The sequence below is a fragment of the Hymenobacter citatus genome (assembly GCF_014333615.1).
Lineage (GTDB): Bacteria > Bacteroidota > Bacteroidia > Cytophagales > Hymenobacteraceae > Hymenobacter > Hymenobacter citatus.
Window position 1 is genome coordinate 1 of the sequence record NZ_JACSCY010000011.1, and the last position, 162,081, is coordinate 162,081.

Consider the following 162,081-nt stretch of genomic DNA (forward strand, 5'->3'; position numbering starts at 1 on the left):
CAAAGGTCCATAAAACAGAGGGCCCGCTGCATATATGCAGCGGGCCCTCTGTTTTATGGACCTTTGCAGTCTCAAGCACAAGTAGATATTCTATTTATTGTATTTAATCAATATTTATTATACACATTACATACATTTAAATATGTTTTTCATAAATAAAGTACAATTTATTATTCCAAAATATATAGATCTGCAATTTGAATCGCCCCTACGTAAAATAGGTTTCAATGGATTCATTCTATTCCCAAAATAAAAAACATGTATCCATAAAAGAGAAATTTTATGTTACTTATCATACAATAATTATAATTAACTGAATAAAATTGCATTATCGTAGTAGCCATATAAGCTTATGTTTAATTGACTCAGTTGGCAATCTGCGCTATCTACCGTGCTTTTAACTGTATTTATCGAAGACAGCATGCATTCAAATCCTTTACTGACATCATTTTACGAATAGATTATATCCATTTTTTTATTGAATTTTGTGTCATCAAAATAAATGGCACTTTTACTGTAAACCTCAGTCAATATGAAACTCAGCGCACACCCGTTTCATCCCATTTCGGGAGAACTATTATCAGTATATCGCGACGCCTATCTCCGTGGCGATTTGTCGACTGAAAACACTACGCTTGTTGATGCTTATATTAAAGCGAACAGCGTACATGCTGATGCTACCTTACGCCGCTTTTATGAAATGAAGCAGCAAGGTCACCAAGTGCAACCTGTAGGCTGGGTACAACGGCAGTTCGATCTGATCCGTACGGAGCCCCAACGTTTTCGTCGCCGTGCTGCCTCTATGTTAGTAGGTAGTGTGTTAGTGGGTGGCGCTGTATTCGCTAACTCTGGTCGCACAATCGAGAATGCCGCTATTGCACCCGTTACCGCAGTGGTATCTGAAACTTCGGTAGCAGAAGTTGCTTCAGCAGCTTCGATCAATGCAGCAACAGTAGTTGTACGCGGCCGCATCCTGGACGAGAACGGTCGCCCATTGATAGGAGCCACTGTTCTGCAGAAAGGCACAAGCCGGGGCGTAAGCACCGATGCACAAGGCAACTATTCGTTACGCGTTCCGGCTGGCCGCCCGACCACGTTACAATACGGCTATGCTGGTTACAGCGACGACGAAATTCAGGTAAAAGGCGGTACGGTAGAAAATATGACCCTCGTACCTAACATGGAAAAAGCGAAAAAGCCCAAGCGTCACTGGCTCTTCTTCTAACTGTTAGTACAAGAGTATGCGGCAGTAGTGCACAGAGCGTACCACTCTTCTATTGATTACAGATACTTGACTGTAGTATATAAGTCGCTCTATGAAGTGGCTTATATACTACAATTCAAAGGAATATTTTACTGCTCCTTATATCACCGCATATTTTTCGCTCATGGGAATCAGTAATTGTATTTTTGGCATTCTATTTGGCCTGTAATTATCATGAAAGCTTATTGAACAGGACAAACAAAAGACACTAGCCATAGCTCTTTTATCTGTTCAATTGGCTGTCAACTGCTGTAATTAGGGAGTTATTTACTCCCCTGGGTTTAGCAGTTCACTTCACTGATATTCTTACTACCTCTACCTGTTGGAACCAAGTAGAGTACTACTCAAATGAGAATTCCATTCCTGCAAAAAGTTGCTGTTCGAAAAATTACGAGTGATGTCACTGGCGCCTCTCGCGAACGGGCAACTGAGATACTAGAAGGAATACTACAGGAATTACCCGAACTGCTTCTCGCTACCATTGTCGATCTGAATTCTGGACGGTTATTGGCGGCTTACACCAAACAGGCCCAATCAGACCCTTATAAGGTAACCACATATGCGGTTGCCACAGCGCGGCAGCTAGCACGCCTACCGGCCCAGCCAGGGTTGGCTACGCAGCAATTGCAAGATCTGGTGCTGGTGCTAGACGAACAACTCTATGTGCTTCGTCTGACGGCAGACCAACAGTGGGGTTGCTTACTCCTTGTGTACACGCACGATACCAACTTGGCTTTGGCACGCGAAGTACTACGCAAGCACTCCGGTCAGTAAACTACGTCTCACTTTGTTTTCTCACTTTCATATTTACCTATTGCCATGAGCGTTACTGTTGCTCCTAACCAAACGGTTCAAGAAATTTTAAAAGAATTGCCCTCGCTGGTAGCGGTGGCGGTAGTTGAAACCGAAACGGGTATGCCTCTGGCTGCTCACTCGAACGTAGCCAGCTTCGATATCGAAACGGCTGCTGCTTACAATACAGAGGTAGTAAAGCAGAAGCTGAAGGCTATTTCGGCCCTAAAGCTGAACCAGACTATCCAAGACATCCTGCTGACGCTGACGGACCAACTGCACTTGTTGAAATTGTCGCCTAACGGCAGCAAGTTTATCTATCTGGCTGTGAACTCTCGCGACACTAATTTGGCTGTTGCCCGTCAGGTACTGAAAGCACATACCGACGTATTGAGCTAATACGTTGCTTATGGCAAAAAGGCCCTGATACCGATGCACGGTACCAGGGCTTTTTGTTATGCGCATGTGGCAGTAGAAATGCGCTTACTACTCAAATTTATATTTATGAAACTACTGGTGAGCTGATTGCCAGGCTTGTACCCGCGTTTGTGCATTTCGTCGCAGGTTTACGTAATACAAGCCGTAATCCACCAAGTGAAAGGAATAGTGCAGTTGGTGGTGGCCAAAAATACGGACCCGTGTGTAGCCGCTGGCATCTGGGTCATGGAGCCAGACGAGGCCATTGTGCACTTTGGCATCTACCACACTGCGGTCGATACGGTTGAAGGACTGGGGCACACTACCTTGGTTGAGCGTTGCGGGCGCGTGCGTAGTGTCAGAGGTCCAAGTAAGCGGGTTTACGGCGACACCGCCTTCGAAACGTGGAAACGGTTTTTGCCAGTTCACGGCATTCCAACTTACGTAGCAGCCCGTTTGGGTGGAGTCGGTGCACGGTTGCAGCACTTGGTACGTAGTAGCAGGCACTTTGTAGCCAATGAGGTAGGCCGCTACCAACCGGCGGCGCAGGGCTGGGTCCTGATCAAAAAACTCGCGCAACAAACGGGTAGCCAGGACAGTGCCTTGGCTATGACTGGCCAAAATAATCGGCCGGTTTTGGTTGTAGTGAGTTAGATAGTACGTGAAAGCAGCCTTCACGTCGGTATACGCTAAATCCAGCGCTTTGTCTCCGTTGTGCTTTCGCTTGTTCTCAAAAAAGGCATACAACGTAGCTTGCCGGTAGCGGGGAGCGTAGATCCGCCCCGCCGCATTGAATACGCTGGCTTGCTTACGGATTACTTCCCGGTCGGTAATCTTATTCACCAACTCGTCATCCAACGCGGCATTCCAGGTTTTGCGCCGATAATACGTCGTGGGATGCACAAAGAATACATCGGCGCTGGCGTTTTGCTGCTGGTCGCGTAGGTTGGAACCATAGGGTACGGTATCGGCCGAGTCGAGGCGGGTAGGCAGAGCCGCCCAGTTGACCGTATTGCTATAATCGGGAGCAGAGGGAGGCGTTTCTTTACTGATTGGATGCCCCGGCTTCAGTAGCTTCAAACAAGATGAAAGCAAGCTTAGCAGCAACAGTAAGCCTACCTTACTTGCCCAGCGCAGGTTTTTGTAGACTTTCATAGGCAGGCAAGTAGCATGGGGCTACTCCGTAAACTTATTCTCAAGTAACCGCTCCTGACGCAAATACACGATCTTATAATCCGGGTCGAAGCGTACGCGCACTTGCGCTTTCGTTTGCTGGTGCTGCTGGCGCGACTGCCGGAAAGCAGTGCTAGTTTCGAGGTAGGTAGCGGTGCGGGTGCCATCTTCGGCGGCGGGCTCTACTTTCAGGCTACCTGGTACCACCTGCGTTTGCTCGTCCGTGAATTCCGGAAAATGCGATGTGGTGAGGTCGGCGCTGATAGCCTCGGGCGTGGTATTTTGCAGGGTGTAGAACCGTTCTACACTCGGAGCAAAATGGTCATCGGCGCTAAACGGCGCGGCTTGTAAATCTGTATAATAAGCAGCGAGTGCCTGTTGCACGCGGGTACGCACCGCTTTTTCATCGGCGGCAGAAGGGGTTAGTACAGTGGCAGTCACTGCCGAATCGGTGGTTGGACCAGGAGCTGTGGGTAGCACTGCTGGCGCTACTCGTACGGTTTCGGGGGCAGCTACAGGTGGCAGCTCTATCTGCTCGGCCTGAGGGCCTACTTCCGGCTGCACGGCTACCGTATCGGCGGCGGTTTGGGAGGTACTAGTCAGGCGCTCCGACTCGCGCCCGCCAAACACGAGGTAGGCCATCAAGCCCAAGAGCAGCACAATGCCCCCCACAATTAGAATAATGCCCAAGGGACTACGCGACTCGGCCTCACTGGGCACGGGTCCCACACCGGGTGCCAGCGGATCGAGCCCAGCCGACGTGGGCTCTGGGTCAGGAGTAGCGGGGGTAGGCAGTGGTACTGCCGGCCCCGCAGCCGCGCCCGACGCCAAGTACGGCGGCTGAGCAGTTGGCGCGTGAGGCTCTGGCTCGGTAGTGGGCTCCACGGATGGCGTACCGGGTAGGGGTAGACCTTCGCGGTGGACTCCTTGATTGAAAACCAGTTTGGTTTTCAGCGCTTCAAACTCCTGAGGCGTGATGGCACCGGCATCCAGCCATTCCTTGAGCTGACGGAGTGTATCGAGCGGCGAGGGGTCTTTTTCCATAGAACACAGTACGAAAAACTATTCGTGACGGCTACGCTAACAGCTATTTACGGTCGAGGGCTGATAATTGGTCGCGGCGGCGCTGCACGCGCTCTTTGTATAGCTTCAATTCTTGGGTATTGCGTACGAGCTTCACTGAGTCCTGACGGGCTTGCAGCACGTTGGCTTCGTTTTGCTTTTGCAGGGTAGCAATCTTGAGTAGGTTGGCGGCCGTATTGGTTTGCAGATTGGTCACGTCTTTGGCGAGACGTTCTTTTTCCTTCTCAGATGTGCGCAGCTGCTCTTCTGCGGCCACTAATTGCTCGCGGTAGGCTTTCTGCCGGGCAGCGGCGGCAAAGCTCTGCGCGATGTTGCGCAACGCCGCGTACTCGCTGGGTGTACCAGTGGCGCTGAGGTAGGAAGTCTTATCGAAAGCGGCGTACACGGTCAGCTCGGCTGTGGAATCGGTAGGCGCTATAATAGTGGAGTAAAAGTTCAGCAACTTACCCGACACGCTTGACACGGGCACTTGCTGCGCCTCCAACACATCCTTTTTCCCTACCCCCAACATACCATTCCCCTTCAATCGGATGTTGTAGGTGTCTTTCAACCAGGATTGCCAAAAGTCGCGCAGCCATTGCGCCGAGCCGTCGGTCTGTACCTGCACTGCGTCGTGCTCCTGGCGGTCTACGCTTACAGAGCCGTTGCGCGCTTCGTAGAGTTGGGCAGCGGCAGACCGGGGTAGCGTCATCAGAAGGCTACCGAGCAATAGCAGGTTGATAGCGGGCTTTCTAAAAGTCATGCAAAGGCTGTTTTCAGTTTCCAACGCCTACAGGTCGTGCCGATCGAAGGCCGCCTGCAAATCGGTGCGCATGCCTGCGAAACGGGCAATAGCAGCTTGCAGAAACTCTTGGTCAAGTAGGGCGTGCACGTCGTCCTCGCTGGTGATATCCATTTCGCTCACCTTATAGGTTTGCTCAAACATGCCTTTTTCCAGCTTAATCAAGTACTTGCCATTCCAGGCAAAGAGCGTGATTTTGACTTCGGGGTGCGGAACGACGGCGAGTTGGCGCATAACAGGTAGCGTAAATGAGGCGCGAAGATACACAGTGTACCTCAAGGCTAGTAAAAGCCCGTCTATAACGGCCTACGGACATAGTGCGTATAGAAAAAGTGTTCGTTCACCTTTCATCTAACGCACCTTACATCATGCCACAAGGAGATAAATCGGCCTATACCGACAAGCAAAAGCGGCAGGCCGAACACATTGAAGAAAGCTACGAGAAACGCGGCGTATCGGAAGAAGAAGCCGAAAAACGTGCCTGGGCCACTGTGAATAAGCAGGACGGCGGCGGCAAAAAAAGTGGCTCCGGCCGAAAAAAGCCCGAGTAAGCTCGACATTTCACAGGTATACAACACGACCGCCCTACCATGTAGTAGGGCGGTCGTGTTGTATACCTGTTGCGGTTCTAAGGGCTGTATCCTTAGCACTAGCTGTAGCTAAGGATACAGCCTCTCTACGCAGGCTTCGTTTCCGCCGCAACGTCTGCCTGCACAATTTTTTCGGTCACCTGCTCAGGCGTTTCATCCGAACGCAGCTCAATGCGTAGGCCATATGCTGGCTTCTCCAATGTTTCCAACTGCGAGTCTAGCATATCAACGGCCATGTAGTGGCCTTTGCGGTGCTCGATTCGGTCGCTTAGTAGCTCGCGGGAGCCATCCAGGAATACCCAACGCAGGGGTTGGCGGGCACCGCCCTGCAACGTTTGGCGGTAAGCTTCTTTCAGCGCAGAGCATGCTAACACGGCACCACCGGTGGTTTCCCACTTGGTAATAGCCTTGGCCATATCGGCTAGCCAGCCAGCTCGGTCATCGTCGTCGAGCGGGATGCCGTTGCTCATCTTTTCGATGTTGGCGGCAGGGTGAAAATCATCGGCATCGTGAAAAGGCAACTCCAACCGCTCGGCCAACAACTTGCCCACCGTGGTTTTACCGCTACCCGACACGCCCATCACAATGTAGATTGAACTGAATTGCATGCAGGAAAGTACTAAGAAAAGAGTGTCTCCGGCTATACGGAATACACAAGCTTTAGGAGAACAACGCACAAAATCACTCGGTTGTCAACAGCACTGGATTGGGCATTGGTTGCTTTTGTTGCCGGAGCGCTAACAGCAACCCCAGCAACACTATAGCGCAGAGCAACCCCAGCACCGGTGCCGAAGCTAGATGCAGTGCCCAGCCAGTGAGGTACGACCCCACTACCCCCGACAGGTTGACGAGGGCCATGTAGGTGGTGAACTGCGAGCCTTCTATCTGGGGTCGGCACAAGGCCATGAGCAGCGGCATGGCGGCCACGCTGATACTAGGGTCAGCCATATTCCAGATCAGCAGCCCCATGGTGGCAAAAGCTGGATAGGACCAGAAATAGCTCAGCCCGCAAAATAGCAGCAGAAAAGTACCCAGTGCCAACAGTACCCGGCGCTGGAGCACGGCCGCCCCAATACGATCGGCTAGCACGCCGCCGCTGGTGATGAGCAGCAGGGTAACTATACTGCCCCAGCTACCTTGCAACACCGATACGGCCGCATCGGACCAGTGCAGGGTGTGGATGAGGTGGTAGTTGTAGGCCCAGCCAAAAATGCTGGCGCAGAGGTAGGCTCCCGCAATAATGCCAAACAGGCGCAGCGAGTGCGGCTCCCGCACAGCGCGCCACAGCTCCGCAAATAGCCAGGCTACCGACGGGTTATCGGTATTGGACTGGGTAGGCGCCGCGCGCCGCGCGCCGAAGCGGGGAATCAGCTGGTCGTTGTGGTCGAGACGGATAAAGAACGTGAGTACCGTGAACAGCAGCAACGTAACCGACTGCGCCAGTGCCGCCCAGAAAAACCCGTAGCGGTGCAGCACAGTAGAAAGCGCCGCTGCGCCCAAGGACGACCCTAATAGAAAGCCTCCGCGCATGAAGGCATTGACCCTACCCCGCTCGACCTCGGGCACCACCGAAATGGCAATGGCATCAACGCTGGCATCCTGAATAGACGCAAAAATGCTGTGCAGGCAGAACAGCCCACCTAGCAGTGGCAACTGCGCCGCGGGCTGCCGCACCGTCAGCAAGCCCAACGAGGCCAAAAAAGCCACAAATTGCGTGAGCACCACCCACTGCTTACGGTGCCCTATAACGGAGTATTGGTATTTATCGATGAGTGGCCCCCATACAAACTGAATGGTCCAGGGAAGGCCTATAATGGCACCAAACGAGGCTACCGTTTCGGCGCTTAGCCCCCTACCTATCAGGTAATTCACCACGGCCGTGAGGCCAAAGCCCGCCGGGATGCCCTGCATCACATACAGGTAGAAAAAAGTAAAATACCGCAGACCCGCGCTTTCGCGGAGAACCAGATGCTTCACAGAGTCTTTTGCAGAGGGTAAGCTCCGGAAGGTACTCTAAATTGGTTTAGCTCCCGACCATTGCCGGAGTCTTTTTAGAAACGTTTCCCTCTTCCTCGGCCAATACCTGCTCGGTGGTGCGGCCAATGTCGCTGCTGACTTTCTGCAGGAATTCCAGCTGATCGAGCAGTAGCCGGTCGTCGGCGGTGAGGGTGGCGGGGGCCAGAGCTACTGGGCCGGGAGCGGCGGCTGGGGTAGGCGCAACGGCAACAGAAGCAGCCGGCTCCAGTTGCTGCGCGCTCCGTTGCAGCGCCGACAAGGCCTGCTTCACCGGCCGCAGGCCGTCGCGGGCGTGCTGCGGCACCCCGTTTTCCAGCGAGGCTGCCACTGTGGCCATGTTGGACGACAGGATATGGTTGAGCACTACAAAGCGGTGCACGTCGGAGTTGTGGCGCTGCTTGCTCTTGGGCTCGGAGAGCATTCGTTGGAAGGCGGCACCTAAGTTGGCCGAGCTGATATACACGTCTTTGCGCGCCAGCTTGTAGTCGGTGAGGGAAGGCGGCTGACCGCTCAGGCGTTGGGCAATCTGTTGCAGGTAGATCATATTGGCTTGCAACACAGCGCGCATGTAGGTACGCAATTGCTGCGACTCCCAATTGGGAAACAGTAGGTAGGAAGCAGCCAGCGCAATAGCACAGCCCACGGCTGTATCCGTTACGCGCTCCTCAATCACATTGAAGTAAGCCAGCCCCAGGAAGCTGAAAAGAATAAGCAGGTAGGGCGTCAGGAAAATAACCATCACCACGTAGTTGCGGCGCTGAAAGCTGTAGGCCGTGAGCATGAACACCACCAACAGCCCAAACTGCACCCGCGGATGGGTAGGCAGCAGTAGCAACACTGCAATGCCAATTGCGCCTCCCACGACTGTACCCAGGATACGTTGGTAGTTGCGCTGCTTGGTCAGGCTGAAGGATGGCTTGAGCATGAGCGTACTAGTCATCAGCACCCAGTAGCTATGGTGGCCGGTGAAGAACAGCTTGGAAACCAGCAGGCCGAATACGCAGGCCAGCATGACACGAGCGGCGTGGCGAAAGTGCGATGAGCTGAGCGTGAGGTTGTCGCGCAAGGCCTCCCAGCTGAAGCGCAACGGCGACACAAAACGGGCGTATTCGCGGGCGTTGGCGGCCTGTGCTACTCTAGGTATCGTGGCATCGGCGTGGAAATATTTCACAATATCCTTCACACGTTGCGTGAGGTTGCGCAAGCTCACCAGCACCTTCTTGAGCACCAGCGTATTGCCTACCTGCTCGTCGACGGCCAGAGCATCAATGCGCGTTTTGAGTTGCTCCAGTTGGGCCGTGAGGTCGGTGGTGCCGCGGTGAGTACGGTTGGTTTGGATGGCAAAGCTGATGGCATCCAGCTCGTCGGCCAGGCGCTCAATCACCACCGCTATTTCCTCCAGAATCCCCGTAGGACCGAATTTTTCCCGAATGGCAGCATTATCGAAATACGTGGCCGTGATGTGGTCGTAGAGGTCCACCATGTCCACGAAGGTGAGCACCAAACGGCGGCTTGTGCGCGTCGACTCCTGCACCAGCCGGCGGGTTTTGAACATGATTTCGCGAGTGGCGTCCTGCTTTTCACTCACCGTCACTTGCTGCGCTACCAGGCGGCGGTAGTCGTCATCCAGATTAGTAGTGGTGCGGTAAAACTCGGCCTTGATGCGCAGGAAATCGGCCACGGCGTGTATGTTCTCACCCAGCGCCTGTTGGGCGGCACGGTAGGGTAGCACCCGAAAAAAGGCCAGCGCCAGCGCCATATACCACAGGCCACCAGCCAGCACCAGCAGGGCATTGGGCAGCACCTGGGCCGGCGCCAGGGGCTTGTCCATCTGCAAGATCATGAGCAGCAGCGCAGCCGTACCCACGGCGCCGGCGCGGGCGCCATATACCAGCAGCATCGAAAAAAAGAAGCTTAGCACGGTGATTTCTACGCCCAGCGCTACCGGATGCAGGCGGGCAAAGCCGGTGAGCAGGGTAGTCACGAATATGAACAGCGCGCCATAAAGCATGCCGTTGCGCTTGTGCTTCACGGGACCAGGCGTATCCGTCACGCTCACGCCTACCGCACCCAGCGAAAGCGTCATGCCCATTTCAAGATTACCCAAAAGTGAGCACACCAGCGCCGGCGTAAGGATGCCTACAGTGGTGCGTAATCCATCAGAGAAATCCTGGCTGGCGAAGAAGTATTGCAGATTGCGAAAAAAGGTAGCCATAGAGCGGTAGCACAAGCAGCGCGTTGCCTATACGCAACGGTGACCTGCAAAGTCGGGGCCTAAAAGCAAAACGTCATGCCGCGGCGTGCAGCATGACGTTTTTGGAGTGTATAAAAGGTGAAGTCGTGAAGTTGTGAGTGAAAAGACGCCTGCAATACGGAGCATTCACAGACGCACAACTTCACCTTTTCACAACTCAATACAAGATATCGTTCACGGGCTCAATCTTCGACGGCATGTTGGTTTCGCCCAGCAGTTGGCGCAGGTCGATTTCGATGTTGCGGCAGATGGCCGTCATCGGCACGTCGTTCATCTCGTTTTCGAAGGGGTCTTCACTGTGGTGCCCTACCCACTCGATGGTATAGTACACCCACGACACCAACACCGAAAACGGCACTGTGAGCCAGAAGTGGCTCGGCCCCATTTTCTCAAACTCACCAATGAGCCCCAGTGGCAGCAGCAACGCAAACAGCCACACAAACACTGCGCTGAAGTAGGCGTACTGGCGCGGAAAAGGCGTGTTCTTGATTCGCTCGCAGCCGCCTTGCAGGTTGAACAGCTCTTCTATCACCCGCATCATGGTCACGTGCTGAAAATCGTTGAGCAGGCCGCGGCTTTCGCGCAGCACGCGCATCTCGGCAGCCTGCGCCCGCAGGATATGCGTAGGCGGGTTGGAAAGCCCGCGCATCTGCTCCGACTCGGCGGGCTCCAGAAACGGCGCTACGGCCTCATCCCATAGCTCGGGTTGGCGGCGTAAGTTCAGACGCACGGCGTTTATCCAGGCAATCTGGCGGTATACCAGGCGCCGGTGGCGTATAGTCAGCTCCTGCGCCGAAGCAGGCGACGCCTGCACATCAGGCGCATCAACCACCGACGTGACGAACTCCAGCGCCTCAATGGCCCAGGTACGGCTGTAGTTCACAATGCCGCCCCACAGCTTGCGCCCTTCCCAGAAACGGTCGTAGGAGCCGTTGTTTTTGAAGCCCACGTAGAACGCCACCGCCACCCCCAGCGTACCTACCGGCTGCCACGGAATATCCAGGGACCGGAAGCCCAGCGGCCCGTAGAGGTAGCAGACAACGATATCGTAAATAGTAAAGAACAACAGGCTTGGCCAAGCATATTTCCAAATGACGCGCCAGCGCAGATTTTCACGAATGTACATAGGAGGGGATAGTGCTGCTTAAAGGCGAAGCAGGTAGTAGAAGCCTTCTTGCCGAGGTGCGATGATTTAGTGGTAGAAAACATATTTGCAACACTCGCACAATTGTCTTCTACCCGTACTGCTCCCGAAAGTTGCACCTATAAAAGCAAACCACACCATCCTGCCACGCAGATTAAAACGATTTAATCTTCTGATTAAAAAACCTTTAATCCTCTATTTCTCCTTCTCAATAGCTATACCCATGAGCTGCATGAGCTTACTAGCGTTGAAGGCCCGGCATACCCCCGGCGTCAATTGGTAATCGAAGCGAATCTCGTCGCCCTCGATGGTGCTGTTGAAGCTGAAGTTCTGCACGGCGCCGGGTAGCTCATCGGCCAGGGCGGCTAACTCTAAGTCGTGGGTGCTGATGAGGCCGCTGGCCCGGCGTTGGTGCAGCTGATGAATGAGGGCATGCGCGCCCCGGTGCCGGTCTAGTGAGTTGGTGCCACGCAAGATTTCATCGAGCAGGTAAAACACGGGTTGGCCGGTGCTGGTCAGCTCTAGCAACAGGCGCAGGCGTTTCAGCTCGGCGTAGAAAGAGGAGGTGCTTTCGGCTAGATTGTCTTGGGTGCGCATGGCCGTATATACCTGGGCCGGGCTTAGACGCATGCTGGCAGCGCACACCACGGCGCCGGCCTGGGCCAGCACCATATTCACCCCCACCGTGCGCAGAAAGGTGCTCTTGCCCGACATGTTGGAGCCGGTAATTACAGCCGTGTGCCCTACCCCCTTCATACTGAAATCATTCGTGATGCGCTGGCGCGAGAAGATGAGCGGGTGGCCCAGCTGCGTGGCCGTGCATTCCAACTCGGTCGGGCTTAGTTCGGGCACTATATAGGTAGGGTTGGCGAAGGCGAAACCTGCCAGGCTCACCAGTGCCTCCAGCTCGGCGCTGGCTTCTAGCACCGCATCGAGGTTGGTACCAGCTTGCGCTTTCCAGCTTTCCAGCCGCCACATGCACTGCAAATCCCAGGCAAATAGGCTATTCATAAACAGGTTGCCGAAGGGCGTTTGCCGGGCCGAGAACAGCCCCGCGATGCGCGCCAGCTGCCCAATCTGCACCGAGGCAGCAGTGCCACCGGCATGTAGAGTAGCGTGCAGTGCCCGCAGCCGGGGCGCCTGCCAAGTGCGTTGCTCAAATAGCGGCAGTTGGTCGCGGGTGGCGCGCAGGGCGTCGCGCACGGTGGCGCTGTGCTGGTAATAGTCGTCGCGGGCAGCGCGAAACTGCGCGTTCAGCAAACTGATGAGGCCGATAACGACTACCGGCGGCCAGATTGTCCAGTAATCTAGCAGCCAGCCGGCCACGCTACCTATGGCCAGTATGGGCAGCACTATCAGCAAGGGCTTCAACCAGCCTTTACCACTGAAGAAATCAGGCTGCCGGAGCCAGGCCGTGAAGGTGCGCGGGTCGGACTCTTGCTGGGGGAAGTGGCGTGCCCGCGCCTGCCACGTCTGCTGCCACGCCACATCGGGTGTCAGTTCGGCCACTGCTTCTTGCCTACCCACCACGGTAGCGGCCGGCGCGGGTGCAAGCAGCCAGTTGGCCAGCCAGTCGTGACCCAGGCGGGAGGTAGTGCGGTTGAGCAGCTGGTAGAGCGAGTGCGGGCCAAACACGTCGAGGTCGGCGGCGTAGGGATGCGTGGCGTCAAGGTAGCCCAGGCCGGCATCGAACTGCGTGAGCTTGCCCTCGAGTCGGGCCAGCTCGTGGCGGTTGAGCTGGGCCAGCAAGCGGTGCTGCTCGCGCTGGTAGCCTACCGTATCGTGCCAGCGCACCAGGACCAGAAATACCAGATACAGTGCAAATAGTACCGCCAACGCCGCCACCAGTCTTCCCTCAGACAGGAAGTAATAGGCTCCTACCCCCGCGGCCGCAAAGGCCGCTACCCGCACCCAGGCCACTACCCGGTGCCGACCGGCAAAGTAGGACTCACGAGCGGCGTGGGTGGCCACGTTCTCGGTAAACACATCAATGGGGGCAACAGTAAGCGGGCGGAAGCGGGTTTCGGGCACGGTAATGGGAACAGGTTTTGTTCAAAGATACAGGGTGCGCCGTACCGGATGGCTGGTGCGGTTGTTGTCCCGGCTTACTCAGTTCTCACTGCTTGTCTCATGCCCCGCCTCCTACCCCGCCTTGCTTTTTTATTCGCGCTCAGCACCGCCAGCCTCACGGCTCAAGCACAACAAAAGCTGAAATACCCGAAAGCCGATCCGCAGGAAATATATACTGAGGTGGAGAAACCCGCCATTCCGGCTGGAGGTGTGGAGGCCTACGCGCAGTACCTAGCCGAGCATCAGCAGTACCCTACCCAGGCCTTACAGGCCGGCAAGCAGGGCACGGTGCCCGTATCGTTTGTGATTGAAAAAACGGGTAGCGTCTCGCAGGTGAAGGTAGAGAAACCTGTAGATCCGGCCCTGGATGCCGAAGCCATTCGGCTGATTGCCGCCGCCCCGCGCTGGACGCCCGCCGAGCACAAGGGTCAGAAGGTACGGCAGCGCGTCACGGTACCTGTCACGTTTCAGATTCCGGCAGATGCAGCTGGCGCCGCTCCTACCCCCAATCCCAACGGCGGCCCCATCACCGTGAAGCCCGACTCGCCGGCCCGGCCCGTGGGCGGCACCGACGCTTTTTTTGACTGGGTGCAACAAAACCAGCGTTACCCCGCCCTGGCCCGGCAGCGTAAGATTCAGGGTAGGGTGATGGTGGAGTTCCTAATTCAGCCCGACGGCTCGCTTACTGATGTGAAGGTGCCTAAGCGCCTGGGCTCGGGACTAGACGAGGAAGCTATGCGGCTGATTAAAGCCGCACCGAAATGGGAGCCGGCCCGGTTTCAGGGAAAGCCTGTGCGGCAAAAAATGGTGCTGCCCATAGTATTTCAGCTGTAGGCGCAACCAGAAGGGGTGTTCGGTGGTTGCTATCTAACCGCCGCGCTTCATTGCGGTGGGCGCTGCCTGCTATGCACCCGGCGGCGCTTTTGCCCCGCTGTTGTATGCTGACGACCCTCCCCTTGCTCGCCGCACCGCCCGTTGCGCCGGGCCTCCCTACCCCCAGCCCCGACCCTACCCTCATCTGGCCCTACCAGGCGCACTTCCGCCAGGCAGCTCAAACCATGGCCGATGGCGTTTTTGACGCGCTAGACGAAGACTTACAGCCGCGCGTGCAGCTCCTGGCTGTACCAGCCATCGACAACGCTGCCGGGCTGGCCTCGCTGCTCGGCTCTGATACCTCGGAGTACGACCCAACGACTTTTGCCGATGTGCATACGCGCTGCCAGCACCTGCACGACCGAGGCAACTGGATTCTGACCGAGCGCACCGAGCAGACGCCCGAGGAACCGGTACGGCGGCGCTACGAAGGCTATGTGCTGCGCCTCGCTATTCAGGAAATTCTGGACGAGCATGATAAAGCACACCACACCAGGGCGTCTTTTGCTGGCTGGCCAGTGCTCATCAATGAGTTTCATGTGGTGCCGGTGCTCCAACTCAACCGCAAAACGGTGCGTCGCCACCCTACCCTTCGCCCCGACCGATTCTACACCACCGGTCGGCCGGTGGTACCATCACTGATTCAGGCGGCTATTATTCGCTTCCATGAGGAGTGCGCCAAGTCTTTAAGTGAGCCGGAGCCTGGCGCTGGTCTACTGGTGCGCCCCCGCGAAACCGATGAGTTGGTGCGCGCCGCTGGCACGCTATTCATGCAAACGCCTGCCCAGGATCTGGGCATCAGCAAGGCCGAAGCCAAGCTGTATGCTACCCTCAACACCATCTCCTCGCTCCGCTACGAAGGCATGGAGGGGGTAGGCAAAATGATGTTGGCAGCTCGGCATCACCCCAACCTGGAAGAGGTGTTTGCCCTCACCTGCCCTACCCCACTCAGCGACTACCGGGCCGTGCGCAAGCTGCTGGAAATGACTACCCCAGACGTGAGCCTGCTCGCCGACGGCGAAAACGTGTACGCACTGGGCCGGCAAATTGGCCAGTACGACGCCTCCCGCGAAGATCTGTTCGTTATTAGCTTCGTGACGCATTATGCCTGGGAGTTTCAGCACGCCGGTAAGGTGCTGATGCGCACGCACTACGGGCAGCCCAGCCTGGCGCGGGCGCGCCTCAACCGCAGCAGCTTCCGTAAAGAGCTGCGCCGCACCTTCGACCTCACTAACCCCGAGAAGGTAGAGCGCCTGTGGGAGGTGGCCGCCGAAGCCAGCCGCCAGAAGCACGGCACGCTGCTCGTCATCACTACCGAAGCCCTGGCCGAAGCCGACCGCCTGAAGCTGCAATGCACGCTCATCGAGCCGGTGCCGCTTACGCCCCTCATCACCCGCCTCGTCACGGCCATCGACGGCGCCGTACTCCTCGACCCCGATTCTTACTGCTACTCCATTGGCGTGATTCTGGACGGTACAGCCACCGGACGCGGCAACAGCACCCGCGGCGCCCGCTACAACTCCGCCATTCGCTACGTGCAAAGCTCCCCCTACCCCTGCATGGCTATTGTAGTGAGCGAGGATGGTTTAGTGGATGTGTTGACGAAGGAGAGTTTAGAGGAGGAATAGTGAAGTGGTGGGGTTGTGAAATGGTGAATTAAAAAAGCGTCTGTCATCCTGAGCAGAGCGAAGGACCTTATGTCAGTTGAACGACCATCGTAACAATGACTCGTTCTGGCGTGATAAGGTCCTTCGCTACGCTCAGGATGACAGACGCTTTTTTAATTCACCATTTCACCTTTTATCCCTTCATCGGCTTGATAGTCTGAATGCTGCCATCGGCGTTGCGCTTCAGCTCGGTTACTTTCACGTTGCGCAGCCAGGTTTTGTTGGAGAGCTGAGTATCGTGGTAGAAAATGTACCACTTACCATCTTTTTCGATGATGGAGTGGTGGGTGGTCCAGCCTTGTACCGGCTCCATAATCACACCCTGGTAGGTGAAGGGGCCCGTGGGCGAATCGCCAGTGGCGTATACCAGCAGGTGCGTATCGCCGGTGGAGTACGACAGGTAATACTTGCCGTTGTACTTATGCATCCAGATGCCCTCGAAGAAGCGCTTCTCGTTGTCGCCAGCCAGTAGCGGCTTGCCGTCTTTGCCTAGAATTTGGATTTCCTTTACCGGACCGGCAAACTCTTTCATATCGGCGCTCATAGCGGCCACGCGGGGGCCAATAGCCACTTCTTGCGCGGGCTGGCTCGGCGCTACCGTCGAGTCGTACTGCGCAGTGCGCCAGCGCTGGAGCTGCCCGCCCCAAATACCACCAAAGTACATGTACGCCTTGCCATCGGTGTCCGTAAATACAGCCGGGTCGATACTGTAGCTGCCTTTGATGGGCTGTGGCTCGGCCTTAAATGGACCAGTGGGTGAGGTGCTGGTGGCTACTCCAATACGGAAAATATCCTGCTTGTCCTTCACCGGGAAGTACAAGTAGTAAGTGCCGTTTTTGAAGGCCGCATCGGGTGCCCATAGCTGGCGCTTAGCCCACGGAATATCCTTGACGTCGAGGGCCACGCCGTGGTCGGTCACCTTCCCGCCCACGCTGTCCATCGACAGAATGTGGTAGTCGCGCATGGCGAAATGGTCGCCATTGTCGTTTTCCGGCATCCCCGTTTCAATATCATGCGAGGGATACACGTAAATTTTGCCGTTGAACACGTGCGCCGACGGGTCGGCCGTATAAATGTCGCGCACCAGCGGCTGGGTCAGGTACTTGGTCGAGTCGGTAGAGGCCGTCGTGGTGGTAGCAGCAGCGGTTTCGGGCTGCTTGGTACTGTTCGAGTCGCAGGCAGCTAGGCCAAGTACGGCACCTAGCAGCAAGTAGGAATGAGAGAAACGCATAGAGAGCAATAGAGGTGGAAAGCAGCAAATACGCAGAAACCGCGCAGCTTTACTACCCCTCCCTACCCTTGCAAGGCATCATAACCTATCGGTATCGTTTGCCTCCCCACATTTTTTTACCAATAGCTATTTCGCCCGGAATGACCACCGCACCCGAAATACGGCTACCACGTCGCCGGCCGCATCGTGGCCGGTACTGGTGCATACCACCGCACGACCTTCGCCGGTAGCACGGCTGTCGGCAATAGCTTGCGCAATGACCACGCCATCGGGGCAAGTAAACGTGACGAAGCCCGTGGCTTTCTTGGTGAATTCTGCTTCCAGCCCTACCACCAGCATCGACACCCTACCCGCCCCCTGGATGTGCAACATAGCTTGCACCCCGCTAGCCAACTCAGCGGCCATGCTCAGGCAGGCAAAATAGATGCTCCGAAATGGATTCTGGGTGAGATATTTAAAGGGCACCGTAACGGTAGCCTGCTCCGCTGTGAGACTTCGCACCCGCAGTCCAGCTAGGTAAGCCATGGGTAGGCTGCGCAACAGAAACAGCCGCAGCTTCCAAGGATTCAGAATGTTACGCTGAAAGTTTTGCTGGGCAGAGTTCATGGCAAGTAGCATATACTACAGAGACACAGCCTCTTGTATCTCGTCGTTGCTGAGATTATTTGGTTGAACGATGCTGCTATAGATCGTTTGACGATGACACACGAAAGATTACATTTCTACACAATATACCCACGCTACGCCTCTTATTTTCTACCCATCAACCTTTCTCCTCTGGCACTAACACTGCTCTATTGAAATTGGCAGTAGATAATTCCAACAAAAGAAGGCCAGCTGAACAGCTGGCCTTCTTTTGTTGGTAGAGCAGATACGCCTTGTTGCGGCTATTGCCCACGGTATTTAGCGGTTGAAGCTCACGTTGCCGTAGCGCACCTTAATATTTACGTTGCTGGTATTGCGGGCTTGTACTACTCCAAAGCTACCCTGCGTATCACTGGATGCTTCGCTATTTTCTTCTGAAGCTACTTTCACCATCTCTTTGTCTACCAACAACTTGCCGTGGTCGGTATTCACATCGAAATTGAAGCCTGCATCAGCAGCGAAATTAAGTAGGAAGGTGCTGTAGCCACCGTCGAGGTTGATCTGGCGGAAGTTCTTACCTGTGTTGCGCACCTCAAAAGCTGGGCAATACTGCACTTTCATGTCCAGCTTATTGTCGAGCTTGTCGATGCTGAACTTGGAGAAGCCCGATGAGCCGCTGAGGCTGTGTACAGTACCCAGAACTACATCACCGTACTTGCTGTGCACAGTCAGGTCCTGCACCGTGCCCATGTCGATGTCTGAGTAATTATTGCGCAACTCAATCGTTTTGCCGGCGCTCAGGCGCAAGCGGGAGTAGCAGGCGTCGATGGTAGCGGCGCGGGCGTAGGCTACTGTAGCTTGGCCGTTGCTCACGCGTACGGCGTTTTGCGCGCCATCTAAGCGCCCAGCGCGCAACTGTCCGTAGTGCACAGCCAAATCAGTACTGCCCGTCAGGTCACCGTTGATACTGATTTCGCCGAAGGTATTCTGAAGCTTCAACGGCGTGTTTTTGGGTAGCCAGATGGTGTAGTTCACTTCATAGATGCGGCGCTTGCTCCAGCATTCTTTCGGCATCAGTCCAAAGCGTGAGCGGGCCGAAACGCCCCCCGTAGCGGGGTCGTTGGCCAGCAGTTGCACCTGTATCATGTCTTGTAGCTGCTGGGCTTTCTCATCCGTCGAGGCACGCGTAATTACCTCCACGTCCGTCCGGATTTCTTTCCGGCTCCACGTATTGATCTGCACCCGGCCGTAGCGAGTTTCCAGGGCGTAGCTCTTGCCCGGTACAGCAGCAAACGTACGGCTCAGCTTGCGCGACTTCTCTACAGCAATAGCGCCGGGGTCCTGCACTTGTGCTTCGCCTTGTACGGGCATTTCGCCCTGAGCCGGAGAAGTGGTTCCTTGAGTAGGAGCTGTTTGCTGGGGTAGTGCGGTGGCAGCCTCGGCTGCTGCCGGCTGCCGGTAAAACTCACCAGGTGTTTCTGTAGGTGTGGCTGTTTGAGCATAGCTACTCAGCGCAGCGCCCGCGCAGAAACACGACGTCAATAGGGCCCTACCCCAACGCTCACGTGTGAACCAGTAACTCATTTGCGACGGTGGTTATCGGCTAGCGCAAAAGGCTCCTCGTAGGCCTGCACCTGTTCGTGGGTGCGTAGTTGCTGGTTCAAAATATCCAACCGAATTTGCAGGTTGCGGTTCATGGCGTCCAGCACCACATCGGGCTCAGGGTTACGATACAGCTCCACGCGTAACTGGCGGTAGGTGGAGTCCAGCGCACCCAACTCCTGGCGCCAGTCGGCATCGGGAGTAGCACTGCTGGCTGTTTCTAACTCGTGCAGATCAGCCTGGCGCTCTTGTATCTGGGTGGCGTAGTAGGCCTCCATGCGCTGCACGGCTGTAGCCAGACGCTGGGCGGGCGCGTTGGAAGCTTCTACCGCCATTGGCTCGCTACCTAGGTAAAGCGGCAAACCGGTGGTAGCAGTTGCTGCCGAGGAAGGATTGGCAGTTGTTGGCTGGGTAGCCCAAACGGAGTGGTGTTGGGTGGTAGTCTGCCAGAAATAGCCACTGCCGGCTAGTAACAACGCCGCGCAGGCAGCCGCCCAGGCATACCGCCGACGCATAGGCTGCGCTTCGGCAGCCGGAACGTGGGTAGGGGCAGCAACTGGTTGTACGGGGGCATCATCGGCCACAATACGCAGGGGAGCAGGCGCTGGAGTTGCCGGAGCATCCAGGGCTTGGTCGAGGTCGTCCCATAAGTCGGGGCGGGGCTCAAACGCGTCGAAGTCGGCGCGATGCCGCTCCACGAAAGCCTCTAATCCGTTAGGGTTCTTGTTCATACTCAATAGAGCTACACACAGCCACATCTGGCCAAAGGCGACTGCCGGCGGTGTATACAGTGGGTGGTGGAATAACGCGTCTGGGGCCGCGGGGGTTTTACAAGCCGTGCTGCTGGGCAAGTTCTAGCAGCTTCTTACGCGCCCGGCTGTACTGTGATTTGGAAGTTGATTCGGTGATATCGAGAATACCGGCTATTTCGGCGTGGTCGTAGCCTTCAAGCAGGTACAGCGAGAGTACAACCCGATATCCGTCGGGAAGTTCCTGCACGCAGCGGCGCACCACATCGGCACGCCAGTGCAGCTCCTGCGCATCGGCCGCCGAGAAGTGGTCGTCGGCGTCGGCACCGGCCGCGTCGTGCTGCTCTCCTAAAGGCACCACTTGTAGCCGACGGTTGCGCAGGCAGTTGATACTTTTGTTGATAACGATGCGCTTCAGCCAGGAGCCAAACGACGAATCGCCCTTGTAACTGTGCAGCTCCCGGAACGCACTCAGAAACGCTTCCTGTAACACGTCCTCGGCCTCGGCAAAGTCGCCGGTGATGCGCAAAGAAGCGTTGAACATAGCTTTCGAGTAGCGTTTATAAATCTCCGCCTGCGCGCGCCGGTCGCCAAGGCGGCAGCGTTCTACAAGCGGGGCATTGATGTCGGTATACGCGAAAGCTTCCATGCAAAAGGCGTTCAGGGTTTCGGAATCAGGTTAGCTGTCCAATATCCGAAATTCTGGGCTAAGCTACTAGTTTCAGCAGGTAAGCAGGAGAAAGACAAGTGATTGGGTAGGAAGGTTGCAAGGGTAAATGATTAACCGCTAACAGGCAAAATCCCCGCCGTTTATGCGGCGGGGATTTTCAAATCAGAATGTCATTTCGACCAGTGGGAGAAATGACGTTTTCTCATCAGCACGCGAACAACGACGGGCGGCTGCAAGCCGCCCCTACACATCAAACCGGATGCCCTGCGCCAGGGGTAGCTCGCGGGAGTAGTTGATGGTATTGGTCTGGCGGCGCATGTACACTTTCCAGGCATCAGATCCGGACTCGCGGCCGCCGCCGGTATCCTTTTCGCCCCCGAACGCCCCGCCTATTTCAGCCCCCGAGGTGCCAATGTTCACGTTGGCAATACCACAGTCGGAGCCGGTGGCGGCCAGGTAGGCCTCGGCCTCGCGCAGATTGAGGGTGAAGATGCTAGACGACAATCCCTGGCGCACGCCGTTTTGCAGAGCAATAGCCGCCTGCACGTCGCCGCTGTACCGGATCAGGTAGAGAATGGGAGCGAAGGTTTCTTCCTGCACCGTGTGGTAGTGGTTTTCGGCCAATACCAAGGCGGGGCGCACGTAGGTGCCGGTTTCGTAGCCAGGGCCACTTAGCACTTCACCGCCGGTCAGCAGCGTGCCGCCTTCCTGCTGCACGCTGGCGAGGGCCTTGGTAAAGGCCTCCACGGCTGGCTTGTCGATGAGCGGGCCTACCAACGTGCCGTCGGCCAGGGGGTGCCCGATGGGTAGGTTGGGGTAGATCTTCAGCAAACGCGCTTTCACATCCTCGAAAATAGAATCGTGGATGATGAGGCGGCGCGTGGTAGTGCAGCGCTGCCCAGCCGTACCTACCGCCCCAAAGACCACGGCGCGCATGGCAATATCCAAGTCGGCGTGCTCGGTGAGGATGATGGCGTTGTTGCCACCCAGTTCCAGCAGCGACTTTCCTAAACGGGCGCCCACCGCCGCGCCTACCTGCTTGCCCATGCGGGTGCTACCCGTGGCTGACACCAGCGGAATCCGTTCGTCGGCGGCCATGGCTGCGCCTACCCCCGCATCACCCAGAATAAGGTTGAAGATGCCTTCGGGCAGGTCGTTTTCCTTGAGCACCTGCACTACCAGATGCTGCACGGCTACCGCCACCAGGGGCGTTTTTTCGGAGGGTTTCCAGATGCACACATCACCACACACAGCGGCCAGCATGGCGTTCCAACTCCACACGGCTACCGGAAAGTTGAAGGCCGAGATGATGCCCACTACGCCCAACGGGTGATACTGGTCGTACATGCGGTGGGCGGGGCGCTCGGAGTGCATCGTGAAGCCGTGCAACTGGCGCGAGAGGCCCACCGCAAAGTCGCAGATGTCAATCATCTCCTGCACTTCGCCCAAACCCTCCTGCTCAATTTTTCCCATCTCGTAGCTCACCAGCTTACCCAGTGGCGCCTTGTACTCGCGCAGCTTGTTGCCAATTTGTCGCACCACGTCGCCACGCTTGGGCGCAGGCACTAGGCGCCAGGCCGTGAAGGCTTCCTGGGCGGCTTTCACTACCTGCTCGTAGTCCTCGGGGGTAGCCAGTTGCACTTGCGCAATCAGCTGTCCATCGGCGGGTGAGTGGATGGCCCGTTGCGGTCCGTTGCCTACCTTGCTCCAATAGCGGCCGGTGGAGTAAGCAGCGTTTTCGGGCTGCACGCCCAATTCCTGCAATACTGTGCGGATGCCGTGCGGATCTTCGGGCGCGGGGGCCGCGCCGGTGGCGGCAGCTTCTTCGAGGGCTTGTTTCATAGTAGAAAGGGTAGGGTTTTGGGTGTGAAGAACAAACGCTGTTGCTTGCATTAAAGGCCTTACGCAGTAGCAACAAAGCTAACAAACATTGGTGCGCCGTAAGGCTGGCTGGTAGCTTTGCTACCTGAATAGGTGCTAACAAAAGCAGGTAACACTGCTTAACAATCACCTGTCACTCTACGCTTGCGAAAGGCTATCTTACACAAGAACAATGCTCGCAACAACGACTCATTCTGCTGTGAGAAGGTTCTTCGCAAGCTCAAGATGACACCCCCCTTTTGCATCGTATCACCCTACCTACCCCTCTCATGGTGCCAGCGCCCGTAGTGCTGCTAGCGCTTCTTCGGTTTCTTTGCGCTCCTTTTGGTACTCGCGCTGGTCTTCGGCGGCGTCGTGGCCGCCTAGCTGGTCGGTTTGCTGGGCCAGGGTAGGCACTCCCTGGATGAAGTACGTAAGCAGGTCGGCGCGCAGAGCGGGCGAGAGGTGCTCAAAATTGTGCTTGTGCAGTTCGCGCAGCAACTCCCCGTACGTAGCATCGGCCAGGTAGTAGATGGTAGGGCGAATGGGCTGGCCGGTATCTAGGTTGGTGTTGAGCAGGTGCGGGTTGAGAACGGCCGAGTCGCGGGGGAGCGCGGCAGTGAGGGCACCATACGCGCGCAATACTGCGCGGTAGCTCTGCCGAAACTTCTGCTCGCCGGCCGGGCTGGGCAACTCAAAGGCGTACGTTTTCAGCGGGCCAATTTTGGGTAGCAGATTGATGATTTTGGCAACCACACGCGCCCCAAAACCGGGCTTCTCGTACTCGGCACCAAACTCGCGCTCAAACGTGCGGCGGTTGGTTTTATAGAGGTACTCGCGGCGCCGGGCCCGAGGGCTCACCCGTCGAATTTCCTTGCGCTGGCTGTGCCAGGCTGCTCGCGCCGCCGCCGGTAGCAGCTGATTCACGGCAAACCGAAACGAGGCCACGCTGAGGTCTACACTCGGAAACACCTGCCCCAGCTCTAGCCCGTATGTTTGCTGAAATGCCCGTTCCAGCACGTCTTTGCTTACCCGAAACCCGATGGCCTTGTGGTAGTCTTGGGTGCGGTAGCGGCCGGCGGCTACCTGCACCACATCAAATGAAAACTCCAGCTCGGTGTGCCGAATCGGGGCGTTTTCGTACGTCACGACGGGGCCGTACCTGGCGCGCAGGTCCTCATACACGGTGGGCATAATCTGGTTGGTGCCCTCGGGGTGACCCACGTTGTCGGCGGCGTAGTGCGAGAGGGCACCCAATGCAAACGCGTACTCATTGCGGGTGCGGGCCTGCAGCAGGAGGTTGCGCACAAAGTCGCCGCTGCGCACGTAGTGCGTGAGGTCGGTGAAGAACTCCACACCCAGCGGGTAGTAGCCCATATCTTGAATGATGGCTCCACCATAGGCGTAGCTTTTGGCTTCGGCAAGCTGCACGGAGTCGGCGCTGGGGTAGCGCTGGCGCAGCAGTGGCACCAGATGCTGGTCCCAGGTAGAGTCGATAACGGCCTGGTGGGTGAGCACCGAGTAGGCGACGGCCGGTGCGGCCGGTAAGGCCAACAGCAAGAGCAGCAAGAGGCGGCAGAGCATGCGAGGAGAGCAGGAAACTGAATATGGATTTGTCTCTAACTAACAAAGCTGCACCGTAGTTGTGCCGCGCTTATAGCCAGTAGCTAGTACAGCTGCTTGTTTGATAATTCTAGCACCAAATCAGCAGTATAGAACAAATAAAATATTCATCAAAATGCGTAGCTTACCTAGACCACCTGCTACACTCCTCTTGCCTCACCTACCCCACCCTATGCAGCCCCCTACCTGTTCTATCACCTACCGCCCCGATCTGGGAGCCCTCATCGTGCGTTGGCCCGACGATGCACCCTTTCCTACCCTGCAAGCTGATTTTGAGGCCATTTTGGCTGTAGCCGAGCAGCATGGCACAGCTCGCTGGCTGCTCGACGTGCGCCGCCGCGCCCACCTCGACCCTCAACTTGGCGACTGGACCACCCGCATCTTCTTCCCGCACGCGGCTGGCCGGCTGGTTCCGCAGGCGCTACGCTTATCAGTGCTGTGCTCCCCGGCACGTATGGCAGTGTATGCGGCCAGTGCGGAGCAGCAGAGCTACCTGGCCCACGGCATTGCTCACCAAGCCTACCAAATGCACTTAGTGTGCGACGAAGGCAAGGCCATGGAATGGCTGCTGGGGTAAGCAGGTCATCGCTTAGCTTCGAGCAGCCGCTACCCATTCATATAGAACAAAACAATGCAGCTCAGGTGATGAAGCGTACCAGTATTGCCCCTTGGCGGGGCTTTACACGATGATATCTTACATAAAAAAAGCCCCCAACCACGCGGTTGGGGGCTTTCTGCTTTATACAAGCAAGACCTTGTTTAGCCGGCCTGCCCAATAGGGTAATAGGCTTCGCGGCCGTCGGGGTACACACCTTTCAGCAATACGCCCTCACTGTCTTTAGCCGCGTCGAGGTAGCGTTGCACGTCCTGCGGCTTGTTTACCTTGTGCTTATCAATTTCCGTGATGATGAAGCCATCAGCAATGCCCGTGCGGCGGAAGTTGCTGCTCCGGATGCCGGTGATTTTCACGCCGCCGCTCAGATCCAGCTTACTGGCCTCCTGGCGCGATACGGCGCTCAGGGTAGCGCCTTCGTATTTCACCGTGGCAGCAGCAACTTCCTCGCGTACTACATCTGTTGTGCCGGTAGCGTTACGCAAGGTAGCGGTGGCGATGCGGGAATCGGAACCGCGCAGATAGCTTACTTTAATCTTATCGCCGGGCCGGAAGCGGGCTACCTGCTCCTGCAATTGCGAAGAGGTGTTCACATTCACCCCATTGATGGCGGTGATGATGTCACCCTCCTGCAAGCCAGCATCGGCGGCGGCGCTACCTTTGTTGGCGCCAGCCACGTACACGCCGTTCAGGCTGCTCAGCTTCTTCTCGGCAGCCAGCTGGGCATTTACCTCCTGGATATTCACACCCAATAAGGCACGCTGCACTACTTTGTATTTCAGCAGGTCGTCTACCACCTTGCTCACGATAGAGCTGGGCACGGCAAACGAATACCCCTCAAACGCGCCCGAATGCGAGGCAATGGCCGAGTTAATCCCGATCAGGTCACCTTTCAGGTTCACTAAGGCGCCACCCGAGTTGCCAGGGTTTACAACAGCATCCGTCTGCAGAAATGACTCGATGCCCATGTTATCCTCGCGGCGCAGGATGTTGATGTTACGGCCTTTGGCGGAGATGATACCAGCCGTTACGGTGGAGTTCAGGTTGAAGGGGTTGCCTACAGCTAGTACCCACTCACCTATCTTCACATCGTCGGAGTTACCGTAGCGCACAAAGGGTAGGTTGTCGGCTTCTACCTTCAGCACGGCAATGTCCGTGTTGGGGTCAGCGCCTACCAGCTTGGCTTTGAACTTGCGCTTGTCGTCCATCACCACCTCAATCTTGTCGGCCTTCTCAATCACGTGGTTATTCGTGACGATGTAGCCGTTGGCGGCAATGATAACCCCGGAGCCTGAGCCCATCTGCGGGCCGCGCTGCTGGTGGTAGCCCCGCATATCTTCACCAAAGAACTGACGCAGAAACGGGTCCATGCCCGATGCGCCCTGGTCTTGGCTCATTTTCGGAGCGTATTCCGTCATCACGTGCACCACGGCGGGCGTCACGGAAGCGGCAGCTGCCACGAAGTTCAGGCCTTCGGGCACGGCATAATTAGAAGAGCGAAGTGCGCTGGTATAACGAACATTGGGGTCGGTAGCCACTACTTGTTGCTGGGCATCCGCCGTGGGTTCCAGCAATTTGTAACCACCAACGGCCACGCCCCCGCCCAGGATAGCGGAGCCTACGAGGCCGAGCATCATTTGTCTTGCTTGCATGGGATAGAAAGAGGGTTGGAAAATGAAAACAGTCTTAAAGTAAGAATTCCAAGTGAAAAAACCATGAACAGCCGTCCATTTTGGTTGGCTAACGGAAGAGCCCGGCCGCTTGGTATACGTTGCATTCAAACAACGCTATATCCAAGAAAAAAGCTCCGTGCGGAGCTTTTTTCTTGGATCAATTAACTAGCGCACTTCAATATGGTGCTTGGTCACTTTATCGGTGTCGAAGGGCAGCTGCACGCGCAGCAGGCCATCGGTCAGATCGGCCACAATGGCTTTGGCATTCACCGTGTCGGGTAGGCGGAAGCTGCGGGTAAAGGTACCGTAGCTGGTTTCCACCCGGCGGAAGCGCGGAGCATTCTCGTCGCCCTCGGCCGCCACTGGGACCTTGCGCTCTCCTTTGATGGTGAGTTTGCCTTCCTCCACGTCAAGGCTCAGACTATCTTTCGCTACGCCGGGCACGGCCAGCACTAGCTCATAGCCGTCTTTCGACTCCAACACATCAGTGCTGGGCACAAATGAAGCAGCAGGCTCTGTGGCGGTCGGCAGCGTCTCGCGTAGCAGCTCGTTGAAGACCGTATTGAAAGGGCGCGCCGGACGGCGGGCAGGCAGGTTGTTATAAAGCAGAGTTGCCATAATGGTACTGTAGAAGTTAAGATTTGAAGAGGAACTACATCGTGCTCCTACCTCTATTCTATAAATTCTGTACCAAGGGCTATCTGTACATTTTATTATGACTTTTTGTCTTATTTCAAACAAAACAGCATATAACACTCTGCAATATTTTCAGCACATAATAGCCATACTACTTGCAAATGCACTTTATATGAAGTCAGAGCTACGCCATAATGTCACTTTATTTACTACATCGGTCAATGCTGGGTAGGCAGTTGGCGCCGCTCGAACACGCTACCACCGCGAAACAATGTGAGGCGCGCATCCAAGCCGATTACAGGTGTTATTTTATTCAGCTGCCCACCAGGAATCGTCACTTTGCCCATTCCATCTGTTTGGGGCAAAGTGAAAATATATTCTGTTTGATAGCCGAACCACGGTGTTACATCGAAACCGCTAGGTAGACGCACGCCTACCTCAGCGCGAGCATAACCAAAGTCGATAAACCGTTCTTTTGGTTGAGTAGCTTCGTCGCGCTGGAAACGGAGATATGCTGTAGCCTCATAGGCTACACGCGGTAGTAGTCTTATCTTCTCCCCTACCGCTATTGGTCGGTCAATATCCAGGCGCAGACTGGTAAAGGCGCGGCTATCAACGGCCTGCGTATTATATATAGCGTATGTAGCTCCTAAGCGCTGCCGAAAATTAAATTTACCAAACGTATTCCAGTGCCGCACAAATAGCTCAGGTGCGAGGTTGGGGGAGAACATATTGATATCCGTACTGAAGCGGTTATCTTCAGACACTTTAATACCTAGAGTGGCTCCCCCACTCCAGTGCGTATCCCAAAACCGCTCGTAGCCTAGTAGTAAACCGGTCCGCTTCAATCCATTGCCCGTAGGTCCAGGGTTGATAAGTCCGCGTAGGGTTAGCAGTAAGTAGTCGTCGCCATGCAGGGCGTATTCTGCTTGTACCTGAGGTAGCAGCGCTACATCGTTGACGGTTCGACGCTGAGCAGTAACAGCAGTTGCCGTTAATAGCAACGCCGCCATTAGATTAGCAGCACGGGTAGCAGTTTTCATAGAACACAGTAGGTATAACTCACAGCACTAGTCTACTCAGCCGATGGCAGCGCCGCCAACTCGTGTAGCGCCAGCCACGCCATCAAGCCCGGCCCTACCTCCAGCGCTTGCTTGTCAATGTCGAAGGTAGGGGTGTGCACGGAGGCAGCGTAGCGGCCGTCGGCGGCGCGGGTCCCGAGGCGGTAGAAGCACGCATCGGACACCTGCGAGTAGTAGGCAAAGTCTTCGGCGGCCATCCATTGGTCCAGCTCCACCACGTTGTCGGCGCCGAGGTAGGCTTCGGCGGCTTGGCGGGTGCGGGCCGTGAGGCGGGGCTCGTTTTCAAGGTAGGGGTATCCACGGCGGATTTCCAGCTCGCAGGTGGCACCCATGCTGGCAGCTAGGCCTTCGCACAGGGTGCGCAGGTGCTGGTGCGCCTCGTTGCGCCACTCTTCGTTCAGCGTCCGGAACGTACCCTCAATGTACACCTCATTGGGAATAACGTTGGTAGCGCCGTTGGCAATCACCTTCCCAAACGACAGCACCGAGGGCAATTTAGGGCTAGCGCGCCGGCTCACAATCTGCTGGGCCGCCACGATGATGTGGGCCGCTACCACCACGGGGTCAATGTTTTGCTCGGGCATGGCGCCGTGGCCGCCTTTGCCGCGCACGGTCAGGTACAGCTCGTCGGTGCTGGCCATGTAGCGCCCGGCCCGCAGCCCAATTTTGCCGGCCGGCAAGTGCGGAAATACGTGCTGCCCCAGCACACTCTGCGGCCGTGGGTTTTCCAGCACGCCATCCTTGATCATCAGCGAAGCCCCCCCGGGTAGCAACTCTTCACCGGGCTGAAACAACAGCTTGATGGTACCCTCAAACTCGTCGCGCACCTGCGTGAGGATGCGAGCCGCGCCCAGCAAAGAGGCTGTGTGCACATCGTGCCCACAGGCGTGCATCACGCCGGGGTTGGTCGATTTGTAGGGTACGTCGTTTTGCTCCTGAATCGGTAGCGCATCCATATCGGCCCGCAAGGCTACTACCCGACTCTTGGGGTTGCGACCTTCGATAAGAGCTACCAAGCCGGTGCCCGCTACGGGCTGTGGCTCCAGGCCCAGCTGGCGCAACTGCTCGGCTACGTAGGCTACCGTATTGGTTTCCTGAAACGAAAGCTCGGGGTGCGCGTGCAAGTGCTCCCGCACGGCTACGACATCGGCAGCGTACGCGGCGGCCAATTCCTGGATTTTCTCGGGCTGAATCATATTCACAAAAGTAGGGCGAAGTTTGGCTTTGCCCTACCCCGCCTATTGTCCCGCCTTACTCAGCAGCACCTGCGCCACCTGCAATTCGGCTTTAGGAGCCAAGGGTTTGAGGCGCAGCAAGGCCTGCTCGGCCTCCAGGCGGGTCAGATAGTCGCCGATGTACAGTCGGTACACGGGCTGCTTGAAGGTCAGGTAGTCGGTTTCTTCGGGGTAGCGGCTGATGACTGCCCGGCGGACAGACATGGCCTGGTCGCGCTCCAGGCCTGCGTAGGCCAGAATGCGGTAGCCCTGGGCATATTTCACGTTTAGGTTGGCAGCAGCTTGGTCGCGCAAGCGCTGCTCAATCTGTGCGTTTACCTGGTTGGTGGGTACTACCGGCTTTTTGGGTGCCGGGGCTGGCGTAGTAGCCGTGGCAGTAGCAGGCGCCTCAAATGCAGGACGGTATTTACTTAAATCCTCGGCCGGTGTGCGCCGGGTGGTATCGGGGCGGGAGGCAGTGGGAGCCGAGGGAGAGTTGGTGGCACAGGCTGCCACCACGAACAAAGTCGGCAGCAGGAACACGTTACGGAATAGGCGTTTCATCATGCAGATCCAGCAGGGCAATGCTGTTAGAGGAACCAATACGGTCGGCACCGGCCGCAACCAGGGCCAGGGCCGCCGCGCGGGTGCGAATGCCCCCAGAGGCTTTAATACGGATAGAGCCCGGCAAATGACGACGCATCAGCCGAATATCTGCTACCGTAGCTCCTCGGTTGGCATAGCCCGTGGAAGTCTTCACAAAATCTACCTCCGCCTCGGCGCAGAGCTGGCAGGCCAGCACAATTTCCTCGTCGGAGAGCAGAGCGGTTTCGATGATGACTTTCAGCTTAGCCCCGCGCAGGTGGCAAAGTTCTGCTATTTCCCCGATTTCCTCCTCTACCTCCGTGTATTGCCCCGAATGGAACGCCGCCAGATTCATTACCATGTCGATTTCCTTGGCGCCGTCGCTCAAGGCCTGATGCGTTTCAAAAAACTTCACCTTGGCCAACTGATACCCCAACGGAAACCCTACCACTGTGCATACGGATACCCCTGAGCCCGCCAGCTTACCGGTAGCCCGGCGCACAAAGCACGGTGGCACGCAAACCGAGGCGAACCCATAATGGGCGGCTTCGGTGCAAAGCTTATCAATATCTGCCTGCGTGGCGTCGGGCCGGAGAAGCGTATGGTCAATACGGTGCGCAAGCGAGGTAGTCACTTCCATGAGGGCGAACAGGTTAGCATTCGGTTAACGGGGGACTCTACTCAATAACTGTGCAAAGAATACACGGGGCGTTGGCCCTCCCGGAAACAAACAGTGGCAGATGGAATAAATCCAACTGCCACCGTCGTCTTTTTGAACAGGTAGAGCAGCTTACGCTTCCTCTACTATTACGCACCGGCCGCTGGCCAGATCGTCCTCTACCGTTTTATATTTCACGTCGCTCACAATGCGGCCATCCATGTACTGCACGCTCACTTTCTCGTTGCGATTCGCGATTTTCTGCGCCCGCACGGGTTGCTGCTTTTCCAGCACTACGGGCTCGTCGGGGCCCATATCTTCCGGACCAGCGCCCAGCGAGATAGACGACACTTCTTTCTGCGCTTTCAGCTTGGGCGCGGGCGCAGGGGCTGGCAACTCGTCTTCCACGTAGAACTCGGGTTCCTCAGCCTGACCGTTCTGCTGGTTGGGTACATCGGCGTGGAACAGGAACGTGACGGTTTCCTCGTTCACTTTGCCAATCATCTGCTTGAACAGCTCAAACGACTCAAACTTATACACCAAGAGCGGGTCTTTCTGCTCATACACGGCATTCTGCACCACCTGCTTCAGGTCGTCCATGGCGCGTAGGTGCTTGGTCCAGGCGTCGTCAATCACGGCCAGCACCACTACCTTCTCCATACCCCGAATGATTTCGTGGCCCTGGGTGGCTTGGCTGCGGCGTAGATTAGCCACGGCGTTTACCTGCTTGCGGCCGTCGGTGAAAGGAATGGCGATGTTCTCAAACGGCGCATTCTGGTTGATCAGGTCGTTGATCAGGGGTAGGTTGTGCGACGCGATGAAATCGTTCTTGCTCTGGTAGTAGCCCAGGGCTTCGTCGTAGAGGGCCTGCGCGAGCTGGTTCGCCTGCATGCCGCTGAGCTGCTGGGCCGTCAGGTGCGTATCGTAGCCGAACACGCGGATGATGGCCAGCTTGAAGTCCTCGAAGTCGTTGGTGACTTTGTGGCTGGTTACTACGTCGTCGCAGACGTCGTAAATCATGTTCCAGATGTCCAGCTCCAGACGCTCGCCGAACAGGGCGTTACGGCGGCGCTTGTACACCACTTCGCGCTGGGCGTTCATCACGTCGTCGTACTCCAGCAGGCGCTTGCGGGTACCGAAGTTGTTTTCTTCTACTTTCTTCTGGGCGCGCTCAATAGAAGACGTAATCATGGAGTGCTGAATCACTTCGCCTTCTTCTAGGCCCATGCGGTCCATGAGCTTGGCAATGCGGTCGGAGCCGAACAAACGCATGAGGTTGTCTTCCAGCGACACGAAGAACTGCGAGGAGCCTGGGTCGCCCTGACGACCGGCCCGGCCGCGCAGCTGACGGTCTACCCGCCGCGACTCGTGCCGCTCGGTGCCGATGATGGCCAAGCCACCCGACTCCTTGGCGGTGCCGCGCAGCTTGATGTCGGTACCACGGCCGGCCATATTGGTAGCAATGGTCACGGTGCCGGGGTTGCCGGCGGCGGCCACAATCTCGGCCTCGCGCTGGTTTTGCTTGGCGTTCAGCACTTGGTGCGGAATGCCGCGCAGCTTCAGCATACGGCTCACCAGCTCCGAAATTTCCACAGAGGTAGTGCCCACCAGCACCGGCCGACCAGCCTGCACCAGCGTCTGAATTTCCTCGGCTACGGCGTTGTATTTCTCGCGTACAGTCTTGTAGACCTTGTCGTGCTCGTCGTGGCGGGCGATGCCGCGGTTGGTCGGAATCACCACCACGTCGAGCTTGTAGATTTCCCAGAATTCGCCGGCCTCGGTTTCGGCCGTACCCGTCATGCCGCCCAGCTTGTGGTACATGCGGAAGTAGTTCTGGAGCGTAACGGTGGCGTAGGTTTGGGTGGCGTCTTCCACGCGCACGTTTTCCTTGGCCTCAATAGCCTGGTGCAACCCGTCGGAGTAACGGCGGCCTTCCATCACGCGGCCGGTCTGCTCGTCTACGATCTTCACCTTGCCGTCGTCGGTCAGGATGTACTGGTCGTCTTTTTCGAACAGGGTGTAGGCTTTCAGCAGCTGGTTCACGGTGTGCACCCGCTCCGATTTGTCCTGGTAATCCTGCATCAGTTGGTCTTTCTGGTGCAGCTTGTCCTCGTCGCCGAGGGTTTTGTTCTGCTCGATGGCGGCAATTTCAGAGCCGATATCGGGCATGATGAACAGGTGCGGATCTTCGCCCTGGGCCGTAATCAGGTCGATGCCTTTTTCGGTCAGCTCTATCTGGTTGTTTTTCTCGTCGATGGTGAAGTACAACGGCTCGTCGGCCTTGGGCATCTGGCGGGCGTTGTCTTGCAGGTAGAAGTTCTCCGTCTTCTGCATCACGGCGCGCATGCCGGTTTCCGACAAGAACTTGATGAGCGGCTTGCTCTTGGGTAGGCCGCGGTGGGCGCGGAACAGCATCAGGCCGCCTTGCTCCTCTTCGGGACCCGTATTGCCTTCCTTGATGAGTTTACGGGCCTGCACTAGGTAGTTCTGCACCAACTTGCGCTGGGCATCCACCAGCATCTGAATGCGGGGCTTCAGCTGGTAGAATTCGTGCACGTCGCCGCGCGGCACGGGGCCGGAGATGATGAGCGGCGTCCGGGCGTCGTCAATTAGTACGGAGTCCACTTCGTCCACAATCGCAAAGTGGTGCTTGCGCTGCACCAGTTCCTGCGGGTCGCGGGCCATATTGTCGCGCAGGTAGTCGAAGCCGAACTCGTTGTTGGTGCCGTAGGTGATGTCGGCCAGGTAGGCCTGCCGACGGGCGTCGGTGTTGGGCTGGTGCTTATCGATGCAATCCACGGTGATACCGTGGAATTCGAACAGCGGCGCGTTCCATTCCGAGTCACGCTTGGCCAGGTAGTCGTTTACCGTTACCAAGTGCACACCGCGCTTGGCCAGCGCGTTCAGGAACGAGGGTAGGGTCGATACCAGCGTTTTGCCCTCACCGGTAGCCATTTCGGCAATTTTGCCCTGGTGCAGCACCACACCGCCAATCAGCTGCACATCGTAGTGCACCATATCCCAGGTGATTTCGGCGCCGGCCGCCATCCACTTGTTCGACCAGGTAGCCTTATCGCCCGAAATCGTGACGTTCTTTTTGCGCTGAGAGATTTCGCGGTCGAAATCGGTAGCGGTTACTACCAGCTGACCGTTTTCCTTGTAGCGCCGGGCGGTTTCCTTCACAATGGCAAATGCCTCGGGTAGGACTTCCAGCAGCACCACTTCAAGGTCTTTGTTGCGCTGCTTTTCCAGCTCGTCAATCTGGTCGAAGATGACTTCCTTTTGAGCAGCGTCTAGGTTAGGCTCGTCGGTGATACGCTGGTGCAGGGTGCCCAGTTGGCCATCGATAGCGCTCAGGCGCTCATCAATCTTGGCGCGCACCTCATTGGAGCGCTGGCGCAGCTGGTCGTCGGAGAGCGGTGCCAGTTTGGCATACTCGTCGTTCACGAGTGCCACGTATGGGATAATCTCCTTCAAGTCCCGGTCCGATTTGGTGCCGAAAAGCTTGGCGACGGTCTTCCCTAGAAAGTCAAACATGCTGGTAGTATAGAAAATGAAACGCCGGGGCGCACCTCAAATTTACAGATTTTCGAGTAAAACCCGACCGAGCGCGGCCCTGTTCCTCAAAACGCTAAAACCCCGACACTTCAAAGAGTGTGCGGGGTTTTCGTTTGCTGAAAAGGTGTCAGTCTTGTTTTTGGTTGGTGGTTTTTAGTTTTTGGCAGCAGACAATAATTCTGAGAGCCAAAAACTAAAAACCACCAATCAAAAACCAACTACGCCTTCGGCTTGGCGGGGTCGCGGGAAACTAGCTTTTCTACCAGCGAAGCAGAACCCGAAATAGCGGGCTTCTTGATGGCTTCATCCGATTTTTCCGTCAGCTTCTTGTAGAGCGTGAGGGCCTGGGCTACCACCTGGTCCATGTTGTAGTACTTATAGGTAGCCAAGCGGCCTACGAAGTGCACGTTGGGCGTTTCCTCGGCCAGCTTTTTATACTTGTTGTACAGCTCCGCATTCTCGGCCATCGGGATGGGGTAGTACGGGTCACCCTCGGCTTGTGGGTACTCATACACCAGCGCCGTTTTGGGGTGTTCCTGACCGGTGAGGGCCTTGAACTCGGTGATGCGCGTGTAGAGGTTGTCGTTGGGGTAGTTCACGACGGGCGCGGCCAAGTGCTTCTCCTTGCTCAGGGTTTCGTGTTTGAACTCCAGCGAGCGGTAGGGCAGCTTACCGAACTTGTAATCGAAATACTCGTCTACCGGCCCCGTGAAAATCATTTCCTTGAACGGGATAAAGTCGATGACCTCGTGGTAGTCTGTGTTCAGCATGATTTTGATGTTGGGGTGGTCCAGCATCTTCTCAAACATGCGCGTGTAGCCGTGCAGGGGCATGGCCTGGTAGGTATCGGTGAAGTACCGGTCGTCGCGGTTGGTGCGGGTAGGCACGCGGCTCGTCACCGACTTATCCAACTGCGAAGGGTCGAGGCCCCACTGCTTGTTGGTGTAGTTCTTGAAAAACTTGTTGTACAGCTCACGCCCTACCTTGCTCACTACCACATCTTCGGAGGTCTTGATGTTGGCTACCGGCTCGGCCACTGAGGCGAAAAACTCCTCTACCTGAAAGCTGGTCAGGTTCAAGCCATACAGCTTGTTGATGGTATCCAGGTTGATCGGCATTGGCACAAACTGCCCGTCTACCGACGCCAGCACGCGGTGCTCATAGGGGCGCCACTCCGTGAAGTTGCCCAGATAATCGAATACGTCCTTGGAATTGGTGTGGAAGATGTGCGGCCCGTATTTATGAATCAGGATGCCTTCTTCATTGTAATGATCATAGGCATTGCCCGCAATATGGCTACGCTTATCAATGATGAGTACTTTCTTGTTGGAACGAGTGGCTAGCCGCTCAGCCAGCACGCTGCCGGCAAACCCGGCCCCGACGATGAGATAGTCAAACATAATAGAGGGGTGTTTTGGGTTGTATGGTAGAAAGTTTAGTGTAAGAGCAACTGCCTATGTACGTTCGTTGGGGGTAGAGCCGGAAGCCGAATCTTCCGTAGTCAAGTTCGTTTTGCGCTCCATACGGTCCTGCATGAGCTTTACCATCTGCTCCCAGGTTAGATCCCAGGAAATGGTGCTGAGGTAATCGTCGGTGCGCTGGCGCCAGTCGGCATCCTGGTGTTGTTGCAAGGCTTTTTCGATGCCCTGGGCAAACTCATCGGCGGTGGCAGCAATGTGTACCAGATTCAGGTCGCCGTAGGGCCGCACCACATCGCGGATGGGCGTGCTCACTACCGGGCGGCCGGCGGCCAAATACTCGGGGGTTTTAGTAGGCGAAATAAACTTGGTGCTTTCGTTGTCGGCAAACAGAAGCGTAGCCACCTCCCAACCCCGCAGATAGGCAGGTAGTTCCTGATAATTCTTGCCGCCTAGATAATGAATATTGGTGGCTCGTGGCAGGGTAGCCGGATCGATTTTTACGACTGGCCCGATGATGACAAATTGCCATTCGGGATGCGCTTCAGCCAACTCACCGAGAAGTTGGATGTCAAGCCGCTCATCTACTACCCCAAAAAAGCCAATGCGCGGATGGGCAATGCCGGCCTGATCGGCGGGTTCGGGCATTTCCTGGCGAGCCTGGCCAAAGTGGTCTTTGTCGATGCTGCTCGGGAAAGGGTGCGCGTCGCGGTGCTGCTGGCTTTTGGCCTCGTAGAGCGTATGTCCACCGGTGAATACCAAATCAGCTTTCCCGAATAGCTCTTGTTCCCGCTCGCGCAACGCAGGTGGCGCAAACTTGAACGCGGCCAGCTCATCCATGCAGTCGTATACGGTCAGCACGGGCTTAAACTGGCGCGACTTATCGAGCGCCATCGGCGTGTAGTACCAGAAAATATACTTCTCGATGCTGTTTTCGGCAAAATAGCGGGCCAACAGCTCGTACTGTATCTGGTTGCTGTGCGCTTCGTCGAGGCCGTGGGGTAGGTGAGCTACCACTACCTTCAGGCCGTTTTGCCGCTCTTTAATTTCGAGGTGCGGCTCTACCTGATCGGGGTGAACAAAGGCATCTTCGACGTAGAACACGCGGCCTTGCTGCGCAAATCGCGACAACAAGTGCTGGGGGCGCTGCCACACAAAATCCCAGTGCAAGTGTGCAAAACACACCAAATCCGGCACAGTTGTATCGTTGGTAGCAGGGAGAGGATGTAAAACAGGAACGGAAGCGGCAGCTACAGTATCGCGCGCAGAATCTTTGGCCGAAGGCGGAGACGGCATGTACAGGAACAGTAAAAAAGGTAGAGGATAGTCCACGCACAGTAGATCTCACACATGCTGTGCCGTAGTATTGTTGACATACGGGGTTGCCAACAAAAGGATATTGTCGAGTTAAGACAATTCTATGGGCCTTTTACTGCTACTGCTTAGTCTCCCTTCTACATTCCTGACACGGATGCTGCGGGCGCCGTGAGCACCTGCTGAAATTCTACAGCATCTTCCCACCCGGTAGGCGTGCGCAGCCAGTCGCGCCGGACGCCTACCCGCCGGAAGCCCGCCGCCCGAAACAGCCGCAGGCTGGCCACATTGTGCGCCGATACAGTGCAGTAGAGTTGGTGCAGGCGCAGGGTATGGTAGGCATAGTCGAGCACTAGCTCTAAGGCCGCCAGCGCAAAGCCTTGCCGCCGCTCGGCTGCCAAAATCGTGATGCCTACCCCGGCGCGCTGGTGCAGGGGGTCGTAATTAAAAAAATCTAATGTGCCGATGGGCCGCTCGTCGGCGGTAGCGCAAATTACCAGGCGCAGTTGGCGCACCTCGTGCCAATCGGCGGCGGCGTGGTCGAGGTAGCGGCGCAGCATGTAGCGCGACACAGGTGCCAATGTATCGGACACCCCCCAAATCACGGGGTCATTTTCGAGTTGATAGAGAAAGTCTAAATCCGATTTTTCCAGCGCCCGCAAGCTCACCAAAGGACAACGCAGCATCAACTCAGGGTAGAAATATTCAATAGCAACCAGTTATCAGTGACGAAAGCTACGCTATTTCGATGGTTCCGTCGAACACGCGGGTGGCGGGGCCGCTCAAATAAATATCTGTGAATGAACCATCGGGGTGGGCTTGGAAGGCCACGCGTAGGTCGCCACCGGGTGTGCGCAGGTGTACAGGGCTGCTGGCACCGCGCCGCGAGGCAGCCAGCGCTACAGCCGTTACGCCCGTGCCGCAGCTCTGGGTTTCGTCTTCTACCCCACGCTCGTAGGTGCGCACCTGCCAGGGCGCGTCGGGCACGCTTGGTTCTTCTACAAAGTTGACGTTGGTGCCACTGGCGGCGTACAGCGCGCCGTAGCGCACCGCCCTACCCTCGGCAAACACATTGAAGGCGGCCAAGGAGTCGGTGGGTAGAAACCGTACAAGGTGGGGCGAGCCGGTATTCAAAAAAACGCCGTCGTGAGCAGTTACTTCTTCCTGCCAGGCCACGTCCTGCATGCGCAGGTGTACAGTACCGTCGGCATCGATGGTGGCCTCGTGGGGGCCATCGGCGGCCAGAAAGTGAGCGGTGGTATCAATCACGCCTACCTGGCGGGCAAAGGCCACGGTGCAGCGCCCCCCGTTGCCGCACATCGAGCCCAGATGGCCGTCGGCGTTGAAATACACCATCTCAAAATCGTACTCGGGGTGCAGGCGCAGCAAAATCAGACCATCGGCGCCAATACCCCGGCGCCGGTCGCAGAGGTGGTGTACCAGCTGGTGATTGGCGGCATCGAACTGATTGGCGCGGTCGTCTACCATCACGAAGTCGTTGCCGGTGCCCTGGTACTTGAAGAAGGAAAGCTGCGTGGTCGTCATGTTGCAAAGATACGGCGCGGCGTTCTACCCTACTCCCTACCTTTGCAGCTATGTATTCTTTCCTCACCACTGGCACTTGGCCTGACTACGAACTGCTGGACGCGGGCAATTTTGAAAAGCTGGAGCGTTTCGGCCAATACATTCTGGCCCGGCCCGAGCCGCAGGCCATCTGGGACCCGCACCTGCCCGCCTCGGAGTGGCAGCGCGCCCACGCCACGTTCACCCGCGAGAAGGGCAGCCAAGAGCGCGGCCAGTGGAAACTGAAGCCCAGCATGCCCGAGCAGTGGGTCATCAAGTACGACCAAGGCGACTTGCGGCTGCGGTTCCGGTTGGGGCTGTCGTCGTTCAAGCACGTGGGGCTATTTCCGGAGCAGGACCCCAACTGGCGCTTCATCTTTGAGCAAACCAAAAAGCGCCGCGCCTCTACCCCACGGGTGCTGAACCTGTTTGCCTATACCGGCGCCGCCACGCTGGCCGCCCGTGCCGCCGGCGCCGACGTGACCCACCTGGACTCGGTGAAGCAGGTGAACTTCTGGGCCCGCGACAACATGGAAGCCTCGGGTATAGACGGTGTGCGCTGGCTGGTGGAAGATGCCATGAAATACGTGCGCCGCGAGGTGAAACGGGGTAGCAAATACCAAGGCTTGATCTTGGACCCGCCCGCCTACGGCCGCGGCCCCAACGGCGAAAAATGGCAGCTGGAAGACGAGTTGAACGAGATGCTTAAGCTCTGCCAGCAGCTCCTCGACCCACAAGACCATTTCTTTCTGATTAATCTGTATTCGCTGGGGTTCTCGGCCCTGATTCTGGACAATCTGACCACGGCTACTTTCGGCGTATCGGCCGGGCAGCGCGAAATCGGCGAAATCTACCTGCACGACCAAGGCCAGCGCAAGCTGCCGCTGGGCACTTTCTGCCGATTTGCTACGTAGGGGCGCAAAGAGAACGTCATTTCGACCAACGGGAGAAATCTCGCGTGCTGCATTAGAACGTCATCCAAGACCCTCAGTCCCTAATACCCCAATAAAGCACGCGAGATTTCTCCCGCTGGTCGAAATGACGTTCTTTCATTGCCAATCACCTATCCCTAACCACAGACAATGATTCGTCACCGCCGCCTGGCCCTGATAGATATGGGCACCAATACCTTTCACCTGCTGATTGTGGAGCTGCCCGAAGCCGGCCACGCAGCGCCCAAAACGCTGCTCAGCACCAAAGCCGGCGTGAAGCTGGGTGAAGGCGGGGTGAGCAAAGGCGAGTTGCAACCCGCCGCCATGGACCGTGCCTTGCATACGCTGCAAGGCTTCAGGGAAGAGATAGAATTGCACCAAGTAACGGATGTGCGTGCCACCGCCACCAGTGCCGTGCGCGTGGCCCGCAATGGGCGCGAGTTTGTGCAGCGCGTGTTTGAGGAAACCGGTATCCAAGTAGAAGTGATTGATGGAGCCCGCGAGGCCGAGCTGATTGCTTACGGCATCCGGCAGGCCGTGCCGCTGGGTGCTACTCGCCATTTGCTGATGGATATTGGCGGCGGCTCGGTAGAGTTTATTATTGCCGATGCGGATACGATTTTCTGGAAGCAGAGCTTCGAAATTGGTGGGCAGCGGCTGCTGGATCAGTTTTTCCGCCACGACCCGCTCCTACCCTCTGATATTGCCGACGAGCAAGCCTACCTCGCCACTGCGCTGGCGCCCCTCACAGCGGCCGTGCAGCAATATCAGCCCACGGTGCTGGTAGGCTCGTCGGGTACTTTCGATACCCTGGCCGATATGCACGCCGCCCGCCGGGGTGAGCCCCGCTCTACCCCGCCGCCAGCCACTACCCTCTCTACAGAGAGCTTCTACGAAAGCTACCAACTGTTTCGCACGCTTGATAACGCCGGCCGTCGTGCCCTACCTGGTATGCTGCCTATGCGCGCCGATATGATTGTGGTGGCCAGCGTCCTCATCGACTACGTGCTGCAAACCTATGGTTTGACGCAGGTTATTGCCTCAGCGTATGCGTTGAAGGAAGGTATGTTGGCGGAGATGCTAGGGTAGGCTGTCATCCCGAGCACAGCCAGGAACCTGAGAATATTAGAACGTTATGCTGAGCATGTGGCGAATCAAGCCAGTGTCGCAGCGGAGTCGAAGCATCTCGCGTGCCACGCTAATCTCAATCGCCAGGAAATTACCGGGAGCACGCGAGATGCTTCGACTCCGCTCCGCTGCACTCAGCATGACGTCCTCTCACAGAAAAGATTCACAAATTCATGACCTTCTCCTACAACCACCTCTTCGCCTTCACCGAAAACGTATTCCGTAGCATGGGTTGCCCAGAGGCCGATGCCACGCTGGCCACCGAAAGCCTGCTGGCCGCCGATTTGCGCGGGGTAGACTCGCATGGGGTGGCGCGGCTGATTGGCTACGTACGGCTCTGGGAAGCGGGCCGCATTAACCCTACCCCCCGCGTGGGTGTAACGTATGAAACCCCCAGCACCGCTGTAGTAGATGGCGACGGTGGCCTGGGCCTGGTGGTAGCGCCCAAAGCTATGGAAGTGGCCATTGAAAAAGCCCGTGTGGCGGGCACCGGCTGGGTGTCGGTGCGCAACTCCAACCACTTTGGTATTGCGGGCTACCACGCCATGAAAGCACTGGCGCACGACATGATTGGACTGGCTATGACCAACGCCTCTCCCCTGGTGGCCCCTACCCACTCCCTCGACCGACTACTCGGTACCAATCCCATTGCGGTGGCTATTCCAGCCGCCGAGCAGCCCGATTTCGTGGCCGACTTTGCTACCACTACCGCGGCCAACGGCAAGCTGGAAATCCTGCAACGCAAAAACCAACCAGCCCCTACCGGCTGGATTCAAGACAAGGAAGGTAATGTATCGACCAACCCGAATGAGCTGAAAGACGGCGGCGCCCTGCAACCATTGGGCGGCGAGACTGGCTCACACAAAGGCTACTGCCTGGGTAGCGTGGTCGATATCTTCTCGGCTGTACTAAGTGGGGCCAACTATGGGCCGTGGGTACCGCCGTTCGTGGCGTTTCTGCAACCGCCTGCCGATCCGGTGGGCCAGGGCATCGGGCACTTCTTCGGGGCCATGCGCGTAGACGCCTTTCGCCCCGCCGACGAGTTCAAAGCACATATGGACAATTGGATTTCCACCTTCCGCAACGCCCGCGCTGTGCCGGGCCAGCAGGTTCTCATTCCCGGCGACCCGGAGCGGGAATCATCAGCCAAACGGCTACTGGAGGGTATTCCGCTCCTTGACCCCGTGGTGAAAGACCTGGAAACGGTGGGGCAAAAGTTTGGGCTGACCTTATAAAACGTCCTACCCTATCAACGCCAAGAGCCGCCGCGAATTATTCGCGGCGGCTCTTGGCGTTGATAGGGTAGCCAAAATTAAATCAAATGTCCTGTAGTGGTATGAGCAGCAGCTAATGCCTGGGCAGCTACGTTTTGATCGAGGTAGCGCGAGCTGTACGAAGCATCGTTGCCATTTAGAAACAGGCAGGTATGTCCGCCAACTGCGTCAATAATTTGCGCATACTGATCCATTGGTAGTGCCGGGCAACCCAAGCTGCGACCCAAGCGACCATACTGCCGTACAAAATCCTCGCTCACATAATCAGCGCCGTGCATCACTACGGCACGTTTCAGGGCGTTGTCGTTGTAGCCTTCGTCAAGGCCCACCAGTTTCAGGGAGCGGCCATGCTTGCCCACATACTCTGCTTGGGTCACGTAGAAACCCAGGCTGCTCATGTTCGACTCGTTTTCGTTGGAAAAATTGGTCGCCATGTTTTCGCCGGAGTTGTGGCCGTGCGCTACCAGCGTGTGGAAAAGCACCTGCTGGTTGTCTAAGTCCAGCACCCACAAACGCTTTTCGGTGGAAGGTAGGCTGAAGTCGATAACCGTCAGGCGGTCTTTCGCACCCAACTTGCCAGCCTCTTTCAGATTGAGGTAGCCTGTCATGGCCTTCTCAAACACGCCAAATTGCATCCCTTGCGCTTCCAGATTCATGGCCTGGTAGAGCTTATCGAACCGTTGATTCAGGAAAGTAGCCTGCATTTCTTCGGCCGTAGGTAGGGTCTGGTGCGTACGAGCACGCGCCAGCGTCTTGCTAACGGGTGCTGCTACCGGCGTGGCCAAAAACAAGGCGGCCACAAAAGGCATAATACGACGCGTGAGCCGCTTGGCCCGGCGTTTCAGTCGCTGACGATGTACTACACTCGGCTTTTCCATTGGGAGTAATGTTCTTACTGGAAGAAAAAAGCACCAACGCACACGCCTGGCACTTATCTGACTCTATACGAACAACGCCAACGGATGATTCAGTTTCCGGCTACTTCATTTTATTAGCATAGTTCTATATTGTTACAACCCGTTTTTACTGCCTTGCAGCTAACATCAGAGCACACCGTGGTCATACTCTACCTGACGCAGCATACAATGCAGGTTTTGTCTGCTAGGCCGACATAATTTTCAGGGCGTAAGCTATAGCGTTGGGCTTTTGAGCGGGTAGTGCCACGGCCAAGCCCTCTTGGGTACGCTCAAACCGGAGCTTACCCGGTGCCCCCAGCAGTTCTACCCGCTTCACCTTACCCTGATAATGAGGCCCACCCGTGGCCAGCGACTTGAGCAGCAGACGACCAGCGGTAGGCCAGCCCAGGGCCGTAGCGTAGAGCACCTTGCCTTTTGTCACGTAGCGAATATCCTCCGCCCCAAACGGCTTTCCCTTACCCTCGTTGAAACCCTGCGCGCTGAGAGCAGCCGCGTTTTCTTGCGCCGGTCCTTCCCCAAATACTTTCCAAGGCCGCGTGCCGTAGATGCTTTCCCCGTTGACCTGCATCCAGGCGGCAATACCTTCTACAATGGCCCGCTCCTGCTCATCGATGGTGCCGTTGCCACGCATGGGCACACTCAGCAACAAGTTGCCGTTTTTGCTGACTACATCAATGAGGGTATGAATCACGGTCTGGGCGCTCTTATAACCGTGTTGGTCGTAGATGCGCCGGTCGTAATGCCATTGCCCCAGGCAGGTACAGGTTTGCCAGGGTAGGGGCTCAATCTCGTTGCTCTGCCCCCGCTCAATATCCCAGACCATGCACTTACGTTGCTCCGGCGTCAGGATTTTGCCAAAGACGACGGCCTCGTTGTGCCCGCCGTGGCGCTGGGCGTTGGTATTGTACATGTGAGCGGCAATACGCAACCCTGCCTCATTGACAGGCCATAGGGGTAGGGCCGTATCGTCAAAATACACTACGTCAGGCTCGTATTTATCTAACAATTCAATGGTGCGCTTGTAGAACTTCTCGCAATACTCCGGGCTGGGCGGGGTCACACCGTTGCCCCAGTTCCACTGCCGGTGAATCATGCCGTCATCTTGGCTGTTTTCGCTTAGTGGGTGGTTCTGCGCGTACAGCGCCTGCGGGTCGTAGCCTTGCCACCAGGTGCCCTGACCTTGGGCGGCGGTAATGTTGCCGTCGTAGGGTACACCGGCCAGGGGGCCTTTTTTGTCGGCGCGCTGGCTCGGCTCCAGCCAACTCCAGGTATGAGCCGCGTGCACGCTCACGCCAAAGCGCAGCCCTTGTTTTTTGGTGGCCTTGGCCCAGCCGCCCACCAAGTCCTTCTGGGGACCCAAACGGGTAGAATTCCAGGGCTGGTGGCTGCTGTCGTACAGGTCAAAGTTGTCATGATGATTGGCCAAGCATACAAAGTACTTGGCACCGGCTTTCTTGTAAAGCGCTAGCAACTCATCGGGGTTCCACTGCTCAGCCTTCCACTCGTGTATCACATCCTTGAAACCAAACTTAGACGGATGCCCATACTTTTCGCAGTGGAATTTGTACTGATCTGAGCCCTCCTGATACATGCCGCGGGCATACCAGTCGCCGCGCTCGGGCTGGCACTGCGGCCCCCAGTGGGCCCACAGGCCAAACTTGGCGTCGCGGTACCACTCGGGCGTCTGGTAGCGGGCTAGCGAGTCCCAGGTAGGCTGGAAGGGACTAGTCGCCAGTGGTGCAGGCGGCAGCGGGCTCCAGTTCACGCCGGCCATCACGCGCGGTATCCAAGCCGCCGGGGCAGCCAGCACAAGCTTTTTCAGAAGCGTTCTTCTATGCATCATCAGGGCAAGAAAAGAAAAAGCGACCGTATAAGCAGGAGAAATACTGAGAACCTACAGGCTGACCATGTGCCGCTACCCCATTTGCTGCACAACGTAAGGCCACCCCTACCCTTTGTATACTGCGCCGACTAGATGAGGATATAAGCTTACGTTTGGCCACCCACACGGCCTTCGGCACAACGGCGCGAAGATACCCGTAGCGGTTCTGTGCCATTTGGGAAGCCCTGTAGCACGCAGTCAGCACCCCACCTGATTCGCTGATACCTGTGTCGCTTCGGCAATCTATCCTAGCCTCGGCCTTACCCTAACGCTGTTTCTTCGTTATTTTTGCGCGCCCGCAACGGTTCACTTGTTCGTATACGTACGCAAACACCTATACCTCTACCGTTCGCCTCATCGCGCGCTTGGCGCGCTGCTTTTCGCATCTTATGGCTAAAGTCGCAATCAATCTCTCCACCGGGAGCCTGCAACAGGAAGAAATTATTGTTGGAATTGACCTGGGTACCACCAACTCGTTGGTGGCCTACATTCACCCGGAAACTCGCCAGCCTGTGGCCATCAACGACCAGGGTCGGGGTACTATTGTGCCATCGGTGGTGCACTTTCCCGCTGATGGCACCGCCCCCGTTGTGGGTACCGAAGCCAAGCAATACCTTCTTACCGATCCGCAGAACACCATTTATTCGGTGAAGCGTCTGCTGGGAAAAGCCTACCAAGACTTAGGCAACCACGCTGACCAACTAGGCTACAAGATTATTGATGACAATTCGGAAGGCTTGGTGCAGGTGCGGGTAGGCGAACGATTCTACTCGCCTATCGAGCTATCGGCGGAGATTCTGAAGGAGTTGCGCCAGCGCGCCGAGCACGCCCTGAAAACGCCCGTCAACCGGGCAGTTATTACTGTGCCGGCGTATTTCAACGACTCGCAACGCCAGGCCACCCGCGACGCGGGCCGTTTGGCAGGCCTGGAGGTATTACGCATCGTAAACGAGCCTACTGCTGCCGCGCTGGCCTACGGCATCGGCCTTTCGCCCGACGAAGAAAAAACGGTGGCTGTGTATGACCTAGGCGGTGGCACGTTTGATATTTCGATTCTGCGCATCCAGCAAGGCATTTTTGAAGTGCTCAGCACCAACGGCGACACCTACCTCGGCGGTGACGACCTCGACCAGGCTATCTATCATTACTGGGCCACCGAGTACCAACTCTCTACCTTGCTGTTCCAAAATGTAACGGCTCAGCAACAACTACGCTTGCTGGCCGAGCAGGCCAAGCGCCACCTTAGCCAGAACGATGCGTTTGAAGCACTATTTGATGAGGTGCGCCTACCCTTGAGTAAGGCTAAACTCAACGAGCTCATCACTCCTTTCGTGCGCCGCACCCTAGACGCTTGCCAGCAGGCTTTATCCGACGCCAAGCTTACGCCTAAAGACTTGGATGCCGTGCTTCTGGTAGGCGGCTCTACCCGCGTGCCGTTGGTCTACGATTCGGTATCAGCCTTTTTCCAACAGCCTGCTAATAACTCGCTGCACCCCGATGAAGTGGTGGCCCTGGGTGCCGCCATTCAGGCCGACATTCTGGCTGGCAACCGTCGGGACGTGCTGCTGCTCGACGTAACACCTCTCACGCTGGGCATCGAAACCATGGGCGGCCTGATGGACTCCATTATTCCGCGCAACTCTAAAATCCCCACCAAAGCCGGCCGGCAATATACTACCTCTGTAGACGGGCAGGTGAACCTCAAGGTATCCGTTTACCAGGGCGAACGAGATTTGGTGAAGGAGAACCGCAAGTTGGGCGAGTTTGTGCTGAGCGGCATTCCGGCTATGCCCGCCGGCCTACCCAAGGTGGATGTCAACTTTATCCTGAACGCTGATGGTATCTTGAAAGTAGAAGCCATTGAACTACGCTCAGGTGTCAGCCAACAAGTTGAAATCAAACCGCAATACGGCCTCACCGATGAGCAGGTAGAGAAGATGCTCATGGACTCGCTCACCCACGCCCGCGACGACGTATCGGCCCGCATGGTGATTGAGGCCCGTACCGCTGCCGACCAGCTGCTTTATCAGGTAGAGCGATTCGTCAACAAGAACTCGCAGTACCTCGAAGAAACGGAAATCACCCAAACGGCGGCCCTCACCGAGACCCTGCGCGAGAGCATCGCTACCAATGATAAGGACACCATCCTGAAAGCCATGGACACGCTGGAAGAGTACACCCGCCCCTTCGCCGAGCGCGTGATGAACATTTCCATCAAGCAGGCTATGTCGGGCAAGAAGATAGAGTAGACAACACTTATTTGTCATCCTGAACGCAGCGGAGCGCAGTGAAGGACCTTCTCACGTGAGAACGAGTCGTTGTTACGATAGTCGTTCCAGCGTGAGAAGGTCCTTCACTGCGCTCCGCTGCATTCAGGATGACAGATGAGTGCCGCTTACCGTTTCTTTTGCGGCGCTGGTACCAGCCCAAACGTCAGCACCTGGGTAGCAGTCGAGTCGCGGAAACTCACATCTAGCAGCACCTGCGGCTTCGCTCGAAGCGTGTCGCTGGCGAAATGAAACTGATAGAACGGGTGCGCTTGCTGGTCGTCGCCGAAGCGGAATCCTAGCTTGTAGAGCGTGATACGCGGCCCAAACCGCTTTCCTTGCTCATACAGCACGCGGCTGTCAGTACGGAATTGAGCAGTCGTCAGGCGTTGACGGGTTTCGGACGTCAAGAGAGGGTAGGCGTCGCGGTATTTGCCTTGCAGCACTGTCAGCAAAAACTTCCGTGTCAGCTGCACCTGCGACGTTTTTCTGGGTGGGGAAGTAGCTGCCAGAAGCAAACCGCTGCAGACGATCAATAAGCAGGTAAAAAGGACTTTTCGCAACAACTGAGTGGAGTGGGTCATAACCCTGTTACTGCAAAAGCCGGTGCTACGTTAGGTAGTACCGGCTTTTGCGATTTATTCATCTTCCTGCGGCACCAGGATGAACACATCCTCGCCCGGCCGTTTCATGATGTATTTTTCGCGAGCAAACTTTTCCAGCAATTCGGGGCTACTCAGCAGTTCGGCGCGGTCTTGCTTCACCTGCTCAATGTTTTTGAGATAATAGTCGCGCTCTGTTTGCAAATCGCGCCACTTGGCGTACATATCATACTGCTTCACTAAGTCATTGGCATCGAACACAAACATCCATACCAAAAAGCCCATCCCCGCCAGAAAGTAAAAGCTGCGCAGAAAGCGGGGCACACGGTGAAATACGTCGAGCAGACTCATAGCAAGTATAATGGGTAGGAAACGCACCAAAACAGGCGCCTACCACAAATATCAAGATTTCAGTTGATACCGCTTACAACAAAACAGCACCGCCGCTCGAAAGCAACGGTGCCATTCTCATAGAATCAGCGAAATCCCGCTAATCAGCAGAATCGGTGATTACATTTTCTTGCCGGGGAAGTAGGCGGTTTCGCCCAATTCCTCCTCAATACGGAGCAGCTGGTTGTACTTAGCCATACGGTCGGAGCGCGAAGCCGAGCCCGTCTTGATCTGACCCGTGTTCAGCGCTACGGCCAGGTCAGCAATGGTGCTGTCCTCCGTCTCGCCCGAGCGGTGCGACATGATGCTCTTGTACCCATTGCGGCGGCCCAGGTTCACAGCGTCAATCGTCTCGGTGAGGGTACCGATCTGGTTTACCTTGATGAGGATAGCATTGGCAATTTGCTCGTCGATACCACGCTGCAAGCGCTCCACGTTGGTCACAAACAAGTCGTCGCCTACCAGTTGGGTAGTCGAGCCAATGCTGTCGGTCAGGCTCTTCCAGCCGCTCCAATCGTCCTCGTCCATGCCATCTTCAATGCTGATGATGGGGTACTTCTTGGTCCAGTCGGTCCAGTACGCTACCATTTCCGAAGAAGTCAGCTTGTCGCCGGTGCTCTTTTTGAAGTGGTAGTGACCATCGGAGTAGAACTCCGATGCCGCGGCGTCCATGGCAATCATCACGTCGTCGCCGGGCTTGTAGCCCGCAGCCTCAATGGCCTGCAACACTACCTTGATAGCGTCTTCGTTGGATTTGATGTTCGGCGCGAAGCCGCCTTCATCGCCCACGTTGGTGCTCAAGCCCTGCTTTTTCAGCACGTTTTTGAGGTTGTGGAAGATTTCAGTGCCCCAGCGCAGCGCTTCCGAGAACGAAGGCGCACCCACCGGCATAATCATGAACTCCTGGAAGTCGATGGAGTTGTCGGCGTGCGAGCCGCCGTTCAGGATGTTCATCATGGGCACGGGCAGCGTGTTGGCCCCTACCCCACCCACGTAGCGGTAGAGCGGCATACCAGCATCTTGCGCCGCCGCACGAGCCGCCGCCAGCGATACGCCCAGAATAGCATTGGCACCCAGATTTGCCTTGTTGGGCGTGCCGTCCAGCTCCCGCATAATCTTGTCGAGCAGCGCTTGCTCGTATACCGAGAAACCAATCAGCTCTTCCGCAATCTTGGTATTCACGTTGTCCACGGCCTTCAGCACGCCTTTGCCCACGTACTTCGACTTGTCGTCGTCGCGCAATTCTACGGCTTCGTGCTTGCCCGTGCTGGCACCCGAGGGCACAGCAGCCCGGCCGGTAGCGCCAGAATCGGTCGTCACGTCTACTTCCACGGTAGGATTGCCGCGAGAATCAAAAATCTGTCGAGCGTGGATGGAGGTGATAATGCTCATGTTAAAAAGTATGAGAGGTTGAAAAGTGGTAGGGTAGCCGCCAGCTGTTGATCTGAAATAGCAGCAAACGGGGTATTTTGGTGGCCCAAGGTAAGAAATTCGACAGGGACGCCGTACTCTTCTTGGGTATCACGTGCGAACTAGCAACAAAAAAGGACTGGCTTATGGCCAGTCCTTTTCGTTTCGGAGCAGTTACTTACGAAGCAGCTTCTTCGTCACGCTCCTGTGCTTCCTCGCGGCTTTCGCCTTCTTGCACAGTGGTGGTAGGGGTATCTTCGGGAGCCGAAACTTCTACGGTAGCGTTCGAAGCAATAGCTTCGCCGCTTACCTCCGTGGCACTGGTAGTAGTAGCATCGGTAGCTTTCTTACCACCACGACGCGAACGACGGGTAGTCGTCTTGGCTTCGCCGGCATTCTTCGCCTCCAGCAGCGTTTCGTTGTAGTCTACCAACTCAATGATGCACACTTCAGCATTATCACCCAAACGGTTCTGGCTTAGCTTAATGATGCGAGTGTATCCACCCGGACGGTCAGCAATTTTAGCTGCTACATCGCCAAACAGCTCCTTTAGAGCTTCTTTGTTTTGGAGGGTAGCAAATACGGTACGGCGCGAGTGCGTCGTGTCATTCTTTGCCTTGGTGATTAGCGGCTCTACGAACTGGCGCAGCGCTTTGGCTTTCGCTACCGTTGTAGTCAGACGCTTGTACTGGATCAGCGAAATTGCCATGTTCGACAGCATCGCATTGCGGTGGGACGTAGTACGACCCAAGTGGTTGATGGATTTACCGTGACGCATAAAAAAGAGAAAATGTAAGCTTGCGGATGCCGGCCACGGCGGGTAAGCAGCCCTGCTGCCTCCACATTAGTACCGACGCCCCTCAGGGCTTACTGGTTGAAAAAAATGTGTGCTCTATAACAAGTAAATAGCCGAATGGCCGAACCGTTGGTGGTATGCTCACTAAGCATCCATTAGCAGTTCAGCCATTCGGCTATTCAATACTAATCTTCGTCGAGGCGGTACTTACCCAGATCCATCCCGAAGGTCAGACCTTTTTCCTCCACGAGGTTTTCCAGTTCCGTCAACGACTTCTTACCGAAGTTACGGAACTTCATCATGTCGCTCATATCCAGCTGCACCAAATCGCCCAGCGTTTTGATGTCAGCGGCCTTGAGGCAATTGTAAGCACGTACGCTCAGGTCCATATCCGCCAAAGGCGTCTTCAGAACCTTACGCATGTGCAGCGTTTCTTCATCTACAGTTTCTTCTTCCTCGGGCTTAGCCGATTCGAAAGTCATTGTATTGTCCGAGAACAGCATAAAGTGCTGAATCAGAATGTTGGCAGCACCTTTCAATGCTTCCTCCGGATGAATAGAGCCGTCAGTCTGAATTTCAACCAACAAACGCTCGTAGTCCGTCTTCTGCTCTACGCGGGTATTTTCGATGCTATATTTCACGTTTTTAATAGGCGTGAAAATCGCATCAATAGCAATCTGGCCAAAAACCTGATCGGTCGGCTTGTTCTCCTCAGCCGGCACGTAGCCACGACCTTTCTGGATCGTGAACTCAAACTCAAGCTCCGTGCCCGGATCAACGTGACAAATCACCAGATCCGGATTCAATACCTGAAAACCGCTGGTAAAATTGTTGATGTCGCCCGCCGAGAAGCTTTCCTGACCTTTGATGCGCACCGTGATTTTATCCTCAATGGCGTCGCTCACCTTTTTGAAGCGAACCTGCTTTAGGTTCAGAATGATTTCGGACATGTCCTCAATCACACCTTCAATAGTCATAAACTCGTGCAGAACGCTGCTGGTGCGTACCGACGTGATGGCGTAGCCCTCCAGCGACGACAGCAGGATACGGCGCAGTGCGTTGCCGATCGTGACGCCGTAGCCTTTCTCCAGCGGTTTGAATTCAAACGTTCCGTAAAAGTCGTCTGATTTCTCCATCACGACCTTTTCCGGCATTTGAAAAGCTAAGATTGACATAAGTGGGGCTTTATATGTAGTGTGTATGAGTAGTAGGTAGCAAGACCACAAACAAGTTGTTTACGTCCTACTACCTACTACTCAGTACTCAAATCCATTAAATACAACGAAGAAAATCGAATGAACGCCCCAGCTGAAGCCAGGGCAGTTATTACTTCGAATACAGCTCGACGATGAGCTGCTCGGTGATTTTCTCCGGAATCAGTTCGCGGGAAGGAGCATTCAGGAATTTGCCTACCATCTCTTTGCCATCCCACTCCAGCCACGAGAACTGACGCGAGTTGCGTACGCTCAGGCTGTCGGTGATAGTCTCCAACGACTTCGATTTCTCACGAACACCCACTACGTCACCAGCACGCAGCTTGTAAGAAGCGATGTTCACGATTTCACCATTCACTGTGATGTGCTTGTGCAGTACCAACTGACGAGCAGCACGACGGGTAGGGGCAATGCCAAAACGGTAAACCGTGTTGTCAAGGCGTGACTCCAACAGAGCCAGCAGGTTATCACCCGTGATACCGGGCAGAGTAGCAGCCTTATGAAACAGGTTCTCGAATTGTTTCTCCAACACGCCGTAAAGGTATTTCACCTTTTGCTTCTCCATCAGCTGGATAGCGTATTCCGACTGCTTCTTGCGACGGCCACGACCATGCTGGCCGGGGGGGTAGTTCTTTTTGTTGAGTGCCTTGCTCGGGCCGAAAATCGGCTCATTGAAGCGACGGGCAACTTTGGTTTTAGGACCGGTATAACGTGCCATTTCGGGGTTATTGAGTTTTACTGGGGGTTGAACCGCGTGTGTCGGGCTATTAGATGTGCCTTGCAGGGGTGAAAGGCTGCATCAGAAACCCGACACGGAGGGCAAACCAACGCCAAGCGTTAGCTGCCAGTTCATTATATCAGACGCGACGACGTTTAGGAGGACGGCAGCCGTTGTGGGGCAGCGGCGTCACGTCGCGGATAGTCGTCACCTCAATACCCACGTTCTGGATAGTACGAATAGCCGACTCCCGGCCCGAACCCGGACCTTTTACGAATACTTCGGCTTTGCGCATACCCAAGTCATGCGCTACTTTGCCGCAATCCGTAGCTGCCATCTGAGCAGCATAAGGAGTGTTCTTCTTCGAACCACGGAATCCCATCTTACCAGCCGATGCCCAGGAAATTACTTGGCCATTGTTGTTGGTGATGGAGATAATGATGTTATTGAACGAAGCCTTGATATGTACTTGGCCGGTCTGTTCAACCTGGACAACGCGCTTCTTGGCTTTGTCTTTTCTCTTTTGTGCCATTTGGTTATCGCAAAATATGCGGAAGGTGTTGAAGCTAGCTACTACTGCCCGCTCCGATTTCCGCTACTAGTTATTTAGTAGCCTTTTTCTTGTTGGCAACCGTCTTACGCTTACCCTTGCGAGTGCGCGAGTTATTCTTGGTACGCTGACCACGAACCGGCAAGCCTTTACGGTGACGTAGACCACGGTAGCAACCAATGTCCATCAAACGCTTGATGTTCAGTTGCACTTCCGAGCGCAATACACCTTCCGTCTTGTATTCGGAAGCAATAATGCTACGGATTTCACCAGCTTCGTCCTCGGTCCAATCTTTCACCTTCTTATCCAGCGAAATGCCGGCTTTAGTCAGGATCTGCTGAGCGGAGGGACGGCCAATGCCGAAAATATACGTCAGGGCGATTTCGCCCCGCTTGTTGTCCGGGATATCTACCCCTGCAATACGAGCCATGTTGTAGGATCTGAGTGCTTAACCTTGCCGCTGCTTATAACGCGGGTTTTTCTTGTTGATGACGTAAAGCTTGCCTTTGCGGCGAATTACTTTACAGTCAGCGCTACGCTTCTTTACGGACGCTTTGACTTTCATGAGTGTGGAAACTTAGGGTCTATGAGACATGAGGCCTTAGAAAGACCCCGAATTCTAGAAAAGTGGTGCAAAAGTACACAACTTCCTGAAATTCTGAGTCTCTAAGACCCTTATTTATAACGGTAAACGATTCTACCTTTCGACAGGTCGTAAGGAGACATTTCCAACTTCACCTTATCCCCTGGCAGAATTTTAATGTAGTGCATCCGCATCTTACCCGAGATATGGGCAATAAGCTGGTGACCATTTTCCAATTCCACGCGGAACATGGCATTGGACAGTGCTTCCAGAATGACTCCGTCCTGCTCAATGGAGGATTGTTTTGCCATATGGCTATTGTAAGGCTTTTTCTATGTATTCAAAGGAGGTGAGTACCTCTGCTTTGTCTTTTCTAACAACAACTGTGTGCTCAAAGTGCGCTGAAGGCATTTTATCCTTCGTGCGAATGGTCCAACCATCCTTTTCTTGCACAATCTTTTGTGTGCCTAAGTTGACCATCGGCTCGATAGCAATTACCAAACCTGTCTGCAACTTTAAGCCAGAACCACGTTTGCCATAGTTAGGTACCTCAGGACGCTCGTGCAGCTTTTTACCTACACCATGTCCTACAAGCTCTCTAACTACACCATAACCTTGTTTTTCAACGTGTTGCTGTACAGCATAGCTTATATCGCCCATACGATTCCCAGCTATTGCTTGTTCAATACCAAGATAGAGTGATTCTTTAGTTCGTTGCAACAACGCTAGGACTTCAGGAGCAACATTGCCTACTGGATATGTGTAGGCGCTGTCAGAATGATAACCATTCAGAAAGACGCCTCCATCCACAGAAATTACATCTCCGTCTTTGAGCGTATAGTCACTAGGAAAGCCGTGTACTACTACTGAATTAGGTGATATACAGAGGCTGAAAGGAAAATCGTTGTATCCCTTAAAAGAAGGTACTCCACCATTATCACGAATAAACTCCTCGGCACGCTGGTCCAGTTGCCGTGTAGTCACTCCTTCTTTGATAAGCTTTGCTACCTCTCCATGAGCTTGAGCCAGTACTTTCGCACTGGCTCTCATTAACTCTATTTCTTCTTCTGTTTTGTAAACTATCATCAGAACTATGAAGCCAAAGCAATATTCTGCGAACGGCCTCGTACTTTTCCGCTTTTCATCATGCCATCATACCTTTGCATGAGCAAGTAGCTTTCCACCTGATTCAACGTATCCAATACTACTCCAACCATAATGATTAGAGAAGTACCACCATAAAAAGCGGAGAAGGGTCGTGTAACACCAAGCAACAGAGCAAAAGCAGGGAAGATGGCAATCAACGCAAGAGCTACTGCACCAGGCAACGTAATTCGCGTTAGTACCTCATCTATATATTCTGAGGTATCTCGCCCAGGCTTCACGCCAGGTACGAAGCCTCCACTACGCTTTAGATCATCCGCAATTTGGTTAGGATTAACACTGATAGCTGTGTAGAAGTAAGTAAAGACAATGATGAGAGTGGCGAAGACTAGATTATACTGCCAAGACGTATAGTCTGAAAACTTCAGCCCAATATAACTCGCAGTTTCACTATCATTCTGCCAAACTGAGGCTACGATAGCAGGAACAAACATCAGTGATTGCGCAAAGATGATAGGCATTACACCAGCTGCATTCACCTTCATGGGAATGAACTGACGTTGTGCATTCAATTGCGTTGTACCACCAATCTGTTTAGCATATTGAACCGGGATGCGACGAACAGCCTGAGTCAATACAATAACAGCCATTACCACTAAGAACAAAACAACCAGTTCGATCAGGAAAATGAGAGAGCCTTGCATACGCTTGGCTGCTGCCTCCCCAATCAAAGCACCAGGTAAGCGCGATACAATCCCAATCATAATGATCATGGAAATGCCGTTACCAATACCTTTATCGGTAATTTTTTCACCCAGCCACATACAGAACAAAGTGCCGGCTGTGATTACTACCATAGTAGTAATAGTGAATAACAACCCGGGATTCGTTATCGCTTCTGCATTAATAGTTGCGATGAAACCCACTGACTGGGCCATTACAATAGGAATGGTGAGAAAACGAGTGTACTGGTTGATTTTCTTTCGACCAGACTCGCCTTCCTTTTGTAACTTTTGGAAATAAGGAACGGCAATAGTCAGAAGTTGCAGTACGATAGATGCCGAAATGTAAGGCATGATACCGAGTGCAAAGATGGAAGCATGACTGAAGGCCCCTCCTAACAAAGTGTCCAAAATACCAAAAAGACCTTGAGCACCTTGCTTCAATTGGGTTGGGTCTACCCCTGGCAAAACTACATAAGAGCCTAGCCGGTAGATAGCAATGAAAAAAACAGTATTGAGGATCCGAGTTCTCAGATCCTCAATTTTGAAAATATTCTTTATCGTCTCGATAAACTTTTTCATTGCTTAGTATGCTTTACAGCGTCACAGCTTTGCCCCCAGCCTTTTCAATGGCTTCAACAGCCGATTTCGAGAAAGCATGAGCATGAACTTCTACAGCCTTGGTGATTTCACCACGACCTAGAATTTTTACTTTGGCATTTTTTGATACCAATCCGGCATTCACAAAGTAAGCAGCATCCAAAGTAGAGGCGTTGCTATCCTTTTCAGTGAGTAAAGCTAGAACATCCAAATTGATGCTCTTGTACTCTACACGGTTGATATTTTTGAAACCAAACTTAGGCACACGGCGCTGAAGTGGCATTTGACCACCCTCAAAACCCGATTTCTTGGAATAACCCGAACGGGACTTGGCACCTTTATGACCGCGCGTTGATGTACCGCCGCGGCCGGAACCCGTACCACGACCTACACGCTTTTCATTGCGGGTAGCACCAACGGCGGGTTTTAGATTGCTGAGATTCATATTCGACTTATTGCCTAGAGTTCTGTTACTTCTACAAGGTGCTGTACTGCAGCTACCATACCAGCAATTTGAGGAGTATTTTCAACTTCCTTTGTGCTGCCGATTTTGCCCAGACCAAGAGCCTGAACGGTACGCTTTTGACGCTCAGGGCGGTCAATAACGCTTTTCACCAAGGTGATTTTAATCTGTGCCATCTCTGCTTAGCCGTTAAATACTTGCTGAAGACTGATACCACGTTGCTGTGCAATCTGCAACGGGTCGCGCATCTTAGCCAAAGCATCGAAAGTAGCCTTCACTACGTTGTGCGGGTTGGAAGAGCCTTTCGACTTTGCTAGCACATCTTTGATACCAGCACTCTCAAAGACAGCGCGCATAGCACCACCGGCAATTACACCAGTACCTGCAGCGGCAGGCTGTACTAACACGAAACCACCCGAGTACTTACCTTCCATTACGTGCGGCACTGTATGCTTATACAGCGGCACCTTTACAAGGTTCTTTTTCGCATCGTCGATGCCTTTGGCAATGGCGTCAGTTACTTCATTGGCTTTGCCGAGTCCGTAACCCACTACTCCGTTGCCATCGCCCACTACTACAATAGCAGAGAAGCTGAAGCGACGACCACCTTTTACTACTTTGGCAACGCGGTTGATTGCAACCACTTTTTCCTTAAGGTCGGTCTCGTTAGCGCGAACAACCTTGTTGTTATCTCTATTCTCTTTGGACATTGTCTTAGAAATTCAGCCCGCCTTCACGCGCGCCATCTGCCAGTGATTTTACGCGGCCGTGGTAGAGATAACCGGAACGGTCGAATACCACTTTCGTAATGCCTTTACCTTGAGCACGGGAGGCAAGCTCTTTGCCTACTGCGGCAGCAAGGGCGACTCCGTTGCCCCCTTCCACCGAAACGTGCTTTGAGGAAGCAGACGCCAACGTGTGACCGGTAGTATCGTCAATAATTTGGGCATAAATGCCTGTATTGCTACGAAACACTGACAAACGTGGGCGCTCGGACGTGCCAGCAACCTTTGTGCGGATGATGCGCTGGATCCGTTTTCTTCTAGATGCTTTATCGAAAGCCATGATGTGAAATTATTTCGAAGCTGTTTTACCAGCCTTACGACGAATTTGCTCGCCCACGAAGCGCACACCTTTGCCCTTGTAAGGCTCAACTTTGCGCAGCGAACGTATTTTAGCAGCTACTTGACCAAGCAATTGCTTGTCGATGCTATTCAGCGTAACAATGGGGTTCTTACCTTTTTCTGTAACAGCAGTAGCAGTTACTTCTTTCGGTAGAGCCAAGAAGATATTGTGTGAATACCCCAGCGCGAGTTCTAGCGTATTCCCGGCAACAGTGGCTTTATAACCTACCCCTACCAATTCTAGTTTCTCCTCAAACCCGTTACTAACGCCTTGAATAGCATTGTTGATCAGTGAACGATACAAACCGTGCATCGCCTTATGGCGCTTCTGCTCGGTAGGACGCTCTACAACCAATTGGCCATCAACGGTAGAAACTTTAATATCTTGATCAACCGGTGTTACTAGTGTGCCTTTAGGGCCTTTCACTGTTACCTGGTTTTCATTATTTATATCAACCTGAACACCAGTGGGCAGGCTGATCGGCAGTTTACCAATACGTGACATAGTCTCGGTTCCTTTCGGTTAGTAAACGTAGCACAGCACCTCGCCGCCCACATTCTCATTTTTGGCCTCTTTCTCTGTCATTACACCTTTCGACGTCGACAGAATAGCAATACCCAAACCGCTTAATACGCGTGGCAGGTTTTGCACGTGTGCGTATGTCCGCAGACCTGGTGTGCTCACGCGTTGCAATTTGGTAATAGCCGGTTGCTTGGTAGTCGGGTTGTATTTCAGAGCGATTTTAATCGTACCCTGTACCGACGAATCATCAAAACGGTAGCTTTGGATGTACCCTTTATGGTAGAGCACTTTCGTAATCTCCTTTTTGATGTTGCTGGCCGGAATCTCTACTACCCGGTGATTTGCCTTAATGGCATTGCGCAACCGGGTCAGGTAGTCGGCAATTGGATCTGTATTCATTTGACTATTAGAGCGAGTCCCTGTTTTTTAGAGAGCCGCAAAGATAAGAAAATTCCACCATTGCTCAAGGCAACTTTGAAATTTTCGAGTTAAGACTGCTTGGCTCGGCTGTCTGGGCTCGGCCAATGGTTTCTTAGGCAAAGAAGGCTGGATAGCTTTGAAAACCACCCAGCCTTTTCAATTTACCAGCTCGATTTGGTTACGCCGGGAATTTTACCAGCGAGAGCCATTTCGCGGAAACGAACGCGGCTGATACCGAATTTGCGCATGTAACCACGCGGACGGCCATCAATCATATCACGGTTGTGTAGGCGTACGGGCGAAGCATCGCGAGGAAGCTTGTCCAAACCTTCGTAGTCGCCGGCAGCCTTAAGAGCAGCACGCTTCTCGGCATAGCGAGCAACGGTGGCGATGCGCTTACGCGCTCTTGCTTTTGCGGATTCCTTAGCCATTAGTTTTGTTTCTTGGCGTTAGTGAACGGCATTCCGAAGGCTTTGAGCAACTCATAGCTTTGCTCGTCGTTTTCAGCCGTCGTTACAAAGGTGATATCCATACCCGAGATAGACTTGATCTTATCGATTGAGATTTCGGGGAAGATAATTTGCTCCTTAACGCCTAAGGTATAGTTACCACGGCCATCGAAGCCCTTATCGTTGATGCCTTTGAAGTCACGTACGCGGGGCAATGCCACAGTTAGAAGACGGTCCAAGAACTCATACATCCGTTCGCCACGCAGGGTAACACGGGCGCCAATTGGCATACCCTCACGGAGTTTAAAGTTCGAAACCGAACGCTTAGCGATGGTAGGAACAGCTTTCTGACCAGCGATGGTCGTCAATTCTTCCACACCATTATCAACCAGCTTTTTGTCAGCTACTGCTGCGCCAATACCGCGGTTAATGCAGATTTTAGTGATACGTGGTACCTGCATGATGCTCTTGAATTGGAATTTCTCCTGGAGCGCAGGTACTACTTCTGCTTGATATTTTTCTTTGAGTCGAGCCATTGTCGTAAAGCCGGATTAGGCGTTTGTCGTTGCAATCGGCTGCACGTTGCTCACGTGAATCGGCGCCTCAATCTTGGTGATACCCCCTTGCGGGTTTTTTGCACTAGGTTTGTTGTGCTTGGTCACCAGGTTCAGACCTTCTACGATTACACGCTGCGTGGAACGGTTCACCGACTTGATTACGCCGGTTTTGCCGCGCTCATCACCTGCAATCACCTTTACGGTATCACCGGTTTTTACGTGCAGTTTAACAGGCGTTGCTTTAGTTTTCGTTGCCATTGCTTAGAGAACTTCAGGAGCCAGTGAAACAATCTTCATGAACTGCTTCTCGCGCAGTTCGCGGGCCACGGGGCCAAAGATGCGGGTGCCACGAGGCTCGTTGTTATTATTGAGCAGTACAGCAGCGTTATCATCGAAACGAATGTACGAACCATCTTTGCGGCGTACTTCTTTTTTCGTGCGTACTACTACTGCTTTCGATACAGTGCCTTTTTTTGCGTTGCCAGAAGGAATAGCTGATTTAATTGCTACTACAATCTTGTCGCCAACGCTAGCATATTTCTTACCCGTGCCACCTAGGACACGGATGCAGAGCACTTCTTTGGCGCCGCTGTTATCAGCGACGGTCAGACGGGATTCTTGCTGGATCATCTTACTTAGCGCGCTCTAGAATTTCTACCAATCTCCAACGCTTGTTTTTGCTCAGCGGACGGGTCGACATAATGCGGACCGTATCCCCTTCGCCACACTCGTTGTTTTCGTCGTGTGCCATAAACTTGGTAGTCTTGGACACGAACTTACCATAGATCGGGTGCTTCTGTTTAATTTCCACAACTACCGTAATGGACTTGTCCATTTTGGAGCTGGAAACGCGCCCGATGATTTCCTTGCGCATGTTGCGCTCAGGTGCGCCGACTACCGGCTGCTGTGCTGCGTTGCTTTCCATCGTTTATTTAGCAGTTTGGTTAGCCTGCTCGTTCTCGCGACGGTTCAGCTCCGTCAGCAGACGGGCTACGTTTTTGCGGCTGTGCTTCAGGCGAACCGGGTTTTCCAAAGGCGAAATAGCATGCGCAAAGCGTAGCGACTGCCCGTTGGTCTGTTCGGTTTTGATTTGCTCTTTCAGCTCTTCCAGCGAAAGGGCGCGGATATCTGCGTTCTTCATCTTGTCTTAGCTTTCTACGTAGTCGCGACGAACAACAAACTTGGTCTTAACCGGCAGCTTCTGCGCGGCCAGACGCAGCGACTCCTGCGCTACTTCTAATGACACCCCGTCCGATTCGAACATGATGGTGCCGGGTTTAACTACGGCTACCCAATACTCAGGTGAGCCTTTACCTTTACCCATACGTACCTCAGCGGGCTTCTTCGTAATAGGCTTATCAGGGAAGATACGGATCCAAACTTGACCTTCACGCTTCATTGCGCGAGTCATAGCGATACGAGCAGCCTCAATCTGGCGTGCCGTAATCCAAGCCTGCTCCAAAGACTTGATAGCGAATGAACCGAAATCGATAGTGCTGCCGCGATGGGCGAGGCCGTGGATGCGACCCTTCTGCATCTTCCGATACTTAGTTCTTTTCGGCTGTAACATGAGTTATACGAAAAAAAGATTCGAGATGAGAAAAAGGGCCTAGCGACGAGGGCCGCCACCCTGACCACCACGGTTTCCACCACCCTGGCCTCCACGACGGTTACCACCGCCTTGGCCACCACGGTTGTCACCGCCACGGTCGTTACGGTCACCACGTTCACGACGCGGGCCACGGTCGCCACGGTCGCCACGTGGACCACGGTCGTTGCGGCTTTCACCGTTACCAGGGTTGGTTGGCTGCTGGTTAGGTGACAGATCAGGCTTGCCGAAAACTTCGCCACGCATGATCCACACTTTGATACCGATTTTGCCGTAAACTGTTTGGGCTTCCGACAAAGCATAGTCGATATCCGCACGCAGAGTATGCAGGGGCGTACGACCTTCTTTATACTGCTCAGAACGAGCAATCTCAGCACCGCCTAAACGACCGCCGCATTGAATTTTGATGCCTTCAGCACCAACCCGCATAGCAGCTTGGATAGACATTTTCATGGCACGACGGAAAGAGATACGAGCCTGCAATTGCTGTGCAATGCTTTCCCCTACCAGTTTTGCATCAAGCTCAGGGCGCTTAATTTCAAAGATGTTGATTTGAACGTCTTTGCTGGTAATCTGCTTCAGCTCGTCCTTGATCTTATCAACCTCTTGGCCACCTTTACCAATTACCACACCTGGACGGGCAGTATTGATCGTGATGGTAATACGCTTCAGCGTACGCTCAATTACGATGCGGGAGATACCGCCTTTCGGAATACGAGCAAGAATATATTTGCGGATTTTTTCGTCCTCAACCAGCTTATCGGCAAAATCTTTACCGCCGTACCAGTTCGAGTCCCATCCTTTGATGACTCCCAGACGGAAGCCGGTTGGATTTACTTTCTGTCCCATAGTGCTTATGCGGTAGCCTCAGCTTGATTTGCGGTCGATTTTTTGGATGAACGACGGGTAGGTTTTGCGTCACCTGCGTTGCTAGTCGTTTCAGCAGCCTGCTTAGCAGCAGCTTTGCTGCCCAAAGGCTCAACTTTCGTATCAATAATCAGCGTTACGTGGTTGCTACGCTTACGAATACGGTGACCGCGACCTTGAGGGGCTGGGCGTAGACGCTTCAACTGGCGACCTTCGTCAACGAAAATTGTCTTGATGTAAAGATTAGCATCTTCGATACGCTCATCTTCGTTTTGCTGCTGCCAATTAGCCAGAGCTGACAAAAGCAGCTTCTCAATTTTAGCGGCGCCCGAGTTGGCTTCGAATTTCAGCAGGCCTAAGGCACGAGTCACTTTCTGACCACGAACCATGTCGGCTACCAAGCGCATTTTGCGCGGCGAGGTAGGCACATTGCGGAGTTTAGCTACTGCTTCCATCTTAGCGCTTGCCTTTATCTTTCTTGGCTACGTGGCCACGGAAGTTACGCGTAGGCGCAAACTCACCGAGCTTGTGACCGACCATGTTTTCGGTCACGTATACCGGAATAAATTTATTGCCGTTGTGTACGGCGAAGGTGTGGCCAACGAAGTCCGGAGAAATCATCGAGCGGCGCGACCAAGTCTTCACCACTGATTTCTTGCCGGCTTCATCCATTGCCGTTACTTTCTTCTCGAGCCGAAAGTCAATGTACGGCCCTTTTTTTAGCGAACGTGCCATTGGTTATTTCTTGCCTTTACGGTTAACGATGAGCTGCTCGGAGTACTTGTTCTTATTACGGGTCTTCTGTCCTTTCGAGAAGATACCGTTGCGGCTGCGTGGGTGACCACCCGACGACTTGCCTTCGCCACCACCCATTGGGTGATCGACAGGGTTCATAGCTACACCACGAACGCGAGGACGGCGGCCCAACCAACGGTTACGACCAGCTTTGCCCAGGCGCACATTCATGTGGTCGCCGTTTGAAACAGTGCCTACCGTAGCCATGCAGGTAACCAGTACCATACGCATTTCACCAGAGGGCAATTTCAAAGTTGCGTACTTATCTTCGCGAGCTACAAGCTGTGCGTAAGTACCTGCCGAGCGCGCCATGGCAGCACCATTGCCAGGCATGAGTTCGATGTTGTGTACAATTGTACCTAGTGGCATCTCACGCAAAGGAAGCGTGTTACCCACTTCGGGTGCTACACCGGAGCCCGAAACAATCGTAGCACCTACCGTTAGACCGGCGGGCGCAATGATATAGCGCTTTTCGCCGTCAGCATAGTTTACGAGTGCGATACGGGCAGTGCGGTTTGGATCGTATTCAATCGTCTTCACCGTGGCTGGAACACCAGCTTTATCACGCTTGAAGTCGATAACACGATACTTTGCTTTGTGTCCACCGCCAATGTAGCGGTTCGACATTTTGCCCGAATTGTTACGGCCACCAGAGTTTTTGAGGGGTGCCAACAGCGACTTCTCCGGCGTCGACGTCGTAATCTCGTCGAAAGCCGGGGCGATGCGGAAGCGCTGACCCGGTGATGTTGGTCTTAGTTTTTTGAGTGCCATTACTATAGCTGGTTTGCTCTATCAGAAGGCTTAGATACCGCTGTAGAAGTCGATTACGTCGCCTTCTTTCACGGTTACAATAGCCTTTTTGCCATGAGGGCGGCGGCCGCTTACAGCACCACCCTTCGTGAATTTCGATTTTACTTTACCATTCGTGCGGATGGTGCTAATGCCCGTAACCGTCACGCCGTAAAATTGCTCGACATCCTTTTTGATTTGAACCTTGTTAGCCGTACGAGTTACTTCAAACACGTACTGGCCTTTTTCGTTCAGGCTGGTAGCCTTTTCGGTTACAACCGGTTTTTTCAGCGTGCTCATTATTCAGCAGTGGTATAAAGTTGTTCTAAAGACTTCAGACCATCTTCTGACAACAGCAAGGTGTCAGTGTTCAGCAAGTCGTGCGTGTTCAACGCTACTGGAGTAGCTACGCTTACTTTCTGAATGTTGCGAGCCGACAGAACAACGTTCTTATCAACTTCACCAGTTACTAGCAGGGTCTTCTTACCGTTGTTCAGCTTCAGACCGGCTAAGATGTTCGCGAAATCTTTTGTCTTTGGAGCCGACAGCGTGATGTTCTCTACCAGAGAAATTTTGCCATCTTTCGCCAGTGAGCTGAGAGCCGACAGACGAGCCAGACGTTTGGTTTTCTTGTTAAGCTTGAAGCCGTAGTCGCGGGGCTGTGGGCCGAAAACACGGCCACCACCGATAAATACAGGCGACTTCATGCTACCAGCGCGAGCACCGCCCGTACCTTTTTGCTTCTTCAGCTTTTTGGTCGTGCCGCTTACTTCGTTACGCTGCTTTGCTTTGTGCGTTCCCTGACGTTGGTTAGCCAAGTACTGCTTCACGTCGAGATACATGACGTGCTCATTCGGCTCAAGACCGAAAATAGCGTCCGACAGGGTCACTTTGCGACCAGTGTCTTCGCCTTTGATGTTATATACTGACAGTTCCATCTCGCCTTATTTTTCCAGGACCACGTAAGAATTCTTCGCGCCGGGAACCGAGCCGCTCACTACAATCAGGTTCTTATCAGCCACGATACGCATTACCTTCAGGTTCTGCACCTTCACGCGGTCATTACCCATGCGGCCACCCATGCGCATTCCTTTGAACACGCGAGAGGGCCAGGAGCAAGCACCGATAGAACCGGGGTGACGACCACGGTTGTGCTGGCCGTGCGTTTGACCACCTACACCGGCAAAGTTGTAGCGTTTCACAACGCCTTGGAAACCTTTACCTTTTGAGGTACCCACTACGTCTACGAACTCGCCTTCTTCGAACAGATCAGCTTTCAATTCGCTGCCAGCCGAATAGCTAGTTACGTCATCAACGCGAAACTCAACGAGCTTCTTCTTAGGGGTGGTACCGGCTTTGGCGAAGTGGCCAGCCAGCGCTTTTGTGGTATTTTTCGCTTTTTTCTCGCCGTAGCCGAGTTGAACAGCGGTATAACCGTCGTTCTCGAGCGTTTTCACCTGCGTCACTACGCACGGACCCGCCTCAATGAGGGTACAGGGAACATTCTTCCCGTCCGGAGTGAAGAGGCTTGTCATACCGATTTTTTTACCGATGATGCCAGGCATTCTATTAGATGTTTATGAAAAAGACACAGTGAAAACGCCCAGATAGCGTTTTCGTAATGGGAGTGCAAAGCTAGGCAAAGTTTTTATAAGAAGCCAGCGTCATTCTAAAATATTTTCATGCTGTGGCTTTCAGTTTATCTCTAACAATCAAATACTTTACTGCTGCTAAGACAACATCATTATCCTTCTGAGCGTGCTTTATCTTGCTTACAGTGCAGACCCTTTTTAAGCAGAATTCTATACAAAAAATCGCCCTATCAACTGGGATAGTTGATAGGGCGACTCTTCCTAATTAGTCGGAGAAATTAAATCCTCAGACTTTAATTTCAACGTCAACACCGCTAGGCAGCTCCAGCTTCATGAGAGCATCTACTGTTTTCGACGAAGTCGAGTAGATATCTACAAGACGTTTGTAGGTGCAAAGTTGGAACTGCTCACGCGACTTCTTGTTCACGTGGGGCGAACGAAGTACGGTGAACTTCTCTTTGTTAGTGGGCAGTGGGATGGGGCCGCTAACAACAGCGCCCGTAGCCTTCACCGCCTTCACAATCTTCTCCGACGACTTATCCACCAAGTTGTGGTCGTAGGATTTGAGTTTGATGCGAATTTTCTGGTTCATTTCTATAATGTGAAAGCGGATTTAGCGAATGGCGTTACCTTTTTGCTTGGCGATGATGCCATCAGCCAAGTTGGTAGGCACCTGGTCATAGTGCGAGAAAGTCAGCGAAGCTGAAGCACGACCCGACGTGATAGTACGCAATGATGTTACGTAACCGAAAAGCTCTGATAGAGGCACATCGGCTTTCACCACGTTGGCACCACCTTTTGTGTCCATGCCTTTCATGATACCACGACGACGGTTCAGGTCACCTGTTACGGAACCGGTGTACTCGTCTGGTGTTACTACCTCTACTGCCATGATGGGCTCAAGCAGTTTAGGGCCAGCCTGACGAGCTGCTTCACGGAAACCACCGCGGGCAGCTAGTTCAAACGACAAGGCATCGGAGTCAACATCGTGGTACGAACCGAAGAACAGACGCACTTTCATGTTGTCGAGCGGGAAGCCAGCTAATGGGCCGTTCTTCATTGCTTCCTCAAAGCCCTTCTGTACCGGTGCGATGAATTCGCGGGGGATTACACCACCCGTAATATCATTCACAAACTCCAGACCTGGTTTCTCCGGATCAGTCTCTTTCGGGCCAAGTTCAAATACGATGTCGCCAAATTTACCACGACCACCCGTCTGCTTCTTGTACGTTTCGCGGTGCTCTACTTTTTTGGTCAGAACCTCTTTGTAAGCAACCTGCGGAGCACCTTGGTTGATTTCAACCTTGAACTCACGACGCATGCGGTCGATGATAATCTCAAGGTGAAGTTCACCCATACCACGCAATACCGTCTGACCAGTTTCCTGGTCGGTCTGTACCGATAGGGTAGGATCTTCTTCTACGAGCTTGGCAATGGCCATACCCATTTTGTCTACGTCAGCTTGCGTCTTCGGCTCGATGGCGTAACCAATTACAGGCTCAGGGAACGACATTGACTCCAGCACCAGAGGCTTGCCTTCAGCAGTCAGCGTGTCACCTGTTTTGATGTCTTTGAAACCTACACCAGCTGCAATGTCACCCGCTTGAATCTTCTCAATTGGGTTTTGCTTGTTGGAGTGCATCTGCATCAAACGCGAGATACGCTCTTTCTTCTGCGTGCGGTTGTTGAACACATACGAACCAGCATCAAGCTGGCCACTGTAGCAACGGAAGAAGCACAAACGACCTACGAATGGGTCGGTAGCAATTTTGAACGCCAGCGCAGTGAAAGGCTCATCGTTGTCGGGGTGACGCTCTACCTCTTCACCGGTATCAGGGTTGGTACCAATAACAGCAGGCATATCAAGAGGCGAAGGCAGGTAAGCCATAACGGCATCCAGCATAGCCTGCACACCTTTGTTTTTGAATGCTGAGCCGCACATTACGGGCGAGAACTTCATGTCGATAACCGCTTTGCGGATTACGTCCATCATTTCCTCACGCGTGATGCTGTCTGGGTCGTCGAAGAATTTCTCCATCAACGTGTCATCGTATTCAGCAACGCTTTCTACGAGTTTCTCACGCCACTCCGCAACCGTATCCACGAGGTCTTCGGGGACCGGCACCTCTTTGTAGGTTTTGCCTTGAGTAGCATCATCCCACACAATGGCTTTACCAGTCAGCAGGTCAACTACACCTTTGAATGTGTCCTCAGCACCGATTGGAATCTGCAACGGTACAGGTGTAGCACCGAGCTTCTCCTTAATCTCGTTGACAGCTTTGAAGAAGTCAGCGCCGGCACGGTCCATCTTGTTGACGAAGCAGATACGTGGCACTTTGTATTTGTCAGCCTGACGCCATACAGTCTCAGACTGAGGCTCAACACCAGACACGGCGCAGAACAGTGCCACAGCACCGTCCAGCACGCGCAACGAGCGCTCTACCTCTACCGTAAAGTCAACGTGACCGGGGGTATCAATGAGGTTGATTTTGTATTGCTTGGTATCAGGAGTTGGGTCGCCCTGTACGGTAGGATAGTTCCAGAACGTAGTGGTAGCGGCCGAGGTAATGGTAATACCACGCTCCTGCTCCTGCTCCATCCAGTCCATCGTGGCAGCACCTTCGTGCACTTCCCCGATTTTGTGGGTTTTGCCGGTGTAGTAGAGAATGCGCTCCGAAGTCGTGGTCTTACCGGCGTCGATGTGCGCCATAATCCCGATGTTCCGGAGGTATTGCAGGTCTTTATTAACAGCCATTGCTTTATTAAGTGTTATTTAAGGGCTTAGGGTCTTGGGCACCTAGTAAGCTTCAAAGAGAAAACTAAGTTCCTAAGACCCTAAGTCCTTAACAACGATTTAGAATCGGAAGTGCGAGAAGGCTTTGTTGGCTTCAGCCATGCGGTGGGTGTCGTCTTTTTTCTTAACGGCAGCACCTTCACCTTTGGCGGCAGCAATAATTTCGCCAGCCAGCTTGTCTTTCATGGTTTTCTCACCACGACGACGAGCATATTGGATCAACCATTTCGAGCCAACAGCAATACGACGGTCAGCACGAACTTCGATCGGCACCTGGAAGGTAGCACCACCTACGCGGCGGCTCTTCACTTCTACAGTTGGCATCACGTTGTTCAGGGCTTTGCGCCACATTTCCAAGCCACTCTCTTTGGTGCGTTGCTCCACTAGGTCGCAAGCATCATAGAAAATAGTGTAGGCTAGGTTTTTCTTCCCGTCGTACATCATGTAGTTGACGAAACGGGTTACCAGCGTCTCCTTGTATTTGGGGTCGGGCAGGAGAATGCGCTTCTTCGGTTTTGACTTTCTCATTGTCGGTTATATTGTAGCTGCTCGTTGTCAGTCATTAGTTGTTAGCAAAGCAGAGCCTCTAACAACTGACAACTATCAACTGCCAACTAACTATTTACTTCTTCTTACCGGGTGCTGGTTTGCCACCTTTACCGGCTGCGGGAGCCTGGCCTGGCTTCGGACGCTTCGCGCCGTACTTCGAACGACGTTGCAAACGGCCGTTTACACCGGCGGTGTCGAGAGCACCACGGATGATGTGATAACGCACACCTGGTAAATCCTTCACGCGGCCACCACGGATCAGCACGATGCTGTGTTCCTGCAGGTTGTGGCCTTCACCGGGAATGTAGGCGTTAACTTCTTTGCCGTTGGTCAGGCGCACACGGGCAACTTTACGCATAGCCGAGTTTGGCTTCTTAGGCGTAGTGGTGTATACACGGGTGCAAACGCCACGGCGCTGCGGGCACGCATCAAGAGCCGGCGACTTTGACTTCGTCGTCAGCTTCTCGCGGCCTTTACGTACTAATTGGTTAATGGTAGGCATCTACGGAATGGTTTGTCCAGGAGGGTCTTCTCCCAAAAAATTAGGCTTGCAAAGGTAGAGAAAGTGTTTTGAAATAGCAAACAGGTTGAAATAGTTTGTCTTAGAGAAATTACGAGAATATCCCTTTATAACCTTTCGCTCTTTCTCAACCCCTACCCTACTACACGGAAAGCAGCATTACAAATTCCGCTCAACAAAGAATTTGCTTTCAACTGCGTGGTTGCTCGCTAACTATGCTTCCCCCATTGTCCCTCCGAAATTCATCGGAAAGCTTGGCATCTCAGGTTGCGAGTTAATAGGGCCAAATGTCTGCTCGAAGCGCTCCACGTTATCGGCCAGTGCGGCAAGCAAACGCTTGGCATGCTCTGGCGTAATGACAATACGAGCTTTCACTTTGGCTTTGGGTAAGCCAGGCATCAACCGAATGAAGTCAATTACGAACTCGCTACTGCTGTGCGCAATCATTGCTAGGTTGGCATATTGCCCTTCAGCAATATCTTCCGGTAGCTCTATGTTGATGGCGTTGGGGTCTTGGGGCTGGTGGTCGTTATTTGCGTCCATCTACATTATGTTTCTTTGGTGTGTACATTTTATAACTATAAATAGCGCTGCATGTAGCTACTAGAAAGAGAACAGCGACACTAATGATAATTCTAATGTCTGACGGATGCTGAGGCAGTAATAGCTCATCCAACTTTCGTAACCAAGGCAAACGAGTTAGTATAGATAAGAGCTTGTTTAAGCATCCCAGCAAATACAGTAAACCTGTAATACACAGAATAAATCTAACTATCTCAGGTAGGTTGTTCCATTTAGCCTGAATATTCATAAGTACAAAGAAAACAAAACGGCCGGTCGGATTACTCCAACCGGCCGTCTCTTATTAATCTTTTATCGGACTATTCCGATACCGACTCACGCTTGGCGCGTGAAGTCCGCTTAGGAGCTACGACTTCTTCGGTTGCCCGGGCATTCTGCAATGCTTCGAGTTCCTCTTTCGAGCCTACTACCTGACGCGTGTATTCGCGCAAGCCAGTACCGGCCGGGATGAGGTGACCTACGATTACGTTCTCTTTCAGGCCCAACAGTTCGTCGGCCTTGCCACGGATGGCAGCTTCCGACAGCACCTTGGTCGTTTCCTGGAACGAAGCGGCCGAGATGAACGACTGCGTACCCAACGATGCCTGCGTAATACCTTGGAGGGTAGGACGCGATACGGCGGGCTGAGCTTCCCGCACTTCCACCAGTTTCAGATCCCGACGACGGAGCGACGAGTTTTCATCGCGCAGCTTACGAGCCGATACAATCTGGCCGGGGCGCAGGTTGGTCGAGTCACCGGCTTCCGTTACCACCTTCATGTCGATGATGGTATCGTTTTCTTCCATGAAGATCACCTTGTCGATAACCTGGTGCTCCAGGAAGCTCGTATCGCCGGCGTCGAGAATCACAACTTTCTGCATCATCTGGCGCACTACCACCTCAATGTGCTTATCGTTGATTTTCACACCCTGCAAGCGGTACACTTCCTGAATCTCGTTCACGAGGTATTCCTGCACGGCGCCCGGACCCTGAATGCTCAGGATATCGTTCGGCGTGATGGCACCATCGGAAAGTGGCATACCGGCCCGGATGAAGTCGTTGTCTTGCACTAGGATGTGCTTCGACAGCGGCACCATGTATTTCTTCTTCACACCGTCTTTCGACTCGACGAAGATTTCACGGTTACCACGCTTCACGGTACCATAGCTTACTACACCGTCGATTTCCGACACAACGGCCGGGTTCGAGGGGTTACGCGCTTCGAACAGTTCCGTAACGCGGGGCAGACCACCGGTGATGTCGCGGGTCTTACCCACGGCACGTGGAATCTTGGCCAAGATGTAACCAGCCTTGATTTTCTGACCATTCTCCACGTTTAAGTGAGAGCCTACCGGTACGCTGTAGCCTTTTTGAGACTCTTCAGCGTCCTTCTTGCTCGACTTCACGATGATGGACGGGTTCTGCGTCTTGTCGCGCGATTCGATAATTACCTTCTCACGGTGACCAGTCTGCTCGTCCGATTCCTCACGGTAGGTTACGCCTTCCGTAATCGAATCGTACTGAATCGTACCGTCGAACTCCGCCAGGATAACCGCGTTGTACGGGTCCCAGTTGTTGAGTTCCTGACCTTTTTCCACTTGCTGACCTTCGTCAACGAGCAGGAAAGAGCCATACGGAATGTGGTGCGAGATGTACACTTTGCCAGTACCTGGCTCCACGATACGAATCTCACCCGAACGACCCATTACAACCTTCACCGATTCGCCCTCGGCATTGGTAGTATCTACTGTCCGTACGTCTTCAAACTCGATGACGCCGTTGAACTTAGCACGCGTGCTGGCTTCTACCGCAATGTTAGAAGCAGTACCACCTACGTGGAAAGTACGCAGCGTGAGCTGAGTGCCGGGCTCACCGATGGACTGCGCAGCAATAACACCTACTGCCTCGCCTTTCTGGACCATACGGCCCGACGACAAGTTACGGCCGTAGCACTTGGCACAGATACCGCGCTTCGATTCGCAGGTCAGTACCGAACGGATTTCCACCGATTCGATGCTGGTCTGATCAATACGACGCGTTACCTCTTCGGTGATTTCGTCGCCGGCCGTCAGGATTACTTCGTCGGTCAGCGGATCGATGATGTCGTGTACTGCAACCCGACCCAGGATACGCTCGGCCAACGATTCTACGATGTCCTCGTTATCCTTCAGTGCGAAGGTCTCGATGCCACGCAGTGTGCCGCAGTCTACCTCGTTCACAATAACATCCTGCGACACGTCTACCAGACGACGCGTCAAGTAGCCGGCGTCGGCCGTTTTCAGTGCCGTGTCGGCCAGACCTTTACGGGCACCGTGGGTAGAGATGAAGTACTCGATTACGTCCAGACCTTCTTTGAAGTTAGACAGAATCGGGTTTTCGATAATCTCCCCTACCGAACCTTGCAACGACTTCTGCGGCTTGGCCATCAGACCCCGCATACCGCCGAGCTGGCGAATCTGCTCGCGTGAACCACGGGCGCCGGAGTGCATCATCATGTAAATCGAGTTGAAGCCCTGGTTCTCCTTTTCGAGGCGACCCATGAGGGTTTCGGTGATTTGGTTGTTGATGCGCGTCCAGATGTCAATAACTTGGTTGTAACGTTCATTGTCCGTAATCAGACCCATCTGGTAGTTCTGGGTTACGGCTTTCACGTCGTTCTGAGCTTGCAAAATCAACTCGTCCTTCTCCTGCGGAATCTGGATATCACCCAGACCCATCGACAGACCACCTTTGTAAGCTGACTGGAAGCCCAGCGTCTTGATGTCGTCGAGGAACTGTGCGGTGCGGGCCATACCGGTCCGCTTGAACACCAGCGAAATGATCTGCTGAAGTTTCTTTTTGGTCAGCAGTTCGTCTACGAATCCCACCTCCTCAGGTACGAGTTGGTTAAATAGCACACGACCAGCAACGGTTTCGATGATTTTGGTAACGAGGTTGTCGTCTTCATCTCGAACCTTCGTGCGTACCTTAATATAAGCGTGCTTCGAAAGTTGTTTCTCGTTGATGGCAATTACTACCTCTTCATCCGAGTAGAACATCCGGCCTTCTCCTTGGATCTTCTCGTCGTCGGTCGAGCGCTTGCCTTTGGTCACATAGTATAGACCCAGAACCATATCCTGCGACGGTACCGCGATGGGTGCGCCGTTGGCTGGGTTCAGGATGTTGTGCGAAGCCAGCATGAGCATAGAGGCTTCCAAGATAGCAGCAGGTCCCAGGGGAACGTGCACAGCCATCTGGTCACCGTCAAAGTCAGCGTTGAAGGCCGTACAAACAAGCGGGTGCAACTGGATAGCCTTGCCTTCGATGAGACGCGGCTGGAATGCTTGGATACCCAAACGGTGCAGGGTAGGAGCACGGTTCAGGAGAACAGGGTGGCCTTTCAGCACATTCTCCAGAATATCCCATACTACGGCATCCTTACGGTCAACAATCTTCTTAGCCGACTTCACCGTCTTCACAATACCGCGCTCAATGAGCTTGCGGATGATGAACGGCTTGAACAGCTCAGCAGCCATGTTCTTGGGCAAGCCGCACTCGTGCAGCTTCAACTCAGGACCTACCACGATAACCGAACGACCAGAATAGTCGACGCGCTTACCGAGCAGGTTTTGGCGGAAGCGGCCCTGCTTGCCTTTCAGCATATCAGATAGCGACTTCAGCGCACGGTTGCCCTCAGCACGCACGGCATTCACCTTACGCGAGTTGTCAAACAGCGAGTCTACAGCTTCCTGGAGCATGCGCTTCTCATTCCGCAGAATTACTTCAGGAGCCTTGATTTCAATCAGGCGCTTGAGACGGTTGTTACGGATGATAACACGGCGATACAAATCATTCAAGTCGGAGGTAGCAAAGCGGCCACCATCCAACGGCACGAGTGGGCGCAGTTCCGGCGGAATCACCGGCACCATGCGGATTACCATCCACTCAGGCTTGTTCTCAATGCGGGTAGCGGCATCACGGAACGCTTCCACTACGCGCAGACGCTTCAAAGCCTCAGCCTTCCGCTGCTGCGATGTTTCGTGGGCAGCAGAGTCGCGCAGAGAGTAGGACAGCTCATCCAAGTTGGTACGCTCGAGCAGCATTTGCAGCGCGTCGGCACCCATCTTAGCGATGAATTTGTTTGGATCTTCATTGGGCAACATCTGGTTCTCGCGGGGGAGACGGTCGATGATATCCAAGTACTCGTCTTCTGTAAGGAAGTCGAGTTGCTGTACGCCTTCTTCAGCCAGAATACCTGGCTGCACGACAGCGTAACGCTCGTAATAGATAATCTGATCGAGCTTCTTGGTGGGTAGGCCCAGCAGGTAGCCAATCTTGTTAGGTAGGGACTTAAAGTACCAGATATGCGCAACGGGCACCACTAATTCGATGTGGCCCATCCGCTCCCGGCGTACTTTCTTCTCGGTTACCTCCACGCCGCAACGGTCGCAGATGATACCCTTGTAGCGAATCCGCTTGTATTTGCCGCAGTGGCATTCCCAGTCCTTCACAGGACCGAAGATTCGCTCGCAGAATAGACCGCCCATTTCGGGCTTGTACGTCCGGTAGTTGATCGTCTCAGGTTTCACTACTTCACCGTTCGACCGCTCCAAAATGGATTCGGGCGAGGCCAGCGAAATGGTGACTTTCGAGAAGTCCTGTACCAGTTTCTTGTTTTTTGCAAACGCCATGTAGGGTAGCTGTTGTTAGCTGTTGGCTTTATCTGTTTGTTGGTTCCGCCAGTCTTAAGGCGGGTCGGAAAGAACATAACAGTTCGACTCTACGAAAAGTGCTCTGTGGGTCGGATAGGTACGCCACGCAGTAGGTTTTCGCCAGGTCTTATTAGTTAGTTGATTCAGAGACTGAATCGGATTGCGGCCAACCACCGCCGGAGGTTACTATTGTTCTGACCATATCTCGGAACAACGCCGGTAGCGGCTGTTATCGGTTTCCCGAACCACAGGCACTTTATACTATTCTAACTGACTTGAAAAGTGGCTGCCGATACCGAAGCATCAGCAGCCACTACTTTCAAACTTTAGTCGAGCGTGATTTCCAAAGCTAGACCGCGCAACTCGTGAATGAGTACGTTGAATGACTCAGGGATATTCGGCTTAGGCAGCACGTCGCCCTTTACAATGGCTTCGTACGCCTTAGCACGGCCAATCACGTCGTCCGACTTCACAGTGAGGATTTCCTGTAGCACATTGGATGCTCCGAAGGCTTCCAGTGCCCACACTTCCATCTCACCGAAACGCTGACCACCGAACTGTGCCTTACCACCCAGCGGCTGCTGCGTAATGAGAGAGTACGGCCCGATAGAACGAGCGTGCATCTTGTCGTCAACCAAGTGACCCAGCTTCAGCATGTAGATCACGCCTACCGTTACGGGCTGGTCAAACCGGTCACCCGATAAGCCATCGTGCAGATAAGCACGACCCCAATCAGGTAGGCCAGCCTCGGTCAGCTCTTTCGCTACTTCATCTTCGGTAGCACCGTCGAAAATTGGGGTAGCATAGGTGCGACCCATTTTCAAACCGGCCCAGCCAAGTACTGTCTCGTAGATCTGACCGATGTTCATGCGGCTTGGTACACCCAGCGGGTTCAGCACAATGTCCATCGGCGTGCCGTCGGGTAGGAAAGGCATGTCCTCGTCGCGCACGATACGGGCTACTACCCCCTTGTTACCGTGACGACCAGCCATCTTATCCCCTACCTTCAGTTTACGCTTTTTGGCGATGTATACCTTGGCCAACTGCACGATACCAGCGGGCAACTCGTCGCCTACCTCCAACGTAAACCGGTCACGCTTGAAGCGGGCCGTGATAGTGTTGCGGCGCTTCGCGTAGTTTTTCACTAGCTCAGCCAACATGCTGTTCACCTTCTCGTCAGCTGTCCAGCCTTCCAGAATAAGGTCTTTGAACATGTTCACCTCTTCCGGCACAGCGTAGTTGCTTTCATCCTTATAAGGGTTCTTGTCTGGGAAGAGAGCATCAGTGATATTCTTCTTGCCAAACTTGGCCCCCTTCGTCAGGATTTCATCGCCAAACTTATGCTTCACGCCCTGTGACGTTTTGCCGTCAAGCAATTGCACCAGCTTGTCGATCATCACCGCTTTCACGCCACGAAGCTCTTTCGCGTAAGAGTCCTTCAACTCTTCCACTTCCTTCTTCGACTTAGCGCGCAAATTCTTATCCTTCTTCGGACGCGAGAACAGCTTCGTGCCGATTACCACACCGTTTAAAGATGGTGGTGCCTTAAGCGAAGCGTCTTTCACATCGCCAGCCTTATCACCAAAGATGGCGCGGAGCAGCTTCTCTTCCGGGGTAGGATCAGTTTCACCTTTTGGTGTGATCTTACCGATAAGAATATCGCCTTCACGAACCTCAGCACCCAGACGGATAATACCGTTGTCGTCGAGGTTGCGTACAGCTTCTTCGCTTACGTTCGGAATCTCCGACGTTAGCTCTTCTTCGCCACGCTTGGTCTCACGTACCTCCAACTCGAATTCCTCAATGTGAATCGAGGTGAAGATATCGTCGCGCACTACCCGCTCCGAGATGACAATAGCATCCTCAAAGTTGTAACCCTGCCATGGCATAAAGGCCACTTGCATGTTGCGTCCTAGTGCCAGTTCGCCGTTGTTGGTGCCGTAACCCTCACACAGCGGCTCCCCTTTGCTCACGCGCTGACCGCGCTTCACGATAGGCGACAGGTTGATGCACGTATCCTGGTTCGTACGACGGAATTTGATTAAGTCGTACGTGATACGCTCCGCATCGAAGCTCACGAGAATGTCATCAGCCGTCAGATCATATTTCACAATGATCTTGTTGGCATCCACATAATCGATTATCCCGTCACCTTCGGCAACTACCAGCGTCCGCGAGTCGATGGCCACGCGGCCCTCCAGACCCGTGCCTACGATAGGCGCAGTGGCCTTCAGTAGCGGTACAGCCTGACGTTGCATGTTCGAGCCCATCAGGGCGCGGTTAGCATCGTCGTGCTCCAGGAACGGAATCAGCGAAGCAGCTACCGATACAATTTGGTTCGGCGCTACGTCCATATAGCTATACTCGTCGGGACCTACCACCGGGAAGTCACCTTCAAAACGACCTTTTACCAGCTCGTTCACGAAGTTACCCGACTCATCCAGGCGGGCGTTGGCCTGCGCGATGTGGTGGGTATCCTCTTCCTCAGCCGTCAGGTACTTCACGTTCTCGGTCATGTCGACCTTGCCGCTTTCTACCGTACGGTAGGGCGTCTCAATGAAGCCCATCGAGTTCACGCGAGCGTGCACGCACAGCGACGAAATCAGACCGATGTTCGGACCTTCCGGCGTTTCGATGGTGCACAAGCGACCGTAGTGCGTGTAGTGTACGTCACGTACCTCAAAACCAGCACGCTCCCGCGATAGACCTCCTGGCCCCAGTGCCGATACGCGACGCTTATGCGTCACCTCGGCCAGCGGGTTGGTTTGGTCCATAAACTGCGACAACTGGTTGGTACCGAAGAACGAGTTGATTACCGACGACAACGTCCGGGCGTTGATCAGATCAACTGGCTTGAAGTCCTCGTTGTCACGCACGTTCATGCGCTCCTTGATAGTACGCGCCATACGGGCCAAGCCTACCCCAAACTGGGCGTAGAGCTGCTCCCCTACCGTGCGTACGCGGCGGTTGCTCAAGTGGTCAATGTCATCGACAATGGCCTTCGAGTTGATCAACCCAATGAGGTATTTCACTATGAGTACGATGTCCTCATTGGTCAGCACGCGGGCTTCCCAGTTGGTATCGATACCCAGCTTCTTATTAATACGGTAGCGTCCTACGTCGCCGAGGTCGTAGCGCTTATCCGAGAAGAACAGTTTTTGGATGATGTCGCGAGCCGTCTCTTCGTCAGGAGCTTCCGTGTTACGGAGCTGACGATAGATTTGCTCTACGGCTTCCTTCTCCGAGTTCGAGTTGTCCTTCTGCAGCGTGTTGTAAATAATTGCGTAGTCCGCAATATTCACATTCTCGCGGTGCAGAATAACGGATTTCGTACCCGAGTTGATGATTGTGTCAATATCATCTTCTTCAATCGTCGAGTCACGTTCCAGCAATACCTCATTGCGGTCAATCGATACTACTTCACCGGTGTCTTCGTCTACGAAGTCCTCCGTCCAAGTGCGGAGCACCCGAGCTGCCAGTTTACGGCCTACTGCCTTCTTCAGGATTTTTTTATCGGCTTTCACTTCCTCCGACAGTCCGAACAAATCCAGAATGTCTTTGTCGGTACCATAGCCGATAGCACGCAGTAACGTAGTAACCGGAAATTTCTTCTTCCGGTCGATGTACGCGTACATCACGTTGTTCACGTCCGTGGCAAACTCAATCCACGAACCTTTAAACGGAATGATACGAGCAGAATATAGCTTCGTACCGTTCGTATGCTTGCTTTGCGCGAAGAATACGCCCGGCGAACGGTGCAACTGCGATACGATTACGCGCTCTGCACCATTGATAACGAAGGAGCCTTTTTCGGTCATGTATGGAATATTTCCCAAAAACACTTCCTGCTCAATCGTCTCAAAATCTTCGTTATCCGTATCATTACAGATAAGGCGCAACTTTGCCTTCAGTGGCACCGAATAAGTCAAGCCACGGTCAATACATTCATCCACCGAATACTTCGGTGGGTCAATGTGATAATCGATAAACTCCAGAACGAAGTTCTCGCGCGAGTCCGAAATAGGGAAGTTCTCCGCGAACACCTTGAACAACCCTTCATCGGTGCGGTTCTCGGCGGCCGTCTCCAACTGGAAGAAGTCCTGGAACGACTGCAACTGCACGTCCAGGAAATCCGGATACTCAATAACCTTTTTAATCTTGGCGAAGTTGATCCGCTCGTAGGCTTTCTGCAAAGCCGTTTCTTTCGGTGTAGCCAATGGGTAGGGGTTTATAAAATGGACACTGAGAGGGCACTTGATAACTAAACTACAGTCCTATGCGTTTAGCCACGAAAAGCCGCAAAGCGGCGCGTAAAAGGACTTTCGTAAAGTTTATTACCTACAAACAGGAAAAGACCTGGCTTAGTTGCCAGGCCTATCCTTATTTGTGAGGTAAGATGCTAGGCAGCAGAATTACTTAACTTCTACTTCAGCGCCAGCTTCTTCCAGTTGCTTCTTCAGCGAATCGGCTTCGTCCTTAGCTACGCCTTCTTTCAGAGGCTTGGGAGCACCGTCAACCAGTTCTTTGGCTTCTTTCAAGCCTAGGCCCGTCAGGTCTTTCACCAGCTTCACAACAGCCAGTTTCTGACCACCAGCAGCCTTCAGGATTACGTCGAACGACGTTTTCTCTTCAGGAGCTTCAGCAGCAGCAGCGCCACCACCAGCTACAGCTACGGGAGCAGCAGCAGCAGGCTCGATGCCGTACTCGTCTTTCAGGATAGTAGCCAGTTCGTTTACTTCTTTCACCGTCAGGCTAACGAGCTGCTCAGCGAATGCTTTCAAATCTGCCATTTCTGTAGATTGTTAAAAAAGAGTTGTTGAATTATAAATTGAAAGTGAAAAAGATGAGCAGCGGTTAGCCTGCAACCTCTTCTTTTTCGGAAAGCGTTTTGAGGAGACCAGCCAGAATGTTGCCACCGCTCGACAGAGCAGAAATAACATTTTTGGCAGGCGACTGCAGAAGGCCAATAACCTCGCCGATAAGCTCGTTTTTGCCTTTCAGCGTTGAGAGCGTATCCAACTGGTTAGCGCCGATGTAAATGCTTGCGTCAATGTAAGCACCCTTCAGCGCTGGCTTCGGTTCTACGTTCTTGCCGTAGTTCTGCGCCTTGTAGAAATCCTTCAGCAATTTGCCGGGAGCATTGCCTGCCTCTTTCGAAAACAGTACACCCGACTGACCTTTCAGAGCCACGTCCATTTCCGAAGTATCGCCACCGAGGGTATCGAGGGCTTTACGGATGAACGTATTCTTGTAGACCTTATATTCCAGACCGCGCGTGAAGCACAGGCGACGGAACTCGTTGATTTTTGCCACCGACATTCCCGAAGCATCGGCAATGTAGAACGCGTTGTGCGATTGAAACTTCTCGCTCAACTCGTCGACGAGGGCTTGTTTTTCTTCCCGGGTCATATCGTTTTGATTGTAGTTTAAGCGGAAGTAACCGAAGTATCAACCGGAACGGCTGGGCTCATCGTGCTCGACAGCGTGATGCTCTTAATGTAAGTTCCCTTAGCTGAAGATGGCTTCAGGCGCTGCAGCGTTTGAATAACCTCGATAGCGTTTTCAGCTAGCTTCTGATCATCAAACGATACTTTACCTACTGAGCAGTGAATAATACCCGTTTTATCAACTTTAAAGTCGATTTTACCAGCCTTCACTTCTTGTACTGCCTTCGCTACATCGGTTGTAACCGTACCCGACTTGGGGTTTGGCATCAGACCACGAGGACCCAATACCCGGCCTAGACGGCCAACCTTAGCCATTACAGCAGGCATGGTGATGATAACGTCGATGTCAGTCCAACCTTTCTCAATTTTCGAGATGTAGTCGTCCAGACCAACGAAATCAGCACCAGCAGCCGTAGCTTCAGCTTCCTTATCAGGAGTTACTAGGGCTAGTACACGAACAGTTTTACCAGTACCATGGGGCAACGTGGCTACACCACGCACCATTTGGTCGGCTTTACGGGGGTCAACGCCCAGACGAACATCGATATCAACAGAAGCGTCAAACTTGGTATAGGTGATATCCTTTACCACTTTAGCAGCTTCTACCAGATTACGAACCTGCGTCAGGTCGTGCTTAGCAAGGGCTTCCTTGCGCTTTTTGCTAACTTGTGCCATGTTGATTCTGCTTCGTTTAATTAGTTAGCGAAAGGAGAATCCCCTTTGATGGTGATACCCATGCTGCGAGCCGTGCCGGCTACCTGACGCATGGCTGCTTCCACTTCGAAAGCATTCAGGTCGGGCATTTTGGTTTCGGCAATGGTACGAACCTGGTCCCACGACACCGAGCCTACCTTGTTACGGTTGGGCTCTTTCGAACCGCTCTGGAGCTTTGCGGCATCCATCAGCAGTACAGGCACCGGTGGTGTTTTCACCACGAAGTCAAACGACTTATCGGTGTACATGGTAATCAGTACCGGACAAACTTGGCCAGCCTTATCTTGGGTCCGCGCATTGAACTGCTTGCAGAACTCCATGATGTTAAGGCCTTTGCTACCAAGTGCAGGTCCTACCGGCGGTGCAGGGTTTGCAGCGCCTCCCTTTATCTGAAGCTTCAGATAACCTCTAATTTCCTTGGCCATTTGGTTTAAAAAGGCTTCCGTTTCTTGCGTGGTAACACACGCGAAACGTCAGTTGAAAAGTGCTCCTATGTGGAAGCCCCGCCGGTCGGAGCGAATAACCAGCGACGTATTTTATATAGTCAGTACTAAGACTCTTTCTCTACCTGGGTATAACTCAACTCCATAGGAGTGCTACGGCCAAATATCTTCACGATAACGTTGAGCTTCTTCCGCTCTTCGAACACCTCGGAAACCGTACCAGAGAAGCCGTTGAAATTGGTATCTATGATTTTCACCAAGTCTCCTACGATGAATGGAGTTTCCAGCGTAGCTGTTTGCTCTTCCGTCTCGTCCACAATACCTAGAATACGGTTTACCTCTGACATACGAAGAGGCACTGGTTTGCCAGCTGTATTCTTACCCTCGTTTTCGCTGAGAAAACCAATCACACCAGGCGTGCTTGTGATGATGTGGTCCACTTCGCCATGCGACAAATCAGCATGAATCAGTATATAGCCAGGAAAGAAGTTACGCTCACGTACGCGCTTTTTACCATTGCGCATTTCGTAAACCTTCTCTGCTGGAATTAATACCTCAGGCACTAACTCAGAAAGGCCATGACGTCCTATCTCTGTTTCGAGATAGGTTTTGGCTTTCTTTTCCTGCCCGCTAACTGAGCGTACTACATACCATTTCAACTCTCCCATTTCTTCTACTACTTAACGGAACGAGTTGTAAAATGCTTCCAAACCTGTTTTGAAAATGATATCCATGATACCAACAACAGCAGCAAATACCAGCGAACCGATCAGCACTAGACCAGCGCTCTTCTGTAATTCCGAAGAAGTTGGCCACGTTACTTTGTAACGCATTTCCTCCGTGGTGTCGCTAAAGTATTTTGTCAGCTTGCTCATGGTTAGGACCGGGTTTGGCTGAAATAGATGTGGTCTGATGACCAAGTAAAGCACGGGCGGAGAGATTCGAACTCCCATCAAAGGTTTTGGAGACCTCTATTCTACCCTTGAACTACGCCCGTAGAATATTTCCCAGCAAACTTTCGTTTTAATTGGGAGTGCAAATGTACAGCAATCTATAGACAAAACAAATCCGCCCCCGAAAAAATCGGAGGCGGATTGTCTTATCTTAAAGATTAGTCGAGGATTTCGGTCACCTGACCGGCACCTACCGTACGGCCACCTTCGCGGATAGCGAAACGCAGACCTTTCTCCATCGCTACCTTGTTGATCAATTCAACCGTGATAGTGATGTTGTCGCCAGGCATTACCATTTCAACACCTTCGGGCAGGGTAATGATACCCGTAACGTCAGTGGTGCGCAGGTAGAACTGGGGACGGTAGTTGTTGAAGAACGGGGTGTGACGACCACCTTCTTCTTTCGACAGAACGTATACCTCAGCCTTGAACTTTTTGTGAGGAGTTACCGAACCGGGCTTGCAGATAACCATACCACGACGGATGGCTTCTTTCTCAATACCACGGAGCAGCAGACCTACGTTGTCACCAGCTTCGCCACGGTCCAGAATCTTACGGAACATCTCAACACCAGTCACAGTCGACTTCAGACCTTCAGCACCCATGCCGAGGATGTCAACTTGCTCACCCGAGTTGATGATACCACGCTCGATACGACCGGTAGCAACCGTACCACGACCCGTGATGGAGAATACGTCCTCTACGGGCATCAGGAAGGGCAGGTCGGTCAGACGAGCTGGGATTGGAATGTACGAGTCAACAGCGGCCATCAGTTCCTCAATCTTGGGAACCCAGTTAGCATCGCCATTCAAGCCACCCAGAGCCGAGCCTTGGATTACAGGAATGTTGTCACCGTCGAAGTCGTAGAACGACAGCAGCTCACGGATTTCCATTTCCACCAGCTCGAGGAGCTCGGGGTCATCCACCATGTCTACTTTGTTCATGAATACTACCAGCTGAGGAACACCTACCTGGCGAGCCAGCAGGATGTGCTCACGGGTTTGGGGCATCGGGCCATCGGTAGCAGCTACCACGAGGATAGCACCGTCCATCTGGGCAGCACCCGTTACCATGTTCTTCACGTAGTCAGCGTGACCAGGGCAGTCAACGTGTGCGTAGTGACGGTTTTCGGTAGCGTACTCTACGTGGGCAGTGTTGATCGTGATACCACGCTCTTTTTCTTCAGGAGCGTTGTCGATCGACGAGAAGTCACGCTTAGCGGCTAGACCTTTGTTCGCCAGTACCGTCGTGATAGCAGCAGTCAGGGTGGTTTTGCCGTGGTCGACGTGCCCGATCGTACCGATGTTCACGTGCGGTTTGGAACGATCAAAATTTTCTTTAGCCATTGTAAAGAGATTAGAGGAATTTTGTAGTGAAGTGGGAAAAACGTGGTGAAGCTATACTCAAAGAAAGCGAAACACAGCTCCGTTTAGTAGGGACTGCACGTCGCTTTACTCTATTCATAGCGCCAACTACTCAATTATTGCGCAAGTTGGTACTCGTCATTCTGAGCCATTTATGGGATTTGAACCCATGACCTCTTCCTTACCAAGGAAGTGCTCTACCACTGAGCTAAAACGGCTAATATTGTTTGAACCCTGAGCATCTTGCAGAGAATAGCAGGCTGCTTGATTGCTCAAGTTCACTTTTAACAGTGTAAAAGAAAGAGCGGGAGACGAGGTTCGAACCCGCGACCTGCAGCTTGGAAGGCTGCCGCTCTACCAACTGAGCTACTCCCGCGTAGAAGCAATTTAATGATTTAGTACTTGAGCGCTTTCACTCAAGTACTAAATCATTATTTCACTGTGGGGGTAACAGGACTCGAACCTATGAACCCGAAGGAGGTGAGTTACAGTCACCCGCAATTGCCGCTATGCGATACCCCCAGTTAAAGGCGCTCCGTCTGAGCTACTTTTTCATCCTTTTGATTCTATCGTTGTGCGGTATCTTTCAAAAGGAGTTGCAAAATTAACGGGTTTCTGATGTAAGTCAAGCCCTACTTCCAGAAAGAGCTAATATTTTTTTGTTACTACCGTTCTTATTTTCCTTTGCACGAGTGATAAGACTTTGATTATGTTTTAGATGCTGCATTGTTTCACCTGCTACTAACAATCTGAAAAATTATTGCAACATCGTATAGATAGTAGCTAGGTTCTTATCCTTTTCGCGGCTGCGGATGTCTTGCAAGGTGAGTTTTACACTTGGGCTGCTCGCTACCAGCATACTCAATCCCTTATATGCTCCAAGTCGGGCGTATTGATTGGGGTAGGAACGGGCAATTGCTTCGAGGCGTGCAATGCCTTTATCGCGTTCCACTGGAGGCATGCGTAGCATTAGCGCAGCAAAGTTTTGTAAAAACTGATATAGCGCTTCATTGCGCACATCGTTGCTTCGCCGCAAGAACCACTCATATTGGTCCGCTGTACCGTTGAGAGCGAAGTAGTTGGATACCGCATCTATAAGCGCGGCATTTTTAGTTTCCTGAAGCGCCGTCACCTCTTTTAGTGAAGTGACGGTAGGCGCTTTGGTTAAAGCGTTAACAGCTGCACTTGCTACTACATAAGAACTGTCTGTAAGAGCAGCAGTGTATAGCTGGCCGTAGTCTTCATTCTGAAAGGCAGCTAAAGAATTGATAGCGGCAGCTCTTACTTGGGTTCTAGAGTCGTTGGCGGCTACCCTCTGTAAATCTTTCCGTACAGCAGTACCTTCTGAGCCTTTATAGCGTCGCAACGCTTCTACGGCTGTTTGCCGCACGGCCCAGAAGTCGTCGCTCAGCGCATTGCGCAACATGGCACTTACGGGCAACTCCATTGTCTTACCGCGCAGAAGTGTAATAGCTTCATACTTCTGCAGGAAGTTTTGTGCGTGGTAGAATTGATACAGTAGTTCCTCTGTAGAGCGCTCTTCCTCTATTTCACCCAAGAGCTGTCCGGCGGCATCAAACTTTACCAAAGTAGGGCGTTGAGTGACTGGCAAGGCGAATGTTTGATCCGCTTTGGTGACTGTAATGCGATGATTAACAGGTTGATTGTTAACCCATGTGGTAACCGTGACAGGCAGCTGATAAATAGGTGAGAAAGTGGAATCCTGTACTTGTCGCACACGCAATGCCACCTGATTACCGGAATACGAATGCGTAATTTGTAACTCAGGATGCCCCCGCTTCAGAAACCATTGATCAAAAAACCACATTAAATCTTCGCCTGTTACTTCTTCAAAGGCAAGCCGAAGCTCTGCTATTTCTACAGACGAAAGCTTATTGCGCGTCAGGTAACGGTTAAGTGAAGCGAAAAAGGCTTCGTCGCCCACGTATTGCCGCAGCATATGTAGTACCCGCCCTCCTTTGCTGTAGGAATGCCGGTCGAACATATCTTCTCGGTCGGCATAGTGGTAGCGAATGAGAGGCTCGCGTTTGGTCTGAGACTCTTCTAGGTAGGCGGTTAGCGCTTTTTGCTGTACTAGAGCTGCTTCAGCCGAGCCGTATTTGTGTTCGGCCCATAGGAACTCAGAATAATCAGCAAAGGCCTCATTGAGTGGCAGGTTGGACCAAGACTCGCTGGTTACGTAATCGCCAAACCATTGGTGAAATAGCTCGTGTGCCACCACGGATTCTGGTTCGTAGGTGATATCCAGCAGTTCGCGCGGCGTAAACTGAGTAAGCTTATCCTGAAACGTAGAAGCAGTCGTGTTTTCCATCGCCCCCGATACAAAATCGTGTACGGCTACCTGTGCATATTTCTCCCAAGGAAACTCTACCCCTAGCTTAGTTGAAAAAAACTCCAGCATTTCGGGTGTATGACCGAAGACAGCCTTTGCCGTGGTGCTATAGGGTGGATCTACGAAGTACTCAACGGCTTTGCCTCGCCACGTATCACTAACTACAGCAAACTCGCCTACAGCCAGCATAGTAAGGTAGGGAGCAGCGGGCAGGGTTTGCTTCCAAATGTCTGTGCGGGTTCCATCCGCGTTTTTTCGGGATGAAATCAACAGGCCATTGGACATAGTGCGAAACTTATCCTCCACCGTCAGCGCAATTTCCTGAGTCATGCGCTGGTTGGGCTTGTCGATGGTAGGAAACCAGGCTGAATTCGCCTCAGTTTCGCCCTGCGTCCAGATCTGCCGAGGCTTGGTCTTATCGGCACCGAGTGGGTTGATGAAGTACAACCCCTTGTTGTTGGTAATAGCTGCGCTGCCGCTCGCTGGTAACTCGTTAGGCTTGGCAACGTAGCTGATTCGCACTTGGTAGGCCTCCGTGCGGGGGTAACTACGATCCAGCGTTACTGTTAGCTTTTGTTTATCGTAGGCGTAGGTTAGGTTTTTTTCCTTGCCATTTACTAATAGCCGTACCGATTTAACGTCGAAGCCCTTGGCATCAAGCACCACTTGGTTTTGAGGGTAGAAGTGCGGCCGCAAGGTAAGCGTAGCCGTGCCCAGCAGCCACTGCTTTGCCCAGTCGAAACGCACATCGAGCTTGGTGTCCAGCACGTTGGTAACGACAGTAGCCGCTGGTTGCACCGGATTGTCTGGTGGGAGCCACGAAGGAATGATAACAATATTCTGTTTCGGCGCGGCTACCGGAGCCTCATTAGCGGCCGGTGTTTTATGGCGCGCGCCATTCTTATCGGTATCTGATTTTCCGGCTTTGCCCGTCTGGGCCAAAGTAAGGCCATTATGAAGCAGCACTACGCTAAGCAAGCCAAGAACTCGGTACTTCATGTAACTAATCAACGAGGGGATGAAACCTCAATTTCTGAATTTATTTCAAATTTGGCCTATCTTTAAGCCCCTTTAGCTCGTCCTATTTCTTCCTTCTTTTATGCTACAGGTACAGACCGGTCCGGCCCAAAACTGGGAAGTTGATTTCCGTGCCAACGACAACATTTTGCTGAACGGTGAGCCTTTTGCATGGGACATTGTAGCACTCGGCCAACAACGATACCACATTTTGTATCGAGGCAGTTCTTTTGTTGCGGAAGTGTTGGAGGCAGACTATGCTACCAAGATAATTCGTTTGCAACTCAACGGCCAAATAGTAGAGATACAGGCAAAAGACCGCTTCGACCTGCTACTAGACAAGTTGGGAATGAGCGCTGCGGCCAGTCAAAAAATAAATGAGTTGAAGGCACCCATGCCGGGCCTGATTGTAGACGTGCGTGTGACTTCGGGACAATCTGTCCAGAAAGGCGATCCGCTGTTGGTGCTGGAGGCCATGAAGATGGAGAATATTCTGAAAGCTCCCGGCGATGGCACCATAGCGGCCATTAAGGTGCAGCTGCGCGATAACGTCACGAAGGGACAGGTATTGATTCAATTTTCGTAATGCAGTGGCCGATGGATGCTCTCTATCGGCCACTCATTTTTTAATCTTAACATTTCCTCGTTTTGAAGTACAACCGAATCCTGCTGAAACTGAGCGGCGAGGCTCTCATGGGGGAGCAACAGTATGGTATTGACGCCGTACGCCTCATGCAGTATGCCGAAGAAATAAAAGCCGTAGCGGCCACGGGCACACAGGTAGCCGTAGTGATTGGTGGGGGCAACATTTTTCGGGGAGTGCAGGCCGCGGCTTTCGGCCTCGACCGGGTGCAAGGCGACTACATGGGTATGCTGGCTACCGTCATCAACTCGATGGCGCTGCAAAGCGCGTTGGAGAAACTGGACGTAAGCACGCGCTTGCTCTCGGGACTTACGATCCAGCAAGTGTGTGAGCCCTACCTGCGGCGGCGGGCATTGCGGCACTTGGAAAAAGGTCGGGTTGTGATTTTTGGTGCGGGCATTGGCTCTCCCTACTTCACCACGGACTCGGCGGCCTCGTTGCGTGCAATTGAGATAGAAGCCAATGTAGTACTGAAAGGCACCCGTGTAGACGGCATTTACACGGCTGACCCCGAGAAAGATCCTACGGCGGTGCGCTACCCAGAAATCACCTTTGACGAGGTGATGGCCAAAAATCTGAACGTAATGGACATGACGGCCTTTACGCTGTGCAAGGAGAATAACCTGCCTATTATCGTGTTCGACATGAACAAAACCGGCAATTTACAGCGCCTTATCGAAGGGGATACGATAGGCACGTTGGTAACCATGGATGGCCCTAGTACCGTACAGAATCCCGGTGACAGCGAATTGAAGCCTACCCTGTAACTCCATACACTGCCGTTGAAAACGGACGGTTATCCACCTTTGCGGCTTTTCCACGCAATACGGTCATCGGTTTTAACATTTCAACTTAACACTCTTAACCAATGGACGAAGAAATTCAGTTTTACCTAAGCGAAGCCGAGGAATCGATGGGCAAAGCCCTGGAACACACTGGCGTGGAACTAAGCCGCATTCGGGCAGGGAAAGCCAGTCCGGCCATGCTTGATTCGCTGCGGGTAGACTATTATGGCACGCCTACCCCCGTGGCACAGGTAGCCAACATTTCGACGCCGGATGCCCGCACACTGTTCATCAAGCCCTGGGAGAAGAACATGATTAGCGAGGTAGCCAAAGCTATTAAGAATAGCGACCTGGGTCTCAACCCACAATCTGATGCGGAAGGTGTACGGCTCAATATTCCACCTATGACGCAAGAGCGTCGCCGCGACTTGGTGAAGCAGGTAAAAAACGAATCGGAAAGCGGCAAAGTACGCATCCGGGGTATTCGCAAGGATGTGAACGACTCGCTACGCAAACTACTGAAAGAAGGTGCTTCTGAAGATGCCATTAAAGATGCCGAAGCGAAGGTGCAGAAGGCCACCGATTCCTACATTGTACGGGTAGATGAACTCGTCAGCAAGAAGGAGGCAGAAATTATGACTATCTGATGACGCTTTTACGTCAATGAAAAAGCCCCCGCACTGAGTAGTGCGGGGGCTTTTTCATAAAAAACTTTTTTGAGCTTTTGCTACTTTATTCTTGCCAATAGTGCTTCTCTTGAATGCGCTTCTCCACTTCGGCAGGTACTAAATAGCGGATCGATTTACCTGCTCGCACACAATCGCGCACAAAAGTGGCCGATATATCCAGCAACGGCGCATCTACGATGCGCACATTTGCCGGGCTGACTATTGTGGTAGCCTCAATACCCGGCCGTGGATACACGTAGATTTCGTACTCGGCTATAATCCGGTCAGCAGCTTTCCAGCGGGGTAGGCCGGGCAGGTTGTCTTCTCCCATCAGCAGCACAAATCGATGATGGGGGTAGTGCTGATGCAATTCCTCCAGCGTATCAATGGTGTAGTTTGGCTTAGACATAGAAAACTCCACGTCTGAAACTCGCAATTGGTCATTGCCTGCAATGGCTGCTTCCACCAGTTCATACCGAGCACGCTCTGGCAGTAGCTCCTGGCCTACCTTAAAGGGACTCTGAGGTGACACAACCAGCCACACCGCGTCGAGGTCGGTGTGCGTGGCCATAAAATGCGCCAGGATAAGGTGCCCAGTGTGAATGGGGTTGAAGGAACCAAACAACAGGCCTACCTTCGGGGCAACGGCACTCACAGCACGTCGGGAGAGGTAGCAATGAAATTGCGCACCAGTCGTTCCGCTTCATCCGTAGCCTCGTCCAAGTCATCGTTGACAACGGTTACATCGAACCGGTCTTCAAACGTCAACTCAAATTCAGCCTTATACAAACGGCTGGAAATGCTGGCGGCCGAATCGGTAGCGCGGCCGCGCAAACGAGCCTCTAAGGCCTCCACAGAAGGCGGTTTCACAAAAATGGCCAACGCCCGGTCTTTATAGAACTCCTTGATGCTGAGCCCACCCTTTACATCCACGTCCAAAATGGCGTGGCGGCCGGTGGACCAAATCCGCTCAATTTCCGATTTCAGAGTGCCGTAAAAAGCACCTTCGTACACCTCCTCCCACTCCACAAATTCATCGTGTCGGATTTTCTCCTGGAACTCCGTCACGGAAATGAAGTGGTAGTCCTTGCCGTTGGCTTCAGTACGACCACGCCGGTCGCGTGTGCACGCTGAAATAGAGAAGCTTAGCTCCGGAATCCTATCCATGAGCCGGTGAACAATCGTGGTTTTACCGGCTCCGGAAGGCGCTGAAAAGACAATAATTTTACCCTGCATCGGGCAAAATTAGGCCATTTTCACTTGCAAACGATTCATAATAGTTTCAGGCAACGAAGAAGGAGCACCTTTACGGCCTACATGCTGCGCCAAGAAGTCGATGAAGATGTGCTGCTTATCGATGCTATCGAAGCAGGGCGAACAATCTTCGGCATGGCTGATGAAGTACTCTTCATCTTCCAGGGTAGGGTCGTTGCCCACAATAATTTGGTCGAGAATCGTGTTTACACGTTCACAATCGGGGCCATCAGTAGCAGTGGCCTGGGAGACTAGGGGCGTAGCAGTTGGTTTCATAACAGTGCCTGAAAGGTTATTCTGAGGGGTTATCTTCAATGTCTTCATCTGCCGCATCGTTGGAGTTGCCATAGCCCATTGTTTTGGCATATTTTTCAAGTTTTTCCTTCAAGAAGTTTCGGGCGCGGTGCAAACGCGACCGAACCGTTCCGATAGGAATGTCCAGTACTTTCGCCATTTCTTCGTAGGTGAACCCTTCCAGGTCACAGAGAATGATGACGGTGCGAAAATCCACGGGCAACGAGTTGAGCGCGCGGGCTACCTCATCGCCGATGAGGTCACGCACGGCTTGCTGCCGCATGTCCGACGAGGTGCTACCCGCGTCGCCCTCGGCCTCCACGTCTTCCGAATTGTAATAGCTCTCAATTTCGTTGTAGTCGACCTTGGCGGGCTGCTTACTCTTTTTTCGAAAGTCGTTGATGAACGAGTTTTTCAGGATGCGGAACAGCCATGCTTTGGCGTTGGTTCCCTGCTCGAAGTACTCGAAGAAGCGGTAGGCCTTCAAATAGGTCTCCTGGACGAGGTCGTTGGCATCGTCTTCGTCAAGCGTAAGGCGGTAGGCGAAATTGTACAAAGAGTCGATTACCGGCATCAGTTCAGCCTGAAACCGTCGGTCTTTCTCTTCTTTGCTCAATTTGGGTACCCGTTCGGAAGAATCGCTCATTAGACTGAAAAATTACGGCTTAAAATGCAAAAAAAGTACGCAGACAGAAAACAAATGGATGGATTAACCTTCCCGGGTAGATCATTATTTTGTTAAATCTGCACTCTGTCGCTCTGTCGCCACCAACAAAAAGCCGTAGCAGAACACGAAGAGATTAAAGCTGATCTGAATTTCCAGCAAGGAATCGACTAACATGGCGGCGCCTTGAATGAGTAGGAAATTATACACGTACGGATTACGACGCAGGGCAGGTTGTGCTAATGGTCCCAACAGGACCAGCAGCCACAAGGCTAAGCCCAGAAATCCTCCGCTCAGCAAGAAGTGCAGATACTGATTGTGCACCATAACCCGATTGATGGGTAGCAATCCGAACGAGTGTAGGCTGTATTGCATCATCATTTCGTCGGTGGCATCGGCTGCGCCTACCCCCAGCCACGGATTATTGCGTGCTACCGCTGTGGCTGTGTGCCAGGCAGCCAGACGTTTCGCCAGGGAGTAGTTGTTGATATCTTCTTTCCAATCGAACTGCTCAATATCGTATTGGCTATCTGCTATCTGTCGGGATACGGATGGAATAGTGTAGTAAGCTGCCACCGGAGCGGCTACCAGCAATACCAGCAGCACTACCCCCAGCTTCCACCAGCGCCTGCTTGCCAGCAAGCGTAGGGTATTGCACGAAAGCATTGCATAAAAGGCCAGCAGGCCCGTACGGTACACAAGTACGTGCAGAATCAGGGCACTTATAAAAGCACTTATCCACAACAGCCAGCGGCTACCCAAGGTGCGGGCATTTTGCCCCAGCAAGACACCAAAAGCACACGCCATTGCCAGCATCACGCCGAAATGGATGTGAAAAATACCCGTTACGGATTGCAGGTTGGTTGCTTCACGCAGTTCCTCGTTGCCATTGCTGGGAGAAAGCCAGTAGCGCCCGGCTGTAGCCAAACCAATAGCTGTGATGCCTACCGTAAATGCTACCCCTACCCAATAGCGTTGCCGCGGACGAAGGGGCACAGCCAACGCAAAAGCCAGCGGAATGGCCAGGAAGGGCAGTTTGCGGTATAACTCGTGGCGCCAGACGGCCCAGGCGCTGGTGTATAGCCCACTGCATAGTAGCAGTGCATACAGCGAGGCCAGCCACCAGGCACTTTGGTTGCGTAGCCAGACCGGCACAGCTGCTCGCAGGGTAGGATTGGTTAGTGCCGCTACCACGCCCACCACCGGGCTGATGGCAACCAGTGCACGGGATGCCAGCAACCCGGCTACGCCAGCCAAACATGCCAGCAGCAGCAGATATTGAGAAAGAAGTCCTTGCTGATAGAAGTATTTCAGCCGCTGCATTGCTAATACGCGCATAGAGCCGCAAATAACACAGCAAATGCTTACAAAACTGTATCAGCGGCTGGCAGCGGCTGCCAATCTGCTACCGTCTCCAGTACCTGTATGGGTAGCAATGCCTTGATGCAGGTGCACGTAGCGGGCTGGCTACGGCAATCTGTACAATTGGGGCGGTCGAAGACCAGGTAGTTGGCGTGCGGCCCCAGGGGTGCCCAACGGCCGGGGTGCATGGGCCTGATGGGTGGGTAGAGGCCTAGCGCATGGCGGCCCAGCGCCGCGGCCAGATGCAGTGGCCCGGTGCTACCCGCCACCAGTCCATCGGCGGCGGCGATGAAGGCAATGAACTGCGGTAAGCTAAGCTGGCCTGTGAGGTCGGCGGCCAGGTAGGGCTGATGCTCTTGTAGCCACTCAGCCAACTCCGCGCCTTCGGCGGCGGTGCCAGTCACCCATACGCGGTGCCCGGCTGCGTGGAGCAGTCGGGCCAGCTCACCAAAGTGAGGCAGGCCCCATTCGCGGGCGCTTCCGCGGCTGCGCGGGTGCAAAATGACGTTGAGTTGGCCTGGACGACGCGCGTGCACTAACTCTTGTATAGCAGTTGGCACTGGTACCCGCGGTTGCAGACGCATCCACTCCCCTACCCTATCCAGAGGCAAATCGGGTAGGTAGCCTAGCGGCTTCAACAGGTGCAGATTGAGCTGGGCCTCATGCAGTGCCGAATTCCGACGGCTTAGAGCCACCAGCTTTGTGCACGTCAGCCAATGAAACCATCGATTGCGAGTACCTATGCGCACCGGAATATTTGCCAACCGCGTTAACTGAGCTACTGCTTTATTGGGAAAGACGTGCAGTACGACATCTGCCTGCACCTGCCGAACCTGCTGCACTTGCGCAGCCAGCGGTAGCGCCAGCAGCTCATCAAAATTGAGAAAACTATCTACCCAGGGGCAGGCGTCGGCAACGGCTTGCGTGTAGGTGCGGCCCAGCAGCACTACCCGGCACCCTGGAAACGTCTGCTTCAGCCAGCCGGCTACGGGAAGCGTGAGCACCACATCGCCAATGGCATCGGTGCGGCTAATGAGGAAGGTTTTCATGGGTAGAGGCACGGGTACGCAGCTTGGCAAATTTCAGAAATACGCCCCAGGCAGAAATGGTAGCGATGCTTAACCCAGCAAAGCCATCCAGAAAACCCAGCCGCAACACGTAGCCATGCACGAATTTCCAGATAGGTTTCAGCACCAATTGAAACGGAGTAACCCGCGTTTTACCACGCAGAGCTAGCTCTTCGGCCGCAATGCTGGTGAAGCGATTTAGCTGCGCCACATGCTGCTCTACTGATGTATACGAGTAGTGTAATAGGTCGCCCGCCAACTCCCCTACCGACTGAAACGGTTTTTCGATGAACTGCTCGTGCAGCAACAGGCCCTGCCAGCTACCCAGGCGCCGGTCGTAGAGGCGCAGCTTGCGGTCGGGGTACCAGCCGCCGTGGCGTACCCAGGTGCCGCAGTAGTTGGTGAGGCGCTTGAGGGTGAAGCCTGCTACGGGCGGCCAATTGGCTTTCACTTGCCGGATGCTCTGGCGCAGCTCGTCGGTCAGCACCTCGTCGGCATCCAGTTGCAGCACGTGGTCGTACCGGGCCTGGGCGGTGGCGTAGTTTTTCTGCTCCACGTAGCCGGCGAATTCGTGCTGTACAACTCGTGCGCCGTGCTCCTCGCAGATGGCTACGGTGCGGTCCGTAGAGTACGAGTCGACCACCACTACCTCATCGGCCACACCCTGTACTGCTTCTAGGCAGCGGGCAATATTAGCTTCTTCGTTGAAGGTGATGATGACAACCGAAAGCGAGATGGACATAAGCAGGGCAAATATCGGAAATAGCCTCGGCTCCCTGGCAGAGCAGAACAGGTTTCCGACGCAAACCTAACCAATAGCGGCCGGCGGCGCGTACACTTCTGCACAGAACCTCATCCTTATATCCTTTGCTTCATGACCAGCTTACAAGACAAAACTATTCTCGTAACGGGCGCTACTTCCGGTATTGGTCAGATTACGGCGCAGGAACTCGCCAAACAGGGCGCCTACGTGGTACTGCTGGCTCGCAACCCCGACAAAGCCGAGCAGGCACGCCGCGACATTGTTGCCGCCGCGGGCCACGACCGGGTAGGCATTCTGCTGGCTGATCTTTCCGATTTGGACCAAGTACGCAAAGCCGCTGCGCAGTTCAAGGCCACCTACCCCCGCCTCGATGTGCTGGTAAATAATGCAGGTTTATTACCGAAGAAAGAACGCGAAACTTCTGCCCAAGGGTATGAAATGGGTGTGGCAGTAAACCACTTAGGCCCCTTTCTGCTGACCAGCTTGTTGCTACCCATGCTCCAGGCAAGTCCTGCGGCACGCATCGTGAATGTAGCATCGGAGGCCTACCATTTTGCCAAGCCTGATCTGGCTGATTTTCAGTCGGAGCAGCACTTCAGCGCGTTGCGGGTGTACAGCAACACGAAGCTCTACAACATCATGTTCACGCAGGAACTGGCGCGGCGCCTACGCAGCCACGGCATTCGCAACGTGACCACCAACGTGTTGCACCCCGGCGCCGTAGCCAGCAGCTTTGGTGGCGACAGCACCGGGCTGATGGGTATTGCCATGTTGGTAGCGCGGCCCTTCATGATTTCGCCGGAGCAAGGCGCCCAAACCAGCATCTTTCTGGCTTCCGATCCGTCGGTGGCCGATATTAGCGGTGGCTACTATGATAAGAAGCAGACCAAAGCGGTGAAGCACTCCTTCAACACGGTGGAACACGCCCGGCAGCTGTGGAAAATCAGCGAGGAACTGACGGATACGCAGTTTTTGGACTAACCGCCAGCTATTCTTGCCGAAACATTTACGGGCCGTAGACGCTTGCTGCTTCTATATTCACTTGCTTACCTGAACTTATGGAACTAGGCATCAGCTCTTTTGGCGAGGTAGCCCCCGCCCACGTAGCCGGCCAGGATTACGCCGCCCAACAACGTATGCAGGAGTTGCTGGCTTTGGGCCGGCGGGCCGATGAGGTAGGGCTGGATGTGCTGGCCGTGGGCGAGCATCACCGCCCCGATTATGTAGTGTCGGCGCCCGAGGTGGTGCTGGCGGCGGTGGCTGCTACCACCCAGCGCATTAGGCTGGCCAGCGCCGTTACGGTGCTCAGCTCGGCCGATCCGGTGCGTACATTTCAGAACTTTGCTACCGTTGACCTTATCTCGAATGGTCGGGCCGAGATTATTGCAGGGCGCGGCTCCTTTATTGAGTCATTTCCGCTTTTTGGGTATGATTTGAAGCACTACGACGCATTGTATGCCGAGAAGCTGGAGCTTCTGCTAAAAATCAACGAGCAGGAAATCGTGAGTTGGCAGGGTAAGCACCGACCCAGCTTCTCACAGAAAGGCGTGTACCCACGCCCGGTGCAACCGCGCCTACCCATCTGGATTGGGGTAGGAGGCACACCGGCATCGGCCCAACGAGCTGGCACATTAGGCCTAGGCCTCACCATTGCCATCTTGGGTGGCGCACCAGCGCAGTACGTGGCCTTCGCCGACCTCTATCGCCAGGCAGCCCAACAAGCCGGCCACGACCCAGCGGCCCTACCCCTCTGCCTCAATTGTCACTTCCACGTGGCCGAAAACTCCAAGCAAGCCGCCGATGAGTTCTTCCCAGCCTATGCCACCGTGATGAACCGCATCGGCCGCGAGCGGGGCTGGCCGCCCATGTCGCGGGCGCAGTTCGACTACCTGCGCGGGCCGCAGGGACCGTTGCTGGTAGGTAGTCCGCAGGAGATTATCGACAAACTGCTCTACATCAGCCAGCTTTTCGGCAATACCCGTTTCCTGGGCCAACTAATGCTTGAGGGCATGCCGCATGAGCAGGTGATGCGCTCTACCGAGCTTTTCGGCAAGGAGGTAGCGCCTGTGGTGCGCGAGCAACTAGGAGTGACGGTGTAGTGTACCCTTTTTCTTTGAAAAGCAGTTCGGCCCTGGCGCAATGCACCAGGGCCGAACTGCTTTTGGTAATAATGTATAAAATATTGATTTTTAGCCAACTATATATTCATTAGCGTGCTTTCTTTTCTATATTTAATATAACCTATTTTTTATTCGACACCTATGGAAACTATAGCTTGGACCGCGCTCAATGTTATTCTGCTTATTCTTATCGTATACGCTTGGATTAAAGTACTTGCAGTACTCCGGCGGCAGATTGGTATTGGGCTAGCAGCGCTTTTTCTATTAAGCTTGTCGGCTTTCAGAAGCAGCTCCAATAGCAGCCCTGACTTATCGGAAAATTTGCTGGCTACCAACAACAGGCCTACTCAGTCTGGCAATTGGAGCAACTATAGGTACACCCAACTCAATCCGGTTAACAAGCTATTCTTTTTGGTTGAGGGCAAAAAAGACCAAGGTACCGTGCAGCCTACCGGCTTCCACGTTACCACCTCTGGCCTACTACTTGGGCACGAATGGCGGCCCATCATGGGCAGTGCTACCTTTTCGTACCCAAATGTTTACTATCATGCAGTAGTCCTGCACGACTGGAAGCTACTAGGAATGAAGCTTTATACTACCACAGAGGAGTATTATGGCTACGTTCCTAGCACTAAAAGCAAAAAAGGGTAAACAATAAACAAAAGGCCGCTCAGCGCAATGCTGAGCGGCCTTTTGTAATAGATCAGGATTTCCTAGTAACGGTACAGGTCCGATTTGAACGGGCCTTCTACCTCTACCCCGATATACTGGGCCTGCTTAGGACGCAGCTCGTCCAACTCTACCCCAATCTTGGCGAGGTGTAGGCGAGCTACTTTCTCATCAAGGTGCTTGGGTAGGGTGTATACCTGGTTTTCGTAGGCGTCGGCGTTGGTCCACAACTCAATCTGGGCCAGCGTTTGGTTGGTGAAGGAGTTCGACATCACGAACGAAGGGTGGCCGGTGGCGCAGCCCAGGTTCACCAAACGACCTTCGGCCAGGATGATTACCTCTTTGCCGTCGATGTTGTAGAGGTCTACTTGCGGCTTCACAGTGTCTTTGGTGCTGCCGTAGGTTTTATTCAGCCACGCCATGTCAATCTCATCGTCGAAGTGACCGATGTTGCAGACAATGGCTTTATCCTTCAGTGAGCGGAAGATTTCCTCTGTGATGATGTCGCAGTTGCCGGTAGCCGTCACGATGATGTCGGCTTGAGGGGCAGCGTCTACCATTTTCTTCACCGCGTAGCCGTCCATAGCGGCTTGCAGGGCGCAAATGGGGTCGATTTCCGTTACGATAACGCGGGCGCCAGCACCACGCAGCGAAGCAGCGGTACCTTTTCCTACGTCGCCGTAGCCGGCTACTACGGCTACTTTGCCGGCCATCATCACGTCGGTAGCGCGGCGGATAGCATCCACAGCCGACTCTTTGCAGCCGTATTTGTTATCGAACTTCGACTTGGTAACCGAGTCGTTGATGTTGAAGGCGGGAATGGGTAGGGTACCGGCTTTCACACGGTCCAGCAGGCGCAGCACGCCCGTGGTGGTTTCTTCCGAAATACCTTTGATGCCGGCGGCCAGCTCGGGGTACTGGTTCAACACCATGTTGGTCAGGTCGCCGCCGTCGTCCAGAATCATGTTCAGGGGCTGACGCTCCTCGCCGAAGTACAGCGTTTGCTCGATGCACCAGTTAAACTCTTCCTCGTTCATGCCCTTCCAGGCATACACCGGAATACCGGCAGCCGCAATGGCAGCGGCAGCGTGGTCTTGGGTAGAGAAGATGTTGCACGACGACCATGTTACATCGGCGCCCAGGGCAATCAGGGTTTCGATGAGCACGGCCGTTTGGATGGTCATGTGCAGGCAGCCGGCAATGCGGGCGCCTTTCAATGGCTGCGAGGGGCCATATTCCTCGCGCAGTGCCATCAGGCCCGGCATTTCAGCCTCAGCCAGACGAATTTCCTTACGGCCCCACTCGGCCAGGGAAATATCTTTTACTTTATAGGGGACGTAGGTCGTCGCCGTGGTTGGGTTCGTATCGAGCATGATGCAGGTAGTTTGGCGTTTCAACCACAAAGGTAGCCAAGTTGTTGGGGAATTTTGGGATGATGCCCTGCTAGTTTAAGGGTTACAGCTCCTCCACACTCAGCGCCAGCGAGCCAGGGGTGGTGGTCGTGGCTGCGGCGCCACGCAACACCACATTATATAGTTTGCCTGCCCGCAAAATGGAAGGCTGGGAGGTAGTAGCCACCACAGTGCCACTAGGTTGCACGGCACGCAGCGTTACGGTATCCGGATCAATCACCAAAAAGCCGGTATTGCTACGGAAAGCTACATCCAGAACGTAGGGGGTAGAGCCTGCCTTGTGATTACGCAGTGTGATGCGCGGCGCCTCGTACCCCAGATTGATGAAACGCAAGTGCGCCTTGCCGGCTGAAGGAATGGTCAGATCATCCATGAGGCTTAGGGCGGCTACCTGGGTAGAGCTGCTGTTATAGATGTATACCGAGTGAAACTTTCGGCTGTTAATCGTGAGGGGCACGCTCAATTGGTTGGATGGGGTAGCAACAGCTTCGACTACCAATGTATGCGCCCCGGCGCTTAGCTCATTGTAGCCAGTGCTCTGGCCGTAATAAAGTGTTTTGGCAGTCTGCTCATCCACCCGCGCATTCACAGAAGTTGGTACCGCAGAGGCCACGTGCACAATGCTCAACTTACCAGCAGCGGGCGTATTCTCAGTGTCGTTACAGCTAGTTAAGGCCAGCAAGGCTGGTACGAATATCGTCCCGATACGTGAGACAGGGAATAGAATACGGGTCATGATTATTTTCTTTAAAGGATATGAATTCCTAAAGAAAACAGATTCTTTGATAACAGTTAAATACCCTGCTGTATTGCCCGTTATTATGCAGCCAGAGAATGCGTTAAGAAAGCATTTGAAAGCCACTTATGATCAATTCAGCTAGCAGCCGCAGCAATCCGCAGAACGAATCCATCCGAAAGGATGTTCGGCAAAAAATAGGACTCTTTTTTGCTATTGGGGCGAATCAGTTCTATTCAGACACTTTTTATTGTCGCGTCTATGCGCCTCTCTGTTACGACGATCTGCCGTCGCACTGCTCTGTTGTTCTTTTTTCTGCTGGGCTTCTCCCAGGCGTATGCACAGCAGCCTACCCCCATGGGGCAATTTATCCGGCTGAGCCCCGAGGATAAGGACCGGGGATTGAACGGGCAGCAAACCAATTTTTACTTTGCCACCGACACCAGCACCGACTACCGCAACGCAGGCTATTTTGGGCAGAAGCTGCGCCCCTACCTAGCCGACAACCCCGAGGCGCTGGAATTTCTCAACGACTACCGGCGGCAGAAAGCACTGCACCTGGCCGAGCGGCTGGTGTTTGTGGGCTCCGTAGCGCTGTACGGTCAGCAGGTGCTGGCCGGTGATGAGCGGCAGTATTTCAACAACACGCAGAAGGTGGCCGCGGGCGTGGCCGTCTTCAGCCTGATAGTCAATGTGCTCATCTCACGCAATACCAACACCCACATGCTGCGGGCGGTAGAAGCGCACAATAGCATGCTGCCTGCGGCGCGACATGGCGCTTTGTGGCAGCGTTACCGCCCTACCACAATAGGCATGAGCGCCACCGCTACCGGCAGGCCTTTGCTGGCATTGAGCTGGCAGTTGCACTAATTTGCCCGTTTTTGCGTAGATAGGGGCATGGAATATCCGTTGCCCGCGGCGGCCCGGCAGTATGTAGCCGACCACCTGCACCACGATCCGGCCCAGCTGGCGTTGCAGGCCCGCCGCTTTCCGGGGCTCCCCGTCCCCGAGCTGGTTCGCCAGATTCAGGCCCGCCAAAAGGCACGCACCAAGCTGCCCGCCTGGGCCGAAAACCCCGAATTGATTTTTCCACCGGCCTTGTCGGTGGAGCAGGCTTCGTCGGACCGCACGGCGGCGTTCAAGGCCGATCTGGTTGGCGGACAGCGCCTGGCTGACCTCACGGGTGGCTTTGGTGTAGACACCTGCTATTTCGCCAGCCGCGTGGCCGAGGTGCACTATGTGGAGCGCAATTCGCAACTGGCCGAGGTGGTGCAGTACAACCTGGGCCTGCTAGGTGTGCGCAATGTGCACTACCATACCACCGATGCGCTGGCATTCCTGAAAAGCACGCCCGAGACATTCGACTGGCTCTACCTCGACCCGGCCCGCCGCGACACGGCCTCGCGCAAAATTTTCCGGTTGCAGGACTGTGAGCCGGATGTGCTGCGCATTCTGCCCCTGCTATTGCACAAGGCCCCTCGCATTTTGCTTAAGACCTCGCCTATGCTCGATATTGAGCTGGCTATTCAGGAGTTGAAACACGTGCGGCGCGTGTGGGTGCTGGCTGTGGATAATGAATGCAAGGAGGTGCTGTATGAGCTGGGCGAGGAACCCGCCGTAGACCCCGAGCGCTACGCCGTGAACCTCACCCGTACCGGTGAGCAGCAGGAGTTCCGCCTGAACCGCGCCCGGGAGGCCCGCGCCATATCGCGCTACGCCGAGCCACAGACTGGGCAGTATCTCTACGAACCCAACGCAGCCATTCTGAAAGCAGGTGCTTTCCGTAGCATCGGCAATGCCTTCGAGCTGTTGAAGCTGCATCAGCATAGCCATTTGTATATGTCTGATGAGTTGCGCGCCGATTTTCCGGGGCGCATTTTCCGCATTCAGGCCGTGGAGCGCTATGATGCTGATGCCCTCTTACCCTACCTCGGTCCTGAGGCGCGTGCCCACGTTACTACCCGCAATTTTCCGGATACGGTAGCCGTATTCCGGCAACGCACCGGCATCCGGGAGGGCGGCCATATTTATTTATTTGCTACTACTGATTTGCGGGGCCGCTTGATGGTGTTGGTGTGCGAGAAAGTGAAGCGCTGGAGTGGGGAGCTAGTGGCGGCAGCCCAATCGGCATAACTTACTCTATTACTTGGCCGGACTGGTCCACGGGCTGTCGTTGATGCGGAAGCGCCAAAGCAGCCCGGCTGCTTCCGCACCGGCGTAGGCCAGCCCTACCCTGGTGCTGGCCCGCACCTCCGCATCAGGCACATCCTCGTCGTGGTCTTCCAACCAAAGCACGTCGCCTTGCAGGTCGGTACCGGTGAGGGCGGGCGTGACGCCTAGCGCTTGCGTGAGCAAGCCAGGACCGGCGGTGAGGTTGCGGGCTATGGCCGTCAGACCGCGCCGACGTAGCATTGTATCAATACCCACAGTGGGCTCAATAGCGCGAATCAGGACGGTGTTGGGCACATCGGCGGCATTAGTGACGATGTTGAAGAGCGTGTGCCGCTGGTACACCGTGTAGAGGTAAGCGCGGCCGCCCGGCTCGTATAGCGCTTGCCCATGCTGGCCGCGTCGCTTCAGGTGCATCGTCAGGGAGTTGTCCCCTTGATGAGAATACGCTTCCGTTTCGACGATGCGGCCGCCAGTCAGCTCCCCATCTATGCGAGAGAAGACGTACTTGCCCAGCAGCTCGCGGGCAATCTGGGTAGGGTCGGGGCGCTGGAAGAAGGCGGCAGGAATTGTCTGAACCACGGATTTGCTCGGATTTTCTGGATTACACGAATTTTGTAGGCGAGGGGTTCAACCTACTTGTCATCCCAAACCTGCGAAGGACTTTCTCACGCATAAACGAGTCGTTGTTCTAATACTCGTTGTGCCGCGAAAAGGTCCTTCGCAGGCTCAGGATGACAGACGCCTCCTTACGCCCCCATCCACAAAATCCGTGTAATCCAGAAAATCCGAGCGAATCCGTGGTTCAGACAGTATCTTTGTGGCGTAGCGGTGGCCGGACCCCAATTGTGGGGCGAGGCTGAAAAGGGAATCTGGTTCAAAGCCGGAGCTGTCCCCGCAACTGTACGCTTCAAGAGTGGGCACATCACGCAGCTGCCACTGTTTCGCAGAACGCCAGGTTTCAATTATGAAACTTAGCTGGAGAAATGGGAAGGCGATGTGCCCGAAGCAAGCCAGGAGACCTGCCACTACGTTTCCCATGTTCAGCGCCTTCGGAGGAAAGGCGGAGAACGAATGCAGCGGGCGGCCCCGGCCACCCGGTTTTTTCTGTTTTCGGCCTCGGCTACGCGGCGGGTTTCGGCTCGCGGCGGAGTTTTGAACTGACTTTTCCTACCCCGGAAATTTTGGTTCGGATACGTTTTTTACGCGCTGCTTCCTCCATCCCTACCCACGCACTACGTGTGCTGGCGGTAGCAATAGGCCTGTTGCCAACCGCAGCAGTGCAGGCCCAGCGCACACCCATCGATACCAGCGCTAGCACGCCCCATTTGCTTCCTACGGCTGTGGTAGAAGCCGCCCGCCTGAGCCGCTACGCCGTGGGCAGCCGCCGTACTACCCTCGATTCGGTGGCCGTGAATCAGTTGCCAGCGGGCACGCTGGCAGAGGCATTGGGCCGGCTTACACCCATCTATTTGAAGAACTACGGGCCGGGGCAGTTGTCGTCTATCACGCTGCGCGGCACCTCAGCCCGCCACACGGCTGTGCTCTGGAACGGCTTCAACATCAACCTCCCTACCCTGGGCGAGGCCGATTTTGCCCTGCTCCCCGTGAATGGGGCCACCCGCATCACGGTGCAGCCCGGCCCGGCCAGCGCGGTTTATGGCAACGGCGCGTTGGGCGGCACGGTGCTGCTGTCGTCGCCGGTGCAGTGGGGGGCAGGGTGGCGCGGACAGGCTCAGGGTGACGTGGGCAATTATGGAATGCGGGCGGGTAGCGTTGAGAACAGCTTCAGCAACGAGAAACTAGCCCTGCGCACAGCTGCATCCTACCGCGAGGGCCAGAACGATTTTCCCTACCAAGAGCGCACGATTGATGGCCTGGTAACACGCCGCCAGACCAACGCCGCCTACCGTCAATGGAGCCTCACCCAGGATGCTACCCTGCGCCTGGGCCAGCATGGCGAGCTAATGGGCGCCGTGTGGCTGACAGATGCTGACCGCCGCATACAGCCCGGCATCGGGGCCGCCAACGACAATGCCCAGGAGCGCGACCAGAGCCGCCGTTTGCTGGCTGGCTACCGCCACGTGGCCGGGCGCCACGAAACGGGCGTGCGCGCAGCTTGGTTTGAGGATATCCTGAACTACCGCAGCAACACCGTGGTACAAAGCAACTCGCGTGTGCGCACCAGCCAAGTGCAGGCCGACCACAGTCTGCAACTGCTTTCTACCCTGAGCGTGCGGGTAGGCGGCGAAGCCCAGCACTTTGCGGCCCGCGTAGATGGCTATGGCCAAGACCTCACGGAAAACCGCTTCTCCGGCTACGCTCTGGTGCGCTACGACCCGCTTCCTACCCTTCGCCTCACGGCCAACTTCCGGCAGGCCTTTATACCGGGCCACCGGCCGCCCCTGGCCCCTACCCTGGGCGGCGAGTGGCAAGTGTGGCAACACGACGCCCACACACTACTGCTGAAAGGCAGCGCCGCCCGCAGCTACCGCGTGCCTACCCTGAACGAGCGGTACTGGCGCCCCGGTGGCAACCCCAACTTACTGCCCGAAACCAGCCTGGGCTACGAGGCCGGCGTGCAGCACACCTTCAAGCCTACCCCTACCCTCTCGCTGGCCACGGAGCTGACGGCCTACCGCCAGCAGGTACGCAACTGGGTGCAGTGGCTGCCCGGCGACACGGTGAGCTACTGGTCGCCGCGCAACTTGCGCCGGGTGCGGGCGCAGGGGGCAGAGCTGAGTTCGGAGCTGAGCTGGCAGCCGGGACGCTACGCCCTCACGGCGCGGGTGGCCTATGCCTATACCCAGTCGCAAAAGGTGAGCGGCTACACATTCGACTCTGATCCTGTAGGCGTGCAATTGCCTTATGTGCCGCTGCATACAGTGGCTTTCACCACGCGCCAGAGTTGGCGCGGCTGGCAGTTGCTCACGCAGAGCACCTTCACCAGCTTCCGCTACACCGATGCCTCGGCTACCACCTTCCTACCCTCCTACTTTCTATTGAGTGGGTCGTTGGGCTACACCTTCACTATTCATAACACCTGGAGCCTAACCGCGCTGGTACAGGGCTTCAACCTTACCAACCTCACCTATAACAGCTACGAAGCCCGCGCTATGCCCCCGCGCAACGGCGTGCTGAGCCTGCGCGTGAGCTGGCGCTGATTCTAACTTTCACACTTTTTTCCTTTATATGACACAACGTTTTCTTTCCTTCAGTGCGCGCACAGCCCTGATCCTAGCCAGTGGCCTATCCCTCTGGAGCTGCGACCCCGACGACAAAAACGACGCCTCGCCGGCCGGCAGCAACGTGTTTATCGTGCAGGAAGGCAACTTTCAGCGGTCTAATTCTGAAGTGGTAGGCTTCAACAGTGAAGTAGGTGCCATTATCAACGCTGCTTTGTTCCGCTCGGTGAATAACCGCATTCTGGGTGATGTGGCACAGTCGATGACTGTGGTGGGTGACCTGGGCTATATCGTGGTGAATAATAGCCGTAAGATTGAAGTGGTGTCGTTGCCAGATTTCAGTGAGAAGGCAACCATTTCGACTTTCACCAATGCCGCTGGGCAAGCAGACACCCTACGCTTACCCCGCTATTTTGCTACCAGCAACAACAAGGGCTACGTATCGCAAACGGTAAATTATTCTGTTCCGAACGGCCTCATAGGTGTCATTAATCTGACAACCAATCAAGTAACCAAAACTATTCCGGTAGGAAAGCAGCCCGAACAAATGGCTGTAGTTGGGAACAAGCTGTTTGTGTCGAACAACGGCGGTAATACCGTCAGCGTCATCAATACTCTGACCGACGTGGTAGAAGCCACTATCACCGTAGCCGACAGCCCCGCCAGCATGGTAGTGGATAAGAACAATGCCGTATGGGTGATGTGCTCCGGCCAAAGCACCTATAGCTCCACCCCTCCCTACGCACCCATCGTGACAGTACCAGGCAGCCTCGTGCGCATCGACCCAGCTACCAACGCCGTGACGACTACCCTACGCTTTGCGGCGGGCCAGCAGGCTGGTGGCCTGCGCACCAACGGCGCAAAAGACCAGCTGTTTTTCCGCCGCCAAGCGGGTGTATACCGGATGGCTATTACGGATGCGGCCCTACCTACCGCGCCGTTATTTCAGCGCCGGGGCGGCTTCTATAGCCTTGATGTAGACCCGCGCACGGGTGTTATCTACGGCTCGCCCGAGAACTTCAGTGGCACGGCTCGTTTCTTCCGCTACCAGACCACCGGCCAAGTTATCGACTCCTTCACGATTGGGACCAGCGCCAATAGCTTTGTGTTCTATAAATAGACGCGTTGCCCTACTTATCCTAGGGTACCGTGCCGCTGCTCTAGCGGCCTATTGCCACAACGGCCCCGTACAGATCTGTACGGGGCCGTTGTAGTATATAAACTGGTCATAAGGCTTGCCTAATCAGCCTTGCCGTCGTGGTTGTGGTCGGTGGCTTTTAGGGTTTGATCGTACTGCTGCTCGATAGTCTTGCGGCCGGCTGTATCTGGAATAGCGCGGGTGGAGGCCATCGTGTCCAGGTCGCGGCCGGGGGTAGCGTCTGACATGCCAAAGTCTTTGTTAGCGCCAACTTCTACGTTGGTATCAGCATCGTTGGTACCGGTGCTACATGCACTTAACAAGGACGCAGAAGAGACAAATAACGTGGCGGCTAGCAGGCGCAGGGTCGAAAGAGTTTTCATGGGGTAGGGAAAGCAAAAAATCAACGAGGAGAAAGTAATGGTACGGCGGAAGGGCGTCGCGGTTTTCGTTGTCTTTCTGAACTGTCAGGTAATGATATATTTGTAGTCCATTGCTTTGCACTTATGGCCCGTACGTTCACTTCTACCATTAACTATCCGCGGTTGCGGCGGCAGGTTGGCATCTTGGCTGGCGTGAGCTTATTATTGGCTTTGCTGCTGATTGGCTACACTTTTGGCGTAGGAAATCATTTTTTTGGTCGACTTTTCTCTGCCTTTTTTATATTTTTCTGGCTGTTGGCAGTCACTTTTCTGGGCATCGTACCGTTTGTGAACTGGGCTGCCCGTAGCTGGTTTGGTAAAGAGTGGGCCGCCGACTCTTTACCAAAAACTGCTATCCGTCGTTCATCTGCCTCAACCTCACCTTCGTCTGCGCGTACACCTACCCGAACTGCCTCTCGATCCAGCCAAAAACGACACCCGTGAAAACCACACTCCTACACATCAAGAACATGGTGTGCCCCCGGTGCATCGACGCCGTACGCACCGTGTTGGAACAAGCCGGATACCGGCCTACTGAAGTAACGCTGGGCCAAGCTCAGCTAGACCGCACCACCCCCGCCGACCCAACAGCCGTAGCGCCCATCCTGCAAGAGGCAGGATTTGACGTGCTAACCGGCCGGGCCGAACAGCTCACCGAGCAAATCAAAACCTCCCTCACCGAGTACCTGGAGCACCTGCGCACGGCTAGGATGCCCCTCACCACTTCGGCCTTTCTGACGGAACGCTTTGCCGCTACCTACTCGCACCTGAGCAAGGTATTTTCGCGCACGGCCAACCTCACCATCGAGAAATACCTGATTCGCCTCAAGATTGAGCGCGTGAAGGAAATGCTGAGCTACGGCGAGCTGACCCTAAGCGAAATTGCCGACCAGATGCGTTACAGCTCGGGGCAGCACCTGAGCAATCAGTTTCGCCAGGTGACGGGTCGCTCCGTAAGCGAATTCCGCCGCGACCTGATGCCCAAGCGCTTATCACTGGATAAGCTGGGGTAGCGTAGCAACTAATTGCCAACATGAAGCCGTGGTTTCAGAAGCTATTCTTCTGGAACCACGGCTTTTTTATGCTTTCTCGCAGATTTTCGCGGAACGCCAACGCCAGAACATTGCAAACCGCTACGAGAAATTGGTTTGGCTTCCAACAGCTACGCGCCGTGCTGTACCTTTGCGGGCACCTTTGCCGCGCCGTTGCGGTTGTTGCTCCCGTGCCCACGTTGCCTACTCCTCGCATCCTGCTCATCACGCCGCCGCTCACGCAGCTGAACACGCCCTATCCGGCCACGGCCTATATTAAAGGCTTTCTGACGGGGCGCGGCTACCAGGTCACGCAGGCCGACCTGGGGCTGGAGCTGGTATTGAAGCTGTTCTCGCAGGAAGGATTGAAGCGCGTGTTTGCCGCTATCGAACAAGGCAGCTTCGAACTGAGCGACAACGCGCGTCGCATGGTGCGCCTGCAACGCAGCTACCTCACTACCATCGGGCCGGTGATTCGCTTCCTGCAAAACAAGGATACCACCCTGGCGCCGCGCATCTGCCACGCTCGCTACCTGCCCGAAGCCAGCCGTTTCGACAACGTGGCCGATCTAGAAAGCGCTTTCGGTACGATGGGCCTCACCGACCAGGCCCGCCACCTGGCTACGCTCTACCTCGAAGACCTGGGCGACTTGATTAAGGAAACGGTAGGGCCGCAGTTTGGCTTTTCGCGCTACGCCGAAAAGCTGGGCATGTCGGCTACGTCGTTCGATCCGCTGCACGAGGCGCTGCAAGCTACGCCCAACCTGCTGGACCAGATGCTGGAGGAATTGCTGGACGCGCTAGTGGCCCGCGTGGAGCCGGATGTAGTAGGCTTCTCAGTGCCGTTTCCGGGTAACCTGTACGGGGCATTGCGGCTGGCGGGCCGGGCTAAGCAGCTGCGCCCCCACATTAAAACCCTGATGGGTGGCGGCTACCCCAACACCGAGCTGCGCCAACTGAAAGAGCCGCGGTTTTTTGATTACGTCGACTACCTCACGCTGGACGACGGCGAGGGGCCGTGGCTGCGGTTGCTGGAGTATTTGGGTGAAGAATTGGCGCGAAAAGAGCGTCATTCCGAGCTTGTCGAGGAATCTCGCGTGCTGATGGCAGATAGTAATTTTTTGCAGGAGTCAGCACACGAGATTTCTCCCGCTGGTCGAAATGACGGATTAGCCTCTGCCCTACCCTTTCAGCGCACCTTCCTGCGCAATGCGGCCGGCGAGGTGGAATACGTGAACCAGCCTTTCCCCGACATTCCACACCCTGAGGTAGGCACGCCCGACTACTCCGATTTGCCGCTCGCCGACTACCTCTCGGTGATTGAGGTACTGAACCCCATGCACCGCCTCTGGAGCGACGGCCGCTGGAACAAGCTCACCATTGCCCACGGCTGCTACTGGAAGCGCTGCTCTTTCTGCGATGTAACGCTGGACTATATCAGCCGCTACGAAACCGCGCCCGCTACCCTGCTGGTCGACCGCATCGAGCAGATTATTGCCCAGACGGGTCAAACGGGTTTTCACTTTGTGGATGAGGCTGCCCCGCCCCTGGCCCTGCGCGACTTGGCCGTGGAGCTATTACGCCGGCGCGTGAGCATTACGTGGTGGGGCAATATTCGCTTCGAGAAAACCTTCTCGCCCGATTTGTGCCGGCTGCTGGCCGCTTCGGGCTGCATTGCTGTGAGTGGGGGTCTGGAAGTGGCCTCCGACCGCCTGCTGGCCCTCATGGAGAAGGGCGTCACCATTGCCCAGGTAGCCCGCGTGACAGATGGCTTCACGCAGGCTGGCATCATGGTACATGCCTATCTGATGTATGGTTTCCCTACCCAGTCGGCGCAGGAGACGGTAGACTCGCTGGAAGTGGTGCGGCAGTTGTTTGGGGCGGGCATTGTGCAAAGCGGCTATTGGCACCGCTTCTCGATGACGGCGCACTCGCCTGTGGGCAAGAATCCGGCAAAGTACCAGGTAGAGGCCATTGGTCCCAAGCCCGGCACCTTCGCTTGGAACGACCTGTGGCACGACGACCCTACCGGCACCGACCACGAGCGGTTTGGTCCCGGCCTAGCCAAGGCGCTTTACAACTACATGCACGGCGTGGCTTTACAAGAGCCACTTTCCTTCTGGTTCGATTTCAAAACGCCCCGTTCTACCGTGCCACGCCATCTTATTCAGCAGGCGCTGCAAGAGCCCGGCAAACCCGACTTTGCTCGGCAGAATAACCGACTGTTCTGGCTGGGCAACGCGCCCGAACTGCGTCAGGAAGCCGGCAAAAAAGGCGCCCGCGCCGTGCTTACGTTTTACGAACAGGCCGAGGATTTCGAACTGAAGACCAGCCCTACCCTCGGTACCTGGCTGCACGCGCTGCTTACCCGCCTCACTACTGACTACAATACCAAACAGTTGCTCAAGGAAGCGGCGGCTACTTTCCCAACAGAAGCTGGTCAGTCGTTTGAGGCGTTTTTACAATCCCCTACCTGGCAACTGCTGCGAGAAAAGGGGCTACTGCTGATTTAAGCACTTGCATTCGTACGACGTTGCGTGGCTAGGTCCGGAGTACACTCCGGGCCTAGCCTGGTCGTAACATTCGACACTTCGCTGTTATTCAAGTAGCCCAAAGCTGTTCTGTAAACCGGTTACACAAGCTCAACAGGGCTATTTCCTTGCCTGTGGGCAATATGTTTCGAAGCAAGACGCACCTAAACTAGCTGGTTAGTGCTCCTACTCACATAGTTATGGTATAAGTATCATTCCTCGCTATTCGAGGATAGCAAAAAAATATACGCGCTCGAAAAGGATTTCTGCAAACGATTTCGATATATTTCAAACGTTTTCGGTACAAATTCCCACACTTCATTCTTTCAGCGTATGAACAACAATTACATGTGGTATCACTCGTCTGTGCCAGCTACGGCCCGGCAAACGAGTAGCCGCCAAACCTGGCATGTGACTTTGCTGATGGTTCTGGCGGCTTTGTTTGTTTTTCTCCCTTTTTCCGGTCTGGCGCAAGCTACCCGGTCTATTTCGGGTAGAGTAACAGACGCTAATTCTAACGCTTTGCCAGGCGTTACGATTATCATTCCCGGCACCACCGTCGGCACTAGCTCCGGCTCCGATGGTTCGTTTGAGCTGCAAGTGCCCGCAGCTACCACTACCCTGGCGATTTCGTCGGTAGGCTACACCTCGCAGCGCGTCGACATCACGGGTAAGTCTACCGTGCAAATCAGCTTGCAGGAAGACTCCAAGGCTTTGGGCGATGTGGTGGTGGTAGGCTACGGTACGGCCCGCAAGGAGGACGTGACCGGCTCCGTGACGACTCTGACGGAAAAGGAGTTTAACCGGGGCACTTTCACCTCGCCCGACCAGCTGATTCAGGGCCGGGTATCGGGTGTGCAGGTGAGCAACAACAGCGGCCAGCCCGGCGGACCGGCCACTGTTCGCATCCGCGGCAACTCGGCTGTAACGGGCACCGGTCAGCCGCTGTATGTAGTAGATGGCGTGCCGCTTGATGGCCGTACGGCCCGGCCGGGCCTGGTGGCTTCTACCGATGTAGGCGCGGGCGCAGATAGCAACCCGCTCAACTTCCTCAACCCCGACGATGTGGAGGCAGTAACCGTGTTGAAAGACGCTTCGGCTACGGCTATCTACGGTTCACGGGCGGCCTATGGCGTAGTGCTGATTACCACGAAAAAAGGCAAAAGCGGCGCTCCGATCCTGAACGTGGGCATCTCCAATGGTTTCTCTACCCTGCTGCGGCGGCCCGAGTTCCTGAATGCCAGCCAGTATCGTGAGGCTATCACCTATTATGGTGCTCCGGCTGCCAACGACAAAGGTGGCGATGTGGATGCGCTCAAAGAGATTCTGCGCACCGGCTACCTCCAGAACTACAACGTAGCCATGAGCGGGGGCGGCGAAACCGGCCGTTACCGCCTCTCTATTGGCTACCTCGACCAAAATGGTATTGTAAAGAAGACAGGGTTTAAAAAGTACAGCGCCAACCTGTCTACCAACTTTCAGTTTCTAGAAAGCAAAAAGCTTGGGCTGGATGTGAACATTGCCACCAGCCAGTTCCGCGAGCAATTGGCCAACATCACGACAGATGCCGGCTTCCGGGGCAGTCTCATTGGCCAGGCGTTGCAGTGGAACCCTACCCAACCCTTGCGCAACCCCGATGGCACGCTGTTCGTGCAGCCCGGCGACGTGGTAAACCCCGTAGCCAGCCAGGAGTACTACAACGACAACTCCCGGGTGACAACCATTTTGGCCAGTGCCGCTCCCTACTACAAGTTCACGGACTGGCTTCAGTATCGGATGCTGGTGAGCGTCAACTACAACACCGGCGAGCGGCGTACCTCCATTGATCAGCGCCTTATCAACTACCCTGGTATTCAAAATCAAGGTTTCGCCAGCATTGGCCAAAATGAACTGACGACCCAGCAAATTGCGCATACCCTCACCTTCAACAAGCAGGTGACTGATGGCTTGAACATCAACGCGCTCCTGGGCTACGAATACACGAAGTTTGCGAACCAGGGCTCCAACGTGAATGCGTACGGCAACCCCGAGCAAGGTGGCTTCGGTAACTATGGCCTCGATTACACGAACTACATTCAGAGCGCTTCCTCGGGGTCTCGTTTGCTGTCCTCTTTCGTTGATCCTTCCTCGGAGCTACAGTCTGTATTTGGCCGGGCCATTCTGAACTACAAAGACCGGTACGTGCTAACCGGCACGCTGCGCCGGGACGAGAGCAGCAAGTTTGGTCCGAACAACCGGGTAGGCTACTTCCCTTCTTTCGCTATTGCCTGGGATCTGAGCCAGGAGTCTTTCTTCCCAACGGAGCGTCTTACCCAGTTGAAGCTGCGGGCTGGCTACGGCCGCACCGGCAACCAGGAATTCCCGGCTGGCTCGGCTCAGGGGCGCTACTCCTTCAACAACCTGGGTGCCCAGGCGCCCCTCAACGATGCCAACCCAAACCTGAAATGGCAGTCGGATGCGCAGTACAACGCTGGTATTGATGTAGGGGTGTTCAACAACCGCTTAACCCTTACGGCCGACTACTTCTACAAAACCACCACCGACTTGCTGTTTCCGCAGCTGCCAGGCCAGCCTGCGCCGCCAGTGCAGGCCATTCGCTGGACTAACCTCGATGGTGAGATTGTGAACCGCGGGGTAGAGCTGGCGCTGGGTACTACCATCGTAACCAATGAGAAGGTAGAGGTAGGCTTTAATGCCAACGCTACCTTCATCCACAACGAAGTGAAAAACCTGCGGACGGCCGATATCACCACTGGGGCCATCAACGGCCAAGGGTTGTCGGGCGTGTTGGCGCAGCTCATCACGAGCGGCTACCCCATCAACGCCTTCTTCCTACCCCAATATACCGGCCTCAATGAGCAGGGCTTAGCCAATACGCCTGGCGCCATTGCTTACTCTGGTAGCCCCAACCCGAAGACACTGCTAGGCCTGAGCACCAACATCCGCTACGGCAAACTTTCGCTGGTTGCGAACATGACCGGTGCCTTTGGGCAGTACATCTACAATAACACGCTCAACGCGGTAGGGAACGTAGGTCAGATTGGAGCAGGCAAAAACATTGCGCTTTCCACCTTCGAAAATCCAGTAAAAGAATCTATTGGCAACCCCTCGGCGGCTACTACCCGCTACCTCGAAAAGGGCAACTACCTGAAGATGTCGAACCTAACGCTGGCGTACTCCTTCGGCAACATTGGTTCGGTGTTTAAAGGCGCCCGCGTGTATGCTACGGGCCAAAACCTGTTCGTCATCACCAAATACGACGGTTTCGACCCTGAGATTAATACCATTAAGCGAGGAGCCAACCAGGTGCCTTCTGTGGGCATTGACTACCTGGCTTACCCAAGCGCCCGCACCTTCACGTTCGGCGTCAACTTCTCCCTGTAACCTCTCAGTTCTTTACACATCATGACGTACCATAAGTTTACGCGTGCGGCTGCCTTGCTGGCCGTGCTTCAGCTGGCTAATAGCTGCGACGTTAGTGAAAGGCTAGCGGGCCAACTAAGTGATTCCCAAATTCCGGCGGGCGACCCTGCTGCCCTGCTCACCGGCGTATACAACGCCCAACGCGACCCAATCCAAGGCTGCGTGAGCGTATTTGCGCTAGAGGAAGTATCAACCGATGCCCGGATTATGCCTACCCGTGGGCCAGACTGGGACGACAACGGCAAATGGAGGGAGCTGTTCAACCATACCTGGACTCCCAACAACGAGCGGGTACGCGACACGTTTACGCAGCTCGAGGGCATCATTTATTCCTCTACCGACCTGTTGCGCTTTGAGCCCAGCACGCAGCAGCAGGCCGAGGCCCGCTTCATTCGGGCGTGGGCTACCTATCTGCTGCTCGACCTCTACGACCAGGTGTTGTACCGTGACCCCGGCGAAAACCTGGGTACGCAGGCACGGGTACGCAAAGGCACCGAAGCGCTTGATTTTGTTCTGAGCGAAATCAATGCCGTGCAGAAAGACCTGCCTGATGGACCAGCCGGCCGCGCTAATAAAGATGCTGCCCGGGCCCTGCTGATGAAGTGCTACCTCAACAAAGGGGTGTACGCCAACCGCCAAGCGCCTACCTTCAGTGCGGCCGATATGAACCAGGTGATTAAACTGGCCGATGAGATTATCAACAGCGGCAAGTACTCATTCGCCCCCAGCGTTTTCGACAATTTTGCGCCCAACAACACCGTCATCGGCCGCGAAAACATCTTCACGCAGGAAAACACCTTCGGCAACGCCGGGCCCACGCGCGACTTCTGGAAGTTTGTGTCGCACTACAACATGGCGCCCGTCAACGGCTATAACGGGCCGGCTACTACTTCTGAATTTTACAGCCTGTTTGAGGCCAACGACAAACGGCGGGGCGTGGCTTACAAAACGGATGGTGGGCCACCCAACCCCGGCAACCGCATCAATGTGGGCTTTCTGGTTGGTCAGCAATACGACCTCACTACCGGGGCTATCGTTAGAACCCGCAGCGGAGCTCCTTTGATGTTCACCCAGGATATCAACCTCTTTGAAACGGGTGCTGATCTGGAGTCGAAAGGTATACGTCCCATCAAATACCCCGTCGACTACGTGAGCGAGGCCAAGGGCGGCAACGGATGCGAGAATGACCACGTGACCTTCCGCCTGGCCGATGTGCTCTTGATGAAGGCCGAAGCCATTTTGCGGGGAGGCACGCCTACCTCTGCCGGGCCGTATGGTGGCACGGCCCTGGCCATCGTCAACTCCATTCGCACTGACCCAGGCCGTGGAGCCAGCGCCTTCACCACACTCACGCTCGATATGCTCCTCGCAGAACGCGGCCGGGAGTTATACGGCGAGTCGTGGCGCCGGCAGGATATGATTCGCTTCGGCAAGTTTCTGCTACCCCGCAAAGACAAGCCCCAAAGCGACCCAAAGTACCTGATCTATCCTATTCCCAAGTCTCAGGTCGACATCAACTCCAACATCACGCAGAACCCAGGGTACTAATCCTTGGGTAGGTAGTGCATGATAGAACGTCATGCTGAACGGAATGAAGTTTCCTATGTGCTGTGGTACCCTTGCCGGACTGTACCCGCACTTCAGGCTTCAGGCCGTTTAGCATGACGTTTTATTGTGTCTTCTCTATTCGCTGCTACACCTTTTCTTTTGCTTACACGATGCGTCTTTCCCTACCCTCCTCCCTTGCGGCCCTGCTCCTGTTGCTTTGCTTGCCATCAGTCGCACAATCGCCCGACCCGTGGGTGCTATCGGCCGACAAAGTGGATCCGGCGGCTTATTACGGCGTGACGGTGGCCAACGGTATGCTGGGCGTGGTGTCGTCGCCCGAGCCGTTTAAGGTGAAAAGCGTGGTGCTGGCTGGCGCCTACGACCAGTATGGCCGGGGTAGGGTCAGCAATTTCCTCAACGGCTTCAACCTGCTGAACATGTACTTGGAAATTGACGGTCGGCGGCTGGGCCCGGCCGACGCCCGCAACTTCCGGCAGCAGCTCGATATGCGGGGCGCCTCGCTTACCACCACCTTCGACTATGGCGACAAGGCAACCATCAGCTACACCTACCGCGCCTTGCGACACCTCCCCTACTGCGTGCTGATGGACGTAACCATCACCGCCAAAAAAGACCTCACCCTAACGGCCGCCAGCGTAATGGAAGCTCCTGATGCGCTACGCGACGTGCAGAACTACTACAACGAAATCGACCGCCCGCACGTCACCATCAGCCTGCTTACCTCCACAGCCCGCAGCCCTACCGGTAAGCTGCAACTGTGCGCCAGCACTAGCTTCTTATTCTCGGAACCGCACGGGCAGGAGCCGCGTGTCATTCATGAGATGTGGGACAGCAACATGCACCTGATGAAGTTCGGCAAAACGCTGAAGGCGGGGCAGGCTTATACCTACGGTGTGACGGGCGCTACCCTCACCTCCGCCCACGACGCCGACCCCTTGAATCAGGTAGAGCGCCTCACGGTGTTTGCCCGGCTGGAAGGCAAGGAGCGTCTACTGGCTTTCCACCAGAAAGCCTGGCAAGACCTGTGGCAAAGCGACATTCAGATTACCGGCGACGCGCAGGCCCAGCAGGACGTGCACAGCATGCTCTACCACCTCTACAGCTTCTCGCGGGCCGGCACCGATTTTTCGCCTTCGCCCATGGGCCTCTCGGGCTTGGGCTACAACGGCCACGTGTTCTGGGATACGGATCTGTGGATGTTTCCGGCCCTACTGGTGCTGCACCCCGAAATTGCGAAGTCGCTGGTGGAATACCGGTTCAACCGGCTGGAAGCAGCCCGGCGCAACGCGTTTGCGCACGGCTACCAGGGCGCCATGTTTCCGTGGGAAAGTGCCGACTCGGGCGTGGAGGAAACGCCGGTGTGGGCGCTGAGCGGGCCGTTTGAGCACCATATCTCGGCCGATGTGGCGCTGGCCGCCTGGCAATATTACTGCGTGACGCAGGACAGAGCCTGGCTCCGCGAGAAAGGCTGGCCCATCTTGCAAGCCACCGCCGACTTTTGGGCCAGCAGGGTAGAGCGCAACGGCCCCGGCCACTACGACATCAAGAACGTGGTAGCCGCCGATGAGTGGGCTGAAAACGTGGACAACAACGCCTTCACCAATGCCGCCGCCAAAGTAAATCTGCAAAATGCCACTGCCGCGGCCAAGCTGCTAGGCCTACCCGCCAACCCCGACTGGGCGCTGGTGGCCCAAAACATTCCTATCCTGCGCCTACCCAATGGCGTGACACAGGAACACGCCACCTACCAAGGCGAGGGCATCAAGCAGGGCGACGTCAATTTACTGGCCTACCCGCTGAAGGTGATTACCGATCCAGCACAAATCAGAAAAGACCTGGAGTACTACGAAACCCGCGTGCCCAACGAAGGCACTCCGGCCATGACCCAGGCCATTTTTGCCTTGCTCTATGCCCGCCTGGGCGATGGTGCAAAGGCGCGGCAGTTTTTTCGGGATGCATACGAGCCTAATCTGCTGCCGCCATTCCGGGTTATTGCCGAAACCAAGGGCGGCACAAACCCCTACTTTGCTACGGGCGCGGGCGGGGTACTGCAAGCCGTGCTAATGGGCTTTGGCGGGCTTGACATTACACCCGCTGGCATTGTGCAACGCAAAACCACGTTGCCTACCGGCTGGCAATCGGTGAAGATAACGGGGATAGGTCCGCAGCACAAAACGTATTCTGTTGCCCGCTGATGTTGCTAGCTAGTCTACCGTATGGTTTGCTGCCGCAGCCAGGTCAGCAAGTCGCTTACGTAGCCGGGAGCCGGCTGGGGCCACTGCCACTGGCCTTGGGCATTGGTGTAGCCTACCACCGTCAGGTTGCGGTTGGCATTAGGGTAGAGGCGCACGGTGCTGGCCCTACCCTTCAGCGCCGGGCGCAGGTATCGGACACTCTCCCGCACATTCAGGGTAGTATCGGCCGCGCCGTAGAGGCCCAACACGGGCAGCTGCCGAGCCAGTAGCTGGAATGGCTGCGCCTGAGCCCGCGACACGACGGGCACGCCTTCCAGCACCGCAAACCGGCATTTGGATTGGGCTTGCAACGCCGCTTGCGTAGCCAGCGCCGCATTGGCACCGCGCACCCACAAGCCCACATGGGCCGTATCGATGCTGCTCTCGGTGCGGCAGGCGGCTAGCCCGGCACTGGTGGTATGGTAGGCCACCGAATCGGCCGCATTGGCTGAATCGGCGGCTACGGCTGGCAGGAGTAGCACCACGAAGCCGTGGCGGGCCAGCAAGTCGGCGCGGGTAGCGGCGGCGCCTGCCGTAGCCTGGTCGGGTAGTATCACCACTGCCGGGTAGCGCAGCGCCGTATCCTGCGGAATCAGCAGCGAGGCCATAGACTTGACCGCCAGCCCTGGAAGCCGTACCGACTGCTCGCGATAGGGCCGCGGGGCCGCTTGCCCGCGCCGTACCCACACAAACTGTGTCTGAATGGTGTCCCAGGTGAAAATGCCGCGCAGGAAGTCGCCCTCGCGCACAGCATTCACCGTGATGCTACCCGGCTGCCCTGGCTGCTGCTCGAAGTGCAGCTGCGGCTCCCGGTAGCGCAGGTTGGCCACGGGAAAACTGATACCAGGAATTTCGGGGAAGTGCATGTCGGCCTGAATCTGGCCCGGCGTTGTTTCGCGCACATCCAGTACCACCCGCAAATCGGTGCCTTGATACGTAACGGGTCCCTCAAAGTGACCCGTCAGAACCGGCAAATCCGCTTTCTCGGGCTGACTTGAACAGGCACTCAACAGCAGTATTATGCTCAGCCATCCTACCCGGCATAGCACCTCTACCCCCACCGCCGACATGGTTATTCTTAGTACCGATATACTTTTGGTAAGATTATTCACACCACAAAGGTAACGCTGCCACCGAATGCATCGTATCCGGCCGCCCTCATAGCCCTTTGCGCAGAATTAAATCTGTCTGCACATCAGAGCCCAGCGTGAAGTCGTGCTGGCCAATTTCTTTGAAGCCGAACCGTTTGTAAAAGCCAATAGCGCGCGTATTTCGCTCCCACACGCCCAGCACCACCGTGCGGCATCCGTGCGCCCGAGCTTCTTCTAGGGTCCGGCGCATCAGGGCAGCACCTAAGCCAGTGCCTACCCAATCTTCGCGCACGTAGAGGCGCGCTATTTCCAGGCGGTTATCCACCGCTTTGCCCGGTTCCAAGCCCAGGTCCGATTTCAAACGGAGCATAGCATAGCCCACTAGCTCCTGCTGCATTTGAGCTAACAGGAAAATGACACTGGGATCTTGCAGCTCCTGTAGCTGTTGCTCTGCCCCGAAGGTAGTCGCCAAGTAGGCGTCCATGTCAGCAGGTGTATTATCGGCAGCAAACGTCTCATAAAACGTCTGGCGACCCAAGGCAGCGAGCTTCTCGGCCGTTTCGGGGGTGCGCTTTGCTACCAGTATGCGAAGGGGTAGGGACATAACTCTAGTGAAATCAACGACGCAGGCGACGAATGCCCCATCTTCCAAGCCACAAAGATACCAGTATGGCCAGTGCCAGCGTCAGCAGGTAGCCAATGGTATTGCCGGTAGCTAAACTGGTAGTAGGCGCTGCCGGGGGAGCCATTAGATACGTGATGGTGCTTACTAACACGCGCACCAGTAGAGCAGCGCTCAGTAGCAGCGCCACAACGCCCAGCAGTTTCGGCACAACAGGACTCAATCCAGCAGATTATTTTTGCCGCGACGCATTTCCCAACCGGCCCGCAAAAAGTAGCCCGCCAGAATTAGCAAGGCAATATTGATGACAAAGCCGAAGGTATTGAAATTGCCTGCCTGCCACTCGGTGTAGCGGCCAAACAACAAGTACAGTTCCACCAGTAGCAGTACGCCACCAACCAGCAAATGAATAGTACCGCCGGAGCGAGAATTGGGCGTTGCAGCCATAATTGAAAGAAAGAAGCGGTTGGGAACCAGAGAGGCGCTTGCCAGCGCAAGCAACCTATAGAAACCCATACGCACAAGTATTGGAAATTGGTTTCTGCGGTGTATTTTTGCCTTACCAAGTATTTCAGCGAGAGTAGCTCAGTTGGTAGAGCATCAGCTTCCCAAGCTGAGGGTCGCGAGTTCGAGCCTCGTTTCTCGCTCATTTGTATAAAAGCCACTTATCCCAACGCAGGTAAGTGGCTTTTTTTATGCGGTACAATGGGTGGAAATAGAAAATCAGCTTATTGTTTGTTTGACTCTGCTTTTCTAAGCAGCAGTATTTATATAACTATTCACAGTCAAATAGTCATCTACATTTCATTGAGTTCTGAGCACTTTCGCACATAACCTATTGCCTGATATAATTTTATTGAAAATGTATTACAAAGCATAGCACTATTTTAATTTATATTATATTAATAAAATTACATTTTTTCGTTGATTAATTAGGTATACAGGAAGAAATTGGCGCTATTGGGCTTTGTAACTGCTTGTTAACAGACAGTTACAAAGCCATTCATCCACTCTTACTTCCTTTCATGTATACCAAACCTCTTACCCAAAAAATCCTTCCTCTATTCAGCTTAGGCTTGCTTTTTACGTTTGGCTGCGCGAAAGAAGACCTGACGCCTACCGAAGATTTCAGTGCTACTTCTGCCCAACAAGCCACGCAAGATGGTCCTACCGTTACGCTAGACTCTAAACGGTACATTATCATTGCCTCCGGCGACCAATTGCCTAGCGACATTACTGCTCGGGCTAAATCGGCCAATGGCACCGTCACCTCGCTGCTTAGCGAGGCAGGCATTGCCGTTGCTACCTCCGATGACCCACAATTCGCCGCCAAGGCTTCCAAAATTACCGGCGTACGCTCTGTGGTGCGCGACTTCACCTACCAGGCTTTCGATCCACAAAAGGAGCGCTCGGCCGATGTAGCTGCCAACAACGTGAACCCGCCCAGCACCGGTGACAGCAACCCCTACTTCCCGCTGCAATGGGGCCACACGGCCATTCAGGCACCGCAAGCCTGGAACACGGGCGCACAAGGCGAAGGCGTAGTGGTAGCTGACCTAGACAGCGGCTTCGACCTGACCCACCCCGATTTGCAGCCCAACATTGTAGGTAGCGTGTCGTTTGTGCCCGGCGAAGATGCTCAGTTTCGGGGCGCAGGCTCCAGCCACGGCACCCACACGGCTGGTACTATTGCCGCGGCCGACAACAACATTGGCGTTATTGGCGTGGCACCTAAGTCCAAGCTTCTGCTAGTTAAAGTACTGCGTGACAGCGGATCAGGCTCGTTTTCCTGGATGATGAGCGGCATTGTGTATGCGGTGCAGAACAACGCAAAAGTCATCAATCTGAGCCTGGGTGCGGCCTTCCTGCGCAATGGCAAGTTCCTGAATGACAACGGCACACCAAACGATCCATCGGATGACTTTATCGAGCACGATGCCAAAGGCACGCAGGAGTTGCTGGTAGCCATCAGCAAGGTAACCAGCTACGCTGCCAAGCAGGGCGTTACCATCATTGCATCGGCGGGCAACGATGCCAACAATGGCAACAAAGATCAGTCACTGGTACACATTCCGGCCGATGCCACGGGCGTTATCTCGATTTCGGCCACTGGCCCCATGGGCTGGGCGCTGAATCCGCTCACAACGAATCTGGACCGGTTGGCTTCGTACTCCAATTACGGCACGTCGGCCATCGATTTTGCAGCTCCTGGCGGCGACTTCGCCTACCCCGGCAGTGAGATAGTGGTCTTCAAAGGGGTGCGCCAGTACGTATGGGCCCTCGATATGGTGCTGAGCACGGCCAAGAATGGTGGCTATACCTGGATGGCGGGCACCAGCATGGCTGCTCCGCATGCTACTGGGGTAGCCGCCCTCATCATTGGCAAAAACGGCGGCCAAATGGACCCTGCCCGCGTGAAAGCAGTTCTGCGCGCTTCGGCTGACGACCTGGGCAAGCCCGGCCGCGACGCCGCCTACGGCCACGGCCGCGTGAATGCCTTCCGTGCAGTATCGCAGGCACTATAGCCCTACCGCATTACACACAACAAAAAAGCCCCGCTGGCCTCTGTGCCGGCGGGGCTTTTTGTTGCCCGGTGTTTGATTTCACCTTCCTAATTGCCTAGTATTGTCTGATACCATAGCGGCTGTAGATGATAAAAAACAGGCCTCATTGCTGTGACAGTTGCAGGGTAGGCTAGTGCGCCCAAGTGTTGCGCGTCGACTATGAAGCTAGCCAGCACCCAACTGGCATACCGCTGCGTTTGCGCCTGCGGCACGGTGTGCATACCGTCTAAAGCGGGTAGACCACCGAAGTAGTCATCGATACCTGTGCCCAGCGCCTTTGCCATTGCTTCCTTGCGGGTCCAGGACTGAAAGAAAGCCACGGCCGGGTCTTTGGCAGCAGCAACATACTGCTGCTCTGGTTCAGAAAAGCAGCTTGCTGCTACATCGCCGTACGCAAACTCCGGCTTTATTTTTTCGATATCTACCCCTACCTCTGCTCGGGCAATAGCTACTATCAGCCACGCATCGTCGTACGAAATAGAAAGATGCCACTCTGGCGCGTTGGCGCAGTACAGCTTGCCGGCTTGACTAGTAGCTAATTCTACCATTTCTGCGGGCCTCCCCATCAGATTGCCCAGCACCAAGCGCAGGGTAGCACGCCCAAGCAAAAACCGCTCGGCATGCCTGGCGTGATAATACCCCGCCGCCCGTCGTTGCTCACCTGCTTGCACGTATTTCCCTAGACAGCCGGCTACTTCAGCATAGTCAGCTACCTGTACCCTGAACACCATGGGCGCAGCTACGGGCGGCAGCTGCACCGCACGTTGCCACTCCGCGTGGGCAATAGTTGTGCAGTTGATAGAAATAGAGCAAGCCTCTGTCGGCATACATCACTATAAAAAGCTGCTTATAAGCATACGCAAGTCTATTCTATCCTAATGATAAACAGCTATTTAATACTATTATCTAGTGCGGCTTGCAGGGTAGCTGCCAGTGACTTGTCGTGTGGGGGAGAGAACAGGTAATTGTGGTCACTCTCTACCTCGTGAATGCGAATGCCCTGTTGCGCGTAGGGTTTCCAGCCTAGGAACTCGAAGTCTTCCATGTAGTGCGTTTTCTCCTTCACCCGGAACAAATCGATTTTGATGTTTTCGGGTGTCAGCTTGTAGGCGTAATACGCTCTATTGTTGGCGCTGCCTACTGCGGCAGCTGCTTTTGTTTCTTCCTGCTTGCGTTTGGTTAGTTTCTGCCAGCTGTCTCGTAGCGACATCACTTTGTAGCGGATGGTAGTACGGGGGCTATTTTTTAGCAGTACCAGGAAATATAGCCACTTCATGGTGAACAGCTTTAGAGTACGCACTACCCTTGCCGCCTGCGAAGCGGGTATTTCTCCTTCGTGTGCGTAGGTGTCAAACAGGCCCAGAAACTGTACCTGCTTGCCGCGGGCCAGCAGCTGGCGCGCCATCTCATAGGCGATGATACCCCCAAAAGAATAGCCAGCCAGGGCGTAGGGCCCGTTCGGGTTCGTTTTTTCGATGGAGTTGACGTAGTGCGCTGCTATATCCTCAATGGTTTCCAGCGGCTTCTCTTCCCCATTGAGGCCACAGGCCTGCAGACCATAGATGGGCTGCTCAGGGTCCATGTAGCGACTCATGGCCTGGTACAGCAGCACGTTCAGGCCGGCGCCGTGCACAAGGTAGAGCGGCGTCTTGGAGCCCTGCGGCTTGATGGGCACCAGCGAATCCCAGGTGATGAATTGACTATCGTGTTCCAGCAACCGCGCCAGCTTCTCTATGGTAGAGTGCTCGAAGAGAGTAGCTAGGGGCAGGCGCTGACCGATTTCCTTTTCGATGCAGGCCATGACGCGCACGGCCAGCAGCGAGTGCCCGCCCAGCGCGAAAAAATCAGCAAAAATATCGACCTGATCCATTCCCAGGCAGGTTTTCCAGATATCGGCAATGCGCTGCTCCATGGCCGTGCGAGGGGCCGTAGGCGCCGGTAGACCCGGCGATTCGGGAGCGAGTAACGCCAGGGCCTTACGGTCTACTTTGCTGTTGAGCGTCAGGGGTAGGGCGGGCAGCGTCACGTACGCATCGGGGACCATGTAGGCGGGCAGGCGAGCGGCCAATAGCTGCTTCCAAGTAGCGAGTTGCGCAGCCGAAGCACGGAGGCTGCCTTGTGCATCTTTGGGCACCAAGTAGGCCACCAGCCGCTCGTCGCCGGGGCGCGAGCCCTGGGCTAGTACGGCAGCAGCCTGCACATCGGGGCAGGAAAGAAGCAGTTGTTCAATCTCGCCCAACTCGATGCGGTAGCCCCGGATTTTCACCTGCTGATCCAGACGGCCCAGACACTGTAGCTCTCCGCTGGGCAGCAGGCGACCCAGGTCACCGGTACGGTATAAAAGCGCATCGGGAGTAGCGCCGAACGGATTTGGGAGGAAGCGCTCAGCCGTTAGATCGGGGCGGCGCCAGTAGCCGCGGGCCACACCGTGGCCGGCAATGCACAGCTCGCCTACCTCCCCGGCAGGCACCACTTGCTGTTGCTCATCCAGCACGTAGAACTGCGTGTTGGCAATGGGCTTTCCAATGGTGATGACCTCTTCCGTGCCAGTTACCTGCTGCACCGACGACCAGATGGTAGTTTCCGTAGGGCCATACATATTCCAGACTGCCTGACACTTACCTGCCAGGCGGGTAGCCAATTCGGGCAGCAGCGCTTCGCCTCCACACAAGGCTGTAAGGGGTAGGGGCTGCTCCCAACCGGCCTCCAGTACCATGCGCCAAGTGGCGGGCGTAGCCTGCATGAGCGTAACGCTAGCCGTTTGCATGAGCTGGAGCAGCGCCCGGCCGTCGCGGGCGGTTTCGGTGTCTGCCAGCAGGATGGTAGCGCCGCTGATGAGCGGCAGAAATAATTCCAGCCCTGCAATATCAAAGGAGATGGTGGTGAGTGCCAGCAACGTATCGGCGGCCGTGATGCCCGGCTGCTGCTGCATGCTGCGCAGGAAGTTGACCACGTTGCGGTGCGTAACGGCTACTCCTTTAGGCCGGCCGGTAGAGCCGGAGGTGTAAAGAATATACAGTAGTGCGTCGCTGGTCAGGTGCAGGGTGGGCAACGGCATCAGGCTGGTGCCGGCATCCTCCAGGCGCAACACCGTGGCCGGGGTCTGAAAATCCAGCGTAACGCTACCCGCCGTCAGCACAAAGGCCGCTGCGGAGTCCGTCAGCATAAACGCCAACCGCTCCGAGGGGTAGGCCACATCGAGCGGCACGTAGGTGGCACCGCACCGCATAATAGCCAGCAGGGCAACCAGCAACTCGGGCGAGCGTTCCACAGCTAGGCCTACCACGTCGCCGATGCCTACTCCGCGGGCAGTGAGGTAGCCAGCTACCTGTTCGGCCCGGCGCAGCAGCGCTGCATACGACATTTCGGTAGCGCCAAAGCGAATAGCCGTTTGCCGGGGCGTAGCCCGCGCCTGCGCGGCAATCAATTGAAACAGCGTAGCCTCGCCGGGGTAGGGTTGCGCAGTGGCATTCAGTTGCCGGTAGGCTGCGTCTGACACAGTGGTAGTGGACACCGGCTTGCCTAAGCGCATGGCAGGATTCTGAACGATGGCACGCGCCAGCTCTTCAAACTCCGTCATCATGCGGGCAATGGTGGCCACCTCAAACAGCGTGGTGTTGTACGACCACTCCAGCACTAGGGCCTGCTCGGTACCACTGATATTCAGAAACAACTCAAACGCCTCGTACTCACGGGGGTTGCTGTGCAGCGTGTAGGTAAGGCCCTGAAACTGCACACCGTTGGCCATGCCCATATCCACATTGAACATGACCGGTACCAGCGGTATGCGCCCCGGATTGCGCGGAAGGCTGAGCTTTTTGAGCAGACCGCCAAAGGTGAGCTGCTGCTGCTCGTAGGCGTCGAACAGGGCTGTTTTGCGCTGTTGAAGGTAGTCGGTGAAACGGGCGGTGGGGGTAGGCCGACTGCGGAGCGGCAGCAGGTTTACGCAGTGTCCAATCAGGTTTTGCTTTTCCAGCAACGACTGCCCGGCAGTAGGTAGCCCCACTACCAGGTCTTGCTGGCCCGTCTGGCGGTGAAGCCACACTTCAAAGGTGGCCAGCAGTGTGGTGACGAAGCTGCACCCGTGGCGCTGGCCCAGGGCTTTTAGCCCGGCTACCACGTCTGGCGCCAGGGGGTAGTCGGCGCGGCTGCTTTTGTAGGTGCGCACGGCGGGGCGGGGCGCATCGGCTGGCAGCGTCACGGCGGGTACCGCGTCGGTATACTGCCCTAGCCAATAGGATTCTACGGCCTGGTACGCCGCACTGCGGTTGAATAGCAGTTGCTCATCGGCATAATCACTGAACAGCGGAGCGGCGGGCAAATCCGGAAACAGACCTTGTACGTTGGCGGAGTACAGCTGCCCCAGCTCCTGCAACAAAATTCCCAGCGACCACCCATCGCAGATGATGTGGTGGGCCGTGAGCACCAGTTCATAGGCCGTGGGGGCTAGCTGAAGCAGCCCGGCCCTCAGCAAAGGCCCATGCAGCAGATTGAACAGGTGGCGGGCATCCTGTCGCACGTAGGCTGCTACTAGCTCGGCCTGTTCGGCGGCAGTGTGATGCGCAATGTTCTGAAAGGACAGCTCAATGGGCAACTCCCGGAACACGCACATATACTGGCCATCGGCGCTAAAAGCCGACCGCAACGCCTCGTGTCGCCGCACCAGCTGCGCCAGCGCCTGGCGCAACGCTACCCGATCGAGCACGCCCGTGAGCCGCAAGGATACCGACTCGTTGTAAGCACGGCTGGCGTCGTCGCCGCCTACCACGCAAGCAGTCCAGATTTCCGCTTGCGACTCCGTGATGGGTACTACCCGCACCATTTCCGGCCCCGCGAATGGATCGAACGCGGGAGCTTCGGAAACAGACTTGGCGGGAGCAACAACAGTAGAAATTTGCACCATCGAAAATCAGTTTAAGTTGATTTGCAGGTAATGGTCGGGCTGTTCCGGATCGGTTATGAACCAGGCGGGGTTGCCTGCCTGGTCGCGGCCCAGGCGGGCGCCGGGCACCGGGGGCTGGTTGAGCGCCCGCGTGGTGCCGGCCGGGGCAGGCGCCGTGGCGTGGTCTGGGCTGGCAGGTAGGAAGCCCGCTGCTACCAGCTCATCAATGCTACTCAGGCAAAGCGCTACCACACGGTCTACCTCGTCCGTGGTGTGCGCTTCTGTCATAAAGCAGGGGAAACCGTCCCAGATATGCACGCCTTTTTCGCGTAGTAGGGTAAACAGCAACTCGCCGTACGGCACCTCTTCTTTGAACTTTATCTTCCAGAGCGAGCCAAAGTGCGCCACGAAGAAAGGTAGCTGCCGGCGCTCCAGCTCAGGATTCAACGCCTCCGCCAGGTGCTCCGTTTTAGCCGTGAGGCTTTGTTGCAGCGCAGGGCCTTGCTCTTTCATGTAGCGCAACGACTCCTTAGCGGCCGCCAGCGCCAGCGGATGACGCACGAACGTACCGGCGAAATAGGTAACGCCTACAGCCGGGAATGAGTCGTCGCCGTACTGCCAGAAGCCACCGTCCAGCGCATCCATCAGCTCCTTACGGCCCGCAATGGCTCCAATGGGTAGGCCGCCGCCCACCACCTTGCCATAGGTAGCCAGGTCGGCTTTGATGCCGAACAGCGCCTGCGCGCCGCCGGGGTGCATCCGGAAACCGGTAATCACTTCGTCGAATATCAGTGCTACATCGGCGGCGGCTGTAATGGCGCGCACCTCTCGCAGGAAGGCGATGGGCCGAAACTCGGGCCGGCGGCTCTGCACGGGCTCTACCAGCACTGCGGCCAGCTCGTGGGCCCGCTCCCGGATGATGCGCAGGCTTTCCTCGGTGCCATAGTCCAGAATCAGCATGTTCTGTACGGCCTCCGGCATAATACCGGGCGCCGCCGGAAACGACTTCAGCTTCTTGGTACCACGCACCAGCACTTCGTCGGCAATACCGTGGTAGGAGCCCGAGAAGGCTACAATAAGCGAGCGGCCCGTAACGGTACGCGCAATGCGCATGGCGCCCAGCACGGCCTCAGAGCCGGTGTTGCACAGAGCAGCCCGGTCAAAGCCGGTGAACTCGCAAATCAACTGGCTGACCTCGCCGGCCAGCGCGTGCTGTGGGCCTATTTCGTAGCCGCGCTCCAACTGCTCGTGCAACACCTGCTTGATGTTGTCGGGCTGGTAGCCGAGCATGGTGGAGCCGAAGCCGTTGAGCACGTCGATGTACTCGTTGCCATCGATGTCCCACAGCCGGCTACCCTTCGATTTGTTCACCACCAAGGGGTAGACCAGCTCTTTGGTCAGCGGCCGAAAGCCGGATACCACGCGGGGGTCGGCCATGTGGGCGCGGTGCTGCTGGGCGTAGGCTTTGCTGCCGGCCGTTTTTTGATTGTAGCGCTGCGTGAGTTGGTGCAGAAAGTGTTGCTGCGGCTGGCTAAGCTCGGTAGCCTGCCGCTCGATGCGGGCGGTGGCGCCAAACGGTTTTTTCAGCTCTGCCTGCTCCTCCGGCGTTAGCTCGGCTACGGCCGTTGCTACGGCCGTAGCCGACGCAGATACAGCAGGCGCGGGTACTGGTGCTGCCGGTGCTAGTGGGACCACTGATGCAGGTGTTGCTACTGGTGGCTCGGGGGTGCCTTGCAGCAAGGCAATCTGCCGGGCCAGTAGTTGCAGCTGCTGAGATATCAGCCCCAATGCTGAATCGGGGCCAGCTACTGCTACGGGCGCCGTCATTGGTACGGAGGCCGCAACGGGGGCCAGCATCGGCGCAAGGGGTATGGATGCAGGTGTTGTAGCCGGCGCTGGCACCGCCACCGGCTGGTAGCGCCCGCTAGGCAACGCCTGATCGAGGTAGGCGGCTAGAGCGGCGGGGGTAGCGTAGGATTCGTTGAGCTGTCGGAAGGTAATCGGCAGGTCGAATTCCTTGCGCAGCGTGAGGGCCACTTGCGTGAGCAGCAACGAGTCGAGCCCGATTTCCAGAAAGGTCTGGTCGGGCGTGGTACCACTCATCTCAATACCGGAAGCGTCTTCCAGGATATCGGCAATTTTTTGCAGGAGTATAGGTAGTCGCATAGGCTGAGCAGGTAAAGAAGCAGTGGGTGCCACCCTGGTAGCAACTGGGGTAGGCGCAGGAGCCACTAGTGGCTCGGCGGCAACCAGTGCCACAAGGGGAGGCTCCAGCCAGTATAATTGTCGGTCGAAGACGTAGGTAGGCAACGGCACTTTGCGTCGGTTCTGGCCGGCATAGAATGCGGCCCAGTCGGGTGTGGCACCGTGCAACCAGAGTTGCCCCAGGGTGTGGAGCAGGGCGTGCACGTCGGTTTGGCTGCCTTGGGTAGGCGGTAGCCCTGGCAAGGCCACCACGGCACGAGAGCCGGCCTGCTGACGAGCCAGCGTGGCGGCGGTGCTGCCGGGGCCTACCTCCAGCAGCAACGGATTATCCAGCGCTAGCAGCGTATCCAGCGCATTGGCAAACTGTACGGGCAGGCGTAGGTGCGTGGCCCAATAGGTAGGGTCAGTGGCCTGGGCGTCGGTCAGCCAGGTGCCGCTTACGGTGGATACCACTGGTTTTTGCGGCCGGTGCAGGGTTACCGTGGATACCACTTGCTGAAAATCGGCCACGGCTGGCTCCATTATGGCCGAGTGAAAGGCGTGGCTGGTAGCCAGCGGACGGCACGGAATCTGGCGGGCCGCCAGCGTTTCCGCAAAGGCCGCAATGGCTACCTCTGGCCCGGCCACCACACACAAAGTATGGCTATTCACGGCAGCCATCGACAGCGTGTCGGGTAGCAGACTTTCTACCTCTGCTGCACCGTGGCGCACGGCCAGCATACTACCGCCAGGCAACGCGCCCACCAACTGCCCGCGCACGGCCACCAGCCGCAGCGCATCGGCCAGGGAAAACACGCCCGCCAGGTGCGCCGCTACAAACTCGCCGATGCTATGGCCGCACAACACGGAGGGCACCATGCCCCAGCTCATCCAGAGCCGGGCCAGCGCATACTCCGTCACGAACAGGGCAGGCTGGGTGTAGCGCGTCTGGCGCAACTGCGCTTCGGCCGCGGCGCTGGGCTCGGCATACAGCACCGTGCGGATGTCCAGCTCCAGATAAGGCAGCAGCAAAGCGGCGCATTCGTCTACTGCTTGGCGGTAGGCGGGTTCTTCGGCGTAGAGCGTCTGGCCCATGCCCAGGTATTGTGCCCCTTGACCCGGAAATAGGAAAACCATTTCGCTGGGCACCGCTTGCAGCGTATTGGCCTGCCCTACCTTGCTCGCGGCTTGCAGCGCCATACGGGCTTCGGCTGGGGTAGAGGCTACCACAAAGCGCCGCTGCGCAAAGTCGGTGCGGGCAGTTTGCAGCGTGTAGGCCACATCGGCCAACGCTTCCGCGCTATTTTGGTCCAGGTATTCGGCCAGGCGCGACGCGTAGTTCTCGCGGCTGGTGGTGGTTTTAGCCGACCACGTCAGCAGGTGTACTGGGCGGGCAGTAGTGGGTAGCAGTTCCGGCAAGGGTGCTTCCTCTACTACCACGTGCACATTGGTGCCCCCTACCCCAAACGAGCTGATGCCCGCCCGTCGCACAGTTGGGGTAGTCCAGTCCCGAAGCGTGGTATTCACGAAGAAAGGACTGTTGGCGAAATCAATACTCGGGTTGGCCTGCTCGAAGTGCAGCGAAGGCGGCAGTTGCCGATGGTGCAGGGCCAGCGCCGTTTTGATAAAACCCGCCACGCCGGCTGCCGCCGTCAGGTGCCCCATGTTGCTTTTGATGGAGCCCAGCGCACAGAACTGGTTTTGGGCCTGCTCTCCGAAAGCCATCGACAAGCCTTCCAGCTCAATCGGGTCGCCGAGGGGGGTAGCGGTACCGTGCGCCTCTATATAACTGATGGTAGCAGGCGCTACGCCAGCATCGTGCAAGGCTGTCCGAATGGCGTGAGCCTGTCCCTCGGCGTTGGGGGCCGTGAAGCTGCCTTTGGCCGACCCATCGTTGTTGACCCCAATGCCTTTGATGACGGCGTAAATAGTGTCGCCGTCGCGGTGGGCGGCTGCCAGGCTTTTCATCAATACCACGCCGGCCCCGTCGCTGAACACCGTGCCCTGCCCCTGCGCATCGAAGGAGCGACAGTGGCCATCGGGGCTGAGCATAGCGCCCTCCTGGTAGCGGTGCCCGCTGCGGGTAGGCGACGTGATGCTGGCGCCGCCGGCCAACGCCAGCTCGCACTGCCCCGCCCGGATGCTCTGCACCGCCTCGGCAATGGCTAGCAGCGAAGTAGAGCAGGCCGAGTGCACACTCACGGCCGGGCCTTGCAGGTTAAGCTGGTAGGCGGTGCGCGAGGCGACGTAGTCTTTCTCATTGGCCGTCATCACCTGAAAGCTACCTACCTGCTCTACCACCTTGCTGTTGCTGAGCACGTTGTGCAGCAAGTAGGTATTGTTGCCTACCCCCGCATATACGCCTACCCTGGCACCATGCGCAGCGGGCGGATAGCCGGCTTGCTCCAGCGCCTCCCAGGCAATTTCCAGAAACAGCCGTTGCTGCGGGTCCATCACCTGCGCCAGCTTGGGCGAAATACCGAAGAAAGCCGCGTCGAACTGGCCGGGCTCCTCCATGATGCCCCGCGCCCGCACATAGGCAGGGTCGTGCCGCGTCTCGGCTGAGATGCTGGCGTCCAGCTCCTCGGCTGTGAAGAATTGAATTGTTTCTCTACCCTCCCGCAGCACCTTCCACAGCTCGGCTATGGTGCCGGCGCCCGGAAAGCGCCCGGCCATCCCAATCACGGCTACGTCGGACTGAGTGGTGGCAGCGGGCGGCATGTTGGGTGAAGTGGCAGCTAAGGGCGCGGCGCTATGCTGCCCAGCGAGGTACTGGTTGAGGCTGGCGGCCGTAGGGTGTTGATACAGCCGCGTAATCGGCACCTGATACTGAAAGCGCTGGCGCAGCAACACCACCGTCTTTTGCGCCAGCAGAGAGTTGCCACCCAGCTCGAAGAAATTATCATCGGCGCCAATGGGCTCAATGCGCAGCAGCTCGCTCCAGGTGGCGGCAATGTTCTTCTCGGCGGGCGTGGTGGGCTTGCGGTACAGGGCGGCCAGCGCCGGTCGCTCGCTACTGGGCGCAGGCAGGGCTTTCTTGTCTACTTTGCCGCTGGTGGTGCGGGGTAGCTCCTTTAGCCACACAAAGGCCGCGGGCACCATGTAGTCGGGTAGTTGCTGCTCCAGGGCAGCGCGCACGGCGGCAGTAGGCTCATCGGGACCGGCTGCTACAAGGTAGGCAACGAGCTGCTTGTAGCCTCCGGCCGTTTCGCGCGCTACCACCACCGCTTGTTGCACGCCGCTGAGGCTGTTCAGCGCTACCTCCACCTCACCCAGCTCAATGCGGTGCCCGCGGATTTTCACCTGGTCGTCGCGGCGGCCCAGAAATTCGATGGTGCCGTCGGGCAGGTAGCGGCCCAGGTCGCCGGTGCGGTAGAGGCGCGCCGGCTGGCCAGCCGCGTCGGTGTATTCCACAAACTTTTCGGCCGTCAGAGCAGGCTGATGCAGGTAGCCTTCGGCCAGGCAGGCGCCCGCCGCGCAGATTTCACCGATTTCGCCAGCCGGCAATGGCTGCAAGGCTTCGTCTACAATCAGAATCTGCACGTTGTCGATGGGCCTACCAATAGTGGGCAGCGCCGGCCACGCAGCGGGCGGACCGGTGAGCGGCAGCTCCGTTACCACATGGCATTCCGTGGGGCCGTACTGGTTGTAGAGCACGCAGCCGGGTAGGGCCTCGAAAAAAGCAACCAGTTGCGGGGTGCGTTTCAACTGCTCTCCCGCGGTCATGATTTCCTGCAAATCGACGGGAAACTGCTGCGTGTGCACGGCAGTTTCGGCCAGGTATTGCAGGGCCACAAAGGGTAGGAACAGCCGGTTGATGCGCTGCTCGGCAATGAACGCCAGCAGTTGCTCGAAGTCCAGCCGTAGCTCGTCGTTAATGAGTACCAGTACGCCCCCAGTGGTGAGCGTAGCCAGGATTTCCTGAAACGACACATCGAAGCCTAGCGGGGCAAATTGCAGCGTGCGTGTGCCGCTGCCGGCACGGGAATGCCGGCGCTGCCAGTGCAGCAGATTTACAAGGGCATGGTGGCCCATGCTCACGCCTTTGGGCTCGCCCGTAGAGCCGGAAGTATAGAGCACATACGCCAGCGTTCCTGGCTGCATGGCAGCATTGGGAGTGTGCTCGGCAGCCTTATCCAACAGCACCTGCAAGCCCAAGCTGCTGAATAGGCTAGTCTCGTTGGCGGGTGCCAGGCAATGTGTGAGGCCGGAGCTCAGTATAATCTTTTGCAGTCGCTGTGGCGAGAAGGTAGGGTCGAGTGGGAGGTAGGCTTTGCCGGCTTTCAGAATAGCAAGCACCCCTAATATCATCTCGGGGCCGCGAGTACTGCTAATGCTAACTAAAGCAGCCGAGCCCGCCTGTTGCCGGATTTGGTAACTCAACTGCGTGGCAGCGGCATCTAGTTGCGCATAGGTAAACTGCTTGCCCTCTGCTACCAAGGCCACTTGCGTTGCGCACCGGGTAGCAGTGTATTCAAACAGCTGTTGCACATACTGGGCGTCAGCGAGTGATTGTATTATCTCATCCATCTCATCCACCTGAAAACTGCTCTTCCAAATTTGAGAGTAAACCTAACTTAAAATCAATTTATAGTTAGGTTATGGGATACTTTATTTATTTATATAAGACTAAAATACAAAAAACTGCATAAATTTTAATAATGCATAATTTATTCGGCCAATTGTTCAAAAAATCAAATCGATATACGACTAATACAACCTATGACAAAGAACGAATGAAGACCTATGGCTACCCATCGGTATTCTATAAATCCAGTTTTATAAGAAAAATATAAAGCGTGACTTTCTCATAATAAGACAAACGCATTGGCACTTGCTGCCAGAAGCAAGCGGTTAATCATTCAAATTCTACAACAGGTAGCGTAGTTATGAGCCACCACGCACTGAAAGCGTGTGTCGTGGCGTCTTTCTCTACCGGATTGGGTATCCTCTTTTATTCGTGGCATATTTAAGGCGCTAATCCACTCCCTATGGCCGCCTTTCGCATACTTCTTCTGCTTACTGGGCTTTTGGTGGCAGCCCGCGGCAGCCAGGCGCAAAGTGCCCCTCATCCTGCACCGCCACCTCCGAAAGAACAGCAGGAACTGGTAGTACGCGTGACGGTTCCTACCGCCATAGCTACGATAAGTGATTATGCCAGCACCTTATTCTCCAAGCAGAAAGACAAGCTGAAAACCCTGACTGCCCCCCGGCAGCTGCGCACGAGTAACCCAGTTATCGTTTTCACGCTGCCGCTGCCCAAAGGCTGGGGCACGAAAAAAGAGAAGGAGGCTAGCCCATAGTTGCCCACACCCGTGACACGCTCTGCCTGATTTCCTGCCGTTACGCTTGCTTTTCTGCCGATCTATGAATGTCAACACGACTATCTTTTTCAGTATTTTAATAGCCGTGGGGCTGGTGCGTGTTGTGCGGAAGTTTTTGGATTTGCCCACCCGCCTACCCCGCGTCAATCGGCTACTAGACTATATCTGGGTGCCGGGTGTGGCGCTGTTCGGGCTTTCTTCGCTCGTTAGCTGGAAGTCCGATCAGCTGGATGAGCTGTATTTGCTCTTTGTGTTTGGGGTGGGTATTTGGGTGCTGCTGCGCCTGCGCACGTACCGGCCGGCGCGGTTGCTGCTGCTGGCTGCCCTACCCTTCGTCGTGTATTCGGCCTTTGAACTAGCGCTGGCGCTGGCGGCGCCAGCTGTCTTGAAGGAGTATGACGACAGCTTTGAGGTGGCCCAGGCCTTCACTTTCATCTGGCTGTTCACGTTTGCCCTGATTGCCCGCAATCAGAAAAACCAGTTGGAAAAAGACCGACTACTGCGCGAGGAAGAAGAGAAGGCCAAGCAGCGCATCTCAGCGCAAAATGTGGAACTAGAGCGCTTGGTGGCCGAGCGCACCGCTACCCTCACACAGCAGGCCGAGGAGTTGCGCTACGCCCTCACGGAGCTACGCATCACACAGAACCAGCTAATTCAGAGCGAAAAGATGGCGAGCTTGGGGGAACTCACAGCTGGTATTGCCCACGAGATTCAGAACCCGCTGAATTTCGTGACCAACTTCTCCGACGTGAGTGCCGAGCTGCTCACGGAACTGGAAGAGGAACAGCAAAAGCCTGACCGCGACCCAGAGCTGGAAGCCGAAATCCTAACCGACCTCAAGCAGAACCTGCAGAAAATCACCCACCACGGGCAACGGGCCGCCAGCATTGTGCGGGCCATGCTGGAGCATTCCCGCGCCAACAACGGTGAGCGGCAGCCCACCGACCTCAACAAGCTGGCCGACGAATACCTGCGCCTGGCCTACCACGGCTTGCGCGCCAAAGACAAGACCTTCAACGCCACTATTACCACGTTTTTTGACCCGTCGCTGGGAAAAATCAGCGCTGTATCGCAGGATTTGGGGCGGGTACTGCTCAATCTGTTTACCAACGCGTTCTACGCCGTGCAGAAAAAGCAAAAGGACGGTAACACGCCCGGCTACGTGCCTACCGTGAGCGTCAACACGCTGCACCGCTCGTCGGGAGAGGTAGAGATTCGGGTGCGCGACAACGGCACGGGCATACCGGAGAGCGTGAAGGACAAGATTTTTCAGCCGTTTTTCACTACCAAGCCCACCGGCGAAGGCACCGGGTTGGGTTTGTCGTTGAGCTACGACATCATTACAAAAGGCCACGACGGCACCCTGATGGTGGAAACCGAGGAAGGTGAGGGCACAGAGTTTATTATCACGCTGCCTGGTTGATTTTTTGAACCAGCTTAACAGCTAGCAGCCATTAGCTAACAGCTCATATTATAGATAGCTTTGTTTGTGATGAAAATACTGGTAGTAGACGATGAAACGGATGTGCGCGTGCTGTTCGAGCAGCGCTTCCGGCGCGAAATCCGCAGCGGGTTGTTCACGTTTTCCTTTGCCTACTCGGGTGAGGAAGCACTAACCTACCTGCACGACCACGCCTCGGAGGTTGTCTTGATTTTATCGGATATCAACATGCCCGGCATGAGCGGGCTGGAGCTGCTGCGCCACATCAAGCAGGCCTACCCTGCCCCGCCCCCTACCCCGCCGCAAGTAATGATGATAACGGCTTACGGCGATGACACCAGTCGGCAACAAGCTATGCAGCTGGGCGCCAACGACTTCCTGACCAAGCCCGTAGACTTTGCCGCGCTGAAAGAGAAACTGACTGTGCTAGCGAGCCATGAAAACTAAAATACTGGTAGTAGACGACGAGGCCGATCTGGAGCTACTCATTAAGCAGAAATTCCGGCGCAAAATCCGGGAAAACGTTTATGAGTTTGTGTTTGCCAGCAACGGCCAAGAGGCCCTAGACTGCATCCGGGAGCACCCGGATATGGACATTATCCTTAGCGACATCAACATGCCGGTGATGGACGGGCTGACGCTGCTGGGCAAGCTCCCCGAAGCCAACCCGGTGGCCAAAGCCGTTATCGTATCGGCCTACGGCGACATGGAAAATATTCGGCTGGCCATGAACCGCGGGGCCTTCGACTTCATCTGCAAACCCGTCGATTTCAATGACTTGGAGTTGACCGTGGAGAAGACCGCGCAGCAGGTGCGGCAGATGCGCGAGACGTTACGCGCCATCCAGGAAAACAACATCCTGCGGATGTACGTGGATGGCACGGTACTCAGCTTCATGGGCAGACCCGATTTTGAGAAGTCGCTGATGGTGAGTGAGACGGTGGACGCCACGGTGGTTTTTATTGACATCTGCGGCTTCACTTCCCTATCCGAAGTGCTACCTCCGGCTGATATCGTGACCATGCTCAACACCTACTTCGACCAGATGGTGAAGGAGGTGATTGCGCAGGGCGGCTACATCGACAAGTTTATGGGCGACGCCGTGATGGCCGTGTTCCGCGACGAGTTCCACCTCGACCGCGCCATCGACGCGGCGCTGGCGGCGCGTGCCGTAGTACAGGCCAACGAGTTTGCTCTCCCCGACGGCCGCATCTACCGACCTCAAGTGAGCATTGGCGTGAACACCGGCGAAATGGTGTCCGGCAACATCGGCTCGGCTTCCCTCAAACGCCTCGACTACACCGTTATTGGCGACACCGTGAACACCAGCCAGCGCCTGCAATCGGCAGCCCAGCCCGGTCAAATCATCATTACGGAGGCTACCTATCAGCAGGTGAAAGAGTCCTTTCATTGCCAGCCCTTGCAGGAAGTCAGCCTGAAGAACAAGGCGCAGCCAGTGATGCTGTATGAGGTGGTGAGCTAAAGGTGAGATGATGAGGTGGTGAAATGGTGAGTTTTTCGTTCTGTCATCCTGAGTGCAGCGAAGGACCTTATGCCAGTTGAACGAATCGTTGTGGCGATTGTCGTTCTGGCATGATAAGGTCCTTCGCTGCACTCAGGATGACAGAACGAAAAACTCACCATCTCACTATTTCACCATCTCACACCTTCACCGCCTCATTCTGTCGCCGCAGGCGCTGGCAGAGCACGCGGAGAATGTTGCGCAGCACCTCGCCGCGCTCCTCCATCACGTCGTAGAAATCTTCTTGGTCTAGGCGGAAGGCGGTGACGGGGGTTTGCGCTACGGCGGAGGCGGAACGCGGCTCAGCGTCGAGCAGGGCCAGTTCGCCAAAAAAGTCGCCGGCCCGGAAGGTGGCCAGTTGCTGGGCGCCGGTGAAAATGCCTACCTCCCCTTCATACACGATAAACAACGACGTGCCCAGGTCACCCTTGGCAAAGATCTGGTGGCCTTTATCGAAGGTCACTTCCTTCATAATGGGCACAATGCTACTGAGCACGTTTTCGGGGGTAGCGGCAAACAGCGCGGTGTTTTTCAGCAGGGCTACTCGTTCGGCGGCTGAAATGCGGGAGGCGGAAGCAGCGTGGTGCATGCGCAGGGAAGCTAGGGTAGGGTGAGCGGTAAGAAGAAACTGAAAGCCCTCGGGCGCGTCGTGGGCAAAACGGTCGAGCACGTCCAGGGCGCTTTCCTGCACCAACGGACTGGCGCTGTGCAGGTGTGGCAGCAGCGCCTCGATGGTGTAGGGGGTAGGGTGCCACTGGCGCAGCGCCACCGCAATGGTCCAATCGGAAAAGGCGGCGCTGCCGCGCCGGATGATAATTTCAGTGAAAGGGGCAGAAGCAGCCGCTGGCCCTAGCATATTCTCGAAGCGGCGGGCCTTGGCCGCGGGAGGCGCCACGTCTAGCAGCGTTTGTAGGGCCTGGTACACCGGACGCGCAATCAGATTATCGAGCATTTCGAGGGCGTTGGCCTGCCGCTCGCGGGCGGCGTGGGCCACGCCACGTTGGGCATCGGCAATAAGCTGGGGTGGGTAGAGCTGGAGCAGCAAGCCAAACACCCGCTGTTGCAGGCGCGTCAGCTCATATTCCAGGCTGTCGCGTAGGGTCATATCGGGGGCAGCAGCCTGGCCGTGCAGCAGCTCTTGCGCCAGGCGCAGCTCCTCCTGCACCAGGTCCTGAAACACGGGCTCGTCGGCGACAGCCGGGTCGAATGACCGGAGCGCCCGCAGCCCGGCCTCGCGCCGGAACAGGTTGGGTTGACGCACCAGCTCTACTAATGCCTGCCGGCTGGCCGCTACCGGCAAGCGCCCGCACAGTTGCGCTACCCGCCGGATGATGTGCTCGTCGGTGCTGGTGCGCAGGGCTTCGGTGAGCAAGGGTAGGGCCGTGGTGCCGAGCCGGAGCAAGCGGGCCGAGGCAGCAGCGCGGCGGGCTTTGTCGGGTAGGGTAGCGATAAGCTGACGGATTTCGGCCGGTGTAGCAGGCGTATTTTCGATTTCTGCGGTAGGCGTAGGCACGGCATCGGTGTCGTCGGCGAAGCGGCGGCGCACGGCGTGTTGCAGCTCGGCCAGGTAGTGCCCGTAGGTGCGGTGCAGGTAGAACAGCACCACCAGCAGAAACACCCCCAGCCACGCGAACATCATACCCTGCGTTATCCCCTGTCGGCTGGACAGCAGGAACAGCGCCGCGCCCGCCAGCCCCATACCCAGCGGCTCGTATACGCCCTTAGCCAACGTGTGTGCTTCCAGGCGCTCGGGCGGCGAGAGGGGCTGAAAAAGCACCAGAAACACCGGGTCGAACACGGCACGGCGCAGCACTTCCAACGTCAGAAACAAGCCGCAGAAATACAGCATCGTGTTGGCAATACCGCTCAGATGCAACCCACCAAACAGCGCCAGCGCCCCCAGCATCACTACGGGTAGGGCCAGCAGCACGCGGCGCATTCCTACCCTGTCCAGCGCCTGCCCGGTAAGCAAGAGCTTCATGATCAACGCCACCAAGTAGGTAAGTACCAGCACGCCGCCCACGTAGCGCATCACCAGGGCCTGGTCGTGAAAGCGGTGCTTCACATTCACGAAAAACGAGTATTCTACGCCCGTCGTCACGATGGCAATAGCTAACATACTCAGGCACATGGAAAGCACTAGGCGGCTGCTACCAAACCAACGCTGCAAGCCCGGCGCTACGGCCTCCTGGCGCGTGGCCCGGCGGGTGGGCTGCACGGCTACTTCGTGCCGGCGTGAGGTAGCGCGCAGCGTGAGCAAGGCCGCCAGGTAGGCACCAAACGCCGTGAGCAGCAGCCACAACAGTTCGGTGTGGTGGTGAATGAGAATGGCCAGCACAGCGCCCAGGGCCTTGGCGGGCATGTCGCCGGAGCTGATCACGCTGAACAGGCGCCGACTCTGCCGCACATCAAACACCACCGCCGACACGCCCCAGAATTCCAGATTAGTCAGCAAATAGATAACCCTATAGCCAGCCATAATAGCCACGGCCGCCGCCACCGAGTGTCCCGCGTAGACCAGCACGCCCAACACGCCTGTAAGCACCACCACGGCCAGCAGCACCCGCACTGCCACACGCTGCAACCCTAGGTGGTGCTCGTAGTGGGCGTATATCCGGCCGGCGGCCAGCATGGCCAGCGCGGCCACACCATAGGCCAAAGGGAGGTTGCGCTCTGGGTGGTTTTCGAGCAGAATAACGTTGGCCGACACGTAGACCAGGATGGTACCAATGCCCAGCAGAAAGTTGTGCAGAAAGAACAGCCCAACGGTGCGGCCTTCCTCGGCGCGAATCCCCACCAGTTGTTGCCAGCGTGCGAGTAGTGTCATAGTAAGTAGCTGTTAGCTGATAGCGGTTGGCTAGTAGCTCCCATTCTGGAATAGCTACTGAAAGCTAGCGGCTAATAGCCAATAGCCAGCAGCTAAAATCATCTCTGCAAGATAGGAGCATAAAGTGGCTGACACCGTAATTTTCCTGTACTTACGCCTGCTTCTTTTTCGTTTGCCGACACCGTATGGACTGCCAACGCGCCGAAACCTATGTGCTGCACCAGTTGCAGCACCTCTCCCCTACCCTCTACTACCATGGCCTGCACCACACCCTGGATGTGGTAGCGCAGGCCGAGTCGCTGGCTGATGCTGAGGGCATTACCGACGCGCAGGAGCGGGCGCTGTTGCGCACGGCGGCGTTTTTTCATGATACAGGTTTCCTGACTACCTACCAGGGCCACGAGGAAGCCGGCTGCGCGCTGGCCCATCAGGTGCTACCCGCTATGGACTACGCCCCCGCGCAGATTGAGCGCATCTGTGAGTTGATTATGGCCACGCAGATGCCCCAGGCGCCCGGCGACTCGCATCTGGCCCAGATTCTCTGTGATGCTGACCTCGACTACCTCGGCCGTCCCGATTTCCTACCCATCAGCAACACGCTACTGCAAGAGCTGCAAGCCCGCGACAAAATGCAGGACCTTCGTGCCTGGCAAGAGCTACAAGTGAAGTTTCTGAGCGAGCACCGCTACTGGACGCGCACGGCCCTGCAACGCCGCGAAGCCGGCAAGCAGGCGCACTTAGCCGCGGCACGGGCGTTACTAAACTCTTAATACGCCTTTCTAAATAGATAGCGCACGTAGTCCGTTTCGTCTTTTCCGCCGGTTTGGCTGGTTATCGTCACTAGTTCCCAACCATCGGCTGAAAACTCCTCTAGCTTTTGCATCACAAAACTGTCGTTTCGCTGTAAACGATCTGCAAATTTGTCTTGCGACAACGTGAGAAAACCTTTCTCTAGCTCTACTCCTGTCTGACCTTTGAAGGCTGGAGCAAAGTAAATTCGAAAGGGAATGCGCCCTGCCACCGTCATCTGCATAAAGTGGTACCGCGTTTGGGCAATGGCAGCAGGAGAGGATAAGAGTAACAGTAGTCCAAGGATTCCGGCCGTACGTTTCAGGGTATTCATCATCTTGCCTTGATAAAAATAAACAGAGCCACCAAGATAGGTGGCTCTGCTACTATAGCAAGCTGATATTTCGCTACTCCCGCTTGCTTTTCAGCATCTGCTTGAGCTGGGCCAGCTCGTCGCGGAACTTGGCGGCTTGCAGGAAGTCCAACTCTTTGGCGGCGGCTTCCATCTGCTTTTCGGTGGTTTTGATGAGCTTTTCCAGGTCCGTGCGGTTCATCATGGATACGATAGGCTCGGCGGCCAGCGCCAGGGCGCTTTCCTCGCTGGGGCCTACGTACGCTTTGGGCTCTACTACGCGGTAGTCGGCCACGGACGTTTGGCCCATGATGGCCTCCCGCGACTTCTTCACGGTGCGCGGCGTGATGCCGTGCTCCTCGTTGTAGGCCATTTGGGTGGCGCGGCGACGGTTGGTTTCGTCGATGGCGCGCTGCATGGAGCCGGTCATACGGTCGGCGTACATGATGACTTTGCCGTGGTCGTTACGGGCGGCGCGGCCCATGGTCTGGATCAGGCTGCGCTGGTCGCGCAGGAAGCCTTCTTTGTCGGCATCCAGGATGGCTACCAAGCTAACTTCTGGTAGGTCAAGCCCTTCGCGCAGTAGGTTCACCCCAATCAGCACGTCGATTTCGCCCAGGCGCAGCTGCCGCAGAATCTCTACCCGGTCTAGCGACTTCACATCGGAGTGCACGTACTGCGACTTGATGCCCAGGCGCTCCATGTACTTTTGCAGCTCCTCGGCCATGCGCTTGGTGAGGGTCGTCACCAGCACCCGGTCGCCCATTTTCACGCGCTCGTCCACCTCGTCCAGCAGGTCGTCTATCTGGTTGATGCTGGGGCGAATGTCAATTTCGGGGTCGAGCAGGCCGGTGGGGCGGATGATCTGCTCCACCACCACGCCGTCGGCTTGAGCCAATTCATAGTCGGCTGGCGTGGCCGATACGAACACCGCCTGCCGGTACATGCTCTCGAACTCATTGAACGTGAGCGGGCGGTTGTCGAAGGCGGAGGGTAGGCGGAAGCCGTACTCGATGAGAGCCGTCTTGCGGCTCCGGTCGCCGCCCCACATGGCCCGAATCTGGGGCATGGTGGCGTGGCTTTCGTCTACCACCAGCAGGTAGTCGTCGGGGAAATAATCGAGCAGGCAGAAGGGGCGGCTACCGGGCTGGCGGCCGTCGAAATAGCGCGAGTAGTTCTCGATGCCCGAGCAGTAGCCCAGCTCCCGAATCATTTCCAAATCGAACTCTGTGCGCTCCATGATGCGCTTGGCTTCCGAGTCCCTACCCTCCTTCTCGAAGTAGGCGTGCTGCTGCACTAGGTCAAACTGAATCTGCTTGATGGCCTCGTTCAGCGTGTCTTTGCCCGTCACAAACAGGTTGGCGGGGTAGAGCGTTGCCGATTTCTCGTCGGCCAGCTTCTTGCCGCTGATGGGGTCGATGCGGTGAATGGCCTCGATTTCATCCCCAAAGAAAAAGATGCGGTAGGCGTAGTCGGCGTAGGCCGGAAACACGTCCACGGTGTCGCCCTTCACCCGGAACGAGCCGCGCGTAAACTCCGCTTCGGTGCGTGAGTACAGGATCTGCACGAACTGGTAGAGCAGGTTGTTGCGCGAGAATTTCAGCCCCGGCGCCATGTAAATGACGTTTTTGCCAAACTCCTCGGGGTTGCCAATGCCGTAGATGCACGACACCGACGCCACCACAATCACGTCGCGCCTACCCGAGAGCAGCGTGGAGGTGCAGTGCAGCCGCAGCTTCTCGATTTCCTGGTTGATGGCCAGGTCTTTCTCGATAAACACGTCGGTGCTGGCGATGTAGGCCTCCGGCTGGTAGTAGTCGTAGTAGCTAATATAGTACTCGACGGCGTTGTTGGGGAAGAACGTCTTGAACTCGCCGTAGAGCTGCGCGGCCAGGGTTTTGTTGTGGCAGAGCACGAGAGCCGGCTTGCCGGTTTCGGCAATGACGTTGGCCATGGTGAAGGTTTTGCCCGTGCCGGTGGCACCCAGCAGCACCTGCGCCGGCTCGCCGTTGTTGATGCCCTCCACGAGTTGGGCAATGGCGGTGGGCTGGTCGCCGGTCGGCTTGAATTCCGAGGTAAGTTGGTAGTTCATGCAGCGGGAAAAGTAGGCCGAAAAGGTAGCCTATGATAACCGAATTCGCTGCGGGGAGGTTTCCTGGGAAGGGAAATAATCGAGGAGAATCTGACGCCTGCCGGTCCGACGCCGCAGGCGTCCGACCGATATCGTGGCTGACACCTGTGCCAGTCGAGGGTAGCGTCAGCACGAAGCTCATGCCACGATATCGGTCGGACGCCTGCGGCGTCGGACCGGCGGACGGCTACTCTGCTAAGCGCACATCGAAGCGGCCTTTGGTAATGCATACTGTGTGCGTGCCGCCATCTTCCAGCAGCGTCAAGTCAAACGTGCCTGAGGCAATACGATTGATGGTATCTAGGCGCGTGATGGTCACTGTGCCAGGGGCTGTCGGACCGGTGTAATATTGAATAGAAGGAGCAGGCTGACTGATAAAGAAGGAAGCATATCCTTGCCGACGCTCCCCTAATGCTAGTTGGGGATCCTGGCCTAACGAATACGTGCCCAGCTGCCGGATGCCGACGATTCGGATTTCAAGCCCAGAGTCTCTCCCCTTCGATGTATTGACTTGTACGAAGCTAAGCCCTATGGTTGAGTTTCCACGCCAATACCCGTTTACTCCCTTCGTTGTGGAGGTTAAATACTTGCCCTCTGGCAACCAAGCTTCCCCGTCTAGCATAAAGCCCGCGGTATTCTTGCCCTTCTGGGTCGCGTTTGGTAATCGATTAAATGGGTCTTTTTCACAACTGGTGAGTAGGCACAATACAGTGGCACCCGCATACAATACAGTTTTCATTGAAATAGGTAGAGTTAGAATAATAAAACGGATCTGTTTAAATCGAAATGTTCCGCTAGGGTAACGTGCTACAAATTAGCGTAATCCAGCCACAAGCTGTTTATAGGTATAGCGCAAGGTAATGAAGTGGCACAAGCTCCCTGAGCGGAAAATACCGATAGAACTAAATTCTTCGTCTGTAATCAATTAGCGGACAGCAACGCGTAGTAGCGCTTTCTTATCTGCTTCTGGCTTATCAGGAAAATCAGGGTAGGGCGTCACACGCAATAAGCAAAGCCAGTAGTTTCGGCCGGCAACTGTTACGGCAACTGAATCACCTGAATAGTGTGGCTTTGGGTTACACGCGCCCAAGCATAGCATTACAGAACCGGTAGAATCCGATTGGGTACGAATAGATGCCCATACACTGGCCCCTCCATCTGTAATACAATTGAGTGAAATGGGACAACGTTCATCACAAATCATTTCTACAGTGAGTTGACCAGGCCCCGTTGGCAACAGCAAGTCTACTGTTTCCTGATCTTTAAGAAGAATAGGTTGATTGAGCTGCATTCCGGTTTTTTCTCGACAACTGCTTGCCAGAATACATGTGATGAATGCTACAGTTAGCTTATTCATTTAGCAATTACTTCGTCTATAGTATTTATTTCAACCCTCCTACTCTTAACACAAGCGTAATAATTTCAACAACCCAAGGCAATATACCGCTAAGAGCTTTGCAGTCGACTTCATCGAATCTTCATTTTTCGACTGGCTTATGCCCTATTTTTTACATCGTTTGCTTTTATTGAGCGTCTTAACACTGTTTTTATCGCCGGTGCTGCTGGCCCAAACGGGTGCCATCCGAGGCAAGGTGCTGGATGGCACGCGCCTGTCGTTGCCGGGGGCTTCGGTGCGGCTGCCGGAACTGGGCCGCGGCGCCGTGTCGGATGACGACGGCGCCTACCTGCTGGCTGATGTGCCCGTGGGCACGCACCGGGTTATGGTTTCCTATCTCGGCTACCAGGAGTTTTCGACCACTGTAACGGTGACGGACCGTGCTACCACCACCCTACCTATTGAGCTGAGCGCGGGCACCAACCAGATGGGCGAGGTGCAGGTGCTGGGCGCCCGCCTGCAAGGCCAGGCCAAGGCCCTGAACGAGCAGCGCACCAACGCCAACATCACCAACGTGGTGGCCGCCGACCAGATTGGCCGCTTCCCCGACGCCAACGTGGGCGACGCCCTCAAGCGCGTACCGGGCATCACGGTGCTCAACGACCAGGGCGAGGCCCGCTTCGGCCTGATTCGGGGTACGGAGCCGCGCTTCAACTCCGTGACGGTGAACGGCGAGCGGCTACCCTCGGCCGAAAGCGGCACCCGCAGCGTGCAGCTCGATTTGATTCCGTCGGACATGGTGCAGACCATTGAAGTCAGCAAAACGCTGACGCCCGACATGGACGCCGACGCCATTGGCGGTACGGCCAACCTGGTGACCCGCGCCGCGCCTAACGGCCTGCGCATCTCGGGCACGGCGGGGGCGGGCTACAACTTTCTCTCGAAGAAAGTGCCCTACCTGGGCTCACTAGTAGTTGGCAACCGCTTCCTAGATGGCAAGCTGGGCATCATCGCCAGCGGCTCCTACTTCAATCACCGCTTCGGTTCCGACAACGTGGAGGCGGCCTGGGACCGGACCGAAGGCGGGCGGGACTACCTCACGCAGCAGGAAATCCGCAAATACGACGTGCAGCGCATCCGACGCAGCGGCTCGGTGTCGGTGGACTACCGCTTGTCGCCCAACTCCACCATCACCCTGCGCAGCCTATATAATGTGCGCGACGATTTTGAGAACCGCTACCGCGCTATTTACTCGGGCCTAAAAGCGCCCGGCAGCAACGGCCTGACCACCGGCCGCTACGAAATTGAAACCAAGGGCGGCAGCGACAACCGCCACAACGCCCGCCTGGAGCGCCAGAAAACCTTCAGCAACACGCTCTCCGGGGAGCACCTGATTGCCAGCCGCGCCCGCCTCACCTGGGCCGGCACCTACGCCTACGCCTCCGAAGACCGACCGCAGGAAAGCTACATCAGCTTCCGCACGGGTACCATTTCGTTGCGCCCCAACACCGTGGACGAGGAGCACCCCAGCGTGGAGCCGGCTGCGCCCATCAACTACGCCACCATCCCGTTCCGCCGCTTTCAGCTTCGCAACGACAACACCCACGAGCGCGACCTGAACGGCCGCATCGACCTGCTCCTACCCCTGCAAACCGAGGGGCCGTTTATGAACAGCCTGAAGGTAGGCGGCCGCTACCGCGACAAGCACAAAGAAGTGCAGCAGCGCCGGGGCGTGCTGGAAACAGATGAGAAGGTTACCTGGGCGGCCATTCCTACCGCTGATTATACCGACAACCACTTCCTGGCCAACGGCGGCGGCGTGCGCTACCAAGTAGGGCCAGCGCCCCAAAACTCGGCGCTACCCGCGTTTCAGCAGCAGTTCAACGCCACCTACGAGGACAATACCTACGACAATCTCTCGGTCAGCTTCCGGGCCGATGAGCGGATTTCGGGCGGTTACGCCATGCTGAACCAGCAGCTGGGCGCGCGGTTTTCGGCCATTGCGGGGGTGCGCGTGGAGCATACCTACATTCGCTACCAGGCCACCATTCCGGCCGATGCCACCGGCGAAGGCCCGACCACCGACGCCACGGGCATCAACAGCTACACCAACGTGCTGCCGGCCCTGCACCTCAAGTACAACCTGACCGACAACACCATCCTGCGGGCAGCCTACACCAACTCCCTGGCCCGCCCCGACTACGCCGCCCTGGCCCCTACCCGCACCATCGACGCCTCGGCCAACGAGCTGACTGAGGGCAACCCCAACCTGAAAGCCACCACCTCCACCAACTTCGATGTGATGGCCGAGCACTACTTCACGTCGGTGGGGCTGATTTCGGGCGGGTTGTTTTACAAAGACATCGAGAACTTTGTGTTTACGACCACGGAGCTGAACTACACCGACCCCGTAACCGGCAACACGTTCCTGCGCTACAGCCGTCCGCTGAATGGCAACTCTGCCACCCTGCGCGGCGCCGAAATTGCCGTGCAGCGCCAGCTCGATTTCTTACCCGGCGTGCTGCGCGGGCTGGGCATCTACGCCAATTACACCTACACCAGTTCCCGCGCCAACGGCTTGGCCGAGCGCACCAGCCTACCCGGCACCGCCAAGCACAACTGGAACACCTCGCTTTCCTACGAAAGCAAGCGCCTGACCCTGCGCGTGTCCGTGAACCGCCACAGCGGCTTCATCGACCCCGACGAAGCGTCGCTCACACTCTCCGACGGCAGCACCACCTTCCGCCACCTCGACCACCAGTTGCAGCTCGATGCCAACGCCGGCTACGCTTTCACACCCAAGCTGCGCTTTTTTGTGGAGGCCAACAACCTCACCAACCAGCCCCTGCGCTACTACCAGGGCACCCGCAGCCGCACGTTGCAGACCGAGTACTACAATGCTCGCTTCAACGCTGGGTTGAAGTTTGATTTGTAGGATAGTAACGCGAAGCTCTGCTTCGCGACCGTGCGCGCCATTTGCTTTTGCCAGGCCTTTGTAGCTCGTTCTGACGGTCGCGAAGCAGAGCTTCGTGTTACAAAGCTTTTCACTTCCCGAATGTCCCGTTTATCCCGCGCTTGCGTAGCCGTTCTGTTATTATCCATTGGCTGCCAACGCCCTACCTTCCCGCCGGTTACACCCGGCGTGGCTTCCGGCCCGACCCTCAAGGCCACCCTCATTTCCGACCCGGTGCGCTACGACACCGACGACCCCGCTATCTGGATCAACCCCAAAGACCCGGCGCAAAGCCTGATTATCGGCACCGATAAGAATTCCGACGGGGCGCTGTATGTCTTTGATTTGCAAGGCAAGGAAGTGCCCGGCCGCACCGTGCATGGCCTCCGGCGCCCCAACAACGTGGACGTAGCCTATGGCCTACCCCTCGGCGGCCAGCCCACCGACCTTGCCGTGACCACGGAGCGCGAGCAGCAGCGCCTGCGTATCTTCCGCCTACCCGATATGCAGCCGGTAGACAACGGCGGCCTACCCGTTTTCACGGGCGAAGCGCAAAACCTACCTATGGGCATTGCCCTCTACACCCGTCCTTCTGACAAGGCGATGTTTGCGATTGTGGGCCGCAAAGATGGCCCAACCACTGGCTACCTCTGGCAGTACCGGCTAGAGGACGACAGCACCGGCCACGTGAAAATGACGCTGGTGCGCAAGTTTGGCACCTACAGCGGCCGCAAGGAAATCGAATCCATTGCTGTAGATAACGAGCTGGGCTACGTGTACTACTCCGACGAAGGCATAGGCGTGCGCCAGTACTACGCCGACCCTGTCCGCGGCGACGAGCAGCTGAGTTTGTTTGCTACCCAAGGCTTCACCGAAGACCACGAGGGCATCAGCATCTATAAAACCAGCAAGAAGAAAGGATATATTCTGGTATCAGACCAGGGCGCCAACCAGTTTCACATCTACCGCCGAGAAGAAGGCAAAAACCACGCGCACGCGCTGGTGAAAGTCATCAAAGTAGACGCCCTGCACAGCGATGGCTCCGACGTGACCAGCGTGCCGCTGAACGCGCAGTTCCCGAAAGGTTTGTTTGTGGTGATGTCGGAGGGGCGCTTTTTCCACTACTACCGCTGGGAAGATGTGGCGGGGAAGGAGCTGAAATAGTGAAGCGGTGAGTTTGTGAAATGGTGAGTTTGTGAAATGGTGAGTTAAAACGCGTCTGTCATCCTGAGCTTGCGAAGGACCCTATCACGTGAGAACGGAAATCGTAGCAACGACTCGTTCAACGGGCATAAGGTCCTTCGCTGCACTCAGGATGACAGACGCGTTTTAACTCACCATCTCACCACTTCACTATTTCACAGCGCCAGGTAGGCGCGCATCAGGTCCATCACTTCGCGCAGGGGCGGGGCAATAGCCAGCACCAGCGCTGTGAGGGCATCGAGTTGAAAGTCTTCCTGCCACTGGTCTAGCTCGGCTACGGGCGGTATCAGGTGCTCCACGCCGAGGTGGGTGAGGCCGGGCTTGAGGGTGTGGGCAGCCGTTTTCAGGCGGGCCAGGTTGCCTTCCTGCAAGCCCTGGGTGAACTCGACCAGCAATTCCTCGCTGCTTTCCAGGAAGGTTTCCAGCATGAAGCGCACAAACTCCTGGTCGCCCTGGCCGAGGCGCAGCAGCTCGTCTACCCGGAACAGGGGTGGGGCGGGCACAGGTATGGGGGCCGCGTGGTGCGGGGCCATCCATTCGCTTACTACTTGGAGCAGCGCCGTTTCCTGGAAGGGCTTGGCTAGGTAGCCATTCATGCCGGCGGCCAGGCATTTTTCCCGCTCGCCTTTAATAGCATTGGCTGTGAGAGCAATAATGGGGGTCGTAATTTGGAGTTGCTGGCGCAGGGCAGCAGTAGCCCCATAACCGTCCAGCACCGGCATCTGAATATCCATCAGAATTAGGTCGAAGGGCTGGGCCTGGGCCATTTCTACAGCCTGTTCGCCGTTTTCGGCTTCGGTTACCTGCACCTGGGCTTGTTGCAGGAAGGTGCGAGCAATCTGGCGGTTGAAGCGGTTGTCTTCTACCAGCAGCACGTGCTTGAAGCGCAGGTTTTGCCGGATGGCGCTGTCTTCGGGCAGAATGGTTTGGGGCAGCAGGTCGGTGGTGGCACCAATGGGTAGGCACAGCGTAAACTCCACCACCGTGCCCTGATTTTTCTGGCTGCTCACCTGCACGTCGCCGCCCATTAGCTTCACTAGGTTGCGGCAGATGGACAGGCCCAGGCCGGTGCCGCCAAACTTGCGCGTCACGGAAGCATCTTCTTGGCTGAACTCCTGGAAAATGCGCGCCAGAAACTCCGGCTCAATACCTACGCCCGTGTCCGTCACCCGAAACAGTATCGCTACCTCAGTGGCCGCCAGTGGGGTAGCTACCACCTCGCAGGCCACCACCACCTCGCCGCGCTCCGTAAACTTAATGGCGTTGCCGGCCAGGTTAAGCAGCACTTGCGTGATGCGGTATGGGTCGCCGAGCAACACCTGGGGTAGGCGCTCGTCCAGCTCCGTGCGCAAGCGCAGGCCTTTTTCGGCGGCCTTGTAGCGCAGGGTTTGCTCTACCTGCTCCAGCAGCAAGGTAGGCCCAAAGCCTACCTGCTCCAGCGCCATTTTGCCCGCTTCCAGCTTCGAGAGGTCCAAAATGTCGTTGATAATGACGAGTAGGTTTTCGGCCGAGGTAGTAATAGCCTCCTGGTAGCTGCTCTGGGTAGGCGTGAGTGACGTTTTGGCTAGCAGCTGACTCATGCCCAGAATGGCGTTCATGGGCGTGCGAATCTCGTGGCTCATATTGGCCAAGAACAGCTCCCGCGCCCGCACCGCCGACTCGGCCGTGATTTTGGCGTGGCGCAGGGCACGCTCCGTAGTCACACGCTCCGTCACATCCAGCCCATAGCCCAAAATTAGGTGCAGAGAGCCATCGGGGTGAAAGACGGGTTGGAGGCAGCGCAGTAGGTGCCGGTCACCGTCGGGCCGCGTGAAGGTTTCTTCGTAGGTGATCAGCTCGCCGGCGCGGGCCGCCGCCTCTAGCTGGGCCTGCCGCTCGTGGGCCATCGACTCGGGCCGCCCGGTGCGCTTGAAATAGGCAGCATTATCTTTGCCTATCACCCATTTACGGGTTTCCGGGTCTTTGATGCCGCGAGAATTGACAAACAGATAGCGGAACTGGCTATCGAAAACGCCTACATCGGTAGGCAACTGGTCTAATACAAATTCATAGAAGGTCCGCTGCTCTACGAGTTGGTTTTCCACGCGGCGGCGCTCCGTCACGTCTACTCCCATGCCTATCACCATGCGTAAGGAGCCATCGGAGGCAAATACGGGGCGGTAATGACGCTGTATGTACAGCGGTTCGCCCTCAGCTGGCTCCATTTCTTCCCACATAGCTGCCTTTCGCGTTTGCACCACGTGGTTGAAACACGCGCGCCGGCGCACGGCCAGCTCGCGGGGCCGCTGACGGTGCGCGCAATACGCAAAATCGTCTTGCCCAATCACCCAATTTCGTAGCTCCGAGTCTGTAATTCCCGTTTCGTTGACGAAAGAGTAGCGATGCGCCTCATCGAATACGGCAATTTCTGCCGGCAGCTCGTGCAGAATTGTTTCGTAGAATTCCTGCTGCGTAGCCAGGGCCGCTTCGGCGCGGTGCAGGGCGGTAGTATCGTGCAGGTACAGCACCGTTTCGGTTCCTGCTGGCTGGGCTACTACCTCGTAGTGACTACCATCCATTGCAAGCGGCTGCGTGGTTTGGTGCGGCGCGGTACGTATTATATCGAGCAGCTGCTCCGGCAATTGCGCTTGGGCTGATGCGAGCAACGCACGGCTATGGCTGTTGGCTGCCACCACTTCCCCACTGGCTGTGGCCACTACAGTGTGCCCCGGCAGTGCTTGCAGCAGTGCCTGAAAGCGAGCCTCCTGCACCTGCGCCTGCGCCTGCGCAGCGGCCAATGCTTGTTCTAATTCTATGATGTGCTTCTCAGCCCACCCACGCCATAGCTGTTCGCTTTCCGGCGAAGAAGAGGAGCCTGTTGGCATTGTAAAATGCTTGGAAGCACTGGTCATAGAATATAAATCATAAAAGAAGGTGGCCACAAATATAAGCATACCTTAAAACATAAATAAGTCAATAATCTTATCATAAGTCATTAGTTTATAAAAAATTACCATTTACTTGAATTATAATTATTACATTATTTTATATACTTATACACTGACATTTTTAGTACTTGTGCTGTTTGCCTAGACAAGCAAACCTATTTGCAAGCCGTAGTTAAATAGCGTGTCTTGCGGCACCACTCTATGCTGTTATCTGTCCAACTGACACCCTTGGTTAACTTTCACGCTACTTTTTGCCACGTACTTTTCATGAAAACAGTCGCCTACCTGGCTACCGTACTAGCAGGGTTGCTGCTAACCACGTGCAACTCTACTCATCTGCACGTACCCACCCTTGCCCCTACCCCCACCATGCTTCTCAATCAGCTAGCCATCGACGTGACGCCCGCCGAGAACCGCGAGTTTTCGTTTACTGATAAGCAGTCGGGCTACTATTATGCTGCTACCCACGCCGATGAGCAGCCGGCCTGGCATGCTGGCTGGAACATTGCCACCCACCGCGTACTACACGACTACGAGGTGTTGGTAGATGGTGCCCCGCTGGACCGCCGGACGGCCCGCGTACGCGTGTACCCCTACAAGCTGCAACGCACCTTTGCTGCGGCCACCGAGGAATTGTATCTCTATGATAACCAACCCGTAATAGGGATTAAACTTACGAATGTTAAGGGTCAGCAACTCACCTGGCGCCCCACCGGCGACTTGGCGACAGTTGAGGCGGCAGCGCCGGAGGGCTTATGGCTGATTCCGAAGGAAGCGCCTACCCACCGCATCCTGGTAGCCCCCTGGCAATCGGTGGCTGCGACGGTGCAAAACGGTGCCCTGAGCGCCCCGGCCGGCGGCGGCGGGTTTGTGCTGGTGTACGGTCATTCTAAAGAGGATGTGCTGGCGTTGCTGAAGCAGTTTCGGGAGCACCACGAGGCGTGGCTGCAGCAACGCCAGCAGCGCATGAACACGCTGGTAGCCAACACAAACCCCGTTGCCAGCAACAGCCCACAGCTCGACAAAGCCCTGCCCTGGCTGCTGCTGACCACCGACGAGTTGGTGACCAACCAGCAGGGCTGGGGCATTTACGCAGGCCTGCCGTGGTTCAACGACTACTGGGGCCGCGACCTGTTCATTTCCCTACCGGGCGCCTGCCTCGTAGCGGGGCAGTTTGCTACGGCTAAAAAGATTCTGCTGTCGTTTGCCAAGTTCCAGAACCTCGATCCTACCTCTAAGGAGTATGGCCGCGTGCCCAACCGCGCCCGCCCCGACGACATCATCTACAACACTACCGATGGCACGCCGCGCTTCGTTATCGAAATGTTGGATTATCTGCGCTACTCTGGCGACACAGCCGCCATTCGGGAGTTTTACCCCGCTGTGAAGCGCGCCGCTGAAGGCTCCCTAAAGTATTGGGTAGATTCCAGCGGCTACCTCACCCACGACGATGCCGACACGTGGATGGACGCGAAAATCAAGAATGTGACGCCGCTTTCGCCCCGCGGCAACCGCGCCAACGATATTCAGGCGCTGTGGTACGAGCAGCTGCTAGCCAGCGCTCAACTGGCCGACTACCTGCACGATGAGGCCAACGCCCGCCAGTGGCGTGCCGTGGCGGCTAAGGTGAAACAGCACTTTCCGCAAGATTTCTTCGATGCGCAGCACCTCTACATGGCCGACCGCCTCACCGCCGCCGGTCAGCGCGACTTTCAGCTGCGGCCCAACCAGCTCTACGCCTACCCCCTGGTGCCCGACCCGGCGCGTCGGATGCAGGTCACCAAGCTGGTGTGGCAGGAGTTGGTGTATCCGTGGGGCGTGGCCTCGCTCAGTCAGCACGACCCAAATTTTCATCCATACCACGAAAACTGGCACTACTACCACAAAGACGCGGCCTACCACAACGGCACCGTCTGGCTCTGGAACAACGGTATGGCCATGCAGCGGATGCTGGAACAGAATCAGCCCGACATTGCCTACCAGCTCTTTGAGCGCATGAACCACCAGGCGCTGGCCGAGGGCGCCGTGGGCAGCCTCAGCGAAAACGCCGACGCCCTCCCCCGCCCCGGCCAGACGCGGGGCAAGCCCTCGGGCACGTTTTTGCAGGCGTGGTCTAATGCTGAGCAGCTGCGCGTGTGGTACCAGTATTTCCTGGGCATACGGCCCGATATGCTGCGCAACGAAGTGGTGGTGCAACCGCGCCTACCCTCGACGCTGACGGATGTAGCCTTTGCCGTAGCCGTGGGCACAGGACAGCTACGGGCGCATTATCAGACGGGGGCCACTGGCACATATGCTATCCAAGCGGAAGGCGTAGCGCCTACCGTCCGGTTTTCCCTACCCGGCTTTGAGGAGGTTGCGGTGGAGCTGCCCGCCAATGGCACACTGCAAGTGCAACACACGGGTACAAAACTAGAAGTAGCCGTGACTGACCAACGGGGCAAAACCATACGGCAGCTTATACGCACTGCCAGCCCTACCCTGCAAGCGCAACTGCAACAGCAACAGGCCTTTTTTGCGGATACGCACTTTGCTGTGCCCTACCTGCAACCCAACCTAAAGAGCCTCAGCACCTACCACAAGCAGGCCATTAGCTACTGATAATTGCTTGGGCGAAATTCACATGAGGTCCTAACGCAAGAAGCCCCACGCAGTGTACTACGTGGGGCTTCTTATTGATACTGAACTAGAAATACACTGCTAGATATCTATATAATAGATTGAGAGAATCCGACGCCTTAGCGAGGGTCACGCCATAGCAAGTGCTCCTGCGTGGCATTGGCAGCAAAGTCAGGGCACCGGCCGTCGCCGCGGCCGGTGAAGCCACCACTGGGGGCGCAGATGATATTCAGGTCTTTATCGTATAGGTAATTGAACTGGTCGCAACAGTTGCTGGAGATTGTGTAGACGACCTGCCCGTGGTATAGGTAACTGTATACCGCGGCGGGTGGATTCTGCTTGGGGCTCTTCTTCAGCTCGGCAATCTTAGCCTGAATAGCATCGGGCAAACCATCGTCTTTGCTGCATCCTACCAGCAACAGCACCAAGCTCAGCAAAGTCAGCATGAATTTCATAAGACAGTAGAGGCGCTAGGTGTAGAATGATTTATTAATGCACAGTTACGGCCTTGCCACCGCCAAACTCTACGCTGGCTTCTACCCCTACCATATATGGCCGCGAGCGGCGCAGTAGTGCCTGGGCAGGGTCGCGGTTGAGGGTAGTGAGGCCGGCTTCGGCGGTAGGACCAGCCAGAATGGCCCAGGTGGCACCAGCCGGGCGGTACTGCACCCCACCGCCGCCGCGCACGGTGGCAATTACCTGACGGTAGGGCGAGTTAGCAGTGCTTAGCGAGTACTCCCGCGTGGCTGCGTCTTCGTCGGCTACTTCTACCCGGCTGCCCAGCAGCAAGTCTACGGCGGCGCCTACCTTCGCGTAGAGCGATACCCCCGTTCTCTGCGAGCCATAGCGAGCGGCCACGGGCACGCCTACCGTGCGGTAGCGGTAAGAAGTGGCGCGCGGCGTGGCCGTGTAGGCTACCGCGTCGCGGGCATACGCGGCACTGTTCGAGAACGAATTAGGCGCAGCCTGATACGCGGCCGTAGCACGGCCCGCGTAGGCCGTTTCGCTTTGCGCCACCGACGAAAACGACGTTTCGGAGGAGGCGCGGTACTCGGCGGCTTCTACACCGGCCAGCAGCACCCAGTGCTTGCCAACGGGGCGAGCTGCCGTAAGGGCCATGCGCTGCCCTACCCCAGCACGCAGGTTCTGGCGGTATTCAGCAGCACCCGCTTCATACGCCACGTTCTGCACGCCCCGGCTATCCAAAAACGCCAGGTTGTTGATGGCCGAAGCAGTACTCTGGGCGCTGGCCTGAGCAAAATTGATGTTGGGGTTGAACGCCGATACAGCATGCGAACCGCCGAAACGCCAGCCGCCCAATGTTCTCTTCTTTTTATCTTCTTCCTCCACCGGTGGCATCGCGGCAGCTAGCATGGGCGGCGCGGCCAGTAAGGAAGGCTTCAGCGTATCGGGGTGGGTGAAGTGGCCCAGAGCCGAGCCCAGCCGAGCCGCCCGCGCCGTAAGCAACTCCCAAGTGCTGGCGCTAGCCTCGGTCCCGTGGCTGGCCTCGGTGGTAGCGGGCATATACGCGGCAAACACCGGCGAACCGTTGCGCGAGAAGGTATTAGCAAACCCAGCAGAAGCACTGGCACCAGCGCCAGCCAGTTGCCCCCTGGTATAAGCAGACCTACCCATCGAGCCCCCCTCCGGCTGCGACAGCGCGGCCAGTAGCTGATTGCCAGCAGATGTTTCTCCAAGCTCGGCGGCCATGTCCAACTCCTTCTTTCCTTGGCCCGCGAGTACAGTCCCAGCTTCTGCCAGGGAGCCGGCTTGTGCGGCGGCCCGGCGTTCAGCGGCAGTAGCGGAGTAGTCGGCCGCGGCATGAGTGGTGGTGGTGGCTAGTTCTGGGGAAGTGGCGGTTTGCAGTTGTTGCACGCCCAACCAGCTGCCTGCACCCAGCAGCAGCAACACGCAGGCTGCCGCCACCCAACGGTGCAGTAGCAGCCGCTTGCGGTAGGTTTCGTTTTGTTGAACCAATAAGTCGTGGTCGAGCTGTTCCCACAGCTGGAGGCGGGGCGCTACTTCGGCCTCGCCCAGCTTTTGCCGGAACAGGTACTCCAGGTCGCCGGTAGGCCGGGGGTCCGGAGAGGTAGGGGCGGCTTTATTTGCGGAGGTGCCCATGAGAATGCTGCGCGTCGAGGCGCTCAAGTTTGGTCTTCAAAATAACACGGGCCCGCGAGTACTGCGACTTGCTGGTGCCCTCGGAGATGCCCAGCATCTCCCCAATTTCTTTGTGGCTGTAGCCTTCGATGGCGAACAGGTTAAACACCATGCGGTAGCGTGGGGCCAGTTCCTGCACCACGCCCAGCAGGTCTTCAAAGGCGTAGTTGGCCAGTACAAATTCTTCCCCGGCCAGGTCCTCGGGGTAGTCGCCGCCGTCGCTCACTGCTACCAGGGGCATGTTGCGGCGGTGCTGGCGCAGGGCGGCATTCACCATAATGCGCCGGATCCAGAACTCCAGCGGGCACTCCCGCCGGAAGCTGCCCAGGTTCTTAAACACCGTCAGGAAGCCTTCCTGCAATACATCTTCGGCCTCGAAGGTGGTTTGGGCGTAGCGCAGGCACACGGCCATCATGCGCGGCGCAAACCGCTCGTAGAGGTGCTTCTGCATCAGGCGACTACCGTTCAGGCAACCGTCAATCAGCTCGGCCTCGGTGAGCTGGGCGGGGGGCGTCAGGCGGCGCACGGCGGCAGTTGGTGCAGGCACCTCTTCGGCCGTTTGTCGGCTGAGCAAGCCGCGCAACGCCCCCGAAACCCCAAAGGCACTAGCCAGCGCACTCATTGGGCCACGCTACCAGGGTAGGCAGCAAAAGAGCGTACAGGAATAGCTTGAAAGGCGCAGGGGCAGCAGTACGGATGCAACATACAACGCAGAACAGTAAAATAGGAAGCAGATAAAGGGCGTGGCTAACAGTTGTGTGTGGTAGATGCTACCTACCCTGGGCAAGGTTGCAACGGATAACATAGTTACGGCATTTTATTTATCAACATACTCACTATCAATATTTTAAAAATTAGCTAAATTTCAACAGCACAACTATATAGCATTATTTAATGTATGTACATATATTACCCTACCGGTAGGTGCCGGTTCCTCTTTCCTTTTCATCCCTTTTTATTTCGCTCATGAAAACACTCATCCTATTTTACTCCACGTACGGCCACGTGTATAAGCTGGCCGAAGCCATTGCCGAAGGCGCCCGCGAAGTAGACGGTAATGAAGTAGTGGTAAAGCGCGTTCCCGAAACCCTACCCCAGGAAGTGCTTGATAAAACGGGCGCCACCGAAGCGCAAAAAGCCTTTGCCCACGTACCAGTAGCCACCCCCGACGAACTGACGGAGTACGACGCCATCATCCTTGGCACCCCTACTCGCTACGGCAACATGTGCGGCCAAATACAAGCTTTCCTCGATAGCACCGGTGGCCTGTGGGCGAAAGGTGCGCTGGTGGGCAAAGTGGGCGGCGCTTTTGTGAGCACGGCTACCCAGCACGGCGGTCAGGAAACAACCATCCGGGCGATGCACACGGCACTGCTGCACCACGGCATTATTCTGGTGGGCCTACCCTACGCGTGGCAGGGCCAGATGGGCCACCACGAAGTAACTGGCGGCACGCCCTACGGCGCCAGCACTGTGGCCGGCGGCCAGGGCGAGCGTCAGCCCAGCGAAAACGAGCTGGAAGGCGCCCGTTTCCAGGGCAAGCACACTGCCCAGATTGCCAAGAAGCTGGCTTCGTAGGCCAGTACGTCTTGAGGCGTAAGCGCCCCAGAGCATAAGAACGTCATGCTGAGCGGAGCCGAAGCATCTCTACCGTGAGTAATCAATTCACTATCGGTAAAGATGCTTCGGCTCCGCTCAGCATGACGTTCTTTTTATTTGCTGCTTTCAGACGACACGCTTTCGCTCAACAAGACCGGTGGACTTTTCCCTACCCTCACAACTGCTGATACCCCCGCAGCCGCTCCAGCAGCACCTCGCGGTAGGTGTCGCCGATGGGCAGGAGCTGGCCGGCCACCCGTACCCGGCCGCGCTCCAGGTACTCCACATGCGCCAGGGCGATGAGGTAGGAACGGTGAATGCGTACGAACCGGGCCGGCGGTAGCACTTCCTCGGCCCTTCGGAACGACTGCAACGTGAGCAGCCTCCCCTGGGTGGTGTGCAGCAGCAGGTATTCCTTGCGGCCTTCGATGTACTGAATCTCAGAGAAGGCCACCCGACGAAGCTGGCCATCGTGCCGCACCAGAATAGCTTCGGGCGGCGGCTCTGCCGGCAATGCGGGCAGGGCCAGTTCACTGCGTTCTGCGCCGCCGTATACCTTGCTCACGGCCTGCACAAACCGCTCGAACGCTACAGGCTTGAGCAGATAATCGGTAGCGTTCAGTTCGTAGCTGCGCACGGCATATTGGTCGTAGGCAGTAGTGAAGATGATACGTGGAGCGGGGGCGGGCAGCAGTTGCGCTAGGTGCAGCCCGTTGAGGCCGGGCATCTGGATATCCAAGAAAACCACATCGACGGGCTGCGTGCGCAGAAACGCCAGTGCTGCAACGGCATCGTGAAACTGAGCCTGCACGGCCAGAAACGGCAACTGGGCGCAATAGCTAGCCAGCACATCCAGAGCCAGCGGCTCGTCGTCGATGAGGACGCAGGACAACACACGCAGCGCGGAAGGGCTTTCCATAAGCTTATAAAATAACGGCCGTAGGGCGCAGCTGCACCGCGAGGGTAGCGCAAAACGCCTGCCCTGTGGTGCTAATGGTTAACTCATGGCGTTGTGGATAGAGCAGTTCTAACCGCCGCCGTAGGTTGGGCAGCCCTACCCCCCCGGCACTTTCCAACAAGGCAGGCGACGGATCGGCCACCGTGTTGCGCACCACAAAATACAGCGCACCCACCGCATCCAACTGTAGCGCAATGCTGATGGCGGGGGCCGGCGCCAGCAGATGGCCGTGCTTGAAGGCATTCTCGACCAAGGGTAGCAACAGCATGGGCGCTATCGGAAATACGTATTCGGCGCCGGGCGCCAGGTCTGTATGCAGCTGCACAGCCGCAGCGGCATTACCGGGTAGGCGCAGGCGCTGCAAGTCCAGGAAGCCACGCAGGTGCGTGAGCTCCCGAGCCAGCGGCACGGTGTCGGAGCCGCTTTCGTAGAGCACGTAGCGCATAATTTCAGATAGGCGCAACACGGCCTCGGGAGCGCGAGGCGAGTGTTGCAGCGTGAGGGCGTAGATGTTGTTGAGGGTATTGAACAGGAAATGCGGGTTTACCTGCGCCTTCAGCAACGACAACTCCGTGACCAAGTGCTGGGCCTGCAACTCGCGGCGGTTGTCGCGCTCCTGCACATAATCGACGGCCAGGCGCAAGCTGCCACTGAGAAATATAAGTAGCAGCCCTAGCACCACATGGTAGTTGCTGAGCATTCGCACATGTTGGGCCAACGTAAGCGTCCAGCGGCCCTGCTGCACCCCCTCAGCATAGAACACGCTGATACCGATGCGCAACGCGGCAAATAGCAGGACGCCTCCTACCACTGCCCCGGCATAGAGTACCAGCCGCCGCGCCGGCAGCAGGCGCGACAATACCATCCAGTGAAAGTAGAACAAGGCGCAGTCGACGGCATCTACCCACAAAGCCTTCAGAAAGAAGTGCCAGCCAGTTTCAGTTTCGTGGTAATAGATACCCATCTGGCCATACCACAGCTGAAAATCGGTGAACAGCAGCAGCGCCAGCCACACCACGTGGGGCCACGGCCGAAGCGGCAGCCACACGGGCAGCCAGGGCCGCGGCCGGTGGTGCACGGCCTCAGTAGCAGAAAGCGAAAAGGACATAAACAAGCGCAAGGGGTAGGCCGTCACAAGTAACAAACTAGCGCTTTACATCCAGTTGATTTTCAACAAACCAAGCGCGGGCAGTGCCAGATGCCCTGCTTTCTTCAACGAAAATAGCTGGCGAGCTAATAGGACTTTACTGCCTTTTGTTGAAGCAATTAGCACTTTGATGAGGACATACGCTGAGTTTATAGAAATTTAATATCATCTATATGCCTATTGATCTATGTTTGGCGTTGGTTAGCCGGTGCAACCCTCGCTACCCTTCCTGAATCCTTGCCCCGGCTGCTCCTTACCGTGCTCTTTATCGCCTTCCTTTTTATACTTGTATGAAGCATTACATTACTCAATTGCTGCTCGCCGGCGCACTTGGCTACGGCCATACCGCACAGGCTCAATCGGCGCCGACGCCTACGGCCCAGAGCACCACTACTCGCCTCACAGGCACTGTGTTAGACGAGGCCAGCAAGCAGCCTGTGCCGTTTGCCACGGTGGCCCTTCTACCCCCTACCGGCGACAAGCCTGTGGCCGGCGCGGCCTGCGACGAAAAGGGCAGCTTTGTGCTGACGGCTCCGGCCGGCACCTACCGGCTGGTAGTTAGCTTTGTAGGCTACACCAGCCGCACCGAAACCGTAACGCTGGGCGCCACCGCTAAAAACATGGGCCAGCTAACGCTGGCAGCCACCTCGCAGAAACTAGGTGAGGTAACCGTAGTAGGCGAGAAGCCATTAGTAGAAGCCCGCCCCGACCGCATTGTGTACAATGCCGAGGCCGACGCCACTAACACCGGCGGCACGGCTTCCGACGTGCTACGCAAAACCCCGCTGCTGAACGTGGATGCCGACGGCAACGTGCAGCTACGCGGCTCCAGCAACCTGCGCGTGCTTATCAATAACAAGCCCTCGGCCATCTTGGCCGGCAACCTGGCCGAAGCGCTCAAGCAGATTCCGGCCGATCAGATTAAGGCCGTGGAGGTGCTCACTACCCCATCGGCCCGGTACGATGCCGAGGGTACAGGCGGGGTAGTGAATATTGTCTTGAAAAAGAATTCGTTGCAGGGCGTGAATGGGCGCGTAGGCGCCGGAGTAGGCAACCGCAACCAGAACCTGAACGGCGCCCTGAATGCCCGCCGCGGCAAGGTAGGCTTCACTAGCAGCCTCAGCGGCTTCTACAATCAATACCCCGGCCGCAGCAACAGCTCCCGCACCGACTACCTGGACGGAGCCACTGGCCAACTCACGCAGAACACGGAAAATAAGTCGCGCGGCGGCGGCGGGTTTGGTAAGGTAGGGCTCACCTTCGACCCTACCGAGCAGAGCGGTTTCACGCTGGACTTCACCGGCAATGCTTACCATAGCATCAACGACCAGGACCTGTTCAATCAGTACCAAGTGCTGCCCCAGCTGGAGCAGTACAACAGCCTGGATACGCTCTACACCCGCGACATTCGGCGGCGCACGCCCTCGCGCAACTACGATGTGAGTGCTGGCTACACGCGCACTTTCAAAGACCAGCCCCGCCGCGAATGGAGCGTGTTGGGGCAGCACTCCGTGAGCCGCTCGCGCCAAAACTACACGCTGGATCAGTTTCGTGCTCCTGAGGCAGTAGAAAACGGCAACGCACTGGAATACCAGGAGCGGAGCGAGAACCTAGCCCTGAACCGCGAAAATACCATCCAGACCGACTATGTGCATCCTTTCAAGGGCAAGACCACGCTGGAAACCGGGGCCAAAGCTATTCTGCGTCAGGTAAATAGCGACTACGACTTGGATACGCTGCGCAAGGGCCAGCAAGCAGACTTCGCTCGCAACGACCTTCGTTCCAATGCCTTCGACTACCGCCAGAACGTGCTGGCGGCGTACGGCAGCCTGGGCTTCAGCCTGGGCAAAAAGTACAGCTTCACGGTGGGCACGCGGGCCGAATACACGGATATCAAGGGTGAGTTTTCGGGTGAAAATGGCCGGTTTCGCAACGATTACCTGAATGTGCTGCCTACCCTGAGTGCTACGCGCAACCTCAAGAAGGAGGGCCAGACGCTGGGCATTACGTACGCTCGCCGCATTCAGCGCCCCCAGATCTACTTTTTGAACCCCTACGTTAACCAAACCGACCCGCGTAACATTTCCTACGGCAACCCCGAGCTGCGTCCTGAGTTGACCCAGAATATCGACCTGTCGTACAACACCTACGCCGAAAAGTCGTCGCTCACCGTCTCGCTCTACGGGCGTCGCACCAACAATTCCATCGAGTCAGTACTGTTTTATAACGCAGAGCAGGGCCGCAGCGAGTCTACCTTCCGCAACATTGCTAGCAGCAGTACCATTGGCTCCAACATCTACACTTCCGTACGACCGGTGAAAGGCTTGCAGCTGGGTGGTAACTTCGATCTGAGCTACATACGCCTAAACAGCCCGGCGCTCAACCGCACCAGCAGCCGCTTTATGTACGGCGCCAACGTTAACTCTTCTTACAAATTCAAGGAGAAATACACGGCGCAATTCTACGCGGGCTACTACGCGGGATGGGTACAGCTCCAATCGCGCAACTCGGGCTATTACTATTACTCGGTGGGCCTGAAGCGCACCTTCCTCAACGACAAAGCCGACCTGACGCTAAACGCCAATACGTTCTTTCAGCCCGGCATCAACTTCCGTAATACCACTACCACCGACCGTTTTATTAGCCGCAGCAACTACTTCAGCTACCAGCGTAACGTGCGCCTGTCGTTCAGCTACCGCTTCGGCAAGGTTGATAGCAGCGCCCCCCAGCGCCGGCGCCGCAGCATCCAGAACAACGACAGCAAAGGCAGCAGTGGCGGCCAGCAGGGAGGGTAGTGGTGAGATGGTGAAGTTGTGAAATGGTGAGATAGTGAAGTGGTGAGATGGTGAGTTAAAAAAGTGCTGTCATCC

The 162,081-nt window shown here is 55.6% G+C and carries 142 protein-coding genes, 5 tRNA genes, 1 pseudogene and 1 riboswitch; of the genes and pseudogenes, 39 read left to right on the top strand and 109 right to left on the bottom strand.

From position 1 onward, the window contains the following. Positions 1-532 precede the first annotated feature (532 nt). From H8B15_RS13670 to H8B15_RS13680, 3 genes are all read left to right on the top strand, one after another. Complete coding sequence (locus tag H8B15_RS13670; RefSeq protein ID WP_187320253.1) at positions 533-1,225, top strand: carboxypeptidase-like regulatory domain-containing protein; 693 nt, start codon at positions 533-535, stop codon at positions 1,223-1,225. 387 nt (positions 1,226-1,612) lie between these two features. Then, positions 1,613-2,038, top strand: a complete 426-nt coding sequence (locus tag H8B15_RS13675) for a hypothetical protein (protein WP_187320254.1) — start codon at positions 1,613-1,615, stop codon at positions 2,036-2,038. A gap of 45 nt (positions 2,039-2,083) precedes the next feature. Further along, positions 2,084-2,455, top strand: a complete 372-nt coding sequence (locus H8B15_RS13680; protein WP_187320255.1) for a hypothetical protein — start codon at positions 2,084-2,086, stop codon at positions 2,453-2,455. A gap of 111 nt (positions 2,456-2,566) precedes the next feature. Here the strand turns inward: H8B15_RS13680 and H8B15_RS13685 are convergent, their stop codons facing one another. The 4 genes from H8B15_RS13685 to H8B15_RS13700 are packed head-to-tail and all read right to left on the bottom strand — an operon-like array spanning position 2,567 to position 5,744. Next, complete coding sequence (locus H8B15_RS13685; RefSeq protein WP_187320256.1) at positions 2,567-3,628, bottom strand: DUF3089 domain-containing protein; 1,062 nt, start codon at positions 3,626-3,628, stop codon at positions 2,567-2,569. 21 nt (positions 3,629-3,649) lie between these two features. After that, the gene (locus tag H8B15_RS13690) at positions 3,650-4,690 is read right to left on the bottom strand and encodes a hypothetical protein (RefSeq protein WP_187320257.1); all 1,041 of its coding nucleotides are present in this window, start codon (positions 4,688-4,690) and stop codon (positions 3,650-3,652) included. Between the two features lie 43 nt (positions 4,691-4,733). Continuing rightward, on the bottom strand, positions 4,734-5,471 hold the full coding sequence (locus H8B15_RS13695; protein ID WP_187320258.1) for a hypothetical protein: 738 nt from the start codon (positions 5,469-5,471) through the stop codon (positions 4,734-4,736). Positions 5,472-5,498: 27 nt separating this feature from the next. After that, positions 5,499-5,744 (bottom strand): hypothetical protein, encoded by a 246-nt coding sequence (locus tag H8B15_RS13700; protein WP_187320259.1) that lies wholly within the window; start codon positions 5,742-5,744, stop codon positions 5,499-5,501. A gap of 134 nt (positions 5,745-5,878) precedes the next feature. On the opposite strand from H8B15_RS13700, the gene H8B15_RS13705 reads away from it, so the two are divergent. Then, complete coding sequence (locus H8B15_RS13705; protein WP_187320260.1) at positions 5,879-6,061, top strand: hypothetical protein; 183 nt, start codon at positions 5,879-5,881, stop codon at positions 6,059-6,061. Positions 6,062-6,186: 125 nt separating this feature from the next. On the opposite strand, the gene H8B15_RS13710 is transcribed toward H8B15_RS13705, so the two are convergent. From H8B15_RS13710 to H8B15_RS21285, 5 genes are all read right to left on the bottom strand, one after another. Next, positions 6,187-6,708, bottom strand: a complete 522-nt coding sequence (locus H8B15_RS13710; protein ID WP_187320261.1) for a gluconokinase — start codon at positions 6,706-6,708, stop codon at positions 6,187-6,189. Between the two features lie 73 nt (positions 6,709-6,781). Further along, complete coding sequence (locus tag H8B15_RS13715; RefSeq protein WP_187320262.1) at positions 6,782-8,077, bottom strand: MFS transporter; 1,296 nt, start codon at positions 8,075-8,077, stop codon at positions 6,782-6,784. 46 nt (positions 8,078-8,123) lie between these two features. Beyond that, entirely contained in the window at positions 8,124-10,331 is a 2,208-nt protein-coding gene (locus H8B15_RS13720; protein ID WP_187320263.1) for an FUSC family membrane protein, read from the bottom strand. A gap of 196 nt (positions 10,332-10,527) precedes the next feature. Next, the gene (locus H8B15_RS13725; protein ID WP_187320264.1) at positions 10,528-11,496 is read right to left on the bottom strand and encodes a bestrophin family protein; all 969 of its coding nucleotides are present in this window, start codon (positions 11,494-11,496) and stop codon (positions 10,528-10,530) included. A 213-nt stretch (positions 11,497-11,709) separates the two neighbouring features. After that, positions 11,710-13,545, bottom strand: a complete 1,836-nt coding sequence (locus H8B15_RS21285; RefSeq protein WP_343069162.1) for a MutS-related protein — start codon at positions 13,543-13,545, stop codon at positions 11,710-11,712. Between the two features lie 99 nt (positions 13,546-13,644). Between H8B15_RS21285 and H8B15_RS13735 the strand changes: the two genes are divergently transcribed. Together H8B15_RS13735 and H8B15_RS13740 are read left to right on the top strand one after the other, a co-directional pair. Next, complete coding sequence (locus tag H8B15_RS13735) at positions 13,645-14,418, top strand: energy transducer TonB (RefSeq protein WP_187320265.1); 774 nt, start codon at positions 13,645-13,647, stop codon at positions 14,416-14,418. 104 nt (positions 14,419-14,522) lie between these two features. After that, the gene (locus H8B15_RS13740) at positions 14,523-16,085 is read left to right on the top strand and encodes a DNA integrity scanning protein DisA nucleotide-binding domain protein (RefSeq protein WP_187320266.1); all 1,563 of its coding nucleotides are present in this window, start codon (positions 14,523-14,525) and stop codon (positions 16,083-16,085) included. Between the two features lie 172 nt (positions 16,086-16,257). Here H8B15_RS13740 and H8B15_RS13745 read toward each other — a convergent pair whose 3' ends face one another. The 7 genes from H8B15_RS13745 to H8B15_RS13775 all read right to left on the bottom strand — a co-directional run bounded on the left by H8B15_RS13745 (position 16,258) and on the right by H8B15_RS13775 (position 24,405). Beyond that, positions 16,258-17,355: a glycoside hydrolase family 43 protein gene (locus H8B15_RS13745; RefSeq protein ID WP_187320267.1), complete on the bottom strand. Its 1,098-nt coding sequence runs from the start codon at positions 17,353-17,355 to the stop codon at positions 16,258-16,260. Between the two features lie 126 nt (positions 17,356-17,481). Next, the gene (locus tag H8B15_RS13750) at positions 17,482-17,973 is read right to left on the bottom strand and encodes a DUF4442 domain-containing protein (RefSeq protein WP_187320268.1); all 492 of its coding nucleotides are present in this window, start codon (positions 17,971-17,973) and stop codon (positions 17,482-17,484) included. 285 nt (positions 17,974-18,258) lie between these two features. After that, positions 18,259-19,524 (bottom strand): hypothetical protein, encoded by a 1,266-nt coding sequence (locus H8B15_RS13755; RefSeq protein ID WP_187320269.1) that lies wholly within the window; start codon positions 19,522-19,524, stop codon positions 18,259-18,261. After that, complete coding sequence (locus tag H8B15_RS13760) at positions 19,521-20,273, bottom strand: hypothetical protein (protein ID WP_187320270.1); 753 nt, start codon at positions 20,271-20,273, stop codon at positions 19,521-19,523. The genes H8B15_RS13755 and H8B15_RS13760 overlap by 4 nt, the downstream gene beginning before the upstream one ends. Before the next feature lie 97 nt (positions 20,274-20,370). Next, the gene (locus H8B15_RS13765; RefSeq protein ID WP_187320271.1) at positions 20,371-20,940 is read right to left on the bottom strand and encodes an RNA polymerase sigma factor; all 570 of its coding nucleotides are present in this window, start codon (positions 20,938-20,940) and stop codon (positions 20,371-20,373) included. A 264-nt stretch (positions 20,941-21,204) separates the two neighbouring features. After that, on the bottom strand, positions 21,205-22,803 hold the full coding sequence (amaB, locus tag H8B15_RS13770) for an L-piperidine-6-carboxylate dehydrogenase (RefSeq protein WP_187320272.1): 1,599 nt from the start codon (positions 22,801-22,803) through the stop codon (positions 21,205-21,207). A 306-nt stretch (positions 22,804-23,109) separates the two neighbouring features. Then, on the bottom strand, positions 23,110-24,405 hold the full coding sequence (locus H8B15_RS13775) for a zinc dependent phospholipase C family protein (protein ID WP_187320273.1): 1,296 nt from the start codon (positions 24,403-24,405) through the stop codon (positions 23,110-23,112). Positions 24,406-24,616: 211 nt separating this feature from the next. Here H8B15_RS13775 and H8B15_RS13780 point away from each other — a divergent pair, with 211 nt between their 5' ends. Beyond that, positions 24,617-25,021: a hypothetical protein gene (locus tag H8B15_RS13780; RefSeq protein WP_187320274.1), complete on the top strand. Its 405-nt coding sequence runs from the start codon at positions 24,617-24,619 to the stop codon at positions 25,019-25,021. A 182-nt stretch (positions 25,022-25,203) separates the two neighbouring features. Here the strand turns inward: H8B15_RS13780 and H8B15_RS13785 are convergent, their stop codons facing one another. The 11 genes from H8B15_RS13785 to dapF all read right to left on the bottom strand — a co-directional run bounded on the left by H8B15_RS13785 (position 25,204) and on the right by dapF (position 38,740). Then, complete coding sequence (locus H8B15_RS13785) at positions 25,204-26,709, bottom strand: Do family serine endopeptidase (RefSeq protein WP_246455486.1); 1,506 nt, start codon at positions 26,707-26,709, stop codon at positions 25,204-25,206. A 186-nt stretch (positions 26,710-26,895) separates the two neighbouring features. Next, complete coding sequence (locus H8B15_RS13790) at positions 26,896-27,348, bottom strand: Hsp20/alpha crystallin family protein (protein WP_187320275.1); 453 nt, start codon at positions 27,346-27,348, stop codon at positions 26,896-26,898. Between the two features lie 236 nt (positions 27,349-27,584). After that, a complete protein-coding gene (locus H8B15_RS13795) occupies positions 27,585-28,409 on the bottom strand; it encodes a hypothetical protein (protein WP_187320276.1) in 825 nt (274 codons plus the stop codon). 32 nt (positions 28,410-28,441) lie between these two features. After that, positions 28,442-29,644, bottom strand: a complete 1,203-nt coding sequence (locus H8B15_RS13800; protein ID WP_187320277.1) for a M20 metallopeptidase family protein — start codon at positions 29,642-29,644, stop codon at positions 28,442-28,444. Between the two features lie 42 nt (positions 29,645-29,686). Continuing rightward, the gene (locus H8B15_RS13805) at positions 29,687-30,229 is read right to left on the bottom strand and encodes a sporulation protein (protein ID WP_187320278.1); all 543 of its coding nucleotides are present in this window, start codon (positions 30,227-30,229) and stop codon (positions 29,687-29,689) included. After that, positions 30,207-30,887 carry a deoxyribose-phosphate aldolase gene (gene deoC / locus H8B15_RS13810; RefSeq protein WP_187320279.1) on the bottom strand — a complete coding sequence of 227 codons (681 nt, stop codon included), beginning with the start codon at positions 30,885-30,887 and terminating at the stop codon, positions 30,207-30,209. Before deoC ends, H8B15_RS13805 begins: the two co-directional genes overlap by 23 nt. Before the next feature lie 150 nt (positions 30,888-31,037). Further along, entirely contained in the window at positions 31,038-34,442 is a 3,405-nt protein-coding gene (gene secA, locus H8B15_RS13815) for a preprotein translocase subunit SecA (RefSeq protein WP_187320280.1), read from the bottom strand. 239 nt (positions 34,443-34,681) lie between these two features. Beyond that, a complete protein-coding gene (glf, locus tag H8B15_RS20870; RefSeq protein WP_216859151.1) occupies positions 34,682-35,863 on the bottom strand; it encodes a UDP-galactopyranose mutase in 1,182 nt (393 codons plus the stop codon). A 54-nt stretch (positions 35,864-35,917) separates the two neighbouring features. Beyond that, positions 35,918-37,177 carry a glycosyltransferase family 1 protein gene (locus tag H8B15_RS20875; protein WP_216859152.1) on the bottom strand — a complete coding sequence of 420 codons (1,260 nt, stop codon included), beginning with the start codon at positions 37,175-37,177 and terminating at the stop codon, positions 35,918-35,920. A 158-nt stretch (positions 37,178-37,335) separates the two neighbouring features. Next, on the bottom strand, positions 37,336-37,881 hold the full coding sequence (locus tag H8B15_RS13825) for a GNAT family N-acetyltransferase (RefSeq protein WP_187320281.1): 546 nt from the start codon (positions 37,879-37,881) through the stop codon (positions 37,336-37,338). A gap of 49 nt (positions 37,882-37,930) precedes the next feature. Further along, on the bottom strand, positions 37,931-38,740 hold the full coding sequence (dapF, locus tag H8B15_RS13830; RefSeq protein WP_187320282.1) for a diaminopimelate epimerase: 810 nt from the start codon (positions 38,738-38,740) through the stop codon (positions 37,931-37,933). 50 nt (positions 38,741-38,790) lie between these two features. Between dapF and H8B15_RS13835 the strand changes: the two genes are divergently transcribed. The 3 genes from H8B15_RS13835 (at position 38,791) to H8B15_RS13845 (ending at position 42,053) form a co-directional block, all read left to right on the top strand. Then, positions 38,791-39,672 (top strand): class I SAM-dependent methyltransferase, encoded by an 882-nt coding sequence (locus tag H8B15_RS13835; RefSeq protein WP_187320283.1) that lies wholly within the window; start codon positions 38,791-38,793, stop codon positions 39,670-39,672. 168 nt (positions 39,673-39,840) lie between these two features. Next, on the top strand, positions 39,841-40,779 hold the full coding sequence (locus tag H8B15_RS13840) for a Ppx/GppA phosphatase family protein (protein WP_187320284.1): 939 nt from the start codon (positions 39,841-39,843) through the stop codon (positions 40,777-40,779). A gap of 212 nt (positions 40,780-40,991) precedes the next feature. Continuing rightward, positions 40,992-42,053 (top strand): Ldh family oxidoreductase, encoded by a 1,062-nt coding sequence (locus H8B15_RS13845; protein ID WP_187320285.1) that lies wholly within the window; start codon positions 40,992-40,994, stop codon positions 42,051-42,053. Positions 42,054-42,130: 77 nt separating this feature from the next. On the opposite strand, the gene H8B15_RS13850 is transcribed toward H8B15_RS13845, so the two are convergent. Together H8B15_RS13850 and H8B15_RS13855 are read right to left on the bottom strand one after the other, a co-directional pair. Beyond that, positions 42,131-42,970, bottom strand: coding sequence for a murein L,D-transpeptidase catalytic domain family protein (locus H8B15_RS13850; RefSeq protein WP_187320286.1), 840 nt, complete (start codon positions 42,968-42,970; stop codon positions 42,131-42,133). A gap of 223 nt (positions 42,971-43,193) precedes the next feature. Beyond that, the gene (locus H8B15_RS13855) at positions 43,194-44,852 is read right to left on the bottom strand and encodes an alpha-L-fucosidase (protein WP_246455489.1); all 1,659 of its coding nucleotides are present in this window, start codon (positions 44,850-44,852) and stop codon (positions 43,194-43,196) included. A gap of 428 nt (positions 44,853-45,280) precedes the next feature. Between H8B15_RS13855 and hscA the strand changes: the two genes are divergently transcribed. Next, positions 45,281-47,140, top strand: a complete 1,860-nt coding sequence (gene hscA / locus H8B15_RS13860; RefSeq protein WP_187320287.1) for a Fe-S protein assembly chaperone HscA — start codon at positions 45,281-45,283, stop codon at positions 47,138-47,140. Between the two features lie 146 nt (positions 47,141-47,286). Here hscA and H8B15_RS13865 read toward each other — a convergent pair whose 3' ends face one another. The 51 genes and pseudogenes from H8B15_RS13865 to H8B15_RS14115 form a co-directional block, all read right to left on the bottom strand. Then, positions 47,287-47,613, bottom strand: coding sequence for a hypothetical protein (locus tag H8B15_RS13865; protein WP_187320288.1), 327 nt, complete (start codon positions 47,611-47,613; stop codon positions 47,287-47,289). A 183-nt stretch (positions 47,614-47,796) separates the two neighbouring features. Next, positions 47,797-48,111, bottom strand: coding sequence for an FtsB family cell division protein (locus H8B15_RS13870; protein ID WP_187320289.1), 315 nt, complete (start codon positions 48,109-48,111; stop codon positions 47,797-47,799). A 159-nt stretch (positions 48,112-48,270) separates the two neighbouring features. Beyond that, positions 48,271-49,542, bottom strand: coding sequence for a phosphopyruvate hydratase (eno, locus tag H8B15_RS13875; protein ID WP_187320290.1), 1,272 nt, complete (start codon positions 49,540-49,542; stop codon positions 48,271-48,273). A 196-nt stretch (positions 49,543-49,738) separates the two neighbouring features. Further along, positions 49,739-50,338, bottom strand: a complete 600-nt coding sequence (gene rplQ / locus H8B15_RS13880; protein WP_187320291.1) for a 50S ribosomal protein L17 — start codon at positions 50,336-50,338, stop codon at positions 49,739-49,741. Positions 50,339-50,541: 203 nt separating this feature from the next. Next, complete coding sequence (locus tag H8B15_RS13885) at positions 50,542-51,531, bottom strand: DNA-directed RNA polymerase subunit alpha (RefSeq protein WP_187320292.1); 990 nt, start codon at positions 51,529-51,531, stop codon at positions 50,542-50,544. 151 nt (positions 51,532-51,682) lie between these two features. Continuing rightward, positions 51,683-52,288: a 30S ribosomal protein S4 gene (gene rpsD, locus H8B15_RS13890; RefSeq protein WP_185281341.1), complete on the bottom strand. Its 606-nt coding sequence runs from the start codon at positions 52,286-52,288 to the stop codon at positions 51,683-51,685. Positions 52,289-52,427: 139 nt separating this feature from the next. Continuing rightward, positions 52,428-52,820: a 30S ribosomal protein S11 gene (rpsK, locus tag H8B15_RS13895; RefSeq protein WP_185281342.1), complete on the bottom strand. Its 393-nt coding sequence runs from the start codon at positions 52,818-52,820 to the stop codon at positions 52,428-52,430. A gap of 70 nt (positions 52,821-52,890) precedes the next feature. Continuing rightward, positions 52,891-53,268, bottom strand: coding sequence for a 30S ribosomal protein S13 (gene rpsM / locus H8B15_RS13900; protein ID WP_187320293.1), 378 nt, complete (start codon positions 53,266-53,268; stop codon positions 52,891-52,893). Positions 53,269-53,286: 18 nt separating this feature from the next. Continuing rightward, positions 53,287-53,403, bottom strand: coding sequence for a type B 50S ribosomal protein L36 (ykgO, locus tag H8B15_RS13905; RefSeq protein ID WP_034256541.1), 117 nt, complete (start codon positions 53,401-53,403; stop codon positions 53,287-53,289). A 110-nt stretch (positions 53,404-53,513) separates the two neighbouring features. Beyond that, on the bottom strand, positions 53,514-53,732 hold the full coding sequence (gene infA, locus H8B15_RS13910) for a translation initiation factor IF-1 (RefSeq protein WP_185281344.1): 219 nt from the start codon (positions 53,730-53,732) through the stop codon (positions 53,514-53,516). Between the two features lie 4 nt (positions 53,733-53,736). Beyond that, positions 53,737-54,507 carry a type I methionyl aminopeptidase gene (gene map / locus H8B15_RS13915; protein WP_187320294.1) on the bottom strand — a complete coding sequence of 257 codons (771 nt, stop codon included), beginning with the start codon at positions 54,505-54,507 and terminating at the stop codon, positions 53,737-53,739. Between the two features lie 5 nt (positions 54,508-54,512). Next, complete coding sequence (gene secY, locus H8B15_RS13920; protein ID WP_187320295.1) at positions 54,513-55,829, bottom strand: preprotein translocase subunit SecY; 1,317 nt, start codon at positions 55,827-55,829, stop codon at positions 54,513-54,515. Between the two features lie 13 nt (positions 55,830-55,842). Continuing rightward, positions 55,843-56,292, bottom strand: a complete 450-nt coding sequence (gene rplO, locus H8B15_RS13925; protein ID WP_187320296.1) for a 50S ribosomal protein L15 — start codon at positions 56,290-56,292, stop codon at positions 55,843-55,845. A 14-nt stretch (positions 56,293-56,306) separates the two neighbouring features. After that, positions 56,307-56,486 carry a 50S ribosomal protein L30 gene (gene rpmD / locus H8B15_RS13930; RefSeq protein WP_185281348.1) on the bottom strand — a complete coding sequence of 60 codons (180 nt, stop codon included), beginning with the start codon at positions 56,484-56,486 and terminating at the stop codon, positions 56,307-56,309. A 6-nt stretch (positions 56,487-56,492) separates the two neighbouring features. Continuing rightward, positions 56,493-57,020, bottom strand: a complete 528-nt coding sequence (gene rpsE / locus H8B15_RS13935) for a 30S ribosomal protein S5 (protein ID WP_185281349.1) — start codon at positions 57,018-57,020, stop codon at positions 56,493-56,495. A 4-nt stretch (positions 57,021-57,024) separates the two neighbouring features. After that, complete coding sequence (rplR, locus tag H8B15_RS13940) at positions 57,025-57,375, bottom strand: 50S ribosomal protein L18 (RefSeq protein ID WP_185281350.1); 351 nt, start codon at positions 57,373-57,375, stop codon at positions 57,025-57,027. Positions 57,376-57,384: 9 nt separating this feature from the next. Next, entirely contained in the window at positions 57,385-57,939 is a 555-nt protein-coding gene (gene rplF, locus H8B15_RS13945) for a 50S ribosomal protein L6 (RefSeq protein ID WP_187320297.1), read from the bottom strand. Between the two features lie 18 nt (positions 57,940-57,957). Further along, entirely contained in the window at positions 57,958-58,356 is a 399-nt protein-coding gene (rpsH, locus tag H8B15_RS13950; RefSeq protein ID WP_187320298.1) for a 30S ribosomal protein S8, read from the bottom strand. Positions 58,357-58,538: 182 nt separating this feature from the next. Next, on the bottom strand, positions 58,539-58,808 hold the full coding sequence (rpsN, locus tag H8B15_RS13955; RefSeq protein ID WP_187320299.1) for a 30S ribosomal protein S14: 270 nt from the start codon (positions 58,806-58,808) through the stop codon (positions 58,539-58,541). Further along, on the bottom strand, positions 58,808-59,362 hold the full coding sequence (gene rplE, locus H8B15_RS13960; RefSeq protein WP_187320300.1) for a 50S ribosomal protein L5: 555 nt from the start codon (positions 59,360-59,362) through the stop codon (positions 58,808-58,810). Before rplE ends, rpsN begins: the two co-directional genes overlap by 1 nt. Positions 59,363-59,401: 39 nt before the next feature. After that, positions 59,402-59,641 (bottom strand): annotated as a pseudogene (rplX, locus tag H8B15_RS13965) (50S ribosomal protein L24); the annotation flags it as partial. Positions 59,642-59,644: 3 nt separating this feature from the next. Then, positions 59,645-60,013 carry a 50S ribosomal protein L14 gene (gene rplN, locus H8B15_RS13970; protein ID WP_187320301.1) on the bottom strand — a complete coding sequence of 123 codons (369 nt, stop codon included), beginning with the start codon at positions 60,011-60,013 and terminating at the stop codon, positions 59,645-59,647. Between the two features lies 1 nt (position 60,014). Next, a complete protein-coding gene (gene rpsQ, locus H8B15_RS13975; RefSeq protein ID WP_187320302.1) occupies positions 60,015-60,308 on the bottom strand; it encodes a 30S ribosomal protein S17 in 294 nt (97 codons plus the stop codon). A 3-nt stretch (positions 60,309-60,311) separates the two neighbouring features. After that, on the bottom strand, positions 60,312-60,524 hold the full coding sequence (gene rpmC / locus H8B15_RS13980; RefSeq protein ID WP_187320303.1) for a 50S ribosomal protein L29: 213 nt from the start codon (positions 60,522-60,524) through the stop codon (positions 60,312-60,314). A 6-nt stretch (positions 60,525-60,530) separates the two neighbouring features. Then, the gene (rplP, locus tag H8B15_RS13985; protein WP_185281358.1) at positions 60,531-60,953 is read right to left on the bottom strand and encodes a 50S ribosomal protein L16; all 423 of its coding nucleotides are present in this window, start codon (positions 60,951-60,953) and stop codon (positions 60,531-60,533) included. Positions 60,954-60,992: 39 nt separating this feature from the next. Continuing rightward, positions 60,993-61,841 carry a 30S ribosomal protein S3 gene (rpsC, locus tag H8B15_RS13990; protein ID WP_187320304.1) on the bottom strand — a complete coding sequence of 283 codons (849 nt, stop codon included), beginning with the start codon at positions 61,839-61,841 and terminating at the stop codon, positions 60,993-60,995. A gap of 5 nt (positions 61,842-61,846) precedes the next feature. Then, positions 61,847-62,314 carry a 50S ribosomal protein L22 gene (gene rplV / locus H8B15_RS13995; protein ID WP_187320305.1) on the bottom strand — a complete coding sequence of 156 codons (468 nt, stop codon included), beginning with the start codon at positions 62,312-62,314 and terminating at the stop codon, positions 61,847-61,849. A gap of 1 nt (position 62,315) precedes the next feature. Beyond that, positions 62,316-62,594: a 30S ribosomal protein S19 gene (rpsS, locus tag H8B15_RS14000; RefSeq protein WP_185281361.1), complete on the bottom strand. Its 279-nt coding sequence runs from the start codon at positions 62,592-62,594 to the stop codon at positions 62,316-62,318. A gap of 3 nt (positions 62,595-62,597) precedes the next feature. Further along, positions 62,598-63,425 (bottom strand): 50S ribosomal protein L2, encoded by an 828-nt coding sequence (rplB, locus tag H8B15_RS14005; RefSeq protein WP_187320306.1) that lies wholly within the window; start codon positions 63,423-63,425, stop codon positions 62,598-62,600. A gap of 30 nt (positions 63,426-63,455) precedes the next feature. Then, positions 63,456-63,743, bottom strand: a complete 288-nt coding sequence (rplW, locus tag H8B15_RS14010; protein WP_187320307.1) for a 50S ribosomal protein L23 — start codon at positions 63,741-63,743, stop codon at positions 63,456-63,458. Further along, positions 63,743-64,381 carry a 50S ribosomal protein L4 gene (gene rplD, locus H8B15_RS14015; RefSeq protein ID WP_187320308.1) on the bottom strand — a complete coding sequence of 213 codons (639 nt, stop codon included), beginning with the start codon at positions 64,379-64,381 and terminating at the stop codon, positions 63,743-63,745. The genes rplW and rplD overlap by 1 nt, the downstream gene beginning before the upstream one ends. A 6-nt stretch (positions 64,382-64,387) precedes the next feature. Then, entirely contained in the window at positions 64,388-65,008 is a 621-nt protein-coding gene (gene rplC, locus H8B15_RS14020; protein ID WP_187320309.1) for a 50S ribosomal protein L3, read from the bottom strand. 313 nt (positions 65,009-65,321) lie between these two features. Next, positions 65,322-65,627 (bottom strand): 30S ribosomal protein S10, encoded by a 306-nt coding sequence (gene rpsJ / locus H8B15_RS14025; protein WP_185281366.1) that lies wholly within the window; start codon positions 65,625-65,627, stop codon positions 65,322-65,324. 21 nt (positions 65,628-65,648) lie between these two features. Further along, positions 65,649-67,790 carry an elongation factor G gene (gene fusA, locus H8B15_RS14030; RefSeq protein ID WP_187320310.1) on the bottom strand — a complete coding sequence of 714 codons (2,142 nt, stop codon included), beginning with the start codon at positions 67,788-67,790 and terminating at the stop codon, positions 65,649-65,651. A 99-nt stretch (positions 67,791-67,889) separates the two neighbouring features. Then, positions 67,890-68,357, bottom strand: a complete 468-nt coding sequence (gene rpsG, locus H8B15_RS14035; protein WP_187320311.1) for a 30S ribosomal protein S7 — start codon at positions 68,355-68,357, stop codon at positions 67,890-67,892. A 94-nt stretch (positions 68,358-68,451) separates the two neighbouring features. Beyond that, the gene (gene rpsL, locus H8B15_RS14040) at positions 68,452-68,880 is read right to left on the bottom strand and encodes a 30S ribosomal protein S12 (protein WP_185281368.1); all 429 of its coding nucleotides are present in this window, start codon (positions 68,878-68,880) and stop codon (positions 68,452-68,454) included. Between the two features lie 231 nt (positions 68,881-69,111). After that, on the bottom strand, positions 69,112-69,441 hold the full coding sequence (locus tag H8B15_RS14045) for a DUF3467 domain-containing protein (protein WP_187320312.1): 330 nt from the start codon (positions 69,439-69,441) through the stop codon (positions 69,112-69,114). A gap of 338 nt (positions 69,442-69,779) precedes the next feature. Next, positions 69,780-74,129, bottom strand: coding sequence for a DNA-directed RNA polymerase subunit beta' (gene rpoC, locus H8B15_RS14050; protein WP_187320313.1), 4,350 nt, complete (start codon positions 74,127-74,129; stop codon positions 69,780-69,782). Positions 74,130-74,476: 347 nt separating this feature from the next. Continuing rightward, the gene (gene rpoB / locus H8B15_RS14055; protein WP_187320373.1) at positions 74,477-78,343 is read right to left on the bottom strand and encodes a DNA-directed RNA polymerase subunit beta; all 3,867 of its coding nucleotides are present in this window, start codon (positions 78,341-78,343) and stop codon (positions 74,477-74,479) included. 219 nt (positions 78,344-78,562) lie between these two features. Then, a complete protein-coding gene (gene rplL, locus H8B15_RS14060) occupies positions 78,563-78,940 on the bottom strand; it encodes a 50S ribosomal protein L7/L12 (protein WP_187320314.1) in 378 nt (125 codons plus the stop codon). A 64-nt stretch (positions 78,941-79,004) separates the two neighbouring features. After that, positions 79,005-79,559, bottom strand: a complete 555-nt coding sequence (gene rplJ, locus H8B15_RS14065) for a 50S ribosomal protein L10 (protein WP_187320315.1) — start codon at positions 79,557-79,559, stop codon at positions 79,005-79,007. A gap of 17 nt (positions 79,560-79,576) precedes the next feature. Next, a complete protein-coding gene (gene rplA / locus H8B15_RS14070; protein ID WP_185281373.1) occupies positions 79,577-80,272 on the bottom strand; it encodes a 50S ribosomal protein L1 in 696 nt (231 codons plus the stop codon). A 20-nt stretch (positions 80,273-80,292) separates the two neighbouring features. Next, positions 80,293-80,736 carry a 50S ribosomal protein L11 gene (gene rplK, locus H8B15_RS14075; RefSeq protein WP_185281374.1) on the bottom strand — a complete coding sequence of 148 codons (444 nt, stop codon included), beginning with the start codon at positions 80,734-80,736 and terminating at the stop codon, positions 80,293-80,295. Between the two features lie 125 nt (positions 80,737-80,861). Next, complete coding sequence (gene nusG / locus H8B15_RS14080) at positions 80,862-81,422, bottom strand: transcription termination/antitermination protein NusG (RefSeq protein WP_187320316.1); 561 nt, start codon at positions 81,420-81,422, stop codon at positions 80,862-80,864. A 12-nt stretch (positions 81,423-81,434) separates the two neighbouring features. Continuing rightward, positions 81,435-81,629 carry a preprotein translocase subunit SecE gene (gene secE / locus H8B15_RS14085; protein WP_185281376.1) on the bottom strand — a complete coding sequence of 65 codons (195 nt, stop codon included), beginning with the start codon at positions 81,627-81,629 and terminating at the stop codon, positions 81,435-81,437. A 51-nt stretch (positions 81,630-81,680) separates the two neighbouring features. Continuing rightward, a tRNA-Trp gene (locus tag H8B15_RS14090) sits at positions 81,681-81,751 on the bottom strand. A 114-nt stretch (positions 81,752-81,865) separates the two neighbouring features. Further along, positions 81,866-83,053, bottom strand: coding sequence for an elongation factor Tu (gene tuf, locus H8B15_RS14095; RefSeq protein ID WP_149069446.1), 1,188 nt, complete (start codon positions 83,051-83,053; stop codon positions 81,866-81,868). Between the two features lie 164 nt (positions 83,054-83,217). After that, positions 83,218-83,289: transfer RNA gene (locus H8B15_RS14100), tRNA-Thr, on the bottom strand. Between the two features lie 85 nt (positions 83,290-83,374). Next, positions 83,375-83,447: transfer RNA gene (locus H8B15_RS14105), tRNA-Gly, on the bottom strand. A gap of 66 nt (positions 83,448-83,513) precedes the next feature. Beyond that, positions 83,514-83,593: transfer RNA gene (locus H8B15_RS14110), tRNA-Tyr, on the bottom strand. Positions 83,594-83,828: 235 nt separating this feature from the next. Further along, positions 83,829-86,423 carry a M1 family aminopeptidase gene (locus H8B15_RS14115; RefSeq protein WP_187320317.1) on the bottom strand — a complete coding sequence of 865 codons (2,595 nt, stop codon included), beginning with the start codon at positions 86,421-86,423 and terminating at the stop codon, positions 83,829-83,831. A gap of 100 nt (positions 86,424-86,523) precedes the next feature. On the opposite strand from H8B15_RS14115, the gene H8B15_RS14120 reads away from it, so the two are divergent. The 3 genes from H8B15_RS14120 to frr all read left to right on the top strand — a co-directional run bounded on the left by H8B15_RS14120 (position 86,524) and on the right by frr (position 88,516). Further along, the gene (locus H8B15_RS14120) at positions 86,524-87,027 is read left to right on the top strand and encodes an acyl-CoA carboxylase biotin carboxyl carrier protein subunit (RefSeq protein WP_187320318.1); all 504 of its coding nucleotides are present in this window, start codon (positions 86,524-86,526) and stop codon (positions 87,025-87,027) included. A gap of 62 nt (positions 87,028-87,089) precedes the next feature. Further along, positions 87,090-87,851, top strand: coding sequence for a UMP kinase (pyrH, locus tag H8B15_RS14125; protein WP_187320319.1), 762 nt, complete (start codon positions 87,090-87,092; stop codon positions 87,849-87,851). Positions 87,852-87,952: 101 nt separating this feature from the next. Continuing rightward, on the top strand, positions 87,953-88,516 hold the full coding sequence (gene frr, locus H8B15_RS14130; RefSeq protein WP_187320320.1) for a ribosome recycling factor: 564 nt from the start codon (positions 87,953-87,955) through the stop codon (positions 88,514-88,516). 85 nt (positions 88,517-88,601) lie between these two features. Here frr and nadD read toward each other — a convergent pair whose 3' ends face one another. From nadD to H8B15_RS14165, 7 genes are all read right to left on the bottom strand, one after another. After that, entirely contained in the window at positions 88,602-89,192 is a 591-nt protein-coding gene (gene nadD, locus H8B15_RS14135; protein WP_187320321.1) for a nicotinate (nicotinamide) nucleotide adenylyltransferase, read from the bottom strand. Next, positions 89,189-89,773, bottom strand: a complete 585-nt coding sequence (gmk, locus tag H8B15_RS14140) for a guanylate kinase (protein WP_187320322.1) — start codon at positions 89,771-89,773, stop codon at positions 89,189-89,191. Before gmk ends, nadD begins: the two co-directional genes overlap by 4 nt. 9 nt (positions 89,774-89,782) lie before the next feature. Beyond that, the gene (locus H8B15_RS14145; RefSeq protein ID WP_187320323.1) at positions 89,783-90,067 is read right to left on the bottom strand and encodes a hypothetical protein; all 285 of its coding nucleotides are present in this window, start codon (positions 90,065-90,067) and stop codon (positions 89,783-89,785) included. A gap of 16 nt (positions 90,068-90,083) precedes the next feature. Continuing rightward, positions 90,084-90,731 carry a sigma-70 family RNA polymerase sigma factor gene (locus H8B15_RS14150; protein WP_187320324.1) on the bottom strand — a complete coding sequence of 216 codons (648 nt, stop codon included), beginning with the start codon at positions 90,729-90,731 and terminating at the stop codon, positions 90,084-90,086. 84 nt (positions 90,732-90,815) lie between these two features. Next, on the bottom strand, positions 90,816-92,087 hold the full coding sequence (locus H8B15_RS14155) for an O-antigen ligase family protein (protein ID WP_187320325.1): 1,272 nt from the start codon (positions 92,085-92,087) through the stop codon (positions 90,816-90,818). A gap of 26 nt (positions 92,088-92,113) precedes the next feature. Continuing rightward, positions 92,114-93,160: a glycosyltransferase family 9 protein gene (locus tag H8B15_RS14160; protein WP_187320326.1), complete on the bottom strand. Its 1,047-nt coding sequence runs from the start codon at positions 93,158-93,160 to the stop codon at positions 92,114-92,116. Then, positions 93,141-93,920 (bottom strand): glycosyltransferase family 2 protein, encoded by a 780-nt coding sequence (locus H8B15_RS14165; protein ID WP_187320327.1) that lies wholly within the window; start codon positions 93,918-93,920, stop codon positions 93,141-93,143. Before H8B15_RS14165 ends, H8B15_RS14160 begins: the two co-directional genes overlap by 20 nt. 132 nt (positions 93,921-94,052) lie before the next feature. Between H8B15_RS14165 and H8B15_RS14170 the strand changes: the two genes are divergently transcribed. From H8B15_RS14170 to H8B15_RS14180, 3 genes are all read left to right on the top strand, one after another. Further along, the gene (locus tag H8B15_RS14170) at positions 94,053-94,922 is read left to right on the top strand and encodes an SDR family oxidoreductase (RefSeq protein WP_187320328.1); all 870 of its coding nucleotides are present in this window, start codon (positions 94,053-94,055) and stop codon (positions 94,920-94,922) included. A 77-nt stretch (positions 94,923-94,999) separates the two neighbouring features. After that, complete coding sequence (locus tag H8B15_RS14175; protein ID WP_187320329.1) at positions 95,000-96,040, top strand: LLM class flavin-dependent oxidoreductase; 1,041 nt, start codon at positions 95,000-95,002, stop codon at positions 96,038-96,040. A gap of 162 nt (positions 96,041-96,202) precedes the next feature. Beyond that, positions 96,203-96,712 (top strand): hypothetical protein, encoded by a 510-nt coding sequence (locus tag H8B15_RS14180; RefSeq protein WP_187320330.1) that lies wholly within the window; start codon positions 96,203-96,205, stop codon positions 96,710-96,712. Positions 96,713-96,774: 62 nt separating this feature from the next. Here H8B15_RS14180 and ahcY read toward each other — a convergent pair whose 3' ends face one another. Then, complete coding sequence (gene ahcY, locus H8B15_RS14185; RefSeq protein ID WP_187320331.1) at positions 96,775-98,103, bottom strand: adenosylhomocysteinase; 1,329 nt, start codon at positions 98,101-98,103, stop codon at positions 96,775-96,777. Positions 98,104-98,185: 82 nt separating this feature from the next. Next, positions 98,186-98,878 (bottom strand): DUF4397 domain-containing protein, encoded by a 693-nt coding sequence (locus tag H8B15_RS14190; RefSeq protein WP_187320332.1) that lies wholly within the window; start codon positions 98,876-98,878, stop codon positions 98,186-98,188. Positions 98,879-99,139: 261 nt separating this feature from the next. Between H8B15_RS14190 and H8B15_RS14195 the strand changes: the two genes are divergently transcribed. Next, entirely contained in the window at positions 99,140-99,748 is a 609-nt protein-coding gene (locus tag H8B15_RS14195; protein ID WP_187320333.1) for a hypothetical protein, read from the top strand. A 27-nt stretch (positions 99,749-99,775) separates the two neighbouring features. After that, the gene (locus tag H8B15_RS14200) at positions 99,776-101,011 is read left to right on the top strand and encodes a class I SAM-dependent methyltransferase (protein ID WP_187320334.1); all 1,236 of its coding nucleotides are present in this window, start codon (positions 99,776-99,778) and stop codon (positions 101,009-101,011) included. A gap of 9 nt (positions 101,012-101,020) precedes the next feature. On the opposite strand, the gene H8B15_RS14205 is transcribed toward H8B15_RS14200, so the two are convergent. Continuing rightward, a complete protein-coding gene (locus H8B15_RS14205; protein WP_343069163.1) occupies positions 101,021-101,629 on the bottom strand; it encodes a DNA-3-methyladenine glycosylase in 609 nt (202 codons plus the stop codon). A gap of 230 nt (positions 101,630-101,859) precedes the next feature. Further along, a riboswitch (cobalamin riboswitch) is annotated at positions 101,860-102,091 on the top strand. 140 nt (positions 102,092-102,231) lie between these two features. On the opposite strand from H8B15_RS14205, the gene H8B15_RS14210 reads away from it, so the two are divergent. Both H8B15_RS14210 and H8B15_RS14215 read left to right on the top strand, forming a co-directional pair. Continuing rightward, entirely contained in the window at positions 102,232-104,211 is a 1,980-nt protein-coding gene (locus H8B15_RS14210) for a TonB-dependent receptor plug domain-containing protein (protein WP_187320335.1), read from the top strand. Between the two features lie 28 nt (positions 104,212-104,239). After that, entirely contained in the window at positions 104,240-105,352 is a 1,113-nt protein-coding gene (locus H8B15_RS14215; protein ID WP_187320336.1) for a YncE family protein, read from the top strand. Between the two features lie 119 nt (positions 105,353-105,471). Here H8B15_RS14215 and H8B15_RS14220 read toward each other — a convergent pair whose 3' ends face one another. Continuing rightward, complete coding sequence (locus tag H8B15_RS14220) at positions 105,472-105,753, bottom strand: hypothetical protein (RefSeq protein ID WP_187320337.1); 282 nt, start codon at positions 105,751-105,753, stop codon at positions 105,472-105,474. A gap of 123 nt (positions 105,754-105,876) precedes the next feature. On the opposite strand from H8B15_RS14220, the gene H8B15_RS14225 reads away from it, so the two are divergent. The 6 genes from H8B15_RS14225 to H8B15_RS14250 all read left to right on the top strand — a co-directional run bounded on the left by H8B15_RS14225 (position 105,877) and on the right by H8B15_RS14250 (position 116,541). Continuing rightward, entirely contained in the window at positions 105,877-106,236 is a 360-nt protein-coding gene (locus H8B15_RS14225; RefSeq protein WP_187320338.1) for a hypothetical protein, read from the top strand. After that, entirely contained in the window at positions 106,233-106,805 is a 573-nt protein-coding gene (locus tag H8B15_RS21290) for an AraC family transcriptional regulator (protein WP_187320339.1), read from the top strand. Before H8B15_RS14225 ends, H8B15_RS21290 begins: the two co-directional genes overlap by 4 nt. Positions 106,806-107,023: 218 nt before the next feature. Next, positions 107,024-109,336, top strand: a complete 2,313-nt coding sequence (locus H8B15_RS14235) for a B12-binding domain-containing radical SAM protein (protein ID WP_246455491.1) — start codon at positions 107,024-107,026, stop codon at positions 109,334-109,336. A 351-nt stretch (positions 109,337-109,687) separates the two neighbouring features. After that, the gene (locus tag H8B15_RS14240) at positions 109,688-112,738 is read left to right on the top strand and encodes a SusC/RagA family TonB-linked outer membrane protein (RefSeq protein WP_216859154.1); all 3,051 of its coding nucleotides are present in this window, start codon (positions 109,688-109,690) and stop codon (positions 112,736-112,738) included. A 21-nt stretch (positions 112,739-112,759) separates the two neighbouring features. Then, positions 112,760-114,325, top strand: coding sequence for a RagB/SusD family nutrient uptake outer membrane protein (locus H8B15_RS14245; RefSeq protein WP_187320341.1), 1,566 nt, complete (start codon positions 112,760-112,762; stop codon positions 114,323-114,325). 170 nt (positions 114,326-114,495) lie between these two features. Then, positions 114,496-116,541 carry a kojibiose hydrolase gene (locus tag H8B15_RS14250; protein WP_187320342.1) on the top strand — a complete coding sequence of 682 codons (2,046 nt, stop codon included), beginning with the start codon at positions 114,496-114,498 and terminating at the stop codon, positions 116,539-116,541. Between the two features lie 14 nt (positions 116,542-116,555). On the opposite strand, the gene H8B15_RS14255 is transcribed toward H8B15_RS14250, so the two are convergent. The 4 genes from H8B15_RS14255 to H8B15_RS14270 are packed head-to-tail and all read right to left on the bottom strand — an operon-like array spanning position 116,556 to position 118,740. Then, complete coding sequence (locus tag H8B15_RS14255) at positions 116,556-117,692, bottom strand: hypothetical protein (RefSeq protein WP_187320343.1); 1,137 nt, start codon at positions 117,690-117,692, stop codon at positions 116,556-116,558. 46 nt (positions 117,693-117,738) lie between these two features. Continuing rightward, positions 117,739-118,275 (bottom strand): GNAT family N-acetyltransferase, encoded by a 537-nt coding sequence (locus H8B15_RS14260; protein WP_187320344.1) that lies wholly within the window; start codon positions 118,273-118,275, stop codon positions 117,739-117,741. 13 nt (positions 118,276-118,288) lie between these two features. Beyond that, positions 118,289-118,516 (bottom strand): hypothetical protein, encoded by a 228-nt coding sequence (locus tag H8B15_RS14265; protein WP_187320345.1) that lies wholly within the window; start codon positions 118,514-118,516, stop codon positions 118,289-118,291. Continuing rightward, positions 118,513-118,740, bottom strand: a complete 228-nt coding sequence (locus H8B15_RS14270) for a hypothetical protein (protein WP_187320346.1) — start codon at positions 118,738-118,740, stop codon at positions 118,513-118,515. Before H8B15_RS14270 ends, H8B15_RS14265 begins: the two co-directional genes overlap by 4 nt. A 127-nt stretch (positions 118,741-118,867) precedes the next feature. On the opposite strand from H8B15_RS14270, the gene H8B15_RS14275 reads away from it, so the two are divergent. Continuing rightward, positions 118,868-118,940: transfer RNA gene (locus tag H8B15_RS14275), tRNA-Gly, on the top strand. 378 nt (positions 118,941-119,318) lie between these two features. Continuing rightward, positions 119,319-120,818, top strand: a complete 1,500-nt coding sequence (locus tag H8B15_RS14280; RefSeq protein ID WP_187320347.1) for a S8 family peptidase — start codon at positions 119,319-119,321, stop codon at positions 120,816-120,818. Positions 120,819-120,904: 86 nt separating this feature from the next. Here the strand turns inward: H8B15_RS14280 and H8B15_RS14285 are convergent, their stop codons facing one another. From H8B15_RS14285 to H8B15_RS14295, 3 genes are all read right to left on the bottom strand, one after another. Then, the gene (locus H8B15_RS14285) at positions 120,905-121,684 is read right to left on the bottom strand and encodes a 4'-phosphopantetheinyl transferase family protein (RefSeq protein ID WP_187320348.1); all 780 of its coding nucleotides are present in this window, start codon (positions 121,682-121,684) and stop codon (positions 120,905-120,907) included. 62 nt (positions 121,685-121,746) lie between these two features. Further along, complete coding sequence (locus H8B15_RS14290; protein WP_187320349.1) at positions 121,747-125,760, bottom strand: non-ribosomal peptide synthetase; 4,014 nt, start codon at positions 125,758-125,760, stop codon at positions 121,747-121,749. 6 nt (positions 125,761-125,766) lie between these two features. Continuing rightward, positions 125,767-132,414: an amino acid adenylation domain-containing protein gene (locus tag H8B15_RS14295; protein WP_343069164.1), complete on the bottom strand. Its 6,648-nt coding sequence runs from the start codon at positions 132,412-132,414 to the stop codon at positions 125,767-125,769. 500 nt (positions 132,415-132,914) lie between these two features. On the opposite strand from H8B15_RS14295, the gene H8B15_RS14300 reads away from it, so the two are divergent. From H8B15_RS14300 to H8B15_RS14315, 4 genes are all read left to right on the top strand, one after another. Then, positions 132,915-133,226, top strand: a complete 312-nt coding sequence (locus tag H8B15_RS14300; RefSeq protein ID WP_187320351.1) for a hypothetical protein — start codon at positions 132,915-132,917, stop codon at positions 133,224-133,226. A 64-nt stretch (positions 133,227-133,290) separates the two neighbouring features. Further along, positions 133,291-134,670, top strand: coding sequence for a sensor histidine kinase (locus H8B15_RS14305; RefSeq protein ID WP_187320352.1), 1,380 nt, complete (start codon positions 133,291-133,293; stop codon positions 134,668-134,670). A 69-nt stretch (positions 134,671-134,739) separates the two neighbouring features. Continuing rightward, positions 134,740-135,135 carry a response regulator gene (locus tag H8B15_RS14310; protein WP_187320353.1) on the top strand — a complete coding sequence of 132 codons (396 nt, stop codon included), beginning with the start codon at positions 134,740-134,742 and terminating at the stop codon, positions 135,133-135,135. Continuing rightward, positions 135,125-136,171: an adenylate/guanylate cyclase domain-containing protein gene (locus H8B15_RS14315; RefSeq protein WP_187320354.1), complete on the top strand. Its 1,047-nt coding sequence runs from the start codon at positions 135,125-135,127 to the stop codon at positions 136,169-136,171. The genes H8B15_RS14310 and H8B15_RS14315 overlap by 11 nt, the downstream gene beginning before the upstream one ends. Before the next feature lie 178 nt (positions 136,172-136,349). Here H8B15_RS14315 and H8B15_RS14320 read toward each other — a convergent pair whose 3' ends face one another. Next, positions 136,350-139,037 carry a cyclic nucleotide-binding domain-containing protein gene (locus tag H8B15_RS14320; RefSeq protein ID WP_187320355.1) on the bottom strand — a complete coding sequence of 896 codons (2,688 nt, stop codon included), beginning with the start codon at positions 139,035-139,037 and terminating at the stop codon, positions 136,350-136,352. A gap of 185 nt (positions 139,038-139,222) precedes the next feature. Here H8B15_RS14320 and H8B15_RS14325 point away from each other — a divergent pair, with 185 nt between their 5' ends. Further along, complete coding sequence (locus tag H8B15_RS14325; RefSeq protein ID WP_187320356.1) at positions 139,223-139,807, top strand: HD domain-containing protein; 585 nt, start codon at positions 139,223-139,225, stop codon at positions 139,805-139,807. Here the strand turns inward: H8B15_RS14325 and H8B15_RS14330 are convergent. From H8B15_RS14330 to H8B15_RS14345, 4 genes are all read right to left on the bottom strand, one after another. Continuing rightward, the gene (locus H8B15_RS14330; protein ID WP_187320357.1) at positions 139,804-140,163 is read right to left on the bottom strand and encodes a hypothetical protein; all 360 of its coding nucleotides are present in this window, start codon (positions 140,161-140,163) and stop codon (positions 139,804-139,806) included. The genes H8B15_RS14325 and H8B15_RS14330 overlap by 4 nt on opposite strands. Positions 140,164-140,233: 70 nt before the next feature. Then, on the bottom strand, positions 140,234-142,270 hold the full coding sequence (gene uvrB, locus H8B15_RS14335; protein WP_187320358.1) for an excinuclease ABC subunit UvrB: 2,037 nt from the start codon (positions 142,268-142,270) through the stop codon (positions 140,234-140,236). Positions 142,271-142,496: 226 nt separating this feature from the next. Beyond that, entirely contained in the window at positions 142,497-143,048 is a 552-nt protein-coding gene (locus H8B15_RS14340; RefSeq protein ID WP_187320359.1) for a Riean_0653 family protein, read from the bottom strand. 186 nt (positions 143,049-143,234) lie between these two features. Beyond that, positions 143,235-143,666: a hypothetical protein gene (locus tag H8B15_RS14345; protein ID WP_187320360.1), complete on the bottom strand. Its 432-nt coding sequence runs from the start codon at positions 143,664-143,666 to the stop codon at positions 143,235-143,237. A gap of 139 nt (positions 143,667-143,805) precedes the next feature. Here H8B15_RS14345 and H8B15_RS14350 point away from each other — a divergent pair, with 139 nt between their 5' ends. Then, positions 143,806-146,580: a TonB-dependent receptor gene (locus H8B15_RS14350; protein ID WP_187320361.1), complete on the top strand. Its 2,775-nt coding sequence runs from the start codon at positions 143,806-143,808 to the stop codon at positions 146,578-146,580. A gap of 120 nt (positions 146,581-146,700) precedes the next feature. After that, positions 146,701-147,762 carry a phytase gene (locus H8B15_RS14355; RefSeq protein ID WP_187320362.1) on the top strand — a complete coding sequence of 354 codons (1,062 nt, stop codon included), beginning with the start codon at positions 146,701-146,703 and terminating at the stop codon, positions 147,760-147,762. A 194-nt stretch (positions 147,763-147,956) separates the two neighbouring features. On the opposite strand, the gene H8B15_RS14360 is transcribed toward H8B15_RS14355, so the two are convergent. Further along, the gene (locus tag H8B15_RS14360; protein ID WP_187320363.1) at positions 147,957-150,665 is read right to left on the bottom strand and encodes a hybrid sensor histidine kinase/response regulator; all 2,709 of its coding nucleotides are present in this window, start codon (positions 150,663-150,665) and stop codon (positions 147,957-147,959) included. 330 nt (positions 150,666-150,995) lie between these two features. On the opposite strand from H8B15_RS14360, the gene H8B15_RS14365 reads away from it, so the two are divergent. Next, on the top strand, positions 150,996-153,329 hold the full coding sequence (locus H8B15_RS14365) for an amylo-alpha-1,6-glucosidase (protein WP_187320364.1): 2,334 nt from the start codon (positions 150,996-150,998) through the stop codon (positions 153,327-153,329). A gap of 137 nt (positions 153,330-153,466) precedes the next feature. On the opposite strand, the gene H8B15_RS14370 is transcribed toward H8B15_RS14365, so the two are convergent. The 3 genes from H8B15_RS14370 to H8B15_RS14380 are packed head-to-tail and all read right to left on the bottom strand — an operon-like array spanning position 153,467 to position 156,129. Beyond that, the gene (locus H8B15_RS14370; protein ID WP_246455493.1) at positions 153,467-153,802 is read right to left on the bottom strand and encodes a DUF6970 domain-containing protein; all 336 of its coding nucleotides are present in this window, start codon (positions 153,800-153,802) and stop codon (positions 153,467-153,469) included. A 34-nt stretch (positions 153,803-153,836) separates the two neighbouring features. Continuing rightward, positions 153,837-155,468 carry a hypothetical protein gene (locus H8B15_RS14375; RefSeq protein WP_187320365.1) on the bottom strand — a complete coding sequence of 544 codons (1,632 nt, stop codon included), beginning with the start codon at positions 155,466-155,468 and terminating at the stop codon, positions 153,837-153,839. Further along, entirely contained in the window at positions 155,449-156,129 is a 681-nt protein-coding gene (locus tag H8B15_RS14380) for an RNA polymerase sigma factor (protein ID WP_187320366.1), read from the bottom strand. Before H8B15_RS14380 ends, H8B15_RS14375 begins: the two co-directional genes overlap by 20 nt. A 344-nt stretch (positions 156,130-156,473) precedes the next feature. On the opposite strand from H8B15_RS14380, the gene wrbA reads away from it, so the two are divergent. Continuing rightward, on the top strand, positions 156,474-157,085 hold the full coding sequence (gene wrbA, locus H8B15_RS14385) for an NAD(P)H:quinone oxidoreductase (RefSeq protein ID WP_187320367.1): 612 nt from the start codon (positions 156,474-156,476) through the stop codon (positions 157,083-157,085). 196 nt (positions 157,086-157,281) lie between these two features. Here wrbA and H8B15_RS14390 read toward each other — a convergent pair whose 3' ends face one another. Together H8B15_RS14390 and H8B15_RS14395 are read right to left on the bottom strand one after the other, a co-directional pair. After that, positions 157,282-158,025, bottom strand: coding sequence for a LytR/AlgR family response regulator transcription factor (locus H8B15_RS14390; protein ID WP_246455497.1), 744 nt, complete (start codon positions 158,023-158,025; stop codon positions 157,282-157,284). 4 nt (positions 158,026-158,029) lie between these two features. Then, entirely contained in the window at positions 158,030-159,172 is a 1,143-nt protein-coding gene (locus tag H8B15_RS14395) for a sensor histidine kinase (RefSeq protein WP_187320368.1), read from the bottom strand. 329 nt (positions 159,173-159,501) lie between these two features. Between H8B15_RS14395 and H8B15_RS14400 the strand changes: the two genes are divergently transcribed. Further along, a complete protein-coding gene (locus tag H8B15_RS14400; RefSeq protein WP_187320369.1) occupies positions 159,502-162,006 on the top strand; it encodes a TonB-dependent receptor in 2,505 nt (834 codons plus the stop codon). The last annotated feature ends 75 nt before the right edge of the window (positions 162,007-162,081 follow it).

Bases quoted from the DNA above. Each gene is read 5' to 3' on its own strand.
- H8B15_RS13670 (WP_187320253.1), top strand. From the start codon at position 533: ATGAAACTCAGCGCACACCCGTTTCATCCCATTTCGGGAGAACTATTA.
- H8B15_RS13675 (WP_187320254.1), top strand. From the start codon at position 1,613: ATGAGAATTCCATTCCTGCAAAAAGTTGCTGTTCGAAAAATTACGAGT.
- H8B15_RS13680 (WP_187320255.1), top strand. From the start codon at position 2,084: ATGAGCGTTACTGTTGCTCCTAACCAAACGGTTCAAGAAATTTTAAAA.
- H8B15_RS13685 (WP_187320256.1), bottom strand. From the start codon at position 3,628: ATGAAAGTCTACAAAAACCTGCGCTGGGCAAGTAAGGTAGGCTTACTG.
- H8B15_RS13690 (WP_187320257.1), bottom strand. From the start codon at position 4,690: ATGGAAAAAGACCCCTCGCCGCTCGATACACTCCGTCAGCTCAAGGAA.
- H8B15_RS13695 (WP_187320258.1), bottom strand. From the start codon at position 5,471: ATGACTTTTAGAAAGCCCGCTATCAACCTGCTATTGCTCGGTAGCCTT.
- H8B15_RS13700 (WP_187320259.1), bottom strand. From the start codon at position 5,744: ATGCGCCAACTCGCCGTCGTTCCGCACCCCGAAGTCAAAATCACGCTC.
- H8B15_RS13705 (WP_187320260.1), top strand. From the start codon at position 5,879: ATGCCACAAGGAGATAAATCGGCCTATACCGACAAGCAAAAGCGGCAG.
- H8B15_RS13710 (WP_187320261.1), bottom strand. From the start codon at position 6,708: ATGCAATTCAGTTCAATCTACATTGTGATGGGCGTGTCGGGTAGCGGT.
- H8B15_RS13720 (WP_187320263.1), bottom strand. From the start codon at position 10,331: ATGGCTACCTTTTTTCGCAATCTGCAATACTTCTTCGCCAGCCAGGAT.
- H8B15_RS13725 (WP_187320264.1), bottom strand. From the start codon at position 11,496: ATGTACATTCGTGAAAATCTGCGCTGGCGCGTCATTTGGAAATATGCT.
- H8B15_RS13735 (WP_187320265.1), top strand. From the start codon at position 13,645: ATGCCCCGCCTCCTACCCCGCCTTGCTTTTTTATTCGCGCTCAGCACC.
- H8B15_RS13740 (WP_187320266.1), top strand. From the start codon at position 14,523: ATGCTGACGACCCTCCCCTTGCTCGCCGCACCGCCCGTTGCGCCGGGC.
- H8B15_RS13745 (WP_187320267.1), bottom strand. From the start codon at position 17,355: ATGCGTTTCTCTCATTCCTACTTGCTGCTAGGTGCCGTACTTGGCCTA.
- H8B15_RS13750 (WP_187320268.1), bottom strand. From the start codon at position 17,973: ATGCTACTTGCCATGAACTCTGCCCAGCAAAACTTTCAGCGTAACATT.
- H8B15_RS13755 (WP_187320269.1), bottom strand. From the start codon at position 19,524: ATGAGTTACTGGTTCACACGTGAGCGTTGGGGTAGGGCCCTATTGACG.
- H8B15_RS13760 (WP_187320270.1), bottom strand. From the start codon at position 20,273: ATGAACAAGAACCCTAACGGATTAGAGGCTTTCGTGGAGCGGCATCGC.
- H8B15_RS13765 (WP_187320271.1), bottom strand. From the start codon at position 20,940: ATGGAAGCTTTCGCGTATACCGACATCAATGCCCCGCTTGTAGAACGC.
- amaB (WP_187320272.1), bottom strand. From the start codon at position 22,803: ATGAAACAAGCCCTCGAAGAAGCTGCCGCCACCGGCGCGGCCCCCGCG.
- H8B15_RS13775 (WP_187320273.1), bottom strand. From the start codon at position 24,405: ATGCTCTGCCGCCTCTTGCTGCTCTTGCTGTTGGCCTTACCGGCCGCA.
- H8B15_RS13780 (WP_187320274.1), top strand. From the start codon at position 24,617: ATGCAGCCCCCTACCTGTTCTATCACCTACCGCCCCGATCTGGGAGCC.
- H8B15_RS13785 (WP_246455486.1), bottom strand. From the start codon at position 26,709: ATGCAAGCAAGACAAATGATGCTCGGCCTCGTAGGCTCCGCTATCCTG.
- H8B15_RS13790 (WP_187320275.1), bottom strand. From the start codon at position 27,348: ATGGCAACTCTGCTTTATAACAACCTGCCTGCCCGCCGTCCGGCGCGC.
- H8B15_RS13795 (WP_187320276.1), bottom strand. From the start codon at position 28,409: ATGAAAACTGCTACCCGTGCTGCTAATCTAATGGCGGCGTTGCTATTA.
- H8B15_RS13800 (WP_187320277.1), bottom strand. From the start codon at position 29,644: ATGATTCAGCCCGAGAAAATCCAGGAATTGGCCGCCGCGTACGCTGCC.
- H8B15_RS13805 (WP_187320278.1), bottom strand. From the start codon at position 30,229: ATGATGAAACGCCTATTCCGTAACGTGTTCCTGCTGCCGACTTTGTTC.
- deoC (WP_187320279.1), bottom strand. From the start codon at position 30,887: ATGGAAGTGACTACCTCGCTTGCGCACCGTATTGACCATACGCTTCTC.
- secA (WP_187320280.1), bottom strand. From the start codon at position 34,442: ATGTTTGACTTTCTAGGGAAGACCGTCGCCAAGCTTTTCGGCACCAAA.
- glf (WP_216859151.1), bottom strand. From the start codon at position 35,863: ATGTTTGACTATCTCATCGTCGGGGCCGGGTTTGCCGGCAGCGTGCTG.
- H8B15_RS20875 (WP_216859152.1), bottom strand. From the start codon at position 37,177: ATGCCGTCTCCGCCTTCGGCCAAAGATTCTGCGCGCGATACTGTAGCT.
- H8B15_RS13825 (WP_187320281.1), bottom strand. From the start codon at position 37,881: ATGCTGCGTTGTCCTTTGGTGAGCTTGCGGGCGCTGGAAAAATCGGAT.
- dapF (WP_187320282.1), bottom strand. From the start codon at position 38,740: ATGACGACCACGCAGCTTTCCTTCTTCAAGTACCAGGGCACCGGCAAC.
- H8B15_RS13835 (WP_187320283.1), top strand. From the start codon at position 38,791: ATGTATTCTTTCCTCACCACTGGCACTTGGCCTGACTACGAACTGCTG.
- H8B15_RS13840 (WP_187320284.1), top strand. From the start codon at position 39,841: ATGATTCGTCACCGCCGCCTGGCCCTGATAGATATGGGCACCAATACC.
- H8B15_RS13845 (WP_187320285.1), top strand. From the start codon at position 40,992: ATGACCTTCTCCTACAACCACCTCTTCGCCTTCACCGAAAACGTATTC.
- H8B15_RS13850 (WP_187320286.1), bottom strand. From the start codon at position 42,970: ATGGAAAAGCCGAGTGTAGTACATCGTCAGCGACTGAAACGCCGGGCC.
- H8B15_RS13855 (WP_246455489.1), bottom strand. From the start codon at position 44,852: ATGATGCATAGAAGAACGCTTCTGAAAAAGCTTGTGCTGGCTGCCCCG.
- hscA (WP_187320287.1), top strand. From the start codon at position 45,281: ATGGCTAAAGTCGCAATCAATCTCTCCACCGGGAGCCTGCAACAGGAA.
- H8B15_RS13870 (WP_187320289.1), bottom strand. From the start codon at position 48,111: ATGAGTCTGCTCGACGTATTTCACCGTGTGCCCCGCTTTCTGCGCAGC.
- eno (WP_187320290.1), bottom strand. From the start codon at position 49,542: ATGAGCATTATCACCTCCATCCACGCTCGACAGATTTTTGATTCTCGC.
- rplQ (WP_187320291.1), bottom strand. From the start codon at position 50,338: ATGCGTCACGGTAAATCCATCAACCACTTGGGTCGTACTACGTCCCAC.
- H8B15_RS13885 (WP_187320292.1), bottom strand. From the start codon at position 51,531: ATGTCAATCTTAGCTTTTCAAATGCCGGAAAAGGTCGTGATGGAGAAA.
- rpsD (WP_185281341.1), bottom strand. From the start codon at position 52,288: ATGGCACGTTATACCGGTCCTAAAACCAAAGTTGCCCGTCGCTTCAAT.
- rpsK (WP_185281342.1), bottom strand. From the start codon at position 52,820: ATGGCACAAAAGAGAAAAGACAAAGCCAAGAAGCGCGTTGTCCAGGTT.
- rpsM (WP_187320293.1), bottom strand. From the start codon at position 53,268: ATGGCTCGTATTGCAGGGGTAGATATCCCGGACAACAAGCGGGGCGAA.
- ykgO (WP_034256541.1), bottom strand. From the start codon at position 53,403: ATGAAAGTCAAAGCGTCCGTAAAGAAGCGTAGCGCTGACTGTAAAGTA.
- infA (WP_185281344.1), bottom strand. From the start codon at position 53,732: ATGGCAAAACAATCCTCCATTGAGCAGGACGGAGTCATTCTGGAAGCA.
- map (WP_187320294.1), bottom strand. From the start codon at position 54,507: ATGATAGTTTACAAAACAGAAGAAGAAATAGAGTTAATGAGAGCCAGT.
- secY (WP_187320295.1), bottom strand. From the start codon at position 55,829: ATGAAAAAGTTTATCGAGACGATAAAGAATATTTTCAAAATTGAGGAT.
- rplO (WP_187320296.1), bottom strand. From the start codon at position 56,292: ATGAATCTCAGCAATCTAAAACCCGCCGTTGGTGCTACCCGCAATGAA.
- rpmD (WP_185281348.1), bottom strand. From the start codon at position 56,486: ATGGCACAGATTAAAATCACCTTGGTGAAAAGCGTTATTGACCGCCCT.
- rpsE (WP_185281349.1), bottom strand. From the start codon at position 57,020: ATGTCCAAAGAGAATAGAGATAACAACAAGGTTGTTCGCGCTAACGAG.
- rplR (WP_185281350.1), bottom strand. From the start codon at position 57,375: ATGGCTTTCGATAAAGCATCTAGAAGAAAACGGATCCAGCGCATCATC.
- rplF (WP_187320297.1), bottom strand. From the start codon at position 57,939: ATGTCACGTATTGGTAAACTGCCGATCAGCCTGCCCACTGGTGTTCAG.
- rpsH (WP_187320298.1), bottom strand. From the start codon at position 58,356: ATGAATACAGATCCAATTGCCGACTACCTGACCCGGTTGCGCAATGCC.
- rpsN (WP_187320299.1), bottom strand. From the start codon at position 58,808: ATGGCTAAGGAATCCGCAAAAGCAAGAGCGCGTAAGCGCATCGCCACC.
- rplE (WP_187320300.1), bottom strand. From the start codon at position 59,362: ATGGCTCGACTCAAAGAAAAATATCAAGCAGAAGTAGTACCTGCGCTC.
- rplN (WP_187320301.1), bottom strand. From the start codon at position 60,013: ATGATCCAGCAAGAATCCCGTCTGACCGTCGCTGATAACAGCGGCGCC.
- rpsQ (WP_187320302.1), bottom strand. From the start codon at position 60,308: ATGGAAAGCAACGCAGCACAGCAGCCGGTAGTCGGCGCACCTGAGCGC.
- rpmC (WP_187320303.1), bottom strand. From the start codon at position 60,524: ATGAAGAACGCAGATATCCGCGCCCTTTCGCTGGAAGAGCTGAAAGAG.
- rplP (WP_185281358.1), bottom strand. From the start codon at position 60,953: ATGTTACAGCCGAAAAGAACTAAGTATCGGAAGATGCAGAAGGGTCGC.
- rpsC (WP_187320304.1), bottom strand. From the start codon at position 61,841: ATGGGACAGAAAGTAAATCCAACCGGCTTCCGTCTGGGAGTCATCAAA.
- rplV (WP_187320305.1), bottom strand. From the start codon at position 62,314: ATGGAAGCAGTAGCTAAACTCCGCAATGTGCCTACCTCGCCGCGCAAA.
- rpsS (WP_185281361.1), bottom strand. From the start codon at position 62,594: ATGGCACGTTCGCTAAAAAAAGGGCCGTACATTGACTTTCGGCTCGAG.
- rplB (WP_187320306.1), bottom strand. From the start codon at position 63,425: ATGGCACTCAAAAAACTAAGACCAACATCACCGGGTCAGCGCTTCCGC.
- rplW (WP_187320307.1), bottom strand. From the start codon at position 63,743: ATGAGCACGCTGAAAAAACCGGTTGTAACCGAAAAGGCTACCAGCCTG.
- rplD (WP_187320308.1), bottom strand. From the start codon at position 64,381: ATGGAACTGTCAGTATATAACATCAAAGGCGAAGACACTGGTCGCAAA.
- rplC (WP_187320309.1), bottom strand. From the start codon at position 65,008: ATGCCTGGCATCATCGGTAAAAAAATCGGTATGACAAGCCTCTTCACT.
- rpsJ (WP_185281366.1), bottom strand. From the start codon at position 65,627: ATGAACCAGAAAATTCGCATCAAACTCAAATCCTACGACCACAACTTG.
- fusA (WP_187320310.1), bottom strand. From the start codon at position 67,790: ATGGCTGTTAATAAAGACCTGCAATACCTCCGGAACATCGGGATTATG.
- rpsG (WP_187320311.1), bottom strand. From the start codon at position 68,357: ATGAGAAAGTCAAAACCGAAGAAGCGCATTCTCCTGCCCGACCCCAAA.
- rpsL (WP_185281368.1), bottom strand. From the start codon at position 68,880: ATGCCTACCATTAACCAATTAGTACGTAAAGGCCGCGAGAAGCTGACG.
- H8B15_RS14045 (WP_187320312.1), bottom strand. From the start codon at position 69,441: ATGGACGCAAATAACGACCACCAGCCCCAAGACCCCAACGCCATCAAC.
- rpoC (WP_187320313.1), bottom strand. From the start codon at position 74,129: ATGGCGTTTGCAAAAAACAAGAAACTGGTACAGGACTTCTCGAAAGTC.
- rplL (WP_187320314.1), bottom strand. From the start codon at position 78,940: ATGGCAGATTTGAAAGCATTCGCTGAGCAGCTCGTTAGCCTGACGGTG.
- rplJ (WP_187320315.1), bottom strand. From the start codon at position 79,559: ATGACCCGGGAAGAAAAACAAGCCCTCGTCGACGAGTTGAGCGAGAAG.
- rplA (WP_185281373.1), bottom strand. From the start codon at position 80,272: ATGGCACAAGTTAGCAAAAAGCGCAAGGAAGCCCTTGCTAAGCACGAC.
- rplK (WP_185281374.1), bottom strand. From the start codon at position 80,736: ATGGCCAAGGAAATTAGAGGTTATCTGAAGCTTCAGATAAAGGGAGGC.
- nusG (WP_187320316.1), bottom strand. From the start codon at position 81,422: ATGGGAGAGTTGAAATGGTATGTAGTACGCTCAGTTAGCGGGCAGGAA.
- secE (WP_185281376.1), bottom strand. From the start codon at position 81,629: ATGAGCAAGCTGACAAAATACTTTAGCGACACCACGGAGGAAATGCGT.
- tuf (WP_149069446.1), bottom strand. From the start codon at position 83,053: ATGGCTAAAGAAAATTTTGATCGTTCCAAACCGCACGTGAACATCGGT.
- H8B15_RS14115 (WP_187320317.1), bottom strand. From the start codon at position 86,423: ATGAAGTACCGAGTTCTTGGCTTGCTTAGCGTAGTGCTGCTTCATAAT.
- H8B15_RS14120 (WP_187320318.1), top strand. From the start codon at position 86,524: ATGCTACAGGTACAGACCGGTCCGGCCCAAAACTGGGAAGTTGATTTC.
- frr (WP_187320320.1), top strand. From the start codon at position 87,953: ATGGACGAAGAAATTCAGTTTTACCTAAGCGAAGCCGAGGAATCGATG.
- gmk (WP_187320322.1), bottom strand. From the start codon at position 89,773: ATGCAGGGTAAAATTATTGTCTTTTCAGCGCCTTCCGGAGCCGGTAAA.
- H8B15_RS14145 (WP_187320323.1), bottom strand. From the start codon at position 90,067: ATGAAACCAACTGCTACGCCCCTAGTCTCCCAGGCCACTGCTACTGAT.
- H8B15_RS14150 (WP_187320324.1), bottom strand. From the start codon at position 90,731: ATGAGCGATTCTTCCGAACGGGTACCCAAATTGAGCAAAGAAGAGAAA.
- H8B15_RS14155 (WP_187320325.1), bottom strand. From the start codon at position 92,087: ATGCGCGTATTAGCAATGCAGCGGCTGAAATACTTCTATCAGCAAGGA.
- H8B15_RS14160 (WP_187320326.1), bottom strand. From the start codon at position 93,160: ATGAAAACCTTCCTCATTAGCCGCACCGATGCCATTGGCGATGTGGTG.
- H8B15_RS14165 (WP_187320327.1), bottom strand. From the start codon at position 93,920: ATGTCCATCTCGCTTTCGGTTGTCATCATCACCTTCAACGAAGAAGCT.
- H8B15_RS14170 (WP_187320328.1), top strand. From the start codon at position 94,053: ATGACCAGCTTACAAGACAAAACTATTCTCGTAACGGGCGCTACTTCC.
- H8B15_RS14175 (WP_187320329.1), top strand. From the start codon at position 95,000: ATGGAACTAGGCATCAGCTCTTTTGGCGAGGTAGCCCCCGCCCACGTA.
- H8B15_RS14180 (WP_187320330.1), top strand. From the start codon at position 96,203: ATGGAAACTATAGCTTGGACCGCGCTCAATGTTATTCTGCTTATTCTT.
- ahcY (WP_187320331.1), bottom strand. From the start codon at position 98,103: ATGCTCGATACGAACCCAACCACGGCGACGACCTACGTCCCCTATAAA.
- H8B15_RS14190 (WP_187320332.1), bottom strand. From the start codon at position 98,878: ATGACCCGTATTCTATTCCCTGTCTCACGTATCGGGACGATATTCGTA.
- H8B15_RS14195 (WP_187320333.1), top strand. From the start codon at position 99,140: ATGCGCCTCTCTGTTACGACGATCTGCCGTCGCACTGCTCTGTTGTTC.
- H8B15_RS14200 (WP_187320334.1), top strand. From the start codon at position 99,776: ATGGAATATCCGTTGCCCGCGGCGGCCCGGCAGTATGTAGCCGACCAC.
- H8B15_RS14215 (WP_187320336.1), top strand. From the start codon at position 104,240: ATGACACAACGTTTTCTTTCCTTCAGTGCGCGCACAGCCCTGATCCTA.
- H8B15_RS14220 (WP_187320337.1), bottom strand. From the start codon at position 105,753: ATGAAAACTCTTTCGACCCTGCGCCTGCTAGCCGCCACGTTATTTGTC.
- H8B15_RS14225 (WP_187320338.1), top strand. From the start codon at position 105,877: ATGGCCCGTACGTTCACTTCTACCATTAACTATCCGCGGTTGCGGCGG.
- H8B15_RS14240 (WP_216859154.1), top strand. From the start codon at position 109,688: ATGAACAACAATTACATGTGGTATCACTCGTCTGTGCCAGCTACGGCC.
- H8B15_RS14245 (WP_187320341.1), top strand. From the start codon at position 112,760: ATGACGTACCATAAGTTTACGCGTGCGGCTGCCTTGCTGGCCGTGCTT.
- H8B15_RS14250 (WP_187320342.1), top strand. From the start codon at position 114,496: ATGCGTCTTTCCCTACCCTCCTCCCTTGCGGCCCTGCTCCTGTTGCTT.
- H8B15_RS14260 (WP_187320344.1), bottom strand. From the start codon at position 118,275: ATGTCCCTACCCCTTCGCATACTGGTAGCAAAGCGCACCCCCGAAACG.
- H8B15_RS14270 (WP_187320346.1), bottom strand. From the start codon at position 118,740: ATGGCTGCAACGCCCAATTCTCGCTCCGGCGGTACTATTCATTTGCTG.
- H8B15_RS14280 (WP_187320347.1), top strand. From the start codon at position 119,319: ATGTATACCAAACCTCTTACCCAAAAAATCCTTCCTCTATTCAGCTTA.
- H8B15_RS14285 (WP_187320348.1), bottom strand. From the start codon at position 121,684: ATGCCGACAGAGGCTTGCTCTATTTCTATCAACTGCACAACTATTGCC.
- H8B15_RS14290 (WP_187320349.1), bottom strand. From the start codon at position 125,760: ATGGTGCAAATTTCTACTGTTGTTGCTCCCGCCAAGTCTGTTTCCGAA.
- H8B15_RS14300 (WP_187320351.1), top strand. From the start codon at position 132,915: ATGGCCGCCTTTCGCATACTTCTTCTGCTTACTGGGCTTTTGGTGGCA.
- H8B15_RS14305 (WP_187320352.1), top strand. From the start codon at position 133,291: ATGAATGTCAACACGACTATCTTTTTCAGTATTTTAATAGCCGTGGGG.
- H8B15_RS14310 (WP_187320353.1), top strand. From the start codon at position 134,740: ATGAAAATACTGGTAGTAGACGATGAAACGGATGTGCGCGTGCTGTTC.
- H8B15_RS14315 (WP_187320354.1), top strand. From the start codon at position 135,125: ATGAAAACTAAAATACTGGTAGTAGACGACGAGGCCGATCTGGAGCTA.
- H8B15_RS14320 (WP_187320355.1), bottom strand. From the start codon at position 139,037: ATGACACTACTCGCACGCTGGCAACAACTGGTGGGGATTCGCGCCGAG.
- H8B15_RS14325 (WP_187320356.1), top strand. From the start codon at position 139,223: ATGGACTGCCAACGCGCCGAAACCTATGTGCTGCACCAGTTGCAGCAC.
- H8B15_RS14330 (WP_187320357.1), bottom strand. From the start codon at position 140,163: ATGATGAATACCCTGAAACGTACGGCCGGAATCCTTGGACTACTGTTA.
- uvrB (WP_187320358.1), bottom strand. From the start codon at position 142,270: ATGAACTACCAACTTACCTCGGAATTCAAGCCGACCGGCGACCAGCCC.
- H8B15_RS14340 (WP_187320359.1), bottom strand. From the start codon at position 143,048: ATGAAAACTGTATTGTATGCGGGTGCCACTGTATTGTGCCTACTCACC.
- H8B15_RS14345 (WP_187320360.1), bottom strand. From the start codon at position 143,666: ATGAATAAGCTAACTGTAGCATTCATCACATGTATTCTGGCAAGCAGT.
- H8B15_RS14350 (WP_187320361.1), top strand. From the start codon at position 143,806: ATGCCCTATTTTTTACATCGTTTGCTTTTATTGAGCGTCTTAACACTG.
- H8B15_RS14355 (WP_187320362.1), top strand. From the start codon at position 146,701: ATGTCCCGTTTATCCCGCGCTTGCGTAGCCGTTCTGTTATTATCCATT.
- H8B15_RS14360 (WP_187320363.1), bottom strand. From the start codon at position 150,665: ATGCCAACAGGCTCCTCTTCTTCGCCGGAAAGCGAACAGCTATGGCGT.
- H8B15_RS14365 (WP_187320364.1), top strand. From the start codon at position 150,996: ATGAAAACAGTCGCCTACCTGGCTACCGTACTAGCAGGGTTGCTGCTA.
- H8B15_RS14370 (WP_246455493.1), bottom strand. From the start codon at position 153,802: ATGAAATTCATGCTGACTTTGCTGAGCTTGGTGCTGTTGCTGGTAGGA.
- H8B15_RS14375 (WP_187320365.1), bottom strand. From the start codon at position 155,468: ATGGGCACCTCCGCAAATAAAGCCGCCCCTACCTCTCCGGACCCCCGG.
- H8B15_RS14380 (WP_187320366.1), bottom strand. From the start codon at position 156,129: ATGAGTGCGCTGGCTAGTGCCTTTGGGGTTTCGGGGGCGTTGCGCGGC.
- wrbA (WP_187320367.1), top strand. From the start codon at position 156,474: ATGAAAACACTCATCCTATTTTACTCCACGTACGGCCACGTGTATAAG.
- H8B15_RS14390 (WP_246455497.1), bottom strand. From the start codon at position 158,025: ATGGAAAGCCCTTCCGCGCTGCGTGTGTTGTCCTGCGTCCTCATCGAC.
- H8B15_RS14395 (WP_187320368.1), bottom strand. From the start codon at position 159,172: ATGTCCTTTTCGCTTTCTGCTACTGAGGCCGTGCACCACCGGCCGCGG.
- H8B15_RS14400 (WP_187320369.1), top strand. From the start codon at position 159,502: ATGAAGCATTACATTACTCAATTGCTGCTCGCCGGCGCACTTGGCTAC.